Below are 230,686 nucleotides of genomic sequence, written 5' to 3' on the forward strand. Positions count from 1 at the left end.
GCTCTTCGGCCTCGCCTACGGTGACGCGCTGGGCAAGCCGACCGAGTTCCTGACCGTCGCCGAGATCCATCGCCGGTACGGCCCGACCGGCCCCCGCGAGCTGGAGGGTGACCCGGTCCTGGTCACGGACGACACCCAGATGGCGATCGCGGTGGGCTGGGCGCTGCGCGACGCGCCCGTGCTCATCCCGGAGGCGGTCGAGCCGCTGTTGCGCGAGCGGTTCCTGGCCTGGGCGGTCAGCCCGGACAACAACCGTGCCCCCGGGATGACCTGCCTGCGCGCCTGCGCCGAGCTGGCGCGGGGGGTGCGCTGGCAGGAGGCGACCGTGGCCGGCTCGAAGGGCTGCGGGGCGAACATGCGGGTCACCCCGGTCGGGCTGCTTCCCGTCGACGCGGACACCCTGGCCGGGCTCGCCCAGCTCCAGGCCGGTCTGACCCACGGCCACCCGACCGGGCTGGCCGCGAGCGAGCTGACCGCGTACGCGGTCCGGCTGCTGCTCGACGGCGTGGCCCTGGACGAGCTGCCGGAGCTGTTGACGGCGCGGGCCCGGGAGCAGCGCCGGGTCTACCGGGCGGACTGGCTCGGCGATCTCTGGCGGCGCCCGGGCGTGGACTCGCCGGAGGACTTCATCGCCCGCGGCTGGGACGAGTGCCTGCGCGCCCTGGGCCGGCTGACCGCCGCCCTGGGCCGGCCGGACGACGGCGGGGACCCGTGCCGGCACACCGGCGAGGGCTGGGTCGCCGAGGAGGCGCTGGCGACCGCGCTGCTCTGCGCGCTGCGGCACGCCGAGGACCCGGTCGCCGCATTGGCGCGGGGCGCCACGACCGCCGGCGACTCCGACTCCATCGCCGCCCTGGCCGGGGCCTTCGTCGGCGCCGCCCACGGGATGTCCGCCTGGCCGGAAGACTGGTCCGCCCGCATCGAGTACGCCGCCTCCCTGACCACCCTCACGGAGTTGGCGCTCCCACCCACCCACTGACCAGCCCGTGCTCGGCTCCCCGTGCCCGGCCTCCCCGTGCCCGGCCTCCCCGTGCCCGGCCTCCCCGTGCCCGGCCTCCCCGTGCCCGGGCCCCGCGCTCGGGCCCCGCGCGCGGCTCCCGCGCCCGGCCCCCGCACTCCCGGGTCGATCAAGAGGTTTGCGTCGGCCGGGGCGGTGGATGCGGACGCAAAGCTCTTGATCGACGGCGCGGCGGCGCCGGGGGCGGCGCGGGGGCGCGGGGCACGGGCGGCGGCGCGGGGGCGCAGGCGGCCGGGCCGGTGGGCGCGGGGCCGGTGGCGCGGGGCGGCCGGATGGGCGGCCGGGTGGGCGGAGATTGTCCCACCCAGCGGATACGGTGCGGGGGTAGCGTGATCACGGGAAATCGCACCACATGGCGGGGAGCGGCGAGGTGTCCGGGAGCGGCGAGGTGTCGGGAAGCGGCGGGGTGTCGGGAAGCGGCAAGGTGTCCGAGAGCGGCAAGGCGGCGACGAGCGACGGCGCGGTGGAGGGCGACCCGGTGCCGGCCGGCGGGGTGGCCGACGGTGCCGTCCCGCAGCAGGTGACCCCGGCGCAGGAGGCGGCGGCCGGTGCCGAGCCGCCCGCCGAGGTGCGGGAGCGGCACGCGACGCTCAGCCAGGAGTTGACCGAGCACCAGTACCGCTACTACGTGCTGGACGCGCCGACCGTCTCCGACGCGGAGTTCGACCGGAAGATGCGCGAGCTGGAGGCGCTGGAGGCCGAATACCCGGCCCTGCGCACCCCGGACTCGCCGACCCAGCGGGTGGGCGGCACGTTCTCCACGGAGTTCACCCCCGTCAGCCACGCCGAGCGGATGCTCTCCCTCGACAACGCCTTCGCCGACGAGGAGCTGGCCGCCTGGGCCGAGCGGGTGGAGCGCGACGCGGGCGGCCAGGTGCCCTACCTGTGCGAGCTCAAGGTCGACGGGCTGGCGATCAACCTCACGTACGAGAAGGGCCGGCTGGTGCGCGCCGCGACCCGGGGCGACGGCCGCACCGGGGAGGACGTCACCGCCAACGTCCGCAGCATCCGGGACGTCCCGGCGGAGCTGACCTCGTCGGCCGAGTTCCCCGACGTGCCGGAGTTCCTGGAGGTGCGCGGCGAGATCTACTTCCCGGTGGCCGCCTTCGCCGACCTCAACGCCGGCCTGGTCGAGCAGGGCAAGGCGCCGTTCGCCAACCCGCGCAACGCGGCCGCCGGCAGCCTGCGCCAGAAGGATCCCCGGGTCACCGCGTCCCGGCCGCTGCGCCTGGTGGTGCACGGCATCGGCGCGCGGCGCGGCTTCACCCCGACGGCCCAGTCCGAGTCGTACGCGGCGCTGAAGGCGTGGGGCCTGCCGACCAGCGACCGCTGGCGCGTCGTACCGGACCTGGCCGGCGTCGCGGAGTACGTCGCGTACTACGCGGAGCACCGGCACGACGTGGAGCACGAGATCGACGGCGTGGTGGTCAAGGTCGACCCGGTCCCCATCCAGGGGCGGCTCGGTTCGACCAGCCGGGCCCCCCGCTGGGCGATCGCCTTCAAATACCCGCCGGAGGAGGTCAACACCAAGCTGCTCGACATCGACGTGAACGTCGGTCGGACCGGCCGGGTCACCCCGTTCGCCGTCCTCGAACCGGTCCGGGTGGCCGGCTCCACGGTCGCCCTGGCCACCCTGCACAACGCCCGCGAGGTGGAGCGCAAGGGCGTGCTGATCGGCGACACGGTGGTGATCCGCAAGGCCGGCGACGTCATCCCCGAGGTGCTCGGCCCGGTGGTCGACCTGCGGCCCGCCGACGCCCGGCCGTTCGTCATGCCGACGTCCTGCCCGGCCTGCGGCACCCCCCTGGCCCCCGCCAAGGAGGCCGACGTCGACATCCGCTGCCCCAACAGCCGCAGCTGCCCGGCCCAGCTACGCGAGCGGGTCTTCCACCTGGCCGGCCGCGGCGCGTTCGACATCGAGGTGCTGGGCTACAAGGGCGCCGCGGCCCTGCTGGACGCCGAGATCATCACCGACGAGGGCGACCTGTTCCAGCTCGACGAGAAGCAGCTCGCCCGGTCGCCGTTCTTCGTCAACAAGGACGGCAGCCTCGGCAGCAACGCCGTCAAGCTGCTCGACAACCTCGAGGTCGCCAAGGAGCGGGATCTGTGGCGGGTGCTGGTCGCGCTCTCCATCCGGCACGTCGGCCCCACCGCCGCCCAGGCCCTCGCCCGGCACTTCCGTTCGATCGAGGCGATCAGGAACGCCAGCGAGGAGGAGCTCTCCTCCGTCGACGGCGTCGGTCCGACGATCGCGGCCAGCCTCAAGGAGTGGTTCGCGGTCGGCTGGCACAACGAGGTGGTCCGCAAGTGGGCCGAGGCGGGCGTACGGATGGCCGAGGAGGCCGGCGAGGAGGGGCCGCGCCCGCTGGAGGGGGTGACCGTCGTGGTGACCGGCACGCTGGCCGGCTTCTCCCGGGACCAGGCGGCCGAGGCGATCCAGGCCCGGGGTGGCAAGGTCACGGGCTCGGTGTCCAAGAAGACCAGCTTCGTGGTGGTGGGGGAGAACCCCGGCTCCAAGGCCGACAAGGCGGCCAGCCTCAAGCTGCCGGTGCTCGACGAGGACGGCTTCCGGGTGCTGCTCGACCAGGGCCCGGACGCGGCCCGCGAGGTGGCCCGCATCGAGGAGTGAGCCGCAGGGCGGGCCGGCGTCGAGGGGTGACGGCGTCGGCCGGGTCGAGGCGGTCGGCCGGCGTACGGGGCCGGGGGCGGGTCAGGGGGTGAGGGTCGCCCGGCCCGGGGGGTGGTGCCAGGCGCACCCGCGGCGTATACCAAGTTAATTACGACTGCGACCGATTCGTGGCTGTCGCCTCCGGATACTGTCACGCAGGGCGTTACATGGGGGCACGTCGGGCGGATGGCCCGCCGTGGCCGCTGTCCCGGGAGGTGCGATGGAGGCCGCCGATCCGCGAAACTCCGTCCCGCCGGGGCGGGTGACGCCCTTCTTCGGCTTCGTCGCCGCCGTGTCGGCGCTGGCCCTGCTGGTCTCGGCCGGGCCGCTGGCCGCCCTGCCCGATCAGCTCGCCGAGCTGCCCGTGCCGTTCTGGACGATGGCGGCGCTCGCGGTGGTCTGCGACGCGCGTCCGTTCGTGCCGCCGGGGCGCAGGCAGTCCTCGGCGGTCTTCCCGTCCACCTGCTTCAGCTTCGCCATCCTGCTCGGCTGGGGGCTGGGCCCGGCCGTGGCCGTGCAGGCGGTGGCCGTGCTGGTCTCCGGGTGGCGGATGGGGTATGCGGCCTGGCGCACCGGTTTCAACGCCGCCCAGTACGCGTGCGCCCTCGCCGCCGCGTCGCTGGTCACCGCGCTCGGGCCGGGCGGCATCTTCTACGACGGTCCGTTGAGCTGGAGCGACGCGGTGGCGTTGCTCGGGGCGACGGCGGCCTGGTTCGTCGCCAACTACGGCCTGGTCAACACGGCCATCCGCCTGCGCTTCGGCAACCGCTGGTGGCCGACCGTCCGGCTCGGCCTGGCGTACGAGCTGCTCTCCACCGGGTCGCTGCTGCTGCTGGCCCCGGTGCTGGTCACGGCCGCCCGGGCCAGCGCCGCGCTGATCCCGCTGGTGCTGGTGCCGCTGTTCGCGGTGTATCGGATGGCCCGGCTCTCCGCGGAACAGGAGCAACTCGCCGCGCTGGACCCGCTCACCGGCCTGCCCAACCGCAAGGCGCTGCTCGCCGAGGTCGCCGAGCAGGTCCACCTGCACGCCGAGCGGGCGGCCAAGGGCGCCCCCGACGCACACCTGGCCCTGCTTCTCATCGACCTGGATCGTTTCAAGAACGTCAACGACGCGCTCGGCCACGCCGTGGGCGACCGGCTGCTGGTCGAGGTCAGCGCCCGGCTCGCCGGGGCGGTGAGCGAGGGTGCCCTGCTCGCCCGGCTGGGGGGCGACGAGTTCGCGATCGTCAGTACCCGACTGACCGGTGTGGACGACGCCCGGGACACCGCCGAGCGGCTGGCCCGCGCGCTGGCCGAGCCCGTGTCGCTGGACGGGCTGCCGCTGGACGTCGGCGGCTCCATCGGCATCGCGATCTTCCCCGAGCACGGGGAGGACTTCGCCACCCTGATGCGCCACGCCGACGTCGCGATGTACGACGCCAAGCAGCGCAACGACACCGTCGCCGTGTACGCCGCCGAGTCCGACCACAACTCGGCCGAGCGGCTCGGGCTGCTGGCCGACCTGCGGCGCGTACTCGAATCGGGGCCGGCCGAGCCGGCGGGCCGGGACCGGGTGCGGGGCGGTGACGGCGCCGCGCTGGCCGCCGGGAGCGGCGGCGAACTCCGCGCCGGGGACCGTGTCGCCCGCTCCGCCGGGGACGGCGTCGCCCGCTCCGCCGGGGACGGGGCGGCGCTCTCCGCCGCCCTGCTGCCGGCGGCCGGGGTGCGCGCGCCGGGACGCTGGCGGGCGCGGCGGCACCGGCGGCCGGAGCCGGCCCACCCCGACGAGCTGATCAACCGGATCGTCACCGGCGCCGACCCGATCCGCCGCCGAGCCGGTGGAGACGGGGCGGGCGTCGGGACCGGCTCCGGCGTCGGGACGGCGCCGCGGGGCGGGACGGGGTCCGGCGCCGGCCCGGCGCGGGCGGTCGGCACCGGGGCGGGGTCCGGCGCCGGCCCGGCGCGGAACGTGGGAACCGGGCCCGGCGCCGGCCCGGCACGGGCGGTCGGTGGGGCGAGCGGGTCGGCGGCGGGGTCCGCGTCCGCCGCGACGACCGGCGGGGCCGGCCGGGGCGCGGGCGGGGTGCTGGTCCGGCAGCCGGACGAGCCGGGCGATCCTGGCGCGATCACGATGTACTACCAGCCGCAGGTCGCCATCGCCACGGGCGAGGTGGTCGGCGTCGAGGCGCTGCTGCGGTGGCGGCACCCGCGCCGCGGCATGGTCGACCCGGAGGAGTTGATCCGCGTCGCCGAGCAGAGCGCCGTGATGCGGCTGCTCACCCGCCGCGTGGTCGACGACGTGACGGAGCAGTTGGCCAAGTGGTCCGCCGCCGGGTGCGACCTGCGGGCCGCGCTCAACGTCAGCGTCCGCGACCTGCACACCGGCGAGATCGCCGACCAGATCGCCGACCGGCTCGCCCGGTACGGCCTCTCGCCGGACCGGCTGCAACTGGAGATCACCGAGGGCGCGCTGATGGCCGATCCCCGCCGGGTGCTGGCCACCATCTCCCGGCTGCACGCCATCGGGGTGGCCATCGCGCTGGACGACTTCGGCACCGGCTACTCGTCGATGCAGCACCTGCGCCGGCTGCCGCTGTCCGAGGTCAAGGTCGACCGGTCGTTCGTGCTCGGGATGGCCGACGACGCCGACGACGCGGCGATCGTCCGGTCGGTGATCGAGCTGGCCGGGGCGCTCGGGCTGCGGGTCGTCGCCGAGGGCGTGGAGGACGAGCGGACCTGGCGGCTGCTGCACGCCGCCGGCTGCGACGTGGCGCAGGGCTGGTTCTACGCCCGGCCGATGCCCGCCGAGGAGCTGGGGACCTGGCTGTCGCGGTACCGGCCGGTGCGGCCGTCCACGCGGGAGGCGGAGGGGCCACCGCCGCCCGCCCGGTGACCGGTGGAGCGCCGCGACCCGTGGCGCGGCAGCCATGCGGCGCGCGCCGGAACGCCCGTGCCGCGCGAATTCGAGCGGCACGTCGCGACCCGGCTCGCGGCGGAGGGGGAGTCGGGGACGCCGGGCGGGTGCTGGACAATAGACTCGCTCCGGTCACCGCGCGTCATCGTCGACACCGCCGGCCGGGCGCGCGGCGGGCCCACCGCCAGACCCAGCAGGACAGCCACGAAGGGGGCACTGATGGCCGCCATCTCCCGCGAGGAGGTCGCGCACCTGGCGCGACTGTCGCGGCTCGCCGTCACCGAGGAGGAGCTGGACGTCTTCGCCGGCCAGCTCGACGTGATCCTCCGGTCGGTCGCCCAGGTCGGCGAGGTCGCCGCGGCGGACATCCCGCCGACCTCGCACTCCGTACCGCTGACGAACGTGCTGCGCGAGGACGTGGTGGTGCCGGGCCTGACCCGCAGGAGGCCCTGTCGGGCGCGCCCGACGCGGAGGAGCAGCGGTTCCGCGTCCCGCGAATCCTGGACGAGGATGTGGCGTCATGACCGACCTGATCAAGATGACCGCGACGGAGCTCGCGGGGCTGGTGGCCAGCGGCGAGACCTCGGCCGTCGAGGTGACCCGCGCCCACCTGGACCGGATCGCCGCCGTCGACGACCGGGTGCACGCCTTCCTGCACGTCGAAACCGAGGGCGCGCTCGCCGCCGCCCGGGCCGTCGACGAGCGGCGGGCCGCCGGCGAGGAGCTGGGCCCGCTGGCCGGGGTGCCGGTCGCGGTGAAGGACGTGCTCACCACCAAGGGCGTGCCGACCACGGTCGGGTCGAAGATCCTGGAGGGCTGGCGCCCGCCGTACGACTCGACGATCGTGCAGCGGCTGCGGGCGGCCGGCACGGTGATGCTCGGCAAGACGAACATGGACGAGTTCGCCATGGGCTCCTCGACGGAGTACTCGGCGTACGGGCCGACCCACAACCCGTGGGACCTGACCCGCATCCCGGGCGGCTCCGGCGGCGGCAGTGCCGCGGCGCTCGCCGCGTACGAGGCGCCGCTGGCGATCGGCTCGGACACCGGCGGCTCGATCCGCCAGCCCGGCGCGGTCACCGGCACGGTCGGCGCGAAGCCGACGTACGGCGGCACCTCCCGGTACGGCCTGGTGGCGTTCTCGTCGTCGCTGGACACTCCGGGCCCGTGCGCGCGTACGGTGCTGGACGCGGCGCTGCTGCACGCGGTGATCGGCGGCCACGACCCCCGCGACTCCACCTCCATCCCGGCGCCGGTGCCCGACGTGGTCGCCGCGGCGAGGCTCGGCGCGACCGGCGACCTGACCGGGGTGCGGCTCGGCGTGGTCGCCGAGTTCACCGGCGAGGGCGCCGAGCCGGGCGTGATGGCCGCCTTCCGGGATGCCGTCGACGCGCTGGCCAAGCTCGGCGCGGAGATCGTCGAGGTCTCCTGCCCGCACTTCACGTACGCGCTGCCGGCGTATTACCTGATCGCGCCGAGCGAGTGCTCGTCCAACCTGGCGCGGTTCGACGGGGTCCGGTTCGGACTGCGCTCGGGCGACGACGGCAACCGGTCGCTGGAGGAGGTCATGTCGCTGACCCGGGACGCGGGCTTCGGCCCCGAGGTCAAGCGGCGCATCATGATCGGCACGTACGCCCTCTCCTCGGGCTACTACGACGCCTACTACGGGCAGGCGCAGAAGGTCCGGACGCTGATCAGCCGGGACTTCACCGCCGCGTTCGAGCGGGTCGACGCGCTGATCTCGCCGACCACGCCGTTCGTGGCGTTCCCGATCGGCGCCCGCACCTCCGACCCGTACCAGATGTACCTGGCCGACCTGTTCACCATTCCGACCAACCTGTACGGCGGCCCGGGCATCTCGGTGCCGTGCGGGCTCTCCGACGGCCTGCCGGTCGGCCTGCAGGTGATGGCCCCGACGATGGCGGACGACCGGATGTACCGGGTCGCCGCCGCGCTGGAGTCCGCGGTCGGCACGTTCACCCCACCGGCACTGTGAGGCAGGAGCACCGATGACGACGACCTTGCCCGCGTACGACGACGTCGTCGCGCGCTACGAACCGGTGATCGGCCTGGAGACCCACGTCGAGCTGGGCACGAACACCAAGATGTTCTGCGGCTGCCCGACGGACTTCGGCGGCGAGCCGAACACCCGGGTCTGCCCGGTCTGCCTGGGCCTGCCCGGCTCGCTGCCGGTCGCCAACAAGGCGGCGATCGAGGCGACGATCCGGATCGGCCTGGCGCTGAACTGCTCGATCGCGACGTGGTGCCGGTTCGCCCGGAAGAACTACTTCTACCCGGACATGCCGAAGAACTACCAGATCAGCCAGTACGACGAGCCGCTCTGCGTCGACGGCTACCTGGACGTCGAGGTGAACGGCGAGCTGGTGCGCATCGGCATCGAGCGGGTGCACCTGGAGGAGGACACCGGCAAGACGCTGCACGTCGGCGGCGCCACCGGCCGCATCCACGGCGCGACGGAGTCGCTGGTGGACTACAACCGAGCCGGCATCCCGCTGGTGGAGATCGTCACGAAGCCGGTCCCCGGCGCCGGGGCGCTCGCCCCCGAGGTGGCCCGCGCGTACGTCACCGAGCTGCGCGACGTGATCCGCTCGCTGGGCGTCTCCGACGTACGGATGGAGGAGGGGTCGCTGCGCTGCGACGTGAACACCTCCCTCAACCGGCCGGGCGAGGAGTGGGGCACCCGCACCGAGACCAAGAACGTCAACTCGCTGCGCTCGGTGGAGCGGGCCGTCCGCTCGGAGATGCTGCGCCAGGCGTCGGTCCTCGACGCGGGCGGAAAGATCACCCAGGAGACCCGGCACTTCCACGAGGACAGCGGCGACACCACCCCGGGCCGGTCGAAGGAGACCGCCACCGACTACCGGTACTTCCCGGAGCCGGACCTGGTGCCGCTGGCGCCGGATGCGGCCTGGGTGGCCGAGCTGAAGGCCGCCCTGCCGGAGCTGCCCCGGGTGCACCGCCGCCGGCTCCAGGAGCAGTGGGGCCTGTCCGACCTGGACATGCAGTCCGTGCTCAACGCCGGCGCGGTCGAGCTGATCGAGGCCACCGTGGCCGCCGGGGCGACCCCGGCCGCCGCCCGTAAGTGGTGGCTGGGCGAGCTGTCCCGGCGGGCCAACGAGACCGGCGTGGAGTTGGCCGACGTCGGGGCCACCCCGGCCCAGGTCGCCGAGCTGCAGGGCCTGGTCGACGCCGGCAAGCTCAACGACAAGCTGGCCCGCACGGTCCTCGAGGGCGTGGTGGCCGGCGAGGGCTCGCCGACCGAGATCATGACCACCCGGGGCCTGGAGGTCGTCTCGGACACCGGGGCGCTCACCGCCGCCGTGGACGAGGCGATCGCCGCCAACCCGGACATCGCCGAGAAGATCCGCAGTGGCAAGGTCGCGGCGGCCGGCGCGCTGGTCGGCGCGGTCATGAAGTCCACCCGCGGCCAGGCCGACGCCAAGACCGTCCGCGACCTGATCCTGACCCGCCTGAACGCCTCGGCCTGACCCCCCCGGCCCCCCGGCCGGACCCGCGTCGATCATGGGGTTGGCGGCAGTTCCGATCCCCGAACTGCCGTCAACCCCATGATCATCAGGCAGCCCCCACCCCCCTCGTGGGCGTCAATGGCGACGCCCGGACGGAGCCGAGCGTGAGCGAGCCCATGCCCCGCGCCGACCTCGATGTCCTCGACGAGATCCAGCGGCGGGTGCTCTGGCTCGCCACCCGGATCGTCGACGCGGCCAACCACGACCGGAGCACCGGCGACGGGTGAAGGTCGGCGGCCACCAGGCGTCCAGCGCCTCCCTGGTGACCGCGATGACCGCGCTCTGGTTCGCCCACCTCGACGGCGAGGACCGGGTCGCCGTCAAGCCGCACGCCTCGCCGGTCTTCCACGCCATCCAGTACCTGCTCGGTAACCTGGACCGGTCGTACCTGCCACGGCTGCGCGCCCGCGGGGGCCTCCAGTCGTACCCGTCGCGCACCAAGGACCCCGACGGCGTCGACTTCTCCACCGGCTCGGTGGGCCACGGCGCCGCCGCGCCGCTGTTCGCCGCGGTCACCCGCCGGTACGTCGACGCGCACTTCGGCGAGCGCCCGCGCTCCCGGTTCGTCGCCCTGATCGGCGACGCCGAGCTGGACGAGGGCAACATCTGGGAGGCGGTCGCCGACCCGGCCACCACCGGGCTGGGCAACGTGATGTGGCTGGTCGACTTCAACCGCCAGTCCCTGGACCGGGTCGTCCCGGGGGTGCGGATCAACCAGTGGCGGGGGCAGTTCGAGGCCGCCGGCTGGCACGTCGTCGAGGTCAAGTACGGCCGCCGGCTCGCGCAGGCGTACGCCCGGCCGGGCGGCGAGGTGCTGCGCGACTGGATCGACCTGATGCCCAACGAGCAGTACCAGTCGCTGTTCGGCCTGACCGGCCCGGACCTGCGCGAGCGGTTCCTCGACGGCGCGCCGGCCGGGATCGCCGAGTTCATCGCGGACATCCCCGACGACGAGCTGGGCCCCCTCGTCACCGACCTGGGCGGGCACGACCTGGAGGCCATGCTCGACGCGTACGCCCAGTGCGACGCGGTCACCGACCGGCCCAGCGTCGTGTTCGCGTACACCGTCAAGGGGTGGAGGCTGCCGATCGCCGGCAACCCGCGCAACCACTCGGCGCTGCTCACCACCGCGCAGGTCGACGCCCTGCGCGCCGCCCACGGCCTCACCCCCGAGACCGAGTGGGACCGGCTCGACCCCGCGTCCCCGGCCGGCATCCGGGCCGGCGAGCGCCGGGAGGCGCTGTCCCGCGCGCCCCGCGAGCGGGCGCTGCCGGTCACCGTCCCGGAGACCACCCGGGTACGCGCCAACAAGCCCGTCTCCACCCAGGAGGTCTTCGGGCGGGTACTGGCGTCGGCAGGCGGTCGCCGGGGCGTACCGGCTGGTGGACGCGCACGAGGCGTACCCGCACCTGGCCGACGCCCCGGTGGTGCAGCTCGCCGCGTCCGGGGCGGTGCTGCCGGAGGTGCTCGCCGCGGCGGCCGAGCTGGCCGACGAGGGCATCGCGGCGCACGTCGTCGACGTGACCTCGCTCGACCGGCTCTACCGGGCCTGGCAGCGGACGCTGCGCCAGGGAGTGCGCACGGCCACCGTGCCGAGCGTCCCCGGGGCGCTGCGGTCGGCCTTCGCCGACCGGGTGCCCGTGGTGACCGTGCACGACGCCGCGTCCCACGCGATGGCCTGGCTCGGCTCGGCCCTCGGCGCGCCCGCGGTGCCGCTCGGGGTGGACGAGTTCGGCCAGTCCGGCAGCGTCCGGGAGCTGTACGAGCTGTACGACCTGCTGCCCGGCAGCATCGTCAACGCCGCCCTGGCGGCGCTGTCCCTGCGCTGAGCCGGGGCGTGGCCGGGCTGAGCCGGGGCGCGCATCCGGGCGGGGCCGGCGCGGCGGCCCGACTCAGCGGGTCGGGGTCGGGGTGACGGGCACCTCGGCGCCCGCCTTCGGGTCCTTGATCACGTGTCGCTCCAGGTTGACCTGCGCCTGGCCGGTCCCGCCGACGGTGATGTCGTCGTACGCCTGGAGCAGCTTGTCCTGGTCGAGGTAGAGCACCGTCATCGTCAGCGGGGTGGGCTTCTCGCCCTCCAGGCCGCGCAGCCCCGCGCCGCCGGTGGAGCCCTCCACCATCAGCTGGGTCGGCGGCTGGCCCGGCGACTCGGGCAGCTTGGAGACCTGCCGGGCGTGGGTGTGGCCGGCGAGGACCAGCGGGCAGACCCCGTTGAGCGGCCCGGCCGACGCCGGGTCGTGCACCAGCGCGATGTTCACCGGCTTCGGCGACTCGCGGATCGTCGTGGCCAGCTTCGTCCCGGCGGAGATCACCTGGTCGGCCACCTGCGGGGTCAGGCCGCTGCCGGCGGGCGAGGTGTTCTTGTCCGGCGTGAACCGGGGGTCGCCGATGCCGGCGATGGTCAGGCCGGCGACGGTGGTGGTCGAGTTGTCCAGCACGATCGCGTTGGGCTGCTGGGCGACCGCCGCCGCCGTCCGGGCCGAGTCGTGGTTGCCCCGGATGTAGACGTACGGCTTCTTGAGCAGCCCGATCGACCCCACGAACGACGCCTCCGGCTCGCTGCCCCAGTCGGTGATGTCGCCGGTGTCGATCACCACGTCGATGCCGAACTGCTCCACCACGGTGCGGATGAGCTGCCAACCCGTCGGGTTCAGGTGCATGTCGGAGACGTGCAGCACCCGGGTGGTCCCCGGGGCGGGCTCGTACACCGGCAGCGCGGAGACCGTGGTGTAGAGCTGGCTGACGTTGCCGACGAGGCGCTGGAGCTGCTCGGCGTACTTGGTGTAGTCGTTGGCGATCCGCCGGGCGTCGCCGACGATCGCGGGGGCGTTGACGAGCAGCCCCTCGTACCGGGGCTCCTCGATCGCCTGCGGGCGGAGGGTGGACGCCGCCAGGCCGAGGCTGCCGACCGTGACCGCCAGCGCGGTCCCGCCCGCCCAGGCCGTGCGGCGGGTGTTCCGGAACACCAGCGCCGCCAGCAGCAGGGTGACCAGCAGCGTCATGCCGACCGTACGAAGGCCGAGGCGCAGCACCCCGTTGCGGACGTCGGTGACGGCGGACTGGCTGGCCCGGCTGATGCTCGCCGGGTCGTCGATCAACGCCTCGGTGCGTCGCTGGTCGAGCGCGCCCAGCGCCACCGTCAGGTGGGTCGGCCCCTCGTGGCTGTGCAGTTGCAGCGCCCCGAGCGGGGGGATGTCGACTGTGGTGCCGCCCCGCAGCGCGGGCGCGAGGGTCAGCTCGGCCCGGAAGGGGCCGATGTCGGTGTGCATCCGACCGCCGGCGAAGGTGCCGAGCACCACTCCGGCCAGGGCGATCGCCAGGACGGCCAGAGCCACCCCGACCCGGCGCGCCACCCGGACCCACGGGGCCGGTGCGGGACCGGTGGCCCGGCGGTCGCGCCGCGGCCGGAGTGCCCAGCGCCGGCCACGACCGCTCGCCGGGGCGCCCGCGTCCCCGGTCGTCGGCTGCTCGTTCTCCTGCCCGTCCATGCTGAGATTCTGACCTGCCCAGTGAGGGATCTTGGCAAACCGCCATTTACTAACTGCGGCCGGCACCGCCGTCGGTGAACACCAGACGCAGGATCCGGTCGTCCTCGGGGGCCGGGTCGCCCCGCCCGTCGTGGTTGGAGGTGGTCACCCAGATCGACCCGTCCGGCGCGGCGACGGCGGCCCGCAGTCGACCGTACCGGCGGGTGAGTAGTTCCCGGGGCTGACCGAGCACGGCGCCGGTGTCGGTCAGCTCGACCAGCCAGAGCCGCTGCCCGCGCAGGCAGGACGTGACCAGCAGCCGGTCCACCGCCGCCAGCCCCGAGCAGGACGCGTCGCCGGTCCGCCACTGGACGATCGGGTCGGTGTACCGCTTGTCGCCGGCCCGCCCCTCCACGTGCGGCCAGCCGTAGTTGCCGCCCTTGGTGATCCGGTTCAGCTCGTCCCAGGTGTTCTGGCCGAACTCGACGGCGTACATCCGCTTCGCCTCGTCCCACGCCAGGCCCTGGATGTTGCGGTGCCCCAGCGACCAGACGGGCGAGCCGGGGTACGGGTTCCCCGGGGCCGGCTTGCCGTCGGGGGTGATCCGGAGGATCTTGCCGCCGAGGTTCTTCGGGTCCTGGGCGGTGTCCCGGTTGCTGGCGTCGCCCGTGCTGGCGTACAGGAAGCCGTCGGGGCCGAAGGCGAGCGCGCCGCCGTCGTGGATGCCGGCCTTGGGGATGCCGGTCAGGATCGGGGTGGGCTGGCCGCCCGGTTGCAGCCGGAGGATGCGGTTGTCCCCCTCCGCCGTGTGGTAGACGAAGATCGTCTTGTCGGTGGCGTAGCGGGGCGAGACGGCGATGCCCATCAGGCCGCCCTCGCCGCCGGCCGCCACCCCCGGCACCGTCTGCACCACGGTGACGTTCAGCCCGTCCCGCCCGGACTCGGGGCCGACCTGGAGGATCCGGCCGCTGTCCCGCTCGGTGACCAGCGCGCCGCCGTCGGGCAGGAACGCCACGCCCCACGGCACCCGCAGGCCCTTGGCCAGCACGGTGGCCACCACCTGCTGGCCGGCACCGCCGTCGCCGGTCGACGCCGACGGGGTGGGCAGGTTCGGCGGCTCGCCGGCCGGGTCCGGCGCCGGCTCGCCGAAGGTGCAACCCGCGGCGGCCAGCAGCAGCGCGGCGCACGACGCCGCGACGACCGCCCGGGGCGGCCTCTTCCGGGGGTACGGGGGACGCGCGCTCACCCGGCCAGCCTATCCGGACGCGCCCCGGCGACTGGGCGCTCGCGGACGCGCCCAGCCCTCGATCCCTCGCCGACCTGCGGCCGGACCTCGACCACCGGCCCGCTATCGTCGGCGGACGTGAAGGTGTGGATCCCGCACGAGGCCGGCCGTACCCTGCTCGGCGAGGTGCCGGCGGGGGTCGGCGTCGAGGTGGCCGAGTCGACGTCCAAGCTCCCCTCCAACGTGGCCGGCGTGCGCTTCTGGGTGCCGCCGTTCCTCTCCTCCGGGAACGCCACCGCCCTGCTGGCCGACCTGCCCGACCTGCGGGTGGTGCAGCTGCTCTCGGCCGGCGCGGACGCCTGGGTGGGCCGGATGCCGGACGGTGTGGCGCTCTGCGACGCGCGCGGGGTGCACGACTCGGGCACCGCGGAGTGGGTGGTGGCCGCGATCCTGTCCGCCCTGCGCGCCTTCCCCGCCTTCGCCCTGGCCCAGTCCCGCCGCGAGTGGGCGTACGACCGGTTCTGCCCGACCGACGAGCTGACCGGCAAGCGGGTGCTGATCGTCGGCGCCGGGTCGATCGGCGCGGCGGTGCGCGCCCGGCTGGCCCCGTTCGAGGTGACCTTCACGATGGTCGCCCGGACCGCCCGTCCCGCGGAGGGGGTGCACGGCGTCGACGAACTGCCGGCGCTGCTGCCCGGGGCCGACGTCGTGGTGCTGCTGGTGCCGCTGACGGAGGCGACCCGGGGGCTGGTCGACAGGGCGTTCCTCGCGGCGATGCCGGACGGCGCGCTGCTGGTCAACGCCGCGCGCGGCCCGGTGGCCCGGACGGACGACCTGGTGGCGGAGCTGGCGAGCGGGCGGCTGCGGGCCGCGCTGGACGTCACCGATCCCGAGCCGCTGCCCGCGGACCACCCACTGTGGGAGCTACCCGACGTGCTGCTCACCCCGCATGTCGCCGGCTCGGTGCGCGGGGTGCTGGCCCGGGCGTACCGGCTGGTGGGCGAACAGGTCCGGCGGTTCGTGGCCGGCGAGCCGCTGGTCAACAGGGTGGTCGACGACTACTGAACACCCATGTCGCCGACATGGCGGCATCGGACAGGCTCGGACACCCCCATGCCGCCGCCATTGAGTCGATCATGGAGCGCCGCGTGCGTGCCGGCGGCGCCGGGCGGGCCGGGTCAGGCGGCCGGGGTGGGCGGGGTCTGGCCGGTGACCGCGACGAGCCGGGGCAGCTCGGCACCGCGCACCCCGGGTAGGACCAGCCGCTCGCCGTCGTCGAGCCGGGCGACCGCGCGGCCCCGGCCGTCGGCGGCCAGCTCGACGACCCGGTCCCACGCGACGCGGCGCTGCCCGAGCAGCGCCCGCAGGCGCAGTTCGCGGGCGTCGGCGTCGGTGCCGGCGCGCCACGCCCAGGCGCCGATCGCCAGCGGAACGAGCAGCACCGGCACGAGGTACCACCGGGCGCTGGCCAACGGCAGCGCCCCGAGGAAGGCGATCACCGCCGCGACCAGGATCGCCTGGCTGTGGCGGAAGCGGACGGTCTCGGCACGACTCACCCCCCGATGATCCCACTGCCGCCCAGCCGGGCTCCGGGCGGGCGGCGGCGAGGGTGACCGCCGCCATGGTGACGTGGGTCACTCATGTTTCCGGCCCGCGGGCCGTGTCCGTCGTGCCGGTGAATCGTTCCCTCATGTTGGGCGGGAGGACTCCCGCCACGGCTGCGCAGCCCCGGACCGCAACCCTGGGCGGCGGCCAGACCGTGACCGCACCGCGCCGACCCTGGGTCGCAACCCCAGGGAGGCACCCGCACCGCCGTAGCGCAACCGCCCGTGCCCCTCACGAAGGCGATCGCCGTGTCCGTCGCGTACCCCGCCGGCGTTCTCCGCCGCCTCCTGCGCCCCGCCGACCTGCTCGTGCTGGCGGCGGCGACCCTGCTCGTCCTCGCCGCGCTGGCCGGCCTGGTCCCGCCGCTGGCCGTGGTGGCGCTCGCCGGCGCCGCCGGCAGTGTCCTCGCCGGCGTCCGGCTCGCCGGCTGGCCGTTCCCCGCCGCGCCGCCGCCCGTCCCCGCCCCGCCGCCCCGCCGCCCGCCGCCCTCGCCGCCCCGCCGCCCCGCCGCCCCGCCCCGCCGCTCCCGCCCCCGCCCGCCGCTGTCGGCGGGCCGCCGGCCTGCTCGACGCGGCGGTGGCCGCGGCAGGGCTGACCGTCGGGGTGCTTCCCGTGGTCGACGCCGGGCATCGCGTCGCCGTCGGCGCGGTCGGCCTCGGTACGGCTGCCCTGCTGCACGCCGCCGGGCTGCTCCTGCTGCCCGGCCGGTCCCGGCTGTCCGTCCCGGCCCTGCTCCGGCGGGTCGTCGACGTCGTCGGCCTGGGGCTGAGCCTGGTCTTCGCCGCCTGGGCGCTGCTGCCGCCGGGGCAGCCCGCGCCCGCCGCCCGGATCGCGGGGGTGGCCGGCGGGTTCGGCTTCGCCACGGTCGGCGTCGCGGCGCTGGCCGACTGGCGGCGCCGGCCGGGCGTGTCCCTGTCCCTCCTCGGTGCCGGGTCCACGCACCTCGGGCTGCTCGCGCTGGTCGTGCTGCTGGCCTGCCGCGCGCCGGACCGGGCCGCCCTGACCGCCGTCCCGCCGCTGGTGGCCGGGGCGCTGCTCACCGCCGCCGGCGTCCGCCGGGTGGCCCGCGGCGACCGGCCGCGCCCGGGCGCGCCGCCGCCGGTCTGGCCCCGGGTCAGCGCGCCGGCCGGAATCGCGACCATGGCCGCCGGCGCGCATCTCGCCGCGCACGGCGACCTCGGGCCGGGCACGATCCTGCTCGGGCTGGCCGTGGTCCCGCCGCTGGTGCTCCGGGAGCTGATGTCCGCGGCGGACAACCGCCGGTACGCCGAGCGGCTCGCCGCCCAGGAGGCGCACTTCCGGGCGCTCGTCTCCGGCGGGCACGACCTGATCCTGCTGCTGGACGCCGCGCTGCGGGTGCGCTGGTACTCCCCGGCCGGGACCCGGCTGTTCGGGCTGACCGACGCCGACGTGCTCGCCCGCCCGTTCGTCGACCTCCTGCACCCCGAGGACGCCCCGCGCGCCGCGCTGCTGCTCGACCGCGTACGTGACGGGTCCCGGCCGACGCTGCTGGCGGCCCGGCTGCGTGACGGGCAGGGGGCCTGGCGGGAGACCGAGTCCACGGTCAGCGACCAGCGCGGCGTACCCGAGGTCGGCGCGCTCGTGCTGCACGTCCGCGACGTCGGCGAGCGCCGCCGGCTGGAGCGCGTCGTGCACCGGCTCGCCGCGACCGACCAGCTCACCGGGCTGGCCAACCGGCGCGAGCTGCTGCGTGAGCTGGCCGCCCGGCGCGCCGGGCCGGGCGCGCTGCTGGTGGTCGACCTGCACGGCCTGGGCGCGGTCAACGAGGGGCGCGGGCGGGCGGCCGGCGACGTGGTGCTGGTCGAGGTGGCCCACCGGCTGCGCGCGACGACCGGCGCGGACGACCTGGTGGCCCGGCTCGTCGGGGACGAGTTCGCGGTGGTGGCCGACGCCGGCCCGGTGCTGGCGTACGCCCTGGGCACCCGGCTCGTCGAGGCGCTCGGCGAGCCGTACCGGGTGGCCGGCGACGAGGTGCGGCTGCAGGTCAGCGTCGGCCTCGCCGAGCTCACCGGCGCGGGCCCGGACGACGTGCTCCGCCGGGCCGACCTCGCCCGCCGCCGGGCCGCCCAGCTCGGCCGGGACCGGGTCGACTGGTACGACGCGTACCTGGAGGAGCAGCTGGTCCGCCGGCTCGACCTGGAGCGGGAGCTGCCCGGCGCGGTGGCCCGGGGGGAGCTGGACCTGGTCTACCAGCCGGTGCTCGGGCTGACCGACCGGCTGCCGGTGGGCGCCGAGGCGTTGCTGCGCTGGCGCAGCCCGGTGCTCGGCACCGTGCTTCCGGCCGAGCTGCTGCCCGTGGCCGAGGACCTCGACCTGATGGGCGAGGTGGGCCGCTGGGTGCTGGACCGCGCGTGCCGCCAGCTCGCCGACTGGTCGGCCGGCGGCCGGCAGTTGTGGATGGCGGTCAACGTCACGCCCCGGGAACTGGCCGCGCCGGACTTCCTCCAGCGCACCGCGGCGGTGCTCGCCACCCACGGCGTACCGCCGGACCGGCTGGTGGTCGAGGTGGCCGAGCCGCGCATCGGCGCGGAGCTGTCCACCGTGGTGGCTCGGCTCGCCGGGCTGCGCTCCCTCGGCGTGCGGACCGCGCTGGACGACTTCCAGGCCGCGCACGCCTCGCTGGCCCGGCTGCGCCGCCTCCCGATCGACCTGCTCAAGCTGGCCCCGCAGCGGACGGGGACGGACGACCGGGGGCAGCGCCCGCTGACCGACGTGGTGGTGAGCCTCGGCGACCGGCTCGGCCTGCAGATCGTCGCCGAGGAGCTGGAGACGGCGGCCCAGGCGGACGCCGCCGGACGGGCCGGCTGCCGCTACGGCCAGGGCTTCGCGCTGGCCCGGCCGGCGACGGCGGAGCGGGTCGAGGCGTACCTGGAGGAGTTCCCCTCCGCGTCGCGCTGAGCGCAGCCGGGCGCGCTACTTGAAGATTTTCGCAACTGCTAATCTCTTCAATGGCGACCTCGGGAGGAGCCGTCATGTCCGTGCCGCTGTACCAGGCCAAGGCGGAGCTGTTCCGCACCCTCGGCCATCCGGTGCGCATCCGGGTGCTCGAACTGCTCCAGGACGGGCCGAAGCCCGTCCGCGACCTGCTCGCGGCCATCGAGGTCGAGGCGTCCAACCTGTCGCAGCAGCTCGCCGTGCTGCGCCGCGCCGGCATGGTCACCTCGCACCGCGACGGCCCCCTCGTGGTGTATGCGCTCAGCACCCCCGACGTGGCCGACCTGCTGGCCGCCGGGCGGCGCATCCTCGGCGCCGTCCTCACCGACCGCGACGCCCTGCTCGACGAGCTGCGCGCCGGTGCCGCGACCGCCCCGGCCCCCGCCCCCGCCCCCGCCGAGGGTGACCGCGACCGTGCCGGGCGGGGCAGGTGAGCGGCGCCGCCGTCCTCCGCGACCGCGCCCTGCGCCTGCTGCCCGGCCGCGCCGACTGGATTGCGGTACGCCGCTCGCCCCGCCGCGACCTGCTCGCCGGGCTCACCGTCGCCGTCGTCGCCCTGCCGCTGGCCCTCGCCTTCGGCGTCACCTCGGGGCTGGGCGCCCAGGCCGGGCTGGTCACGGCCGTGGTCGCCGGCACGGTGGCGGCCGTCTTCGGCGGCTCCAACCTCCAGGTGTCCGGCCCGACCGGCGCGATGACGGTGGTGCTGGTGCCGGTGGTGCAGCAGTTCGGCCCGACCGGCGTGCTCATGGTCGGCGCGATGGCCGGGCTGGTGCTGATCGCCCTGGCGCTCGCCCGCCTCGGCCGGTACGTCCGCTACCTGCCGACCCCCGTGATCGAGGGCTTCACCGCCGGCATCGCCGTGGTCATCGCCCTGCAACAGGTGCCCGCCGCGCTCGGCGTGACCGACGCGCACGGCGAGCGGGTCTGGGCCGTGGCCGGCGACGCGGTCGCCCGTTTCGTCGTACACCCGCGGCCGGCGGCCCTCGCTACGGCCATCGGGGTCGCGGCGCTGATGCTGCTCGGCGCCCGCTGGTGGCCCGGTGTGCCGTTCTCCCTGCTCGGAGTGGCCGCCGCGACGGTCCTGGCCGAGACCGCCCCGGTCGACCTCGTCCGCATCGGCGCCCTGCCGCAGGGACTGCCCGCGCCGTCGCTGGCGTTCCTCGACCCCGGCGCGATCGGGGTGCTGCTGCCCTCCGCGCTTGCCGTGGCCGCTCTCGCCGCGCTGGAGAGCCTGCTGTCGGCCACCGTCGCCGACGGCATGACCGTGGGCGAGCGGCACGACCCGACCGGGAGTTGCTCGGCCAGGGGCTGGCCAACCTCGCCGCGCCGCTGTTCGGCGGTGTCCCGGCCACCGCCGCCATCGCCCGCACCGCCCTGAACGTACGCGCCGGGGCCTCGTCGAAGTTGGCCGCGCTCACCCACGCCGTGGCGCTCGCCGGGATCGTGCTCGCCGCCGCGCCGCTGGTCGGCCGCATCCCGCTCGCCGCGCTGGCCGGGGTGCTGCTCGCCACGACGGTACGGATGGTCCTCGCCACGACGGTACGGATGGTCGAGGTGGGCTCGCTGTGGGCACTGGCCCGGGCGACCCGGGGCGACGCCCTGGTGCTCGTCCTCACGTTCGCGGTGACCGTGATCTGGGACCTGGTCACCGCCGTCGCCGTCGGCATCGCTGTCGCGGTCGTCGTCGCGCTGCGCGCGGTGGCGCGCAGCGCCAGGCTGGAGCAGGTGCCGCTCGACGCGGGCGACCACAGCGCGGAGGAGCGGGCCCTGCTCGACGAGCACATCGTCGCGTACCGGCTGGACGGGCCGCTGTTCTTCGCCGCCGCGCACAACTTCCTGCTCGAACTCACCGAGGTCGCCGACGTGCGGGTGGTCATCCTGCGGATGTCCCGGGTGTCCACGATCGACGCCACCGGCGCGCACGTCCTCGGCGACGCCATCCGGCGGCTGCGGGGACGCGGGATTGCGCGCTCCCTGGAGGGTGACTTCTGGAGGTTGTTAGTCGGTGGCCTTGGGGTGTCCGGTGCCGGCGTGCTTGATCCAGCAGGTGCGGGTGTCGTGGTCGACCAGGTACCAGATGCGACCGCCGGCGGTGACCTCGTACTGCCACTGCGGCAGCGTCTTTCCGTTGTGCCCCGTGGTGGCGAGGGAGCCTTTGAGGGGGTGCTGGCGGCTGGTCGGCGGGGACGGGCAGGGGTTGGCCTCGATGGCGTCGAACGCGGCGCGGGTGTTGGCCGCGGCCTGGCGGCACAGTTCCTCCCAGCCCTTGGCCGCGTCGTTCGTGGCGAACCGCAGGGTGTAGCCGCCGGGGCGTGGTGGCGGCGCCGCCCGGTCGCCTCGCTTCGCGCTCACTCGCCGGCAGGGCGCGCCACCGGCCCGAAGTCGCCGGCGCTCGACGCGGCCAGGACCCGGTGCAGGTCGGGGTCCGCGTGGATCTCGGCGGTGTGCCGCCACTCGGTGAGGAACTGCGATACTGCTGCGGTGTTGCCCACCGCCGCGGCCGCCTCCGCCGTGTCGACGAACTCGCTGGCCATCTGCTCGAGGTCTCCGGGCGGCAGGAATCGCACCCAGGGCAGCACGGTGGGCAGCGCCTCACGCACCAGGGCCGGGTCCCGGCGCACCACGCTGGCCAGCAGCCGGGCAGTCAGGTCCACCACCTCGCCCTCGGCTTCCGCCCGGTCGGCGGACATCAGTACCAGGTCGGCGGCGTCGCGGCGGCGCAGCCGCACCGCGCGAGCGCGGGCCAGCCGCTCGGTGGTTTCCGCCGGCTGGCGCAGCAGTTCCGAGAACGGCACGGACTCCAACGGCATCGACATGACATCAACACTACTTCAGAGGTGGGCGGAATTGCCAGGACATGGCGAAGGGGCCCACCCGCGGTCACCGCGTAGGCCGTCAGCATGCCGGACCCGGCCGGTTGGACTGACCGCGCAACCAGCGACACGCTCTTGCCACCGGCCCGGAGGATTCCTCGCTGTCTGCCCTCCCGTTACGGTAGGAGACCGGCATGGCGGCATGCCGGCAATCCCCGAGGAGACAGCAACAAACATGGCCGTGGACCGGTGCCCGACGTGACCGATCGATACGCGCGGGTATCCGCGACGACGACCCATGACACACTCGCCATCCCGCTGAGCCTGTCGGAGCTGGAGCAGTATCTGGCCCGGGCCGCCGATCTGCTGCGCGGAAGCATCGACCAAGCCGACTTCAAGGCGTACATCTTCCCGCTGATGTTCTTCAAGCGGATCAGCGACGTCTACACCGAGGAGTACGAGCGGGCGCTGGCGGAGTCGGGCGACGACCACGAGTACGCGTCGTTCGCCGAGAACCACCGCTTCGGCATCCCCTCCGGCTGCCTGTGGGAGGACCTGCGCGCCCGCACCGAGAACGTCGGGCAAGCCCTGGTGACCGCCTTCCGCGCGATCGAGAAGGCCAACCCGGACGTGCTGTACGGCATCTTCGGGAGCGCTGCCTGGACGAACAAGGACAAGCTGCCGGACGCCAAGCTGCGCGATCTCATCGAGCACTTCTCCAGCAGGACGTTGAGCAACGCGGTCGTCCCACCGGACGTGTTCGGGCAGGCGTACGAATATCTCATCAAGCGGTTCGCGGACCAGTCCAACAAGAAGGCCGGCGAGTACTACACCCCGCGCCTGGTGCAGCACATGATCAAATCTGCGGCGCCCGGGACTGATGAACGACGTGGTCGTCTGCCCGGGGTCGGCCGGCACCGGTCGCCCGCGTCGCCGGAAGGGTGCCGGCGACGGGGTGTTCAACAGGGGCCCCTTCCTACGCGGAAAGCGCGTTAGGAAGGACCCCCGCCAATCACTCCGGGACGCGGCGGTAGGCGCCGTCGCTGGCCGAGGTGGCCATCGAGGCGTACGCGCGCAGAGCCGCCGACACCGGCCGTTCCCTGTCCAGCGGCGTGTACGGGCGGTCGCGCTTCTCCTGCGCGACGCGCCGGGCCTCCAGCACGTCGGCGGGCACGTTCAGCTCGATCGACCGGTTCGGGATGTCGATGACGACCTCGTCGCCCTCCTCGACCAGGGCGATCAGCCCGCCGGAGGCCGCCTCGGGGGAGACGTGCCCGATCGACAGGCCGGACGTGCCGCCGGAGAACCGGCCGTCGGTGAGCAGCGCGCAGGACCGGCCCAGCCCGCGGCCCTTGAGGAACGAGGTGGGGTAGAGCATCTCCTGCATGCCGGGGCCGCCCTTCGGGCCCTCGTACCGGATGACCACCACGTCCCCGGCGACCACCGACTTGTTCAGGATGCCCTCGACGGCGGCGTCCTGGGACTCGAAGACCCGCGCCGGCCCGCGGAAGGTGAGGCACTCCTCGGGCACTCCGGCGGTCTTCACCACGCAGCCGTCCGGCGCGAGGTTGCCGTGCAGGATGGCCAGCCCGCCGTCGGCCGAGTACGCGTGCTCCCGGTCCCGCACGCAGCCGCCGGCCGCGTCCGTGTCCAGCGACGACCAGCGGTTGGTGGTGGAGAACGGCTCCGTGGTGCGCACCCCGCCCGGGGCGGCGTGGAACAGCTCGACCGCCTCCCGCGTGGCGGAGCCGCCGCGGACGTCCCAGTCGGCGAGCCAGCGCTCCAGCGTGGGGGAGTGGACGGCGTGCACGTCCCGGTTGAGCAGGCCGGCCCGGTCCAGTTCGCCGAGGATGGCGGGGATGCCGCCGGCCCGGTGCACGTCCTCCATGTGGTACTGCGGCGAGTTCGGGGCGACCTTGGCCAGGCAGGGCACCCGGCGGGAGATCGCGTCGATGTCGGCGACGCCGAAGTCCAGCTCGGCCTCCCGGGCGGCGGCGAGCAGGTGCAGGATCGTGTTGGTCGAGCCGCCCATCGCCACGTCCAGGGCCACCGCGTTCTCGAACGCGGCCCGGCCGGCGACCGCGCGGGGCAGCACCGAGGCGTCGTCGCCGTCGTACCAGCGCTTGGCGATCTCCACGACGGTGCGGCCGGCCTCGACGAAGAGCGACCGGCGCGCGGCGTGGGTGGCCAGCGTCGAGCCGTTGCCGGGCAGCGCCAGGCCGATCGCCTCGGTCAGGCAGTTCATCGAGTTGGCGGTGAACATGCCGGAGCAGGAGCCGCAGGTCGGGCAGGCGGAGCGCTCGATGGCGCCGAGCTGGTCGTCGGTCACCGCCTCGTTGGAGGAGGCGATCATCGCGTCGATCAGGTCGATCTTGGAGTGCACGATCCCCTCGATCGCCACCGTCTTGCCGGCCTCCATCGGGCCGCCGGAGACGAAGACGGTGGGGATGTTGAGCCGCAGCGCGGCCATCAGCATGCCGGGGGTGATCTTGTCGCAGTTGGAGATGCAGACCAGGGCGTCCGCGCAGTGCGCGTTGACCATGTACTCAACCGCGTCGGCGATCAGCTCGCGGCTGGGCAGCGAGTAGAGCATCCCGCCGTGGCCCATGGCGATGCCGTCGTCGACCGCGATCGTGTTGAACTCCCGGCCGACCCCGCCGGCCTCGGCCACCGCGTCGGCGACGAGGCCACCGAGGTCCTTGAGGTGTACGTGACCGGGGACGAACTGGGTGAAACTGTTGGCGATGGCGACGATCGGCTTGCCGAAGTCGTCGTCGGTCATCCCGGTGGCCCGCCACAGGGCCCGGGCGCCGGCCATCGTCCGACCGTGCGTGGAGGTCTTCGACCGCAGCTCAGGCATGCCTTCCAGTCTGGCACCGTCGGGCGGGCAACCCCCACCCGCGCACGCCGCGTCCCAACAGATGCACACCCGGTACCCCACGAGGGGCGCGCATCCGGCAGAGTTGAGGCGTGCACTTCCCCCCGGGCATGGTCGCGGTCGCGGTGCTGAGTGTGCTCGTCGCCGTCGGCGCCACCGCGCTGCTGGCCCTGGCCGTCCGGCGGCTCGGGTGGCCCTGCCGGCAGGTGGCCGCGCTGGTCGCCGCGGCGGCGGCGGTCGCGCTGGCCAGCCTGCTGGTCGGGCTCGCCGCCACGCTGGGCGTCGGGCTCGACGCGAGCCGGCCGGGGCACCGCATCACCTGGGTGACCCTCGTCTCGGCCGGCACCGCCACGAGCGCGCTGGCGTTCGGCGCGGGGCTGCTGCGGCTGCGCGGCACCCCGAACACCTCGGCGGCCAGGGCGCGGCTGCTCCTGGACGGCCTGATCGTGGCCACCGCGCTGTGGTTCGTCGGCTGGGTGGTCCTCTCCGAGCCGACCCGGCTGCTCGGCGCCGCCACGCCGCCGGCGTGCGTGCCGACCCTGCTGGCCACCCTCGGCGCCGCGCTCACCGTCGGGCTCGCCGTGGTGGTGCTCCTGCGGGCCGTCCCGCCCCGCCGCCGGCTGGCCTGGCTCGGCGCCGGGATGGCCGCGGTGACCTGCGGCGGGCTCGGCGTCGCCGCGGGGCTCCTGCAGGCCCTGCCGGGCATGGTGCTCGCCGGCGCCGGGCTGCTCGCGGCCGGCTTGCTGGCCGCCGCCCTGGCCATGCACGGCTCCGCCCCGACCGGTGAGATCGAGGTCGACCTGATCCGCCGGGACGGCGCGTACGCCTTCGTGCCGATGCTCGCGATGGCGGCGTCGGCGATGTACCACCTGCTCGAGGGCGGCCGGTTCGACGCCCTGGGCATCGTCGCCGGCAGTGTCGAGGGCTTCGCGCTGGTGGCCCGGCAGCAACTGACCCTCAACGACGTGCGCGGGTACGCGGGCCGGCTGGCCGCGCGGGAGGCGCACTTCCGGGAGTTGGCGCACACGGACGCGCTGACCGGCCTGGCCAACCGGCGGGGTCTGCTGCGTGCCCTGCACCGGGCCGCCGCCTCGGGCGCCCCGCGCGTGCTGCTCGGCCTGGACCTGGACGGCTTCAAGAACGTCAACGACATGCGCGGGCACGACGTCGGCGACAACGTGCTGGCGGAGGTCGGCCGGCGGCTGCGCGGCAACCTGCGGCCCGGCGACCTGGCGGCCCGGCTCGGCGGGGACGAGTTCGCGGTGCTCATGCCCGGCCGGGAGGCCGACGCGGGCCGGGTCGCGCAGCGGCTGCTCGGGGTGCTCGGCCAGCCGTACGAGCAGCCGGACGGGCCGGTCTTCCTCTCGGCCAGCATCGGGGTGGCCGCCCAGTCCGACGACCCGGACGTGGAGCTGCTGCTGCGCAACGCCGACCTGGCCCTGCGCTACGCCAAGCAGCGCGGCAAGGACCGGATCGAGCACTACGACGCCGCGTACGACCAGCGGCTGCGCCGCCGGGCGACGCTGGAGCACGAGCTGCGTGGCGCGATCGAGCGCGACGAGCTGCGGCTCGCGTTCCAGCCGGTGGCCGCGCTGCCGTCGGTGCGCCCGGTCGGGGCGGAGGCGCTGCTGCGCTGGCACCATCCGGAGCTGGGCAACGTCGGCCCGGACGAGTTCATCCCGCTCGCCGAGGAGTGCGGGATGATCTCCAAGCTCGGCGCGTGGGTGCTGCACCAGGCGTGCTGGCAGCTGTCCCGCTGGCTGGCCGACGGGCACGACGTCTGGGTCTCGGTGAACGTCTCGCCCCGCGAGCTGCACGCCCCGGAGTACGTGGTCCAGGTCGCCGACGCGCTGCGCGCCCACCACGTGCCCCCGCAGCGGCTGGTGCTGGAGGTCACCGAGCACGCCGTCGCCACCGACCTGGACGAGCTGATCCGGCGGCTGACCGCGCTGCGGCGCACCGGCGTCCGGATCGCGCTGGACGACTTCGGGGCCGGATACTCGTCCCTGGGGCAGCTGCGCCGCCTCCCGATCGACATCCTCAAGATCGACCACAGTCTGGTCGCGGAGCACGAGCCGGTCCGCCCGGCGGACGCCGACGGCCCGGCCTTCGCCCCGATGGTCGACATCGTGATGCGGCTCGGTCACCAGCTCGGCCTGCAGGTGATCGCCGAGGGGGTCACCACGCCGGCGGAACTGGCCGCGGTGGTCGCCGCCGGCTGCCGGTTCGGCCAGGGCGCGCTCTTCGGCTGGGGGGTGCCGGCGGAGCACCTGGAGGCGATGCTCGACGCGGCCACGTCGCCCGGCGCGCGTCCGGCCCCCGCCGTCCCGCCAGGCGCTCGTCCCGACCCGGCCGTGACCTCTGCCACGCCGCGGCCCCGGCCGGCCTCCCCAGCGCCCACGCGACGTCCCGCCGAGGGCCCGTCCGCGCAGTTCGGGGCAGGTGTCGACGGCGCGTCGCCGGGCGCCACGCCGACGTCCGTCAACCAAAATGTGGGATCAGTTGACTCATCGCGTGAGATGCGTCAGGCTTGACCGCATGCCGTCGAACCTGTCTCCGCGAGTACTTACCTGAGCGCACTCTCCCCGTCGAGAGTGCGCTGGCCCCGTGCGTGAAGCACGAGGGCCGTTTTTATTGCCGTCGGACCCATCGCCGACGGGCCCCGCCCGCGGCGCACCGCTCGAAGAGCCCCAGCCACTTCCAAGCCGAAGGCCTGAACCGCCATGACGCGACCCACGCCAGAGACACTCGCCCACTCCGCCAGGCGGGCCCGCACCGCCGCCGAGCCGACGACCGACGCCGACCGGGCCGCGCCGGCCGCCCGCCCCGCCGCCACCGCCCCGGCGGTACGGCAGTCCGAGCCCGTCCAGGTCTCCGGGGCCGGCTCCCTCGTGCGGTCTCTCGAGGCGCTCGGCGTGGACGTCGTCTTCGGCATCCCGGGCGGGGCGATCCTCCCGGCGTACGACCCGCTCTACGACTCCACCGTCCGGCACATCCTGGTCCGGCACGAGCAGGGCGCCGGCCACGCGGCCACGGGGTACGCGCAGGCCACCGGCAAGGTCGGGGTCTGCATGGCCACCTCCGGCCCCGGCGCGACGAACCTGGTCACCCCGATCGCCGACGCGTACATGGACTCGGTGCCGATGGTGGCGATCACCGGCCAGGTCGCCCGGCCGGCGATCGGCACGGACGCCTTCCAGGAGGCCGACATCCAGGGCATCACCCTGCCGATCACCAAGCACAACTTCCTGGTGCAGACGGCCGAGGAGATCCCGCAGGTGCTCGCCGAGGCGTTCCACCTGGCCGCCACCGGGCGCCCCGGCCGGTCCTGGTGGACATCCCGAAGGACGTCCTCCAGGCGCAGACCACGTTCACCTGGCCGCCGACGCTGGACCTGCCCGGCTACCGGCCCACCCTGCACCCGCACGGCAAGCAGATCCGGGAGGCCGCCCGGCTGATGACCTCGGCCCGCCGCCCGGTGCTCTACGTCGGTGGCGGGGTGCTCAAGGCCGGGGCCACCGAGGGGCTGCGCCGGCTGGCCGAGCTGACCGGCATTCCGGTGGTCACCACCCTGATGGCGCTCGGCGCGTTCCCCGACTCGCACCGGCAGCACCTGGGCATGCCCGGCATGCACGGCACGGTCACGGCGGTCTACGGCCTGCAGCGGGCCGACCTGATCGTGGCGCTGGGCGCCCGGTTCGACGACCGGGTCACCGGCCGGCTGGACACCTTCGCCCCGGACGCCGCCGTCGTGCACGCCGACATCGACCCGGCCGAGATCGGCAAGAACCGGCACGCGGACGTGCCGATCGTCGGCGACGCCCGGCACGTGATCGACGAGCTGATCGCCGCGGTCACCACCGAGCGGGCCGCCCACGAGCCGGCCGACCTCGCCGACTGGTGGAACCAGCTGGACGACCTGCGCCAGCGCTACCCGCTGGGGTACGAGGAGCCGGCCGACGGCACCCTGTCCCCGCAGTACGTGATCGAGCGGCTGGGCAAGATCGCCGGGCCGGACGCGATCTACGTCGCCGGGGTCGGGCAGCACCAGATGTGGGCCTCCCAGTTCATCTCGTACGAGAAGCCGTACACCTGGCTCAACTCCGGCGGCCTCGGCACGATGGGGTACGCGGTCCCGGCCGCGATGGGCGCCAAGGTGGGCCAGCCGGACACGGTGGTCTGGGCGGTGGACGGCGACGGCTGCTTCCAGATGACCAACCAGGAGCTGGCCACCTGCGCCCTGGAGGGCATTCCCGTCAAGATCGCCGTGATCAACAACGGCAACCTCGGGATGGTCCGGCAGTGGCAGACGCTGTTCTACAACGAGCGGTACTCCAACACCGAGCTCGGCACCCACAAGCACCGGATCCCGGACTTCGTCAAGCTCGCCGAGGCGCTCGGCTGCGTCGGCCTGCGCTGTGAGAACGCCGCCGACGTCGACAAGACCATCGAGGCGGCCATGGCGATCAACGACGCCCCCGTCGTGATCGACTTCGTGGTCGGCAAGGACGCGATGGTGTGGCCGATGGTGGCCGCCGGCACCAGCAACGACGAGATCATGTTCGCCCGGGGCGTCCGCCCCGCGTTCGACGAGGACGAACTCTAATTATGACGATTCAGACGTTGCACACGCTGTCCGTGCTGGTGGAGAACAAGCCGGGCGTCCTGGCCCGGGTCTCCGGGCTGTTCTCCCGGCGCGGCTTCAACATCGACAGCCTCGCCGTCGGCGAGACCGAGAACCCCGACGTCTCCCGGATCACCATCGTGGTCAACGCCGAGTCGTCCCCCCTGGAGCAGGTCACCAAGCAGCTCAACAAGCTGGTCAACGTGCTCAAGATCGTGGAGCTGGACCCGCAGGTCTCGGTGGCCCGGGAACTGCTCCTGGTGAAGGTCCGCGCCGACCGCAGCGTCCGGGGGCAGGTGCTGGAGACGGTGAACCTGTTCCGCGCCCGGGTGGTCGACGTCGCGCCGGACACGCTGACCATCGAGGCCACCGGCACCCCCGACAAGCTGGACGCGCTGCTGCGCGACCTCGAACCGTTCGGGATCAAGGAGATGGTGCAGTCGGGCACGGTGGCGATCGGTCGCGGCTCGCGCTCGATCACCGCCGGCCCCGCCCTGCGCGCCGCATAAGTTCGACCATGCCGGCGCTGCGCGCCGTCTGAAAGCCGACCGTACAGATCCACGACGGGCCACCGCGGGCCGCCGTACGAAAGGGAATGTCAATGAGCGTTGAGGTGTACTACGACGACGACGCGGACCTGGGCCTGATCCAGGGCCGCAAGGTGGCGGTGATCGGCTACGGCAGCCAGGGCCACGCCCACGCGCTGTCGCTGCGCGACTCGGGCGTCGACGTGGTGATCGGCCTGCCGGCGGGCTCGAAGAGCCGCCCGAAGGCCGAGGAGCAGGGCCTGCGGGTGCTCACTCCGGCGGAGGCGGCGGCCGAGGCCGACGTCATCATGATCCTCGCCCCGGACACCGCCCAGCGGGCCCTGTACGCCGAGTCGATCGCGCCCAACCTCACCCCGGGCAAGGCGATCTTCTTCGGCCACGGTTTCAACATCCGGTACGACCTGATCAAGCCGCCGGCCGACGTCGACGTCGCGATGGTCGCTCCGAAGGGCCCGGGTCACCTGGTCCGCCGCCAGTACGTCGACGGCAAGGGCGTGCCCTGCCTGGTCGCCGTCGAGCAGGACGCCAGCGGCAACGCCTTCGCGCTCGCCCTGTCGTACGCCAAGGCGATCGGCGGCACCCGGGCCGGCGCGATCAGGACCACCTTCAAGGAGGAGACGGAGACCGACCTGTTCGGCGAGCAGGCGGTCCTCTGCGGCGGCGCGTCCGCGCTGGTGCAGACCGGGTTCGAGGTGCTCACCGAGGCCGGCTACGCCCCCGAGGTGGCGTACTTCGAGTGCCTGCACGAGCTGAAGCTGATCGTCGACCTGATGTACGAGGGCGGCATCGCCCGGATGCGCTACAGCATCTCCGACACGGCCGAGTACGGCGACCTGACCCGTGGCCCGCGCGTGATCGACGCCCGGGTCAAGGAGGAGATGCGCAAGATCCTCTCCGAGATCCAGTCCGGCGAGTTCGCCCGCGAGCTGGTCGCCGAGGAGGAGGCCGGCAGGCCGAACTTCACCAAGTGGCGGGCCGAGGGCGCGGCGCACCCGATCGAGGAGACGGGCCGCAAGCTGCGGGACATGATGAGCTGGGTGGACCGGCCCATCACCGAGACGGCCTGACCGGCGCCGTCCGGAGACCCGGACGGCCCGAACCGGCACCCCCCGAGGCGTGCCCCGCGGTGGCCAGCCCGACGCCCCTCCCGGCGTCGGGCCGGCCACCGCTGTCCGCTTTCCCGTCCGGAACCCCCGTGCATGTCGGGTTTGTGAGGGCGCTCACCCCTAGGTCGGGGTCACGCCGGCCGGCCTGCCCCCTACGATCGGCGGTAGGTGCGTAGCGGCGCACCAGACGGCCATAGCACGACTGAGCGCGGGGCGCAGTGCGGCGTCCCGGCACCCCGGCCGACCGCCACCCGACCTCTACGAGGACCGATGACTCCTGTCGTACTGATCGCCGAAGAACTCGCCCCCGCCGCCATCGAGGTGCTCGCCCACGACTTCGACGTCCGGCACGTTGACGGCACCGACCGCCCGGCCCTGCTCTCCGCTCTCTCCGAGGCCGACGCGGTGATCGTGCGCAGCGCCACACAGATCGACGCCGAGGCGATCGCCGCCGCGCCGCGGCTGAAGGTGGTCGCCCGGGCCGGCGTGGGCCTGGACAACGTCGAGGTACCGGCCGCCACCGCCCGGGGCGTCATGGTCGTCAACGCCCCCACCTCCAACATCGTCTCCGCCGCCGAGCAGGCCGTCGCGCTGCTGCTCGCCGTGGCGCGCAACACCGCCAGCGCCAGCGCCGCCCTCAAGGCCGGCGAGTGGAAGCGGTCCAAGTACACCGGCGTCGAGGTGCAGGGCAAGACGGTGGGCGTGGTCGGCCTCGGCCGCATCGGCGTGCTCTTCGCGCAGCGGATCGCCGCCTTCGGCACCCGGCTGATCGCGTACGACCCGTACATCCAGCCGGCCCGCGCGGCCCAGCTCGGGGTGCGTCTGGTCGGGCTGGAGGAGCTGCTGCGGGAGAGCGACTTCATCTCGATCCACCTGCCGAAGACCCCGGAGACCGTGGGCCTGATCGGCGAGAAGGAGCTGGCGATCGTCAAGCCCGGCGTGCGGATCGTCAACGCCGCCCGGGGTGGCCTGGTCGACGAGCAGGCCCTCGCGGACGCGATCGCCGAGGGCCGGGTGGCGGGCGCCGGCGTGGACGTGTACGCCAAGGAGCCGTGCACCTCCTCGCCGCTGTTCGCCTTCGACAACGTGGTGGCGACCCCGCACCTGGGCGCCTCCACCCACGAGGCGCAGGACAAGGCCGGCCTGGCCGTGGCCAGGAGCGTGAAGCTCGCCCTGCAGGGCGAGTTCGTGCCGGACGCGGTCAACGTGCAGGCCGGCGGCGTCGTCGCCGAGGACGTCCGCCCGCTGCTGCCGCTGGCGGAGAAGCTGGGCCGGGCGTTCACCGCCGTGGCCGGCGGGGTGGCTGCCAGCGTCACCGTGGAGGTGCGCGGCGAGATCGTCAACCACGACGTCTCGGTGCTCAAGCTCGCCGCCACCAAGGGGCTGTTCAGCTCCGTGGTGGAGGAGCAGGTCACCTACGTCAACGCGCCGCACCTGGCCGCCGAGCGCGGCGTCGAGGTCACCCTGACCAGCCCGGCCGAGACGGTGGAGCACCCGAACCTGGTGACCGTCCGCGGCGCCCTGCCGGACGGCCGCACGGTCAGCGTCTCGGGCACCGTGTCGCACGCGGGCTCGCGGGACGTCATCAAGCTGACCGAGGTGGACGGCTTCGACGTGGAGATCGGCGCGGAGGGCATCCTGCTCTTCCTGCGCTACGTCGACCGGCCGGGCGTGGTCGGCACCGTCGGTACGCTGCTCGGCGCGGCCGGCATCAACATCGCGGCGATGCAGGTCGCCCGCCGGGAGGCCGGCGGCGAGACGCTGATGACCCTCACCGTCGACCAGGCGCTCGGCGCGGACCTGCTCACCTCGGCCGCCGACTCGATCGGCGCGGTGTCGGCCAGCGCCGCCGACCTGCGCGACGAGTAGGGCCGACCCGCCCGCGACGGGCGGATTCCGGGCGGGATCGTCCCGTCCACGCACGACACCCGAGGGGCCCGGCCACATGGCCGGGCCCCTCGCCGTTTCGGGGAAATGTGTCGGGTCAGCGCCGCGCGGGGGCGGGCGGCGGGTAGACGGAGCCGTCCTGGTAGTCGAAGAGCATCAGGTTGTGCTCTCCGGCGAGCCGCTCGATGTCGAGCAGCACCTGGTCCTCGCAGGCCGGGTTGAGGTTCATGACGATGTGGTCGGCGGTCGCGTGCAGCGGCGACACCTCCCACGGCGATCCCTCGCCCGCCCGGTCCGGATAGTTGGCCGTGATCGCCCGGTAGAAGCCGACGACCCGCGGGTCCGGGTAGCGTTCGCCGTGCTGCCCCTGTCGGCACCGTTGCACCGCTGCCCGCACGTCCGCGGGCGTGGCCCCGTCCGGGAGGGCCCACACGCTCAGATCGAAACTCACGGCGGACAGCGTGCCATCTTGCGGCCGGGAAGTCATGGCGACCCCGCCGTAGGTAAGCCGGGAACGTTCCAAATCGTCCCGGCAGGACGGTCCGCTGTGGAGACTCTTGCGTCGAGTCGCGTCGATTCGATAGCGTACTCGTGCGGTCACTGGCTGAGTTCGGTCGTCGGCCCGTCTTCGGGTGGCGTGGTCAGACGCCGGGCCCGACCAGTCCGCGCCCCTCGATTGCGCGAGCCATGCGCACTCGTCGCTGACCGGCCCCCACGATCGTTGCCGCGACCGTGGGGGCCGATCGCGGGCCGCCCGCGGCCCGGGCGCGAATCCGGCCGGAGGGCCGCCCGACCCGGCCCGCGAACGGCACGCCGGCGGGCGGCGACGGTCAGGGGCGACGGTGGGCGAACAGCGCCCGGTAGTCCGAGCCGTTGCGGAACCAGACGAGCCCCGTCGGGCCGGCGGCGTAGAGCGCGGTGGCGTACGCGTCGGCCACCGCGAGGTCCGGGCCGATCACGGTGGCGGAGACGAGTTGGTCGGCCGGCTCCCCGGTGTGCGGGTCGACGACGTGTCCCCGCCGCCCGCTCACGCCCGAGGTGCCCACCGCGCCGGCCGTCATCTCCAGCACCAGCGGGGGCCGGCGAGCGTCGGTGGGGTGGTGCACGGCGACGCGCCACGGGCCGCCGTGCGGGGCGTGGCCGCGTACCACGAGGTCGGCCCCGTGAGCACGGCGTAGTCGTCGATGCCGGCGGCGCGCAGCCGGGCCGCGGCCCGCTCCACCGCCCAGCCGCCGAGCAGGCCACCCGGGTCGAAGCCGCCCGGCACGGCCCAGGCGTCGAACCATCCGTCGGTCGCGGCCCGCATCGCGGCGCAGCGGTCCACCAGGTCGGCCAGCGGCGGGTACGACTCGGGGCTGATCTCTCCCCGGCGCAGCCGGGACACGAGGCTGCCGGGTCGGGTCGGGCCGTACGTGAGGTCGATGGCCCGCAGCTCGCCGACGGCGTCCGCCAGCGCCTCGCCGACGCCGCGTCGGCCCTGCCGGTCCGGCGCGTTGAGCAGCAGCGTGTACTCCGCGGTGGCGGTGCGCACGGTGTGCCGCACGACGATCCGGTCGACGGGGGCGACGGAGCGGTCGAGGCGGTGGCTGCGGGCGCCGAGCCGCAGGTCGGGGCGCCGGCTGCGGAAGCCGACCTGATCCACCCAGCGCGTCCGCGGCTGCTCGTCGGTCCAGCGGGGGCGGGGCTGCTCGTCGATGCGCATGGCCTGCTCCTTCGCTGACGGCGCCGCAGCGCTGCGGTGGTGTCCGGTACGGGCGCCCGGGACGCGCTCGGCACCGACGCTAGGCTGCGAAGATAATCGCTCCATGAGTCTGACCTGGGAACCTTCTGTGCATCCGACTTTCCCGGGATGTGGAAGAGGTGTACCGGGACGCGGGACGGAGTCGTACGGTTGCGGGGAACGCCGAGGTGAGGGAGCGCAGGACGTGGCACGGATCGCGGTGGTGGCCGGGGACGGGATCGGGCCCGAGGTGGTCGCGCAGGCCCGGAAGGTCATCGACGCCGTGCTCCCCGGGGTGGAGGCCACGGAGTACGACCTCGGCGCCGCCCGGTACCACCGCACGGGCGAGGTGCTGCCCGACTCCGTCCTGGCTGAGCTCGCCGGGCACGACGCGATCCTGCTGGGCGCGGTCGGCGACCCGAGCGTCCCGCCGGGCGTGCTGGAGCGGGGCCTGCTGCTCAAGCTCCGGTTCGCCTTCGACCAGTACGTCAACCTGCGCCCGTCGCGGCTCTGGCCGGGCGTCTCCGGCCCGCTGGCGAGCGTGAAGCCCGGCGAGGTCGACCTGGTCGTGGTGCGGGAGGGCACCGAGGGGCTGTACACCGGCGCCGGCGGCGCGCTGCACCGGAACACCCCGGCCGAGGTCGCCACGGAGGAGAGCCTGAACACCCGGCACGGGGTGGAGCGGGTGATCCGGGACGCGTTCGCCCGCGCGGAACGCCGCGAGCGGCGCAAGGTCACCCTCGTGCACAAGACCAACGTGCTGACCCACGCCGGGTCGCTCTGGGCCCGCGCGTTCGAGGCGGTGGCCGCCGAGCACCCCGACGTCGCCACCGAGTACCAGCACGTCGACGCGGCCGCGATGTTCCTGGTCACCCAGCCCCAGCGGTACGACGTCGTGGTCACCGACAACCTCTTCGGCGACATCCTCACCGACATCGCCGCGGCGGTGACCGGCGGCATCGGGCTGGCCGCCAGCGGCTGCATCAACCCCGAGGGGCGCTACCCGTCGATGTTCGAGCCGGTCCACGGCTCCGCGCCGGACATCGCCGGCCAGGGCGTCGCCGACCCGGTCGCCGCGGTCCTCTCCGCCGCCCTGCTGCTCGACCAGCTCGGGCACGCCGAGGCCGCCGCGCGGGTGACCGCCGCCGTCGGCACGGAGCTGGCCAACCGGGCCCCGAACGTACCGCTGCGCACCGCCGAGGTGGGCGACCGGCTCGCCGCGTACGCGGTGGCCTGACGCGGGTCCCCGCACCGCGGACGCCCGGCAGGCGTCCGATCTGCCCGAACGCGCGTGCGCAGCGCCCCGTTCGCCGGTACCGACCTACCTGCTGAACGACCGCTCGGGGTAAGTTTCTGGCAAACAGTGAAGTCGGCGTGCGGTCCCGCGCGCCGTTGTTCCGCAGGGAGGCACGCGCGATGAGCGGTGGTGACAAGCTCGACTTCGAGATCCGTCCGAATCCCGCGCCGGTATCCGTCGCCGACCGGGCCGCCCTGCTCGCCAACCCGGGCTTCGGGCGGGTCTTCACCGACCACATGGTCACGATCCACTACGCCGACGGCAAGGGCTGGTACGACGCCCGGGTCGAGGCGCGCGGGCCCATCCCGCTGGACCCGGCCGCCGCCGTGCTGCACTACGCGCAGGAGATCTTCGAGGGGCTCAAGGCGTACCGGACGGCCGACGGCGGGGTGACCCTGTTCCGGCCGCAGGCCAACGCCGCCCGGTTCGCCGCCTCCGCCCGCCGGATGGCGATGCCGGAGTTGCCCCCGGAGGCGTTCGTGGAGTCGCTGCGCAGGCTTGTCGAGATCGACCGCGACTGGGTCCCGGAGAGCGACGACGGCAGCCTCTACCTGCGGCCGTTCATGTTCGCCAGCGAGGTCTTCCTCGGCGTCCGCCCGGCCAACGAATACCTCTACGTGGTCATCGCCTCGCCGGCCGGGGCGTACTTCCCCGGCGGGGTCAGGCCGGTGACGGTCTGGGTCTCGCCGGACTACACCCGCGCGGCCCCCGGCGGCACGGGCGCGGCGAAGTGCGGTGGCAACTATGCCGCCTCGCTCGCGGCGCAGGCCGAGGCGATCGAGGCGGGCTGCGACCAGGTGGTGTTCCTGGACGCGGTGGAGCGACGCTTCGTCGACGAGCTGGGCGGGATGAACGTCTTCTTCGTCTACGACGACGACACCCTGGTCACCCCGCCGCTGACCGGCACGATACTGCCCGGCATCACCCGGGACGCCGTCCTCACGCTGGCCGCCGAGGCCGGCCTCCAGGTGCGGGAGCAGCCGGTCAGCTTCGCCGACTGGCAGGCCGACGCGGTCAGCGGCCGGCTGCGGGAGGTCTTCGCCTGCGGCACCGCGGCGGTGATCACGCCGATCGGCGGGGTCCGTTTCCCCGACGGCGAGTTCCTCGTCGGCGGCGGCGAGCCGGGCCGCGCCACCATGGCGCTGCGCCAGCAGCTGGTCGACATCCAGCGTGGCCGGGCCGCCGACCCGCACGACTGGGTCGTCCGGGTCCGCTGACCGCCGGCGCGCCCGGGGCGTCCACGTACGCCCCGGGCGCGATCCGGCCGGAGTCACCCTCCCGGGTGGGGCTCACTCCAGCAGGTGGGCGCGGAGCGCGGCGAGCTGGGCGGCGCTGACCCCGGCGTGCCGCAGGTAGCCCTCCACCGAGCCGTGCCCCTGCCGCAGCTCGGTGAGGAAGAGCGTCATCGCCTCGGCCGGCGACGCCAGGAACGGCGCCGGCAGCTCCTCGCCCTCGGGCGTCGTGGCGGCCACCCACGCGCTGAACCGCTCCGACGCCTCGGTGCTCAGCGCGTAGTCCGTGGCGATGTCGGCGTCGCTCACCCCGAGCGCCGCCAGCGTCAGCGCGCAGACGATGCCGGTGCGGTCCTTGCCGGCCACGCAGTGCACCACGACCGGTGCGTTCGCGCTGTCGGCGATCAGCCCGACCGCCTCGGCCAGCCCCGCCGCGCCGGTCCCGGCCAGGTCCGCGTACCGGTCGGCGAGGTAGCGGGCCAGGCTCGTGTCGGGCTCGTACGGCGCCTGCGCCCAGTCGGCGTGCTCCGGGTGGATGTGCCGGTAGGCGAGCCCGTCGAGTTCCGGGACCCGGCCGTCCCGGGTCACCTCCTCGGGACGGCGCAGGTCGATGACGGTCCGGACGCCGAGGGCGACGAAGGCGTCCCGGTCCGCGCCGTCGATGCGGTGCGGGGAGTCGGAGCGGTAGAGCCGGGCCCAGCGCACGGCGCGCCCGTCGCGGGTCGGATAGCCGCCCACGTCCCGGAAGTTGAACATGGCGGAGAAGGGGATCCTGCGGTTGACCTCTGTCGCGTCCACGCCGACACGGTAACGGCCGGCGGCTCGCGGTGGCGGACCGGTTCAGCGCGCGGTGCCCGGGGGCAGGTCGGCGTAGCTGGCGTCGTAGTAGCCGCCGAGCCGGTCCCGGTACGCCGGGTCCCCGTGGCTGTTCCCGTCGTACTCGGGCGCGGCCCTGATCTGGTCGCGCGTCCGGTCGACGTGGACCTCGCGGGCGTCGTGGTCGACGTGGCTGACCGTGCCGGCCGGCAGCATGACCTTCCTGCCGAAGATCCACCGCCCCGTGTCGACCACCAGGTAGCTCCCGCCGACCTCGTGGCTGGCGCTGTCGATCTTCCCAATCCCGCCGTCGGTGGCCTCGACGCGGTAGCCGACGAGGTCGACGTCGGTGGCCGAGGACTGGTCGCGGTAGCTCCAGGGGTCGAAGGCGCCGGCGGGGGCGCCGCCGGCGACGGCGCCCTGGCCTCCGGCGACCAGGGGATCGGGGCTGGCGTGCACGGCGCGCGGGTCGAGCGGGTTCATGGGTGACTCCTGGGTCGCCTCGGGGAGAGCGGGTGTCCGTGGAGACACGTACCCGGGTCCGTCCGCACCTACACGCCCGGCGGAGACGGCGCCGGGCCGGCGCCGCGTGCGTGCGGCGCCGGCCCGTCGGGCGTACGGCTCAGGCCAGCGCGGCCTGCGCGTCGAGGGCCACCGCGGCGGCGTGTACGACGGCGGCGATGCGCAGCCCCTCGTGCACCTGCTCCCGGGTGAAGCCGGCGGCACGCAGCGTCTTCTCGTGCGACTCCAGGCAGACGCCGCAGCCGGTGATCGCCGAGACGGCGAGGCACCACAGCTCGAAGTCCGCCTTCTCCACGCCCGGCCTCGCGATGATCTGCATCCGCAGCCGGGCCGGCATCGACGCGTACTGCTCGTCGCCGATGAGGTGCTTGGCCCGGTAGTACACGTTGTTCATCGCCATGATCGTGGCGGCGCCCTTGGCGGCCTCGACCGCCTCCGGCGTCAGGTGCTCGGCCGCCTCGGCGGCGATCTCCCGCAGCACCCGCGGGTTGCGCGCCGCGACCGCGCAGGCCAGGGCGGTGCCCCAGGCCTGCTCCGGCTTCAGCGTGGAGGTGCCGACGGTGGAGCCGAGGTTGAGCTTGATGTCCTTGGCGTACTCGGGCAGGGCCGCCTTGACCGCGTCCAGACCCATCGTCAGGCCCCGGCGCCGGCGAGCAGCCCGGTGGCGTCCAGGGTCTCGCCGCCCTTGTTCCAGTTGCACGGGCACAGCTCGTCGGTCTGCAGGGCGTCGAGCACCCGCAGCACCTCGGAGACGTTCCGGCCGACGGAGCCGGCGGTCACCATGGCGAACTGGATCTCGTTGTTCGGGTCCACGATGAAGGTGGCGCGCTGGGCCACGCCGTCCTCGCCGAGCACGCCGCAGGCGTCGGTCAGCTCGCGCTTGATGTCGCTGAGCATCGGGAAGGGCAGTTCGCGCAGGTCCGGGTGGTCCTTGCGCCAGGCGTAGTGGACGAACTCGCTGTCCACGGACACGCCGAGCACCTGGGCGTCCCGGTCGGCGAACTCACCGTTCAGTCGGCCGAACTCGGCGATCTCGGTGGGGCAGATGAAGGTGAAGTCCTTCGGCCAGAAGAAGACCACCCGCCACTTGCCCTCGTGGGACTTGTGGTTGATCGACTCGAACGCCTTCTCGGCGTCCAGCGAGACGCAGGCGGTGAGCTCGTACTCGGGGAAGTGGTCACCGACAGTGAGCACAGTGTCCTCCTTGACAGCGGCGCGGGGCCGATAACTGGATCGGTTCCAGATATTGCCGCAGTCGTGTTTCGCCCTGGTGGCGGCCGGGTGAACTGTGAAGCTGATCACCTGCGGCGGGCTCCGCCCGGGCGCGCCGGCCTGATCGGGCGAGGCAACGCTCCGTGACCGTCCCGGCATGTGGGTTGACCCTCCCAGATCCGGGGGAGGGGTGGCACAGTAGCGAGCGTGACTCGCACCGTAGTCATTATCGCCAGCTAGCGCGCCCGGCCTACCCCCGCCGAGCGCGCAGACCTCCCGCATCCGCGGGGGGTCTTTTTGTTGGTCCGTGTCGCCGCCGCCCACCTGCCCCACCGCGCCTGAAAGGACTCCCATGACGTTCCAGGTCTACGACACGACGCTGCGCGACGGCGCCCAGCGTGAAGGGCTCACCTACTCCGTCGTCGACAAGCTGGCCGTGGCCCGGCTGCTGGACGAGTTCGGCGTCGGCTTCATCGAGGGCGGCTGGCCGGGGGCGGTGCCGAAGGACACCGAGTTCTTCCGGCGCGCCCGCACGGAGCTGAAGCTGAAGCACGCCGTGCTGGTCGCGTTCGGCGCCACCCGCAAGGCCGGCGTGGCGGTGGCCGAGGACCCGCAGGTCCGCGGGCTGCTCGACGCGCAGACCCCGGCCGTCGCGCTGGTCGCCAAGGCCGACCTGCGACACGTCGAGCGGGCGCTGCGCACCACCCCCGCAGAGAACCTGGCGATGATCCGTGACACCGTGGCGCACCTGGTCGCCGAGGGCCGGCGCGTCTTCGTCGACGGGGAGCACTTCTTCGACGGCTACCGGCACGACCCGGCGTACGGGGCCGCGGTGGTGGAGACGGCGCTGGCCGCCGGCGCCGAGCGGTTCGTCCTCTGCGACACCAACGGCGGGATGCTGCCCTCCCAGGTCACCGCCGCGATCGCCGACCTGACCGCGCGCACCGGCGTGGCGCCGGAGCTGCTCGGCATCCACTGCCAGAACGACACCGCCTGCGCGGTGGCCAACACGATCGCCGCCGTCGAGGCCGGCGTCCGCCACGCCCAGGGCACCGCCAACGGGTACGGCGAGCGCCCCGGCAACGCCGACATCTTCGCCGTCGTCGCCAACCTGCAGCTCAAGCTCGGGATGCCCGTCCTGCCCGAGGGCTGCCTGGAACAGATGGTGCGGGTCTCCCACGCCATCGCCGAGATCGCCAACATCGCCCCCGACACCCACCAGGCCTACGTCGGGGCCGCCGCCTTCGCCCACAAGGCGGGGCTGCACGCGAGCGCGATCAAGGTGGATCCGCTGCTCTACAACCACGTCGACCCGAGCGTGGTGGGCAACGACATGCGGATCCTGGTCACCGAGATGGCCGGCCGGGCCAGCGTCGAGCTGAAGAGCCGCGAGCTGGGCCTGGACCTGGCCGGCCATCCGGAGGCGTTGTCCACGGTCACCAAGCGGGTCAAGGAGATGGAGGCCGGCGGCTGGTCGTTCGAGGCGGCGGACGCCTCGTTCGAGCTGCTGGTCCGCTCCGAGCTGCCCGAGGGCGCGCCGGCCCGGCCGTTCGCGCTGGAGTCGTACCGGGTGCTGGTGGAGCACCGCGAGGACGGCGCGGTGGTCTCCGAGGCCACGGTGAAGATCCGGGTACGCGGCGAGCGGGTGATCGCCACGGCCGAGGGCAACGGCCCGGTCAACGCCCTGGACGAGGCGCTGCGGGCCGGGCTGTCCCGGCACTACCCGGAGCTGCGCGACTTCGAGTTGGCCGACTACAAGGTGCGCATCCTGGAGGGCAGCAGCGGCACCGGCGCGGTGACCCGGGTACTGGTGGAGACCGCCGACGGCGCGGGCCGCGACTGGACGACCGTGGGGGTGCACCCCAACGTCGTCGAGGCGTCCTGGCACGCGCTGGTCGATGCCCTCACGTACGGCCTCGACCGCACCCGGGTGTAGGGCTCAGGCGGCGGGCAGGCGCAGCTCGGCGAACACGGCCCGGTGGTCGCTGCCCGGCAGCGGGCACACCGCCACCGTGCGGACCGCGATCCGCCGGTCCACCAGCACGTGGTCGATCGTCACGGGCGGGATGGGGTCGCCGTCGTACGGGCCCCAGGTGCCGACCAGCCCGGCGCCGACGGCGTCCGCCGCGTCGACGTACCCGGTGGCGAGCAGGGCGCGCAGCGGGGCGTGGTCGAGAGTGGCGTTGAAGTCCCCGGCGAGGACGCGCAGCCCGGCGTCCGGGGTGGCCGGCGGCTGGGCCGCCAGGTCCGTCCGCCAGGGGCCGACCTGGTCCACCGCGTACGGGGCCGCCGGGTGGGCCGACTCGACCCGCACCGGCGGCCCGCCCGGCGGTGTCACCGTCCCGTACGTCTGGCTGAACCCCCAGCCGCCCCGGTTGAGCCGGACGCCCCCGTCGGTGAGGGGAAACCGGGCGTACAGGCCGGAGCCGGGGGTGCCCACCTGCGGGTTGAGCTGCCGGTGGGGCAACAGCGCGGCCAGGCCGAGCTGGTCGAGTTCGGCTGCCGCGCCGGGGGTGAACTCCTGCACGGCCAGCACGTCGACCCGGCGCGCGCGGACCAGGTCGACCAGGGCGGGGGCGTCGGCGGCCCCGGCCAGCAGGTTCGCGGTCAGCAGGCGCAGCGTCGGCCCGGCCGCCGCCGGCCGCGCCGACGGCAGCGCCCGGGGCGCCACCACGCCGAGCAGCGCGGCGGCGGCCAGGGCCGCGACCGCCGCCGGCCAGCGGCGCCGCAGGGCGAGCGCCAGCAGCAGCGGGACCGGCGTCCAGGCGGCGACGTACGGCGTGAAGGCGACCGCCTGCACGAGCGGCCCCCGTTCCAGGCCCGGCAGCCGGACGGCCGCCCAGGCCAGCCCGGGCGCCACGGCGAGCCAGCAGAGCCACGCGCGGACCCGGTCACGCGGGCCGACCGACCGCGGGGGGCGGGTGAGGGTGAGCACCGCGCCAGGGTAGTCGCGCACGGGCCCCGGTGTGGTCCGCCCGCTTTCCCGGGCGGTCTTTCGTGAATGGTCCACCATTCATGTCTCGCAATTATCGCGGGCGCCCGGCGAATTGCGACACGCGGCGGGCCACCATTGACGGCCGGCTTTTGACGGTGCTACGTTCCACCTGGTTCGAGGTGTCGCAACTCTCCGTAGTAATTCCAGCTAAATGCTGGTGTGAATTACTCGTTGACGGGCAATTTCCGGCGCGGTCGGCGCAATTGTTGCCGCAATTGTGCCGCGTCCTGCCCGGCCTCCGGACCACGGCATCGAGGTCGGCCCGTCCGATGCGGGTCGGCCCATCACCCCGGTCAACTGAGGGAGACCTGTCATGGCCACATTCCTGGGACGCAAGGCGGCGGTCACGCTCGGCGTACTGGCACTCACCCTGGCCGGCGGTGGCATCGCGGCCGCCGCTCAGCCGTCGACGAAGTCCGCCGACCTCGCGCAGCCCGCCGCCCGCGCGGTCGACTCGCAGCCGGCGGTGAGCGAGGAGTCGGCCCGGCTGTCCCGCTCGCTGCTGAAGAAGGGCGCCACCCCGCTCGCCGGCACCGTCACCTACACGGTGGTGAACGCGAACGCGACCAAGGCCCGGGGCACGGGGGTCGTCATCAAGTACGGCGTCGGCCAGTACGAGGTCCAGTTCCCGTGGAACGTCACGGCCGGCGCCTACGTCGCCACGATCGGCCGGTCCGACAGCTGCTGCGTCCCGCCCGGGGGCGAGGTCTCGGTCGCGCCGCGGCTCGGCACCCCCAACGGCGTCTTCATCCAGATCCGCGACTACGACGGCAACCCGTCCGACCGGGGCTTCTACCTGATCGTGCACATCTGATCCGGCCCGCCGCGGCGCCCCGTCGCCGGCGGTGACGACGCCGGCCCCCGACCGCCCTCGGGGGCCGGCGTCGCGCCGTTCCGGCCCGCGGCACGGATCGTGGCGCCTTTCGTCCGCACCGCGCCCGCGTGGCGCCTGTTGTCCGCGCCCCGCCGGCGTGCCGCCTTTCGGATCGCCCGGCAGCCGCCGCACCCCCTCGTCCCGTTCGGGGTGGAATGGGACGGCGACGCGCCCGCAGGACCGGCCAGGGGCGGATAATCCGACGTTTGCCCAGGCACCGGCACGGGAAGCAAGGACCGTGACGGACATCTCGGACACCCTGGCCAGCCTGCCCGGCCCGGTCGACCACGACGCGGCGGGCGCCGAGCTGGAACAGACCCTCTTCGAGGTCAAGCGCGTGATCGTCGGGCAGGACCGGCTCGTCGACCGCCTGCTCACCGCGCTGCTCGCCGACGGCCACTGCCTGCTGGAGGGCGTACCCGGCGTGGCCAAGACGCTGGCCGCGCAGACCCTCGCCACCGTGGTCGGCGGCGCCTTCTCCCGGATCCAGTTCACCCCGGACCTGGTGCCCTCCGACATCGTCGGCACCCGCATCTACCGGGCGACCAAGGAGAGCTTCGACGTCGAGCTCGGACCGATCATGGCCAACCTGGTGCTCGCCGACGAGATCAACCGGGCCCCGGCCAAGGTGCAGTCGGCTCTGCTGGAGGCGATGGCCGAGCGCCAGGTCTCGATCGGCGGCCGCAGCTGGCCCGTCCCCGAGCCGTTCCTGGTGCTCGCCACGCAGAACCCGATCGAGTCCGAGGGGGTCTACCAGCTTCCCGAGGCCCAGCGGGACCGGTTCCTCATGAAGATCGTCGTGGACTACCCGGGGGAGGACGAGGAACTGGCGATCCTCTACCGGATGAGCGCCGACCGGCCCGTCCCGCACCGGATCCTCGATCCCGTACGGCTGCGCGAGCTGCAGCGGCGCGCCGGCCACGTCTTCGTGCACCACGCCATCGCCGAGTACGTCGTCCGGCTGATCCTGGCCACCCGCGACCCGGGCCGGTTCGGGCTGCCCGAGGTCGCCCCGCTGCTGGCGTACGGGGCGAGCCCCCGCGCCACGCTCGGCCTGGTCGCCGCCGCCCGGGCCCAGGCGCTGCTGCGCGGCCGGGAGTACGTGGTGCCGGAGGACGTACGGGAGCTGGCCGTGGACGTCCTCGCCCACCGGCTGGTGCTCTCCTTCGACGCCGTCGCCGACGGGGTGCCGGCCGACGCGGTGGTCCGCCGGCTCGTCGACGCGGTGCCGCCGCCCCGGGTCGCCCCCGGCCGGCCGGAACACGCCCCGACCTGGCCGCCGCGTGAGGCGCGCGGCCGTGAGAAGGGGACCCCGCGCTACCGGAGGCGTGCACAAGCGGCCCATCCTCACCCAGCCGGCGGCGGTGCCCGGCGATCCGACCCTGGCCGACCTCGCGCCCGACCAGCGGCTCCGCCGGCTGGAGCTGACCGTGACCCGCCGCCTGGACGGCCTCCTGCACGGCCAGCACCGGGGACTGCTGCCCGGCGCGGGCAGCGAGATCGCCGGCAGCCGCGAGTACCGGCCGGGCGAGGACGAGGTACGCCGGATGGACTGGGCCGTGACCGCCCGCACCACCGTCCCGCACGTCCTCGAGGTGGACGCCGACCGGGAGCTGACCACCTGGCTGCTGGTGGACGCCAGCCCGAGCATGGAGTTCGGCACCGCCGAGCTGGACAAGCGCGAACTCGCGGTGGCCGCGGTCGCGGCGGTGGGCTTCCTCACCGCCGGCGCCGGCAACCGGCTCGGCGCGCTGCTGCACGGCCCCGCCGGGCTGCGTCGGTTCCCGCCCCGCAGCGGCCGGACCCACCTGCTGGGGCTGCTCCGCGCGCTGCTGGCCGCGCCGCGCGTCGGAGAGGCCGACCCGGCGGACGTTCCGCCCGGCGCCCCGCTGGCCGACGGGCTGGCCGCCGTCGGGCGGGTCGCCACCCGGCGGGGCCTGATCGTGGTGGTCTCCGACTTCCTCGACGCGCTGCCGGACGACCCGGCGGAGCCGCCGCCGTGGGAGGCGGCGCTGCGCCGGCTGGCCGTCCGGCACCAGGTGCTCGCCGTGGAGGTGACCGATCCGCGCGAGCTGGAGCTGCCGGACGTCGGCCTGATCACCCTGGTCGACCCCGAGTCCGGCCGGCGGCGGGAGGTCTGGACGGGCGACCCCCGGCTGCGCGAGCGGTACGCGGCGGCCGCCGTCGCCCAGCGCGAGCAGGTCCGGCAGGTGCTGCGCCGGTGCGGGGCGACCCACCTGCCGCTGCGCACCGACCGGGACTGGTGCGCCGACGTGGTGCGGCACGTGCACGCCCAGCGCCGGCTGACCCTGGCCCCGGCCAGAGGGGCGGGCGCGACGCCGCGCGCCGCCGGCGGGACGGGCCCCGGACCGCGCGCCGAGGCGCGCTCGGGAGGTGCCGCGTGACCTGGCAGTCACCCGCCCGGCTCTGGCTGCTGCTCGGCGTCCTCGCCGTCGCCGCCGGCTACCTGCTGGCGCAGCGCCGCCGCAGCCGGTACGCCGTCCGCTTCACCAACCTGCGGCTGCTCGACCGGGTCGCCCCGGACCGTCCCGCCTGGCGGCGGCACGTACCGGCGGGTCTCTTCCTGGCCATGCTGGCGCTGCTGGTGGTGGGCTTCGCCCGGCCCAGCGCCGAGGTGCGGGTGCCCCGGGAGCGGGCCACGGTGATGGTGGCCGTGGACGTGTCCACCTCGATGCTCGCCACCGATGTGGGGCCGGACCGGCTCAGCGCGGCCAAGGCGGCCGCCCGGCGGTTCGTCGACGGCCTGCCCGACGAGTTCAACGTGGGGCTGGTCGCGTTCGCCGGCAGCGCCGCGGTGGTGGTGCCGCCGGGCACCGACCGGGAGTCGCTGCACGAGGGGATCGAGCGTCTGGCGGAGGGCAGCACCGGCGTGCAGGGCACGGCGATCGGCGAGGCGATCAACACGTCGCTCGGCGCGGTGAAGGGGCTGGACAGCGAGGCGGCGACGGAGCCACCGCCGGCCCGGATCATCCTGCTCTCCGACGGCGCCAACACCTCCGGCATGGATCCGATGGAGGCCGCCGCCGAGGCGGTCGCCGCGAAGGTGCCCGTACACACGATCTCCTTCGGCACCCCGTCCGGGTTCGTGGACCGGGGCGGTCGCCCCATCCAGGTGCCGGTGGACGGGCAGACGCTCAGGGCCGTCGCCGAGGAGACCGGGGGCGGCTTCCACGAGGCGTCCAGCAGCGAGGAGCTGCGCGCCGTATACGACGACATCGGCACGTCGGTGGGCTACCGCAAGGAACGGCAGGACATCTCCGCCCGGTTCATCGGCCTCGGGCTGGTCCTGGCCATGGGTGCCGCGGCGGGGTCGATGCGCTGGTTCTCCCGGCTGCCCTGAGCGGCCGGGGAGGCGGGGCGCCCCGGCCGGCGGGCCGCCGGCCCCGAACCGGGACGAGGCGGACATCCGGCGGTGACGAGGACGTGAGGAGCGACGGATGGCAGTGCAGACCGGACTGGGCGAGCCGCGCGGGCCGTGGTTCGTCTCACCCGAGCTGGACCCGGACGGGCGGGCGCGGTGGGACGTACCCGACGGGGGTGGTGGCGGCCACCGGCGGGGCTGGCGGGGACGGTTGCTGGCCGCGGCCGGCGTGGTCGCCCTCTCGACCCTCTCCGGCGCGGCGGCCGGCGCCTGGGTCGCCGACCAGACCGGTACGCCGGGGCCGACGGCGGCGTCCGCGGCCCCGGTGCCCGCGGAGCTGGTGACCGCCGCCGAGCGGACCGTGCCCGGCGTCGTGTCGGTCATGGTCGGGGGCGGCTCCGGCGCGTCGGCGACCGGTTCCGGATTCGCGATCGACGACCAGCAGCACCTGATCACCAACGACCACATCCTGGCCAAGGGCGGCGGGGGTGGGGTGACGGTGGAACTGCCGGACGGCCGGCGGTTCCCGGCCGAGGTGGTCGGCCGGGAACCGGACAGCGACCTGGCCGTGCTCAAGGTGCCCCCGGCGGCCCGGCTGTCCCCGTTGCCGCTGGCCAAGCCCGGCTCGACCCGGGTCGGCGAGCCGGTGCTCGCGGTCGGTTCCCCGCTCGGGCTGGCCGGCACGGTCACCGCGGGTATCGTGAGCGCGCTCGACCGGCAGGTGCGGCTGGGCACGAGCCGGCACCGCGCCGTGCAGACCGACGCCTCGATCAACCCGGGCAACTCCGGCGGCCCGCTGGTCAACGCCCGGGGCGAGGTGGTCGGGGTGAACACGGCCATCGCCACGATCGACAGCAGCGGCTCGATCGGCATCGGCTTCGCCATCCCGATCGACCAGGTGCAGCAGACCGCCGACACCATCATCGGAAAGGGCGGCTGACCTGCGGATCGGGCCAGCCGTGTGGGCGAAATAGGAAAATTGTCAGCGCGGCGGCGCGGCGCAGAGCCGTCATGGAAATACCACTCTCGGTATGCATACTGACGAGGATGGAGCGACCGGTCATTGCGGCCCTGCTGCTGGTGGGCCTGTTCGTCGGATGCGGAGTGGGCGCGGCGTACGCACGGGCGCGGCGCGGATGGAAGGACTACCAGACCGCGCGGAAGACGGTGCCGACCACGCGGCGCGTGGCCTGGGGACTGATCCGAGCGGTCACCACGAAGATCGGGGTGGTGGCGCTGCTGCTGGTCGGTGCGGTCGCGTACGCCGCCACCGCCCCCGACGACGACCGCGCCCGGCCGACGCCCGGGCCGTCGGCCACCCCGAGCGCCAGCCAGGAGGCCCGGGTCGGGCGATAGCCTCGGGGCGTGGACGGACTGCGGGTGACCGACCGGCTGGTCGTGCCGGGCATCGAGCTGCGGGAGCGGTTCTCCCGCTCGTCGGGCCCCGGTGGGCAGGGTGTCAACACCGCCGACTCCCGGGTGGAGCTGAGCTTCGACGTGGCCGGGTCGCCGAGCCTGCCGGAGCCGCTGCGGGCCCGCGCGTTGGACCGCCTGGCCAACCGGCTGGTCGACGGGGTGCTCACGATCGCCGCGAGCGAGCACCGGGCCCAGCTCGCCAACCGCGAGGCGGCCCGCGAGCGGATGGCGGCGCTGCTGCGCGAGGCCGTCGCCCCGCTGCCCCCGCCGCGCCGCCCCACCCGCCCCTCGAAGGGCGCGAAGGAACGCCGCCTCGCCGACAAGAAGCGCCAGGCCCAGCGCAAGCGCGACCGCCGCGTCGACGGCGACTGACGACCCGGCGCCGCGCCGCCGGTCCGGGCGGCCGTCCCCGCGAATTCCGTTGAGCCGGGCACCCGCGCCGCGCAGAATCGCCCGGTGCCTGACGAGCGGATCGCCCCCGACCTCGCGACCAAGCCCACGCTCGTCGGGGAGCGGGTGGCCCTGCGCCCGTTCACCGACGACGACCTGGCCGGCCTGTTCGCCGCCCTGGCCGACCCGGAGGTGTGCCGGCTGACCGGCAGCCCGCCGGAGCCGTTCGACGAGGCGCGGCTGCGCGACTGGTACGGCAGCCGCAACACGCAGGCCGACCGGCTCGACCTGGCCGTGGTCGACCGGGCCCGCGGCGGCTGCGTCGGCGAGGTGGTCCTCAACGAGTGGGACGCGCCCAACCGCAGCTGCAACGTCCGCACCCTGATCGGGCCCGCCGGTCGCGACCGGGGCCTGGGCACCGAGGCGGTCCGGCTGGTCGTCGGGTACGGCTTCGAGCGGCTCGGCCTGCACCGGATCTCGCTGGAGGTGTTCGCCATCAACCCCCGGGCCCGTCGGGTCTACGAGAAGGTCGGCTTCGTCGCGGAGGGGGTGCTGCGCCAGGTGCTGCGCGACGGCGACGACTGGGTGGACGCCACCGTGATGTCGATCCTGGCCCACGAGTGGGTGGCGCACCGGGGCCGCCCCTGAGCGCGGGCGCCCTGGCGGCGCGCGGCCAGCCTGGTCAGTCGTCGCCGAGCGCGGCCAGTCTGCTCAGCGGTCGCCGAGCGCGGCCAGTCTGCTCAGTCGTCGCCGAGCGCGGCCAGTCTGCTCAGTCGTCGCCGAGCGCGGCCAGCAGGCGGGCCCGGAGCGTCCCGGCCCGCTCGGCGAAGCCGCGCTGGGCGGCGGCGTACTCCGCGCGTCCCTCCGGCGTCTCCACCCGCACCGGCGGGTACCCGAGGGCCGCCAGGTCGTACGGGCTGGCCCGCATGTCCAGCGTGCGGATCTCCCGGGCCAACGCGAACGCGTCCGCGACGAGCTCGCTCGGCACCAGCGGGGACAGCTTGTACGCCCACCTGTACAGGTCCATGTTGGCGTGTAGACAGCCCGGCTGCTCCAGCTCGTGCTGGCGCTCCCGGGTCGGGGTGAGCTGGTTCAACGGCCGGGCCGGCGCGGTGAAGAAGCGGTACGCGTCGAAGTGGCTGCACCGCACGCCCCGCTCCTCGACCACGGCCGCCGTCCCGGCGGGGCTCAGCCGCAGCGGCCACGCGTTGTGGCGTACCTCCTCCTGGGTCTGCCGGTAGACCATCGCCCACTCGTGCATCCCGAAGCAGCCCAGGTGCGCCGGCCGGCCGGCGGTGGCCGCCAGCAGCGTCCGGATCCAGCCGACCGACTCGGCCCGCCGGGCGCGTACCGCGGCGGTGTCGAGCGTGAGCCCGGCGGCGGTGGCGCGGTAGTCCCGGCCGAACTCGGCGGGATCCGCGCCGCGCAGCACCACCCCCGCGCCCGGGTGCCAGCGGCGCAACTGGGCGGGGCGGTGCGAGTAGTAGGTGAAGAGGAAGTCCTCCACGGGGTGCTTCGCGCCGGCCCGCCGACGGGCCAGGTGCGGCGCCAGCCAGGCGTCGACCCGCTCCTCGTGGGCCCGCCGCCGGGCCCGCCAGTCGGCCACGTCGAGCGGCGCGGCGGGGGCGAGAGCGGCGGTCACCGACCCAGCGTACGACCGCCGCCCGCCCGCCCCGTGTCGTGCCGGCCCGCGGCCCGCCTCGTGCGGCCCGCCTCGTGCGGCCCGCCTCAGGGCACGTCCACCCGCACGCCGGCCGAGAACACCCCGCTGCGCAGCTCCAACTGCTCGGGCTGGGCCGTCCCGCCGACCGTGAACACCAGCGGCAGCACCATCCGGGTGCCGGCCGCGAGCGGCTGGGCGAAGACGTCCCGCCCCTGGTTGGCGAGCCGGGTGGCCGCCTCGTCGGTGCTCACCCAGGTGCCCCCCGGCAGGTACGCCCGCTGCATCTGGCCGTGCCAGGTCTGCTGCTGCGGCGTGACGTTGCGCACCCCGATCGTGGCCTGGCACTGCCGGCCGCCGCCTGCCGGCGGGCAGGTCACCCGGTAGACGGTGAACTCGAAGGCGGACTCGCGCAGCGGCACACCGATCACCCCGGTGGCGCTCTGGCCCAGCCAGGCGCCGCTGGTCGGCTGCTTGTTCGTGTCGATCGCGGCGACCCGCTGGGTCGCGGTCACCGCCGCCGCGAACACCACCCCGGCGAGAAGCGTCGCAGCCCCCGCCACCACCAGCCACACCGGCGGCCTGCGGCGGCGGGTCACGGCCGTCGCGGTCGCCGGGCGGGGGTCGTAGAGGGTGCCCCGGCCGGTCGTCCGGGGGTCTTCGGTCCTCGCCGCGGCCCCGGCCGTCGCGGCGGAGAGGATCTCGGCCCGCCGGCGCCGGCGGCGCTGCCACCACCAGAGCCCGCCCACGGTGAGCAGCAGCACGAGGGCCAGCGCGCCGAGCAGCACCGGGGGTCGCCGCCACACGGCCGCCCCGGTCACCTTGGCAGCCGGCACGGTCGGGCGGCTCCAGGTCGCGGTCGCGCAGTCGTACGCCCGACTGCCGTCGTTGCTGAAGGCGCAGGCCGGCGCGCTCAGCGCCCGGCCGGGCGCGGCGGTGGCGAGCGCGGTGTGCAGCGTGGTGCTGCCCCCGGCGGGCAGCTTGAGCTGCCAGGTGATCTCCGTGGTGGCGGACTGCCCGGCCGTGCGGCCGGCCCGGCCCCCGGGCGTGATCCAGGTCGCTCGCGTTTCGGCCGGCAGTTCCTGGCGCACCGTGGTGTCCACCGGCAGCCTGCCCTGGTTGCGGACCTGGATCCGGTACCCCGGCGCCGGGGTGCTGGCGGGCGTCACCGCCACGGTCACGGTCGGCGGCGCGCCCTGGGTGGGCACCACCACCGACGGGGAGACCAGCGGTGGCGGCGCGGCGGGCGTCGGCACGGCCGAGCCCGAGGGTGACGGCTCCTCCGTCGGCTCCTCGGTGGCCGCCGCCGGGCGGGGGGACACGGTCGCCGTCGGCGGGGCCGGTGCGGGTACCGCCGTCCCCGGCCCGGCCGCCGGTGTCGTCGCGGCTGCCGGTGCCGGCGTGGCCGCCGCTGTCTGGGCGGGCCGCCTGGCCGCCGCCTCCGGGGCCGCCGCCGGCAGCGCCGGCAGGGCGGCGAGGACGCCGAGGCAGTGTACGAACACCGCGAGGGCCCTGTGGTGTCGTGTCGATGCAGGCATACGAACGCACCTCCGGAGCCCGACGCTAGGTGCGCCGACACGTCGTGCGGGTACGAAGTCGGGAAGTCGGCCCCCGACGCCGCCCGTCGGCGTAGGGTGGCCCGCTCCCCGTCGTGCCCTTCAGCGTTCCCGTTCCTGTCCGTGTCCCCGTCTCCGTCTCCGTCTCCGGTCCCCGTCTCCGTTTCCGGTCTCCGTCTCTGTCTCTGTCTCCGTCTCTGTCTCCGTCTCTGTCTCCGTCTCTGTCTCCGTCTCTGTCTCTGTCTCCGTCTCCGGTTCCGGGCGGTGCCCTGCCTTGGTCGTAACGGACCGTGACGCGTCCGGCGTGCCACGCGGTCGGGCGCGCCGCGCGGTCGGGCGTGCCGATCGGCGGTCCTGCGGGACGCCGTCGCCACCGGCGCGGCCCCGGGACCCCGCGGGGCTTAGATTGACCTGGTGCGTATCGCTCGTTTCGCTCATGCCAAGGGAATGTCGTTCGGGGTCGTCGAGGGGGAGCCGGAGGCGGGCCCGCAGGGCCTGACCATCGCGGAGATCGAGGGCCACCCGTTCGGGCAGATCAAGTTCACCGGCGGCCGGTGGGCGCTGTCGGACGTCCGGCTGCTCTCCCCGATCCTGCCCAGCAAGGTCGTCTGCGTCGGCCGCAACTACGCCGAGCACGCCGCCGAGCACGGCAGCGAGGTGCCCAAGGAGCCCCTGCTCTTCCTCAAGCCGTCCACCTCGGTCATCGGGCCACGGGACGCCATCCGGCTGCCGATCTTCTCGAAGCGCGTCGAGCACGAGGCGGAGTTGGCGGTGGTGATCGGGGCGCCGGGGGCGCGCCGGGCCGACCGGGCCGCCGCCGAGCGGGCGATCTTCGGCTACACCTGCGCCAACGACGTCACCGCCCGGGACCTCCAGCGGTCCGACGGCCAGTGGACGCGGGCCAAGGGATTCGACTCGTTCTGCCCCATCGGCCCCTGGATCACCACCGGACTCGACGTCACCGACCTGGAGATCCGGTGTGAGGTGGGTCGCAACCCGGAGGAGATGGAGGTCCGGCAGTTGGGCCGTACGCGGGACATGGTCTTCGACGTCCCGGCCCTGGTGTCGTACGTGTCGCACGTGATGACGCTGCTCCCCGGCGATGTCGTGCTCACCGGCACCCCGGCGGGGGTTAGCCCGCTCGTGGAGGGGGATACGGTCACCGTGAGTATCGAGGGAATCGGGGAGTTGACCAACCCGGTCGTGCCGGTCAGCTGACCCGTCAGAGCGGCGAGTTCGCAGGCAGAGGGCGGTTTCGGTAACCCGATTTGGCCTGCCGGCACGGGGAGGGTAAAGTTTCCCTCCGGTGCCGCAAGGCGCCGAACGGCACCGCAAGGTGCCGATGGGGTATGGGGTAATTGGCAGCCCGACTGATTCTGGTTCAGTTAGTCTAGGTTCGAGTCCTGGTACCCCAGCAACCGATGTTCGCGAGAGCGTCGGTCGCTGGATTCACCGAAGAGCACTCCAGTCGGCCCGGAAGGGTCGATGGGGGGTTCTGGTAGGGTTCAGCGGCGCCGCCCGGTGGGGCGGCCAAGCAGGGAAAGGTTCTGGCCCCGTCGTCTAGCGGCCCAGGACGCCGCCCTCTCAAGGCGGTAGCGCCGGTTCGAATCCGGTCGGGGCTACAGGCTCTCCGGCCCGTCTCATCCTCGATGAGGCGGGCCGTTCGCGTGTCCCGGCCTGCCGGCCTGGCCGCTGAGCCGGTGCGCGGCCTGCCCGCTTCCGTCGGATGGCGCACTTCCGGCTGGGCGGCGTACTTCCGCTGGACGGCTCATTTCGTTGGGGCGGCTTGCCTGACCCCCGGCGGGAGCGCCCGGGGGCACGCCGCTAGACTACAGCGGCGCCGCCCGGTGGGGCGGCCAAGCAGGGAAAAGTTCTGGCCCCGTCGTCTAGCGGCCCAGGACGCCGCCCTCTCAAGGCGGTAGCGCCGGTTCGAATCCGGTCGGGGCTACAACACGTACGGCCCGTCTCGCTCGCGCGAGGCGGGCCGTTTCTCATGCCCCACCGTGCTTTCCCCACCCCACCCCACCCCCACCCCACCCGCCGCCCGCCGCCCGCCGCCCGCCCCGCCCTCCCGCCGCCCGCCCTCCGCCCGGTTTCCGCGGTGATCAAGAGATTTGCGTCAGCCGGAAGGCCGAATCCCGACGCAAATCTCTTGATCACCGGGGCGAGGGGGCGGGGGCGGGGGCGGGGGAGAGGGGGCGGGGAGGCGGTGGCGGGAGGCGGGGCAGGGGCAGGGTGGGGTGGGTGGGTGGGTGGGTGGGGCGGGGTGGGGTGGGTGGGGGTTGTCAGAGGCCGGAGAGGCGTTGGCCGGCGCGGACGACCGCCATGGCGTGGCGTTCGCCGGGGCGGCGGCCGAGGCGCTCGATCGGCCCGGAGATGCTGATGGCGGCGATCACCCGGCCCGTGCGGTCGCGGATCGGGGCGGAGACGCTCGCCACACCCGCCTCGCGTTCGGCGACGCTCTGGGCCCAGCCGCGGCGGCGTACCTCGGCCAGGGTGCGGCCGGTGAACTTCGACCGGGGCAGCAGCGGCATCACCGCCTCCGGCGGCTCCCAGGCGAGCAGGATCTGCGCCCCCGAGCCGGCGGTCATCGGCAGCACCGAGCCGACCGGCACGGTGTCCCGCAGGCCGCTGGCGCGCTCGGCGGCGGCCACGCAGATCCGCTCGTCCGCTCGGCGCAGGTAGAGTTGCGCGCTCTCCCCGGTGGCGTCGCGCAGCGCCGACAGCAGCGGTTCCGCCGCGGTCAGCAGCACGTCCGGCGCGGCGTTGGCCAGCTCGCCGAGCCGGGGGCCCGGGCGCCAGCGGCCCTGGGTGTCCCGGACCAGCATCCGGTGGATCTCAAGGGCCTGCGCCAGCCGGTGCGCGGTGGCCCGGGGCAGCTTGGTGCGTTCAACGAGTTCGGCCAGGCTGGCGCCGTCGACGCAGGCGGCCAGGATGACCACCGCCTTGTCGAGAACGCCGACACCGCTCATACTGTGTCCCACAAGCCGAAATTTACCTCCCAGAATTTAGGATGTCCAGATGGTGGGAGTCACTCCTGAGCTGAGGACCCTGGCCGAGAAGGTTTGGGACGCGCACGTCGTCCGGTCCGCCGAGGGTGAGCCGGACCTGCTCTACATCGACCTGCACCTGCTGCACGAGGTGACCAGCCCGCAGGCGTTCGACGGGCTGCGGCTCGCCGGCCGCCGGGTGCGGCGCACCGACCTCACGCTCGCGACCGAGGACCACAACACCCCGACCGGGTACGCGGACCCGTCGTTCCAGCAGCGGCGCGGCGACCTGCTGACGATCGCCGACCCCACGTCGCGTACGCAGATCGAGACGCTGCGCCGCAACTGTGCCGAGTTCGGCGTCCGGCTGCACCCCCTCGGCGACGAGAACCAGGGGATCGTGCACGTCATCGGCCCGCAGTTGGGCGTCACCCAGCCCGGCATGACCATCGTCTGTGGCGATTCGCACACCGCCACCCACGGGGCGTTCGGCGCCCTGGCCTTCGGCATCGGCACGAGTGAGGTCGAACACGTCCTGGCCACCCAGACGCTGCCGCAGAGCCGCCCGAAGACGATGGCGGTGAACGTCACCGGGCAGCTCCGTCCCGGCGTGACCGCCAAGGACCTGGTGCTCGCCCTGATCGCCCAGGTGGGCACCGGCGGCGGGCGCGGCCACATCGTGGAGTACCGCGGCGAGGCGATCCGGTCGCTGTCCATGGAGGGGCGGATGACCGTCGCCAACATGTCCATCGAGTGGGGCGCCAAGGCCGGGATGATCGCGCCGGACGAGACCACCTTCGCGTACCTCAAGGGGCGGCCGAACGCCCCGCGCGGCGCCGAATGGGACGCCGCCGTGGCGTACTGGCGGACCCTCGCGACCGACGAGGGGGCGACCTTCGACGCCGAGGTGACCCTGGACGCGAGCGCCGTCACCCCGTTCGTCACGTGGGGCACGAACCCCGGGCAGGGCGCGCCGTTGGGCTCGGTCGTGCCGGACCCGGAGGAGTTCGACACCGACGCCGAGCGGGTCGCCGCGCGCCGGGCGCTGGAGTACATGGACCTGACCGCCGGTACCCCGCTGCGGGACCTGGCCGTCGACGTGGTCTTCGTCGGCTCCTGCACCAACGGCCGGCTGGAGGACCTGCGCGCCGCCGCCGACGTGCTGCGCGGGCACAAGGTCGCCGACGGCGTACGGATGCTCGTGGTGCCCGGCTCCGCCGCCGTCCGGGAGGCCGCCGAGGCCGAGGGGCTGGACAAGGTCTTCACCGACGCCGGTGCCGAGTGGCGCTTCGCTGGCTGCTCCATGTGCCTGGGCATGAACCCGGACACGCTCGCCCCCGGCGAGCGCTCCGCCTCGACCTCCAACCGCAACTTCGAGGGCCGCCAGGGCCGGGGCGGACGCACCCACCTGGTCTCACCGCCGGTCGCCGCCGCCACCGCCGTGGTCGGCCGGCTGGCCGCCCCCGCCGACCTGTAGAAGGGCAGCCGCGACAGATGGACAAGTTCACCGTGCACACCGGCACCGCCGTGCCGCTGCGTCGTTCCAACGTGGACACCGATCAGATCATCCCCGCCGTGTACCTCAAGCGGGTGACCCGGACCGGGTTCGCCGACGGGCTCTTCAGCGCCTGGCGGGAAGATCCGGAGTTTCTGTTGAACGATCCCGGGTTCTCGGGTGCGTCGATTCTTGTGGCCGGCCCGGAGTTCGGCACCGGGTCCTCCCGGGAGCACGCCGTGTGGGCCCTTCGGGACTGGGGCTTCCGGGCCGTGGTCTCGCCCCGTTTCGGCGACATCTTCCGGGGCAACGCGCTCAAGGAGGGCCTCCTGCCGGTCGAGTTGGAATTGAAAGCCGTCGAGGAACTGTGGAACCTCGTCGAGTCCGACCCGGCCACCCCGGTCACCGTCGACCTCACCTCCCGGCAGGTCCGGGCCGGGGACGCCAGCTGGTCGTTCCCGCTGGACGACTTCAGCCGTTGGCGGCTGATGGAGGGCTTGGACGACATTGGACTCACCCTTCGACACGAGGCCGAGATCAGCGTGTACGAGCGCACCCGGTCGCCGTTCCTGCCCTCCGTGGCATAGCCGGACGCGCGATCCGGCATCGGTTTACGCCCCCACCGGCCCGGCCGGTGGGGGCGAATCCGTTGCGACACAAGGCCTTTTTTCCACCGAATGTTTGTGTCCAGGCAGCACAGGGCATACCGTGCGCGCAGAATGGCTCGCGTCGAGTCAGTTGCACAATCGGGAGGAAGTCGTGAACAAGGCCGAGCTCATCGAGGCGCTCGCCGTTCGCCTGGGGGACCGGAAGACGGCGACGGCCGCGCTCGACGCGGTCCTCGCTGAGGTCCAGGCGGCGGTTACCAAGGGCGAGAAGGTGGCGATCACCGGATTCGGAGCGTTCGAGAAGCGCGTGCGGGGCGCCCGAACAGCGCGCAACCCGCGGACAGGCGAGGCGGTGAAGGTCAAGAAGACATCCGTCCCGACCTTCCGGCCGGGTGCCGGTTTCAAGGAGATGGTGGCCAGCGGCAAGGTGCCGAAGAACACGGTGGCGGCGAAGAAGACCGCCGCCACGGCCGCGAAGACCACGGCCGCGAAGACCACCGGCGCCAAGGCCACCGGCGCCAAGGCCACGGGTGCGAAGGCGGCCGGAGCGGCGAAGAAGACGACCGCGGCGAAGACCACCGCGGCCAAGAAGACCACCGCGGCGAAGGCGACCAAGACCGCCGCCGCCAAGAAGACCACCGCGAAGAAGACCACGGCGGTCACCAAGAAGGCCGCCCCGGCGAAGAAGACCACCGCCAAGGCGACCAGGAGCGCGGCGACCAAGAGCGCGGCGGCCAAGAAGGCGCCGGCGAAGAAGACCCCGGCCAAGAAGGCGGCCACCCGGCGCTGACGGGCGGCGACGCGCAGAGCGAGAAGAGCGGCCACCCGCGCGGTGGCCGCTCTTCTCGTATACGAGGTGCGGGCATCCGTGGCTCTCGGCGGCCCGTTGACCGCAACCGCCCCGCGCACGCAGAATCGCCGGACCACCACCGGTCGGCGAAAGGCATCCCGTGCGCCACCGCCACCTGGAAACCGCCACGCTCGCCGTGGGCGTCGTCGTCCTGGCCGACGTGCTGCGCGTCTTCCTCCCGTCCGTCATCACCGTCTTCGGGCAGGCCGCCGCCACCCCCGCCCCGCTGCTGGGCGCGTTCGCGCTCGGCTGGTTCGTGCTCGCCCTGTTCGCCCCGGCCCTCGTCCGCCGGCTCGGGGCCCGCCCGGTCGCGACCGTCGCCGCCGTGGCCCTGGCCGCCGCCCGGCTCGCGCTGACCGCCGCGCCGGGCGGGCGTACGCAGCTCTGGCTGGCCACCGTGGGCCTCCTCGCCGGGCTGGTCTGGCTCGCCGGCACCGCCGCGCGGACGGACCGGCCGCTGCCCGGGCTGGCGCTGGGACTGGCCCTCGGCGCGGTCACCCACGCGGCGGTCGACACGTACGACCTGGTGTGGCGCTCGGGTTGGGCCGGCTGGGCCGGCAGCGGGGCCCTCGTGGCGCTCTTCCTGGCCGGGACGGCGCGGCTGGCGTCCACGCCGGCCGCGAGCGCGTCACCGGCGCGCCCGGGCGGCGCCCGGGTGTGGCTGCTCGCCGGCCCGGCGCTGCTGCTCACCGGCATGGTGGCGCTGTCCCCGGCGGTGGCGGGGACCGCCTCGTCGTACCGGCGCGGCCCGGCCGCCGGCCTCGCCGGTCCGCCGGTCGCCGGTGACCTGCCGATCCTGCTGGCCTCGGCCGTCGCCCTGTTCCTGCTCGCGGCGCTGGCCCGGCCGCCCCGGGGCCCCGCGCGGCTGTGCGGGCCGGTCGCGGCGCTCGCCGGAGCGGCCCTGTTCGCCGCCGACCGCCCCGGCTGGCTGGCGCCGGCGATCCTGCTGACCGCCGCCGGCACCGGGGGCTGCCTGAGCCTCGCCGGGACCGCCCCGCCGCCGTCGGTGCCGCCCGCCGGCCCGGGTCAGGCGGACGGGCGCCCGACCCGGCCCGCCCTGGCGGCGGTGCTCGGCATGCTGGTCTTCGCCGTGGCCGTCTTCGCCTACCACGCCGCCTACGACCTGGGCTACCCCAACGGGTCCGTGCCGGTGGCCGTGGCCGGCTTCGTCGCCGTCGTGGCCCTCGCCCCCGGCCGCGTCCGGGCCTCCGCCGCCGGAGCCCACCCGCGGGTGCCGCCGCGGCTCCGATCAGCCCGGATCGCCGCCGGCGCGTTCCTGTGTGCCTTCGTCGCGGCCGGCCTGTCCCAGCCCGCCCCGGCCACGTCCCGCCACCAGGAGCCCCCGACGGCGGTTCGGGTGGTGGCGTACAACGTCCGGATGGGGTACGGCCTGGACGGGCGGCTCGACCCGGACGGGCTGGCCACCGTCGTGGCGGGACAGCAGCCCGACGTGGTGGTGCTCAGCGAGGTGGACCGGGGCTGGCTGCTCAACGGCGGCCACGACGTCCTCACGCTGCTGGCGAGGCGGCTCGGCATGACGTACGTCTTCGCGCCCGCCGCCGACCCGCTCTGGGGCGACGCGGTGCTCAGTGGCCTCCCGCTGGCGTCGGCCCGGACCCGGAAGCTGGCGGCGGCCGGCGCGCCCACCGGGGCGCAGGCGCTCGGCGTCACCGTCGACATCGGCGGTGGCGCGGGCCTGGCGGTGGTCGCCACCCACCTGCAACCGCCGCCCGGGCGCGAGCCGGTGGCGCAGGCCCGCGCGGTGGCCGACTTCGCCCTCGGGTACGCGGCCGGCCGGCCGCTGGTGGTGGCCGGAAACCTGAACACCGAGCCGGGGGCACCCGCGTACGCCGAGCTCACCCGGGCCGGGCTCGTCGACGCGCTGGCCGCGGCCCGCCCGCAGCCCACCAGCCCGGCCGGCGACCCGCGCACGGAGATCGACCACGTCCTGGTGCGGCCGGGGACGGCCGTCAGCCACCCGGCGGCGCCACGCAGCACCGCCAGCGACCACCTGCCCGTCGCGGTGACCGTCCACCTGCCGCCACCCTGAACCGGCGCGGCGTTGGCGTGGCAGGGAAACCCCTCCCGACCGCAGGCGTCAGGAGGGGCCCTCCTCACAGGCGGTCGGCGGCCAGGAGGCCGTCCGCGGCGAACGCGAGCAGCCAGCCGCCGCCCTTCGGCGTGACGTAGTCGCCGGGGCGGCCGGCCAGGCGTTCCAGCGCGCCGGGAACGACCTTGCCCTGGCTGCACGCCGCGACCGGTTCTCCGGCGGCGGCCAACTCGGCGAGGCACCCCGCGGCCGCCAGGGCCCGCTCGTCCGGGTCCTGACCGCCCACCGGCTCGTCGAGGTCGCCCGTCACCTCGATGGGCAGGTCGAGCAGGGCGGCGGCCGGGTCGAGGGTCTGCACGCACCGCCGGGCGGACGCCGAGATCAGCCGGGCCGGCCCGAGCAGGGCGATCAGGGGCGCCAGCCGGTGCGCCTGGGCCCAGCCGGTCGCGTCGAGCGGGCGGCCGGCGTCCGGGCCGCTCCAGGTGCCGCGCGCGCCGGCGTGGGCGTGCCGGACCAGCGCCATCGTCCCGGTCACCGGGGGCAGGGCGGCGAACGCGGCCAGCACCTCGCCGTCGTGCGGGTAGCTGACCAGGCGTACGGCGTCGGCGGCGGGCAGCCAGCGCACCTCGTCGACCTCCGTGTCGGGCTGGAACCCGCCCTCGCCGACCACCCGCATCGACCAGTAGTCGACCACCTTGGGCCGGCCCTCGCTGCGGTACCGCGCGCGGGGCAGCCGCACCTGCGGGACCACCCGCACGTCGGCCTCCTCGGCCAGCTCCCGGACGGCCGCCGTCAGCGGGTGCTCGCCCGGGTCCAGCTTCCCCTTCGGCAGCGACCAGTCGCCGTACCGGGGGCGGTGCACCAGGCAGACCCGTACGCCGTCGCCGTCGGCGCGCCAGGCCACCCCGCCCGCCGCCCGGATCGCATCCTGCTCCGCCATCCGCTCAGCCTAGGGTCAACCGGCCGTGCCGCCGACGCGGCGCAGCAGCAGGTCCTGCAGATGGGTCAGCGGCGCCTCCGGCGTCCCGGCCCGCCGCGTCCAGGTGCCGTCCCCGGCCAGCTCGAACGCCTCCACGTCCGGGCTGAACGCGGCGGTGAGCACGTGGTCCAGCTCGGCCCGCGCCACCGGGTCGCTCACCTGCACCAGCGCCTCCACCCGCCGGTCCAGGTTGCGGTGCATCAGGTCCGCCGAGCCCATCCAGAACTCCGCCTGCCCGTCGTTGCCGAACCGGAAGATCCGCGAGTGCTCCAGGAACCGGCCGAGGATCGAGCGGACGCGGATGTTGTCCGAGAGCCCCGGAACCCCGGGCCGCAGCGTGCACATGCCCCGGATCAGCAGGTCGACGTGCACCCCGGCCCGGGAGGCGCGGTAGAGCGCGTCGACGACCTCCTCGTCGACCAGCGAGTTCACCTTGATCTGCACCAGCCCCGGCACGCCGAGCCGGACGTGGGTGATCTCCCGCTCGATCCGCTCGACCAGTCCCCGGCGGATGCCCTGCGGGGCCACCAGCAGCCGCCGGTACGCGGTCTGCCGGCTGTAGCCGGTGAGCACGTTGAACAGGTCGGTCAGGTCGGCGCCGATCTCCGGGTCGGCGGTGAGCATGCCGAAGTCCTCGTACAGCCGGGCGGTCTTCGGGTGGTAGTTGCCGGTGCCGATGTGGCAGTAGCGCCGGATCTGGTTGCCCTCCTGGCGTACCACCAGGGCCGTCTTGCAGTGCGTCTTCAGCCCCACCAGGCCGTACACCACGTGGCAGCCGGCCCGCTCCAGCGTGCGCGCCCAGCCGATGTTCGCCACCTCGTCGAAGCGGGCCTTCAGCTCGACGAGCACCACCACCTGCTTGCCGGCGGCGGCGGCGTCGACCAGCGCGTCGACGATCGGGGAGTCGCCGCTGGTGCGGTAGAGGGTCTGTTTGATGGCCAGCACGTCGGGATCGGCGGCGGCCTGCTCGACGAACCGCTGCACGCTCGTCGCGAACGAGTGGTACGGGTGGTGCACCAGCACGTCACCGTCCCGGAGGGTGGCGAAGACGCTGCGCGGCACCTCGCCCTCGGTGAGCCGGGGGTGGGTGGCCGGCACGAACGGCGGGTCCTTCAGGTCGGGGCGGTCGGCCTCGCCGTAGAGCTGCCACAGGGCGGACAGGTCGAGCAGGCCGCGCACCCGCAGCACGTCCTGGGCGTCCATGTCCAGCTCGCGGACCAGCAGCTCCAGCATGTGGTCGGAGATGGAGGCGGCGACCTCCAGGCGTACCGGGGGACCGAACGGGCGGCGGGCCAGCTCCCGTTCCAGGGCCTGGAGCAGGTCCTCGTCGCGGTCCTCGTCGACCTCGACCTCGGCGTTGCGGGTCACCCGGAACAGGTGGCACTCGACCACCTGCATCCCGGAGAAGAGCTGCCCCAGGTGCACCGAGATCAGCTCCTCCACCGGCAGCACCCGCACACCGGGGGCCTCCCGGTCGACCCGGACGAAGCGCGGCACGTTGTTCGGCACCTTGACCCGGGCGAACAACTCCGATCCGCCGTCCGGGTCGCGGACCGTGACGGCCAGGTTCAGCGACCGGCCGGAGATGTACGGGAACGGGTGCGCCGGATCCACGGCGAGCGGGGTGAGCACCGGGAAGACGTGCTCGCGGAAGTAGGTGCGCAGCCGTTCCCGCTCGGGGGCGTCCAGGTCGGTCCAGCGCAGGATGCGGATGTCCTCGGCGGCGAGCTTCGGCAGCACGTCGTCCACGAAGCAGGCGGCGTGCCGGGCGACCAGCGTGGCGGTCTTCTCGGCGATCAGCTCCAGCTGGGCACGCAGCGGCAGCCGGTCACCGCCGCGCACCGGCAGGCCGGCCGACAGGCGGCGCTTCAGGCCGGCCACCCGCACCATGTAGAACTCGTCGAGGTTGCTGGCGAAGATGGCCAGGAACTTCGCCCGCTCCAGCAGCGGGGTGCGCGGCTCCTCGGCCAGGGCGAGAACGCGGGCGTTGAAGTCGAGCCAGGACAGCTCCCGGTTGAGGAAGCGGTCGTCGGGCAGCGGCTCGGGCGGCGGTGGCTCGTCGTCGGGGCCGGGCGCCGCCGGTGGTTCGAGCACCTCGCCGGCGCCGGACGGCGCCGCCGGGGCGGCCTCGGACACCGGGTCGAGCACCTCCTCCAGGCCGGCGGAGGCGACCGCGGCGGCGGGACCGGCGGTCACGGGGTCGTCCTCGCCGACCTCGCGGGCGCGGTACCGCCCGTCCGGCCCGCGCGGCCGGGCCCCGTTGCGGGCGAACGCGGGCGCGCCGGAGGAGTCCCGGCTGTCGTCGGGCCGGCCGGTGTGGGGCTCGCGAGGGGTGCTCACCCGCCCATAATCACCCGAAGCCGGTTAACGCAAAATGAACTCGCTCCGGTAGCTCAGGGCATCGTCGGCAACGTCACCCGGACGATCTCCCCGGCGGCGTCGGTCTCGACCCGGACCCGCTGGCCGAGTCGCAGCAGCCGCAGCCCGGAGGCGTCGAAGGCGCGGGCCGGGAAGGCCAGCTCGGTGCCGTCGTCCAGAAGCAGCACGCCGCTGCGCGTCGCCGCGTCGTAGGTGGCCACCGTGCCCTGCATGCCAGCACCGTACACCGGGCGGTCAGGCCGGGCGGGCCGCCAGCCGGCCGGCGGCGGCGACGGCGACGGCGGCGGCGGTGCGCGGCCCGAGCCCGAGCCGGGCGGCCGCCGCCAGGTCGGCCGCGGTGTCCACGTCCCGACGCAGGGTGGGCAGCTCGCCGGCCAGCGGCAGCGCGCCGCTGGCCAGGTGCGCCGCCGCCGAGCCCACGCCGAACCGGGGGTCCAGCGGCACGCCGGGCGGCGCGGCGAGCAGCACCGTGCCGCTGCCCGGGGCGTCGGCCACGAACCGGCGTACCCCCGGCGGGCCGGCGGCGACCGCGCACAGCGCCGCGGCCAGCTCGTCCGGGCGCAGCGCAGGCAGGTCGGCGGTGAGCCCGGCCAGCCAGGCGCCGCCGTTCGCGGCCGCGACCTGCGCGCCGTGCCGGAAGGCCGCGTTCAGGCCGGCGCCCGGGGCGTCCGGCACCGCCCGGGCGCCCGCCCCGCCGGCCGCCGCCGCCACCCGCGGATCGTCGGTGACCACCACCACATCGGCCACCGCCGGGCACGCGAGCGCCGCGGCGACCGTGTCGGCCGCCAGGGCCAGCGCCAGCTCCTCGTGCGGTACGCCCGGCAGCGCCCCGCGCAGGCGGCTCTTCGCCACGCCGAGACGCTTCACCGGCACCACCACAGTCCAGGCTCGCTGCCGCACGGCACAATCCTGCCAGCCGGGTGGCGGTACCCTCACTGGCCGTACCCCGGGCGAGCAGGCATGATTTCGCTGCGGGCGGCGCGGGCGGGTGCGGCCGCGGGTCGGGCTACGAGGAGGCAGGGTGACACGGCGCAGGCTGGGATTCTGGCAACGGTTCGCCGTGGTGGTGGTCAAGCCCGTGATGACGGTCTGGACGCGGCGTACCTGGCGTGGCATGGAGCACCTGCGCCACGACGGCGGCGTCATCATCGTGCCGAACCACCTCTCGCACGCAGACCCGCTGGTCTCCGCGCACTTCGTCTACGACGCCGGGCGCTGGCCGCGGTTCCTCGCCAAGGCCAGCCTCTTCCGGCTGCCGCTGGTGGGCGGGATCCTGCACCGGTGCCGGCAGATCCCGGTGGAGCGCGGCTCCGTCGACGCGGCGAGGTCGCTGGACGCCCTGGTCGCCGCCGTGCGGGAGGGCGGCGCCGTGGTGATCTACCCGGAGGGCACCACCACCCGCGAGCCGGAGCTGTGGCCGATGAAGGGCAAGACCGGGGCGGCCCGGCTGGCACTGGCCACCGGGGCCCCGGTGATCCCGGTCGCCATGTGGGGCCCGGAGCGCATCTTCGACCCGCGCACCAAGCGGCTCAGCCTGCGACCCCGCATCCCGGTGACGGTGGTCGCCGGGCCGCCGGTGGACCTGAGCCGGTGGGCCGGGGCCGCGCCCACCAGGGCCACCCTCGAGGAGATGACGGACGCCATCATGCTGCGCCTGCGTGACCTGCTCGCCGAGATCCGCGGCGGCACCCCGCCGCCGCTCTGGGCGCGCCCGTCCCGCTCCGCCGCCCGCCCGCAGCAGGAGCGGGGAGGCGCCGCGTGAGCGGGCACGTGGCCGTCCTGGGCGCCGGATCCTGGGGCACGGCGTTCGCCAAGATCCTCGCCGACGCCGGCCGGGACGTGACGGTCTGGGCCCGCCGGGAGCCGGTGGCCGAGGCGATCCGGCTGCGTCGGCACAACCCGGACTACCTGCCGGACCTGCGGCTGCCAGAGCGGGTCACGGCGACCGGGGACGCCACCGAGGCGATCACCGGCGCCGAGCTGGTGGTGCTGGCCGTGCCGTCGCAGACGCTGCGCGCGAACCTCGCCGAGTGGGCCGGTCACCTGCACCCGGACGCGACGCTGGTCTCCCTGATGAAGGGCATCGAGCTGGGCACCACCAAGCGGATGAGCGAGGTGATCGTGGAGACCGCCGGCGTCACGCCGAGCCGGGTGGTGGTGGTCTCCGGCCCCAACCTCGCTCCCGAGATCGCCGCCGAGCAGCCCGCCGCGACCGTGGTGGCCGGCACGGACGACCGCCGGACCCAGCTCGTCCAGGCGTCGATCCGCACGCCGTACTTCCGGCCGTACACCAACGACGACGTGATCGGCTGCGAGCTGGGCGGGGCGGTCAAGAACGTGATCGCCCTGGCGTACGGGATCGCGACCGCGATGGGCTTCGGCGACAACACCCGGGCCATGCTGATGACCCGGGGGCTGGCCGAGACCGCCCGCCTCGGGGTGGCGCTCGGCGCCGACCCGATCACGTTCGCCGGCCTGGCCGGGATGGGCGACCTCGTGGCGTCCTGCTCGTCGCCGCTGGCCCGCAACCGGACGTTCGGCGAGCACCTGGGCCGGGGGGAGACCCTGGAGCAGGCGCAGGCGGCCACCCGGCAGACCGCCGAGGGCGTGAAGAGTTGCCTGGCGATCCGCGACCTGGCCCGGGCGCACGGGGTGGAGATGCCGATCACCGAGCAGATCGAGCGGATCTGCCACGAGGGCATGGACCCGCGGCTCGCCGTCGACGCGCTGATGAGCCGCACCGCGAAGCCCGAGTCGTACGAGTGAGGGGGGCGGCGTGACCGACGGGACCCGGGACGGCGACGGCACCCGGTGCGTACGGGCCGGGCTGCCGGAGCCCGTGCCGGGCCAGCCGTTCCTGCCCGGGCCGGTCCTCGCCGCGCCGTACCACCTCGACCCGTGGCGGGGGCCGGCCGCCGCCGCGGACGGGTACGGCCGGCCCGACAACCCGACCCGGCGGCTGCTGGAGGCGGCGATCGGGGAACTGGAGGGCGGCGACTGCCGCGTCTTCGCCAGCGGGCAGGCCGCGATCACCGGCCTGCTGCTGGCGCTGCTGCGCCCCGGGGACGCGGTGGTACTGCCCGCCGACGGGTACTTCCCGGTGCGCGCGTTCGCCGCCGACACCCTCGCCCGGATCGGGGTGCGGGTGCACCTCGCGCCGACCGTCGGGCCGTACCCGTCGTTCGAGGGGGTGCGGCTGGTGCTGGTGGAGACCCCGGCGAACCCGGGCCTGGACGTCGTCGACGTCGCCGCGCTGGCCCGGGACGCGCACGCAGCCGGCGCTCTCGTCGCGGTGGACAACACCACCGCCACCCCGCTCGGCCAGCGCCCACTCGATCTCGGCGCGGACCTGGTGGTGGCCTCCGGCACCAAGGCCCTGACCGGCCATTCCGACCTGCTGCTCGGCTACGTCGCGAGTCGTACGCCCGATCTACTCGACCCGGTCACCGCCTGGCGGACGGTCACCGGTGCGGTGCCCGGGGCCTTCGACGCGTGGCTGGCGCACCGCTCGCTGGCCACCCTGGACCTGCGGCTGGCCCGGCAGTCGGCCAACGCCGAGGCGCTCGCCCGACTGCTCGCCGACCGGTCCGACGTCGCGGGGCTGCGCTGGCCGGGACTGCCCGGCGATCCCGCGTACGCGGTGGCGGCGGCGCAGATGCGGCGGCTGCCCGGGGTGCTCTCGTTCGACCTGGGCGGCGCCGAGCGGGTGGCCCGGTTCCTCGACGCGTCCCGGCTGGTGGGCGCGGCGACCTCGTTCGGTGGCCTGCACACCACCGCCGACCGCCGGGCCCAGTGGGGCGACGACACCGCCCCGGGCTTCGTCCGGCTCTCCTGCGGGGTGGAGGACACGGCGGACCTGCTCGCCGACGTCACGGCCGCCCTCGGGTAGGGAAGGGCCCCTCTCAACGCCCGCCGGTATGGCGGGGTTCCCCGCTCACCCCCGGCCTCCGGCGGCGGGTTCGACGGGTATCGTGAGCGGGCACGCCCGCACCGGGCCCGACCGGAGGAGGTGAGACCGATCCACCAGCAACCAGGACCGGCGCTCCGCCCCGGGCCCGTGCCGCCCGCCGGGTAGGCCGCCCACGGGAGCGCCGAAGAGCGACCCCCGAGAGGCTTCCCGTGACATCCGCGCACCGCCAGTTCGACCGTTCCGCCGTCGTCACCCGCCTGCGCGCCGCCGGCTGCGTCTTCGCCGAGGACGAGGCCGACCTGCTCATCGACGCAGCCGACTCACCCGGGCGGCTCGCCGACCTCGTCGACCGCCGCGCCGCCGGGCTGCCGCTGGAGCACCTGCTCGGCTGGGCCGAGTTCTGCGGCCTGCGGGTCGGCGTCGATCCCGGCGTGTTCGTCCCCCGGGCCCGTACCGCCCTGCTCGTCTCCGCCGCCGCGGCGACCACCCGCCCCGGCGGCGCGGTGCTCGACCTCTGCTGCGGGTCGGGCGCCGCCGCGCTGGTGCTCGCCGGGCGGCTCGCCCCCCGCTGGCTGGCCGCCGCCGACGTCGACCCGGCCGCCGTCGCCTGCGCCCGGCGCAACCTCGCCCACCTCGGCGTGCCGGTCTACCAGGGCGACCTGTTCGACGCCGTGCCGCCCGCGTGGCGGGGCCGGCTCGATCTGGTGGTCGCCAACGCCCCGTACGTGCCGACGGAGGCGGTGCCGCTGCTGCCGCCCGAGGCGCGGCTGCACGAGGCACCGGTCGCCCTGGACGGCGGGCGGGACGGGCTGGCCGTGCTGTGCCGGGTGGCGCGGGGCGCGGTCGAGTGGCTCGCGCCGGGCGGGCACCTGGCGGTCGAGGTCAGCCGCCGCCAGGTCGACGCGTACCGGTCGGTGCTGACCGGCCTGGGGCTGGTGCCGTCCGTGGTCCACGACGAGGACCTGGACGCCACGGCGGTGCTCGCCCGCCGCCCGGGCTGACGGCGGGGTGCCGCGCTGGCGCGCGGCGGTCAGCGGCGGGGCAGCGCAGGAGTCGCAGGAGTTGGTCCCGGCTGGCCGCGGGGCTGAGCGCGACCGTTCGCAGGTGCTCCATGATCTTGGTGCAGGTACGCAGGGCCCGTGCGCGTTAGGGCTCCGGGTGGGGCCCTGCCCCGCGCGTTACGTAACGTATATGCGCGGTTGACCGGTTGCGGTGTGCTGCCGCTTCTCCCCGGGTATGGCATCGGCCTCCGGCCACGCACAGTAGGGTCAACCGGGTGAGCGCCACCGGCGAGCACCACGAGCCCGTGCAGTCGCGAACGAAAGGGTGACCGAGTGACCACCCCAGGCAAGACCCGTGTGGCCCTCGTCTTCGGCGGCCGCAGTCCCGAGCACGGCATCTCGTGCGTCAGCGCCGGCAGCGTCCTCGGCGCGCTCGACCCGGACGAGTTCGAGGTGGTCCCCGTGGGCATCACCCGGGCCGGCAAGTGGGTGCTGACCAGCGGCGACCCAGGCGAGCTGGCGATCACCGCGGGGCGGGTGCCGGAGATCACCGCCGAGGCGGGCAGCGACATCGTGCTGCGCGCCGACCCGACCGGCAACGGGCTGCTGGTACTCGACCCGGCCGAGGGCCCCCGGGCGCTCGCCGACGTCGACGTGGTCTTCCCCGTGCTGCACGGCGCGTACGGCGAGGACGGCACCATCCAGGGCATGCTGGAAATGGCCGGCATCCCGTACGTCGGGGCGAACGTCTTCGCCTCCGCCGCCGCCATGGACAAGGAGTTCACCAAGAAGCTCTGCGCCGCCGAGGGCATCCCCGTCGGCCCGTACGCGGTGCTGCGCAACGGGATGACCCTGGCGGAGGAGGACAAGCAGCGCCTCGGCCTGCCGGTCTTCGTCAAGCCGTCCCGGGCTGGCTCGTCGTTCGGCATCACCAAGGTCACCGACTGGGCGAGCCTGGACGCCGCGGTCGCCGTGGCGCGGGAAATCGACCCGAAGGTGCTGGTCGAGGGCGCGATCGTCGGGCGCGAGGTCGAGTGTGGCGTGCTGGAGGGCGAGGCCGGGGGCGGAGCCGAGGCGTCGGTGCTGGCCGAGGTGCGCGCCGGCGGCGACCACGACTGGTACGACTTCGAGGCGAAGTACCTTTCCGAGCCCGAGTACGACCTCCCGGCCGACCTGCCCGAGCACGTCGCCCGGCAGATCCAGGAGTACGCCGTCCGGGCGTTCGCCGCGCTGGACTGCGCCGGGCTCGCCCGGGTCGACTTCTTCGTCACCCCGGAACTGGACGTCTACCTCAACGAGATCAACACGATGCCCGGGTTCACCCCGACATCGATGTTCCCGCTGATGTGGGCCGCCTCGGGCCTGGAGTATCCGAAGCTGGTCAACCGTCTGATCCGCACCGCGCAGTGGCGCGGCGTCGGCCTGCACTGAGGCGTCGCTGCGCGCCTCGCGAGCCGGGCGGGCCCGCCGGCCCGCCCGGCTCCCGGATCAGCCGGAGCGGACCACCGAGAACCCGCAGCGGCCCGGCAGCCGCCGGGAACGGCGCCGGATCAGGCCGGGCAGGCCGCCGGATGCGCGCCGGGCAGGCCGGAGGGGGAGCCGGATCAGCCCGCGCAGCTGGCCGGGGTGGGGCCGCCGGAGGGCACGGTGGCGATTACCGTGTCGGAGATCGGGCTCACCCACTGCAGCGCCGCCCCGTACGTGCGGGGCACGGTGACCTGTACCGCGGTCTCCCGGTCGAGGGTGGTGAGCACGGTGGCGTCCGGCCCCTCGGCCGCGTACCAGCAGACCTTGTTGACGACCCAGACGTCGTCGGTCTGGGCGGGGGCGGGCTCGGTGCCGCCGCAGGCGACGGTGAGGGCGGGATCGCCGTACGCGGCGTTCTGCTCCGGGCCGGCGGTGACCGACCGCTGTTTCAGGTCCCGGACCGTGTCGGGCAGCTGGGACATCAGGGCGCGGCAGACGGTCGCCGGCCGCTCGGCGAGCGCCGGCGCGGCCATCTCGACCGGCGCGGTGGACTGCGGCCGGGCGGTGGTCGCCGACGGGCTGGGCTCGGGCGCCGGGGCGTCCGGGGCGAGCTTCGCGAAGGTGAACCCGGCCACGGCCACCGTGATCGGTACCGCGACCAGCGTGGCCAGCAGCGCGGCACGGCGGTTCGTGACGTCCCGCCGCGGCGGGGCCTTCTCGTCGGGGGAGGAAGTGATCTCGTCCACTTACAGGCGCACCACCGAACACGTGAGGGTGCGGGTGATGCCGGGCACCATCTGCACCTTGCTGACGATGAGTTTGCCGAGCTCGTCGACGGTGTTCGCCTCGGTGAGCACGACCACGTCGTACGGCCCGGTGACGGCGTCGACCCGTACCACGCCGGCAAGGTCCCCGATCAGCCCGGCCACGTCACGCGCCCGGCCGACCTCCGTCTGGATGAGGATGTACGCCTGTACCACGACTCGACCTCCGTCCGTCGCCGCCCGGAGGCGGCCCGAAGGGTGAAACTACCTTACGGAGCAGGTCCGATCCCTATCGGTGGTCGAGGAGAAGCGGTGAGCGAGCGCGGCGGGTGGGGTGCCACACGGCGGGCACGAGGGGTAGCGGGCAGGAGAGGCGGAGTGCGGGCATGAGCGTGGCCGGGATCGGCGAGTTCGGACTGATCGACCGGGTGACCGCCCGGCTGACCCACGGCGCGGCCGTCCTGCTGGGGCCGGGGGACGACGCCGCCGTGCTGGCCGCGCCGGACGCCCGGGTCGCCGCGTCGACCGACGTGCTGGTGGAGGGGCGGCACTTCCGGCGGGACTGGTCGAGCGCCCGTGACGTGGGGCACCGGGCGGCCGCGGCCAACCTGGCCGACATCGCGGCCATGGGGGCGACCCCGACCGCTCTGCTGGTGGCGCTGTGCATGCCGGCCGACCTGGACCCGGCGTGGGCCGAGGAGTTGGCCGACGGGCTCGCCGCCGAGGCGGGCACGGTGGGGGCGAGCGTCGCCGGCGGGGACATGTCGGCCAGCCCGACGCTGACCATCGCGGTCACCGCCCTCGGGGACCTGGGCGGCCTGGCCCCGGTGCTGCGCTCGGGCGCCCGCCCGGGGGACGTGGTCGCCGTCGCCGGCCGCAGCGGGTACGCCGCCGCCGGCTACACCGTGCTCTCCCGGGGCTTCCGTACGCCCAAGCTGCTCGTCGAGGCGTACCGCCGGCCCGAGGTGCCGTACGCGGCCGGGCCGCACGCCGCCCGGCTCGGCGCCACCGCCATGATCGACGTCTCGGACGGGCTGCTGGCCGATCTGGGGCACGTCGCCCGGGCCAGCGGCGTGGGCATCGACGTGCGGCGCGACGCCTTCGAGGTGCCCCGGCAGATGCGTGACGCCGCCCAGGCGCTCGGGGTCGACCCGTACGCCTGGATCCTCGGCGGCGGCGACGACCACGCGTTGGCGGCCACCTTCCCGCCGGCGGTCGCGCTGCCGGCGCCGTGGCGGGAGGTCGGCCGGGTGGCCGACGGCGCGGGCGTCACGGTCGACGGCGAGCCGTACGCCGGCCCGGCCGGCTGGGACCATTTCCGGTAAGGACCGCCTCCGGTCCGCGCAGGTCAGGGCCGTATCCTTCACCCTGTGAGTGAGATCGAGATTCGCGCGGCCCGCTTCGATTCGCCGGAGGCACAGCGGTTGATCCGGGCCGCGTTGGTGGACCTGGGCGAGCGCTACGGCGGCAGCGGCGACGAGACACCCGTCGACGCCACCGAGTTCGAGCCGCCGCACGGGGCGTTCCTGATCGCTCACGTCGACGGCGAGCCGGTCGGCTGCGGCGGCTGGCGCAGCCACGGTGACGACGGGGACACCGCCGAGGTGAAGCGGATGTACACGACCCCGGCGGCCCGGGGCCGGGGCGTCGCCCGGGCCGTGCTCGCCGCCGTCGAGCGGTCGGCGCGGGAGCAGGGGCGCAAGCGGATCGTCCTGGAGTGCGGCGACAGGCAGCCGGAGGCGATCGCCATGTACGCCGCGGCCGGCTACGAGCGCATCCCCAACTTTGGCTTCTACCAGGACGCCCCGGGCTGCATCTCCTTCGGCCGTACCCTCTGACCGGGCGTTGCCGACGGCCCGGCGGCCGGGCCGGCAGGGTGGGACGCCGTACGGCGCCTGTGGAGCTGCCCCGTCCACGCTACCGCGCCGCCCGCCCGCCTACGCCGCCCGGCCACCCGCGCCGCCCGCCTACGCCGCCCGCCCGCCCGCGCCGCCCCGATGATCATGGGGTTGGCGGTGGTATCTGGCCCGGTGGACGCCGCTAACCTCATGATCGCGTGAGACGGTGCGGGGCGAAGTGAGACGGTGCGGGCGGGCGCATGGGCGGGGCAGCTCCACAGGCAGCGGACCGACATGCCCGAGCCGCAGCCCGCCGTGCCCGCACGCCGAAGGCCGGGCACCCGGCGATGGGGAACACGACAAGCCGGCGGGCCCGGAGGCCCGCCGGCTTGGACGAGGTTACGAGGTCGGCGTTACCCGCGTCAGGCGCGGGTGACCTTACCGGCCTTGATGCAGGAGGTGCAGACCTGCACCTTCCGGGTGGTGCCGCCACCGGCCGGGGTACGCACCGACTGGATGTTCGGGTTCCAGCGGCGGTTGGTCCGCCGGTGCGAGTGGGACACGTTGTGGCCGAAGCCCGGTCCCTTGCCACAGACGTCGCACACGCTAGCCACGGGATACTCCTGGGTTTGAAACGTTCATGAGGTCGCCGCCAGGCGCTGCCCGGGCAACCTGGCCAGGTTACCCGACGACCACCGCGCCTGACCAACCGGCCCCGGCAGGGCACTCGCGCCGCCGCCGACGGCCGGCGGGGACACGCCGGGGCGGGCCGGTCGGCCCCGGCGCGTGTCGGTGTGCGCCAGTAGGCTTCTGGCGTGCTGGACACGCTGGACGCCGCCGCGGTGCGCCGCTGGTGCGCGGGCGGGCTGGCCGCGCTGCGCGACCACCAGGGCGAGATCGACGACCTCAACGTCTACCCGGTCCCCGACGGCGACACCGGCACCAACCTGGTGCTCACCCTCACCTCGGCCCAGCAGGCCCTGACGATGGACCGGGACACCCTTCCCGAGGGCGGGCCCACCCCGCACGGGCACGCGCTGCGGCTCATGGCGCGCGGGGCGCTGCTCGGCGCCCGGGGCAACTCGGGCGTGATCCTGTCGCAGATCCTGCGCGGCCTCGCCGACGCCCTGGCCGCCGCGCCGGAGGTGCGGGGCCGGCAGCTCGCCGCCGCGCTGCGCGACGCGGCCACCGCCGCGTACGCCGCCGTCGCCCGGCCGGTGGAGGGCACCCTGCTCAGCGTGGTCGCCGCAGCGGCCCGCGCGGCCGAGGCCGCGGACACCGACGACCTGCGCGCGGTGGTCCGGGCGGCGGCCGAGGAGGCCGCCCGCGCCCTGGCCCGCACCCCCGAGCAGCTTCCGGCGCTGGCCCGCGCCGGGGTGGTCGACGCCGGCGGGCGGGGGCTGTGCCTGCTGCTCGACGCGCTGGTCGAGGTGGTCACCGGGGAGAGCCCCCAGCGGCCGGCGCCCGCACGCCGCCCGGTCCGCCCGCCCGCCGTGGCCGTGCGGGAGACCGGCTCCGACGAGTACGCCTACGAGGTGCAGTTTCTGCTCGACGCCGAGCGGGATGCGGTCGAGCGGATGCGGCAGACCCTCGCCGGGCTGGGCGACTCGCTGGTCGTGGTCGGCGACGGGGCCGACGGGCCGCGCACCTGGAACGTGCACGTGCACGTCAACGACGTGGGCGCGGCGGTCGAGGCGGGGGTGGTGGCCGGCCGGCCGTACCAGATCTCGGTGACCCGCTTCGCCGACCGGGCCGCGGCGGTCCCGCCGGCCCCGCCCGGCGACGGCCGCGCGGCGGTCGTGGTCGCCACCGGCGCGGGCATCGCCCAGCTGTTCGCTCGGGAGGGGGCGACGGTGGTGCCGGGCAACCCGTCCACCGGCGAGCTGCTCGACGCGATCCGGGCCACCACGGCGGCCCGGGTGGTGGTGCTGCCCAACGACCCGAACACCCAGGCCGTGGCGAGCGCCGCCGCCCGGGAGGCGCACGCGCTGGGGGTGAAGGTCAGCGTCGTGCCGACCCGCTCGCCGGTGCAGGCGCTGGCCGCGCTCGCCGTGCGCGACCCGAAGCGGCGCTTCGAGGACGACGTGATCGCGATGGCCGAGGCCGCCGGGGCCTGCCGGTACGCCGAGGTCTGCTGGGCCGGCCGGGAGGCCCTGACGGTAGCCGGCCCGTGCCGGCAGGGCGATGTGCTCGCCCTCGTCGAGGGGGAGGTGCACCTGATCGGCGCCGACCTCGCCGACACCTGCGTCGCCGTGGTCGACCGGATGCTCGGCGGCGGCGGCGAGCTGGTCACGCTGCTCTCCGGCGCCGACGCCCCGGACGGCCTGGCCGACGCCGTCCGCGAGCACGTCGCCCGGCGCTGGCCGTTCGTGGAGGTCCACGCGTATCCGGGTGACCAGCCGCACTATCCGCTCCTGGTGGGGGTCGAATGACGTCCGAGCCGTCGACGGTCGACACGCCGCTGAAGAAGCTGGTCGGGGAGAAGACGGCCAAGGCCCTGGCCGCCCACCTCGACCTGCACACCGCCGGCGACCTGATCTACCACTTCCCCCGCCGGTACGACGAGCGCGGCGAGCACACCGACATCCGCTCGCTCGACGTCGGCGAGCAGGTCACGGTCCTGGCCCAGGTGCAGCGCACCGCCGTACGGCCGATGCGCCAGCGCCGGGGCAACCTGCTGGAGGTGACGGTCGGGGACGGCTCCGGCGGGGTGCTCACCCTGACCTTCTTCGGCAACCAGGCGTGGCGGGAGCGGGAGCTGCGCCCCGGCCGGTGGGGGCTGTTCGCCGGCAAGGTCACCGAGTTCCGCGGCAAACGCCAGCTCAACGGCCCGGAGTACGTGCTGCTCGGCGAGGGCGGCGACGGCGAGACGGCGGCCAACGAGGAGGTCGAGGAGTTCGCCGGGGCGTTGATTCCGGTGTACCCGGCCGCGGCGGCAGTGCCGACCTGGGTGATCGCCCGCTGCGTCCGGGTGGTGCTGGACACGTTCACCCCGCCGGACGACCCGCTGCCGGCCACCGTCCGGGCCACCCGCAACCTGGTCGGCATCGGCCCGGCGCTGCGGGAGATCCACCGGCCGTCCAGCAAGGAGGGCCTGTACCGGGCCCGCCGCCGGCTCAAGTGGGACGAGGCGTTCGCCGTGCAGCTCACCCTCGTGCAGCGCAAGCACCGGGCCGCCGCCTGGCCGGCGCGGGCCCGCCCCGCGAAGCCGGGCGGCCTGCTCGACGCGTTCGACGCGCGGCTGCCGTACGAGCTGACCCCCGGCCAGCGGGCGGTCGGCGCGGAGATCGCCGCCGACCTGGCCACCGCCCACCCGATGCACCGGCTGCTGCAGGGCGAGGTCGGCTCCGGAAAGACCGTGGTGGCCCTGCGGGCCATGCTCCAGGTGGTCGACGCCGGCGGGCAGGCCGCGCTGCTCGCCCCGACCGAGGTGCTCGCCGCCCAGCACCACCGCGGCATGCTCGACCTGCTCGGCCCGCTCGCCCGCGCCGGCGAGCTGGGCGCCGCCGACGGCGCCACCCGCGTCGAGCTGGTCACCGGCTCGCTCGGCGCGGCGGCCCGTCGCCGGGCGCTCGCCGAGGTGGCCGAGGGTCGGGCCGGGATCGTGCTCGGCACCCACGCCCTGCTGTACGAGGGCGTCGACTTCCACGACCTGGGCCTCGTCGTGGTCGACGAGCAGCACCGGTTCGGCGTCGAGCAGCGCGACGCGCTGCGCGCGAAGGCCGAACAGCCGCCGCACGTGCTGGTGATGACGGCCACCCCGATCCCGCGCACGGTGGCGATGACCGTCTACGGCGACCTGGAGGTCTCCTCGCTCACCCAGCTCCCGCAGGGGCGCTCGCCGATCGCGTCGCACGTGGTGCCGGCCGCCGAGAAGCCGGCGTTCCTCGACCGGGCCTGGCGCCGGCTGCGCGAGGAGGTCGCCGCGGGCCACCAGGCGTACGTCGTGTGCCCCCGGATCGGTGACGGCCCCGCGTCGGAGGAGGAGACCCCGCGCGAGGACGACAACGGCCGGCGGCCCCCGCTCGCCGTGACCGAGGTCGCCCCGCTGCTCGCCGAGGGCCCGCTGCACGGGCTGCGGATCGGCGTGCTGCACGGCCGGCTGCCCGCCGACGAGAAGGACGCGGTGATGCGCTCCTTCGCCGCCGGCGACCTGGACGTGCTGGTCGCCACCACGGTCGTCGAGGTCGGCGTCAACGTGCCCAACGCCACCGTGATGATCGTGCTCGACGCCGACCGGTTCGGCGTCTCCCAGTTGCACCAGCTGCGCGGCCGGGTGGGCCGGGGCTCCGCGCCGGGGCTGTGCCTGCTGGTCTCCGAGGCCGTCGAGGGCTCCCCGGCCCGGGAACGCCTCGACGCCGTGGCGTCCACCACGGACGGCTTCAAGCTGGCCGAGCTCGACCTGGAGCAGCGCCGCGAGGGCGACGTGCTGGGCGCCACCCAGTCCGGCCGCCGCTCGCACCTGCGGCTGCTGTCGCTGCTGCGCGACTCCGACCTGATCCGGGACGCCCGCGCCGAGGCGATCGCCCTGGTCGAGGAGGACCGGGAGCTGGAGCGGCACCCGGCGCTGGCCGCCTCGGTGGCCGCCCTGGTCGACGAGGAACGCGCGGAGTACCTGGAGAAGGGCTGATCCGTCCGATCGGCGCCCGCCTCGCGCGAGGTCGCGCAGGAACGTGGATGTAGTGGCCTCGCGCCGACCGGGAGGCCACTACATCCGTGTGCGAGCGTGATCATGGCGGCCCGGGGTGTCCGTCGGGCGGCCGGGCGTCGCGTAGCGTCAGGGGCATGAGCGGGAGCACACGGTGACCCGGATCGTGGCCGGGACGCTGGGCGGGCGGCGGATCGCCGCGCCCCCCGGCGCCGGCACCCGACCCACCTCCGACCGGGTCCGGGAGGCGCTGTTCAGCGCGGTGCAGGCCGACCTGGACCTGGCGGGGGCGCGCTTCGCCGATTTGTACGCGGGCTCGGGGGCCGTCGGGCTGGAGGCCCTGTCCCGGGGCGCGGCGCACGTGTTGCTGGTCGAGTCCGACGCCCGGGCGGCCCGGGTGATCCGGGAGAACATCGCCGCGCTGCGGGCCGCCCCGGCCGCCCGGCTGGTGACCGGGCGGGTGTCCACGGTGCTGGCGGGCGGGCCGGACGGCGGGCCGTACGACGTGGTCTTCGCCGACCCTCCGTACGCCGTGTCCGACGCCGACGTCACCGCGATGCTGGCCGCGCTGGCCGGCAACGGCTGGCTGGCGCCGGACGCCCTCCTGGTGGTGGAGCGGTCGAGCCGGAGCGGGCCGGTCGCCTGGGTGCCTGGCATCACCGGGGAGCGCGGCCGCCGGTACGGCGAGACCACCCTTTGGTACGGTCGCCGATCATGAGACGTGCGGTGTGTCCCGGCTCCTTCGACCCGGTGACCAATGGACACCTCGACATCATCGGGCGGGCCGCCCGACTCTTCGACGAGGTGATCGTCGGCGTGCTGGTGAACCAGTCGAAGAGCGGCCTGTTCACCGTCGCGGAGCGGATCGACATGCTCCGCGAGGTGACCGCCTCGTACGACAACGTCCGGGTCGAGTCCTTCCAGGGGCTGCTGGTCGACTTCTGCCGCGCCCAGCAGGCCAGCGTGCTGGTCAAGGGCCTGCGGGCGGTCAGCGACTTCGACTACGAGCTCCAGATGGCCCAGATGAACATCGGGCTGGCCGGCGTCGAGACGCTCTTCATGCCGACCAACCCGCTCTACTCGTTCCTCTCCTCCAGCCTGGTCAAGGACGTGGCCAAGTGGGGCGGCGACGTCTCCGCCCACGTTCCCGACCGGGTCCGCGAGGAGCTGACGGCCCGGCTGGCCCCCGGCGCCCGCTCCTGACGCCGGATCGACCCGCCGGCCGTTCCGGGCGACCCGCCCGACCCGCCGGCCGTTCGGGGCGACTCGCCCGACGCGCCGGGTGGGGTGCGCCGCCGGCCTGTCGCCCGGGCACGACATGATGGGTGGAGCGGGAACCGGGCCCCAACCCGCATCATGTAGGTCGGTTGACGAACGACAGGAGTGAGGTACCGGTGGACCCGCTCGACCGCATCGACGAACTGATCGCCATGGTGGAGACGGCCCGCTCCGTCCCGATGTCCCGGAACAACTGCATGCTCGACCGGGGAGAGGTCATCGCCGCCCTCGACGAACTGCGCGCCGAGCTGCCGGTCGAGCTGCGCCGGGCCGCCGCCCTGCTGGAGGAGCGGGACAAGATCATGGAGGCCGGTAAGCGTGAGGCCGATCGGATCATCAGCGAGGGTGAGGCGGAACACGCCCGGCTGGTGTCGGTGAACGAGATCACGGTCTCCGCCGAGCACGAGGGCGCCCGGATCATCGCCGAGGCCCGGGCCGAGGCACAGCGGCTGCGCGAGGAGGTCGACGACTACGTCGACACCGCTTTGGCCAACTTCGAGCAGTTCCTCACCCGGGCCCTCGCGTCGATCGAGCGCGGCCGGGACAAGATGCACGCGCTGCGTGAGATCGGCACCTTCGCGGGCGACGAGGCGGAGCGCCCGCTACCCTTCTGACCGGCACCTCAGCGACCGACAGGCGGGGGCGGGCGTCGGCCCCCGGTTCGACGGTCCGGCGGTCGCCCAGGTAACCTCTTTTGTCGGCCCCTCACCGGCCGGAGTCTAACTATGCCCAAACACTCGCCAAGCACACTCGACCCCAGGTCGCCGCTGGTCCTCGACACGAGGGACCTGCCGCGTCGGCCTGGCGCCTTGCGTACGGTCAAGCGGGTCGTGCCGGCACCGGCGGACCTCGGCGTGGAGTTGATCGGCGTGCCGGAGGGCGCTGACCTCGACCTCGACCTGAGGCTGGAGTCGGTGTCCGAGGGGGTGCTCGTCTCCGGGACCGTCAGCGGTCCCGTCAAGGGCGAGTGCAGCCGCTGCCTGCGCGAGATCGACGACTCGGTGGTCGTAAGGATCCAGGAGCTGTACGCGTACGAGAACAGCACCACGGACACCACGACCGACGAGGACGAGGTGGGCCGGATGCAGGGCGATCTGATCGACCTGGAGCCGGTGCTGCGGGACGCGGTGGTGCTGACGCTGCCGACCAACCCGCTCTGCCGGGAGGACTGCCCAGGCTTGTGCCCCGACTGTGGGGTGCACTGGGATGATCTGCCGGCCGACCACAGTCACCAGCAGATCGACCCGCGTTGGGCGGGCCTGTCGCAACTGACCCGTAAAGAGGAGTAAGAACCGTGGCCGTCCCCAAGCGCAAGATGTCGCGCAGCAACACCCGGTCCCGCCGGGCGCAGTGGAAGGCCGCGGCGGTCGCGACCGTGGCCTGCCCGCAGTGCAAGTCGGCGAAGCTGCCGCACGCCGCCTGCTCCGTCTGCGGCACCTACAACGGCCGCCAGGTCCTCGAGGTCTGACCTGGACGCCGAGTGACGTCCCCGACCCCTGGTCGGGTGACGCGCGCATCCTGGCGATCGCCCGGTGTCCCGGCTCCGGCCGCCGCCGGCCGGCCAGTTCCGGCCGGCGTCCCGGTGGAGCCGGGCACCGCGCGGATCGCCGTTGACCTCCTCGGCGGGGACGACGCTCCCGCCGTCGTGGTTGACGGCGCTCTGCGGGCCATGCGCGCCGACCCGGACCTGCATCTGCTGCTCGTCGGCCCGGCCGAGGCCGCCGACGAGGTGATCGGTGCCCTCGACCCGGCGCAGCGCGCCCGGGTCACGGTCCGGCCGGTGCGCTCCGCCGTCGGCATGGCCGACCATCCTGTCGCCGCCCGTGCCGACAGCACCGTCCGGTCGGCGGTCACCGCCGTCCGTGACGGCATCGCCGACGCGGCGGTCTCCGCCGGCGCCACCGGTGCCACCGTGACCGCCGCGGCCCTCGCCCTCGGCCGGTGGCCGCACGTGCGGCGGCCGGCCCTGGTCGCCACCCTGCCGGCGCTCGCCGGTCCGGTGGTCCTGCTCGACGTCGGCGGCTCCCTGGAGCCCGGTCCGGCCACTCTGGCCCGGCACGCCCTGCTCGGCGCGGCCTACGCGGCCGTCGCGCACGCCGTCGCCGAGCCGCGGGTGGGGCTGCTGTCGGTGGGCACGGAGGCCGGGAAGGGCGACCGGCTGCGTCGAGCCGCCGACCACGCCCTCGCCGCCGTCCCCCTACCCTGCGGGGCGCGCTACGTCGGCTTCGTCGAGGGGTACGACCTGGCCTCCGGCACCCGCGCCGACGTGGTGGTGACCGACGGCTTCACCGGCAACGTGCTGCTCAAGGCGATCGAGGGCGCGTACGCGATGGCCGGCGGCCCGCCGGCCAGCGGTGGCGCCCCCCGGGCCGCCGCCCTGCTCGGCGTCGCCGGCACGGTGGTGGTGTGCCACGGCGCCGCGCGCGGCGAGGACGTCGCCTCCGGCATCGCCCTCGCCGCCCACCTCTGGCGCCGCGGCGCCACCGACACCGTCGCCGCGCTGTTGGGCGGCGCCCCCGAGGCCGGGCTGTCCTCCGGCGACCACGCCGAACGCACCACCGACACCGGGGTGAGCCTGTGACCGCCCGACCCGTCCAGTCCCGGCCCGGCGGGGCGCGTCCCCCCGTGGCCGGTCGGCGGGTGTGCCCAGCGGGCCGCCCAGCCGCGAACGAGAAGGTAACCGCACCATGACCAACGACAAGCGGCGGCGCGCACCCGTCGGCCACCTCGAAGCGGCGTTCGGCGTCTCGATCGAGCCGGACCTGCTGGAGCGGGCGCTGACCCACCGCTCGTACGCGTACGAGAACGGCGGCCTGCCCACCAACGAGCGGCTGGAGTTCCTCGGCGACTCGGTGCTCGGCGTGGTGATCACCACCGCGCTCTTCCACAATCACCCCGACCTGCCCGAGGGGCAGCTCGCGAAGCTGCGGGCCAGCGTGGTCAACATGCGGGCGCTGGCCGACGTGGCGCGGGCCTCGGCCCCGCCGGCCTCGGCGCGTACCTGCTGCTCGGCAAGGGGGAGGAGAGCACCGGCGGGCGGGACAAGGCGAGCATCCTCGCCGACACCCTGGAGGCCCTGCTGGGCGCGATCTACCTCCAGTACGGGCTGGACACCACCGCCATCGTGATCCACCGGCTGTTCGACCCGCTGATGGCCGAGTCGGCCCGGCGGGGCGCGGCGCTGGACTGGAAGACCAGCCTCCAGGAACTCACCGCCGCCCTCGGGTTGGGCGTTCCCGAGTACCGCATCGAGGGCACGGGGCCGGACCACCTCAAGACGTTCACCGCCTGGGTGGTGGTCGCGGGCAACCGCTACGGCGGGGCCGAGGGCCGCAGCAAGAAGGAGGCAGAGCAGCGGGCCGCCGAGTCCGCGTGGCGGGAGCTCACGGCGCAGGCCGAGCGGGAGCAGGCCGGGCGGGACGCCGCCGAGGCGGCCGGCGCGGCCTGGGACGGCGCCGGCAACCCGGTGGACGCCGAGGCCGGCCGTGCCTGAGCTGCCCGAGGTCGAGACCGTCCGGCAGGGCCTGGCCCGGTGGGTCCCCGGGCGGCGGATCGCCGCCGTGGAGGTCCGCCACCCCCGGGCGGTCCGGCGGCACCTGCCCGGGCCGGCGCACTTCGTCGACGTGCTGGCCGGGCGGACGGTGCGCGAGGTACGCCGCCGCGGCAAGTACCTGTGGCTGCCGCTGGACAGCGGCGACGCGATCGTCGGGCACCTCGGCATGTCCGGCCAGCTCCTGCTCCAGCCGCCCGCCGCCGCCGACGAGCTGCACCTGCGGGTGCGGTTCCGGTTCGGCGACGACGGCCCGGAGCTGCGCTTCGTCGACCAGCGCACGTTCGGCGGGCTGGCGGTGTCCGTCGGCGGGGCCGAGCTGCCCGCCGAGATCGCGCACATCGCCCGGGACCCGATGGACCCGGAGTTCTCCGACGCCGCCTTCGTCGCCGCCCTGCGCCGGCGGCGTACGGAGATCAAGCGGGCGCTGCTCGACCAGACCCTGATCTCCGGGGTGGGCAACATCTACGCCGACGAGGCGCTGTGGCGGGCGCGGCTGCACGGCGCCCGGCCGACCGACGCGCTGACCCGGCCGGCCGCGCTGCGGCTGCTCGGCCACGTCCGGGACGTGCTCGGCGAGGCGATCACCCAGGGCGGCACCAGCTTCGACGCGCTCTACGTCAACGTCAACGGCGAGAGCGGCTACTTCGACCGTTCCCTGAACGCGTACGGGCGGGAGGGCGAGCCGTGCCGACGGTGCGGGGCGCCGATGCGCCGGGAGGCGTTCATGAACCGCTCCTCGTACAGTTGCCCGCGCTGCCAGCCCCGGCCCCGAGGGGCGCTCCGGGGCTGACCCGGGGAAGTTCCGGGACGGGGCCGGCGTGCCGCGCCCGACCCGGTCCGTTCAGGCGTATTCCATCCCTTTGGTGCGGATCGGTGGGCCGAGCGGCCGCCTCCCCACGACCTCCGGGACGAGCCGGGGCCGGACCCGGATGTCCCCGCGCCGCCCGCTGCCTAACGTCGGCACCGACCGGCCAGACGGGTCGGCGAGGAGGGGGATCCGGGTATGGGCAGGCGGCCGGTGACCGTGCGGCTGGCACGGTGGAGCGCGGAGCATCCGTGGCGGGCGATCGCCCTGTGGGCGGTGTTCGTGGCGGTGTGCTTCGTCGGGGGGAACGCCGCCGGGCTGAACGAGGCCAGCAAGCCCGACCAGGCGGTCGGGGAGGCGGGGCGGGCCGGGCTGATCGTCGCCGACGGCGACTTCCACGACCCGGCGCTGGAGAACGTGCTCATCACGCCGCGCACCGGAAAGCTGGACCCGGCCGCGGCCAAGACCGCCGCGGACGACGCCACGGCCCGGCTGCGGCTGGTCGAGGGGGTGGCCGGGGTGGGGGCCCCGGTGCCCTCGCGCGACGGGGACGCGCTGCTGCTGCCGGTCACCATGTCCGGCGACCCGGAGACCGCCTCGGATCGGGTGCAGCCGCTGCGCGACGCGACGGCGGCGGCGCAGGCGGCGCACCCGCAACTGCGGATCGAGCAGGTCGGCGGGCCGTCGATCGGCAAGGCGCTCGACGACACCCTGGGCGAGGACTTCAAACGGGCCGAACTGCTCAGCCTGCCCGTGACCCTGGCCATCCTGGTCGTCGCGTTCGGCGCGCTGATCGCGGCGGGCGTGCCGGTGCTGCTGGCGCTCTCCTCGGTCGCCGCCGCGATGGGGCTGTCCACCATCGCCTCCCACCTGGTGCCGGCGACCGACACCACCGCCAGCGTCATCCTGCTGATCGGCATGGCGGTCGGCGTGGACTACTCGCTGTTCTACGTGCGCCGCGAGCGGGAGGAACGGGCGAAGGGCCGGTCCGGGCTGGACGCCGTGGAGATCGCGGCGGAGACCTCCGGGCACGCCGTGGTGGTCTCCGGCTTCGCGGTGATCATCTCGATGGGCGGGCTGCTGCTCGTCGACGACGCGGTCTTCTCGTCCCTCGCGGTCGGCTCGATCCTCGTGGTCGCCGTCGCGGTCATCGGCTCGCTCACCGTGCTCCCGGCGCTGCTGGCCAAGCTCGGCCGCTGGGTCGGCCGGCCCCGGGTGCCGTTGCTGTGGCGGCTCACCGCGCCCCGCACCGGCCCGGACGGCCGTCCGGCGCGCCCCCGGTTCTGGCCGGCGGTGCTCCGGCCGGCGCTGCGGGCGCCCCTGGCCACCCTGGTCGTGTCGGTGGGACTGCTGCTCGCCCTGGCCGCCCCGGCGCTCGGCATGAAGCTGAAGTTCCCCGGCATGGAGGACCTGCCCCGCACCACGCCGGCCATGCAGGCGTACGACCGGCTCATCACCGCCTTTCCCAGCACCGGCACCAGCCACACGGTCGCCGTCCGCGCCCCCGCCGAGCAGGCCGACCGGGTACGCGCGGCGCTGGCCGACCTCGCCGGACGGGCCGGCACCGACCCGCTCTTCGCCCCGGCCGAGGCGGACGGCCCGAAGATCGAGGTGTCGGCCGACCGCCGGGTGTCGGTGCTGGAGGTCGCCACCCCGTACGCCAGCCGCACCGACGAGGCCGTGCGCTCACTGCACGAACTGCGCGACGACCTCGCGCCGGCCGCCCTGCGTGGTATCCCCGGCATCGAGTACGCCGTCGGCGGCGGGGTCGCCGACAGCGAGGACTACGCCGCGCACATCCGCCAGAAGCTGCCGCTGGTGATGGCGTTCGTGCTGGCCCTGACGTTCCTCGTGATGGCGTGGACGTTCCGGTCGGTGGTGGTCGCGCTCACCTCGATCGCGCTCAACCTGCTCTCCGCCGGTGCCGCGTACGGGCTGCTCGTGCTGGTCTTCCAGGGCGACTGGGCGGCCGGGCCGCTCGGCTTCACCTCGATGGACGCGATCGTGACCTGGCTGCCGCTGTTCCTGTTCGTGGTGCTGCTCGGGCTGTCGATGGACTACCACGTCTTCGTGGTCAGCCGGATCCGCGAGGGGGTGCGCGCCGGGATGGGCAACCGGGAGGCGGTCGCGTACGGCATCACCTCCTCGGCCGGCGTGGTGACCAGCGCCGCGGTCGTGATGGTCGGCGTGTTCGCGATCTTCGCGACGCTGAGCACGATCGACATGAAGCAGCTCGGCGTCGGCCTGGCGGCGGCGATCCTGCTCGACGCCACGATCATCCGGGCGGTGGTGCTGCCGTCGCTGATGACCCTGCTCGGTGACGCCAACTGGTGGGCGCCCCGCTTCCTGCGGGCCCGTCCGCCCGCCCCACCCGCCCCACCCGCCCCACCCGCCCCACCCGCCCCACCCGCCCCACCCGCCCCGGAACTGCTCGCCACCCGCTGACCGACGTCCGGGCACCCGCCCCCCGCCCCCACCCCACCGCGATCTGACCGGTAAATGACCTGTACCACGACGGGTTTTGGGCGCGGTGGGCTGGCCCGGTGTTGATGGCCAGCCCGGGCGGGGTGGGGGTGTGGGGTCAGGTTGTCGGTTGCAGGGTGACGGTGTGGCCGAGGGCTTCGAGTTGCCGGACCAGGCTGTTGATCTTCCGGGTGGTGTTGATACGGCGTTCGTGGAAGTCGGCGCCGAGATCGTGGTAACGGGCGGTTGGGTCGTTGAGCAGGTGCCAGATGATCACGAGGATGGAGCGGGCGACGGCGACCTTGGCCTTGCCTTTGCCTCGACGTGTGACCAGACGCCGGTAGCGTTCGGACAGGAACGTTCCCTTGCCGCGGGCGACGGTGGCTGCGGCCATACCGAGGGCGCCTTTGAGGTACGGATTGCCTTTGCCTGTCTTGCCCGCGGTGAGGCTGGTACCGGACTGGATGGTGCGCGGACACAGCTTCGCCCAGGACACCAGGTGCGCCGCGGTGGGGAACCGTGTCATGTCCAGACCGATCTCGGCGATGATCAGTTGCGCGGACTCGGTGCTGATGCCCGGGATCTCGGCCAGGCGCCGCGGGGCGTCTGGCGCCGGGGTGTCGCCGTCGCCGCCGCCCGGCTGGGAGGGTGGGTCGATGTCGTCGAGTATCTGCCCGATCCGTGTGGTGAGTTTCGCGATCTCGGTGTCGAGGCGGTCGATCTGGTCGAGCAGGATCCGGGCCAACTCGCCGTGATGGTCGTCGAAGCGGCCGGTGAGTGCCTCGATGAGGGCGTTGCGTTTGCGGCGCAGCGCTCCGTGGGCCAGCGAGGCGAGGGTCGCCGGATCACGTTGACCGGCGATCAACGCCTCAACCATGTCCCGCGTCGACACCGTCCGCAGGGTGGAGGCCACCGACGACACCTTGATCAGGGCGTCTTCAAGCAGTTTCTCCAACCTCGACCAGTAGCGGGTCCGGTCCCGGACCAGATCCACCCGCATCCGGGTGTAGTCACGCAACACCCGCACCGGAGCCGGAGGCACGAACGAGGGCCGCAACAGGCCCTTCTCGGTGAGCTTGGCCAACCACACCGCGTCCAGCTTGTCGGTCTTCGGCCGCCCGGGCACGTTCTTGACGTCACGGGCGTTGACCAACTGCACGTCCAACCCGGCTGCCTCGAACAGGTAGAACCAGATCCGCCAGTAGTCCGACGTGCTTTCCACGGTGACCTTCTCCACCCCCGCCGCCACCAGATCGGCGGCAAGGTCACTGACCGCGTTCGTGGTCGCCGTCACCTGCCACACCCGGCTCACCCGCCGCCCACCCGCGGCGGGTAGCCGGGTACACACCATCCCCGACTCCTTGGCCACATCGACCGCACACACCCGCTCCCAGACCTTCTCGCTGTCAGCGTCCGGGATCTCTTCGGGTAACCCGCGCATCCGCCCGCGTCCCTCCTCACCGTGATCGACCAGTGGGTAGGTCGCCCGGGGGCCTCGGTCGGGAACCGAAAATCTGACCGGCGTGCTCGAAGCAACAGTGCGTGACCCACAAGAGTCCGGGCCCCGGTGCCAGACTTGCAGACGGCCTCAACTAGACCAAGATCGATCGGCGTCGGCGGGTGACCTGTCCACCATTTTCACGCCTGCGAGGCGTCCCGAAAAGACCGGGTGACTTGCAGTTTCGGCCCGGACAAAGCCGGCGAAGGCCGCGAAAAAGGGGCCAGAAGTGCAAGATCGCGGGGGAGGGGGAGGGGGAGGGGGAGGGGGAGGGGGCGGGGGAGGGGCGGGGGCGGGGAGGGGCGGGGGTGCGTCAGGGGGCGGATGGGCAGGGGGCTCGCCAGGCGGTCAGGTCGCGGGTCTTGCGCATCGACACGAAGCCGTAGCCGACCGTGGTCACGCAGAAGTCCGCCGGGTCACCGGCGTACTCGACGTGGAACACCGGCTTGCCCGCGTCGGCGAACGGCAGCAGCCGGTCGCACTCGCGCAGCCGGACGCACTCCTCGTTCACCGCGAAGTCGAAGTCCGGTGCCAGCGACGCCACCTGCGGCAGGTCGTTCAGCAGCCCCGGGGAGAGATCCAGGGAGCGGGCCAGTTGGGCGGCCCGCCGGTTGAACAGCACCTGGTCGTCGAAGTCGAGGGGGAAGCCGGGCCGGCGAGCGTACCCGTCGGCGTCCGCGAGGGCCACCGCGCCGAAGCCCTTGCCCCGGCACAGCCGGAACCGGTCCGCCAGGATCGGCCGCAGGACCTCCCACCGCCGCACGTCCACCCACCGTACGCCCGGCCGTCCGGCCGCGGCGCCGCGCACCGCCGCCGGGTAGCGGTCCGCGTCCGGGTCCGTCCGGGCGTACGCGCCGACGCTCACCTGGCACACCAGCCGGCGGTCGCGGGCGCGCAGCGCGGACGTCTCGGCGGCGGTGGTACGCAGCCCGTCGAGCAGGAACACGTCCGCGTCCACGCCCGTGTCGAGCGGCCCGCTGAGCTGCCACTGCCAGCGCCAGTGTCGGGCAGACTCGGTCGGCCACGGGGTCGGCGCCCCCGGCGGCGTCCACTCCACCCGGCAGCCGCCCGCCGAGGCGAGCAGCGCGAGCGCCACGAGCGAGCGCAGCGTCCGGCGCGGACCGTGCCCGCCACTGGGCGACGGCAGCCGGATCCGCATCGGCAGCTCCCGGGTCGCGGGCGGCGCCCGGCCACCCGATCGGGTACGCCCACCGTGACGTGTCCACGCCCGTCCCGGCGTACCTCACCCGGTTCAACGAGTGCCGCCCCCCGCGCGACGCGCCTCAGCGCGGAGTACCGAAGTCCTGCGTCCAGTACGGCCCGTTGCTCGTCGCGACGCCCACCCCGATCTCGGTGAAGGAGCAGTTGAGGAGGTTCGCCCGGTGACCGGGGCTGTTCATCCAGGCGTCCATCACCGCGGCCGGGGTCCGCTGGTTCCAGGCGACGTTCTCCCCGTACGCCCGCCAGGTGTACCCGACGCGGTCCAGGCGGTCGCCGACGTCGCTGCCGTCGCTGCCGTCGTGCGACATCTTCCGGTGGTCGGCCTGGTCCTGGCTGTGCCGCTGCGCGGCGGTCATCAGCTTGTCGTCGATCTTCAGCGCGGCGCAGCCGGCCTTGGCCCGCTCGGCGTTGACCAGGTCGACGACCTCCTGCGCCTGGGCGCTGACGCCCTTCACGGTCGGGGCAGTGGTGCGGGGCGCGGCGGGCGTGGTGCCGCGCTGGCCCGCGACGCGGCCGTGGTCCGGCTGGGCGCCGGCGCCGGCCTGACCGCGCGGCTCGGCGTGGGGGAGGGCGGGCGCTGGTCGGCGCGGCGCTGGGCGAGGGGGCGAGCAGGGGATCGGCCGACGCCGACGCCTCGTCGGGTACGACGGGAGCGGCGGCGGCGAAGTCGTCGACCGCGGCCGCGTCGGTTCCCGCGTCGTCGCGGCCCGGCAGGGCCAGGGTGCCGACGCCGAGGCTGACCAGCAGCGTGGCCGCCGCCGCGGCGCCGCCGATCAGCAGCCGCCGCGGCACCCGGCGGGCCGAACCGTGCCGGCGTTCCCCGTCGGCCGGGGCGTCCCCGGCCCCGCCGACGCGATGCACCGCGACGTCGACCGGTTGCCCGCCGACTCCGGGCCCGCCGACTCCGGGCCCGCCGGGACCGGCGACTTCGGGCCCGCCGGGGCCGGCGACCGGGAGCAGGCGGGTCTGCTCCGCCACGTCCGGATCGGCGGGCCAGGCCGACGGTTCCCGCGCCGGCCCGGCGTCCCACCGCCCGGTCGGGCGGTCCCGCCACGGCTCGCCCTCGGGCTGCCAAAATCCCCCCTCGGGCTGCCACGACTCGGTCCGGGCCTGCCCCGACTCGTCCTCGGGCCGCCACGACTCGGTCCGGGCCTGCCCCGACTCGTCCTCGGGCCGCCACGACTCGGTCCGGCCCTGCCCCGACTCCTCCTCGGGCCGCCACTGCGCGGTGGGCTCGCGCCGCCAGGGCTCGGCGTCCGGCTGCCGCCAGGGCTCGGCGGTCTGCTCCGTCCAGGGCTGCGCCGCGCGCTGGTCGCCCGCCTGCTGCTCCGTGAGCCAGCCGCCCCACGGCTGCTCGCCGGCCCGGTCGGCCGGCGGTTGGTCGGATCGCCGCCGGTCGGCCCACGGGTGGTCCGCGGGTTCGCGCCGAGGCTCGTCGCGACGCCGCCGGTCGTCCGGCTGGTCGGGCTCGTCCCCGAACAGGTACGCCGACCGGGGCGCCGGCCGGTCGGTCAGCCAGGCCGGCTCGTCGGCCGGGGGCGCCTGCCGCCGGCGGGCGTTCTCGGGGTCGTCTCCGTCGGTCCAGCCGTACACGCCTCTGCCTCCCAGGGGTCGGTTGCGGGCCGGGCTGACCGTACGGGTGCGCCGTGACCTGCGGCAACGTGGCTAAGAAAGAGTTAAGGCGAAGGCGGCTCGCGTGGGGCTCCGTTCCGGAGATCCCCGGCGTACAGTAAAGGTGTCCGGACAGAGCGTGTCCGAGCCTTACGGCAGCCCCCGGCAAGCGGACAGGCCGACGTGGAGATGATCTACGGCCTGTGGGAACTTGACGAAGGAGGGGGTGTCGGCTCAATATGGAGTTGTCGCCAGTCGCGCCCGGCCGTGCCCAGAATCGCTGGGAATGGTAGTCGCGAACGAGTGGGCGCGCGTTGGCCGGCCTTTCCGGCAGCGCATATCAAGGAGTCAGCATGGCGAAGGCCCTCTACGGCCACGTAGGTGCAGCGCCCGATCGGCGTCTGCTCGACGAGGTCACCCGACTGCGGTCCAGGGTTCAGGCACTGGAGTTCGAGATCACGCGTCTGCGCGCCGAGAATGATCGGCTGGCAGCGGCCGCGGCGGAGGCGGACGACCTCCTCCGTCTGGCCGAGCCGGCGCTGACCTGATCCGCCGGTTGTCCGATAACTGAATCGCACCACGCAAAATCGCGCGCCGACACTTTCGTGCCGGCGCGCAGCCATGTCCGGGCCCTTCCCGGTCGCCATTTCCCGATCATGTCGCCCGTTGATCTGTTCGTCATTGGCCGAGGGCCGCCCCCGGCGAAGTGGTCATTGACCGAGGACAGTGTTCTTGAGCACGTCCGATCCGTACCGGGAAAGGCCGGTACGGGCGGCCCGGCGGCACCGGCGGGCGGCACCGGGGCGGGTCGCGTGCCGGGCCCCCGGCGGTCCCGGGTTAGTCTGCGGGTTTACCAGGTCCGCGCAGCCCGCGACGGTACGGTGGCCACCGGACGAGGATCGAGAAGGTGTATCTCAAGAGCCTGACGGTGAAGGGGTTCAAGTCCTTCGCCTCCGCGACGACGCTGAAGCTGGAGCCGGGGATCACCTGCGTGGTCGGCCCGAACGGCTCCGGCAAGTCCAACGTCGTCGACGCCATCGCGTGGGTGCTCGGCGAGCAGGGCGCCAAGGCGCTGCGCGGCGGCAAGATGGAGGACGTGATCTTCGCCGGCACCGCCGGGCGGGCGCCGCTGGGCCGGGCCGAGGTCACCCTCACGATCGACAACACCGACGGCGCGCTGCCGATCGAGTACACCGAGGTCTCCATCACCCGCCGGATGTTCCGCTCCGGCGAGAGCGAGTACGAGATCAACGGCGACTCCTGCCGGCTGCTCGACATCCAGGAGCTGCTGTCGGACTCCGGCATCGGCCGGGAGATGCACATCATCGTCGGGCAGGGCCGCCTCGACGGCATGCTGCACGCCAAGCCGGAGGACCGGCGGGCGTTCATCGAGGAGGCGGCCGGCGTCCTGAAGCACCGCAAGCGCAAGGAGAAGGCGCTGCGGAAGCTCGACGCGATGCAGACCAACCTCAACCGGCTCACCGACCTCACCGCCGAGCTGCGCCGCCAGCTCAAGCCCCTGGGCCGGCAGGCCGAGGTGGCCCGCCGGGCCGCCGTCATCCAGGCCAACCTGCGCGACGCCCGGCTCCGGCTGCTCGCCGACGACCTGGCCACCCTGCGCGCCACGCTCGACAGGGAGATCGCCGACGAGAGCGCCCTGCGCGAGCGGCGGGAGCAGGTCGAGGCGGAGCACACCGAGGTCCAGGCCCGGCTCGGTGAGCTGGAGGCCGCCCTCGCCGAGGACGCGCCGCTGCTCGCCGCCGCCCAGGACACCTGGTACAAGCTCTCCGCCCTCCAGGAGCGGTTCCGCTCGATCGAGCAGCTCGCCCTGGAGCGGCTGCGCCACCTCAGCGCCGGCACCGACGACGAGCGCCCGGGCCGCGACCCCGACCAGTTGGAGACGGAGGCGGAGCGGGTCCGCGAGCAGGAGGAGGAGCTGCGGGCGGCGCTCACCGACGACCAGATCCGGCTGGCCGAGGCGGTGGAGCACCGGCAGGAGCTGGAACGCCAGCTCGCCGCCGCCGAGCGCGAGTTGGTCGCCGCGGCCAAGGCGATCGCCGACCGGCGGGAGGGGCTGGCCCGGCTGACCGGGCAGGTCAACTCGGCCCGGGCCCGCACCACCAGCGCCGGGGAGGAGATCGAGCGGCTCGCCGCCGCGCATGCCGATGCGCTGGCCCGCGCCGAGCAGGCGCAGGCCGAACTGGACGCGGTCGCCGAGCAGTCCACCGAGGCCGACCGCGACAACGCCGATCTCGACGCGCGGCACGCCGAGGCGGTGGCCGTCCAGGAGAAGGCGCAGGCCGCCGTCCGGTCCCTCACCGACGCCGAGCGGGCCGCCGAGAAGGACGCCGCCACCTGGAAGGCCCGCGAGGAGGCGCTGTCCATCGGCCTGCGCCGCAAGGACGGCGCGGGAGCCCTGCTCGCCCGCGCCGGCGACGTACCCGGGTTGCTCGGCAGCCTGGCCGGCCTGCTCACCGTCGCCCCCGGCCACGAGGCCGCCCTCGCCGCCGCGCTCGGCGGGCTCGCCGACGCGGTGGCGGTCAGCGGGGTCGACGAGGCCGTCGAGGCGATGCGGCTGCTGAAGATCTCCGACGCCGGCCGGGCCGGCCTGCTGGTCGGCAGCCCCGCCGGCCCGGGCATGGACGGGCCGGCCGACGCGCTGCGCCCGAAGCTGCCCGACGACGCCCGCTGGGCCCCGGACCTGGTCGAGTGCGCCGCGGCGATCCGCCCCGCCGTCCACCGGGCGCTGCGCGACGTGGTGCTGGTCGACGACCTGGCCGCAGCGTCCGAGCTGGTGGCCGGCAACCCGGAGCTGCGGGCGGTCACCCCCGACGGCGACGTCGTCGGCGCGTACGCGGCGGCCGGCGGGTCGGCCAAGGCGCCCAGCTTCATCGAGGTGCAGGCCGCCGTCGAGGAGGCCCGGGCCAACCGGCTCGCCGCGGAGCGGACGGCCGTCGAGCTGCGCGAGCAGCTGGTCGAGGCGCGCGCCGAGGTGGCCGCCGCGAAGGAGACCGTCCAGCACGCCGCCGCCGCCAAGCGGGAGGCCGAGAGCCACCGCAACGCCGCCGCCCGCCGGCTCGCCGAGCTGGGCGCGGCGGCCCGGTCGGCGAAGGCGGAGACCGACCGGCTCGGCGAGTCCCGGGCCCGCGCCGAGGCCGCCCGGGAGCGGGACCTCCAGGCACTCGCCGAGCTGGAGGAGCGGCTGCGGCTGGCCGAGGCCACCCCGCTCGACGCCGAGCCGTCCACGGAGGAGCGCGACCAACTGGCCGCGATGGTGCCGCAGGCCCGGCAGAACGAGATGGAGGTCCGGCTCGCGGTGCGTACCGCGGAGGAGCGCGTCTCCTCGATCGCCGGCCGGGCCGACTCCCTGCGCCGGCAGGCCACCGCCGAGCGGGCCGCGCGGGAGCGCGCGGCGGCCCGCCGGGCGGCCCGCGCCCGGGGCGCCGGGATCGCCCGGGCCGTGGTCGGCGGCGCCCGGGAGGCGCTGACCCGGCTCGCCGTGTCCATCGCGCGGGCCGAGGAGCACCGCGACGCCGTGGCGCGCGAACGCGCCGCCCGCGAGGCCGAGCTGTCCGAGGTACGCGGCGCGGCGAAGCGCCTCGGCGCGGAGCTGGAGCGGCTGACCAGCCAGGTGCACCGGGACGAGGTGGCCCGCGCGGAGCAGCGGCTGCGCATCGAGCAGTTGGAGGCCAAGGCAGCCGAGGACTTCGGCCTGGACGTGGAGACGCTGGTCGCCGAGTACGGGCCGCACCAGCCCGTACCGCCGACGCAGGCGGACCTGGCCGCGGCCGAGCGGGACGGCCTGCCGGTGCCCGAGCCGGTCCGCTACGAGCGGCCGGTGCAGGAGAAGCGGGCCGCCAAGGCGGAGCGGGAGCTGGTCCTGCTCGGCAAGGTCAACCCGCTGGCGCTGGAGGAGTTCGCGGCGCTGGAGGAGCGGTTCAAGTTCCTCTCCGAGCAGCTGGAGGACCTCAAGGCCACCCGCCGGGACCTGCTCACCGTGGTCAAGGACGTCGACGACCGGATCCTGGAGGTCTTCGCCAGCGCGTTCGAGGACACCGCCCGGGAGTTCGAGCAGGTCTTCACCGTCCTGTTTCCCGGCGGCGAGGGGCGGCTCGTGCTGACCGACCCGGAGAACCTGCTCACCACCGGCGTCGAGGTCGAGGCCCGCCCGCCCGGCAAGAAGATCAAGCGGCTGTCGCTGCTCTCCGGCGGCGAGCGGTCGCTGACCGCGGTGGCCATGCTGGTGGCGATCTTCCGCGCCCGACCCAGCCCGTTCTACATCATGGACGAGGTCGAGGCGGCCCTCGACGACGTCAACCTCGGCCGGCTGATCACCCTGCTGGCACAGTTGCGGGAGAAGAGTCAGCTGATCGTCATCACCCACCAGAAGCGGACGATGGAGATCGCCGACGCCCTGTACGGGGTGACCATGCGCAGCGGGGTCACCCAGGTGATCAGCCAGCGGCTCAACCGGGCCGACGACGAGCGGGAGAAGAACGAGTGAGTCGGGAACGTGCCACGGCGCTTCTGCTGGACCTCGACGGTGTGCTGCGGCGCTGGGACCCGGCGGTCGCGGCCGGCGTCGAGCGGGAGTACGGGCTCACCGAGGGCGTACTCGGCGAGATCGCCATGTCCTGGGGGCTGCTCCAGCCGGTGCTCACCGGGCAGGTCAGCCACGCCCAGTGGATGAGCAGCGTGGCGGACGCGCTGACCCCGTCGGTGGGCGCAGACCGCGCCCGCGCGGCAGTGCGGGAGTGGCAGCAGTACCGGGGCGAGGTGGACCCGGACGTGCTGGCGTTCGTCCGCGAGGTGCGGACCGCCGGGGTGACGGTCGGGCTGGGCACGAACGCCACCGACCTGCTCGACGCCGACCTCGCCGCGCTCGGCCTCGTCGGCGAGTTCGACGTGGTGGTCAACTCCTCGGCGGTCGGGGTGCACAAGCCGGCCCCGGCGTACTTCCGGGCCGCCTGCGAGGCGCTGGGGACGCCCCCGAAGCAGGTGCTGTTCGTCGACGACGAGGACCGGGCGGTCAGCGGGGCGCGGGCCGCCGGGCTGTCCGCGTACCGGTGGAGCGGGCCGGAGGGGCTGCGCTACCTGCGGGCGGCGCTGGAGCCGACGCAGGGCTGAGCGCGCCCCGGCGCGTGGAAGACCCGCTGCGGCAGTATCCGAAGGTCAAAGGCCCAGGTGGACTCCGGCTACCAGGGCTTGGCCCGGGACTTCCCCGACCAGGTCAGCGCCCCACCGAAGCGACCACGCAAGGACGCCGACGAAACCCAACATACCGAGTACGACAACGCCCGACATGCAGTCATCACAACGGATCTGCGTGGAACACGCCATCGTGCAACCGAAGCAGTGGCGACCGCTGCAACGCTACATCGGACGCCGAGAACACTTTGAAGACACCATTCTCGCCATTGCGGGACTGGTAGCCGGCCGCCCTCGTCCCGGCGGCACTCTCGAAGATCGCTGTGGCTCACCAGCCCGCTCCGACAGGCGCGGAGACCGACGTCGTAGACGTTCGGTGAACCAACCACCGGGACGCATCCGTTCACCCATAGGAAGCGCGTTACGCGCGTCAGGCGTGACTTATCCACGGCATCGTCCCCCTACAAGGCCCTAGGAGGCCCGGATGACAGCTTTGACTCGCATGCGCAAGATGTGGCGACCGGTCTTGATCGGCGTCATGGTCCTGGCAGGGTTGGCCACAGCCGCGCCGCCGGCAAGTGCGGCGACCACCAACCGGACCGGAATCTGCAACAAGGGAGGCGGCTACAACGCGTACCTGGAGTTCCCCCACCGAGGCATGACTAGCTTCGGGGTGCGGCCGGGCACATGTTGGAGCAAAACGCTCGCCGCCGGTAGCTATGAGCCTGTCAAGGTGTGGGCCGTCTCTTCCGGCTCCTGGCGCCTGCTGGGCGAGACGTGGATCCACTCGGGCAACCACAACGTGTTCCGGACCTCGGGCTCGGGGGCTTGGGGGGCCTACTACTGGTATAGCACCAACTGACGGCCGTGGAGGCCCCCGCGCGCCCCTTCTGGCGCGGGGGCCAGGGCGAATCGCGTAGCCGGGCGGTGCGGCTCTGAGCAGGAGCATTCTCCCACACCACCATGAACTGGGGGCTGCCCCCGACCTGCCCCGGGGCGGTCAGCCCTTCGGGCGCTGCTCGCGGTTCTGCCCCATCCCGATCTGGATCGGCTCCCAGACACCGCGACCCGCCTGCCGCAGGTGTTCCCCGGCCTGCCTGCCCCGCGAGTTGGGCAGCGCCTGACGGCTCCTCCGGTCGCCCGCCGCCGGCCCCCTTCCCGGTACCGGCGCCCTGTTCCGCGCCGGATGCCGGCCCGCCGCCCCCCGCGCAGGGCTAGCCCCGGCCTAGCCCCGGGCTAGCCCCGGGCTAGCCTAGTCGCCGGTCACGCCGTCGATCCGTTCCCGGATCAGGTCGGCGTGGCCGTTGTGCCGGGCGTACTCCTCGATCATGTGGACGTAGACCCAGCGGAGGTTGAACGTCCGGCGCTTGGGGCCGACCTCGGTGAACGTCTCGTCCAGGGTGCGGCCGGCCGCGGCGGCCCGGGCCAGCTCCACCTCCCGGTGGTACGTCGCGAAGTCGGCCTCGGCGTCGGCGGCGCTGACGTCGAAGTCGGCGTCCGGCTGTTCCCGGGTGAAGTACGGCCAGTCGACCCGCTGGTCGGCGAAGTTCTCGCGGAACCACCAGGCCTCCACCTCGGCCATGTGCCGGACGAGGCCCAGCAGCGTCAGCCCGGACGGCTCCACGCTCGGCGTCCGCAACTGCTCGGCGGTCAGCCCGGCGCACTTGTGCAGCAGGGTCTGCCGGTGGTAATCCAGCCAGCCCTCGAGCATGGTGCGCTCGTCGCCGACCGTCGGCTCGTCTTCCCGGGTGATCTCCGGTGCTGTCCACGTCATCCGGCCATCCTGGCCGCCGGGTACGACACCCCGCGACCGGATTACCGGCGGGTGCTGGGCGGGTCCCTGCCGTACCGGAAGCGCTACGGGACGACGAGGACCGGCCAGCGGCCGGTGCGGACCAGGCGGGTGGCGACGGAGCCCAGCAGGCGGTGGCCGGCCTGCTCGGAGGAGCCGACCACCACCAGGTCCGCCCGGGTCTCGTCCGCCGCCGCGCACAGCTCGGTGTACGCGTCCCCGCGCCGGCACAGGAACGTGACCGGCAGGCCCAGCTCCTCGGCGCCGCGCCGGCACTCCTCGCGCAACTCGGCGGCCAGCTCGTCGTGCGTCTGCTGGACGACCCCGGCCACCATTCCGGACAGCATGGCCGGGTAGGCGGCCGGGGAGCTGACGAAGACCACCACCAGCCCGGAGCCCTGCCGGCGTGCCAGCCCGGCCGCGTACGCGGCGGCGCGCAGCGAGGTGCGGCTGCCGTCCACGCCGACCAGCACCACCCGGGGCCCGTCCGTGCCGCGCTCGAACGGCAGCGGCCGCGCCTCCGGCCCGTACTCCTCCCGGTCCACCGGCTCTCGTACGCCCATGTCCGCCCCCTCAGCCCTGCCCGCCGGTGCGGACCACGGCCTCCACCGGCTCCTGCTCGATCCGGCCCGCCGGCGGGGCGTGGCCCAACTGGTTGCCCGAAGCAACAACATGCGCCGACCCGAACCTATTCCCGTGCCCGAACCGGGCAGTGGGCGCGGGGAGGGGAGCTCAGTCCAGGGCGTCGTTGAACCGGCGCAGCAGCCGGCCGAACTCCTCCACGTCCCGCGTCGGCCAGCTCCGCAGCGTGCGCCGGAGCGAACCGAGCCGGGACGCCCGGGCGGCGTCGAACCGGCGCTGACCCTCCTCGGTCAGGCTGAGCCGCCACGCCCGCCGGTCGGTCGGGTCGGGGTCGCGCCGGACCAACCCGAGCGCCTCCAGCCCGGTGATCTGGCGGCTGAGCGTGCCCTTGCCCACGCCGAGCCGGGCGGCCAGGTCGGTCAGCCGCACCGAGTCGCACCGGCGCAGCCAGAGCAGCAGCCCGTACGCGTTCGGCTCCAGGTCGGGGTGGACCTCGCGGGCGATCTCCCAGGAGAGCACCCGCCCCCGGCGCAGCAGCGCCGTCACCTCGTGCTCCACGGCGCGCAGGGGCTCCGGCAGGTGATCCTCCACGGACGCCAGGGTACGGCGCGGCAACGCCGGCCCGCGGAGGTGCGGCCCGGCGAGGGCCGGGATCAGGAGCCCGGGGTGAGCCGGCGGCGGGCCACCGGTCGCAGGTGCCCGTCGCCGGTGGTGCCCTCGATCGTCACCTCGGCCGACCGGCCCCGGTGGGTCAGCGTGGCCACGGCGTTGCCGAAGTACGGGCCGGCCAGCTTGCGCCAGCGCACGCTCGGGCGGCGCACCCCGGCCGAGCGCGCGAGTGCCCGGGCGGCCCCGGCCGGGCCGGGCGACCAGCCGAGCCGCATCAGCGGGCGCATGGCGGCCGGCACCTGGTTGTGGATCGGCGAGCAGGTGAGCTGGTGCACGGGGGTGCGCACGGCCGGGTCGTCGAAGCGGGCGCGAGCCACGTACGAGTGGTGCACGTCGCCGCCGAGAATGCTGATCGACGCCGGCGGCGGGTACGCCGGGCCCGCCCCGACCCGGTCCCCGGTGCTCCCGGGCGGGCCGCTGCCGATGCGGGCGAACAGCGCGGCGAGGGCGTCGAAGGACCGCCGGAAGGCCGCCCAGTGCTCCAGGTCCAGCGCGCGGCGCAGCCGCTCGGCGAACCCGGCCACCCGGCGGTGGCGGGAGTCGGCCAGCCGTTCGTTCCACGCCTCGACGTGGTGGATGCCCGGCGGCAGCAGCCAGGGCAGCGACGCGCCGACCACCAGGTGGTCGTAGGCCCCGTGCGCCCGGTCGAGGAACCAGGACCACTCGCCGGGTGGCAGCATCGCCCGGTTGCCCGCCTCCAGCACCCGGCTGCACCGGTTGTCCAGCATCACCAGCCGGGTGCGCCCCAGGTCCAGGGCGTAGCTCCACTGGTACTGCACGGCCCGCCACCTCTCGGTGTCGTGGGCCAGGTCGGCCTCGGCGTCCACCCGGGCGCCGAACCCGCGCAGCACCCCGGTGGCGTCCGCCCCGGCGGCGGTGACCCTGGCGTAGACGGGATCGGCCGCGATCTCGTCCGGCGCGAGGTTGCCCAGGTGCTGGTAGACCCAGTACGAGGCCAGCCCGCTGGCGATCCGCTCGGCCCACCACGGCTGCCGCCGCATACCGGCCCGCCAGCTCGCCGAGGTGTTCCAGTCGTCGATGATCTCGTGGTCGTCGAAGATCATCACACTCGGCACGGTGGAGAAGAGCCACCGGATCTCCGGGTCGCGCCACGACTCCAGGTACAGCTTGGTGTACTCGTCGAAGCTGACCACCTGCGTCGCGGGCGCACCCTTCGGCCGCCGCCGGCGCCGCCTGAGCAACCGCCGCACCGTGGGCGAGGTCTCGTCGGCGTAGACCTGGTCGCCGAGCAGCACCAGCAGGTCGGGCAGGGCGGCGGCGCGGTCCGGCTCGGCCATCAGCCGCCGGGCGTACGCGTCGAGGGCGTCCGGGGGCAGCCGGCGGGCCGTGGCGTGCTGGGTGGTCTCCCGGCACGAGCCGAAGACCAGGCGCACCGGCTGCTCCCGGTCGTCGGCCGCGCGGGTGCGGATCAGGCTGGGCGGGAACCCGCCGCCCGGCGCCGGCCAGGCCACCTCGCCGTCGACCAGTACCTCGTACGTCGTCGCGCTGTCCGGGGTGAGCGCCTCGACCACGACGATCGCGTAGTGGTGGTCGTACGCGGAGAATGTGGCCGCCGTGCCCTCGGCGCCGTCGGCCGTGCGGACCCGGACCGTCGCGGGCGCGCTGGTCTCCACCCAGACCGTCGCCCGCGTGCCGACGACCCGGCGCAGCAGCGGGCCGATGAGCAGGCGGGGAGCCGGCACGGGGACCTCCTCCAGGGCGAACGAACCTCGTCATTTCTACCCGGACGGCGGCGTGGCCACCCCTGGGCTGGCGCGAGCGTACCCGCAGCTCGCACCCCCGTCGGGCGCGGTGGCGAAGACGCCGTCGCCGCCATCTGACAGGATTTCGGCATGACGGAATACCTCCTCATCGCGCTTGCCCTGCTCGGCGTGCTGATCCTCGGTGCCCTCGGGTTGGTGGTGCCACGGCTGCGCCGGCGCCCCGAACCGCCGCTGCCCGAAACGGAGGTGCGCACCCGCACCGAGGAGGAGCTGGCCGGGCCGCCCGTCGAGGCCACCGAGGACGGGGTGCTGGTCGAGCCGCCGCCGGTGGTGGAGGTGCCGTCGGTCATCGAGGTGCCGCCCGTCGAGGTGCCGGAGCCGACCGCCGGCCGGCTGGTCCGGCTGCGCTCCCGGCTGTCCCGCTCGCAGAACGTCCTCGGCAAGAGCCTGCTCAGCCTGCTCACCCGCGAGCACCTCGACGAGGACGTCTGGGAGGAGATCGAGGACAGCCTGATCACCGCCGACGTCGGCATCGAGCCCACCCAGGAGATCGTCGCCCGGCTGCGCGAGCGCACCCGGGTGCTCGGCACCCGCACCGCCACCGACCTGCGCACCCTGCTCGCCGCCGAGCTGGTCGAGGCCCTCGACCCGAGCCTGGACCGGTCGCTGCGCACCGCGCCGAAGGACGGCCGGCCGGCGGTGCTGATGGTGGTGGGCGTCAACGGCGCCGGCAAGACGACCACCTGCGGCAAGATCGCCCGGGTGCTGGTCGCCGACGGCCGCAGCGTCGTGCTCGGCGCGGCCGACACGTTCCGGGCCGCCGCCGCCGACCAGCTCGAGACGTGGGCCAGCCGGGTCGGCGCGGAGACCGTCCGCGGCCCGGAGGCGGCCGACCCGGCCAGTGTCGCGTTCGACGCGGTCAGGCGGGGCATCGACACCGGCGTGGACACGGTGCTGATCGACACCGCCGGCCGGCTGCAGAACAAGGTCGGCCTGATGGACGAGCTGGGCAAGGTCAAGCGCGTGGTGGAGAAGCACGGCCCGATCGACGAGACCCTGCTCGTCCTCGACGCCACCACCGGGCAGAACGGCCTGGAGCAGGCCCGGGTGTTCACCGAGGTGGTCAACGTGACCGGCGTGGTGCTGACCAAGCTCGACGGCACCGCCAAGGGCGGCATCGTGATCGCCGTGCAGCGCAGGCTCGGCATCCCGGTCAAGCTGGTCGGCCTCGGCGAGGGCAAGGACGACCTCGCCCCGTTCGACCCGGTGCAGTTCGTCGACGCGCTGCTCGGCACCGAGCCGCTCGCCCGGGACGCGTAGTCTCGAGTGACCAGCGAGCAGCACGCCTACGCCGAGTGGCGGGACCGCCGTCACCCTGCGCCGGCCCTGGGGAGACCATACGTGACGTCGCAGGAGATCCCGCTGCGGGGCGGGAACGTGAGCACCGTGGTCCGGGTCGGCGACACCGTCCGGCGCAACGCGGGCCCGTGGACGCCGTCCGTGCACGCCCTCCTGCGTCACCTGGAGTACGTCGGGTTCACCGGCGCGCCCCGGGCGTTCGGCATGGACGAGCGCAACCGGGAGGTGCTGTCGTACCTGGAGGGGGAGTGCGGGGAGTACCCGCTGGCCCCGCACTGGGTCACCGACGAGGCGCTGGTGACGGTGGCGACGATGCTGCGGATGTTCCACGACGCCCAGTACGGCTTCGCCCCGCCGCCGAACGCGATCTGGCGCTCGTTCGGGCCACCCCCGCCGGACACCGAGGTGATCTGCCACCACGACGCCGCCCCGCACAACGTGATCTGGCGCCCCGACGGCACCCTCGGGCTGATCGACTTCGACCTGGCCTCGCCCGGTGCCCGGATCTACGACGTGGCGTACGCGGCGTGGACCTGGGTGCCGATCTTCTCCGACCGGGACTCGATCACCCTCGGCTGGAAGCGCCCCGACCGGCCGCGCCGGCTGCGGCTGTTCGCCGACGCGTACGGGCTGATCCCGCGCGACCGGCACCGGCTGGTCCGGACCATCCGTAAGCGGATCGTGGACCACGTCGAGGGCATCCGGCGGATGGCCGCCGCCGGGGAGCCGGCGTTCGTCCGGATCGTGCACAAGGGTCACCTTCGTCGCCCGATGCGCGACCTGCGCCTGCTCGACTACGAGCGGCACCACCTGGAGTACGCGCTGCGCTGACCGCCCGCCGGCCCGGCCGACGGTGAGGGTTTCTTCACACGTCCGAAACACAGTGTCACGCTGCGGAAATCGACGGGTGACGCTGGGGGAAACAGGGGCCGACCAAGCTCGTCGCAACCGGCGTACGGGCGATGCTGCCCCGGAAGCCGCGAAGGAGGGAACCTCACCTTTAGGAGGCCAGCGTGCCTGAAGCACCGACGATCGACGCCGGCAACACCGTTTGGCTGCTGGTCTCGACCGCGCTCGTGCTGCTCATGACGCCCGGGCTCGCCCTGTTCTACGGCGGGCTCAACCGGGCCAAGGGCGTGCTCAACATGATGATGATGAGCTTCTCCGCGATCGGGCTCATCTCCGTTCTGTGGTGGTTCTACGGCTTCAGCGTCGCGTTCGGCACCGACGTGAACGGACTCTGGGGCGACCCCGGCGTGTACCTCGGCACCAAGACGTTCCTCGCCGAGACCGACCTGTGGGGCGCGACCGCCGACAACCCCAGCGGCATCGGCGTGCCGCTCTACGTGTTCATGGCGTTCCAGATGGTCTTCGCGGTGATCACCGTCGCGCTGATCAGCGGCGCCGTCTCCGACCGGGCGAAGTTCGGCGGCTGGCTGCTGTTCGCCTTCGGCTGGGCCACCCTGGTCTACTTCCCGGTCGCCCACTGGGTGTGGGGCGGCGGCATCGTCGGCGCCAAGCTGCACGCGCTGGACTTCGCCGGCGGCACCGCCGTGCACATCAACGCCGGCGCGGCCGCGCTCGCCCTGGCGCTCGTGCTCGGCAAGCGGCTCGGCTGGCCGCGCGAGGGCATGAAGCCGCACAACATCCCGCTCGTCGCGCTCGGCGCCGGCCTGCTCTGGTTCGGCTGGTTCGGGTTCAACGCCGGCTCGGAGCTGACCGTGGACTCGGTCGCCGGGCTCGCGTTCCTCAACACCCAGCTCGCCACCGCCGCGGCGGTGCTCGGCTGGATCGCCGTCGAGTGGATCAAGGACCGGAAGCCGACCATGGTCGGCGCGTCCTCCGGCGCCGTGGCCGGCCTGGTCGCCATCACCCCGGCCTGCGGCTTCGTCACCCCCTGGGCGGCGGTCCTGCTCGGCATCGTGGCCGGCGTGGTCTGCGCGCTCGCCATCAGCCTGAAGTACAGGCTGGGCTACGACGACTCCCTCGACGTCGTCGGCGTGCACTTCGTCGGCGGCTGGATCGGGTCGCTCTGGCTCGGCCTGTTCGCCACGAACTCCGTCAACTCCGCCATCGGCGACGTGATCGGCGCGTCCGACGGCCTGTTCTACGGCGGCGGGCTCACCCAGCTCGGACGGCAGGCGCTCGCCGGCCTGATCGTGACGGCGTGGTCGTTCGGGGTCGCCTGGGTGCTCGCCTTCGCCATCGAGAAGACCATGGGCTTCCGCCTCAGGCCGGAGGCCGAGGTCGAGGGCATCGACATCGCGGAGCACGCCGAGAGCGGCTACGACCTCTCCCCGGCGGGCGGCGGCAGCGGCAGCGCGTTCGCGCTCGCCGGGATCGGCGGCACCGCGGCGCGGCCGGCGCCGGAGGACGCGAAGCCGGAGGCGGCGGCCCGGCGGCGGTCCCGGATCCGGCCGAGCCGGTCAGCGAGAAGGTCGCCGGTTAACGTTCCTGGGATGGAGGGGTTGGACATGAAGCTGGTGACCGCGGTCATCAAGCCGTACCAGCTGGACGCGGTGAAGGAAGCCCTGCACGCCCTCGGGGTGGCCGGGCTGACCGTCAGCGAGGTCCAGGGCTACGGCCGCCAGAAGGGGCACACCGAGGTCTACCGGGGTGCCGAGTACACGGTCGAGTTCCTGCCGAAGATCCGGGTCGAGGTGCTCACCGACGAGCTGGAGGTCGACAAGATCGTCGACGCCATCGTCGGCGCCGCCCGCACCGGCAAGATCGGCGACGGCAAGGTCTGGGTGACCGGCGTCGAGGAGGTCGTCCGCGTCCGCACCGGCGAGCGCGGCCTGGACGCCCTCTGACCGGGAGACGACCGACATGGCCTCGTTGATCAAGGGAAACGCGTCGGAGCACGCCACTCACGACGACGCGAACCTCCTGGTCAACGAGGCCGTCGGCGTGCCGGCCGGGATCGGCGCGGACGCCCGGGCGCGGCGCGCCGACGCGTTCGACCGCTGGCTGGGCGGGCTGCTGCCGCGGCGGGACGGAGTGGCGCTGGTCGCCGTCGGCGGGCTCGGTCGGCGGCAGTGCGCCCCGTACGGGGACCTCGACCTGGTGCTGCTGCACGCCGGGGCGCCCGGCATGGACGACCTGGCCGCGTCGCTCTGGTACCCGATCTGGGACGCCGGCCTGCGGCTGGACCACTCGGTGCGTACCGTCGCCGAGGCGCTGTCGGTGGCCCAGGACGACGTCAAGGTCGCCCTCGGCCTGCTCGACGCCCGGTTCGTCGCCGGGGACCTGGCACTGGCCGACACCCTCGTGCGGACCGCCGCCGACCACTGGCGGCGCACCGCCGTCCGCCGGCTGCCCGCGCTGCGGGAGATCACCACGTCCCGCTGGCGGGCCCACGGCGAGCTGGCCTTCCTGCTGGAGGGCGACCTCAAGGAGGCCGCCGGCGGGCTGCGGGACGTGGGCATGCTGCGCGCCATCGCCGCCGCCGGCGTCACCGACGCGCTGCGCCCCGCCGTCCGGGCCGCCCACCTGCGGCTGCTGGACACCCGGGACGCCCTGCACACGCAGGTCGGCCGGCGGGTCGACCGGCTGGTGGCCCAGGAACGCGACGGCGTCGCCGCCCGACTCGACCTGACCGACGGGGACGCGCTGTTGCGGCGGGTCGCCGGGGACGCGCGCACGGTCAGCCACGCCCTGGACGACGCCTGGCGGGCCGCCGACCGGCTGCGCTCGGGCCGCCGCCGGGGCGGCGACGTCCGGCCGACGCGCCGGCCGGTGGCCCGCGACGTGGTGGAGCACGACGGGGAGCTGGTGCTGGCGCGTACCGCCATCGGCGCCCGCCCCGACGCGAGCCTGTCCCTCCGGGTCGCCGCGGCGGCGGCCACCACCGGGCTGCCGATCGCCCGCGCGACCTGCGAGTGGCTGGCCGCGTACTGCCCGCCGCTGCCGTCCCCGTGGCCGGCGGAGGCGCGCGCCGCCCTGGTCACCCTGCTCGGCGCGGGCCCCGGTCTGCTGCCGGCCTGGGAGACCTGCGACCGGTACGGCCTGGTCGACGGCTGGCTGCCGGAGTGGACCCGGACGCGCAGCCTGCCCCAGCACAACCCCGTGCACCGGTACACCCTCGACCGGCACCTCGTGCAGACCGCGTACGAGGCCAGCCGGCACACCCGCGAGGTGGACCGGCCGGACCTGCTGCTGCTCGGCGCGCTCCTGCACGACATCGGCAAGGGACTCCCCGGCGATCACAGCGCGGTCGGGGCGCCGCTGGCCGAGGCGGTGGCCGCCCGGATCGGCCTGCCGGAGCCGGAGGCGGCGCTGATCGGCACGCTGGTCCGGCTGCACCTGCTCCTGCCCGACGTGGCCACCCGGCGCGACCTGTCCGACCCGGTGACCATCGCGCGGGTCGCCGAGCAGGTCGGCGACACCACCACCCTGGACCTGCTGCACGCGCTGGTCCGCGCCGACGCGGCGGCCACCGGCCCGGCCGCCTGGTCGGACTGGAAGGGACGGCTGATCGCCGAGCTGGTCGCCCGGGTGCGTACCGCGCTGGACACCGGCGCGCTGCCCGCCCCGCCCGCCCCGGACCCGGCGCTGGTCGCCGGGCCGCTGCCGGTCGTACACCTGACCGCCGAGCGGGTGGCGGTGGCCGCGGCCGACCGGCGGGGCCTGCTCGCGACGGTCGCCGGCTGCCTGGCCCTGCACCGGCTGGAGGTGCTCGCCGCGGACGCCTCGACGGTCGACGGCCGGGCCCTGGTCGAGTGCCGGGTGCAGCCCCGGTACGGCCTGCCGCCGGACCCCGTCGCGCTCGCCGCCGACCTGAGCCGGGCGGTCGCCGGGGACGTGTCGGTCACCCAGCGGCTGCGCGGCCGGGCGCTCGCCGCCCGCGGTTCCGGCGCCGCACCCCGCGTGGTCTGGCACCGGGAGGCGGCCACCGGCGCCGTGCTGCTGGAGCTGCGCGCCGCCGACGCCGCCGGGCTGCTCTACCGGGTCACCCGCGCGCTCGACGAGGCCGGCGCCCAGGTCCGCGCCGCCCGCATCGCCACCCTCGGCGGGGATGTGGTCGACGCGTTCTACCTGGTCGGCGGCTGGCCTCCCGACGCCGAACGCGCCCGCCTGGAGGCCGCCGTCCTGGCCGCGGTGTAGGGACGGGCGGCTGCTCGGCCGGCCGCCCGGCGCCGGCCGGCTGACCGGGATGGGGGCGCTGATCGAGCGGCGAGTACGCCTGGGGCACCTGGAAGACGGTGCTCACCCAGGGCCCCTCCCGGCTCGAGGTGTACGCCGGCAAGCTGCTCGCCCTGACCGCCGCCGCGCTGGCCGTGGCGCTCGCCGTCTTCGCCGTCGGGGCCGCCGCCAGCGGGCTCGTCGCGGTCGCCGAGGCGCAGCCGGCGCACTGGCCGTCGGCCGGCGACCTGCTCACCGGGATCGGGGCGGGGTGGCTCATCGCGACGATGTGGGCGATGCTCGGAGCCGTGCTCGCCGTCGCCCTGCGGGCGGTGGCGCCTCCGGTCGGGCTGGGCCTGGTGTGGATGCTCTGCGGTGCAGAGCGGCTCGTGCTGAGCCCGGCCACCGCGCGTACGCACGTCAGCCGGGCGATGGTGAAACTGGGCGCCCGGGACCGGGCGCAGCTCGTGGTCTTCGCGTACCAGTCGGGCCTGGTGGACGGCTGAGTCCGGGGCGGGCACGGGGCGCTCTGCCGGCTGGCCCGGAGCGCGGGTGTCGGCGGCGGGCTACCCTAGCGGTGGCCGGGCACTACCGTCCGGCCGTGTTGTGCCCGCCGGAACACTGACAAACGGGATGTTCGCGTGTTTGACACCTTGAGTGACCGCCTCTCCGGGATCTTCACCAAGCTCCGCGGCAAGGGCCGGCTCACCGACGCCGACATCGACGCCACCGCGCGCGAGATCCGCATGGCGCTGCTGGAGGCCGACGTCGCCCTGCCGGTGGTCAAGGGCTTCATCGCGAACGTCAAGGAGCGGGCGCGCAGCGCGGAGGTCTCGCAGGCGCTCAACCCGGCCCAGCAGATCATCAAGATCGTCAACGAGGAGCTGATCGCGGTCCTCGGCGGCGAGGGGCGGCGCCTCCAGTTCGCCAAGCAGCCGCCGACGGTGATCATGCTGGCCGGCCTCCAGGGCTCCGGCAAGACGACCCTCGCCGGCAAGCTGGCCCGCTGGCTCAAGGCCCAGGGCCACCAGCCGCTGCTGGTCGCCGCCGACCTCCAGCGCCCCAACGCCGTCGGGCAGCTCCAGGTGCTCGGCGGGCGCGCCGGCGTCGAGGTGTACGCCCCGGAGCCCGGCAACGGCGTCGGCGACCCGGTGCAGGTGGCCCGGGCCTCGATCGAGCACGCGAAGCGGGCCGCCCGGGACATCGTCATCGTCGACACCGCCGGCCGGCTCGGCATCGACGCCGAGATGATGCAGCAGGCCGCCGACATCCGCGACGCGGTCGACCCCGACGAGGTCATCTTCGTCATCGACGCGATGGTGGGCCAGGACGCCGTGCGCACCGCCGAGGCGTTCCGCGACGGCGTCGGCATCACCGGCGTGGTGCTGTCGAAGCTCGACGGCGACGCCCGCGGTGGCGCCGCGCTGAGCGTCCGCGAGGTGACCGGGCAGCCGATCCTGTTCGCCTCCACCGGCGAGAAGCTGGAGGACTTCGACGTCTTCCACCCCGACCGGATGGCCAGCCGGATCCTCGGCATGGGCGACGTCCTCACTCTGATCGAGCAGGCCGAGGCGGCCTTCGACGCCGATCAGAAGGAGAAGATGACCGCCAAGCTGATGGGCGGCGAGCAGTTCACCCTGGAGGACTTCCTCGACCAGCTCGTCGCCGTCCGGCGGATGGGCCCGATCGCCAACGTGCTGGCCATGATGCCCGGCATGGGGCAGATGAAGGACCAGCTCGCCGAGCTGGACGACAAGCACTTCGACCGGGTCACCGCGATCATCCGGTCGATGACCCCGGCCGAGCGCACCAACCCGAAGATCATCAACGGTTCCCGGCGGGCCCGGATCGCCAACGGCTCCGGGGTCACCGTGATGGACGTCAACCAGCTGCTCAACCGCTTCGCCGACGCGCAGAAGATGATGAAGCAGATGGGCGGCATGATGGGGCTGCCCGGCGCGGGCCGCCGCAAGGCGACCAAGTCGCCGAAGAACAAGCGCAAGGGCGGGCGCGGCGGTCAGCGTCCGCGCCCGGTCGGGCACGGCGCGGGCGGGTTCCCCGGCGGGATGCCCCAGCTCCCGCCCGGCCTGGACCCGAACGCGCTGGCCGGCGGCGAGGGCCTGCCGCCCGGCTTCAAGCTGCCCAAGCTGGACTTCAACAAGCTCGGCAGACGCGAGGACGACAAGCGCTAGTCGACGCGCGAGGGGCCCGGCCGCATGCGGCCGGGCCCCTCCGCGCTCGGGTACGCCTCAGGACACCAGGTCCGGCCGGTTGGTCACCCGCAGCGCGTTGACGATCGGCTTGCCGAAGCCGGTGTGCGTGACGAACCGCACGTTGAGCACCCCGTCAGTGACCTGGACGGGGTACGACACCGGTCAGTCGCCTCCGCCGGAGGTCACCGACCCCGGGCCGGCCCCGGGGAGTGCTGACCCGTCAGGTTGTCCAGCCGCGCCTTCTTCTGCTCGGCCCGGCGCCGCTGCCGCGGCGTCAACTCCGGCCGGCCGCTCTGGCGCAGGTAGTTGGGCACCCGCCGGTCGTTGGGCACGGGCAGGCTCATCGGGCCACCTCCTCCTGGGCGTGGACGGCGAGGGCGGCGTCCCGCAGCGCGGGCGCGTCCTGCCGCTGCGGCTCCCGGCTCAGCCGCGCCGTGAACCGCTCCGGGCTGACCTCCAGGTACGGCGGCGCGTCCCCCTCGGGGCGCCCGGCCAGCGCCACGGCCACCCGCGCGCGGCACCGCCGCCCCGGGCGCACCTCGATCGTCTGCCCTGGCCGCACCGGGTACGACGGCCGGTTGACCTTGCCGCCGTCGACGGTGAACGTGTTGTGGGCGACGAGGCCGCGCGCCTCGGCGACCGTGCGCGCGAAACCGGCCCGGTGGACCAGCGAGTCCAGCCGCTGCTCCAGCTCGGCGGCCAGGTTCTCCGCCGCGTCGCCCGGCTGCCGCGCCGCCGTCACCACGGCCCGGGCTAACTGCCGTCCGCGCAGGTGGTACGCGGCGCGCACCCGGGTCCGGTCGGCGTCGCCGAGGGCGTACCCGCGCGGGGCGCGCCGCGGCCCGCCGCGTACGCCGATCGGGTGCTTCTGCCGGCGCAGCCGGTAGCCGTACGCCGGATGGAGCGGAACCTCGTCCGTGGGCGAGGGGCGTACCTTCGTCCGGACGGCCATCTCTTCCTCCCTCGACTCTCGCGGAACCTCCACCGTCGTGGCCCACGGGGTGAGGCGGCCCCACCCGATCCGGGTGACCGGCCGGTCGAGACGCGGCGGGGCGTGATCGGGTAGGACTGTGCACATGGCTCTGCATGTGCGCGGTGTGCTGCTCCCCGACGACGAGGTCCGGGACCTCTGGCTGGTCGGCGACCGGGTGACCTTCGACCCGGTGGCCGGGGCGGAGACGATCGCCGACGGCGGCTTCGTGCTGCCCGGGCTGACCGACGCCCACTGTCACATCGGCATCGCCCGCGGGGGCGCCCCGGTCACCTCGCTCGACCAGGCCCGCGAGCTGGCCCGCGTCGACCGGGACGCCGGGGTGCTGGCGATCCGGGACGCCGGCTCGCCGTACCCGTACCCGGAGCTGGACGACGACCCGGAGCTGCCGCGGCTGGCCCGGGCGGGCCGGCACATCGCCCCGCCGAAGCGGTACCTGCGGGACATCGGGATCGAGGTCGGCGCGGCGGAGGTGGCCGCCACGGTGGCGGCGCAGGCCGCCGCCGGCAACGGCTGGGTCAAGCTGGTGGGCGACTGGATCGACCGGGGGGTCGGCGACCTCGCCCCGGCCTGGGACGCCGACACCATGACGGCGGCGGTCGCGGCCGCGCACGCCGCGGGGGTACGCGCCGCGGTGCACACGTTCTCCGAGTCGGCCGTGGAGATCATGGTGCGCGCCGGGGTGGACTCGGTCGAGCACGGCACCGGGCTGAGCCTGGACCTGATCGACGTGATGGCCCGGCAGGGCACCGCCCTGGTCCCCACGATGATCAACATTCGGACGTTCGGCGGGATCGCCGACGCGGCCCGGCCCAAGTTCCCCGGGTACGCCGACCACATGCTCGCCCTGCGCGACCGCTTCCCGCAGGTGGTCCGGGCCGCGTACGAGGCGGGTGTGCCGGTCTACGTCGGCACCGACGCCGGCGGGGGCATCGACCACGGGCTGGCCGCCGAGGAGATGCTGCTGCTGCACGAGCAGGCGGGGATGTCCCCGGTCGACGTCCTGGCCGCCGCCTCCTGGCGCGCCCGGGAGTGGCTGGGCTTCCCCGGCCTGGTCGAGGGCGGCCCAGCGGACCTGGTCGTCTATCCCGAGGACCCGCGCCAGGACCTGCGCGTGGTCCGCGCCCCGACCCGCATCGTCCTCCGCGGCCGCATAATCCGCTGACCCCCCACCCCCACCCCCACCCCCCACCCCCACCCCCACCCCCGCCCCGGCCCCCGCCCCCCACCCCCCCACCCCGCCCCCGCCCGGCTCCCGCCGGGCGCTCGGCGATCAAGAGGTTTGCGTCGGGGACCGGCGTGGCGGGCGACACGAACCTCTTGGTCAACTCCGATCCGCGGGGGGCCGGGGAGGAGGGGCGGGGCCGGTCGGCTCGCCTTGCTGGCGAACTCGTTGTGGACGGTTTGCCGGCTCACCCCGGCCGCCGCGGCCACCTGCCATCCGGCGCCGTCCCAGCCGCCCGGCGGCCGGGGACGACCGTGCCCGCCGCCAGGTCCACCCGCGACGGTGAGCGCCCGGGCCGCGTCGACGATGCCGTCCCGCAGCCGCTGTCGGCCGGCGTCCCTGAACTCACCCATCGTGGTCGAGGTCTGCGGCTGGCGTGGGTGGGTGGGCCGGCGCGGCGCGACGCGGCATAGGATGTGCGGTCATGGCACGCGTGCTCACTCCCCGTGCGGAGGACTTTCCCCGCTGGTACCAGGATCTGATCGCCAAGGCGAAGCTGGCCGACAACGGCCCGGTCCGGGGGACCATGGTCATCCGACCGGCCGGCTACGCCATCTGGGAGCGGATGCAGGCCGAGATGGACGCCCGGATCAAGGCGGCCGGCGCGGAGAACGCGTACTTCCCGCTGTTCATCCCGGAGAGCTACCTCAAGCGTGAGGCCGAGCACGTCGAGGGCTTCTCGCCGGAGTTGGCGGTGGTCACCCACGGCGGCGGCAAGCAGCTCGCCGAGCCGGTGGTGGTGCGCCCCACCAGCGAGACGGTGATCGGCGAGTTCATGGCCAAGTGGATCGACTCGTACCGGGACCTGCCGCTGCTGCTCAACCAGTGGGCGAACGTGGTCCGCTGGGAGTTGCGCCCCCGGGTCTTCCTGCGCACCAGCGAGTTCCTCTGGCAGGAGGGGCACACCGCCCACGCGACCCGCGAGGACGCGCGGGCGTACGCCCGCAGGATCCTGCACGAGGCGTACGAGGACCTGATGGTCAACGTGCTCGGCATCCCGGTGGTGGTGGGCCTGAAGACCGCCCGGGAGCGGTTCGCGGGGGCGACGGCCACGTACACCTGCGAGGGCATGATGGGCGACGGCAAGGCCCTCCAGCTCGGCACCAGCCACGAGCTGGGGCAGAACTTCGCCAAGGCGTTCGACATCAGCTACTCCTCCGCCGAGGGCGGCCGGGAGCACGCCTGGACCACCTCGTGGGGCACCTCGACCCGGATGCTCGGCGGCCTGATCATGTGCCACGGCGACGACAACGGCCTGCGGGTGCCGCCGAAGCTGGCGCCGGTCCAGGCGTACGTGATGGTGGTCAAGGACGGCGAGGGGGTCCGCGAGGCGGCGGTCAAGCTGCACGACGCGCTGCGCGACGCCGGTGTCCGGGTGGCGCTCGACGACCGCACCGACACCCCGTTCGGCCGCCGGGCCGTCGACGCCGAGCTGCGCGGCTATCCCGTACGCGTCGAGGTCGGCCCCCGCGACCTGGCCGCCGGCAACGCGGTGGTGGTCCGGCGTACGGACGGCTCGAAGTCCCCGGTCCCCGTGGCCGACGTGGTGGGCGCGGTGCTGGCCGCCCTGGATGCCGACCAGCAGGCGCTGCACGACCAGGCCCTCGCCTTCCGCCGGTCCCGCACCACCGACGTCGCCACCCTGGCCGAGGCGATCGAGGCGGCGGCCACCGGCTGGGCCCGGGTGCCCTGGTCGGCGGTCGGCGTGCAGGGCGAGGCCGAGGCGAACGGCCAGGGCGTGACGGTCCGCTGCCTGCTGCGCGCCGACGGCTCGGTCCCCGACTCCGAGGACGAGCCGGACCTCGTCGCCGTCCTGGCCCGCGCCTACTGAGCGGAAGGGAGGGGCCCGTTGTTGACGCCTTCGGTAGCGGAAGGGGCCCCTCCTGACAGCGGGGCCGGCGGCCCGCGCTTCGCACCGGGCCGGCTGATCATGCACCGGAACGTCCGGCACGGCCGGATCGGCTGGGTCCGGCCCGGACGGGTGGTCAGCGACGACGAGCGCGGCCTGCTGATCTTCGTCGCCCGCGAGGCGCCGGTGGCGCACGAGGTCACCGAGGCCGGGCTCGGCATGCGGGCGATGCCCTTCGCCGAGTGGATCACCTCGTCGTACCGGCTCGAACTCGGGCGCTGGACGGGGCCGGCGCTGCTGAAGTTCCTGCCCGTCGGTGCGGCCCACTCCGTCTGGTGGTTCTCCGACGAGGCGGGCCGGTTCAGCCACTGGTACGTCAACCTCGAGGAGCCGGGCGTCCGCTGGGACGACGGCGACGTGGCCGGGGTGGACATCGTCGACCAGGACCTGGACGTGGTGGTCCGTCCCGACCGCAGCTGGCGGTGGAAGGACGAGGAGGAGTTCGTCGAGCGGCTGGCCTTCCCCGACCACTACTGGGTGACCGACGAACGGGCGGTCCGGGCGGAGGGGGAGCGGGTGATCGCCCGCGCGGAGGCCGGCGAGTTCCCGTTCGACGGCACCTGGTGCGACTTCGCCGCCCCGCCGGACTGGGGCCCCCCGGACGCGCTGCCCGCCGGCTGGAACCGCCCCCAGCCCGCTGACCCCCGCGCCCTCCCTTCCCCCGCGCCTCCCTTCCCTCCCGCCTCCCCCACCCCCCTCCGCTCCCGCGATCTTGCAGTTTCTGCCCCGGCGAATCGGGCGAGTCGCCCCATATCGAGGGCCAAAGGTGCAAGATCGCGAACGGCGGGCGGGTGAGGCCTGCCACTCGTACGTCGGGTGGGGTGGAGGGTGTGGGTCCGGTGTGAGAGATCGGCGGCGGATCTGGCAGAATGGTCGGCTGGTATCCGGCGCGTGTCCGGCGCCCTCTAACCCGGGCACGTCGCCAGTCCACCGAGCAGTCTCCGGCCCAACCCCACTGTGCCGGTCGGCGCTCACCCATGCACCGCCCGTGTCGGGCCGGTGGGATCGCAACAGGAGCGAAGACAACCGTGGCCGTAAAGATCCGGCTCCTGCGGATGGGCAAGATCCGCAACCCGCAGTACCGCATCGTCGTCGCCGACTCGCGCACCAAGCGCGACGGTCGGGCGATCGAGTTCGTCGGGATCTACCAGCCGAAGGAGGACCCTTCGGTGATCGAGGTCAAGTCGGACCGGGTCCAGTACTGGCTGTCCGTCGGCGCGCAGCCGAGCGAGGCGGTGCAGCGCCTGCTGGAGCTGACCGGCGACTGGCAGAAGTTCAAGGGCCTGCCTGCCCCGGCCCCGCTGAAGGTCGCCCCCGAGCGGGCCGACCGCAAGGCGGCGTACGAGGCCGAGGCGAAGGCCGCCGCCGGCCTGGCCGAGACCCCGGCACCGGCCAAGAAGGCCGCCAAGGCGGCCCCGGCCGAGGCCGAGGCGCCGAAGGCCGAGGAGCAGACCGGTGCGGACGCCGGCGAGCAGGCCTGACATGGCACTGCGTCCGGCGCTCGAGCACCTGGTCAAGGGCATCGTCGACCACCCGGACGACGTCCGCGTGCGGATGGTCGACTCCCGCCGGGGCAAGCGGCTCGAGGTCCGCGTGCACCCGGAGGACCTCGGCACGGTGATCGGGCGGTCCGGCCGGACCGCCAAGGCGCTGCGCCAGGTGATCGGCTCCATCGGTGGGCGCGGCGTACGCGTCGACATCGTCGACTCGTACTGATGCTGCTCATCGTCGGCAGGATCGGTAAGCCGCACGGGATCCGCGGTGAGGTCACCGTGGAGGTGCGGACCGACGAGCCCGAAGCGCGGTTCGCCCCCGGCTCGATGCTGCGCACCGAGCCGGGGGCGACACCCGCGTCCGCGTCCGCTCAGCCTGGGGTCTACCAGGTGCCCGCGGAGCTGACCGTGGAATCCGCTCGGTGGCATCAGGGGCGGCTGCTGGTCGCCTTCGAGGGTGTGCTCGACCGGCACGTCGCCGAGGCGCTGCGTGGCACGCTCCTCGGCGTGGACAGCGCGGACGTCGCCCCGCCTGAGGACCCGGAGGAGTTCCACGACCACCAGCTGGTCGGCCTCGCCGTGGTAACCACCGACGGCGAGCGGCTCGGTGAGGTGGCCCGGATCGAGCACGCGCCCGCGTCCGACCTGCTGGTGCTGCGTCGCCCCGAGGGCCGTACCGCGCTGATCCCGTTCGTCAAGGCGATCGTCCCCGAGGTCGACCTCGCCGGCGGTCGCGTCGTCGTCGACCCGCCGGGCGGCCTGCTCGACCTCTAGCCCGCTGGAGCAGCTCCGCATGCGCGTCGACATCGTGTCGATCTTTCCCGAGTACTTCGCCCCGCTGGACCTGTCGCTGATCGGCAAGGCCCGCGCCAACGGGACGCTGCGGTTGGCCGTACACGACCTGCGGGCCTGGACCCACGACGTGCATCGCACGGTCGACGACACCCCGTACGGCGGCGGGCCCGGGATGGTGATGCGGCCGGAGCCGTGGGGCGAGGCGCTCGAGGCCCTCGCCCCGGCGGAGCCGGCCCCTGACGGTACGATCCGCGACCGGGCTGCCTCCGAGGCCGCCGTTCCGCCCCGGCTGCTGGTGCCCTCCCCGGCCGGTGTCCGGTTCACCCAGGCCATGGCGCACGAGTTGGCCGCCGAGCCGCACCTGCTCTTCGCGTGCGGCCGGTACGAGGGCATCGACCAGCGGGTGCTCGACCACGCCGCCACCCGGATGCGGGTGACCGAGGTCTCCCTCGGCGACTACGTGCTCTTCGGTGGCGAGGTGGCGGTGCTGGTGATCCTGGAGGCGGTCACCCGGTTGCTGCCCGGGGTGCTCGGCAACGCCGGCTCGCTGGACGAGGAGTCGCACGCCCACGGGCTGCTGGAGGCGCCGATGTACACCAAGCCGGCGACCTGGCGCGGGCACGAGGTGCCGGAGGTGCTCCGCTCCGGCGACCACGGGCGGATCGCCCGCTGGCGGCGGGACGAGGCGCTGCTGCGTACGGCGGCCCGCCGGCCCGACATGCTCGCCGCGCTGCCGCCGGAGAGCCTGGACAAGCGCGACCGGGCGGCGTTGGACCGGGGCGGGTTTCAGCCGCCGTCGGGGCATGTGGCAAAGTAGAGGGGTTGCCGCATCCGTCCACGCCGTGGGCGGCTGCGAGGGCCCTCGACCGGGGTCGGCGCCGCCGGCCACCACCCAAGGGTCAGAATCACCCACCCGCGCATCGACTGACGGTGCGCCGTGAGCCTCACGAGGACGCAGCGATGAACATCCTGGACGCCCTTGACGCCCAGTCGAAGCGCGTTGACATCCCCGAATTCCGTGCCGGTGACACCGTCAAGGTGCACGCGCGGGTCGTCGAGGGTAACCGCTCCCGTGTCCAGATCTTCCAGGGCGTCGTCATCCGCCGCCAGGGTGACGGTCTGCGCGAGACCTTCTCGGTCCGCAAGGTCAGCTTCGGCGTCGGCGTCGAGCGGACCTACCCGGTGAACAGCCCGGCGATCGACCGCATCGAGGTCGTCACCCGCGGTGCCGTCCGCCGCGCCAAGCTCTACTACCTGCGCGAGCTGCGCGGCAAGAAGGCCAAGATCAAGGAGCGGCGCGAGAAGCAGCCGAGCTGACCACCGGCCGCGACGCCGCCTGATGTCGTACGTCCCAGCGCTGGTCGGGCCGGTCGTACGAGTGCAGGCGGGGATCGACTCGTCGCGGCGGCAGCCGCGGCGCCAGGTCGTCCCACTACCGCCCGCGGGGCCTCGACGAGGCTCCCGGGCGGTAGTGTCGTTTCCACGGACCGGGGAGTGGCGTGGTGCGGACGCGTGACGACGGCGGCGCCGTCGACCCGTGGCGCCGCCGGGCCCGGCGGGCTCGCCGGCAGATGCCGCTGTGGCAGGAGCTGCCGCTGCTGCTGGTCGTCGCGTTCTGCCTGGCGGTGCTCATCCGCACCTTCCTGCTCCAGGCGTTCTTCATCCCCTCCGGGTCGATGGAGGACACCCTGCTCATCGGCGACCGGGTGCTGGTCAACAAGGTCGTCTACGACGTACGGGACCCGCGGCGCGGCGAGGTGGTCGTTTTCCGGGGCACCGACCGGTGGGCCGCCCAGTCGAGCCCGGAGCCGGAGCCCGGGTTCGCCGGCAGGCTCGGCCGCACGTTCGGCGACCTCGTCGGGCTGAGCCGCCCCGGCGAGAAGGACTTCATCAAGCGGGTGATCGGCGTCCCCGGTGACCGGGTGCGGTGCTGCGACGACCAGGGGCGGGTCACCGTCAACGACGTGCCGCTCGACGAGCCGTACGTGATCCGCGACTCGCCCCTCGACCTGCCGCCCGACCCTCGGGGGTGCGGGCCCCGCCGCTTCGACGAGGTGGTCGTCCCGCCCGGGCAGATTTTCGTGATGGGCGACCACCGGCTGGTCTCCCAGGACGCCCGCTGCCAGGGCCCGGTGCCGATCGACAACGTGGTGGGCCGGGCGTTTGCGGTGGTCTGGCCGTCCTCGCGCTGGGCGTCGCTGTCGGTCCCGGAGACGTTCGCCCAGGTCGGCGAGCCCACCGCCGCGGCCGGCGACCCCCCGCCGCCGGTGCGGCCCACGGGGGCGGGTGGTGTCCTGCTGCTCGTCCCGGTCTCGGCCGCGGTATCCGTTCTCGCGCGTTCCGGACGGTCCGTTCGCGCTCGGCGACGTAGGCTCCAACCGTGATCGACGAGCAGACCGACAAGCAGAGCAACTCCTTCTGGAAGGAGTTGCCCATCCTCCTGGGCGTGGCGATCCTGGTCGCGGTGCTGGTCCGGGCCTTCGTGCTGCAGACCTTCTACATCCCCTCGCCCAGCATGGAGAACACCCTTCAAATCAACGATCGGGTGCTGGTCAACAAGCTGGTGTACGACTTCCGGTCGCCGCACCGCGGAGAGGTGGTGGTGTTCAAGGCGCCCACCGAGTGGAGCGGCAACCCCGAGGGTGAGGACTTCATCAAGCGGGTGATCGGCGTCGGCGGCGACCACGTGGTCTGCTGCGACCCGCAGGAGCGGCTGGTGATCAACGGCAAGCCGCTGGACGAGCCGTACATCTACTCGGCCGACGGCCAGCGGGACAAGCCCGCCGACCAGGAGTTCGACATCACCGTGCCGGAGGGCCGGCTGTGGGTGATGGGCGACCACCGCTCCGCCTCCGGGGACTCCCTGGAGCACTGGCAGCAGTCCCAGCAGAACATCCAGAGCGCCACCATCCCCGAGGACCAGGTGGTGGGCCGGGCGTTCACCGTCTTCTGGCCGGTCGGCCACGCCACCTGGCTCGGGGTGCCCAAGGAGTTCGACGGCATACCCAATCCCTGACCGGCGCGGGGCACGCCCGGAGTGGCGATCCGCGCCGAACCGCCGGGTGGGCGTGGGCGTTCGGCCGTGGGTCTGGCAGGCTGGGACGGTGACCGTCTACACCCCTCGACGCGCGGCCCGGGTGCTGCTCGTCGACGCCGCCGGTCGGGTGCTGCTGTTCGCCGGGTTCGACCCGGCGCGCCCCGATCACCGGTACTGGTTCACTCCGGGGGGCGGGCTGGAGCCGGGCGAGGCGCCGGCGGCCGGTGCGGCCCGGGAACTGGCCGAGGAGACCGGTTTGCGGCTGGCCCCGGAGCGGTTGGGCGAGCCGGTGTGGCGGGAGACGGTCCGGTTCCCCTTCGACGGCGTCCAGTACGAGCAGGAGCAGGTGTTCTTCCTGGTCCGGGTGCCGGCCTGGGAGGTCGACACGGCGGGCTTCGACGACGTGGAGCGGGCCAGCGTCACCGGGCACCGGTGGTGGCCGGCCGAGGAACTGGCCGGCACCGACGAGCGGTACTACCCGACCGACCTGCCGGCCCTGCTGGGCCGGGTGCTGCCCGGCCCGCCCGGCCCCGGGGCGGCCGAAGCCGTCGCCGGGCCTGCCGCCGCCGGTCCCGCCGGCGCCGTCGCCACCGGGCCTGCCGCCGGTGGTCCCGCGACCGTGTCCGCCGGCGGCCCCGTCGAGGGCGGGGCGGCCGACGGGGGTACGCCGTGCTGACCCCGCCGCGCACGGTGGTGCGCCGGGAGGCCGGGCTGTACGCGCTGGAGCGGGCCCTGCAACGCCGCGGCTTCCGGCACGTGGCCGGCGCCGACGAGGCCGGTCGGGGCGCCTGCGCCGGGCCGCTCGTGGCCGCCGCCGCCGTGCTGCCCGAGGGGCGGCGGGGCGAGATCGACGGGCTGGCCGACTCCAAGCTGCTCACCCCGGCCAGCCGGGAACGGGTGTACGGCGAGGTGGTGGCGCGCGCCCTGGCGTACGCGGTGGTGGTGATCCCGGCCGAGGAGGTCGACGCGCGTGGCCTGCACGTGTGCAACCTCGCCGCGATGCGCCGTGCGCTGGCGTCGCTGAGCATCCGACCTGACTATGTGCTGAGCGACGGCTTCGGCGTCGACGGGCTCGACGTGCCGGGCCTGGCCGTCTGGAAGGGCGACCGGGTGGCGGCCTGCGTCGCGGCGGCCAGCGTGCTGGCCAAGGTCACCCGGGACCGGATCATGGTGGACCTGGACGCGGAGTTCCCCGGCTACGGCTTCGCCGAGCACAAGGGCTACATCACGGCGGAGCACACCGCCGCGTTGCGGGAGCGCGGCCCGTGCCGCGAGCACCGCTTCTCGTACGTCAACGTCGCCGCCGTCTCTGGGCGGGACGGGGTCCCGCCGAGGTCCCGCCGACGGGTCGGCGTGGCCCCGGACGAGCCGATGGAGCGCTTCGGGGCGTCAGGGGGTACCGTCGGCGTGGCGTTGGGCGAGCAGCCCCGACCTCCCGCGCCGGTGGGGGAAGATGTGGTCATGGAAGGTGGAGTGCGATGAGCGCGGAAGATCTCGAGAAGTACGAGACCGAGATGGAGCTCCAGCTCTACCGGGAGTACCGCGACATCGTCCGCCAGTTCTCCTACGTGGTGGAGACCGAGCGCCGCTTCTACCTGGCCAACCAGGTAGACCTGCACGTGCGCAACTCCGACGGCGAGGTCTACTTCGAGGTCGAGATGCACGACGCCTGGGTGTGGGACATGTACCGTCCCGCCCGGTTCGTCAAGAACGTCCGGGTGATGACGTTCAAGGACGTCAACGTCGAGGAGTTGGAGAAGCCGGACATCTCCCTGCCCGCCGACTCCGGCTTCGGCGGCTGACGCCCTCCTCTTCCCGGTCCGCGCGCCCGTCTGGTCCGCGCGCCCGTCTGGTCCGCGCGCCCGTCTGGTCCGCGCGCCCGTCTGGTCCGCCGGTCGACGGGTCGCCCACGCCCACGTCTCGCCTGGACCGTTCTCGCCGGCCTCCGTGGCAAGTGGACGAGACGCGCGCGCCCGCGCGGGAGAGCCCGGAACCGGGAGCGGTCCGGGCCTGTCAGTGGGGCCTGCGCCGGCCATAGCAGATCAACGGGCGGCGCGGGGTCTGTCCACAGCGCCGCCGACCGTCCACAGCCGACCGGCCGGCGCTGGCGGACGGCCCGGCGCGCCGGCAGGCTGCGGGGCATGGCGACGACGAGCGGAGCAGGCGGCCCTGGGCGGGCCACGGGCGGCGGCAGGCGGCGCGGGTACGCGGTGACCGGCCGGGCGCCGCGATTCGGGCGGGCGGCCCTCGGCGTGCTCGCTCTCGTCGCGGTCGGTTCCGGCACCTCGGACGTGGGTCGCGAAGGGGCAGGTCCCGTCGATGCCCCGCCCGGGTCCGTGTCCCCGGCGCGGCCCGTTTCGGCCACGGTGCCACTGGCGTCCGCGTCGCGGGCGCTGCCGCCGCGGTCCGGCTCGGGAGCGGGTCCGCTGGAGTCCGTGGCGGTCGGGTCACCCCCGCAAGCGGCGCCCGGGGAACCGGTGGGGCCGGCCCCGCCGGGCCTGCGGTTCCGCTGGCCGCTGGACGGCACGCCCCGACCGGCCCGACGCTTCGACCCGCCCCCACAGCCGTGGCTGGCCGGGCACCGGGGCGTCGACCTCCTCGCCGCGCCCGGCGCGCGGGTCCGGGCCGCCGGGGCGGGCGTCGTGCTCTTCGCCGGCCCGGTCGCCGGGCGCCCCGTGGTCACCGTGGGGCACGGCGCGGGCCTGCGGACCACCTACGAGCCCGTGCGGGCCGACGTCCGGCCGGGGGAGCGGGTGGCGGCCGGTGCGCCGCTGGGGCAGGTGCTGCCGGGCCACGCCGGCTGCCCGGAGGCCGCCTGCCTGCACTGGGGACTGCGCCGGGGCGAGGAGTACCTGGACCCGTTGGCCCTGCTCGGGCTCGGATCGGTGCGGCTCCTGCCGAGCTGACCGTTCCGGTCGTCCCGCCCGGCTCCCGTCGCCGGCGCGTCCGCGCCTTGGCCCCTCGGCCTCCTCTCGAGGACTGGGCTCAGCGTGAGCGGTGTTCGTCGCGCGCTCAGCGCAGCGAACAGCGTTCGCCGTCACGTTCAGCGCGCTGGAGCAGGGTCGGCCCCTGTCGCGGGTTCAGCGCATTGGGAGCAGGGTCGGCCTCTGTCGCGGGTTCAGCGCACTGCGTGCAGCGTCGGCCCCTGTCGCGCGTTCAGCGCAGTGCGAGCAGCGTCGGCAACCGGACCGCGAGGCGTTCGTACTCGTCCGGCGAGTTGTAGACCTGCCCGCAGAGCCGCAACCAGCCGCGACCGTCCCAGGACATCACGTTCACCTCGGTGGCCAGCCGCTCCGCGATCCGGCCGCGCAGCGCTCGGGCCTCCTCGATCGTCGTGGCGGTCCCCGCCGGCAGCGGGACGATGCGCATGGCCACCGTCGGCCCGCCGGGCTCCGGCAGGTTGGCCGGCGCCACCCCGAGACCGTCCCCCACCACCCGCTGCCCGTACGCGGCCAGGGCGGCGTTGTGCGCGCGTACCCGGTCGACGCCGAGGGTGCGCAGGGTCCAGACGCCCGCGGGCGCGGCGAGCCACGACGTGTAGTCCAGCGTCGCCTGCCACTCCACGTTGCCCGGGAAGCCGGCGGGCTGCTCCCAGGAGACGATCAGCGGCTCGATCCGGTCCCGCCACGACGGCGCCACCACCAGCACGGCGGTTCCGCGCGGGGCGTACCCCCACTTGTGGAGGTTGCCCACCCAGAAGTCGGCGCCGATGCCTCCCACCGGCGCGGGCAGCATGCCCGGCGCGTGCGCGGCGTCGACCAGCACCGGTACGTCGTGCTCGTGGCCGATCCCGACGAGCGCGGCGGCCGGGAAAAGGCGGGCGGTGGCCGAGGTGAGCTGGTCGACGACGAGGAGCCTGGTGCGTCCGGGGCGCAGCCCGGCGCGGACGATCTCGACGATCTGCTCGTCGGTCGCGGTCAGCGGCACCCGCAGGACGCGGTGCGTCGCGCCGGTGCGCCGGCACTCCCGGTCGACCGAGTAGCCGACCGCGCCGTAGCCGTGGTCGGTGGTGACCACCTCGTCGCCGGGGCGCAGGCCCAGCGACTGGAGCACCACGGCGACGCCGGTGGTGGCGTTGCCGACGAGCGCGGTGCCGTCCGGGTCGGCGCCGAGGAAGGCCGCCAGGTGCCGGCGGGTGTGGGCGATCCGGTCGACCAGGCCGGGCCCGAAGAAGCGCAGCGGGTTCGCCTCCATCTCGTCGCGCAGCCGCTGCTGGACGCGCTGCACGTTCACCGGCACCGCGCCGAACGAGCCGTGGTTGAGGTGACTGACCGCCGGATCGAGCGAGAACAGCAGTCGGGCGCCGGGAATCGGCTCGGGCGGCTGCGGCACGCTCATTCCATGATCGTAGCCCGGCCCGTGCCCCCGGAGGCCGGTCAGGCGCGCGGGTGGGCCTGCCGGTACGCCGCCCGCAGCCGCGCCACCGAGACGTGCGTGTAGATCTGCGTGCTGGCCAGGGAGGAGTGGCCCAGCAACTCCTGCACCGCACGGAGATCCGCGCCGCCCTCCAGCAGGTGGGTGGCGGCCGAGTGCCGCAGGCCGTGCGGGCTGGTCGGGGGCAGCCCGGCGGCCTCGGCGTACGCGGCGACGACGCGCCGGGCCGTGGTGGGGTGCAGCCGACCGCCCCGCGCCCCGAGCAGCAGGGCGTCTCCGGAGCCCGCGCGGGCCAGGGCGGGGCGTCCGACCCGCAGCCACTCGTCCAGGGCCCGCTGGGCGGGCAGCCCGTACGGCACGGAACGCTCCCGGGCGCCCTTGCCGAGGACCCGCACCACCCGTCGGGCGTGGTCCACGTCCGACGTGTCGAGGCCGCATGCCTCGCTGATCCGCACACCGGTCGCGTAGAGCAGTTCCAGCAGGGCCCGATCCCGGAGCAGCACGGCGCGCCCGGCAGCGTCCTCGGTGTCGTCCGTGACGCCCCTGTCGTCCACGGCTTCGTCCCTGGCGGACTCGTCCCTTCCGGCCCCGTGCCTGCGGCCGGGCGCCTCGACCAGCGCCGCGGCCTGGTCGGCGCGGAGCACGGCGGGCAGGTCGCGGCGGGCGCGAGGGCTGGCCAGCGGGGCGGCCACGTCGGCGCCGAGCAGGCCACACCGGTGTGCCCAGGCGCTGAAGGTGCGCGCCGCGGCGGCCCGGCGGGCCATCGTGGCGCGGGCGGCCCCCGTGGTCCGTTGCTTCGCCAGCCAACTGCGCAGCACGCCGAGGTCCAGGTCGGCCACCCCGGCGCAGCCCATCCGGGTGGCGTGGTCGAGCAGGGAGACGACGTCCCCGACGTACGCCCGGACGGTGTGGGTGGAGCGGTTGCGTACCCGGGCCAGGTGGTCGGCGAAGTCGTCCACCGCGTCCCGCATCGCCGACGGCAGGGCCTCGTGGGTCGCCCGCGTTCCGGGCCCGCCGTGCGTCACCGGTCGCAGCCCCGCCCGGCGGCCGGGCCCTGGCCGCGCCGCTCGACACCGCCGTCGCCACGCATCGGCCCAGACTACGAGCACGCGGCCAGTCCCGCCTGGCGGCCCGACCCGCCGTGCACCTCCGATCGAGGCTGGCTGTCGGCGGGCGAGCTTGCGAGACTGGTGCATAGCGTCGCCGGTGGCAGCGCCGCCACCAAGCCGTGCTCGTCCCCCGCCCGCACCGGCGCGACCCGGCCCGCGCGGGCGGCCCTCAGGAGGGAGGGGACCGACGATGGGCCTGGACCTCGTCCTGTACCGGCTGGTCCGCGCCGGCTCCGGCCGCCGCCGCCCGGCGTACGTCACCGCGCAGGTGGTGGCCGACCCGCACGACGTGCTGCTGGGTCTGATCGAGCGGGCGCGCGGCGGTGGGCGGACCCCGCTGCTGGACCGGGTTGACCCGCTCGGCGAACTGGTCGTGGCCGCCGAGCGGGTGCCACAACTGCTCGCCGAGCTGCGCTGCCTCGGGGAGATCGCGGAGACCCCGGCCGAGGCGGAACAGGTCCGGCGGCTGACCGGCCTGGTCCGGCGGTGCCTACGCGACCGTGAGGTCCAACTCCGCTTCGAGGGCGACTGAGCTGCCGTCACGACGCGGTGCCGGGGGAACGTGCGCCACCCGTCGCCAGCGCGTACCCGTCGTCGCGCCGGCGGACCATGCCCAGCTCCTCCAACAGCGAGAGCTTGCGCAGGGCGGTGCGGACGTCCACGCCGGCGCGGGCGGCGAGCCGGTCCACGCCGACCGCCCCGCGGCGGGGAATCGACTCCAGTACCAGCGTCGCGTCGTCGTCGAGCAGGTCCCGAGGTTGCTGCGGGGCGCGGGCCGGAGGCGCCAGGTCGGCGCCGATGCGGCCCACCTCCTCCAGTACGTGTGGCACCCCCGTGACCAGGCGTGCCGACGGCTGCTCCCGCAGCATCTCGTGGGCGCCGACCGACATGGCGGAGGTGACGGGGCCGGGCACCACCATGGCCCGCCGGCCGATCGCGAGGGCCCGGTTGACCGTCTGGGTCGCGCCGCTGCGCGCCGCCGCTTCGACCAGCACGGTGCCGGCGGTCGCCGCGGCGATCACGCGGTTGCGGATGAGGAACCGGGGCCGGAGCGGGTCCGCGCCCGGCATCCACTCGCTGATCAGCAGGCCTGTCTCCGCGATCCGGTCGAACAGCGCGGCGTTCCCCATGGGGTAGGGCCGGTCGACGCCGCAGGCGAGCACGGCCACCGTCAGCCCTCCGGCGTTGAGCGCGCCCCGGTGCGCCGCGGCGTCGATGCCGAAGGCGCCCCCGGAGACCACGGTCCAGTCGCGGTCGGCCAGCCCGTAGCCGATCTCGGTCGCCACGTGCAACCCGTACGGGGTGGCCGCCCGGGCGCCGACCACCGCCACGGCCCGGTCGAACGCCTCGTTCAGCGGCCACGCCCCGCGTACCCAGAAGCAGAGCGGAGGAGCGGTCTCCCGGTCCACCCGCCGGTCGCCGCCCTTCAGGACCAGCCGGCGCAGGTCGCCGACGCGTACCGGCCACTCCTCGTCCCTGGGGGCGACCACCCGGGCGCCGAGACGTTCGGCGCGGGCCAGCGCATCCGCGGCCACCGCCCGGGCGTCCCCCTGCCGCGACCGTGCCGCCACGGTCGCGCGCAGCGATTCCTCCGGGGCGCCGCCGTCGAGCAGGAGGTCCAGCGCCCCCGCCGGACCCAGTCGGTCGACGAGCCGGTGCACCGACCAGGTGCCGGGCTCGGTGAGCCACGTCAACGCCACCCGAGCCAGCAGCTCCTCGTCTCGGCTCATGTCGTCACCTCGCTGCGCTCGGCGCCGTCATGAGCTGTGGCGCTGGGTTGGCTGGTGCGCTCGCTCACGCCGAATCCCCCATCCTGAGCTGCATCGCCTCGTGGACGTCGTCGCGGTGCGGGCGGTCCCGCCCGTCGAGGTCGGCGATGGTCCACGCCATCCGGATGATCCGGTCGAAGCCGCGCGCCGACAGCGCACCCGAGTCCAGGCGGCCGCGCAGCTCGCGGGTGTCCCGCTCGGGCAGCCGCCACGGCGGTCGGCGCAGGCGGGGCCCCGGCACCTCCGCGTTGAGCCGCCAACCCGTGCCGGCCCACCGGGCGGAGGCCGCCGCCCGGGCCGCCGTCACCCGGGTCGCGACCGCGGCCGACGCCTCGCCGGGTTCCCCCGACTCCATCAGCTCGGCCGCCCGCAGCGGCAGCAGGGTCACCTGCACGTCGATCCGGTCCAGCAACGGCCCGGAGAGCCGACCCAGGTAACGGCGGCGGGCCAGCGGCGCGCACTCACAGAGGGCGTCGCCGGCCGGACGGGCGCAGGGGCAGGGGTTGGCGGCCAGCACCAGCTGCGTCCGGGCCGGATACTCGGTGCCGCCCCGGCTGCGGGCCAGCTGCACGCGACCGTGCTCCAGCGGCTGGCGCAGCGCCTCCAGCGCTCCCTTGCTGAACTCCGGCGCCTCGTCGAGGAAGAGCACCCCGCGGTGGGCCAGCGACACGGCGCCGGGGCGGGCCAGCCCGGACCCGCCGCCGACCAGCGAGGCGACCGTCGCGGTGTGGTGCGGCGCCTGGAACGGGGGACGGCGCAGCAGCCGGCCGCCCGCCGGCAGCAGTCCGGCGATCGAGTGCAGCGCGGTGACCTCCAGCGCCGCGTCGTCGTCCAACTCCGGCAGGATCGACGGCAGGCGCTCGGCGAGCATCGTCTTGCCCGCCCCGGGCGGCCCGAACAGCGCCAGGTGGTGTCCGCCCGCGGCGGCCACCTCCAGCGCCCGCCGGCCCAGCGCCTGCCCGGCGACCTCGGCCAGGTCCGGTCCGTCCGGAGCGGCCGGTGGCGCGGTCGCGGGCGGCTCGATCAGCGGCGTGCCGTCCCGGACGAACGCGACCAGCCGGTGCAGCGTGTCCACGGCGCGGACCCGCACACCCGGGATGACGGCCGCCTCGGCGGCGTTGTCGACCGGGACGATCACCCGGTCCACCCCGGCGCGCGCCGCGGCGGCCACCATCGGCAGCGCCCCGCGCACCGGCCGGACGGTGCCGTCGAGCCCGAGCTCGCCGAGGACCACGACCCGCTCCAGCGGCAGCAGGGGCAGTTCCCCGGAGCCGCCCAGCAGCGCCACCGCGATGGCCAGGTCGAACGCCGAGCCGAACTTCGGCATCGTGGCCGGCAGCAGGTTCAACGTGATGCGCCGGTTCGGCCAGCGCTGGCCGGAGTTCACGATCGCGGCGCGGACCCGGTCGCGGGCCTCGTGCAGGGCGGTGTCCGGCAGCCCGGAGATCACCACCGCCGGCAGCCCGGGGGCGAGGTCCGCCTCCACCTCCACGACGTGGCCGGTCACGCCGACCAGGCCGACGCAGAGCACCTTCGCGTAGCTCATGCCGGCACCTCGCTGGGCTCGGCGCCGCCGTGAGGCGTAGACGCGCCGTGCCTGGCGATTCGCTCGCTGCGCTCGTTCATGCCGGCACCTCGCTGGGCTCGGCGCCGCCGTGAGGCGCAGACGCGCCGTGCCTGATGATTCGCTCGTTCATGCCCGGCCGCCCATCTCAGAATGCCCCCTTGAGGTGCTCGACCCGGGCCGCGCCCGCCGTGGGAAGCTCGACCGAGACGACGTCGAAGCGCACCTCCTCGGCGCTGGTGCCCGTCTCCGCGAGCCAGCGCGCGGCCAGCCCGCGCAGCCGGCGGGCCTTTGCCGGTACGACCGCCTCGGCCGGCGCGCCGAACTCGGCGGTGCGCCGGGTCTTCACCTCGCAGAAGGCGAGCACGGGCCCGTCCCACGCGATGATGTCGATCTCGCCAGCCTGGCAGCGCCAGTTCCGGGCGACCGGGCGCAGCCCCGCCCCGATCAGGTGCCGGACGGCGCACCGCTCCCCGTACGCGCCGACGGCCTGGTTCCGCTTCGTCATGCGCCGCACGATGCCGGGCCCGGGACCCGGCCGGGGCGACCCTGTGGACAACGGGCCCCGCTGTGGACGACCGGACGATCATGCCCCCGGTGTGCTAGGGCCCCGCCGCTCGACGCCCTCCGCCCCGTGCGTGCAGATTCACGTAAATAGTGGCCATCCCGCGCGGAATAGCCACTATTTCCGTGAAAGAGGGGGATCGGGCATCGGGTGGGGGCGCGGCGTCGTTGTTGCGGCGCCCGATGCCCGGCGTCCGGTGGGCGGGACAGGGGCGTACACTGGTCGACTGGCGACCGCCACGCGCGGTCGACCTCGCGCGCCCTCTCCACGCACCGGCGTGGGGCGGCGGCCTCCCTGGTCCCGATCTTGGTCGGGCCCACCATGGCCGGCGACCGGGCGCCAGGCGCCCGGCCGCCGGCCGGGCGGGACAACCAGGGAACATGAGGAGTACCCCACCATGGCCGTCGTGACCATGCGCCAGCTGCTCGAGAGCGGTGTCCACTTCGGGCACCAGACCCGACGCTGGAACCCGAAGATGAAGCGCTTCATCTTCACCGAGCGCAACGGTATCTACATCATCGACCTGCGCCAGACCCTCGACTACATCGAGAAGGCGTACGACTTCGTGCGCAACACCGTCGCCGAGGGCGGCAGCATCCTGTTCGTCGGCACCAAGAAGCAGGCCCAGGAGGCGATCGCCGAGCAGGCGACCCGGGTCGGCCAGCCGTACGTCAACCACCGCTGGCTCGGCGGCATGCTGACCAACTTCCAGACGGTGTACAAGCGGCTCCAGCGGATGAAGGAGCTGGAGGCCCTCGGTGACCTGAGCGGCACCGCCGCCGGGCACACCAAGAAGGAGACCCTGCAGCTGTCCCGCGAGAAGATCAAGCTGTCCCGCACCCTCGGCGGTCTGCGGGACATGCAGAAGCTGCCGGCCGCGGTCTGGGTGGTCGACACCAAGAAGGAGCACATCGCCGTCGACGAGGCCCGCAAGCTGGGCATCCCGGTGATCGCCGTGCTCGACACCAACTGCGACCCGGACGAGGTCGACTTCCCGATCCCCGGCAACGACGACGCGATCCGCTCCGCCGAGCTGCTGACCAGGGTCGTGGCCGCCGCCGTCGCCGACGGCCTCATCGCCCGCTCGGGCCGTCGCCGCGGTGGCGACGAGAAGCCGGAGCCGGGCCAGGTCGGCGCCGACGAGCCGCTGGCCGAGTGGGAGCGCGAGCTGCTCGAGGAGCCGAAGCAGGCCGACGAGCCGAAGCAGGCCGACGAGCCGAAGCAGGCCGACGAGCCGAAGCAGGCCGACGAGCAGCCGGCGACCGCCGCCGCGGAGTGACCGCACCGCCGCTGCCCCGCTGTCCGTTTTCCCGGGCGGCGGGGAGCGGCGGGTACGCCGGGCACATCCGGCCCGGATCCGGGTAACCGGCCCCCAGACCATCCCACCGCAGTCTCAACACCGAAGAGAGAGTCATGTCCAACTTCACCGCCGCGGACGTCAAGAAGCTCCGCGACCTGACCGGCGCCGGCATGATGGACTGCAAGAAGGCGCTGACCGAGGCCGAGGGCGACTTCGACAAGGCAGTCGAGATCCTGCGCGTCAAGGGCGCCAAGGACGTCGGCAAGCGCGCCGGCCGGACGGCGGCGAACGGCCTGATCGCGCACTCCGGCCAGGCCCTGCTCGAGTTCAACTGCGAGACCGACTTCGTCGCCAAGAACGACGCCTTCATCGCGCTGGCCCAGCAGCTGGTCGAGCACGGCGTGGCCAGCGGCGCGAGCAGCGCCGAGGAGCTGCTCGCCAGCACCATCGACGGCAAGACCGTCGCCGACCTGGTGCAGGAGCAGTCCGCCAAGATCGGCGAGAAGCTGGTGCTCAGCCGGTTCGCCAAGCTCGACGGCACCACCGCGATCTACCTGCACCGCAAGAGCCAGGACCTGCCGCCGGCCGTCGGCGTGCTGGTGCAGTACACCGGCAAGAGCGACGAGGCGGCGGACGCCGACGCCCGCGGCGTGGCCATGCAAATCGCCGCGATGCGGCCGAAGTACCTCACCCGCGAGGAGGTGCCGGCCGACGTCGTCGAGTCCGAGCGGCGCATCGCCGAGCAGACCGCCCGCGAGGAGAACAAGCCCGAGGCGGCGCTGCCGAAGATCGTCGAGGGCCGTGTCAACGCCTTCTTCAAGGACTTCGTCCTGGTCGAGCAGGCGTCGGTCGCCGACAACAAGAAGACCGTCAAGCAGGTGCTGGCCGAGGCCGGCATCGAGGTGACTCGCTTCCTGCGGTTCGAGGTCGGCCAGGCCTGAGCCGCCGGGTCGGGCGCTTGAGGCGCCCGTGGGCAGGGAACGTGGACGAGGAGGCCGCCGGTGTACGCGACAGGCACCGCGGCCTCCTCGTCACGTAGGGTCAGCGACGGCAGGTACGCGGTAACCGGCGCACGGGGTGCGTCGGGGAAGGGCGGGGCGGATGACGCAGGTTGTGAGTGAGCGGAGCCTGGAGGCGGATGATCCGACCGCCCCACCGCCCGGACGGGCGCGCCGGGTGGTGCTGAAGCTGTCCGGCGAGGTCTTCGGCGGCGGCGCGATCGGCGTCGACCCGGACGTCGTACAGGCCATCGCCCGGCAGATCGCCACCGTGGTCCGCCGCGGCGTGCAGGTCTCGGTGGTGGTCGGTGGCGGCAACTTCTTCCGCGGCGCGGAGCTGCAGAAGCGCGGCATGGACCGCGCCCGCGCCGACTACATGGGCATGCTGGGCACTGTGATGAACTGCCTCGCCCTCCAGGACTTCCTGGAGAAGGAGGGCATCGAGACCCGGGTGCAGAGCGCGATCACGATGGCCCAGGTCGCCGAGCCGTACATCCCGCTGCGGGCGATCCGGCACCTGGAGAAGGGCCGCGTGGTCATCTTCGGCGCCGGCGCGGGCATGCCGTACTTCTCCACCGACACCGTCGCCGCCCAGCGCGCGCTGGAGATCCGGGCCGACGTGGTGCTGATGAGCAAGAACGGTGTCGACGGCGTCTACACCGCCGACCCCCGGGTCGACCCGACCGCCAGCAAGTTCGACTCGATCACCTTCTCCGAGGTGCTGCGCCGCAACCTGCGGGTGGCCGACGCCGCCGCGTTCAGCCTGTGCATGGAGAACGGCCTGCCGATGCTGGTCTTCGGCGCGCAGGGCGACGACACCATCATCCGGGCGGTGGGCGGCGACAAGATCGGCACCCTGATCACCGCCTGAGCGTCCGGCCCCCGGGCGGTGGGGCCCCGGCCGGTCGCGACGGCTCCGGCCCGCGGCCAGCGGCCCTCCGACACGACAGCACAGCCCACGACGAGCACAGAAGGAGGCGAGGAGCCCGGTGATCGACGACACCCTCCTCGAGGCCGAGGAGAAGATGGAGCGTGCGATCGAGCACGCCAAGGAGGAGTTCGGCGGGATCCGCACCGGTCGCGCCAACGCCGCCATGTTCTCCCGGATCATCATCGACTACTACGGCAGCCCCACGCCACTGCCGCAGATGGCGTCCATCGGGGTCCCCGAGCCGCGGATGGTGATTATCAAGCCGTACGACAACTCGCAGCTCGGCGCCATGGAGAGGGCGATCCGCGACTCCGACCTCGGCGTCAACCCGAACAACGAGGGCAACCAGCTGCGCATCCTGCTCCCGCAGATGACCGAGGAGCGCCGCCGCGAGATGATCAAGGTGGCCCGGCACAAGGGTGAGGAGGCCAAGGTGGCCATCCGCAACATCCGCCGGAAGGGCAAGGAGGAGCTGGACCGCCTCGTCAAGGACGGCGAGGTCGGCGAGGACGAGGGCCGCCGCGCCGAGAAGGACCTCGACGACCTGACCCAGAAGTACGTGGCGAACGTCGACGAGCTGGTCAAGCACAAGGAGACCGAGCTCCTCGAGGTCTGATCCGCGACCGGCCCGCAGCCGGCGCGACCCGCCGTGGCACCGGTGTGCCGCCGCCCTCGGGTGGCGGGGCGCCGGTGCCTTCGTCGTCGCGCCGGACGAGGACGTGTCACCGGTGGCGCCGCCCTCGTCCGCCGTGCGCGGGCGGCCGGTGCAGTAGGCTCGGCACGATTCCGGCCACCACGCGGTGAACAGCCGGGGTCGGCCGGCCGTCGGGTCGGTCAACCGGACGGAACAGTCGTTGTAGGGGATGGTCTTGCTCGTACGTCATGTGGTGAACCCCGTACCGCGTCCACTCGGTGCGTGATGTCCCACCTCGACCCCTACAGCGGCGCCGAGCCCCGCGGCTGGGATCGGCCGGATGCCCCGGCCGCCCTGCCCTGGCCCGATCGTGACCTGGAACCGGGGGCGTGGGCCCGGGGCGGCGCCCCCGACACGTACGCCCGGGCCGTCCCCGACGCCCGGCCCGAGCCGCACCGCCCGGCGGGCCGCGGCCCGGCGCCGTTCGACGTCGACGCCTCCGGCCCGTACGGCGCCGGCCCGGTCCCCCACGAGGACGAGCCGGCCTGGGGCAGCGGCTATCCGCCGCCCGGCGGCGCGAGCCGGGGCGGCCCGGGCCGGACGCCGTACCCCGACGACGCGACGCGCGATTTTCCCGCGTACGCCGACGACTCGACGCAGTCCCTCCCGGCGTACCGTCCGGAGCGCGTCGACGAGCCCGGCGGGCACCCGTACCGGCCGGAGCCGGCGGTTCCCGAGCCGGAGCGGCCCCCGGGCCGCCGGCAGCCCGGCCGGCGCCGGGCCAGCGCCGACCGCCCGCCCACCCAGCAGGCGTCGCACGGCCGGGCGGGCCGCAACCTGCCCGCCGCCATCGGGGTGGGGGTCGCGCTCGGCGCGGCGGTCCTCCTGCCGCTGTTCCTCTACCGGGCGGCCTTCCTGGTCGTGATCGCGGCGGCCGTGGCCGTCGGCACCTGGGAGATGGCCCGGGCGGTCCGGCGCGGCGGCGCCCACCCGCCGCTGGTGCCGCTGGTCAGCGGGGGCGTGCTCACGGTGGGGCTGGCCTGGTTCGCCGGCCCGGACGCGCTCAGCCTGGGCCTGCTGGTGACCGTGCTCGGCACGATGATCTGGCGGCTCGGCGACGGGCCCGGCAACTACCAGCGCGACCTGGCCGCGGCCACGCTGATCGCCGTGTACGTGCCGTTCCTCGGCGGGTTCGCGGCGATGCTCGCCGCCCCGCCCGACGACGGGCAGTTGCGCGTGCTGGTCACCCTGGTCGCGGTCGTGCTCTCCGACACCGGCGGGTACGCCGCCGGAGTCGCCTTCGGGAAGCACCCGATGGCCCCGACGATCAGCCCGAAGAAGTCCTGGGAGGGCTTCGCGGGCTCGGTCGCCGCCGCGGCCGCCGGCAGTGCCCTGCTGATCTGGCTGCTGTTCGACGTCGCGCCCTGGTGGGGTGCGCTGTTCGGGGTGGCCGTGTCGGGCGCGGCGGTCCTCGGCGACCTGGCGGAGTCCATGATCAAGCGGGACCTGGGCGTGAAGGACATGAGCAACCTGCTGCCCGGGCACGGCGGCCTGATGGACCGGCTCGACTCGATCCTCTTCGCGGTGCCGGTCGCGTACCTGCTACTGGCCGTGTTCGTCCCGCTGGCGGTTTGAGGCATGTATCACGCCGGTCAGCCCGTTCCGGCCGCGCGGCCGGGGGCGATTCGGCACCTCCGGTCAGGTGCGGACGGCGAACGGCGTGGGAGACTGGACGGGTCATGACGAGCCTGCCGCTGATCCCCGTCGCCCTGGACGCACCCGCCGCACGCCGCGCGGCCATGCCGCCCCGCCACCTCGCCGACCTCGACCTGCCCGGCCGGCAGGCGCTGGTCACCGAGCTGGGGGAGCCGGCGTTCCGTGCGAAGCAGATCTCCACCCACTACTTCGGCCGGCTGGTCCGCGACCCGACCCAGATGACGGACCTGCCCGCCGCCGCCCGGGACCGGCTGGCGGAGGAGCTGCTGCCCACGCTGCTGACCCCGGTCCGCGAGCTGGCCTGCGACGACGGCGCCACCCGTAAGGCGCTCTGGCGGCTGCACGACGGATCGCTGGTGGAGAGCGTGCTGATGGGCTACCCCGACCGGGTCACCGTCTGCATCTCCAGCCAGGCCGGTTGTGGCATGGCCTGCCCGTTCTGCGCGACGGGCCAGGCCGGGCTGACCCGTAACCTCTCCACCGCCGAGATCGTCGACCAGGCGGTCTACCTGGCCGGCGTGGCCGCGTCGGGCGCGGTCGCCGGGTCCCCGCCGCGGCTGTCGCACGTCGTCTTCATGGGCATGGGCGAGCCGTTGGCCAACTACTCGCGGGTGGTCGCCGCGATCCGTCGGCTGGTGGCCCCGGCCCCGGCGGGGCTCGGCCTGTCCCAACGGCACATCACCGTCTCCACGGTCGGCCTGGTCCCGGCCATCCGCCGCCTGGCCAGCGAAGACCTCTCGGTGACCCTTGCGCTGTCCCTGCACGCGCCCGATGATGAGCTGCGCGACGAGCTGGTGCCGGTCAACCAGCGCTGGAAGGTGGCCGAGGTGCTGGACGCAGCGTGGGACTACGCGGCCCGCACGGGCCGCCGGGTGTCAATCGAGTACGCAATGATCAAGGACGTGAACGACCAGCCGTGGCGTGCCGACCTGCTCGGTCGGCTGCTGGCCGGAAAGCTGGCCCACGTGAACCTCATCCCGCTCAACCCGACGCCCGGCAGCCGCTGGGACGCCAGCCCCAAGCCGGTCGAGCGGGAGTTCGTCCGCCGCCTGCGCGAGGCCGGGGTGTCCACGACGGTGCGGGACACCCGCGGGCGCGAGATCGACGGTGCGTGCGGGCAGCTCGCCGCCGCGGAGGACAGGGGCAGCGACGCGGTGCGGGAGGCGACGGCGTGACCGGGCGTAGCGAACAACACCAGGAGACATAGTGGCGAGTCAGGGTCAGCGTTTCCGGCGTAAGGCGCTCCGCCGGGGATACAAGGTCGACGAGGTGGACGCCTTCCTCGACCGGGTCGAGGCGACGCTCGCCGGCCAGCCGGTCGGCGCCCCCGTGGCCTCCCAGGAGGTCCATGACGTCGTCTTCCGGGTCCGCTTCAACGGCTACGACGAGTGGCAGGTCGACCTGCACCTCGACCGGGTCGAGCGGCAGTTGGCCGAGCTGGAGGAGCGCGGCGGCGCGGCCGGCCACGGCGGCGACCCCCGGATGGACGACCGGATGGGCCCGCCCGACCGGATGGGCCCGCCGCTGCGGGCCGACCGCGGCCCCGGCCCGCTGCATGACGACCGCGGCCCCGGCCCAATGCGGGACGACCGGGGCCCCGGCCCGCTGCATGACGACCGCGGCCCCGGCCCAATGCGGGACGACCGGGCCCGGCCCGCTGCGGGACGACCGGGGCCCCGGCCCGCTGCATGACGACCGCGGCCCCGGCCCAATGCGGGACGACCGCGGCCCCGGCCCAATGCGGGACGACCGGGGCCCCGGCCCGCTGCGGGACGACCGGGCCCCGCCCGCTGCGGGACGACCGGGCCCCGGCCCGCTGCGGGACGACCGCGGCCCCGCCCCGGTGCCCCAGCCGATGCCGCCCCGGCCGATGCCGGCGCAGGCCGGCCCGCCGGAGCGGTACGGCCGCTACGACGAGTCGACCGGAGCCTTCGCCGGTGGCAACTACGACGGCCCGCGTGGCGGGTACGACGCCCCGCGCGGCCCGGGCGGCCCGATGGCCGGGCGGCCGATGGGCCCGGGCGGCCCTGGCGGCCCGGTCGGCCCGGCATGGGTCACGGCGCCCCGCCGCCCCGGGGCGTGCCCACGGGGCCCGGCGGCTACGGGCCGGACGACCGGTTCGACGCCTTCGAGGCGGGCCGGCCCGGTCGCGCCGACATGACCGCCGAGATCCGTATGTCCGAGCGGGATCTGCGCGAGCTGCGGGGCCGGGGGCCGGGCGGCCCGCCGCCCATGCCCCAGCAGCCGCACGGTGGCCCCGTCGGTGGCCCGCCGACGGGCGGTTTGCCCCCCGTCGCCGGCCCGCCGCCGATGGCCGGGCCGCCCATGGGCGGACCGCCTCCCGTCGCCGGCCCGCCGATGGGCGATCCGCCGTTGGCTGGCCCCCCCGGCAGCGACCTGCACCGGGTCGACCAGATCCGCCGCAGCTTGCAGGTGCGCCGGTTCGGCAGCGGGTACGACCCGGACCAGGTCGACGGCCTCTTCGACGGGATCCTCGCCGGCATGTCCGGCCGCGGCCCCATGCCGGTCAACCCGAAGGACCTGGACACGCTGCGCTTCGGCCTGGTGCCGGGCGGCTACTTCGAGGCCGAGGTCGACGAGGCGCTCAAGGAGGTCCAGGACATCCTGTTCGGCCGCTGACGCGGAGTAGCTGACGCCGCCGGCGCAGGAGTAGCTGGCGCGGGCGGGTGTTGGTCGAGGCGGCGACGGCCACCGCCGCGGGTGGCCGTGTCGCTGGCCGTGGCGGCCGGGTTGGCGTTGCTGGTCGCCTCCGGCGCGGATGCTCGACGACTTCGCCGCCCGATTTGCTGTCGGCGCCACGCGCAGAGGGTCATCATCGGGAGGAACCCTGTGCCCTGCCCCCGGCGTTCGGGGACTGGCGGCCGTACCGACGACGAGGGCCCGCCCCGGGCAGGGGGCGGGCCCTCGGTGCGTCGGACGTCGCGGGTGAGCGCCGGTCGGGCGCGGGCCGCCGCTCGGTCAGGGCCGCAGCGGTTGCGGCGCGGCACCGCGTCGGGGTTCGGTCAGGGCCGCAGCGGTTGCGGCGCGGCACCGCGTCGGGGTTCGGTCAGGACCGCAGGCCGTTGCGGCGCAGCACCGCGTCGCCGACGACGATGGCCAGCAGCAGCACGGCCAGGCCGACCAGCCAGATGTCCTCGACCCTGCCCTCGTGGTTGCCGCAGAGCATCGCCAGCAGCACGAGGGCGGTGAGCACCGCACCGATCCGCCCGGCCTTGCGATTCCCGGGCTTGTGCTGGTCTGGGGACGTCACCGGCTCGCTTCCTGCCACTGTCGGTCCTTCCTCGCGATCGGATCTCCGGTTAGTCTGGCACGCCGCGTGCCTGGCCCGGCGCGGTGGGGGCTTCCCGCGGGCGGGACGGCACTCGCGGCGTCGCGGGCGGGACGGCACTCGCGGCATCGCGGGCGGGACGGCACTCGCGGCATCGCGGGCGGGACGGCACTCGCGGCATCGCGGGCGGGACGGCACTCGCGGCGTCGCGGGACGGCGACCACACCGGCTCCGGTAGCGTCGAGGCGGTACACCTGGATTGCGTTTCGAGGGGGACTGCGGTGCGAGTGACCGGTACGGGACATGCCAGCATGCGGATCGACACGGCCGCGGGCAGCATCCTGTGCGACCCGTGGGTCAATCCCGCCTACTTCGCCTCCTGGTTCCCCTTCCCCGACAACTCCCAGCTCGACTGGGAGACCCTCGGCCAGGTCGATTACCTGTACGTGTCGCACCTGCACCGGGACCACTTCGACGCCAAGCACCTGCGCGACTTCGTGTCCAAGGACGCGACCGTCCTGCTGCCCGAGTTTCCCACCTCGGAGATGGAGGACGAGCTGCGGGCGCTCGGCTTCACGAAGTTCCTGAAGGCGCCGAACGAGCAGGTGGTGGAGCTGCCCGGCGGCCTGAAGATCATGATCCAGGCGCTGACCAGCCCGACCGACGGCCCGATCGGCGACTCGTCGCTGTGGGTGGAGTACGACGGCGTACGGCTGCTCAACCAGAACGACGCCCGCCCCGCCGACCTGAGCGTCTTCGCCGAGTTTGGCCACGTGCACGCGCACCTGCTCCAGTTCTCCGGGGCGATCTGGTACCCGATGGTCTACGAGCTGCCGCAGGCGGCGAAGACCGCGTTCGGCAAGCAGAAGCGGGAGCGGCAGTTCGACCGCACCTGGCGGTACATCGACGACCTGAAGGCCGACCACGTCTTCCCGATCGCCGGCCCGCCGTGCTTCCTCGACGACGCGCTGTGGCAGTTCAACGACATCCACGGCGACGAGGGCAACATCTTCCCCGACCAGTCGGTCTTCCTGGCGGAGTACGCCAAGGTCGGCGGCACCAACGGCATCGTGCTGCTGCCGGGCAGCGTCGCCGAGGTCACCACGGAGGGCTGCGCGACGACCCACCCGGTGCCGGTGGCGGAGTTCTTCGCGAACAAGACCGCCCACCTGGAGGAGATGCGGGAGCGCAAGCGCGCGATCATCGCGGCCGAGAAGGCGTCCTGGCGGCACCCCGAGGTCGACGTGCTCGGCGAGATGAAGCGCCGCATCGAGCCGCTGCTGGACGAGTCGATCTACCTGGCCAAGGGCGTGGGCGGCCCGGTTCGCTTCGACCTGGTCGGGACTGACGACGCAGGGGGCGAGACCGTTGAATCCATCGTCGTGGACTTCCCGGGCAAGGAGGTCCGCCCGTACGCCGACGAGAAGGTGCGCTACCGGTTCCGTACGGAGCGGGCGCTGGTCGAGCACCTGCTGCACACCGGCGAGGTGGACTGGGTCAACTCGCTCTTCCTGTCCTGCCGCTTCTCGGCGGCCCGGATCGGCCAGTACAACGAGTTCGTCTACGCGTTCTTCAAGTGCCTGTCCGAGGAGCGCCTCCAGTACGCCGAGGGCTGGTACGACGAGCACGAGCGGGCGGTCGACGCCGAGGACATCACGATCGGCGACTGGGTGGTGCAGCGCCGCTGCCCGCACCTGAAGGCGGACCTGAGCCGGTTCGGCATCGTCGAGGGCGACCAGCTCACCTGCCAGCTGCACGGCTGGAAGTTCGACATGGCCAGTGGCCGCTGCCTGACCAGCGTCGGCCACAAGATCCGCGCCCACCGCGCCGACGCCACCGCCACCCAGGCGGGCTGACCCGCCCGCTCCCTCCCGCTCCCGCCCGCTCCCTCCCGCGATCTTGCACTTTCTGCCCCGACAAATGGGGCGAAGGCCGCAAACGAGGGGCACAAACTGCAAGATCGCGGGGGAGGTGGGGCGGGGACGGGGCGGGCGGGGGCGGGGCGGGTGGGGTGGGGTGGGGTGGGGTGAGGTGGGTCAGCGGGTTAGGTCTGTCAGGATGCGGCGGGCGGCGTTGTGGCCGGCGGCGCCGATGACGCTGCCCGCCGGGTGGCAGCCGGCGCTGCCGGCGTACACGCCGTCGATGCCCGTCGCGTACGGCATCCGGTCGGTGAACGAGACCGTGTTGTCGACGTGGTGGATGTGGCCGCCGGTGATGCCGAAGTGTGCCTCGATCCCGGGCGGGGGCAGCGGCACCGCGTCGGCGATCAGGTCGCCGGTGCCGGGGGCGTACCGCTCGCAGATCTCCACGAGGCGCGACACGTACCCGGGCAGGGCCTCGTCCCAGGTGGTGCCGGCCAGTTCGTACGGCACCGACTGCACGAACAGGGCCGAGGAGTGGTGCCCGGCGGCGTCGGACAGCGACCGGTCGACGGTGGTGTGCAGGTACCACTCGATCGTCGGCTCCTCGGGCAGCCGACCGGCCTGCACGTCCGCCCACATCGCCCGCAGCGCCGCCATCGGCGACTCGCCGCCCTGCCCCACCAGGGACGCCGAGCCGGGCAGCAGGTGGATGGTCGAGCCGAACGGGCTCGACGCCGTCTCGGGCAGGCAGGAGAACCGGGGCAGCCCGGTCAGCGCCAGGTTGAGCTTGAGCGTGGTGCCGGGGCGGCGGACGGCCGCCATCCGCTCGGCGAGCGGCGCCGGGAGCGCGCCGTCGGGCAGCAGGTCGATCAGCCGGTACGGGTCGCAGGCGCCCAGCACCACGGACGCGGCGACCTCGCGGCCGTCCGCCAGCACGACCCCGGACGCCGCACCGCCGGACAGGGTGACGGCGGCGACCGGCGTACCGGTCAGAATCGTGGCCCCGGCGGCGCGGGCCGCCTCGGCGAAGGTGCGCGAGACCGTGCCCATGCCGCCCTCGGCGATCATCCAGGTGCCGCCGGAGCCGGGGAGCCGGCACATGTTGTGCACCAGGAAGTTGTGCCCGGTGCCCGGGTCGTCCGGGCCGGCGTTCAGCCCGGACAGGCCGTCGGTGACCGCGTACATGCTGACCAGCAGCTCGGAGCGGAAGTCGAAGCGGGCCAGGTAGTCGGCGACCGAGCCGCGCACCAGGTCCACGAACGCCTGCCGCAGCGCCGGCCGGACGTACCGCTCGGCGGTCTCCTCCACCGGCAGCGGCTCGGCCAGCCAGACCGGGGCCAGGTCCTCGCGCAGCGCGGCCAGCTCGGCCTGGAGCGCGTCGTCGGCGGCCACGTCGGCGGGGGAGAAGAACTCCGCGAACTGCCGCCGGGTGGCGGCCGTGTCGCTGCCGAACAGCAGGTACGGCGAGCCGAGCCCGCCCGGCGTCGGCAGGAAGTAGTGCGGGTCGCGGCGCAGCACCGGGATGCGCACGTCGAGCGTGGCGAGCAGCTCCGGCGGCATCAGCCCCAGCAGGTACGACCCGGTGGAGTGGCGCAGCCCCGGCACCTTCGGGAACGGGTTCTCCGTCCGCGTGGCGCCGCCGATCATGTCGGCCGCCTCCAGCACGACGACGTCCAGGCCGGCGCGGGCCAGCAGGATCGCCGAGACCAGCCCGTTGTGCCCGGAGCCGACCACGACGACGTCGGCGCGGGCCGGCAGCTCACTCGCTTCGCTCATGCTCGGGCAGCCTAGTGGCGCGCGGCCCCCGGTGGGAGGGCATCTCCGCCCAGGGCCGGGTCGAGCTGTGCCCGCAGGGTCGCCAGTTCGGCCTCGAAGAGTGCCTCCGGGTCGTCCACCGCCCAGTCGAGGTGGCCGAACACTCCATCGCGACGAGCCCGTAGAGCCGCGTCCAGGCGGAGAGGAACGCGTACGCGACCTCGGCGGGCAGGTCGCTGTGCCGGGCGGAGAGGGGGCGAGGTTGCGCCGGAGCGCCTCGGGTGGCCGGGCGCGCAGGGTGGCGCCGCGCGTGAGCGCCACGAACGGGCCGAGGAACGCCGCGCCGAACCGGGCGGCGCCCGGCCCGCTCGCCCGCCTCCACGGGCGCTACGGCAATACCAGACGAACCGTGGGGCGGCGTACAGCCTCGGATACCACGTGGTGTGGTGCCCGAAGTACCGCCGCCCCGTGCTCGTCGGCCCAGTCGCCGAACGTCTGCGGGACCTGATCGGGCAGAAGTGTGACGAGCATGGCTGGTCGATCGTGGCGCTGGAAGTCATGCCCGACCACGTGCACCTGTTCGTCCGGGCCGACCCGAACGCTTCGCCGTCGTACATCGCGAACCAGTTCAAGGGCTTCACCTCGCGGGTGCTTCGCGACGAGTTCTCTCACCTGCGCAGCCGGCTGCCAACCCTGTGGTCCCGGTCGTACTTCGTGTCGTCGGTCGGCAACGTGTCCGCCGTAACCATCCAGAGGTACATCGAAACCCAGTGGGAGCGGCCGTGGAGGAAGAGAGGCGCGTCGTGAAGATCAACCACGGATACGTGCGTCGTCTCGCCCCCACTGCGGAGCAGGCCGCCGCACTCGACATTCAGGGCCACGCGGCCCGGGCAATGTGGAACCTGCTGCACGAGTGGTGGACGTGGGGCGGCGGACGCGACCGACGCCCCACCCTGAAGCAGGCCGATGAAGCGATCCGGCAGGCACGCAAGGACATCCCGTGGCTGGCGGACCTGCCCGCGCAGGCCGCACGGCAGGTGTTGAAAACGTACGTGCGGGCGTGGAGAAACTGCTGGGAAGGCCGGGCGTGCGCACCGGAGTTCAAAGCCCGTCTACGGTCACGCATGTCCGTTGACGTGCCGCAGGGACGAGACCTCGCGATCACCCGCCTGTCCCGCCGCGTCGGTCAGGTGCGCATCCCGAAAGCCGGCGTGGTCCGGTTCCGCTCGTCCGGGCCGATCCCCGGCGTCGGCCGTGAACCCGGCCGCACCACCGGCGGCCGGCTCGTCAAGGACGCGCTCGGCTGGCACATCGTGTTCCGCACCGAAGTGGAGGTGGGGACACCAGCGCAGCACCAGGGGCCCGCCGTCGGGATCGACCGGGGCGTCAACGTCGCCCTGGCCCTGTCCGACGGCAACGACCAGCACCACGGACCGTGGTTGCGGCCGAAGGAGGCCGAACGGCTGCTGCGGCTGGAACGCAAGGCCGCCCGGCAGAAGCGGGCCCGCAATCCGTTCGAGCGTACGTCGAACCGTCTGCACCGCACCTACGACCAGATCGCGGGGTTACGCGCGAGAGCCAAGCGCCGCCGCTACGACTGGCAGCACAAGACCACCACGACCATCGCCGGAAGGTGCGGCATCGTGGCGGTGGAAGAACTGCGGGTGGAAAACATGACCCGCTCTGCGAGAGGCGCCATCGCCGAGCCGGGCCGCAACGTGCGGCAGAAGGCCGGGCTGAACCGGGTCATGCTCAACGAGGCCCACGCACGCACCGTTGAACTGCTGGCGTACAAGCTGGCCGAGCGGGGCGGGCAACTGCTGAAAGTGCCAGCAGCGTACACGTCGCAAACGTGCTCAACCTGCGGGCACCGTGACCCCCGCTCCCGTCACGGCGTCGTGTTCACCTGTACCTCGTGCGGGCACCTCGACCACGCCGACACCAACGCGGCCCTGAACATTCTCAACGCGGCCGGGCTTGGTCGTGTACGGACGTGGAGCCCCGCACCTGTGGGCTGCGAAGCGTCAACCACCCGGCGTGCCGCATGAGCGCCGCCAGGAATCTGCCCTCTTCAGGGGGCAGAGGAAGTCAATCCCGTACGGAGGTGGTGCGCTGGCTGGGCGCGGCGCCCGGCCTGCCGCTGAGGACCCGGCCCGGGCGGCCGACCGGCTGGCCCTGTGGCGGGCGCGGCACGCCGACCACGCCGGCCGGTACGGCACCTGGGCGATCGAGGTGCGCGCCACCGGAGTGGTCGTCGGGACCGTGTTGCTCAAGCCCCTGCCCGGCCGCGACGAGAGCGTGCCGACCGACGACATCGAGGTGGGCTGGCACCTGCACCCGGACTCCTGGGGACACGGGTACGCCACCGAGGCGGCCCGGGCGGTGGTGGCCCGGGAACTGGCGGCTGGCGCCCGCGAGGTGTGGGCCGTCGAGTCGCCCGGCAACGCGCCGTCGATGGCGGTGGCGCGGCGGCTCGGCATGGCGCATGTCGGGCGGCGCACCGACTGGTACGGCGGCGAGGAACTGGAGGCGTTCGTGCTGCGTGCCGGCGGCTGAGCCGGCCTCGACGGGCGGCCCTAGCCGGCGTCGTGCTGCTCCTGGTCGCGCTGTTCGATGTGTTCGACCTCCTGCGGGGGCGCGGCCTGCTCACCGGCGCCGGCGAGGCCCGGAGCCGCGGATGAGCCCTGTCGCCAGGGGCGCGTCCAGCCGATGAAACGGCCGAAGTACGCGGCCGGGTCGACCGCTCCCGAGCGGAGCTGAAGCTCGTCCGCGATGGCGTCGTACATGCGTAGGCACAGGTAGATCGCCAGGGCAACGTGGTCGTGCGCGAACTCCCGGCGAAGCTGGAGCTTGGCGGGCTGGCAGGGCCAGGGGGCGGCGCACACCCGGCAGCGCCAGGCGGGCCGCGCCGCGATGTGACGGTTGGGCGAGGCGGGCGGCACCCGGCCGTCGGTCATCGCGCCGCCCCGCTCGCGCGGCCACGGAGCGCGGCCACCCGGACCAGCGCCGACCGGACCGGCGCCGTCCGGGCCTGGTCGCCGCACGCGGCACTTCCGTCCGGCCGCAGCTCCACGCCGGTCAGCTCGACCCACTCCAGGCGGGGGTGGTCGAGACCGGCCGGCCGCCGGGTGATCCGCAGCCGCAGTGGGCCCGTGCCGTAGCAGTAGTCGTCCTCGGCGACCGTGACCACGTCGCCGACGGAGACGAGCGGTGCCACGGTCCGCCGGGTCATCGGCGTCCCCCGTTCCCCCGGTACGCCTGCCCGCGGGTGACCAGGCTCGCCGCGCCCACCCAGTGCACGGCCGTGGGGCCGTCCCACAGGTGGTTGCGCTGCGCGGGCAGCCGCGGGGGCGTCGGCTCCTCGACCGGTACGGCTGCGCGCCGGTCCGGGCAGGGCCAGCGCAGCCGGCAGGTGCAGTACCGGCCCCACCGTGACCAGTCGCGGCGGTGTCGCGGCGCCAGTGGTACGGGCCCGGCGGTCGGGCGCTTTCCGAGAATTCCCACGGGTGCCTCCGGATGCGGTCGGTTTCTGGGATGGGGGCAGGAGTCGGGATGAGGTTTCGGGAGGTCGACTCCTGCCCCCGGAGGGACCGCCGTTGCCGGACGGCGGTCACGGAAGATGTTCGTTTCACTGCTAGGCGTGAGCAATGTTTCGGGGCAAGATGCGGACCAAGGGATGAGGTGCCTTACGCGACAGCAGAAAAGGAGATGACGTGGACGACTCGGGAAGCACCGTCCCGCGTAGGCAACTCGGCAGGTATTTGAGAGAACTTCGCGAAAACGCGTACGTCACGGTGTCAGCGGCGGCGAAGGAACTGGAATGGTCGGCGCCCAGGATCTGGCGGTACGAGACCGGTCAGGTCTCCATGCACCCGAACGACGTGGAGGCCATGTGCCGGGTGTACGGCGCATCGCGGGAGACCATCGAGACGCTGCGCGCACTGGCCCGGGAGACCAAGGCGCACGGCTGGTGGCACAGCTACGGGGAGGCGATCAAGGACTGGTTCAAGCTGTACGTCGGCCTGGAAGCCGCCGCGACCCGGATCCGGCACTACGAGGTCAACCTCGTGCCCGGACTGGTTCAGACGGTCGAGTACATGACCGAGGTGATTGCCACTGACAGTCCGCAGTTGAGCGAGGCGGAGCGCACAGCCAAGGTGGAGGTCCGGCTGCGCAGGCAGCGGCTCCTCGCCCGAGCGATACCCAGGGCACCGCAGCTTGACGTCATCCTCAGCGAGGCGGTGCTGCGCCGCCCACTGAATGACCGGGTGGCAATGGTTCGCCAGCTCGAAGCGCTGGTGGTGACGAGCCATCAGCACAACATTCGCCTTCGGGTACTACCGCTGCGGGCCGGGCTGTTCCGCTGGGCCCAGTCGGGCACGTTCACCATGCTCGACTTTCCGATCGACGTCCGGGAGCCGGAGCCGACCACCATCTACATGGATGGACCGTGCGGCGCGGTCTACCTGGACAAGGCCCACGAGATCCAGACTTACGAGGACGCCTGGCGCTCACTCGGCGACCGGGCGCTTGACGAGGAAGAGAGCCGCGAATTGATAGCGGCGATAGCGAGGGAGATGTCTGATGAGGCGTGACGGGGTGTGGCGCAAGTCGTCCCGGTCCGGCGGGGAGGGGAACTGCGTCGAGGTGGCGGCGTTCGTTGATGCCGTCGGGGTGCGGGACAGCAAGGATCGGGGTGGGCCGGCGTTGAGCTTCACGCCCGCCTCCTGGGTCGGCTTCGTCCAGGCGGCCCGATCGGGAGTCCTCCGCAGCCACCGGTAGCCGGCCGTGCCGGTGCTCGATTGCCGGCGAGCACCGGCACAGCCTCTGGCAGTGGCAGGCCTCACCGATCCAGCTACTCAAGTGGTAAGCGCGGGACCCTTTGGAGCTGAATCGTTTGCGACATCGCTGGCCGTTGCGATGATTCGTCCACGACATCAGCTCCGAAGGCGCTGCGCACGACGCACCGGGCCCAGCGGCGCCCGCCCTCAGCGGGTACGCCGCAGCGCCGCCGTACCGTCTAACGTGCCCCTCATCCGTCTGTGGCAGAAGGTACTGATCGCATTGGCGGCGGTGACCGTCGGCGGCGTCGTTGATGACCACATCGGGGATCGACGGGGTTACCGCCGAGGAATTTCAGCAGGCGCGGGGCCGTCTCATCGCCAACGGTTGGGACGTCACCGAGACAAGCGTCGCGGACGGGCGAGGCGGCTCCTTTGTCGCCAGCCGCGACGGTCTGGTGTCCGAATGGGAGTTGGAATCTTCGCTGCAACTGTGGTTCTGGCGTCACGAGCCTGCGAGGGTGCAGTGGTTGACCTTGACGGGTTGGGCCCTCGGCGCGGCACTCGGTGCGGCGGTCGCATGGCGGGCGGCGCGGATTTCGCGTCGCCGACTTCGTATCGGGGTCCTGGCGTCACTGACCATCCTGGTGCTGGTGCTCGCGGCGCCAACCTCCGCCGTGGCGCTGTACACAGCGGCGAACCTGCTGGAACGCGACGTACTGAATGGTCAACCGAAGCCCGTGTGGATCTTCCACGGCCTGCTGGTCGGATCTCCCATAGGTTGAGGCATCGGCTGCTCAACTGATGAGCCGGGCACGTGCCGACGCCAGCAGTCCCGCGTCGATGCCCGAGCCCAGGAGGTACGGCGCGGCACCCGTCACCTCTCACGAGGCAGCGCGCCGCCCCCTGCGCCACCTGGCGACGTACGGCAGCGCGAACAGGTACAGACCGGTGAACAGCAGCAGGGCGAGCGGGAGCAGCGGCACGTACGACACCCAGACGATGGGCTCCTCTTGGGCAAGAGCGACGAAGGTGACGATGACGGTCACCGTGAAGGCGATGGACAGCCAGCGGTGGATCTGCCGTACCCACTTGTTCCAGTTCATTGGGACCTCCTCAAGAAGGCGAGCCACCCCGGCCCGGGCGATCGGCCGGGGTGGGGCGTCGATGCCTGCCACGCTAGCTGCGGCGCCGTGACCTGGGCTTCTTGATTCCTGATCGGTCTGGCGACCTGTTCGCTACGGGCCGCTGCGGCCGTTCCCGTGATCTTCTGTCCGCCTATGCCTGTAACGACGCCGGGTGATCGGGCCTGGGGACAAGCGGTGGGGAGGGCGTCCATGTCGACGGACACCGTGTGCGATCAGGGCGGATCGGGGCTGCGCGACTAGGCTGGGTGGCAGCAGGATGCTCCGCTGAGGGGGTGAGCCCGGATGGCCCAGGCCGCATTCGCGCCCGAGCCGGCGCCGCAGCCCACCGAGCCGTCGTTCGACGTGCTCCGGTGGCACGACGAGCCGTGGACCGCCCGGCTCGCCCTCGAACTCTTGCCGGAAACCAACGGCCCCAAGGTCGAGGTCCTGAGCGGAAGCGTGATCGTGACACCACATGCCGGAGTCGACCACCAGTCGGTCGAGCGGGAACTGCCCTACCTGCTGCACCGCGCTGCCCGCCGGGCGGGGCTCTGGGTCTATCCGGAGATCAATCTGATCTGCGGGAAAGACCTCTTCATTCCGGACATCGCCGTGTTGCGGGCTTCCGGCGGCGGCCGGTCGGTGGTGGACGTCAGCCAAGTCGTACTGCTCGGGGAAATCGTGTCGCCGGGTAACCGGCGTAAGGACGTGATCGACCGGCCGCGCGAGTACGCCGCCGCCGGCGTGCCCTTCTTCCTCCGCGTCGACCTCCGCAACCGGGTGCCCACGCTCGCGCTGTTCGAGCTGGTCGAGGGGGAGTACCGGCCGCTCGCCGCCGCCGCGGCCGGCACCACCTTCGTCATGACGCGCCCGTTCGAGTTCTCCGTCGATCCGGCCGATCTCCTCGACGAGGAGGCAGACGAGGACGCCCCGGTCGGCGAACCGGACAGCACCACCTGAGGCTCCCAGCCGACGCTCAGACACCCTGGGGAAGAATGACCGGGTGAGTTCTCCTCCCCGCACTCTCGTCCTGCTCGGGTCGACCGGCTCGATCGGCACGCAGGCCATCGACATCGTCCGGCGTAACCCCGACCGGTTCCGGGTGGTCGCGCTCGGCGCCGGGGGCGGCAACGTCGAGCTGCTCGCCGCCCAGGCCCTCGAACTGGGCGTCGAGGCGGTCGGCGTGGCGAAGGCGTCGGCCGCGCAGGACCTCCAGCTCGCCTTCTACGCGGAGGCGAGCCGGCGCGGCTGGGCCACCGGGGACTTCCGGCTGCCGAAGATCGTGGCCGGGCCGGACGCGATGACCGAGCTGGCGCAGTGGCCCTGCGACGTGGTGCTCAACGGCGTGGTCGGCTCGCTCGGGCTCGCGCCGACGCTGGCGGCGCTGCGCGCCGGGCGTACCCTCGCGCTCGCGAACAAGGAGTCGCTCGTGGCCGGCGGCCCCCTCGTGCGGGCCGCGGTGCAACGGCCGGGGCAGATCGTTCCCGTCGACTCCGAGCACTCGGCGCTGGCGCAGTGCCTGCGCGGCGGCACCCGGGGGGAGGTGCGCCGGCTGGTCGTCACGGCCAGCGGCGGGCCGTTCCGGGGGCGGCGGCGGGACGAGCTGACCGAGGTCACGCCCGAGCAGGCCCTGGCCCACCCGACGTGGAACATGGGGCCGGTCGTCACGATCAACTCCGCCACGATGGTGAACAAGGCGCTGGAGGTGATCGAGGCGCACGAGCTGTTCGACGTGCCGTACGCCGACATCACCGTCATGGTGCACCCGCAGTCGGTGATCCACTCGATGGTCGAGTTCGCCGACGGGTCCACGCTCGCCCAGGCCAGCCCGCCCGACATGCGGCTGCCCATCGCCCTCGGCCTCGGCTGGCCCGACCGGGTGCCCGCCGCCGCCGCCGCCGTCGACTGGACGAGGGCCCACACCTGGGAGTTCGCCCCGCTGGACGACGAGGCGTTCCCGGCGGTGGCACTGGCCAAGGCGGCCGGCGAGGCCGGGCGGTGCCGCCCGGCGATCTACAACGCGGCCAACGAGGAGTGCGTGGCGGCGTTCGTCGCCGGCCGGCTGCCGTTCCTCGGCATCGTGGACACCCTGCGGGCAGTGCTGGACGACGCTCCCGAGTTCGACGAACCAGGTACCGTCGAGGACGTGCTCGCCGCCGAGTCGTGGGCGCGGGCGCACGCGCAGGAAATCATCTCGGCGTCGGTGGAAGGAGCTTGATGGCGTACCTGCTCGGGGTGGTGCTCTTCGCCCTGGCCATCCTCGTCTCGGTGAGCCTGCACGAGGCGGGGCACATGCTCACCGCCAAGGCGTTCGGGATGAAGGTCACCCGCTACTTCGTGGGCTTCGGGCCCACCCTCTGGTCGTTCCGGCGGGGCGAGACCGAGTACGGGGTCAAGGGCATCCCGCTCGGCGGCTTCTGCAAGATTGTCGGCATGACGCCGCAGGACGACGACGTCGACCCGGCCGACGAGCACCGGGCGATGTGGCGGTACCCGGTCTGGAAGCGGACGATCGTGATGTCCGCGGGCTCCATCACCCACTTCGCGCTCGCGCTGGTCGCCACCTGGATCATCGCGGTTTCCGCCGGCCTGCCCAACCCCGACTTCCCGTCCACCGACGCGGAGATGCGCCAGGAGCCGGCCGTGATCGGGCTGGCCGACTGCGTCGTGCCGGGGAGCACCCTGCGGGCCTGCGCGGCCGGCGACCCGGCCAGCCCGGCCGCCCAGGCCAACCTGCGCGACGGCGACCGGATCACCTCGCTCAACGGCACCCCGATCAACAACTACGGCGACCTGCTGGTCGCGCTGCGGGCCACCAAGCCGGGCGACACGGCCACCATCGGGTACGTCCGCGACGGCCAGCCGGCCACCACGCAGGCGGTGCTCGCCGAAACCCAGCGCCCGCCGCTGGACGACCCCGAGGGTCAGGTCGGCCCGGTCGCCGCGCTCGGCGTCGGCCTCCAGTTCACGACCCCCACCCGGGTGGAGTACGGGCCGCTGGAGGCGTTCGGCGCCACCGGGCGGTTCACCGGCGACATGGCCGTCGGCACGTACGAGGCGATGAAGCGCATCCCGCAGAAGGTGCCCGCGCTCTGGACGGCGATCACCGGCGGCGAGCGGGACGTGGACACCCCGATCAGCGTGGTCGGCGCCAGCCGGCTCGGCGGCGAGGCCGTGGAGAACAACGCCTGGCTGGTGTTCTTCATGCTGTTCGTCTCGCTGAACTTCTTCATCGGCGTGTTCAACCTGCTGCCGCTGCTGCCGCTCGACGGCGGGCACATCGCCATCGCCTGGTTCGAGCGGGCTCGGTCCTGGGTCTACGCCCGCCTGCGCCGCCCCGACCCGGGCCGCGTCGACTACCTCAAGCTCATGCCCATCACGTACGCGGTGATCCTGATCGGCGGCGTGTTCACGCTGCTGACCATCACCGCGGACGTCGTCAACCCGATCACGCTCTTCTCAAGGTGAGTGCCTGAAGTGACCGCTGTCAGTCTCGGTATGCCCGCCGTGCCGCCCCCCGCGCTCGCCCCGCGCCGGGCGAGCCGCCAGATCATGGTCGGCTCCGTGCCGGTCGGTGGGGGTGCGCCCGTCTCGGTGCAGTCGATGACCACCACTCTCACCGCCGACGTGAACGCCACCCTCCAGCAGATCGCCGAGCTGACGGCGGCCGGCTGCCAGATCGTCCGGGTGGCGGTGCCGTCGCAGGACGACGTGGAGGCGCTGCCGGCGATCGCGAAGAAGTCGCAGATCCCGGTCATCGCCGACATCCACTTCCAGCCGAAGTACGTCTTCGCGGCGATCGATGCCGGCTGCGCGGCGGTGCGCGTGAACCCGGGCAACATCCGGCAGTTCGACGACAAGGTCAAGGAGATCGCGGCGGCGGCGTCGGCGGCCGGCGTGCCGATCCGGATCGGCGTCAACGCCGGCTCGCTGGACAAGCGGCTGCTCACCAAGTACGGCAAGGCCACCGCCGAGGCGCTGGTCGAGTCGGCGCTGTGGGAGTGCTCGCTGTTCGAGGAGCACGGCTTCCGGGACATCAAGATCTCCGTCAAGCACAACGACCCGGTGGTGATGATCCGGGCGTACCGGCAGTTGGCCGAGCGGTGCGACTACCCGCTGCACCTGGGCGTGACCGAGGCGGGCCCGGCGTTCCAGGGCACGATCAAGTCGGCGGTCGCGTTCGGCGCGCTGCTGGCCGAGGGGATCGGCGACACCATCCGGGTGTCGCTGTCGGCCCCGCCGGTGGAGGAGATCAAGGTCGGCGCCGCGATCCTGGAGTCGCTGGGGCTGCGCGAGCGGGGCCTGGAGATCGTCTCCTGCCCGTCCTGCGGGCGCGCCCAGGTGGACGTCTACAAGCTGGCCGAGGAGGTCACCGCCGGCCTGGAGGGGCTGCCGGTGCCGCTGCGGGTGGCCGTCATGGGCTGCGTCGTCAACGGCCCGGGCGAGGCCCGCGAGGCCGACCTCGGCGTCGCCTCCGGCAACGGCAAGGGGCAGATCTTCGTGAAGGGGCAGGTCGTGAAGACCGTCCCGGAGTCGCAGATCGTGGAGACCCTGATCGAGGAGGCGCTGCGGATCGCCGACGAGATGGGCGCGGAGATCCCCGAGGAGCTGCGCGACCTCGTCCCCGGCGGCGCGACGGTGACCGTCCACTGACCGACGGAGTCCGTACCGAGTGCGGCTGGCCCCCTTGGGGACGGCCGCACTCGCCGTACCGGGGCCGCCCGTGGAATCCGTGGTGCCCCGGAGGCGGTCAGGCCGGCGGCGCCGGCCTGGGCACGGCGGCGAATCCGGACAGCATGAACCACCGGGGCAGGGCCCGCCGCAGCGCCTCGGGGCCGGACACCGTCACCGCGCCGCCGCGAAGCGCCTCCGGCCAGCTCCGGTCGCCGCGCCAGACCTCCACCATGCCGCGCAGGCTCGCGGTCACCGTCACCGTCACGCCGTGGCCGGGATCCACGTCGCAGACGTCGGCCTCCTCGCCGGTGATGACGAGCCACCAGTCGCGGAGGGCGGGCGGCACGTCACGGAAGTGGAACTGGACGACGGTGCGCCCCTGCGGGACGGCGCTGTGATCGACGTTGCGGTGCATGTCCCACAGCAGCAGCTTCGGGTCCAGGTCCTCGTCCCCCAGCTCACCGATCCAGCGGACCCCCCACGCGCCCAGCGCCTCGACCACCGGCCGCAGTTCGTGCCCCGCCTGGGTGGGGACGTACCGCACGTCGTTGCCGTCGACGTGCCGCTCCACGACGCCGGCCCGGACGAGCTGGTGCAGCCGCCGGGACAGCAGGGTGGGGGACATCCGCGGCAGGCCGCGGCGCAGCTCGTTGAACCGCTGGGATCCGCTCACCAGCTCCCGGACGACGAGCAGCGTCCACCGCTCGTCGAGCAGCTCCATGGCCTTCGCCACGGGGCAGAACTGGTGGTATGAGGCGCCCATGGCCGCAGGCTATGCCGCGCCCGCAAGCGGGGCGAGGACCACGGCCGGTACAGATCTCGTACTGGGTCGCCGGTCTTCCGCTGCCTACCGTCCGAGGAGAGGACGGGCAGAGGAGACACCATGATCGAGCAGACCGAAGCGATGGAGATCGACCGGGCCGTGCAGACCCGGCACCGACAGATGTGGGCCCTGGGTGACTACGCCGCGCTCGCCGCGCAGATCATCCCGGAACTGGGGACGGTCCTGGTCCGGGCGGCCGGTGTGGGACCGGGGGACCGGGTGCTGGACGTGGCCGCCGGCACCGGCAACGCCGCCATCCCGGCGGCGCTGGCCGGGGCGAGCGTGGTGGCCAGCGACCTGACGCCGGAGTTGCTGGCGGCCGGGAGGCACCATCGGCCTGCTCAGCTGGACGCCCGAAGGCTTCATCGGCCAGATGTTCGCCACGATGAAGCCGTACGCGCCACCGCCGCCGCCGGGCGCGCAGCCCCCGCCGCTGTGGGGCAGCGAGGAGCACGTCCGCGCGCTGTTCGGTGACCGGGTCACCGACGTCGTCACGCGCCGTCAGACCGTCACGGTGGACCGGTTCGCCGGCCCCGACGAGTTCCGCGACTACTTCAAGACGCACTACGGGCCGACGATCTCCGCGTACCGGGCGATCGCCGGCGACCCCGAGCGGGTGGCCGCCCTCGACCGCGACCTCGCCGAGTTGGCGCGGCGGCACACGTCGGACAGCGGTGCGATGCGGTGGGAGTACCTGCTGCTCACGGCACGCAGGCGCGGCTGACGCCGCCCCCTGCGGGAGTGCCGGGCGCCGGCACTCCCGCAGGACGGGGGCGAGGCCGCGGGACCGCCACCGGGCCGGTGCGCATGTGCGCCTCGCGCATGCCGTTACCCGCGATCTTGCACTTTCGGCCCTTGATATGGACGGTATGCCACGTTTGTCGGGGCAGGAAGTGCAAGATCGCGGAGCACCGTGCGGGCCGACGAGGGGATGGCCGGCCCGGCCGGCCGGCTGGTCGGCCCGCGCGCGGGCCGGTGGATCTGGCAGGCTGGTATCCGTGCTGACGGTGCCGGTACGGCAACTGGGGGAGTCGGAACGCCGCGCGGTGGAGCGGCTGCTCGACCTCGACCCGTTCGCGGGCGCACAGGTCGCGGAGCGGGTCGCGGCCCGCGGGCTGGCCTGGTGGCGGGCCGAGGGGCGGATCCTCGGGTACGGCACGCGCCGCAACCTGGAGTCGATCTGCTGGCTGGGCGGCAACCTGACCCCGGTGCTCGCCTCGGAGCCCGCCGTCGCCGCCTACGCCGACCTGCTCGCCGGCGAGGAACGGCTCTGCTCGTCGATCGTCGGGCGGGCCGACGCGGTGCTCGGGCTGTGGGACCGGCTCGCCGCGCACTGGGGCCCGGCGCGCGACGTCCGCCCCAACCAGCCACTGCTGGCCACCGACGCGCTGCCCGCCCTGCCCGCCGACGACCAGGTGCGCCGGGTCCGCGGCGGCGAGGTGGACCAGCTGTTCCCGGCGGCCGTGGCCATGTACACCGAGGAGGTCGGCGTGTCGCCGCTGGCCGAGGACGGCGGCCGCGGCTACCGGCGCCGGGTCGCCGACCTGGTCCGGGCCGGTCGGGCGTACGCCCGGTTCGTCGACGGCCAGGTGGTGTTCAAGGCCGAGCTGGCGGTGGTGACCCGGCGCACCGCGCAGGTCCAGGGGGTCTGGGTGGCCCCGCAGTGGCGCGGCAGGGGCATCGCCACGGCGGCGATGGCGGCCGTGGTGCGCGACGCGCTGCTGCGGGTCGCGCCGACGGTCAGCCTGTACGTCAACGACTTCAACCTGCCGGCCCGCCGGGTGTACGAGCGCTGCGGCTTCCGCCCGGTCGGCACCCTGGCCACCGTCCTGTTCTGACCCCGGTTCACCCGCAGGGGCGGCGCGCCCCACCCGTTCGGCAAATGCGTTGTACGCTCCCGCCCGGATCGCGCAGGGTGGAGACACCGCCACCCCACGTCCGGAGGGACCGAGCATGCGCCTTTTCCGTGACCTGTGGGCGACCTCGCCACGGCGGATGACGCTCGTGGCCGTGCTGGTGGTGCTCGGCGCCGCCGGCCAGGCGTCCGCCGCGGCGCTCGCCGGCCCGGTGCTGCTGCACCGCTCGGGCCCGCTGTTCACGCTCCTCGCGGTGGCGCTCTGCGCGGCCGTCTTCACGGACCTAGCGATCAACCTGGTGATGGCCGGGCTGACCGCCGACTGGTCCGCCGCCGTCCGGCGTCGACTGTGCCGGGTGGCCCTCGGGCAGGACCTGCCCACCCTGGAGGGCACCCCGGTCGGCGAGCTGCTGGACCGGATCGACGGCAACGTCTACCAGGTCGCGTCCGAGGTACGCGGCCACGGCACGCGGATCGCGCAGATGGCCGCCACGGGCGCGCTCTCGGTCGTCGTCGCCCTCGTGGTGTGGTGGCCCGCCGGGGTGAGCATGCTCGCGCTTTCCGTGCTGCTCGCGGCCGTCCTGCGCCGGCCCACCCGGCGGATCGCCCCGGCCCGGATGGCCGAGGAGGAGGCCTGGACGGACCTCGCCGCCGTGATGGAGGAGGCCGTCCACGGCCAGGACGACGTGCGGACCAGCCTCGCCCGGCCGTACGTGCTGCGGCTCTACGCCCGGCGGGCGAGGGAGGTGCTGGTCCGGGGCCAGCGGGTGTGGCGGATGTCGGCCGCCGTCAACGCGGGCGGCACGGCCGTCATCCGGGCCGGGATCATCGGGGTGGTCCTCGGCGGGGCGTGGGCCCTGGCCACCGACCGCATCGACCCGGCCCGACTGACCGCCGTCTGGCTGCTGGTGGTCGGCTTCGGCGCGACCGTCGAACACGTCAGCCGGATGGTCCCCGAGCTGCAGTACGCGCTCGGCGCATGGGGCCGGATCCAGCTTCTGCAGGCGGCGGTCCAGGAGCCGGAGGGCGGGCGGGAACCCGTCGAGGCCGACCTCGTCGTCCGTGACCTCACCTTCCGGTACCCGACGTCCGGCGGGGAGGGCGAGCGCGCGCCCGCGCTGTGCGACGTCTCGCTGACCTTCGCCCGTGGCCGGTCGTACGCCCTGGTCGGGCGGACCGGGTCCGGCAAGTCCACCCTGGCCAAGGTGCTCACCCGGGCGGTCGAGCTGCCCCGCGGCACGGTGTTCCTCGGCGGGACGGACCTGCTCGACCTGGACGTGGAGCGGCTCCGCCGGTGGATCGCCGTGGTGCCGCAGCGCACCGAGATCCTGGCCGGCACCCTCGCCGAGAACGTCGCGCTGTTCGACCCGGACCTGCTCGACGACGCCGCCCGGGCACTGGACGAGCTGGGGCTGTCCGGCTGGATCGCCGGCCTGCCCGACGGCCTGGCCACCCGGCTCGGCGACGGCGGGCACGTCCTGTCGGCCGGGCAGGAGCAGTTGGTCGCGTTCGCCCGCATCCTCGTCCGCGACCCGCGCGTGGTGATCCTCGACGAGGCCACCGCCCGGCTGGACCCGGTCACCGAGGGGCTGGTGCAGCGGGCCACCGAGCGCCTGCTGGCCGGCCGGATCGGCATCGTCATCGCGCACCGGCTCTCCTCGGTCGACCGGTGCGACGAGGTGGTGATGATGGCCGACGGCCGGGTGGTCGAGGCCGGGCCGCTGCGCGAGTCGGAACGGTTCGCCGAGCTGCTGGCCGTCAGCCACGCGTCCGCGTACGCCGAGGCGGGGTTGGGCGGGCGGGCCGGCGCCGTGCTGACCGGCCCGCCGCCGGAGCAGCCGGCCGCCGCGGCCCCCGCGCCCCTCGCGGCGCCCGCCGCGATCCTGCCCGGGTCGCGCCGCCGCCGGTCCCGCCCGCGCCGCGCGCCCGGACGCTGCGGGAGATCGTCCGCCTGACCACCAACGATCCCCGGTACGGCCTGGCCGCGGTCACGCTGTTCACCGTGGGCGGGCTGCTCGGCCTGGACGGCACGGTGCTGCCCTGGCTCTGGGCCGACCTGGTCGACGGCACCGGGGGGCCCTGGTTGCCGGCCGTCGGGATCGTCGCCGCGCTGCTGCTGACCGTGCCGATGCCGTACCTCACCAGCATCTGGTTCCCGAACTGGTGGGTGCGGCAGAACCTGCGGATCAGCCTGCGCCTGGTGCACGGGCAGACCGGCCCGCGCCGGATCAGCGGCCACACGCCGGCCGAGGTCGTCGCCCAGGGCGGCGACACCGAGCGCGTGGTGATCCTCGCCGACAACGCGCTCGACCAGGTCGTCGGCGGGGTCGCCGTGATCGGCATGACGCTGGTGACCGGCAGCCTCGTGCCGGGGGCGTTCTTCGCCGGGACGATGGTGGTCTCCGGGCTGACGGCGACGGCGTTCGGGCCCCGGCTGGAGCGCTCGGCCCGGGCCACGGTCGCGGCGCGGGCGGCGTTCGCCACCGCGCTCGTGTCGTCCCTGTCGGCCGCCCGTACGGTGAAACTGGCCGGCGCCACCCGGCCCGTGCTGGCCCACCTTGCCCGCCTCGACCGTACCCGCAGCGAGCGGCAGCGCCGGGAGATCTCCGTGCAGGTGTGGGCCCGGTCGACGCCGTCGGTGATGAGCGGCCTGCTGCCGATCGGCGCCTGGGCGCTCTACCTGGCGGGCGGGCTCTCCGCCGGGGCGACCCTGGTCGCGGTCTCCACCCTCGCCGCGGCCCGCTGGTTCGCCTGGACCACGGCGTCCCTGGTCTCCCAGATGCCGTCCGCGCGGGTGTGGACGCGGCGGACGGTGGCGATGGCGGGGATCGGGGCGTACTCGGCGCCGGTGCCCGGGGTGGACCTGGTCGCCGGGACCGCCCCCGCGCCGCAGCCGCCGCCCCGGCGCCCGCTGCGCCGCCTGGAGCTGGACGGCTTCGGCGCGCTGCACTCCGACGGGACGCTCGCCGTCCGCGACGTCGACCTGACCGTCGAGCGGGGGCAGCTGGTGCTCGTCGTCGGGCCGGTCGGCTCGGGCAAGTCGTCGCTGCTGCGCGCCCTGGCCGGGATCGTGCACCACAACGGCGCGCTGCGCTGGAACGACGAGCCGGTGACCGAGCCGGAGCTGTTCCTGCGTCCCCAGCAGGTCGGGTACGTCGGCCAGTTGCCCCGGGTGCTGTCGGGCACGGTCGCCGACAACATCGCCCTCGGGCACGACGTGGACGCGGCCGCGGCGGTGTCGACCGCCCAGCTGGAGCACGACCTGGCCGCCGCCGGGCCGGGACCGGGCTGCTCATCGGGCACAAGGGGACCCGGCTGTCGGGCGGGCAGTTGCAGCGGCTGGCGCTGGCCCGGGCGCTCGCCCCGCGTACGGAGCTGCTGGTCGCCGACGACGTGTCGTCGGCGCTGGACGTCACCACCGAGCTGGCGCTCTGGTCGGCGCTGCGGGCACACGGGGTGACGGTCATCGGCTCGACGTCGAAGCGGGCCGCGCTCGTGCGCGCCGATCAGGTGGTCGTGCTGGTCGACGGCGCGATGGCGGCGCGCGGCCCGTGGCGCGACCTGGAACCGGCCTGGGGCCACCTCGCGGGCTGACCCCAGGCCGGCCGGTCAGAAGGCGCGGGCGTACTGCGGCGGCCAGGAGGGGGCCACGCCGAGCTTGGTCGCCGCCCGGCGGGGCCAGTACGGGTCGCGCAGCAGTTCCCGGCCGAGGAGCACCACGTCGGCCTCGCCGTCCGCCACGATCTGCTCGGCATGCTCGGGCTCGACGATCAGCCCCACCGCGCCGGGCCCCTGCGGAAGGGAACCTCCTCGGCGTGCGGGCGTCAGGCGGGGACGGGCTCCAGGCGGTCGGACGCGGGCCGCTCGGCCTCGTCCGGGCCGACCGGGTCGCGGCGGCCGGCCGCGTCGTACGCGGTGCGGTCCAGGGTGCCCTCGCGGGCGGCGACCACGGTCGGGACCAGGGCCTGCCCGGCCACGTTGGTGGCGGTGCGGATCATGTCGAGGATCGGGTCGATCGCCAGCAGCAGGCCGGCACCGGCGAGCGGCAGGCCCAGCGTGCTCAGGGTCAGCGTGAGCATCACGATCGCGCCGGTCAGGCCGGCCGTGGCGGCCGAGCCGACCACCGAGACGAAGGCGATCAGCAGGTAGTCGGTGACGCTCAGGTGCACCCCGAAGACCTGCGCGACGAAGATTGCCGCGAGGGCCGGGTAGATCGCGGCGCAGCCGTCCATCTTCGTGGTGGCGCCGAACGGCACCGCGAACGAGGCGTACTCGCGGGGGACGCCGAGCCGCTCGACGGCGCGCTGGGTCACCGGCATCGTGCCGACCGAGGAGCGGGACACGAAGGCCAGCTCGATGGCCGGCCAGGCGCCGGCGAAGAAGCGCAGCGGGTTGAGCCGGCCGGCGGCCAGCAGCACCACCGGATACACGACGAACAGCACGATCGCGCAGCCGACGTACACGGCGGTGGTGAACTTCGCGAGCGGGGCCAGCAGGTCCCAGCCGTACGAGGCGACGGCGTTGCCGATCAGGCCGAGGGTGCCGAGCGGGGCGAGCCGGATGACCCACCAGAGCGCCTTCTGGACGATCTCCAGCAGGGCGCGGTTGAGCGCCACGAACGGCTCGGCCTTCTCGCCGACCAGCAGCGCGGCGGCGCCCACCACCAGGGCCAGGAAGACGATCTGGAGCACGTTGCCCTCGACGAACGCGCCGACCGGGTTGGTCGGGACGATGCCGGTGAGGAAGTCGGTCCAGGAGCCTGTCCGCTTCGGCGCGGCGGCGCCGGACAGGTCGAGGGTGACCCCCCTGCCGGGGTCGGTGAGCAGGCCGAGGCCGATGCCGACGCTCACCGCGATCAGGGCGGTGACGCCGAACCAGAGCAGCGTCTTCAGCGCCAGCCGGGCGGCGTTGGTTACGCCGCGCAGGCTGACCACGCTGACCACGATGGCGGTGAAGACGAGCGGCGGCACGGCCAGCTTGAGCAGCTGGACGAAGAGGCCGCCGACGGTGTGGAGGGTGCTGGTCAGCCAGCTCACGTCGTTGGCGCGGGCGACGAACCCGAGCGCCACGCCGAGCACGAGGCCGAGCAGGATCTGCAGGGAGAAGGGAAACTTGCGCAGGGCGGAAGCCATGAGGACGAGTCCAAGGGGTCTGGGGTCGGTCGGGGCAGCGTCAGAGAATGGGCTGCGCCGGACAGACGCCGCTGGCCTGCAGTCGGAGGTCGACATACAGGCGCACGGTGAGGTGCCAGACGTTGGTCATCGCCGCACGACGATACGCCGGCCGGTCGTTTCCGCGGAAGGATCAACCGGCGTGAGGCTCCTTACAGGCGTGTGTCGTCCGGCGTGTCGACCGGAGGCCCTCAGCGCCGGCGCAGGGCGAGGGCGGTGGCGGTGGCGAGGCCCACGCGGCGCACACCGCGAGCAGCACCCGCTCCAGCACGCCGGCCAGCGTGCCGCGGCCGACGACGAGCATCGCCAGGCCCACCGCCCCGGCCACGGGCAGCGCCGCCGCCGCGCCCAGCCCGGCGATCCGCCGCAGCCCGGGCGCGGCCCGCGGGCGGAACGCCACCGCCAGCATCGCGAAGACCACGGAGGCGCTGGCCGCGATGGCGGCCCCGCCGTGCACCAGGTCCGCCACCGTGGCCGCCTCGAACGGCGGCAGCGGGCAGCCCGCGCTGCACGTGACCGCCCCGGACAGCGCCGTGGCCGACCCGCCGGCGACGAGCAGACCGGCCGCGGCCCGCAGCGCCACCGGCAGCGCCGCCGCGAGCAGCAGCAGCGCCGCGGCCAGGGCGAACACCCCGATCCGGTACGTCGTGGCGTACGCGCTGTCGGCGACGCCCGCCTCGCTGACGTACCCGGTCAGGCCCGGGCCCGGCCCGGCGACCACGGCGAGGGTCACCGCGGCGGTGCCCGCCAGGACGAAGGCGGCCGCCGCCGCGGCGGTGACGCGGGCGGCCGTGCCGGTCCGACGCGGCTCAGCCACGCCCGTGCGGCGTGTCCCACCCGCTCAGGTCCGGGCCCAGCGGCACGACCCCGGTCGGGTTGATCGCGGTGTGGGTGCGGTAGTAGTGCCGCTTGATCGCGTCGAAGTCGACCGTGTCGCCGAAGCCGGGGGTCTGGAACAGGTCCCGGGCGTACGCCCAGAGCACCGGCAGCTCGGTCAGCTTGTTCCGGTTGCACTTGAAGTGCCCGCGTACGATCACCGCCCGGTGCGACCACGGGCAGGCCGGGCACCAGATCAGCCGGTACCGGCCGGCCTCCAGGGGCCAGCGCCCCCGCGCGTCCGGCCCGGCGCCGGGCGGGGAGTCGGAGTCGGCGGTCACCCGGCCGGTGAACCGGTTGGGCTGGCGGACGAACTCGCCGCCCGTGGAGGTCTCTGCGCTGAACTGGGCCCGGGCCATGGCGCCCAACCTAGTCGCTCGGCGCGCGGATATCCTGGCCCCGCGTCGCCGTGACCCCGGCGGACCCCCGTGTCGGCCTTCCCACCCCCGAAGGACAACGTCGATGACCGTCGCATACCTCGTGGCCGGTGTCCGCACCCCGATCGGCCGGTACGCCGGCGCCCTGTCCGGGGTACGCCCCGACGACCTCGCCGCGCACGTCCTCCGCGAGCTGGTCGCCCGGCACCCCGCGGTGGACTGGGCCCGCGTCGACGACGTGGTCCTCGGCTGCGCCAACCAGGCCGGCGAGGACAACCGCAACGTCGCCCGGATGGCCGCGCTGCTGGCCGGCCTGCCCGGCGAGGTGCCCGGCAGCACCGTCAACCGGCTCTGCGGCTCCGGCCTGGACGCCCTGGCCACCGCCGCCCGGCAGATCGTCTCCGGGGAGGCGGAGCTGGTGGTCGCCGGCGGGGTGGAGAGCATGAGCCGCGCGCCGTTCGTCATGCCGAAGGCCACCTCGGCGTTCTCCCGTTCCGCCGAGGTGTACGACACCACGATCGGCTGGCGCCTGGTCAACCCGCTGATGGAGAAGGGGTGGGGCATCGACTCGATGCCGGAGACGGCGGAGAACGTGGCCGCCGAGTACGGCGTCGACCGCGCCGCGCAGGACGCGTTCGCGTACCGGTCGCAGCAGCGCGCCGCCAAGGCGCAGGACGACGGCCGGTTCGCCGAGGAGATCGTCGGGGTGACCGTGCCGGCCGGGCGGCGCGAGACGCGGCTGGTCGAGGTCGACGAGCACCCGCGGGAGACGTCGCTGGAGAAGCTGGCGGCGCTGCCCACCCCGTTCCGGGAGGGCGGGACGGTGACCGCCGGCAACTCCTCCGGCGTCAACGACGGCGCGGTCGCGCTGCTGGTGGCCGGCGAGGCGGCGGTGGCCCGGTACGGCCTGAGCCCGCTGGCCCGGGTCACCGGCGCCGCCGCGGCCGGCGTGCCGCCCCGGATCATGGGGATCGGCCCGGTGCCCGCCACCCGCAAGCTGCTCGACCGGCTCGGCGTCGGCCTCGACGCGGTCGACGTGATCGAGCTGAACGAGGCGTTCGCCGCCCAGTCGGTCGCGGTGCTGCGCGAGCTGGGGCTGCCGGAGGACGCCGAGCACGTCAACCCGAACGGCGGCGCGATCGCGCTGGGCCACCCGCTGGGGGCCAGCGGCGCCCGGCTGGCGCTCACCGCCGCGCTGGAGCTGCGCCGCCGGGGCGCCCGGCGGGCACTGGCCACCATGTGCGTCGGCGTGGGGCAGGGCATCTCGCTGATGCTGGAGTCCGCGGCCTAGAGTGGTGCACACCACAGACCTTCGGGTCTCCCCGGCCTGTCCGCGCCCGGTGGCCGGTGCGTCCGGGGGAGCGACGACTGGGGGGCGAGGCGGTTGCCGGACGGACTTCCCGAGATCGACCTGAGCCGGCCGAGCGCGCACCCCGTCGACATCCTCGCCACCCGGCGTGCCGCCGCGCGCACGGACACCGGGATCACGCCGCCGGCCAGGCCGACGTGACCGTCGTACCCGGCCCCGGCGACGGGGACCTCAGCCGGGCCGGCGCCCAGGCGTACGCCGCCGAGTGGGCCCGGGCGGCGCGCCGGCTCGGCTTCGTGCCGATGAGCGCGGCCGAAACCGAGCGGCTCCTGTTCCTGCACACCGTGCGGCTGGCCCAGGCGCTGCTCGCCGAGCCGTTCAGCGCCCGGCCGGGCGAGGAGGTGGGCCGGGCGATGGTGGAGGCGCACCAGGCCGAGCCCGGGCTCCTCGACTGGTCGGTCACCGCGCTCGGGGAACGCTTCGCGGCCCAGGTGCTGCCCGCCCGGGCGCACCTGCCCGGGACGGCCGAACGCGTCGCGGCCCTCTCCGGCGGGCTCGCCGGCGGATTCGCCCGGGCCCTGCGGGACCGCACGTTCAGCCAGCAGGAACGCATCGCCCGCAGCGCCTGGCAGGCCCGGGACAGCGTCGAGCGGGCGCTGCGGGACAGCGAGGCCCGGTTCCGCGCCGTCTTCACGGGTGCGGCGATGGGCATCGGCATCGCCGGCGTGGACGGGCAGATCCTCGACGTCAACCAGTCCTTCGCCGACATGCTCGGCTACTCGGTGGAGGAGCTGCGGCGGACCAGGGTGGCGTCGTTGTTCCACCCCGACGAGGCCGCCGCGATGTGGGAGCTGCACCAGGAGCTGGTCGAGGGCACGCGCGACTCGGCGCGGGTGGAGATGCGCTACCGGCGCAGGGACGGCGCCGTCGTCTGGGCCGACATGGCGGTCTCGCTCATCCGGCACGACGACGGCCGGCCGCGCTTCACCGTTGCGGTGATCGAGGACGTCACCGATCGGCACGAACTCCAGCAGCGGTTGCGCTTCCAGGCGCTGCACGACCCGCTCACCGGCCTGCCCAACCGTACGCTGTTCTTCGAGACCCTCGGGCAGGTCCTCGGCCACGCCGGCCCGGACGACCGGATCGGGGTGTGCTTCCTCGACCTGGACGGCTTCAAGGCGGTCAACGACAGCCTCGGGCACGACCTCGGCGACCGGCTGCTGACGGTGATCGCCCGCCGGCTGGCCGAGTGCGTGGCCCAGCACGGGCACCTCGTCGCCCGGATGGGCGGCGACGAGTTCGTCATCCTCGTCGACGGCGGGGAGGGCCTCGACGACGCGGTGGGCGTCGCCGAGATGGCCCTGGCCGCCGTGTCCGCCCCGGTGCATGTCGGCGGCCGGCAGCTCGCCGTGTCGGCCAGCGTCGGCATCGTCGAGTGCCCGGCCGCGGAGACCAGCGCGTCGGAGCTGATGAGGGCCGCCGACACCACCCTGTACTGGGCCAAGGCGGACGGCCGGGGCCGGTGGGCGGTCCACGACCCGGAACGCAGCGCCCGGGACGTCGCCCGTTCGGCGCTGCTCGCCGGCCTGCCGGCGGCGCTGGACCGGGGCGAGTTCGTGGTCCACTACCAGCCCATCGTGTCGCTGCTCGACTCGTCGATGGTGGCGGTGGAGGCGCTGGTCCGGTGGCGGCACCCGGAGCTGGGCCTGCTCGGGCCGGACCGGTTCATCGGGCTGGCCGAGGAGACCGGCCTGATCGTCCGGCTCGGCGAGTGGGTACTCGGGCAGGCGTGCCGCGACGCCGAGGCGTGGCGCCGGGCGTTCCCCGAGGCGCGGCTCGTGGTCAGCGTGAACCTGGCGGCCCGGCAGGCCGAGGACCCGGCCATCGTGGAGACCGTCGCGGGCGCGCTGGCCCGTACGGGGCTTCCGGCCGACCTGCTGCAACTGGAGTTGACCGAGAGCGCCGTGATGGGCACGGCGGGGGAGCCGCTGCGGTCGCTGCACCAGCTCGCCGACCTCGGCGTACGGCTGGCGATCGACGACTTCGGCACGGGATACTCCAACCTGGCGTACCTGCGGCGGCTGCCGATCCACTGCCTGAAGCTCGCCGGGCCGTTCGTCGAGGGCATCCGGTCCGACGGCGTCCGGAGCACCGCCGACCACCGCGACGAGCGGATCGTGGACGCGCTGGTCCGGCTCGCGCACGCGCTGGAGCTGTGGATCACCGCCGAGGCCGTCGAGACCGGGGCGCAGGCCGAGCGGCTGCGCGCGCTGCGCTGCGACACCGGGCAGGGGCGCTGGTTCGGCCCGCCGGCCCCGGCCGACGAGATCACCGCCCGGCTGCGCGGCGGCGTCTCTCCCGGGCTGGGCTGAGCGCGGAGCGGGGACGAGGACGTGCCGTACGACGCATGTGGAGCTGCCTCGTCTGTGCTACCGGCTGCCTCTCGGTCGGCCGCGCCCGCCGCGGGCCGGCGCGGACGGCGCTGGGGCGACGGCACGGGACGCCCGTGGGATGCGACGGGTCGCCGCAGGAGAGAGAGGTGGGTGTCCCGCGCCGTCGCGGGCCGGGCGTGCCGAGCGCCCGGCGGAAGGCCCGTCGTGATCGGGCCTGGTCACGGGCTCAAGGATGCGGCCCGGCCCGTCCGGTCGGCAAGGCGGTTTCTCCCCGCCGGGGTGTCGGCGGGTGCCTGGCCGGGCATTGACGGTGATCCGATCAGGCAGTAGACCTTGGTGATGGAGGCTTGCCGATGAGCCCAGCTCCCTCGTCCAGCACCGCTCCCCTGTCCCTGGAAGAGCTGCGCGTCGCCGTCGCCGACGGCGCGCTCGACACCGTGGTGCTGGCCCTGGTCGACATGCAGGGCCGGTTGCAGGGCAAGCGGTTCCACGCGCCCCACTTCCTCGACGAGGTGGTCGAGCACGGCAGCGAGGGGTGCAACTACCTGCTCGCCGTGGACGTCGACATGAACACCGTCGACGGGTACGCGATGTCGAGCTGGGAACGCGGCTACGGCGACTTCGCGATGGTGCCCGACCTGGCGACCCTGCGTCGGGTGCCCTGGCAGCCCGGCACGGCCATGCTGCTGGCCGACCTGGCGTGGCTGGACGGGTCCGGCCCGGTGGCCGCCTCGCCCCGGCAGATCCTGCGCCGCCAGCTCGACCGGCTCGCCGCGCACGGGCTGACCGCGTACGCCGGCACGGAGCTGGAGTTCGTGCTCTACCGGGACTCGTACGAGGACGCCTGGCGGCGCGGCTACCGGGACCTGACCCCGGCCAACCAGTACAACGTGGACTACTCGCTGCTCGGCACCGCCCGGGTCGAGCCGCTGCTGCGGCGCATCCGCACCGAGATGGCCGGCGCGGGCCTGACCCCGGAGAGCGCCAAGGGCGAGTGCAACCTCGGCCAGCACGAGATCGCCTTCCGTTACGACGAGGCGCTGACCTGCGCGGACAACCACGTCGTCTACAAGAACGGGGCGAAGGAGATCGCCGCCCAGGAGGGCATGTCGATCACCTTCATGGCCAAGCCGAACGCGCGGGAGGGCAACTCCTGCCACATCCACTTCTCGCTGCGCGACGCCCAGGGCCGCTCGGCGATGCGCGGCGACGGCCCGGCGGGGCTGAGCGTGACCGGCCGACGGGTGCTGGGCGGCCTGCTGGCCACGATGCGGGAGCTGAGCCTCTTCTTCGCCCCGAACGTCAACTCCTACAAGCGCTACCAGCCCGGGTCGTTCGCCCCGACCGCGCTGCGCTGGGGCACCGACAACCGCACCTGCGCGCTGCGCCTGGTCGGGCACGGCGAGGGCCTGCGGGTGGAGAACCGGGTCCCCGGCGCGGACGTGAACCCGTACCTCGCGATCGCCGCCCTGGTGGCCGGCGCCGTGCACGGGATCGAGCGGGGGCTGGAGCCGGGCGAGGAGTGTGCGGGCAACGCGTACGCCGACCCGCACGCCGAGCGGGTGCCCGCCACCCTGCGCGACGCCCTGTCCCTGTGGGAGTCGTCCACGCTCGCCCGGGAGTCCTTCGGCGCCGAGGTGCACGCCCACTACGCCAACCTGGCGCGCGTCGAGCTGACCGCCTTCGACGCGGCGGTGACGGACTGGGAGCTGACCCGTGGCTTCGAACGCCTCTGACCCCGTTCCCTCCTCCCGCGATCTTGCACTTTCGGCCCCCGGGTTGGGCGGATCTGCGGCATTTATCGGGGCCGAAACGGCAAGATCGCCGGGGGAGAGGGCGGGGCGGGGAGAGGAGGGGGCGGCGTGAGGGATGTTGTTGATCCGGCTCGTGGGCAGGTCATTGCGGCTGTTTCGGACACCTCGCTGGGCGAGGTGGATGCGGGCGTCGGGCGGGCGGAGCGGGCGTACGAGAAATGGCGTCTCGTGGCGCCCGGGGACCGGGCGCGCCTGCTGCGGCGGTTCGCCGCCGTCGTCGACGCGCATGTGGAGGAGTTGGCCGCGCTGGAGGTCCGCAACGCCGGCCACACCATCGGCAACGCGCGGTGGGAGGCGGGCAACGTCCGGGACGTGCTCGACTACTACGCGGGCGCGCCGGAGCGGCTCACCGGCCGGCAGATCCCCGTGCCGGGCGGGCTGGACGTCACGTTCCACGAGCCGCTCGGGGTGGTCGGGGTGATCGTCCCGTGGAACTTCCCGATGCCGATCGCGGCGTGGGGGTTCGCGCCGGCGCTCGCCGCCGGCAACACGGTGGTGCTCAAGCCGGCCGAGCTGACCCCGCTGACCGCGCTGCGCCTGGCCGAGCTGGGCCGCGAGGCCGGCCTGCCGGAGGGCGTGTTCACCGTGCTGCCCGGGCGGGGCGCCGTGGTGGGCGAGCGGTTCGTCACCCACCCCGCCGTACGCAAGATCTGCTTCACCGGGTCCACCGAGGTCGGCACCCGGATCATGGCCGGCTGCGCCGCCCAGGTGAAGCGGCTCACCCTGGAACTGGGCGGCAAGAGCGCCAACATCGTCTTCGCCGACGCCGACCTGGAACAGGCGGCGGCCACCGCCCCGTACGCGGTGTTCGACAACGCGGGCCAGGACTGCTGCGCCCGTTCCCGGCTGCTGGTCCAGCGCCCGGTGTACGACCGGTTCCTGGAGCTGCTGGAGCCGGCGGTGCGCGCCCTGCGGGTGGAGGACCCGGCCCGGGAGACCGCCGAGATGGGGCCGCTGATCTCCGCCGCCCAGCGCGACCGGGTCGCCGGGTACGTCGACGGCGCGAAGACCGCCTTCACCGGCTCCTGCCCCGCCGGCCCCGGCTTCTGGTACGCCCCGACGGTGCTGCTCGCCGACTCGCCGGCCGACCGGCACTGGCGGGAGGAGGTCTTCGGGCCGGTGGTGTCCGTGCTCCCGTTCGACGACGAGTCGGACGCGGTCCGGCTGGCCAACGACACCGAGTACGGCCTGTCCGGCTCGATCTGGACCCGGGACGTGGGCCGCGCGCTGCGGGTGGCCCGGGCGGTGGAGTCGGGCAACCTCAGCGTCAACTCGCACTCCTCGGTGCGGTACTGGACGCCGTTCGGCGGCATGAAGCGCTCCGGGCTCGGTCGCGAGCTGGGTCCGGACGCGCTGCACGCCTTCACCGACGTCAAGAACGTGTTCATCTCGACGAAGGAGTGAGCGCCGTGCAGGGACGGCTACAGGACCGGGTCGCCGTGGTGAGCGGGGCGGGCAGCGGCATCGGGCTGGCCACGGTGCGGCGGTTCGCCGCCGAGGGGGCGCGGGTGGTCTGCGTGGACATCGACGCCGAGGCCGGCAAGCGGGCCGCCGCCGAGGTGGGCGGGGAGTTCGTGGCCGCCGACGTCGCCGACGAGGTCGCCGTGCGGGACCTCTTCGACGGGGTGGTCGAGCGGCACGGGCGGGTGGACGTGGCGTTCAACAACGCCGGCATCTCCCCGCCCGAGGACGACTCGATCCTGGAGACCGGGCTGGACGCCTGGGAGCGGGTGCTGCGGGTCAACACCACCAGCGTCTACCTCTGCTGCAAGTACGTCATCCCGCACATGCGCCGGCAGGGCAAGGGGTCGATCATCAACACGGCGTCCTTCGTCGCGCTGATGGGGGCGGCCACCTCGCAGATCGCGTACACGGCGAGCAAGGGCGGGGTGCTGGCGATGACCCGGGAGCTGGGGGTGCAGTTCGCCCGCGAGGGCATCCGGGTCAACGCGCTCTGCCCCGGCCCGATCGCCACCCCGCTGCTGCTGGAGTTGTTCGCCAAGGACCCGGAGCGGGCCGCCCGCCGGCTGGTGCACGTGCCGATGGGGCGGTTCGGCCGGCCGGAGGAGATCGCGGCGGCGGTGGCGTTCCTGGCCAGCGACGACTCGTCGTTCATGACCGCCGCCCAGTTCGTGGTCGACGGCGGGATCACCGGCGCGTACGTCACCCCGCTGTGAGCGCGCGGGGTGCGCCGGCCGCAGAAAGCGCCGGACGGGCGGAATGCGTTACGTTGCTGGTCCGTCTGGGTAGTAGGCGGGGCGCGGCGGCCGGCCACGCGGGACCGCCGCGGGGCATGGTCTTGCTCGGGAGGGTGCATGAGTTCGTCCCAGGAGGGCGAGGACGGGGCAAGATCGCCGGACGGGACGGTCCAGGCGCAGCCCCCCGCGCAGGCGGAACTCCCTGCGCTGCTCACCGCCGCGTTCGACGCGGGCGGTGAGACGGGGCCCGGCTGCGCGCGTTCGACTGGTCCGCCACCCCGCTCGGCGCCCCGTCCGACTGGTCCCCGGCGCTGGTGCACGCGGTCGGCCGGATGCTCGTCTCCCGGGCGCAGATCGCCATGTTCTGGGGCCCCGAGCACCGGGCCTTCTACAACGACGCATACCGCCCGACGATCGGCGGCAAGCACCCCCACGCCCTCGGCCAGCCGGCGCGGGAGCACTGGGTGGAGACCTGGGACGTGCTCGGCCCGCTGCTGGACTCGGTCCGTGCCACGGGCGAGCCGTACCGGGGCGAGAACCACCCCTTCGTGCTCGACCGCCACGGCTTCCTGGAGGACGTCTACTTCGACGTCTCGTACGACCCGATCCGGGAGGCCGACGGCAGCATCAACGGGATCTTCTGCATCGTCAGCGAGACCACCGGACGGGTGCTCGGCGAGCGGCGGCTGCGGGCGCTGGCCGAGCTCGGCGGCGACCTGGCCGAGGCGGCGGACGGGGCCGAGCTGGGGCGTGCCGCCGCCCGGACGCTCGACCGGTACCGCGCAGACGTCCCGTTCGCCCTGGTCTACCTGCGCGACGCCGCCGGTCGGCTCGCGCTGTCCGGCCGCAGCGGCCTCGTCGCCGAGGGCGCGGGCGGGGCCGACCCGACTCCGCTCGGGGAGGCCGCGACGGCCGTGCTGACCCGGGTCGCGGGCGGTGGGCCCGCCGCCACCGCGGAGACCGCCGACCTGCTGCCCGACGTGCCCGAGGGCGTCGCCGGGCAGGCGCTGGTGCTGCCGGTCACCGCGACCAACGAGCCGGCGGGCGCGCTCGTCGTCGGGATCTCCACCCGGCTGCCGCTCACCGAGGAGTACCGCACCTTCTGCGACCTGGTGGCCGCGCAGCTCTCCCGGGCCGTCGGCCGGCAACGGGCGTACGAGCAGGAGCGCGAGCTGCGCGGGCAGACCATCCGGCGGCTGAGCGCGCTGGCCGACGCGGCCGTCGCGGTGAACACCGCGAGGTCCACCGCCGAGGTGGTCCAGGTCGCCGCCCGGCACGCCGTCGGCCTCGCCGGGGCCGCCCGCGTGGTGGTCACCGCCGCCGGCGCCCGGTACGAGGCCGACGGCGGCGGGGCGGCCACCGCCGAGCCGGCCGTCGTGCTGCCGCTGACCGGCACCGCCGGCGAGCAGCTCGGCGAGCTGCGGGTGTGGGCCGGCGACGAGGACGACGCCGGCCCCGGCCGGGCCGCGCTGGCCCAGTTCGCCCGGCTGATCGGCGTACGGCTGGAGAACGCGCAGCTGTACGAGGCGGAGCACCGCATCGCCAGCACCCTCCAGCACAGCCTGCTGCCCCGGTCGCTGCCCCAGCTGCCCGGCGCGGTGGTGGCCAGCCGCTACCTGCCCGGCAGCGCCGACGTCGAGGTCGGCGGCGACTGGTACGACGTCATCCGGCCCGACGGCGAGCTGGTGCTGGTCATCGGCGACGTGGTCGGCAAGGGCGTGCGGGCCGCCGCGGCGATGGGCCAGCTCCGCAACGCGCTGCGCGCGTACGTGCTGGAGGGTTACGACCCGGGCGAGGCGCTGACCCGGCTCAACCGGCTGGTCTGCTCCGCCGAGCAGCCGTCCTTCGCGACGGTGGTCTGCCTCTGCTACACCCCCGGCCGGTTGCGGTACGCCAGCGCGGGCCACCCGTCCCCGCTGCTGATCCGGGGGGACGAGGTGACCCTCCTGCACGACCGCGCGCTCGGGCCGCCCGTGGGCGCCGTCCCCGCCATGACGTACCGGACCGTGGAGGGCGCCCTGGCGACCGGCTCCCGGCTGCTGCTCTACACCGACGGCCTGATCGAGGACCGCGAGCTCGGCATCGACGCCGCCCTCGGCCAGCTCCGGGCGGACGCCACCCGGCCCGGCGAGCACGTCTCCGACCTGGTCGACGCGGTCGTCGCGCGGGTGGCCGCGCGCCCCCGCCGCGACGACGTGGCGGTCCTCGCGCTGGAGGCGACCGAGCCGCACCGGTTCGCGCTGCGGCTGCCGGCCGACCCGACCAGGCTGAGCGTGCTGCGCAAGCGGCTGGAGGACTTCCTCGTCGCCCACAGGGTCGGCGCGACCGACGTGTTCGACCTGACCGTGGCGGTCTCCGAGGCCGCCGCGAACGCCATCGAGCACCCGGTCGACCCGGCCGAGCCGGCGATCGGCGTCGAGGTGACCATCGCCGACGACGAGGTGGTGGCCACGGTGCGGGACACCGGCCGGTGGCGCGAGCCGACCGGGGCGGGTTTCCGGGGGCGCGGGTTGGCGCTGATCAGGGCGCTCGGCGAGCTCAGCGTAAGCCGTACCACCGAGGGGACCGAGGTGACGCTGCGCCGGCGGCTGCAGGGCTGAGGCCCGGGGCGGGCGTGTCGACGGCCGGCGGGGCGGGGATCAGGCGGGGGAGACCCAGCCCTGCTCGGCCAGGCCCGCGATTTCCAGCACCCGGCGGACCTGCCGGGACGGCAGCACCGTCAGCGTGCCCGGGCACCGCTGGGCGAGCCGGACCACGGCGTGGATCGCCGCCGAGTCGAAGAACGTGACCGCCAGCAGGTCGAGGGTGATCCGGCCGGCCGGCTCGCGCAGGGCGGTCTGGAGCATGGTGTCCGCGGTGGCCATGTCGACCTCGCCGGAGACCACCACGCGGACGTGGTCGCCGTCGCTCTCCGTCCGGGCGGAGAAGACGGGAGGTTCGCCCCCTAGATCCACGCATGACACCATGGCACAGCGGCAGTGCCTCGGCAACAACCCGGCGTGCGGTGGCGGTGGCCGAGGTCACCGTCCGCGCCGGGCCCGCGCCTCGGCGGCGGGAGCGGGGCCGGCGATAGGCTGACGGCATGACCGCCCGTGCGCCGCTGACCCCAGGCACGCTCTCCCCGGTGCGACCGGTTCCCGGCACCATCGTCCGACCCGAGTACGTGGGCAAGAAACGACCCCAGGAGTACCGCGGCTCGCACGTGCAGACGCCGGAGACGGTCGAGCGGATGCGGATCGCCAGCCGGCTCGCCGCCCAGGCCACGCAGCTCGCCGGCGAGCACTGCAAGCCGGGGGTGACCACCGACGAGATCGACAGGGTGGTGCACGAGTTCCTCTGCGACCACGGCGCCTACCCCTCGACGCTGGGCTACAAGGGCTTCCCGAAGTCCTGCTGCACCAGCCTCAACGAGGTGATCTGCCACGGCATCCCGGACTCCACGGTCCTGCAGGACGGCGACATCATCAACGTCGACGTCACCGCGTACATCGGCGGGGTGCACGGCGACACCAACGCCACCTTCTGTGTCGGCGAGGTCAGCGAGGAGGTCCGGCTGCTGGTCGAGCGCACCCACACGGCGATGATGCGCGGCATCAGGGCGGTCGCCCCGGGCCGGCAGATCAACGTGATCGGCCGGGTCATCGAGTCGTACGCCAAGCGGTTCGGCTACGGTGTGGTCCGCGACTTCACCGGCCACGGCATCGGCGAGTCCTTCCACAGCGGCCTCTACGTGCCGCACTACGACACCACCCGCCCGACCGACGTGATGGAGCCGGGGATGACGTTCACGATCGAGCCGATGATCACCCTCGGCACCTACCAGTACGACATGTGGGACGACGGCTGGACGGTCGTCACCAAGGACCGGAAGTGGACGGCCCAGTTCGAGCACACGATCGTGGTGACCGAGGACGGCCACGAGATCCTGACCCTGCCGTGACCGACACCCCGGCGGCGCTGCGGGAGGCGCACCACGCGGACGTGTCCGGCGGCTGGCTGCGGCCGGCCGTGTTCGGCGCGATGGACGGCCTGGTCACCAACATCGCCCTGATCGCGGGCGTGGGCGGCGGCGGGGTGTCGCCGCGCAGCGTGGTGCTCACGGGCGTCGCGGGCCTGGTCGCGGGCGCCATCTCGATGGGGTTGGGCGAATACACCAGCGTCCGCTCGGCCAACGAGCAGGTGGCCGCCGAGGTGGCCAAGGAGCGGCGGGAGCTGGAGCGGCACCCGGAGGCGGAGGCCCGCGAGCTGGCCGACGCCTGGGTGGCCCGCGGCCTGCCCCGCGACCTGGCCACGCAGATGGCCGAGGCGGTGCGGCGCAACCCGGAGGAGGCGCTGCGCGTGCACGTCCGGGAGGAGTTGGGCGTCGACCCGGACGAGCAGCCCAGCCCCTGGGCGGCGGCGGTCTCGTCGTGCCTGTTCTTCTCCGTCGGCGCGCTGATCCCGCTGCTGACGTACCTGTTCGGGGCCACCAGTCTGTGGCCGGCCCTGGCCGTCGGCGGGGCCGGCCTGTTCGCGGCGGGCGCGATCGTGGCCCGGTTCACCAACCGCCGCTGGTGGGTCGGCGGGCTGCGCCAACTCCTCCTCGGCGCCGCGGCGGCCGCCGCGACGTACGGGGTCGGCACCCTCGTCGGCATCCAGGGCGGCCTGTAGGACCCCTCCTCACGCTCCGGCGAGCAGGTCGTCGACCGTGCCGTCGACGAGGCGGCCCCGGCCGGCCAGCTCCTCGGCCTGCCGCTTCAGCACGGCGCCCACCTCGGTCATGTCCGCGCCCGCCAGCCCCGTACGCCGCACGGCGTCCCCCGGGTCGCGGAAGTAGGTGCGGGTGAGCAGCCCGCTCACGGTGGCCGCCGCGAGGCGGGCCTCGCCGAGCATCAGCAGCGCCTGGTCCGTCTCGTACCAGGCGGCGAGCCGGGCGGCCCGGGCGTGCGCCGCCCAGCCCCGGTACCACGCCTGGCGGGCGGCGCCGGTGAACTCCGCCGGCCGGGCCCGGGCCAGTGCGCCCAGGTGCTCGTCCCGGAGGGCCCGCAGCCAGCCGGTGGGGTCGTGCAGTGGGCGGGTGGTGACGTACCGGTCGGCCGTCAGCGGCCAGAGCGGGGAGATCGACCGCGCCTGGTCGAGGTAGTCGTCGGCGGCGGCGACGGTCAGGTCGACCAGCACCCCGTCGACCCGGCGGGTCGCCGGGGCGGGCCCGAGCCGGCCCGGTACGTGGCGACGAGCAGCCCCACCTCGCCGTCCCCGCCGCCGTCGTCGTCGCCGTGAGCCAGCGGGCCGTGCACCGCGACCGCGAGGACGCCGGCCGGGAAGCGCCGGCGGGCGGCGTCCGCGACCCGTTCCGCCACCGTCCACCGGGGATCGTCCTGGTACGGATTCACGAACCACCTCTACCTCGTGACTGCGAGCTCCAGCCTAGTCACTCCTGGTCCTCCCACCCGACACCGCCGCGCCCCCGCCCCCCACGCGCGAAAGAGGCCCGGGGCGGGGCGAGGCGGGGCGGGGCGGGCTCATCGTCAGTCCAGGCGGCGCCCGACCGCGAGCCGGGACCGGGTGAACAGGCCCGCGCCGAGCATCGCCGCCAGCGGCACCACCGTCAGCACGCCGAGGGTGAGCCAGGGGACCACCAGCGGGTACGGCTCCACCACCGGCCAGGCCGTGGCGTCCCGGCGGTTCAGCGCGGTCAGGATGATGGCCCCGGTGCCCAGCCCGGCCACCATGCCCAGCGCCGAGCCGAGCACGGCGATCACCCCGGCCTGCCAGAGCGAGAGCACCCGGCGCATCCGCGGGCTGGCCCCCACGGCGGCCAGCGTGGACAGGTCGGCGCGTCCCTCGGCCGCGGCGAGCCCCGTGGCGACGGCCGCGGCGCCGACGGTGATCAGGCCGGAGCCGATCGCGAGCAGCAGCAGGAGCGGACGCTGGTCGCCCGCACCGGGCCCGCGCTCCACGTCGACGCTCATCGGACCGAGTGGGCGCAGCGCGGTGGCGAACCGGTTCTGCTGGGCCGGGGTCGGCGCGGCGGCGGTGTCCAGCACGTAGCCGAACCGCTGCGCGGCGAGCCCGAGCCGGGTGGCGGCGGCGGGGGACAGCACGAGCAGGTCGGCGTCCACGGTGCCGCGCAGCGCGTACCCGGGGACGGTCGTGGTGCGGGACGCGACCGACGACGAATCGTCCCGCGAGCGTACGGCGGAGAGGGTGACCCGGCCGTCGAGCACCTGCTGCGGGTCGCCGACCACCACGCCGCCGGCCCGCAGCACGCGCCGCGCGGCGGCCACCTCCTCCGGGGTGGTTCCGGTGAGCCCGGCCAGCGCGTCGCCGTCGTCGATCAGCCCGGGCGCCGAGAAGCCGCCGCTGTACCCGGTGGCCAGCCGGGCGCAGCGCGGGTCGGCCTGCGCCCGGTCCCGGGCGGCCGGGTCGCGTGGGGCCGCCGTGCGGTACGGGCACGCCCGGCCCGGCGGCAGGACCGCCCGGACCTGGCAGGACTCGCCGGGCTCGCTGGGCGCGGCGCAGACCGGGGAGTCGAGCCCGGCCACGCTGCTCGGCGGCAGCTCGGTGGCCGCGAGCGCGGCGACCCGGGCCACGGGCGGCGGCTTCCCCGGGCCGTCCGGGCCGTTCCAGATGACGACGACGTGCCCGTACGGCAGCCCGGGCCGGTAGTTGGCCCGATCCCGGGCCTCGTCGCTGGCCACGTAGCCGCCGAGGGCGACGCTGCCCGCGACGGCGGCCATGACCGCGGAGATGGCGGGGGCGGCGGAGGAGCGGTTGCGGCTGGCGTCGCGCAGCGCGATCCGGGGCGCCAGCGGCAGCCACCGGCCGGCCAGGGCGAGCAGTCCGATCAGCGTCGGGGTGGCGAAGACCAGCCCCAGCTCGCCGATGACCACGCCGGCGAGGAGCACCGGCGTGCTGGTGCGCGCGGCCCCGAGCGCGGCCAGCGCCGCGCCGCCGGCGGCCAGCAGGACCCCGACCAGCGGCCAGCGCCGCCGGTGCGGGGGCGGGGTCCGCCGCCCCGCGAGGCCCGCCAGCACGTCCTGCCGCGCGGCGGTCCAGGCCGGCGCGAGCGCCGCGAGCACCCCGGCCAGCACCGCGACCGCGGCGAGCGCCGCCAGCGCGGCCGGAAAGACGCGGTACGCCCCGAAGCGCGCCTGGACGACGTACTCCTCGACCAGGGGCCGGGCGGCGAACGCGGCGGCGACGCCCAGCGTCAGGCCGGCGGCGGCCCCGGCGCAGCCCAGCACGACCCCGTCGGCCAGCACGACGCGGCGCAGGTGCGCGGCGTCCCCGCCGGCCACCGCGACCAGCGCGAGGTCCCGGCGGCGGCGGCGGACGCCGACGGCGAACGCCGGACCGACCAGCAGCACCACCTCCAGCAGGCCGAGGCCGCCGATCAGCACGGCGTTGCCGGCGTCCTCCGCGCTCAGCGGGGCGTCCAGTCCGGGCTCCGCGGCCGGGTTCGCGGTACGGGCGGCCACCACGATCCCGCGCGCGTTGAGCCGCTCCACCAAACCGGGGTCGGGGCCGCCGGGCAGTTCCACGAGCCAGCTCACCTCGGCCTGCGGGTCGACCGACGAACCGGACGCCGGGGGCAGGGCGACGGCGGCGCGCAGGGTGTCGGCGAACTCCACCTCCCCGACGACCCGCCGCTGGCCCGAGCCGTCGGCGGGGGCGACCCGGCCGCCGACGCGGACGTGCAGCCGGCGCAGCGCGGCACGGTTCAGCGCCACCTCGTCGGGGCCGGCCGGCGCCCGGCCGCGGACCAGCCGCGCGTGCCCGCGCAGCAGCGGCTCGGTGAGGTCCAGCACGTGCCCAACCAGCGGCTCGTACCCGTCCCCGACCCGGACCTCGAACGACAGCCACCGTCGCACCTCGGCGACCCGGCTCCCGGCGGGCAACAGAGGGGCGACCTCCCCGAAGGTGGCCGGACGGACGCGGCTGGGCACGCCGTCGCGCGCGTACCAGGTGTCGCCCCAGGCGTCCTGGGCCAGTGGCCCGTCGGTGTACCAGCGCAGCTCCGCGTCGGCGGCGCCGAGCAGCCGGTCGACCCGCTCGGACCGGGTCAGCTCCGACATGTCGTAGCTGACCGCCACGAAGGTCAACGCCAGCACCGGCAGGGCGATCATCGCCAGCACCAGGGCGGTCCGGCCCCGGGCCCGCCGCGCCTCGCGCCGGGCGATGCGCAGGGCCGCCCGCCACGAGCGCAGTGCCGCCACGATCTGCCGGCACCGCCCGGGCCGGCCCGCGGCGCCCGCCGGCGCCGCGTCGGGGAGCTCCCGGCTCACCGGTCGCTGCCGGCCAGCAGCTGCTCGACGCCGGCCAGCGGCGCCGTCGAGTCGACCATGACCCCGTCCCGCAGGAACACCACGCGGTCGGCCCAGCCGGCGTGCCGTGCCTCGTGCGTGACCAGCACGGCGGCCGCGCCCGCGTCGACGCGGCGGCGCAGCAGGCGCAGCACCGCCTCGCCGGTCTGCGAGTCCAGCGCGCCCGTCGGCTCGTCGGCGAGGACGAGCCGCCGCTCGCCGACCAGCGCGCGGGCGATCGCCACCCGCTGCTGCTGGCCGCCGGACATCTGGTCGGGGAAGCGCCCGCCCAGCTCGGCCAGGCCCACCTCGGCGAGCGCCGCCCGGGCGGCGCGCCGGGCCTGGCGGACGCCGACGCCGTCCAGTTCGAGCGGGAGCGCCACGTTCTCGGCGGCGGTGAGGCTGCCCAGCAGGTTGAGGTTCTGGAAGATGTAACCGATCCGGCGGCGGCGCAGCCGGGCCAGCGCCCGGCGGTCCAGCGAGCCCAGCGGCTGGCCCTCGACGCGGATCTCCCCGCGGGTGGGGGCGTCCAGCCCGCCGGCCAGGGCGAGCAAAGTGGACTTGCCGGAGCCGGAGGGCCCCATCACCGCGACCAGCTCGCCGGGGGCGACGGCGAGGCTGACCCCGCGCAGGGCGTGCACGGCGGCCTCGCCGGCGCCGTGGGTGCGGTGGACGTCGCGTACGTCGAGCACCGCGTCGGCCCGTCCGCTCACCGTCGCGCCTCCTCGCCGTCCCGTCCCACCGCCCCGCCGGGTGCCCGGGGCCGGCCGGCGGCACCCCGCCCGGCGCCGGCCGGTGCCGGACCAGGCTCGTCTCGCAGTGGTCCAGCCAGCGGATCTCCGCCTCGGCCTGGAACACCATCGCGTCCAGCACCAGCCGCCACGGCAGGTCCTCGGGGCGGTCGCTGGCGTACTTCAACCGGGTCAACTCCTGCAACGTCCGCATGGTCGCGGTGCGCTGGGTCTGGACCACGGCGCGTACGTCCACCCCGGGCGTGGTCAGCGCCAGCGCCAACTTGATCGCCAGTTCGTCGCGCGGCCGGTCGGCGCGGCTCACCGGGGTCGCGAACCACAGCGCCAGGTCCGCCCGGCCGGCGTCGGTGATCTCGTACGGCCGCTGCGCGGCCTCGCTCTCCGGCAGGGGGCGGACCAGCCCGTCCCGCTCCAGCCGGGACAGGGTGGTGTAGACCTGCCCGATGTTCAGCGGCCAGGTCGAGCCGGTCGACTCCTCGAACGCGGCCCGGAGCTGGTAGCCGTACATCTGGCCGCGTTCGAGCAGCGCGAGCAGGCCGTGGCGGATGGACATGGCTCCGGAGTATGCATACCTGGTATGTCGGCCGCAACCGGAGGCGGGGCCGCCGCCGCCCGCCGGCCAGCGGGAACGCCCGCCGCCGCGGTCAGGTGGGGCGGCCCGGGAACGGCACCGTGAGCGGGTTCACCCCGGCGGCGCGCCGCCACCGGGTGGCCCGGACCGCGCAGTCGGTCAGCGCGGCCAGCGCCCGGTTGCGGTCCGTCCCGGTGGTGTGCGGCAGCGCCGCGCGCCAGAACGCCGCGGTGCGCTCCTCCACCTCGACCGCCAGCCGCAGCGCGCTCGCCCGGTCGGTGACGGGGAACGGCAGGGCGTACCCGGCCCGGTCGGCCGGGAGCTGGCTCCCCGCCGCGCTCAACTGGAGCACCAGCTCGTCGCGGCGGGCCCGGTGCGCGGCCTCGGCGCGGCGGGCGGCCGTCCGGGCGGCGTCGGCGAGCCGTACCCCGATCGGCCCGTACGCGTAGATCGCCGCGTACTCGGCGGAGAGTGCGTCGGCCAGTGCCTGGGCCGGCCCGGACGGTGCCTGTCGGTGCCTCACTTCAACGCCTCCACGTGGGTCGCCCGGGCGGCGGCGATCGAGCCGAGCACCGCCGCCCGCCCGGCCGGCGCCTCGGCGCAGAGCTTCGCGGCCGTCTCGCGGGCGCTCTGCTCCGCCTCGCGCAGCGCGGCCAGCACCGCCGCCCGGCCGCCGGGCGTCGCGGCCGCCGACGGCGCGGCCGAGGCGCCCGACCGGCCCGTCAGCTTCGCCAACTCGCCCGCGTGCGCCTCGTGCGCCTCGGCGATCGGCGTCAGCAGCTCGGCGAGGTCCGGGTTCGCGGCGGCCGCCGCGCGATGCCGGGCGGCCAGGTCGCGGGCCTCCGCGGCGAGCGGCTCCAGGGGATCGGGCGCCGGGGGCGGGTCGCCGTCCCGGTCGAGAAGATCACAGCCGGTCAGCGGCGCGGTCGCGCCGCCGAGGGCCAGAAGCGCGCCGGCCCCCAGCACCTTCCGCCGGGAATGCCCAGGTACGCGCTCACGTTGCGTCGTTCTGCCGCTCGCCACCCGACAAGTCAACACCATTCGAGCGGGCGGGTGGGCGAGAGGCGTCGGTGCGCCGCTCGGTCCGTCGCCCGGCAGTCGCGTTACGCTCTGCGCAGCCACCGGCGCGTCCGCCCCGGTGGCGTGCCGGCATGGCGTCCCGACCGGGCGCCGTCGATCACGAAGGGGTGCGCCAGATGACGCAGCGTGGCCGTGTCACCAGGCCGACGGGGCCGGCCGGGAGACCCCGGCGCACCGACGGCCCGCGCGGCGGCGAGCGCGTCGGCGGTCCCCGGGGCGATCTGGCCGCGCGCCGAGCCCGGCTGCATGCGGTGATCGAGCCGGTCGTCAACGAGGCCGGGTACGACCTGGAGGACCTCGCCGTCTCGCGGGCCGGCCGCCGGCACGTGGTGCGGGTGATCGTCGACGCCGACGGCGGGGTCAACCTGGACGCCGTCGCGGACGTCTCCCGGGCGGTCTCCGCCGCGCTCGACGCGGCCGAGGAGTCCGGCGGCGACATCCTGGCGGGCGAATACCAGTTGGAGGTCAGCTCGCCGGGGGTGGACCGCCCGCTCACCCTGCCCCGGCACTGGCGGCGCAACGTGGGCCGGCTGGTGAAGGTGACCACCCGGGCCGCCCTGCCCGGCCCGCGCGCCGAGCAGGGCGCGGGCGACCGGCAGGTCACCGGCCGGGTGGTGGCGGCCGACGACGAGCGCGTGGTGCTGGAGACCGAGTCCGGCCGCGCGGAGTGGACGTACGCCGAACTGGGCCCCGGCCGGGTGCAGGTGGAGTTCCACCGCCTGGCGGAGCTGGGCGACGACGACGACCTCGGCGACGCCGAGGACACTGACGACATCGACGACGAAGATGATGTGGAGGACGAGGAGAGGTGAACATCGACCTCGCGGCGCTGCGCGCACTCGAGCGCGAGCGGGAGATCCCGTTCGACACGATCCTCGCGGCGATCGAAACGGCGCTGCTGACCGCGTACCGGCATACCGAGGGGGCGGAACCGCACGCCCGGGTGGAGATCGACCGCAAGTCCGGCGCGGCCCTGGTCTACGCCCAGGAACTGGACGAGGACGGCACGGTGGCGCGGGAGTGGGACGACACGCCCCACGACTTCGGCCGGATCGCGGCCATGACCGCCAAGCAGGTGATCCTCCAGCGGCTGCGGGAGGCCACCGACGAGGTGCACTTCGGCGAGTACGTCGGCCGTGACGGCGACCTGGTCACCGGCGTGGTGCAGGCGCACGAGGCGCGGGCCGAGAAGGGCATCGTCACCGTCGACCTGGGCAAGCTGGAGGGCGTGCTGCCGCAGTCGGAGCAGGTCCCCGGCGAGCGGTACACGCACGGCGAGCGGATCCGCTGCGTGGTGGTGCACGTGGCCAAGGGAATGCGCGGTCCGCAGATCACGTTGTCGCGGTCGCACCCCGCGCTGGTGAAGAAGCTCTTCGCCCTGGAGGTGCCGGAGATCGCCGACGGCACGGTCGAGATCGGCGCCATCGCGCGTGAGGCAGGTCACCGCACGAAGATCGCCGTGCGCTCCACCGCGCCGGGCGTGAACGCCAAGGGCGCCTGCATCGGCCCGATGGGGCAGCGGGTCCGGGCCGTCATGAGCGAGTTGCACGGTGAGAAGATCGACATCATCGACTGGTCGGACGACCCGGCCACCTTCGTCGGGAACGCGCTGTCGCCGGCCAAGGCCCTGCGGGTCGAGGTCGTCGACCTGGCCACCCGGACGGCCCGGGTGACGGTGCCGGACTTCCAGCTCTCCCTCGCGATCGGCCGGGAGGGGCAGAATGCTCGGCTTGCGGCCCGGTTGACCGGTTGGCGAATCGACATCCGGTCGGACGCGGAGCAGACTGCGGGGGCCGCCCGGAGCGGAGCTGATCACGTCCCGGAGCCGGGCGGCGCGATCTCGGGCAGCTAGGGGTAGACTTCTTCCGGTGGTACGACGCGCGCTGCCGGAGCGCACCTGTGTGGGTTGCCGGCGACGTGCGCCGGCCAGGGAACTGCTGCGGATCGTCGCGGTCGGCGACGAGGCTGGTCACAGCCTCCGGCCCGATCCGGCCCGCAGGCTGCCGGGTCGGGGAGCGAGCATGCACCCGGATCCGGCCTGCTTCGCGCTGGCACTGCGGCGTCGCGCCTTCGGGCGCGCGCTGCGCGTCACCGGGGTCGTCGACCATGGTGAGCTGGCCGAGCATCTCGATGCGCCAACCACTACGACCGGTCAACCCGATCGGGCGAGGGTCGCTAGCAAGGTAGGACGACCGACATGAGCACACGATGAAGTCGCAGAAATGACCAGGCTTCAAGTGCACGAGTGAGGTTGCTGCGGGTGCTGCCCGCACGACCTCGGAGTGAGGAGTGCAGTGGCAGGTAAGGCCCGCGTACACGAGCTTGCTAAGGAGCTCGGGGTCGAAAGCAAGACCGTTCTCGCCAAGCTGAAGGAAATGGGCGAGTTCGTGAAGTCCGCGTCCAGCACCGTCGAGGCGCCCGTCGCCCGGCGGCTGCGCAACGCATTCGTCGCCTCCGCCGGTGCCCCGGCGCCGGCCGCCCAGCCGGCGGCCGCCCCGGCGCCGACGCCGACCCCGACCCCGACGCCAACCCCGACCCCGGGTGCCCCCCGGGTCTCGGCGAGGCCGATGCCGCCGCGGCGGCCCGGTCCGCCGACCCCCGGGCCGAAGCCCAAGGGGCCGGTTCCCGGCCCGCCGCAGCCGGCAACCCCGGTTGCCAAGCCGGCGAGCGCCCACGACATCGAGGTGGCCGCCGCCGAGGCGCGTGCCGCCGCGCTGAAGGCTGAGCAGGAGGCCGCGGTCAAGGCCGCGCAGGCCGCCCGCCAGCAGCAGCGCGAGAACGTCCGCCGGGAGCCTCCGACCGAGGGTGGTCCCCGCCCCGGCCCGCGTCCGGGTCCGGGCGCGATGCCGCCCCGTCCGGGTACCCCGGCCGCCGGTCGCCCCGGCGCGCCCACCCCGGGCCCCGGCCCGCGTCCGGGCGGTCGTCCGCCGGCGCGTGGTGCCGGTAACAACCCGTTCGGTATCCAGGGCGGTCAGCAGCAGCGGCCCCCGGCCGCCGGTGCCGGCGGCCCGCGGCCCAGCCCGGCGTCCATGCCGCCGCGGCCGAGCCCGGCGTCCATGCCGCCGCGGCCCAGCCCGGCGTCCATGCCGAGCCAGCGCCCCGGTCGCCCCGGCGGCCCCGGCGCGGGTCGTCCCGGCGGCGGCGCCGGTCGTCCCGGTGGTGGCGGCGGTGGCGGTGGCTTCCGTGGCGGTCCCGGTGGCGGCGGCGGTGGCGGTGGCTTCCGTGGCGGTCCCGGTGGCGGCGGCGGTGGCGGTGGCTTCCGTGGCGGTCCCGGTGGCGGCGGCGGCGGTGGTGCCGGCGGTGGTTTCCGTCCGGGTGCCCCGGCCGGTGGCGCCGGTCGTCCGGGTGGCGGCGGTCGTGGCCGTGGCGGCGGCGCCGCGGGCGCCTTCGGGCGTCCGGGTGGCAAGCCGACCCGTGGTCGCAAGTCCAAGAAGCAGCGCAGACAGGAGTTCGACAACCTGTCGGCCCCGACCATGAGCTCGGGCGCGCCCCGGGGTCAGGGTCAGGTCGTCCGGCTGTCCCGTGGCGCCTCGCTGTCGGACTTCGCCGACAAGATCAACGCCAACCCGGGTTCGCTGGTCCAGGAGATGTTCAACCTGGGCGAGATGGTCACCGCGACCCAGTCCTGCTCCGACGACACCCTGCTGCTGCTGGGTGAGCACCTCGGCTTCGACGTGCAGATCGTCAGCCCGGAGGACGAGGACCGCGAGCTGCTCGCGCAGTTCAACATCGACCTCGACGCGGAGGTGTCGGAGGACCGCCTGGTCAGCCGTGCGCCGGTGGTGACCGTCATGGGTCACGTCGACCACGGTAAGACCAAGCTGCTCGACGCGATCCGCAAGGCGAACGTCGTGGCCGGCGAGGCGGGTGGCATCACCCAGCACATCGGCGCGTACCAGGTCCGCGTCCCGCACGAGGGTGAGGACCGGGCGGTGACCTTCATCGACACCCCGGGTCACGAGGCGTTCACCGCCATGCGTGCCCGTGGTGCTCAGGTGACGGACATCGTGGTGCTGGTGGTCGCGGCCGACGACGGCGTCATGCCGCAGACGATCGAGGCGTTGAACCACGCCAAGGCGGCCGAGGTGCCGATCGTGGTGGCGGTCAACAAGGTCGACAAGCCGGAGGCCAACCCGGACAAGGTCCGCCAGCAGCTGACCGAGTACGGGCTGGTCGCCGAGGAGTACGGCGGCGACACCATGTTCGTCAACGTGGCGGCCAAGCCGGGCATCGGCATCGAGGACCTGCTCGAGGCCGTCCTGCTGACCGCCGACGCGTCGCTGGAGCTGACGGCTCCGATCGACGGGCCGGCGCAGGGTGTGGCCATCGAGGCGCACCTGGACAAGGGCCGCGGTGCGGTGGCGACGGTGCTGGTGCAGAAGGGCACCCTGCGGGCGGGCGACTCGATCGTCGCCGGTGGGGCGCACGGCCGGGTCCGGGCGATGCTCGACGAGAACGGCAACCAGGTCGCCGAGGCGGGCCCGGCCCGTCCGGTGCTGGTGCTCGGTCTCACCGCGGTCCCCGGGGCGGGCGACACCTTCCTCGCGGCCGAGGACGACCGCACGGTGCGTCAGATCGCCGAGCAGCGGCAGGCGCGGCGGCGGGCGGCGGCGTTCGCCAACTCCCGTGGCCGGGCCACCCTCGAGACGCTCATGGAGCAGCTCAAGGAGGGCGAGAAGACCTCGCTCAACCTGGTGCTCAAGGGCGACGTCTCCGGTTCCGTGGAGGCCCTCGAGGACGCCCTGTTCAACCTCGACATCCCGGAGGAGGTCCAGCTCAGGATCATCCACCGGGGCGTGGGTGCGATCACCGAGAGCGACGTCATGCTCGCGAGCGCCTCGTCCGAGGCGGTCACGATCATCGGCTTCAACGTGCGGGCCGCCAACAAGGTCCGCGAGATGGCCGACCGCGAGGGCGTGGAGATCCGGTACTACACCGTGATCTACCAGGCCATCGAGGAGATCGACGCCGCGCTCAAGGGCCTGCTCAAGCCGGAGTACGAGGAGGTCGAGCTGGGCACCGCGGAGATCCGCGACGTGTTCCGCTCGTCCAAGGTCGGCAACATCTCCGGCTGCATCGTCCGGTCCGGCATCATCCGCCGCAACGCCAAGGCGCGGCTGCTGCGGGACGGGGCGGTCGTGGCGGACAACATCACGATCAGCTCCCTCAAGCGGTTCAAGGACGACGCGACGGAGGTCCGCGAGGGCTTCGAGTGCGGTCTGACTCTGGGCGGGTACAACAACGTCCAGGTCGGCGACGTGATCGAGACCTTCGAGATGCGGGAGAAGCCGCGCGCCTGACGCGTCCGACACCCTGATCAAGGGGTTTACGCCCGAAAGGCGTAAACCCCTTGATCTTGTGGGGGGAGCTGCGGGTATCGTCCGGGGCGATGTTCACCGGAACCGCGGTCTTCGACCTGCTGCTGCCGGGCGACTCCCGGTCGCTCAAGGCCAAGAGATCATACGTACGGCCGATCGTGGCGGCGCTGCGCCGCTTCGAGGTGTCGGCCGCCGAGGTGGGAGCGCTCGACCTGCACGGTCGGGCGCAGGTAGCCGTTGCCGTGGTGGCCGCGGAGGGCGGGCACGTACGCGAGGTGCTCGACTCCTGCGAGCGCCTGGTGGCGGGCCGCCCCGAGGTCGAGCTGCTGTCGGTCCGCCGGCGCCTCTACGGCGACGAGGACTGACGGTGGCCGTCCGCGCGCGGGCGGTGACGGGCGGGACCCGCCGGCCGGCCCGGCCGCGGGTAGTGTCACAGTTGTTGGCCGGTCGGGTCGTCGGCGGCTTTCCTCGCCGCCGGTCCGGCCGCGAACGGAAACGCCGTGGAGGTGGGCGAGATGACGGATCCGGCCAGGGTACGCCGGCACGCGGAGCGGATTCGCGAACTGGTCGCGTCGGTGGTGCGGAGCCAGATCAAGGACCCCCGACTCGGCATGATCACCATCACTGACGCCAGGATCACGGCCGACCTGCGGGACGCGACGGTCTTCTACACGGTGCTCGGTGACGCGGCGGCCCAGTCCAGCACTGCGGCCGCCCTGGAGAGCGCCAAGGGGATGCTGCGCAGCACCGTGGGCAAGGCCCTTGGGTTGCGGCACTCGCCGACCCTGACGTTCGTGCTCGACGAAGTACAGGACCAGGTCAAGCACATCGACGACCTGCTCGCCGCGGCCCGCAACGCCGACGCCGAGGTGCAGCGGCTGGCCGCCAGCGCCCAGTACGCCGGCGAGGCCCAGCCGTACCGGCTGGACGAGGAGGCCGACGAGGACTCCGACGACGAGGACTCCGACGACGAGGACGCCCCCCGCGGCGCGGGCCGGTGACCGACCGTACGGCCCGGCCGGACGGCTCCGGGGCAGTGACGGCCGGCGCCCCGGGCGAGACCGACTGGGCGGCTGCCGTCGCGGCGGTCCGCGCCCTGCCGCCCGACGCCCGGATCCAGCTGATCTGCCACGTCAACCCCGACGGGGACGCGCTGGGCAGCATGCTCGGCTTCGGGCTGGGCCTGCGCCAACTCGGCGTTCGCCGGTTGCGGGCGACGTTCCCCGGCCCGCCCGAGGTGCCCGAGCCGTTCCGCGACCTGCCCGGGCTCGACCTGCTGGTGCCCGAGGAGGAGGCGTACCCGGCCCCCGAGCTGGTGGTCTGCTTCGACGCGGCGAGTGAGTCGCGGCTCGGCGCGCTGGTCGACCGGCTGGAGACCGCCGGGTGCGCCCTGGTGCTGGATCACCACGCCTCGAACACCATGTTCGGCGGGATCAACCTCGTCGACCCTCGGGCCGCGGCGACCTCGGTCGTCGCCGAGGAGTTGCTGACCCGCCTCGGGGTGAGCCTGGACGCGGCGATCGCGGAGTGCCTCTACGTCGCCCTGACCACCGACACCGGGTCGTTCCGGTTCGAGGCGACCACCCCGGCGGTGCACGAGCTGGCGGCCCGGCTGCTGGCCACCGGCATCCGGCCCGGCGACATCTCCCGGCGGGTCTTCGACACGCGCCCGTTCGGCGCGGTGCGGCTGTTCGGCGAGGCGCTCGGGCGAGCGCGGCTGGAGCCGGAGGCGGCCGGCGGCCGCGGGCTGGTGTGGACGTACGCCACGCTCGACGACCTGGCGCGGCACGGCCAGCGCCCGTACGTGCTGGAGGCCCTGATCGACTCGGTGCGCTGCACCGCCGAGGCGGACGTGAGCTGCGTGGTGAAGCAGGTGCGCCCGGGGGAGTGGGCGGTCTCGATGCGCAGCAAGGGCGCGGTGGACGTGAGCCGGGTGGCCGTCGCCCTCGGCGGTGGTGGCCACCGCTTCGCGGCCGGGTTCACCGGCCGGGGCACCGCCGACGAGGTGGTGGCGGGCATCCGGGCCGAGCTGGACAAGGCGCTGATCGGGGCGTAGATCAGGGTTCACTCCGGGCGGTGGCGGTCTTTCCGCGCACGGTGACGGCGAGGAGAATCGGGGGATGGAGCACCCCCACGAGCTCGCCGCGACGGAGTCCCGGGCGTGGGACCGCCCCGTGGTCTCCGTGCCGGTGCTGGTCTGTCTCTCCCTGGTCGGCGGGCAGCTGCCCTCGTTCTCCGCCTCCGCCAACCTCTACACCCTCGGCACCGGGGGCGCGCTGATCTGGCTCGGGCTGGGCAACCGGGTGCCGCGCCGGCCCGCGCCGCGCCGGCTGGGCCCGGGGGCCGTCTGGTGGGTCCTCCCGGTCGCGGTCTTCGGCATCCTGGAGGGAGCCACCTTCGTCCTGGCGACCGGCGACGACTTCCCGACCTTCTCCCGGCTGGCCGACCCGCTGCTGGAGGACGAGCTGGTCCGCTCCGCGGCCTGGTTCGCCTGGCTCGCCGCGTTCTGGGGGCTGGTCCGGCGATGATGCGCGCGCTCGCCGTCACCGGCTTCCTGACCGCGTTGGCGCTCTTCGCCGCCGTCGAGTGGGCGGCCCGCCGGGAGGGTTCCCGGGTGCCGTCCCTGGCCGACGTCTGCGCCTACGTCATGCGGTATGAGGCCGGCCCCGTCCCCGTCGGCCGGATCGGCCTGTTCGGCTTCTGGTGGTGGCTGGGCTGGCACTTCCTCGCCCGCTGATCCCCGCGCCCGGGCCGCCCGGCGGCGCGGGGCCCGTCGGCCCGGCTTGCCGGCCGGGCCTTCCGCGCAACCTCCACGAACGGGTCCAGATGGCGGGAACAGTGGGCGGTACGTGAACCTGAACGATAGCTTGGGTATCGATCGTCGCGGTGTATTGGCGCGGTCGCGGGTGGTCACGCCACACCCGGCGTTACCCCCCTCCAGGGTCGGACCGACCCGGGCTCACGCTGCCCAAACCGGCCGCTCCGGCGATCCCGGACCGCCCCGGGGCAGTCAGCACGAATGCCCGCCGGGTCACCGTTTGGTGGCCCGCGCCCCTGGAAGGAACGTCCATGCCGAGCAAGCCCAAGCCCGAGACCACCGACGAGGCGCGCGAGCAGGCCCGCCGCGCGCTGCAGACGTCGATGGACACCCGTCAGTGACCCAGGCCGACCGGCGGTGATGTCGCCGACGCCCGACGCCCGACGCCGACTCCGACGCCCGGTTCGGAAACTGGCGCTCGACGCCGCTGGCATCACCGCCCGACCGGTCCCCGCTGCCCCGCAGCCCCTGATCCGCCGGTTCCCCTGATCCGCCGGCCCGAGCATCCGCCCGGTCCGAGGATCCGCCGGCAGTTGACCCGCCCGGTTGGCTGAACCGCTGAATCGCCGGTCCGAGAATCCGCCGACTCGCCGACTCCGCCGGCCGCTGACCCGCTCGTCCCGCGAAACGTGCTTTCCGTCCCGGGGCGGCCCGGGTTAGCGTCCACCCGTGCAACGCGTCCTGATCGTCGGCAGCGCGGGCGCTGGCAAGAGCACCCTCGCCCGCGAGGTCGCCCGCCAGCTCGGTCTCCCGGTGGTGCACCTGGACCGACACTACTGGCGGCCCGGCTGGACCGTACCCGACGAGACGCGCTGGCGGGAGACCGTGGCGGCGCTCGCCGCCGCTCCCGCCTGGGTGCTGGACGGCAACTACGGCAGCACCCTCGACCTGCGGCTGCCCCGCGCCGAACTGCTCGTCCTGGTGGACCTGCCCTGGCCCCTCTGTCTCGCCCGGGTCGTCCGCCGCCGCTGGGATCCGCGCGCGGCGGGCCGGGCGGACCTGCCCGCCGGCTGTCCCGAGCGCCTCGACCTCGACTTCCTCGGCTATGTCCGGCGCTATCCCCGCGTGTCCCGTCCCCGGGTGTTCGCCGCGCGTGCCGCCCACGCGCCGGAACTGCCGCTGGTTCGGCTGCGCAGCCGCGCCGAGGTCCGCCGGTGGCTGGTCCGCCTGCCCACCTTCTGAGCGCCCCGCAACCCGCGCCCCCCGCCCTGTCCGCTGTGTATCCCAGCCGTTACCAGGCCCCTGTGTCGGTGGCGGACGGACGCCACCGGTGCCGGGGCCGTTGCACAAGATATTGCCAAAATGAACCCGCTGCTACGGCCCGGCCGTGAGATAGCAGAGGAGGTAAGGGTGAGCGTGTCGGGCGACGAGGAACTGCGGGCCGAGATGTGGGCGGCGTCATGGTCGGCGGGTGGAGCGGGTGTTCCACCGGTACAAGAACCATGCCTGACGGATGAGGCTACGGATGGTGACGATGGCATCGGCGAGATTGAAGTGAGCGTTGGCCACGTCTTCTTTGCGTTCGTGGCAGCGTTGTAGCGGGTTGAGGGCGTTGTGTCGGGCGTTCGTGCGCTCGATGTGCCGCCGCCGGGTGGCCTGGGCCGGGGCTTTTGACGCCCTTGTGGGCGATCTCGCCGGTCGGCCTGTGGGCGGTGAGCAGGGCCTCCGTCATCGTCGGGGTCGCCACGGAGGGGGCCGGCGCTGATGTGGTTCCGGATATGAGCGGCGGTCGGCGCGGCTGATCCGGGGCGGGGAAGGAGCGTTGCGCGTTGGCCGCCGCCGGTCCGACCATTGAGCTCAGCGAGAGCGCGTTGCGGGCTTTGGAAGCGTTCACCGGGATGAGGGTGTCCCGGGCGAAGTTGCCGTTGTTGCGGGATGACATCGGCACGCTGGGAACGCTGGCGCTTCGGGTGCGTACGGTGCTGGGTCCGTTGCTGGAGCAGACGATCAGGGCGGTCCGGCAGGCGGGGGAGGGTGAGGCCTTCGACCGGTTCGCGGCGCAGACCGCTCCGTTTGTGAAGAAGATGGCCGAGACGGCCGACCTGATGCTCGCCGTGGTCGAGGCGGAGAAGAAGTTCTTCGTGGAGACGGAGGTCGGCAAGCGTACGGCGTTGGCCATGTTCAACTTCATGATTGCCGAGTTCGCTGTCGCCGCGGCGATGTGGTTCTGGAATCCGGTGGGGGCGGCGGCGCACGTCGCGCAGACGCGGACGATCATTCAGGCGATTCTGCGTTCGGCGTTGGTGCGGTCGGCGGCGAGTGGCACGGCGATGCAGATGTTGTTCATGCCGGGTTCTGCGTTGCTGGCCGAGGTGTCGATGATGACCGATGGTCTGCAGCCGGGGGTGAACTGGTCGACGGTCGGTAAGCAGGCGGCGTTCGCGGGGGCGGTGGCGTTCCTCGGCACGGTGGGCGGGCCGGCGTTGGGCAGGGCCGCTGGCGTTGTCGCGGGCGCGGTCGGCAAGCTGGGCGTGTCGGATGCCACCAAGCATCTGTTGACCGATGTGCTGTCGCGGCCGGTGACGGAGACCCTCGGGGAGGGGCTGTTCGGTATCGGTGCCAGCTTGATGGTCGAGGGGTACTGGGACCCCGGTAATCTTGGTGCGGATCTTCTGTCCGGGGCGATTTCGGGGGCGGGCGGGGCGGCCGCGAGCGGGTTCGGGTTCGTCGTGAGTCGCGCCGTGGTGCAGCCCCGGGTGCGGGTGCCTCACATCGGTCTCACGTCGGACGGTAGGCCGGTGATGCCGGTGGGGCCGACACCGGTTGGCGGGGACACGTCCGCGGGGTACGAGGCTGGGGTTGACGACCCGAAGCCTGTGGTGACCGGCGGGCAGACCCCGCCGCCCCCGCCCGTGCCGCTGCTGCCGGCGTCGAACCTGCCCGCGCCGGCGCTGGACCTGCCCGCGCCGCACCTGGACCTGCCCGCGCCGCACCTGGATCTGTCGGTGCCGTCGTGGTCGGTGCCGTCGTGGTCGATGCCGGCTGCGCCGGTGCCGGCGTGGGTCGCGCTCGCCGGTGCGCCGGTGGTGGAGCAGTGGCATGGGTTCCAGCAGGATCTGGCGGACCGTTATGGTGGGTTGTTGGCCGGGACGGGGCAGGCGCGGCAGTTCCTGGCCGGGCTTCCGGTGCCGGTCGAGCGGGTGTTCACCGAGTGGGCCGACGCCCGGCAGGGTGATCTGGCCGTCCCGGTTTTCCTGTCTCAGGTCGGTCTGCCCGCCACCGCTCTCACCGGCCAGTTCCTGTTCGGTGTCCGGGACCGGGCGGTCGCCCGGATCACCGAAACGCTCGCGGGGTTGATTCCGGCGGGCGGGCAGATCCCGGCGGCGGTACGCCCGGAGCAGGTTGTCGCGGCGCTGCCCGGGGAGTTCGACCGGCAGGCGTTGCGCTCGATCGCGCACCTGGCCGTCCAGCATCACCTCGACCAGTACTTCACCACGGGCGCACCGGCGACCGCCCCCCTGCCAGGCGGCGTCGTCCCGCCAGGCGGCGTCATCCCGCCAGGGGGCGCTGGCGTGCCGGGGGGCGCCGGGGCGGCGACACCGCCGTCGGAGGTCGTGCGCGCCGCGGTCGAGCGGGACGTGCGGGCCCACGTGGACCGGAGCCTCGACGCGATCCTCGGCGCCACCCCCCTACCCGCCGCACCACTGACCGCACCACTGACCGTGCCGCCCGCCGTGCCGCCGGCTGCGGCGGCCAGGCCCGACGCCGCGCAGGTGGGCGCCGTGGCGGACGTGGTCCGGCAGGCGGTCACCGACCTGCCCGCCCGGGTCACGGCCGCGGCCATCCCCGACACCACCGCACCGCACACCACCGCGCCGCACACCACCCCTTCCGGCACGGACACCCCGGCACACCGGCGTACCGACGCGCCGCCGGTGCCGGTGACTCCCGAGCAGCACACCGCGGCAGCGACCAGCCAGGCAGAAATCCAGTTCACCGCCCTGGCCCGCAAGTACGGCGTCGTCGATCCGGCCAACCATGACACCCTCGCCGGTTCCTTCCGACGGGACTGGGTCGACGGATACCACCAGGTACTCGCCCAGGCCACCGGCAACGCCACGCCCGCCACCTCCAGCGTGCCGGGCACGTCCGGGGTGCCGGCCACGCCGAGCGCGCCGGGCACGCCGGATGCGGCCGGTGCCCGTACTGCGGTGCCGGGTGGTGTTGCCCCCCGTACCGACGGCACGCCGAACCACGACCACACCAGCGACAGGACATCGGTCAGTGACCTGTCCGTCTCCGGCGACGACATGTTCAGCCGCGATGGCAGGTCCGACGACACCTTCACGGTCAGTGACCTCTCCTCACTGGACGAGCCGATCAGTCGCGACCCGGCCAAGCCCGACAGCGGGGACAGGGATCCGTTCGGTGATGTGTCCTCGTTGGGCGACTCGGTCGGTGGTGACCCGGTCGGACGCGGCGAGCCGGCCAGCGCGGCACCGGAGCCGGCCAGCGCGGCACCGGAGCCGGCGGTCGCGGCGACCGGGCAGGCCGTCGCGGCGGCCGAGTCCGCGCGGCGGGTCGCCGACTGGATCGATCAGACACCGGTGGGCCCCGACAACAGCCGCGACCCGTGGTGGTGGTGCGTCCAGGCCACCCTCGACGCCTTCAGAGCCGAATACAAACGGCTCGGCAACCGGGCAGTATCCGACGACCGGATCCTCGGACCCGACGGCCGACTCGCCCCCACCACGAGCTGGGAACAACTCCTGGACATCCTCGACGCGACACCCGAACGCGTCACCCACCCCGACGGCCGGCCCGACGGAATCACACCAGAAGACGTACTCGCCGCCCTACGAGCGGCACCGGGCTCGATGGTCGTGGTCAAAGCCGCGCCACCCAACGAGCCACAACACGTGTTCGCCCTCCACAGCCAACCACAACCATCCGGACCACCGACGATCAAGGTGCGCGACGGCCTGGTCCCCGGCGCCGAGGACCGACCCGAACCATCCGATCCGGTACGTGATCCGTGGCTGCGACACCTGTTCATGTCCGGCACCTGGCTGGCCGCGTTCGACAGCACCGGACGACCCACCACGATCACCGACCTCCTTCCCGAGCCCACCACCGCACACCCGCAGCCCACCACCACGACCAGCATCGACCCCAACGCCATCCTGCTCGCCTCCACCACCCCACCCCGCGGCCCGTCCCAAGCCATGCAGGCAGACACCACCTCCCCCGAGCCGGCCGACTCCCCCTGGCAGCCGTTTCTGCCGGAGGAGACTGGCGACGCGGCTGGCACCGGCCCGGCGTTTTTTGATCCGGAATTCCAGGATCTGAACGCGCTGGATCTGAACACACCGGCGAACCCTGTGGACTGGGAGCCGGGGGGTGTCGAACCGGTCGAGTCGGACCTGCTGGCAGGAGGGGATTCACCGACGTCCGACATGGACGGGGAGACCCCAAAGGCTGCCGACCCGGTCGACCCTGCGGATCCGCTGGCGGGGGTGGACTCGCCGGCGTCGGAGTCTGGCGTCGATTGGCTGACGGGTGTCGACCTGAACAATCCCTGGGATCCGATAACGGGGTTGTCTGGCCCCGATTGGTGGACGGAATCCGGCCCGGTCGACTTTTGGGATCCGCTGGTGGGGGCGGATTCGCCGGCAGCGGTGTCTGACGTCGATCGGCTCGCGGAAGCCGACCAGGTCGAGTCGGACCTGCTGGCCGGGGTTGATTCACCGACGTCCGAGGACGGTGGGACGCCGGGGGGTGCCGACCCGGTCGACCCCTGGGAACCGGAGGATCGGTGGGCTCTTTCCGAGCAGATGTCTTTCGATGTCGTGTTGCAGCCGAGGGCGCGGGGCCGGCATGGGCGATTGCCGGCCCGCGCTGCGGCCGGTCCGCTGTCCATCGAGGTCGGCCGTAGCGGGCCGTCCAGGACGTTGGATGGGGCGGAGGTGGATCTGTCTCCGGGGACGTTGGTCACCCTGTCGGTGGGGAAGTGGCCGGAGCAGGGGCAGGTCGGGGCGGATGTCGCCGGCACCGTTCCTGTCGTGGTCCGTGCGCCGTTGGTCGACGGGTCCGGAGACGTCTACCGGCTCTTTGACACGGGTGTGGACATCCAGTACTTCGACGACCTGAAACGCGAGATCACCAGGGCCATGGCGGGAGTGCCGGCAGTCCCGGGGTCGAGTGGGGTGCCGGCGGTCGGTGGGTTCCGCGGTGCACCGCGGAGCTGGAAGCAGACCGTGGCTTCGGCGATCGAACAGTTGTCGGCTTTGGGGACCCGTGGTGAGGCGGATGGAGCCCGCGATGTTGCGGCGGAGTTCGTGGAGTGGACGCGCGATGTGCTCGGGGTCGATCTCGCGGATCACTCTTCGAAGCCGAACGACTTCTACGACGCGGTGGTGCGTCGCTTCGAGAAGCAGTTGAAGGACGCGGGGGTCGAGCGCAGCAGGTCTGGACTACGTGCGTGGGTGGCCCGCGAGTTGGCCGCTGACCTTCGTCGGGGTGGCGAGTCGGAGTTCAGGAAGTTGCTTCCGTATCCGGAGGTCATGTCCGAGCAGCGACGGGAGGACCTGCACCGGCAATGGATCAATAAGATCGCGAACCCGCGGACCGTCGATTACGACGTTGCGCATGTGGTTCCGCACATCATCGCTTCGAGGATGTCCCTGTCGATGCGGATCCACCATCCGTTCGGTGCCCCGTACGACGTCGGCCCGACGCCCGATGATGGTGTCATCCCGTATCCGGTCGTCTTCTACGAGGACGCTTACTACCTCGGCCAGTTACCTGACCCAGCCGATGTCGAACGCGCTGGCCGTATCGCTGAGGGTTTCCCCTGGATAGCGATATCCGAAGACGAGCAGCAGCGACTCGATCAACTGTTCGACGACACACGCGTTCTGCTGGGGGAGAGGATCGGGCGGGCGGAGAACAATCCCCATCCGACCAACTCCAAGCACTGGCCCATCCTGCGGGAAACCTTCCACCGCCAACTCGCGGTCATCCGTAAACGCCCCGACTCGCCCTACAACCAAAAGGCCGACGAACTCGCTGAATACCGCCGATACTTCGACAGCCTCGATGCGGACCACCTCTGGGAGGAGAAAACGACGGATCTCCGTGACCACTTTACGCTCGACGTCGACGTCTTCCAAACAAGCGACGAGCGCCAGGTGTTGCGCGTGGTGGTGGGCGGCACCGAGAAGCTTCTCCTCAGTTTCTTCCGACTGGCCATAGAGGGCGATCAGGTTCCTGTTCATTTCGGGGTGACCGGCGAAGAAGGCATCGGTCTTGCGGAATTCCGGTATACCGACGCGACCGACGGCACCGACAGGATCTTCTACCGAAGATTCGAACACAAGCTTGGTGACCGTGGCCTGCTCGAGTTGAAGAAGAAGGTAGCCGGCCGCGTGTGGGACCTTCGCCACCGGCCGCTGTCGAGCGACTACTACCAGGTCACGTTGCCTCTACGTGAGCGCAAAAGGTTGGCCGGCCTTTTCGGCGACCGCAGGGCCAGACCTAAGGACAGATTGTTCACGGTCTCGCAGGTCCCGGTGGTCGGCGGACTTCCGCCTGTCCGCCCCGCCGAGCTGAACGGTCGTCTCCTGCTCGGGTATTCCGAGGAGGGTCGACCCACTGCGGTCGTGGAAGCGCCGGCCGAGAAGAACGTCACAGGACTGCCCCTCTACCTGGAAACGGACAAGCCCGTCCTCGTCGTGGACGACATCAAGCGGCTGCGCAAGGAAGCGCTGTGGGAACCGATGGATCGGTGGGATCTTTCCGGGAAGATGTCGTTCGAAGTCGTATTGGAGCAAGGGGAGTGGACGCCCGGTCCGCTGCCCATCGCGGTCGGCGGTCCTGGTCCGGCCAGGACGTTGGCCGGGGCGGAGGTGGATCTGTCCCCGGGGACGTCGGTCACCCTGTCAGTAGGGAAGTGGCCGGAGCAGGGGCAGGTCGGGGCGGATGTCGCCGGCACCGTTCCCGTCGTGGTCGGTGCGCCGTTGGTCGACGGGTCCGGAGTCGTCTACCGGCTCTTTGACACGGGTGTGGACAACGAGCGCTTCGACGACCTGAAACGCGAGATCACCGAGGCGCTGAGAAACCCGGGGTCGGTTGCGGCGATGCCGGCCGGGCGGTCCGACGATGCAGCGAAGAACTGGCCGCAGGTAGCGGCCTCGGCGATCGAACAGTTGTCGGCCGCGGGCAACCGCGACGAGCAGAATTTCGTGCGGTGGACGCGCGAGGTGTTCGGCATCGATCTCACGGAGGGTGGAGCGAAGCCGGAAAACTTCTACGACTCGATGTTCCGCACCTTCAGACAGCGGTTCGAGGAGTTGAAGATCGAACGCAACGAACTGCACGGGTGGATGGCCAGCAGCCTGGCCGCCGACCTCCGTCTGGGTGACGCGTCGGAGTTCAGGAAGTTGCTTCCGTATCCGGAGGTCATGTCCGAGCTGCGACGAGAGGAGCTGCACCAGAACTGGATCGACAAAATCGCGAACAGCCAAAGCGGTGATCACGACGTCGCGCATGTGGTTGTCCATATCCTGGCCCGGACGATGTCCCAGCCGATGCGCATCTACCAACCGTTCGGCGTCCCGAAAAACATCGGCCCGGAGTCCGGGGCCAACAAGCTGCCGATCGTCTCCTACAAGGGCGCCTACTACCTCGGCCGGCCTTCTGTTCGAGGGGATGCCGACATCGCCGCCAGCATCGCCAGGGGTCCCGAGCGGACGTCAACATCGGACGACGAGAAGCAGCGGCTGGATCGACTGTTCGACCAGGCGCACGGTCTGCTGCTGGAGCGAATCAGCGCGGCGGAACGGAACCCTCATCCGGGCACCAGACACTGGCCCGCCCTGCGGGAAGCATTCCAGCGTAAGCTCGCGGTCATCCGTGGAACCGACGTCGCCGGGATCTCGGCCGCCGAAGTCCGCCCCGAATCGCCCCAACGGCAGGCCGACATCCTGGCGGAAAGCCGCCGGTACCTCTGGAACATCCAACGGCCCAACAGTTGGGAAGACGCGGACCCAAGGCCCCAAGAAGGTCGGTTCACCCAGTACCTCAGCGTCAGCTCCGACGGCAACCGCTCCGAAGGCCCGAAAACAACGCTCATCGTCAAACTGGGCGGCAAGCGCGTGCGTCTCCGCAACTTCAACCCTGTCGCCATCCCGGGCGACAGGATCGCCGTCGATTTCGGGATGGACGGCGACGAGGGGTTCGCTGTTGCCAGAGTCCCGTACACCGCGACCGACGGAACCGAGAGATTCATCTATCGGGAATTCAACGACCGCTTCACTGCGGCGGAGCTGGATAAGCTGAAGCAGAGGGCGGCGCAGGACCGGCGGCGGAAAGTCGACTCGGCGATCGCGCAGTTGTCGGCCCGGGAAACCGGCAGGGAGTTGGCGGCATTCGAGCAGTGGGCTGATGCGGTTTTCCACATCGATCGCGCGGAGGGCGACGCGGGGCCGCTCGACGTCTTCTACGGGACGGTGTTGAAAGCCCATGGGGAGCGGCTGGCGCAGGCGGGCGTCACCACCGTGGCTGAACTGGGCGTGCTGGTGGCCCGCCATTTGGACGTCGACCTCCGCCGGGGCGAGCAGTCGATGTTCAGGGCACTTCTCTCCTATCCGGAGAACATGTCCGAGCAGCGGCGGGAGGCCCTGCACCAGCGCCTGCTCAACAAACTCGTACACCGCCAGCCCGGCTACCCCGACGTCGTGCACGTGGTTCCCCACATCGTGGCCTGGGGGTTGGGTCTGCCGATGGCGATCCACCACCCGTTCGGCGCCCCGTACGTCATCGGTCCGCCAACCGAAGACGGTGAGACCCCGCAACCAGTCGTCTGGTTGGACGGCGCCTACCACCTCGGCCAGCCCCGTGACCCACACGATGCCCGCATCGCCGAGGGTTTCCCGTCACCGGCAGCCTATACCGAACTGCGCCGACTGGATGTCGTGTTCGACGAGGCGCTCGACCTGCTGAAAGCTGAAGTCGACACGGCGGAACAGAACACGGCGATCCGCCACTGGCCGCTCCTGCAGGACACATTCCACCGGAACCTCGCGGCCATCCGTCAACGCCCCAGCTCCCCCCGCAGGCACGCCGACGTACTCGAAGAACACCGCCGATACGTCGACGCCCTCCGCGAGGAGAGCACGTGGGAAGACGAGAACCGTTGGAACCTGCAGGACCCGTTCACCGTCCCCGGCCGCGCCGAGGACACCCGGGGTTGGCCATCTCTTCTGTCTCTTCGCGCCCGGCGTGACGGCGACGACATGCTCCTCGGATATGTCGATCGAGTCATCGTCCCGGGCGACAGGGTCGCTGTCGATTTCGGGATTGCTGACGGCGAAGGTGTCGGCATCGCCAGAATCCCGTACACCGCGCCCGACGGCACCGAGAGGTTCGTCTACAAGGAGATCGCCCGCAGGTTCACCGACAGCGAGCTGGCCGAACTGTGGAGCACGGCAGCCGGCCCGGTGTGGGAGACCGTCGACCGGTGGACGTTCGGCACTCTCTACCACATCACAGCGCCGGTGAGCGAAAGCGGAATATTTGACATCACCTTCGGCGACCAGAGGGTCACGATCCCACCGGTCGAGGTGGCCGACGGACTTCCGCCGGTCATCGCCGCCGAACTGAAGGAGGCGCGTTTCCGGCTCGGGTACGGCATGGATAGTCGCCCCCTGGCGGTCCTGGAAGCACCGGCCGGAAGGAACGGCACCGGAGCGCCCCTGTACCTGGAACTGTCCTCGCCGGCCCCCACCGCCCACGACATCGAGCGGCTGCGCTCGATGGCGCTGTGGGAATCAGCCGAGCCAGGGGCGCTCCTCGACGAAGTATCCATCGATCTCGTCATGCAGCCGGACAGGCGCACGCCCGACCCGCTGCCGCTCACGCTCGGCGGTGACAACCCGGGCCGGACGCTGGACGGGCAGGAGGTGGATCTCTCCCCTGGGACAGAGGTCAGCCTGCGGGTCGGCCGATTTCTCCGGCTGGCGGAGTCGACCGTCGTCACGAGCATCGTCGCCGTGGTCAAGGCGCCGTTGGCCGACCGGTCCGGAAACGCCTACCGGCTCATCGACACGAACCTGTCGAACGAGTGGTTCGACGGGTTCAAGACGCAGTGGGAGACGACCGACAGCGGCAAACGTTCAGCCGCGCCGGAATGGCCGGCGGGGCCACGCGAGAAGCGCCCGCGCACCGGGGACGGGTTGCCTGGGGGGCCGGCGGCGTTCCGGTGGGGTCCTGGGGAGGGCTCGTTCTCGGCTGCTGTGGGCGTGGAGGCCGTGTCGTCGTCGGGGTGGGCGGCTGGGGTGGCGCCGTCGGTGGAGCAGGTTGACGGTGGTTGGAGTGTGTCGTACCGCAGCGTAAAGGGTTTGCCTTCGTGGGGCGAGATGACGCGGGTGCACTCCGATCGGTTCACGTGGCAGGGCACGGAGCCGCTGCGGTTCGTGCCGACGCCGGGGGAGCAGCCTCCGTTCCGGGTGGAGACGGCGGGGAAGAATGCGGGGGTACGGGTCCACGTCGACCACTGGGTGCACGGTGAGTCGGGGACGGTGGTGTTCCGTCTCCGGTTGAATCCTGACCCGAACGTGGATCGGACCTCAATCCTGGGCACGTTGCGTGCTGTCGAGCAGTGGGTGGAGCAGACCAACGAGCGGGTGCGGCCGGAATTTGGACCGCCGGCGGTGGCGGTGGCGGTGGTGTTCGACCCGAACGCGGAGACGGAGGTCCGGCTCAGCCCGAAGGGCATTGACCTGCGGCACACGGATGATGTCTGGGTCAGCGAGGACGGTTCGGCGGGTCGGATCGACCAGTTGCACTGGCTTGCGGGTCTTCCGTCCCGCGCCTACGGGCACGAGTTGAAGCACTTCGCCGGGGTCCCGCACGACGGTTCGCCCGACGACCTGCTCAGGACGTCCAGGACCGTCGGTGACGACCATCTCCACGAGCCGGGGTTCACCAAGTGGGAACTCGACCAGATCCGCGCGACGGCCGCTTCGTACGTCGCTCCTCCGGTCGACGCGCTCGTGCCGGAAACCCCTGCGGCGGTTGAGCAGTCGGCCGTACCCCCGCAGCAGGTCGCCGCCCCGCATTCGCCTGTGCCGGTGACGCTCACCCGCCCCGACCTCGCAGCGGTTTGGGGAGCTGGTTACGCCGTGCCACCAGGATTCCCCGGTTACGAGTCGGGGGTTTCTGACGCGCCGTTGAAGCCCGGCGGTGGTGAGCCACCGACCGGCGCCGGGCGGGTTGTTGTAATGGAGGTGGACGCCGAGCCGCGGACGCCGGTGCCACCGCCGGCGGCCCCGGCGCCGCCCGAGATCGTGGACTCCCCGGCATGGAATGACTTCTTCCGGCAGGTGCTGGTCGGCGCGGGGGGCCAGGTGGCGGAGACGCTCGGTCGGCCGACGGTGGGGATTGATGATGTCCGCCACTATCTGGCCGTTCAGCTTGGCCTGATCGTCCAGCGTACGGATTTCCGGGAGCGTCACGGGTTGCCTGATCTTTCCTTGGAGAGGTTGCAGCAGGCGTTGGATTCCAGGGGGAGTTCGGTGCCCGGCCTGACGCATGTCTTGCCGCACCTGGTCTCGGAGGCGTTCGGGATCAATTTCGCGGTGTCCGGCAGCGAGACCGTCAGGCACGATCAGGGTGTCGGCACCGGTCGGGGGCTCCCGCGCCGGCCTACGGGCTGGGGGCCGGCGGCAGCGCACGGCGGGTTCGACTCCGGTGAGTTCGGCTCCGGGTCGATGGTCCAGGAAACAGGTGATCGGGCAGGACTCCCAGCTGAGGTGGCGGACGGGTGGACGGCGGGGGACCCGCCGCCTCTGACCGGCGGGCACACCAAAACAATCAAACTCGGCCCGGATGGGCGGCTGCCGTTCGAGGTGGGCGGCAAGAGGCCGATTTTCAGACTGTATGTAAGCCAGGAGGCGACGCTCTGGTTCGGTTACCGCGCGGACGGGCCGCATGCGGGTGAGCCGGCCGCGTCGATCAAGCTCGGGAGCCCAGAGGGCCGGAAGGGCGGCTCGTACTGGCAGTGGCTGGACCCGGCCCCCACCGAAAAGGACCTGGGCAGGCTACGGGCCTACGAGCCCCGGATTGTGCATGCGGACGGGTGGACGGAGGGGGACCCGCCGCAACTGACCGACGGGTACACCAAAAGGCTTAAGTTCGACCCGCGAGGGCGGCTGCGGGTCACGGTGGGCGGCAAGAGGCCGTATTTCGGTGACGCCGCTGCGAACAAGGATGCGACGCTCGTGCTCGGTTACGGCACGGACGGGCCGCGTGCGGGTAAGCCGGCCGCGTTGATCAAGCTCGGGAGCCTAGAGGGCCGGACGGGTGGCCCGTTCTGGCAGTGGCTGGACCGGGCCCCCACCGAAAAGGACCTGGGCAGGCTGCGGACCTACGAGCCCCAGACCGTGCATGCGGACGAGTGGACGGAGAGGGGGGAGAGGGGCCTGCCGCAGCTGGCCGACGGGTACGACAAAAGGGTCGGGCTCAACTGTCGCGGGCAGCTGCCGTTCGAGCTGAATGGCAAGAGGCCGAGTGCCGGTATGGCCGCTAAGAAGCGGAAGGCGAGGGTCTGGCTCGGTTACCGCACGGACCGGCCGGATGGGCGTGAGCTGGCCGCGTTGGTCGAGGTCGAAGAGCTGGACGACCGGGACGGCGGCCCGTTCTGGCGCTGGCTGAACGTGGTGCCCACCGAGGGCGACCTGAACACGCTGAAGACCTACGAGTACCGGCCCGTGAATGCGGGCGAGTGGACGGAGAGGACGGAGAGGGGCCTGCCGCAGCTGACCGGCGGGTACGACAAAACGGTCAAGCTCAACCAGTACGGGCGGCTGCCGTTCAACCTGAACGGCAAGAGGCCGCCTGTCGGTGCGGACGCTGCGGACCAGACGGCGAGGGTCTGGCTCGGTTACCGCACGGACCGGCCGGATGGGCGTGAGCTGGCCGCGTTGGTCGAGGTCGAAGAGCTGGACGGCCGGGACGGCGGCCCGTTCTGGCGGTGGCTGGACCGGGCCCCCACCGAAAAGGACCTGGACATACTGCGGACCTACGAGCCCTCGACCGACGAGTACCGGACCGTGCATGCGGGCGGGTGGACGGCGGGGGACCCGCCGCAGTTGACCGGCGGGTACGACAAAACGGTCGAGCTTGACCGGCGAGGGCGGCTGCGGGTCACGGTGGGCGGCAAGAGGCAGTCTGTCGGTACGGAATTTGCGCGCAAGGAGGTGACGCTCCGGTTCGGTTACCGCAAGGACGGGTCGCCTGAGAGTGAGAAGGACGGGTCGCCTGAGAGTCAGCCGGCCGCGTTGGTCAAGGTCGGGCGCCTGAAGGGCCGGAAGGGCGACTCGTTCTGGCGGTGGCTGAACCCGGCCCCCATTAAGGGGGAGCTGGACAGGCTGCAGACCGACTGGACGGCCGGGTGGACGAAGGGGGACCCGCCGGAGCTGACCGGCGGGAACACCAGAACGCTTAAGCTCGGCCCGGATGGGCGGCTGCCGGTCGGGGTGGGCGGCAAGAGGCCGCGTTTCAGGGCGGCTGCGGGCCAGGAGGTGAGGGTTTGGTTCGGTTACCGCACGGACCGGCGGCCTGAGGGTGAGCCGGCCGCGTTGATCGAGGTCGCGAGCCTCGGGGACCAGAAGGACCAGGACGGAGGCCCGTTCTGGCGGTGGCTGGAATCGGCCCGCACCGAGGACGACCTGGACAAGCTGCGGACCCACGAGTCCCGGCCCGTGCATGCGGGCGAGTGGACGGCGGGGAAACCCCCGCAGCTGACCGGCGGGGGCACCGCAACCCTCCAGCTCCTGACAGGATGGCTGCCGGTCGAGGTGGGCGGCGAGAGGCAGTTTGTCGGTGCGGCCGCTGCGGGCCAGGAGGCGACGGTCCGGTTCGGTTACCGCACGGACCGGCGGCCTGAGGGTGAGCTGGCCGCGTTGGTCAAGGTTGGGCGCCTGGAGGGTCGGGACGACAGCGGCCCGTTCTGGCGGTGGCTGGACCCGGCCCCCGCCAAGGAGGACCTGGCCAGGCTGCAGACCTACGAGGTGTGGACGGAGGAAGACGCGCCGCAGCTGACCGGCGGGGACACCAAAACAATCAAGCTCGGCCCGGAAGGGCGGCTGCCGTTTGAGGTGGGCGGCAAGAGGCCGGTTTTCAGTGCGGCTGCGGGCCAGGAAGTGACGGTCTGGTTCGGTTACCGCACCGACGAGTCGCATGTGGGTGAGCCGGCCGCTTTGATCGAGGCCGAGAGCCTGAACGGCCGGGACGGAGGCCCGTTCTGGCGGTGGCTGGAATCGGCCCGCACCGAGGACGACCTAAACACGCTGCGGACCCACGAGCCCCGGCCCGTGTATCTGGACAGCTGGACGGCGGGGAGCGCGCCGCAGCTGACCGGCGGGTACGACAAAACGATCGAGATCAGCCATAATATCCTGCCGTTCAGCCTGAACGACAAGAGGCCGTTTGTCGGTGCGGCCGCTGCGGGCCGGAGGGCGACGGTTCGGTTCGGTTACCGCACGGACGAGCCGCATGAGGGTGAGCTGGCCGCGTTGATCGAGGTCGTGAGCCTGGGGGACCAGAAGGACCAGGACGGCGTCGGCCCGTTCTGGCGGTGGCTGGACCCGGCCCCCACCCCAGCCGACCTGGACAGGCTGAAGGACTACAAGAGCAGGGCCGTACAGGCGGACGAGTGGACGGCGGGGGACCCGCCGCAGCTGACCGGCGGGTACATCAGAACCGTCCAGCTCAACTCGCGAGCGCAGCTGCCGTTCACGGTGAGCAAAAAAAGGCCTTTTGTCGGTGTGGCCGCTGCGGGCCAGGAGGCGACGGTTCGGTTCGGTTTCCGCACGGACGAGCCGCATGAGGGTGAGCTGGCCGCGTTGATCAAGGTCGGGCGCCTGGAGGGCCGGGACGGCCGCTCGTTTTGGCGGTGGCTGGACCCGGCCCCCACCCCAGCCGACCTGGACAGGCTGAAGGACTACAAGAGCAACACCGTGCATGCGGGCGAGTGGACGGCGGGGGACCCGCCGGAGCTGACCGGCGGGTACATCAAAAGGCTCCCGGTCAGCCCGCGAGCGCAGCTGCCGTTCACGGTGAGCGAAAAAACCCATGTCGGCCCACCAACACCCCGTAAAAGGCCTTTTGTCGGTGCGGCCGCTGCGGGCCAGGAGGCGACGGTCTGGTTTGGTTACCGCACGGACGAGTCGCATGTGGGTGAGCCGGCCGCGTTGGTCATGGTCGGGAGCCTGAAGGGCTGGGAGGGCGGCCCGTTCTGGCGGTGGCTGGACCCGGCCCCCACCGAGGACGACCTGAAGAGGCTGCGGATCTACGAGTACAGATCCAGGGGCGGAGTTGCCGGTGCCGGGCCCCGGCCCGTGAATGCGGGCGGGGGGACGGCGGGGGACCCGCCGCAGCTGACCGGCGGGTCCAGCGGCAACGCCGCCGTGGTGGCACCCGCGTCAACCGGATCCGTGGGCATGGCATACCGGGCGGCGCGGGACGAGGCGGTACCTGTCCCCGGATCCAACACGGACGACGCGATCCCACCGGTTGACAGCTCGTGGGCCCGTCCGGTGGTCGGGATTCCGGCGCAGGGCCAGCAGCGGCCAGGGGCGGCGAGCGTGCAGGTCGACCGGGGGCAACCGGCAGTGCGGACTCCGACGGCCGCCCCCGCGCCGCAGCAGCCGCAGCCGCAGCCGCAGCCGCTGGAGCGTTGGCCGCGGGCGGCCGGCGAGGCTGGCGCTACGCAGAGACCAGTCGACGCGTTCTGGGATGTGGCGGTGGACAGGTCGTCGTTGGTGTCCGTGCAGCGGCCGGCCGTCGCGTCGGTGGCCGGCCCGGATCCGATGTTGCCGGTGCCGGCTGACGGGTACTGCATGCTGTACGCCTTCATCGCCACCGATCCGATCTGGGTGCGTGATGTGCTGCACCCGCACCTGCCCGTGGACTTGTACCAGTTCCTGTCCGATCCCGGTCGGGTGCGTGCCAGCGTGGTGGGGCTGGTCAGGTCGGAGGTGCCCCGGGAGTCTGCGCTGGCGCGGGTGAGCGCGTTGTTGCAGGCCCACGTCCGGGGGTACCTGGACAGCAATGCCGGGCGGTTGCCCGCGGATGTGACCAGGCAGCGGATCAACTTCCGGGAAGAGCGTGTGCGGCAGGTGGCGGCCCTGCACGACCACCAGCAGGTGCTGGATTGGTTGCGTTATCTTGACAGCCCTTACGTCACCGAAGCGGGCATGCTGCCTGCGGCCGTGATCGAGGACCGGTATCAGGCGGTGCGTGCCGTGGCGATGCTGTCCGGCGGGTCGCTGGGTCTCGGCGCGCCGACGGACGTGCCGCAGCGGCAACTGGACTTCCTCAACCGGCACGGCCAGGGCTTCCCGGTGGACGTCCTGGAACCGGGCGCGGCCCGTGACTTCTTGGTCGTCGTGTTGAGCCAGTCCGACCGTCAGCTCGAACCCGACGAGCTGGCGGTGGTCCGAGCGGCGGTGGACAACTGGAAACAGCAGTGGGGCGGCCCGGTCGGGGAGTTTCTCGGCCCGCTGCTGGCCCACGCGACCGGCCGCCGGGTCACCATCTGGCGGGAATCCGGGTGGGGGGCGCCACCGAAGATGAGCGACGAGTACGGTCCGGCCGCCGGCCGGCCGGTCGACCTGTACCACGTCGCGGCCGACCCGAACAATCCGACCATCGTCAACCACTACAACGCGGCCGCGGTCCACGACGGTCGACAGGGCGCCGGGGCTTCCCCTGCGACGGCCGCGCCGGTCGACCCCCCGCCGTGGCGGGCGCAGGTCGGTCAGGGGCAGCCGGCAGCGCAGACCTCGTCGCATCCCCAACTGACGGCCACCATCAGCTCGCGGCCCGAGCCCGACCAACCGAACCCGGAACCACGCACCACACCACTGGAGCGGCATCGCCTCGATCAGGGACGGACCGAGGTCATCTGGACCGACCCCGACGAGGTGTCAGCCGAACAAGAAGTCGTGTTGATGCGAGAGATCACCCACAACATCGAACCAGACCCGGCAATGGACGACGCCTTTCCCTGGCGCGACGATGACGACCCGCGCGGACGGGTCTATGCGCCCTTCGCCGACGAGAACGGCCAGGTGCACCCCGTCGTCCGTGCCAACGTCGACCGCATCACCGCCAGCATGGACTCGGACAAACAGTTCCTGAGTGGCATCGCCAGAAACCCGAACGATCCCCGGCTACCCCACGTACCGGACGAGGAGTTGGAGCGCCTGTGGCCCCTGCTCGAGCGGATGGTCGCAGCGGAGATCCGCCGACTGGTCCTCGGCGAATCATTGGAAAACCCACGAGTCAAAGTCCTCCGCATGACCGCAGACCTCCTGGAGCCTCACGAACGCGGACCCGACGTACTCGAAGGCAGGTTGGGATTGGCCCTGGAGGATGCCTTCGTGCAACGCTTCCTTCTGGAATTGCTCGGCGTGTACCCCGGCGCCGTACTCGAAAATCAGCGACAAATGGCGGCCTGGGAACGAGACTACCGGCTGTACCCATCCTATTCGATTAGCCTCGAAACCTCCCGCCCTTCCTACGGAGTTCGTGGTCGTCGGTCTCGCGGTCGGCGACTTGTGGCTCCACGCCGAGTCAAGCGCACCATCGCCATGAGCGCCGAAGGATTCGCAAACTCCATTGTTTTCGCCAACACCGCACTCAAACCCGACACCAGGGAACCCGACATCTACCGCACCAACTCGGTGTACCTGCAATTCACCGTCAGGATCCCCGACAACAACAACAGAATCCGCCGACAAGAAATCATGGTGCTCTTCGGTCTGAACAACCTATTCAACCTCGTTATCAACCCCCATCGCATCGTCATCGCCGACTACGGCCCTCACTACTACGACAAGGAAGAGAATTTCCCACCCATCAAACCCACCAAACCCATCAAACAGGAACCCGACACCGCGCCCCCATCGACCTGACAGGGCCCAGGCCGCTGCCGGCGGCGGTCCGAACGCCACGAGCTTGATGCGCGGGTAAGTGGTGCAGAATATTGCGATCCTTACGCGTGCCGTGTCAGGATCGGCGGCGATGAGTCAGTCCACCCTCACCCCGCCCGCCGTCGCGTCGCCGCGGCGGATCGCCGCGCTCGCCCTGCCGGCCCTCGTGGTGCTCACCGCCGAGCCGCTCTACGTCCTGGTCGACACCGCTGTGGTCGGGCACCTGGGCCGGGTGCCGCTGGCCGCACTCGCCGTCGGCGGCACCGTGCTCACCCTCACCGCCTGGCTGGGCGGCGTGCTGGCGTACGGGATCACGGGGCGGGCGGCCCGCCGGTTCGGCTCCGGCGACCGGGCCGCGGCGGTGGCCGAGGGCGTCCAGGCGTCCTGGCTCGCGTTCGGGGTCGGGGTCCTCGTCGCGCTCGCCATGCAGGTCGGCGCCGGCCCGCTGGCGCGTACCCTCGGCGGGTCGGGCGAGGTGGCCACCGCGGCCGCGCAGTGGCTGCGCGCCGCGGCGCTGGGCGCCCCCGGCCTGATGCTCGCCGCCGCCGGCAACGGCTGGCTGCGCGGCGTGCAGGACATCCGCCGGCCGCTGTGGTTCGTCCTCGGCCCCAACCTGCTCTCCGCGCTGCTCTGCCCGCTGCTGGTCTACCCCGCCGGCCTCGGACTGGTCGGTTCCGCCGTGGCGAACGCCGTCGCCCAGACCATCTCCGGCAGCCTGTTCGCCGCCGCGCTCGTCCGCGAGCGGGTGCCCCTGCGCCCGCGCCCCCGGGTGATCCGCCAGCAGCTCGTGCTCAGCCGCGACCTGCTCGTCCGGGGGGTCGCCTTCCAGGCCAGCTTCCTGTCCGCCACGGCGGTCGCCGCCCGGTTCGGCGCGGCGGCGGTGGGCGCCCACCAGATCGCCGTACAGCTGTGGTTCTTCACCGCCCTGGTGCTCGACGCGCTCGCGATCGCCGCGCAGACCTTGATCGGGGCGGCGCTCGGGGCCGGCGACGCGGCCGGCGCCCGCGCCCTCGCTCGCCGGATCGCGCTGCTCGGCGCCGTCTGCGGCGTGGCGTTCGCGGTGCTGATCGCCGCCGGGGCGGGGATCGTGCCGTCGTGGTTCAGCTCCGATCCTCAGGTACGCGACCAGGCCATGGTCGCCTGGCCGTGGTTCGTGGCGTTGCAGCCGATCGGCGGCGTGGTGTTCGCCCTCGACGGGGTGCTGATCGGCGCGGGCGACGTCCGCTACCTGCGCAACCTCACCATCGTCGCCGCGTTCGGGGGTTTCCTGCCGGCGATCTGGCTGACGTACGCGTTCGACCTGGGCCTGGGCGGGATCTGGGCGGGGCTGACGCTGTTCGTGGTGATCCGGCTGGCCGCCCTGCTGCTGCGGCTGCGCACCGGCGGCTGGGCGGTCGTCGGAGCCGTGCGCTGAGCGGCCCCCTTCCAACACCCGGCGGGCGGGCTCGGCCGTCAGGTCGGGCGGGGCGCGGTGGAGGGCGTCTGGCAGGCTTGGCGGTCGTGAGCGCAGACGGTCTGATCGTGGTGGACAAGCCCGGCGGCATGACGTCGCACGACGTGGTGGCGCGCATCCGCCGCCTGGCCCGCACCCGACGGGTCGGGCACGGCGGCACGCTGGACCCGATGGCCACCGGCGTGCTGGTGATCGGCGTGGGGCGGGCCACCCGGCTGCTCACGTACGTCATCGGCGCCGGGAAGAGCTACACGGCCACCGTCCGGCTCGGCCAGGCCACCGTCACCGACGACGCCGAGGGGGACGTGATCTCCACCACCCCGGCCGGCACGCTCACCGACGAGGCGGTCCGGTCGGCGTTCGCCGCCCTCACCGGCGAGATCGACCAGGTGCCGAGCGCGGTCAGCGCCATCAAGATCGACGGCCAGCGTGCCTACAAGCGGGTACGCGAGGGGGAGAGCGTCGAGCTGCCCGCGCGCCGGGTCACCGTGAGTCGCCTCGACGTGCTGGCGATCCGCCGGGACACCCCCGACGTGGTCGACGTGGACATCGACGTGACCTGCTCCTCCGGGACGTACATCCGGGCCCTGGCCCGGGACGCGGGCCTGGCGCTCGGGGTCGGCGGGCACCTGACGGCGCTGCGCCGCACGGCCGTGGGCAACTTCACCCGCGCCGAGGCGGCGACCCTCGACGAACTGGAGCAGCGCGCGCCGGAGGTGGTCAACCTGCCGCTGGACGCCGCGGCGGGACGGTTCTTCCCGCGCCGGGACGCCAGCCCGGACGAGGCGAGGGTGCTGTCCCACGGCGGCCCGCTCGACCCGGCCGGCATCGCCGGGCCGTACGCGGTCTTCGGGCCCGGCGGCGGCCTGATCGCTATCGTCAGCGAGCGTGCCGGGCGGGCCCGGGCCGAGATCGTGCTCGCCCCGGCCTGACGGCGGGCGGGGCCGCGCGCCGGACCGCCCGGCGGTGGTAGCAGGGGAGGGAGCGTCTCATGCAGCGGTGGCGGGGGTACGAGGCGGCGCCCGGCGGCTGGGGCCGTTCGGTCGTCACCATCGGTGTCTTCGACGGGGTGCACCGGGGGCACCAGGCGACCATCGGGCACGCCGTGGCCCGGGCCCGGGAGCTGGGTGTGCGGTCGGTCGTGGTGACCTTCGACCCGCACCCGGCCGAGGTCGTCCGTCCGGGCTCGCACCCGGCGGTGCTCACGGAGCCGGCCCGCAAGGCGGAGCTGATCGAGGCGCTCGGCGTGGACGTGCTCTGCGTCGTGCCGTTCACCCCGGAGTTCTCCCGGCTGCCGGCCGAGGCGTTCGTGCACGACATCCTCGTCGAGCACCTGCACGCCGCCCTCGTCGTGGTGGGAGAGAACTTCCGGTTCGGGCACCGGGCGGCCGGCGACGTGGCGCTGCTGGAGCGGCTCGGCCGCACGTTCGGCTTCGCGGTCGAGGGCGGCCCGCTGGTCGCCGACGACGGCACCGTCTTCTCCTCCACCTACATCCGCTCCTGCGTCGACGCCGGGGACGTGGGCGCGGCGGCCGCCGCGCTGGGCCGTCCGCACCGGGTCGAGGGGGTGGTGGTCCGGGGCGACCAGCGGGGGCGGGAGCTGGGCTTTCCCACCGCGAACCTGCTGTGTCACCGGTACGCCGCCGTGCCGGCCGACGGCGTCTACGCCGCCTGGCTGGCCCGTCGGGGGCACCGGGAACGGCTGGCCGCGGCCGTCTCGGTGGGCACCAACCCAACCTTCTCCGGACGGGAGCGGCGGGTCGAGGCGTACGCGCTGGACTTCTCGGGCGACCTGTACGGCGAGCGGCTCGCGCTGGACTTCGTCACCCACCTGCGCGGTCAGGTGCGGTACGACTCGATCGAGCCGTTGGTGGCGCAGATCGCCCAGGACGTCGAGCGCACCCGGCGCGCCCTCGGCTGAGCCGGGGAGGCCCGCCGCCCGAGGGCCCCGCGGCCGCCCGCCGCCCGAGGGGCGCCGGGCGCCGGGTCGGGGTTTCGTGCCCGTCCGCACCGTCGCGTCGCCCTTCGCCGGGCGGTTCCGCCGGAGGCTGGTAGTCTGGCGGGGACGTCGGCTGACCGACGTGGGGCCTCGCGTGCCTGCACGACGCCGCGGGTGCGAGGTTCGGTCCGTCTCCGGTCTCCGGGCCCCGACGACGGGTCTTCGGGCCTGACGACGGACACCACCGATCAACCCATCGAAACAGGGAGAACATGGCGCTCGACCAGGAATCCAAGGCCAAGATCCGCGCGGAGTACGCGACCGCCGAGGGCGACACCGGTTCGCCGGAGGTGCAGGTCGCGGTCCTGACCAAGCGGATCGCGGACCTCACCGAGCACCTGAAGGTGCACAAGCACGACCACCACAGCCGCCGTGGGCTGCTGCTGCTGGTCGGCCGTCGCCGTCGGCTGCTCAACTACGTCCAGAAGAAGGACATCAACCGCTACCGGTCGCTCATCGAGCGGCTCGGCCTGCGCCGGTGACGTCACGGGGGAGCGGCCCGCAGCGGGTCGCTCCCCCGTCCGGCTTCACCACCCGAACCACACCCGGGCCGCGCGACCAACCGACAGGGAGCCGGTCAGCGTACCGGTCTCCGGTAGTGGCCCCCGGGAACCCGGCTGACCGCCGGCACCCCGGGCGCTTCGATCGAAGACCGGCCGTCTGAGCAGTTCCCGAGCGTCGTGGGCCCCCGATGCGAAGGAGCACAACCGCACCATGACCGAGCATTCCCTCGGCACCGAGTCCCGCACCGCCGTGATCGACAACGGGTCCTTCGGCACCCGCGAGATCACCTTCTCCACCGGCCGCCTGGCCCGTCAGGCCGCCGGCTCCGTCACCGCCCAGCTCGGCGAGACGGTCGTCCTCTCCGCGACCACGGCCGGCAAGCAGCCGCGGGAGCAGTTCGACTTCTTCCCGCTGACGGTCGACGTCGAGGAGCGGATGTACGCCGCGGGCCGCATCCCCGGCTCGTTCTTCCGCCGCGAGGGCCGGCCCAGCGAGGACGCCATCCTCACCTGCCGGCTGATCGACCGGCCGCTGCGCCCGTCGTTCGTCAAGGGCCTGCGCAACGAGGTCCAGGTCGTCGAGACCATCCTGGCGCTGGACCCGCAGCACCCGTACGACGTGGTGGCGATCAACGCCGCGTCGATGTCGACCAAGCTCTCCGGCCTGCCGTTCTCCGGCCCGATCGGGGCGACCCGGATGGCCCACGTCGACGGCCAGTGGGTGGCCTTCCCGACCCACGAGGAGCTGTCCCGGGCCACCTTCGACATGGTCGTGGCCGGCCGGGCCCTGCCCGACGGCGACGTCGCGATCATGATGGTCGAGGCCGAGGCCACCGAGCACACGGTGGCACTGGTCGCGGGCGGTGCCCCCGCCCCGACCGAGGAGGTCGTCGCCAGCGGCCTGGAGGCCGCCAAGCCGGCCATCCGCGAGCTGTGCCGGGCGCAGAGCGAGCTGGCCGAGGTGGCCGCCAAGCCGGTTGCCGACTTCCCGGTGTTCCTGGATTACCAGGACGACGCGTACGACGCGGTGGCCGAGCTGGCCCGCGGCGAGGTCGCCGAGGCCCTGAAGATCGCCGGCAAGGCCGACCGCGAGGAGGCCCTGGACCGGATCAAGGCCCGCGTGCAGGAGGAGCTCGGCCCGCGCTTCGAGGGCCGGGAGAAGGAGCTGTCCGCCGCGTTCCGGTCGCTGACCAAGTCCGAGGTCCGCGCCCGGGTGCTGCGCGAGCAGGTCCGCATCGACGGCCGCGGCCCGCGCGACATCCGCCCGCTGACCGCCGAGGTCGGCGTGCTGCCCCGGGTGCACGGCTCGGCGCTGTTCGAGCGCGGCGAGACCCAGATCCTGGGCGTCACCACGCTGAACATGCTGCGCATGGAGCAGGCGCTGGACACCCTCTCCCCGGAGAAGTCCAAGCGCTACATGCACAACTACAACTTCCCGCCGTACTCCACCGGTGAGACCGGTCGGGTCGGCTCGCCGAAGCGGCGCGAGATCGGCCACGGCGCGCTCGCCGAGCGGGCGCTGATCCCCGTGCTGCCGTCGCGCGAGGAGTTCCCGTACGCCATCCGGCAGGTCTCCGAGGCGCTCGGCTCCAACGGCTCCACCTCGATGGGTTCGGTCTGCGCCTCGACGCTGGGCCTGCTGTCGGCCGGTGTGCCGCTGAAGGCGCCGGTCGCCGGCATCGCCATGGGCCTCATCTCCGACGAGGTCGAGGGCAAGACCCAGTACGTGACGCTGACCGACATCCTCGGCGCCGAGGACGCGTTCGGCGACATGGACTTCAAGGTCGCCGGCACCCGGGACTTCGTCACCGCGCTCCAGCTCGACACCAAGCTCGACGGCATCCCGTCGGACGTGCTGGCCGCCGCGCTCCAGCAGGCCCACGAGGCCCGGCAGGTCATCCTCGACGTGATGCAGCGGGCCATCGAGGCGCCGGCCGAGATGTCGGACTACGCCCCGCGCGTCACCACCGTCAAGATCCCGGTCGACAAGATCGGCATGGTGATCGGCCCGAAGGGCCAGACCATCAACGCCATCCAGGACGAGACCGGCGCCGAGATCTCCATCGAGGACGACGGCACGATCTACGTCGGCGCGACCAACGGCCCGTCGGCGCAGGCCGCGGTCGAGCGGATCAACGCGATCGCCAACCCGACCCTGCCGAAGCTGGGCGACAAGTTCCTGGGCACGGTGGTCAAGACCGCCGCGTTCGGCGCGTTCGTCTCGCTGCTGCCGGGCCGCGACGGCCTGCTGCACATCTCCAAGGTGGGCGACGGCAAGCGGGTCGAGCGGGTCGAGGACTTCCTCAACGTCGGCGACAAGGTCGAGGTCGAGATCGCGGACATCGACGCCCGCGGCAAGATCTACCTGGACAAGGTCCGCCCGGAGGGCGCCGAGGCGCCGGCCGCGGGCGAGGCCGCCGGCGGCGAGCGTCCGGCGGGCCGGGAGCGGGGCGACCGGGGCCCGCGCGAGCGTGGCGATCGGGCCGGCCGCGGCCCGGAGCGTGGCGAGCGCGGCCAGGGCGGCGGCCAGGGCGGCGGCCAGGGCGGCGGCCAGGGCGGCGGCGAGGGCGGCGAGGGCGGCGAGCAGCGCCCGCGCCGCCGGACCAGGCACAGCTGATCCCACCGGCACCACCCACCCCTCGTCGAACTGAGAGCAGGTCTTCGTGAGTCGGTCCCGGCCCGCGTCCGTTCCACAGAATCGACGGGGGGTGGCGCCGTCCGGCGCCGTCCGGCACGCCACCGGGGCGCAGCCCGGGCGCTCCGGCGGCGCGTCCCGGGCGGTCACCCGCACGCTGAGCGACGACCCGCTGGGCGGCACGGTACGCCGTACCGTGCTGCCCAGCGGGCTGCGCGTGCTGACCGAGGCGATCCCGGCGATGCGCAGCGTCTCGTTCGGCATCTGGGTGGCCGTCGGCTCCCGCGACGAGACGGGCCCGCAGGGCGGCGCGGCGCACTTCCTGGAGCACCTGCTGTTCAAGGGCACCCACAAGCGGACGGCCCTGGACATCTCCTCGGAGATCGAGGCGGTGGGCGGCGAGACCAACGCCTTCACCACCAAGGAATACACCTGCTACTACGCCCGCGTGCTGGACGAGGACCTGCCGCTGGCCATCGACGTGATGTGCGACCTCGTCGCCGACTCGCTGCTGGAGCCGGCCGACGTGGAGACCGAACGCGGCGTCATCCTCGAAGAGATCGCGATGCACGACGACGAACCGGGCGACGAGGTGCACGACCTGTTCGCCCGCGCCGTCTACGGTGACCACCCCCTCGGCCGGCTGATCTCCGGCACCGAGGACACGGTCACCCCGATGACCCGCCGGCAGATCCAGGGCTTCTACCGCCGCCACTACACGCCGCCGCAGATCGTCGTCGCCGCCGCCGGCAACCTCGACCACGCCGCCGTGGTCCGGCTGGTCCGCCAGGCCCTGCGGGGCACTCCGCTGGATGCCGACCCGGCGACGCCGGCCGCGCGCCGGCAGAACACCCCGGCGGTACGCACGAAGCCCGCCACCACCCTGGTGGAGCCGAAGGAGACCGAGCAGGCGCACGTCATCCTCGGCTGCCCCGGCATCGACCGCACCGACGAGCGGCGCTTCGCCCTCGGCGTGCTCAACAACGTCCTCGGCGGCGGCATGTCCAGCCGGCTGTTCCAGGAGATCCGGGAGCGCCGCGGCCTGGCCTACTCGGTGTACTCGTACGCCAGCCAGTACGCCGACAGCGGCCTGTTCGCCGTCTACGCCGGCTGCGCGCCGGGCAAGGTGGACGAGGTGCTGGAACTGACCCGCGCCGAGCTGCGCCGGGTGGCCGCCGACGGGCTGACCGAGGCCGAGGTGGCCCGGGGCAAGGGGATGAGCAAGGGCTCGTTCGTGCTCGGGCTGGAGGACACCGGCTCCCGGATGAGCCGACTGGCGAAGGGCGAGCTGCTCTACGGCGACCTGATGCCGGTGGACGAGCTGCTGGCCCGGGTGGACGCGGTGAGCGTCGCCGACGTGAACGCCCTCGCCGCCGAGTTGCTCGCCCGGCCGATGTCCCTGGCCGTCGTCGGCCCGTTCGGCGAGCGCGACTTCTCCGCCTGACCGCGCCCGGTCGGAGGTGGGACGCTCGGCGGCCGGCCCGGTGCGGGCGTCCCGACTGGGATAGGTTGTGCCCCGTGACTGACGAGCAGGTGAGGAACCCGGCGGAGCCGATCCGGGTGGGCGTGCTGGGTGCCCGGGGCCGGATGGGCGTCGAGGTGTGCGGGGCGGTCGACGCCGCGCCCGACATGAAGCTGGTGGCGACGGTCGACCAGGGCGACGGCCTGTCCGCCGCCGGTGCCGAGGTGGTCGTCGACTTCACCACCCCCGACGTGGTCATGGACAACCTGCACTGGTGCATCGACCAGGGCATCAACGCGGTCGTCGGCACCACCGGCTTCACCGAGGAGCGGCTCGACCAAGTCCGCGGCTGGCTGGCCCGCAAGCCCGGGGTGGGCGTGGTCATCGCCCCCAACTTCGGCATCGGCGCCGTGCTGATGATGCAGTTCGCGGCGCGGGCGGCCCGCTACTTCGAGTCCGTCGAGATCGTCGAGCAGCACCACCCCCGCAAGCTGGACGCCCCGAGCGGCACCGCCGCCCACACCGCACGCCTGATCGCCCGGGCGCGCGCCGAGGCGGGCCTCGGCCCGGCCCCGACGCCACGAAGGACGAGGTGCCGGGTGCCCGGGGCGCCGACATCGACGGGGTGCGGGTGCACGCCGTCCGCGCCACCGGGCTGGTCGCCCACCAGGAGGTGCTGTTCGGCACCACCGGCGAGACGCTGACCATCCGGCACGACTCGTACGACCGGGCGTCGTTCATGCCCGGGGTGCTGCTGGCCGTCCGCGCGGTGCGCGGCCGGCCCGGCCTCACCGTCGGCCTGGACGACCTGCTCGACTGACCCGCCGGCCGCCCCGGCCGGGGGCGCAAATGCGGTCGCCGGGCGGCCGCGCCGCCCCTAGGCTCGCGAGGATGATCGACTCGAACCGATACGACCGGACTCGCCGGCACGTCACCCCGCGACCCGTCGACGACGGCAACTGGCGGGCCGTCGCCGACGTCGTGCCCAGGGACGACCAGCGGGCCTGGGTGTACCCGATGGCCGCCCGCTACCTGCTGCTCAGCGAAAGGGGCGGGGCCTGGACCTCGCTGGCCGTGTACGCCGACGACGCCGTCGTCGGGCACGTCATGTGGGCCGTCGACGACGACGCGTCCCGGTGGATCGGCGGCATGCTCGTCGACGCCGCCGAGCAGGGCCGCGGCGTCGGCGAGGCGGCTGTCGCCACCCTGGCCGGCTGGCTCGCGGCCCAGCCCGGATGCCGTGCCGTCCGCCTCTCGTACCACCCGGACAACGCCGCCGCCGCGGCCCTCTACACCCGCCTGGGCTTCACCCCCACGGGCGCGACGGAGGACGACGAACTCGTCGCCGAACTACCCGTCGACCATGGACTTGCCGGCTGATTCAGCGCTCCACCCCGCCGCCCTGGTGGGACTGGCTCTCCGCGCCGAGCGTGGCGATGGTGTCGATCATCACGCTGGTGGTCTGGACCACGTCGGGGACGTTCATGCTGATGTTCCTCGCCGCGTTGCAGAACGTCCCGGTGGCGCTCGACGAGGCGAGCACCCTCGACGGGGCGACCCGGTGGCAGTGGTTCCGGCACGTGACCCTGCCGATGATCAAGCCGACCATGTTCCTGGTGCTCACCCTGGGCCTGATCGGCTGCTGGCAGGTCTTCGACCAGGTGTACGTGATGAGCCAGGGCGACCCCGCCAAGACCACGCTCACCCCGGCGTACCTGTCGTACCGGACCGCGTTCCGCGACTTCGACTACGGCTCCGGCGCGGCGATCTCGTTCGTGCTGTTCCTGATCATCATCGTGTTCACCGTGCTCCAGCGCTGGCTGATGGCCGACCGGGAGCCGACCGGCGCGCGGCGCGGCCCGTGGTGGCGGCGGCGCGTACGGCAGGGGGGTTGAGATGGCCGTGCTGACCGACCGGCCGGCGGTCGCGGCGCCCGCCCGGCCCCGCCGGGACCGGGGCGCCCGCGCACTGGCCAGCAGCTTCGTCGGGTACGCCGTCCTGGTCTTCTTCGGGCTGGTGTTCCTCTACCCGTTCGTCATCCAGATCGGCAACTCGCTCAAGACCGAGCCCGACGCGGCGGCGAACCCGCTCTCGCCGATCCCCGACCCGGTGTCGTTGGCCGGCTTCGAGCGGATCTTCGAAGGCACCAACTTTTCGCTGTGGCTCGGCAACTCGCTGCTGGTCACCGTCCTGGTCACCCTTGGGCGCGTCTTCTTCGACTCGCTCGCCGGATACGCCCTCGGCGCGGCGCTGCTGGCCACCATCCCGGTGGCGGTGCTCTTCGTGATCTTCCAGCGGTACTTCGTCCGCGACGCCAACGACGGCGCGGACAAGGGCTGACCGGCGACCGGCGGTCCCCGACTACTCGCCGGGGACCGCCGCGGCCGGTACGGCGACGTGCAGCCGCAGCTGGTTGACCAGCATGTCGTCCACGTCGAGGGCCCGGGCGGCACCGTCGGGCTCCCAGCCCGCGCCGGTCAGGAACTTCCGGGTCGCCGGGTTCCCGTCGAACGCCCAGGCCACCGCCCGGGCGAACCCGTCGGCGCGCCACAGGTCGACGCTGGCCGCGAGCAGTCGGCTGCCGTGCCCGCGCCGGCCCCAGCGGGGCTCGACCAGCAGGTCCGTCACGGCCACCACGTCGGGCCCGAGCGCGTCGGCCGGCTCGTTGGGCGCGAGGGACTCCGCGTCGGCCGGACCGGATGCGGCGAACCCCACCAGATACGATTGCTCGGCCTGTTCGACGGCGACCAGCACGCGGTGCGCGCCCGAGGGAGGCTCCTGCACCGCCGCGCTCCACCGCCGGGCGAGGTACGCCTCGTCCAGGTTGTCGAGCACGTGCCGGGGCAGGATCCGGCGGTACGCGACCCGCCAGGTAGCGAGCTGGATGCGTGCGATCTCGCCGGCGTCCTCCGGACGCGCCGGGCGGACGTACCCGAGAGCCATGGGACGGAAGCCTACGCAGGGTGGGGGAGGCGACGGTGGCGCAGGGTCCCGGACGCACGACAGCGCAGGTCGTGGGCGTGGTCGCGCTCGCCGTCGCGGTGACCGCGTTCCTGTCCGTCGCGGCGGTGCGGCACGGCTTCTTCGACCTGAAGGTCTACTACGGGGCGCTGCGCTTCTGGGCCCACGACGGCGGGGAGCTCTACGACTTCCTCAAGCCCGGCACCCAGTACGGCTTCACGTACCCGCCGTTCGCCGCCCTGGTCATGCTGCCGATGGCGTACCTGCCGTGGCCGGCGGCGATCGTGGTCAGCGTGACCGCCTCCGTGGTGGTCAGCGCGGTGCTGATCTGGTGGCTGCTCGACCCGGTCGCCCGCCGGGCCGGGTGGACCCGCTGGTTCGCCCTCGCCGTGGCGCTGTGCCTGGCCGCCGCGTTCGAGCCGATGCGCGAGACGGTCAACTTCGGCCAGGTCAACATGCTGCTGCTGTTCCTGGTGGGCGCGGACCTGCTGCGGCTGCTGCCCCGCGGCAGCCGGTGGGCGGGCGTCGGCGTCGGCCTGGCCACGGCGATCAAGCTCACCCCGGGCATCTTCGTCGTCTACCTGCTGGTCACCGGGCGCTGGCGGGCGGCCCTGGCGGCCACGGGCACCGCGACCGGGGTCACCCTGCTCGCCGCCGCCCTCTTCCCCGACGCGTCCCGCGAGTTCTGGACCGCGGCGCTGTGGAACACCGGCCGGGTGGGCGAGCTGGCGTTCGTGTCCAACCAGTCGCTGCGCGGCGTGGTGGCCCGCCTGGACCCCGAGCACCCGAGCACCGTGGCCTGGCTGGCGCTGGTGCTGGCCACCGTCGCCGTCTGGGTCTGGCGGTCCCGGTCCGCGGCGGCCGCCGGCGACGAGGCCACCGGTCTGGCCCTGACCGGCGCGGTGATGTGCCTGGTCAGCCCCGTGACCTGGGTGCACCACCTGGTCTGGCTGCTGCCGGCGCTGCTCCTGCTGGTCGACAACGCGATGGCGGCCCCGGCCCGCGGCGGCCGGCGCCGCGTTCTGCTGGCCGCCGCCGCCATCGGGTACGCGTTCCTGTGCAGCCGGATCGTCTGGTCCTGGGAGAAGGACTTCACCGGCGTCGACGGTTTCCTCGGCAGCAACACCTACGTCTGGATCAGCCTGGCGCTGCTGCTCCTGCTGCCGGTCCGCCGGTGGGCCACGCCGTCAGCGGCCGGGGCGGCCGGCGGCGCCGCGCCCGCCGGGTCAGCCGTCGAGGCGCCCGGCGTAGCGCAGCTCGACCAGGCCGAGCGGGGGCCGGCCGCCGGCCAGCGGGACCTGGTAGGTGGACACCTCGCCGTCGGGTGACAGCCCGGCCCGCTCGTAGAAGCGGCGGGCCCGGCGGTTGTCCCGCAGCACCCAGAGCCGGTACGCCGTCCAGCCCCGCTCGGTCAGCCCCGTCTGGGCCGCGGCCAGCAGCCGCCGGGCCGTCCCGTCCCCCCAGTACGCCCGCTCGACGTAGACCGCCACCACCTCGCCGAGGGCGTCGTCCAGGTCGGCCCGGTCCTGGTTGTTCCGGTACGGCCCGAACGTGGCGAAGCCGATTACCTCGCCGTCCCGCTCGGCGAGCAGCGTGCGGAACGGCTGCTCCGGGTCGGCGGTGCGCATGTCCCGCCGGCGCTGCGCCCAGGCCGCCACGTTGAGGCGGGTCAGCACCTCGTCCGGCATGATCCCGGCGTAGCCGGCCTGCCAGCCGCGTACGTGCACCCGGGCGACCGCCTCGGCGTCGTCCGGCTCCTCGGGTCGGATCACCAGCATCCGTCCGTTCTATGCCCCGGCCCGCCCCGCGTCCAGCGCCCCGCCGCCGTGTCGTACCGGTGGACTAGGGTGCCCGACGATGGCCGCACCGGAATCGCTCTCGCTCGCCCAGGCCCGGCGGGTGGCGCTGGCCGCCCAGGGCTTCGCCGACCCGCCGCCCGCCGGCGCGCCCACCCGCCGCCACCTGCGCCGGGTGCTCGACCGGGTCGGGCTGATCCAGATGGACTCGGTCAACGTGCTGCAACGGGCGCACTACCTGCCGCTGTACAGCCGGCTCGGGCCGTACCCGACGGCGCTGCTCGACACGGCCGCCTACCGCCGCCCGCGCGACCTGTTCGAATACTGGGGGCACGAGGCGTCGCTGGTCCCGGTCGGGCTGCACCCGGCGCTGCGCTGGCGGATGGCCCGGGCGCACGACGAGGCCTGGGGCGGGATGCGCCGGATCGCCCGGGAGCAGCCCGGGCTGGTCGCCTGGGTCCGCGACGAGGTGGCCGCCCGGGGGCCGCTGACCGCCGCCGAGATCGAGCACGACGCGCCCCGGCAGACCGGCCACTGGGGGTGGAACTGGTCGGCAGTCAAGCAGGCACTGGAGTTCCTGTTCTGGGCCGGCGAGGTGACCGCCGCCGAGCGCACCACCTCGTTCGCCCGCCGCTACGACCTGCCCGAGCGGGTCCTGCCGCCGGCCGTGCTCGGCGCGCCCACGCCGACCGACGCGGAGGCGTACCGCGCGCTGGTCGGCGTCGCCGCCCGGTCGCTCGGGGTGGCCGCCGAGCCGGAGCTGCGCGACTACTTCCGCCTGCCCGCCGCCGGCGCCCGGCGCGCCGTGGCCGAGCTGGTCGAGGCCGGCGAGCTGACCCCGGTTGCCGTGCCGGGCTGGCGGCAGCCGGCGTACCTGCACGCCGCCGCCCGGCTGCCCCGCTGGGTGCGGGCCGCCACGCTGGTCAGCCCGTTCGACCCGCTGATCTGGGAGCGGGGCCGCGCCGAGCGGCTGTTCGGCCTCAACTACCGGATCGAGATCTACGTCCCGGCCCCGCAGCGGGTGTACGGCTACTACGTGCTGCCGTTCCTGCAGGGGGATCGGTTCACGGCCCGGGTCGACCTCAAGGCCGACCGGAAGGCGGGCGTGCTGCTGGTCCCGGCCGCCTGGGCCGAGCCCGGCGTCGACCCGGAGGAGACGGCGCTCGCCCTGGCGGCCGAGCTGTACCGGTTGGCCGGCTGGCTCGGGCTGGACGCGGTCGCACCGCCCGCCGCGGGCGACCTGACGGCCCCGCTGGCGGCCGCGTTGAGGAGTGTCGCGGGTGTACCGTGAGCGACGTGACGAGCGTTGACGGCCCGAACGCCCGACCCGACGCCGCTCCCGCGGCCGACCTCCACGCCCACGACCACGCACACGGCCACGCCCCGACCGGGGCCGCCTGGCCGCCGCCCGCGTACCCGGCGTACCAGGTGCCGGAGCCGGACCGGTTCACCCGCTTCGTCATGCGGGTCCACGACCGCTCGCCGCGCTGGGCGGTGCCGCTGGCGGCCCTCGGCTGCGTCGGCCTCGGCATGGCGTACGCGCTGCTCAGCGACCCGACCCGGGCCGAGCCGGACGCCGCGCCGACCTGCCTGCTCAAGCTCACCACCGGGCTGGACTGCCCGGGCTGCGGCGGCACCCGCGCCCTCTGGTACGTGCTGCACGGCGACGTGCCGGCCGCGGCCCGGCACCACTTCCTCTTCGTCTTCGCGCTGCCCTTCCTGGCGTACCTGTTCGTGGCCTGGGCCGGCCGGCAGGCGTTCGGCTGGCGGCTGCCGCAGCCGCAGGTCGGCTCCAAGGCGATCGGGGTGTTCCTGGCCGCCTGGCTGGTCTTCTCCGTGGCCCGCAACCTCCCCTGGGCCCCGTTCACCTCGCTCTACGTCTGACCCCGTCCCCGCGTGGACCGGCGGCGGGCCGGGCGGGCGGCGGGTGGTGGCGGTGGACCCTGTGGAGCTGCCCCGTACGTGCGCCCAGCCGTCCGGCCGGGCTGCTCCCGGCCGCCGCAGTGGCTGCCCCGTCCGTGCGGGCAGCTCCACAGGCGGCGGACACCGCACCCGGCGCGGCCGGGTATGCGGGCGCGGGAATCAGCGAGATCTTGGCCACGGGCGGCCCCGGGCAGAGGTGAAGTGTCCGGGATTCGCAGGTGGTGCGGGTTTCGGGCGGCGAGCCCCACGTCGGCCGGGCCCCGGTGGGCGGCTACAGTCCGAGGAATGCCGGATATGGTGCAGCCCCAGGTCAAGCTGATCGCGTGGACCCAGTTCCAGGTCCCGGACGACGTGCCGTGGTCGACCGACGCCGAGGGTGGCCAGGCCCTCGCGGAGTTCGCCGGCCGGGCCTGCTACCAGTCGTGGAAGAAGCCCAACCCGGCCACTGCCACCAACGCCGGCTACCTGGCGCACATCCTGGAGGTCGGGCACCTGTCCGTGCTGGAGCACGGCTCGGTGACCTTCTACTTCACCGGGGTGTCCCGCTCGTTCACCCACGAGTTGGTGCGGCACCGGCACCTGTCGTACTCGCAGCTCTCCCAGCGGTACGTCCCCGAGCGGGACGCGGCGATGGTCGAGCCCCGGGCGATCGCCGAGGACCCGGAGCTGCACAAGCGGTTCGTCGAGGCCGCCGAGGCCAGCGTGCGGGCGTACACGGAGCTGCTGGCGGGGCTGGAGCAGCGCTTCGTCGACGAGCCCAACCCGACGCTGCGCCGCAAGCAGGCCCGGCAGGCGGCCCGGGCGGTGCTGCCGAACGCCACCGAGACCCGGATCGTGGTCACCGGCAACTACCGGGCGTGGCGGCACTTCGTCAAGATGCGCGCCACCGAGCAGGCCGACGTCGAGATCCGCGAGCTGGCGGTGGAGTGCCTGCGTCAGCTCCAGCGGGTCGCCCCGAACGTCTTCGCCGACTTCGTCATCTCCACCCTGCCCGACGGCACGGAGGTGGCGGCCAGCGTGCACGCCGAGTGAGTCCTGCGCCCTTCCCCAGCGGGCCGCCCGCGGTCGTCCGATAGGTTGTGAGCATGACGCACGACCTCCCTGTCGCCGCGGACCGGGCGCCCTCGCGCCCGTTCGGTCGACTGCTCACCGCCATGGTGACCCCGTTCACCGCCGACGGATCGCTCGACCTGGACGGGGCCGTACGGCTCGCCAACCACCTGGTCGACGAGCAGGCCAACGACGCGCTCGTGCTCAACGGCACCACCGGCGAGTCGCCCACCACGACGGACGCGGAGAAGGAACGGCTGATCCGGGCCGTCGTGGAGGCGGTCGGCGACCGGGCGCGGGTGGTGGCCGGGGTCGGCACCAACGACACCCGGCACACGATCGAGCTGGCCGCGTCGGCGGAGAAGGCCGGCGCGCACGGTCTGCTCGTGGTGACGCCGTACTACAACAAGCCGCCGCAGAGCGGGCTGGTCCGGCACTTCACCGCCGTCGCGGACGCCACCGGCCTGCCGATCATGCTGTACGACATCCCGCACCGCGCCGGGGTTCCGATCGCCTCCGAGACGCTGGTGCGCCTCGCCGAGCACGGCCGGATCGTCGCGGTCAAGGACGCCAAGGGCGACCTCACCGCCACCTCGTGGGTGGCCGGCCGCACCGACCTGGCCTTCTACAGCGGGGAGGATTCCCTCACCCTGCCCGCGCTGGCGGTCGGCTCGGTCGGCCTGGTCGGCACCTCGACCCACTTCACCGGCGCGCTGACCAAGCGGATGATCGAGGCGTACGACGCGGGCGACACCGGCACCGCGCTCGCTCTGCACCGGCGGCTGCTGCCCCTGTTCACCGGCATCTTCCGTACCCAGGGCACCATCCTGGTGAAGGCGGGCCTGGCGGCCAGGGGTCTGCCGGCCGGCCCGGTACGCCCCCCGCTGGTGGACGCCACCAACGACGAGATCGCCCAGCTGCGTGCGGACTGCGCGGCGGCGGGTCTGGAGCTCCCCGAATGATCGAACGACACGACGGACGCCGGGTGACGGTGTCGCAGAATGGAGTGGACGCGTGACCGAGGCGCACATCGAGGGCGAACTGCCCCCGCCGCTGCCCGAGGGCGGCCTGCGCATCATCCCGCTCGGCGGGCTCGGCGCCATCGGTCGGAACATGACCGTCTTCGAGTACGACGGCAAGCTGTTGGTCGTCGACTGCGGCGTGCTCTTCCCCGACGTCGAGCAGCCGGGCGTCGACCTGATCCTGCCCGACTTCGGGCCGATCCTCGACCGGCTCGGCGACATCCAGGCGATCGTGCTCACCCACGGGCACGAGGACCACATCGGCGCGGTGCCCTACCTGCTCGCCCACAAGCCGGACATCCCGCTGGTCGGCTCGCAGTTCACCCTCGCCCTGGTCGAGGCGAAGCTGGCCGAGCGGCGGATCCAGCCGTACACGCTGACCGTGCGGGAGGGCGGCCGGGAGCGGCTCGGCCCGTTCGAGTGCGAGTTCTTCGCCGTGAACCACTCGATCCCGGACGCCCTCGCGGTGGCCATCCGCACCCCGGCCGGCCTGGTGCTGCACACCGGCGACTTCAAGATGGACCAGCTCCCGCTGGACGGCCGGCTCACCGACCTCGCGGGCTTCGCCCGGCTCGGCGCCGAGGGCGTCGACCTGCTGCTGTCGGACTCCACCAACGCGGAGATCCCCGGCTTCGTCACCCCGGAGCGGGAGATCGGGCCGGTGCTCGACTCGATCTTCGCCAAGGCGCGCGGCCGGATCATCGTCGCGTCCTTCGCGTCGCACGTGCACCGGGTGCAGCAGGTCTTCGACTCGGCTGCCGAGCACGGCCGCAAGGTCGCGTTGATCGGCCGGTCGATGGTCCGCAACATGGGCATCGCCCGGGATCTGGGCCTGCTCAACATCCCGGCGGGCCTGGTGGTCGGCATCGAGGAGGCGACCACGCTGCCGCCCGAGCAGATCGTGCTGATGTCCACCGGTTCCCAGGGCGAGCCGATGAGCGCGCTCGGCCGGATGGCCAGCGGCGACCACCGGCACATCACGATCGCCCCCGGCGACACCGTGGTGCTCGCCTCCTCGCTGGTGCCCGGCAACGAGACGTCGGTCTACCGGGTGATCAACCGGCTCGCCCGGGCCGGCGCGGTGGTGGTGCACAAGGACGTGGCGAAGGTGCACGTCTCCGGTCACGCCCCCGCGGGCGAGCTGCTGTACCTGCTCAACGTCGTCCGCCCGAGCAACCTGATGCCGGTGCACGGTGAGTGGCGGCACCTGCGGGCACACGCCCGGCTCGGCATCGAGTCCGGCGTCGCCGCGGATCGGGTGGTGCTCTGCGAGGACGGCGACGTGGTCGACCTCGTCGAGGGCCGCGCCAGCCTCGTCGGCCACGTGAAGAGCCGGTACGTCTACGTCGACGGCCTGGCCGTCGGCGACGTCAGCGAGTCCCTGCTCACCGAGCGGCGGATCCTCGGCGACGGCGGTTTCATCGCCGCCACGGTGGTGGTCGACTCGGTCACCGGCAAGGTCGTCGGCGGCCCGACCGTCTCGGCCAAGGGCTTCTCGGAGGACCCGGAGGCGTTCGCCCCGGTCGTCCCGCTGGTCACCGAGGCGCTGAACCGGGCCGCCGCGGACGGCATCACCGACCCGCACCAGCTCCAGCAGATCGTCCGGCGCACGGTCGGGCGCTGGGTCAACGACGCGTACCGGCGCCGGCCGATGATCGTCCCCACGGTCGTCGAGGTCTGACGCCCCAGTTCGCCCCCAGCCCGTCGTGGTCGCCCTCCTCCCGTGAGTGGCGGTCTTGCTCTGGTACGTGGTCGCGTGAGAATTGCCGCTGGCCGGCACCCCGTCCTGTGGGGTGCCGGCCAGCGGCTTCTCGTTGTCTCTGTGTCAGCTGTTCCAGTGCTGGGCGACGATGTCGGCGGCCTGCTGCTCCCACTGGGCGTATGCGTCGGGGTAGGCCGACACCTGCACGGTCTGGGCGGCGTCGGTCAGCGGCATGTCCTGCCACCCGTCGACCTGCCGCAACCCCTTCAGGAACGCGGTCGTCGACTACTCCGGGTCGGTGATCTGTTCCGGGGTGCCCCAGCCCGACGACGGGCGCTGCTGGAACAGGCCCAGCGAGTCGTGGTCGTTGCGGTCACCCAGGTGCCCGCGAGCACTTGTCAGGCGCTCGAAGCCAAGAAAGGCGGGAAAGGCCGCTCGGGGAAAGTCGTTCGGCCACCGGCCCGCGGGGCGGAGAAGAATCGCCTCTTCGCGGCGCCGGGACCATGTACACCGACCGGCGGCCCGCCATCATTCCGGGCCCGGCTCACCCCACCCCGTGGGGCGCCTTCCTCGGTCGTGCACCGGCGCTCAACCCAAGATCCGGACAACTTCCGGGGAGTTGTGGCCTCACCAAGGCGAGGAGGCAACAGTTTCCATGAAAATGCGCGGATCTTGAAACGGACGCGCGGGCCGAAGCCGACACGGGGGGTTTGACCCGCCCAACGGCGTACCCCGGGAGGCGCGGACGACGCAGCCCGCGCGTCCGGGCGGGCTGCGCATGACGACCGGGTGGGCCCGCCGTGACCGGCGCAGGGGTCAAGCCTGACTGGGCCCACCCCCGAGCGTCAGGCGGGCCGGTGTCGGCGTTCCGGGGCCCGTCAGGGGAGGGCGGCGACCGCCTGGGCGTACGCGACGCCGGTGGCGACGATCGCGGTGACCAGGACGTCGAGCTGCGCCGGGGCCACCCCGTGGGCCAGGTCGGTGGTCACGTCGCCGGCCAGCACCAGCTCGCCGTCGCCGGGGTCGTGCACGTACGCCTTCGGCAGCAGCCGGTCGTGGTTCCAGGCGTTGCAGAACGCGTACGCCTCGGCGCGTCGCGCCGGCGGCAGCCGCCGGGTGGCCAGCACCCGGGTGTGCAGGATGTCGCCCCGCTCGCCGGCCCGCCGGAACTCGACCACTGCGGGGTCCCACCGGCCGACCACGACGCCGCCCCGCACCGTCCAGGCGTCGCCGCGCCGGTCCAGCGCGGCGGTGATCATGGCGACGGTCAGTGCGCCCAGCTCGTCGGCGGCCAACCCGTCGCCCCCGTCGTCCCCGCCGGCGTAGAGCCTGTCGCCCCGCCAACGTCGCGCCCGTCACCTCCGCCGGCGTCCCGTCCGGCGCCTCCGGCGTCGTTGCGCCCGTCACCTCCGCCGGCGTCCCGTCCGGTGCCCCTGCCAACGTCGCGCCCGTCACCTCTGCCGGCGTCCCGTCCGGCGCCTCCGGCGTCGCCTCCGCCGGCGCCGTCCGGGGCCTCGGGGTCGTCATCGGGGTCGGGTGGCAGCGGGACCGGGTCGCCGGTCGGCCGCTCGGCCAGCCAGGCGGCGATCCGGCCGGACTGGTGCCCCGTACCGTTGCGGGCGTCGAAGCTGCCGGCGAGGCCCGTCGCCACCTCGGCCAGGAGCCCGCCGAGCCGGGCCACCTCGACGGCCTCGGCCGGGCGGCCGGCGTGCCCGGGACGGTGGATCCGCCGCCCGCCCCGGCCCGCCTCGGCGGCCAGCGCGCAGAGCAGCGCACCCGCGGCGGCGAACTCCATCGCCGCGAGGTCGTCGGACGGCTGGTCGAGCCGGGGCAACTGCTCGGCCAGGATGTCCAGCCCCCGGTCCAGGTGCCCGCCGAGGGCGCAGAACCGCAGGTGCGCCGCGAGGTACGGGAAGGCGGTCCACTCCCGCCGGTGCCGCCGGTACGCCACGACGTGCGCCCGAGCGGCCCGCTCCGGCTCCCCGGCGCGCAGCAGCGGCAGCAGCGCCCCGGCCAGCGCCCGCTCGGGCTGGTCGGTGCAGTACGCCGCCCCGGGGTCGGCCCCGCCGGGCCCGCCCGAAGCGCCGGAGCCGCCGGGCCAGTCCGAGCCGCCGGGCCCGCCCGAAGCGCCGGAGCCGCCGGGCCAGCCCGAGCCGCCGGGCCAGCCCGAGCCGCCGGGCCAGCCCGAGCCGCCGGGCCAGCCCGAGCCGCCGGCCAGCCCGAGCCGCCGGGCCAGCCCGAGCCGCCGGGCCCGCCGGCCGGCCCCGCCCGAGTCGCCGGCCCGCCCGGCTCCCCGAGTACCGGGCGTAGCTCGGCCAGCGCGGCGGCCCACTCGCCCCACCCGGCCAGCAGCTCGGCCCGGCGGGACGGGGCGCAGCCCGGGCAGCCGGCGGCCGGGTCGGCCGGGGCGGCGCGCCAGCGCTCGTACCAGCGGCGGGCGGCCGGCTCGTCGCCCAGATGGTCCGCCAGCCGGCAGAGCAGCTCGGCCACCAGGCCGCCTGCCTCCCCGGTCCCGTCGTCCGCGCTGCGCTGCCGGAAGTCGTCTGCGCTGCGCTGCCGGAAGTCGTCTGCGCCGCGCTCCCGACGGCCGGCTGGGCCGGGTCCGGGGGCGTCGTCGCCCGGCCCCGGACGCCGTCCCGCCCGGCGTGCGCCAGGTCGTCCAGCGCGGCGCGCGCCTGGTCCAGCCCGACGCGCGGGGTGGCGAAGAGCGCCTCGACGGCCAGCCGTTGGTACCGGCGCAGTTCTCCACCCCGCTCGCCGGCCAGCTCGGGCGCCCGGTCGAGCAGTTCCCGGCAGCGGCGCAGCGGCTCGAACAGCCGCCACCGCGTGCCCTGCCGCAGGTACGCGTCGAGCAGCGCGAACCGGGCGTCCAACCCGGACCGGACGTCGCCGGCCGCGTCGGCGGCGGAGGCGATCCGTTCCAGCTCGGCGACGCGCGGCTGGCCGTCGGGCAGGTCCCCGGCGGCGGCGAGAGCCTCGGCCGGAGCCCGGTCGCCCCGGGCCCGCCCGTTTCGCCGTCGCGGCTGCCCCGGCGCCCGGTCACGGCCGCGCCCCGTCCGCCAGTTGGCCGACGGCGGCGGCGAGCTGACAACCGGTCGAGATGCCGCAGTCGAGCAGCTGGTCGAGCTGGTGCGGGGTCACGCCGCGCTCGAGGTCGGCGATCACCTCGCCGCAGACCAGCGCCCGCCCGTCGTCGTCGACGTGCACGAACGCCTTCGGCCAGTACCGGTCGTGGTTCCACGCGTTGCAGAAGGCGTGCAGGGTGGGTACGGCCTCGATGGGGAAGGTCGGCGCGGCAACGGTGCGGACCTGGAGGATCTCGCCGGCCTCGCCCATCCGCAGGAACCAGATGAGCGCGTCCGCCCAGCGGCCCAGCAGGCGCCCCTCCTGGTCCACCGAGACGGCGTACCCCGGGTGCCCAGCACGGCGGCGATCAGCTCGCCGGTCAACGGCCGCAGCGCGCGCGGGTGCCCGGTCAGGGGACCGTCCGATCCGTCCGCGTAACCCGGCGACGCCATCGGGCATCCCTTTCTGAGGCGAATAACACAACCGGCGGCGTCATCCGTGCTGCGACACGCGGACACGACCCGGAAAGCGACGATCCGGCGGTTCCCGCCGTTACGGTGACTCTATGGCGGGCCGTACCTCTCAGGCGAGCCGGCGGCGCGGCGCGTCGCCGCGCGGCACCACGAACAACCGCGCCCGTCAGCCTGCGAAGAAGGCCACGAAGGCCGCCCCCCGGCGGCGCACGGCCGCGGCCCGGCCCGGCCCGGCCTTCGGCGTCGGCCGCGCGGTCGGCGCGGTGTGGATGGGGCTCGCGCACGGCGTCGGGTGGGCCGTCCGGGCCGCCGGCCGGCAGGCCGCCTCCGCCCGCGACCTCGACCCGGAGCACCGCCGCGACGGCGCGGGCCTGCTGTTGCTCGGCCTGGCCATCCTCAGCGCGGTGGGCATCTGGTTCTCCGGCGCCGGCCCGGTCGGGGCCCGGCTCGCGGACACCGTCCGGCTCTTCCTCGGCGCGATCTCCGTGGTGGTCCCGGTGCTGCTGTCGATCGGCGCCTGGCGGCTGATGCGCACGCCGGGCGACCCCGAGCACCGGGGGCGGGGGCTGGTCGGCTGGGGGTCCATGCTGGTCGCCACCGCGGCGATGCTGCACATCGGTCAGGACCCGGTCGACGCGGTCCAGCGCGACTATGCCGGGGGCCTGATCGGCGCGGGCGTGGGCAACCTGCTGGAGGCCGCCGTCACCGCCTGGGTGGCCGTGCCGCTGCTGATCCTGCTGCTGGTCTTCGGCCTGCTGGTGGTCACCGCCACCCCGATCAACAAGATCCCCGAGCGGCTCGGGCTGCTGGCCGGCGCCGTGGTCGGCTCGCCGGCCGCCGAGGAGGCCGCGCCGCCCGAGAAGCCGGCCCGCCGCCGCCCGGCCAAGCGCGCCGCGCCGCCGCTGCCCGACCCCGACGAGTTCGCCGAGGGGTACGACGGCGTCGACCTGCAGGAAACCGTGGTGCTGCCCCGCAAGTCCGCGGCGAAGGTGCCCGCCACCCGCAAGCCCGTCGAGCCGCCGGAGCACTCACCCGCGCCCACCCGGGCCGAGCAGTTGGCGCTCACCGGGCTCTCCGGCGACTACACGCTGCCGCCGGCCAACATGCTCGGCAGCGGCGCCGCGCCCAAGACCCGGAGCAAGGCCAACGACGAGATCATCGCCGCGCTCACCGGCGTGTTCGACCAGTTCGGGGTGGACGCCGAGGTCACCGGCTTCACCCGGGGCCCGACGGTGACCCGGTACGAGGTCGAGCTGGGCCCGGGCGTCAAGGTCGAGCGGATCACCCAGCTCTCCCGCAACATCGCGTACGCGGTGAAGTCGCCGGACGTGCGGATCCTCAGCCCGATCCCCGGCAAGAGCGCGGTCGGCGTGGAGATCCCGAACACCGACCCGGAGAACGTGGCGCTCGGCGACGTGCTGCGATCCCGGGCGGCCACCAGCGACCACCACCCCATGCTGGTCGCCCTCGGCAAGGACATCGAGGGCGGCTACGTGGTGGCCAACCTGGCGAAGATGCCCCACATCCTCATCGCGGGGGCCACCGGCGCCGGCAAGTCGAGCTGCCTCAACACCCTGCTGGTGTCGATCCTCACCCGGGCCACCCCGGACGAGGTGCGGCTGCTGCTGATCGACCCGAAGCGGGTCGAGATGACGTCGTACGAGGGCATTCCGCACCTGGTCACCCCGATCGTGACCAACGCCAAGAAGGCGGCCGACTCGCTGGAGTGGGTCGTCCGCGAGATGGACATGCGCTACGACGACCTCGCCGCCAACGGGGTCCGGCACATCGACGACTTCAACCGCAAGGTGCGCAACGGCGAGATCAAGGCGCCGCCGGGCAGCGAGCGGGAGATGCGGCCGTACCCGTACCTGCTGGTGATCGTGGACGAGCTGGCCGACCTGATGATGGTCGCCCCGCGCGACGTGGAGGACTCGGTCGTCCGGATCACCCAGCTCGCCCGGGCCGCCGGCATCCACCTGGTCCTGGCCACCCAGCGGCCCTCGGTCGACGTGGTCACCGGCCTGATCAAGGCCAACGTGCCGTCCCGGCTGGCGTTCGCCACGTCGTCGCTGGCCGACTCGCGGGTCATCCTCGACCAGCCGGGCGCGGAGAAGCTGCTCGGCCGCGGCGACGGGCTGTTCCTGCCGATGGGCGCGTCGAAGCCGATCCGCATCCAGGGCGCCTGGGTCACCGAGCGCGAGATCGCCGACGTGGTGAAGTTCTGCCGGGACCAGCGCGAGCCGGAGTTCCGCCCGGACGTGCTCACCCCGGCCAACGACAGCAAGAAGAAGATCGACGAGGATATCGGCGACGACCTCGACCTGCTGGTGCAGGCGGTGGAGCTGGTGGTCACCTCGCAGTTCGGCTCGACCTCGATGCTCCAGCGCAAGCTGCGGGTCGGCTTCGCCAAGGCGGGCCGGCTGATGGACCTGATGGAGACCCGGGGAGTGGTCGGCCCGTCCGAGGGTTCCAAGGCCCGCGACGTGCTGGTCAAGCCGGACGAGCTGGAGGAGGTCCTCGCGGGCCTGCGCGGCGGCGGCGACTGAACGCGCCCGTACGCGACGAGGCCCGCCGGTGTTCCGGCGGGCCTCGTGGTGGGGCGGGGTCAGGAGTTGAGGATCGCGGCGGCCAGCGCGATGCCGATGACGGCGCCGACGACGCTCGCGGCGGCGGCGTACCAGCCGAGTGGCTTGTCGCCCATGACCGCGCCGACGATGCCGAGGACGACGCCGACGATCCCGAAGAGCACCGGTGCCAGGAACACCGCCACGACGGCGAAGACGAAACCCAGGATGGTGCAGATCCGGGCGGCGTTGCCGCGCGGGCGGGCGGTGCTGTGCATGTCGGCCATGACGTCCTCCGTGGTGAGAGCCTCGATGGTGGGTTCGGCCCGCTCTCTACCCATTACGGTCGGCGACTACGCGTACCGCCCATCCGGGGACGTCAGTGGAAGATCTTCAGCCCGACCACGCCGGCCACGACCAGCAGCAGGCAGGCGATCCGGGGCAGGTTGGCCGGCTCGTGCAGCGCGAGCATCCCGACTCCGGCGGTGCCGACCGCGCCGATGCCGACCCAGACGGCGTACCCCGTGCCGACCGGGATCTCGCGCAGCGCGTACGCCAGGCCGGCCATGCTGGCCACCAGGGTGACCGCGAAGACCGCCGAGGGGAGCGGCCGGGTGAACCCGGCGCTGCGGTCGAGGGCGACCGCCCACGCCGTCTCGAGAAGTCCGGAGACCACCAGCACGATCCAGGCCATGACGTCACCTCTGCGCGAGCGCCCGGACCTCCGGGGGCCGGGACGAGTGGGAACCGCCGTCCACGCGGGCGTCTTGGCCTGACCGGGTACGCCCACCCTCGTCCGGGGCGGCCCGCCGACCGCTCGGCGCGGGTCGGGCCACCGCCGCCGACCGTAGCACCGGCGGGACCGGTGGGCGACGCCGGTGGGGGCGGCCACCCGGCGTTGACGTGAAGTTGACTTCAAGTAGCAGTATTGCGGCCATGACTGTGCTCATCTCCGACCGGGATGTCGCCGCCGCCCTGGACGCCGCCACCACCGTCCAGGCGATGCGGGACGCCCTGCTGGCCGCCCACGCCGGCCGCCTGGTCGCGCCGCCCCGGGCGTCCGCGGCGTTGAGCGGGGGCCGGATGGTCCTCACCGCCGGGCACCTCACCGGCGAGTGGTACGGCTACCGCTCGTACGACACGTTCGGGCACCCGGAGAGCGAGCAACTGGTGGTGCTGCACGACGGGCGGACCGGCGCGGTGCGGGCCGTCGCGGTGGGCGAGGAGCTGGGCTCCCGGCGTACCGGGGGACTGGGCGGGGTGGCCGTGGCC

Annotated in this window: 179 protein-coding genes, 3 tRNA genes, 25 pseudogenes and 1 riboswitch (2 of these 208 cut by a window edge); of the genes and pseudogenes, 142 read left to right on the plus strand and 65 right to left on the minus strand. The window is 74.0% G+C overall.

The features are described 5' to 3' along the window. The 7 genes and pseudogenes from JD77_RS18565 to JD77_RS18595 form a co-directional block, all read left to right on the plus strand. A protein-coding gene (locus tag JD77_RS18565; protein WP_387227233.1) for an ADP-ribosylglycohydrolase family protein crosses the window boundary here: on the plus strand, nt 1–979 show its 3' portion. Its footprint begins 35 nt before the window's first position; the window shows 979 of its 1,014 coding nt (coding positions 36–1,014); its start codon lies off the left edge, out of view; the stop codon is at nt 977–979. A 532-nt stretch (nt 980–1,511) separates the two neighbouring features. After that, the gene (ligA, locus tag JD77_RS18570; protein ID WP_145777649.1) at nt 1,512–3,647 is read left to right on the plus strand and encodes an NAD-dependent DNA ligase LigA; all 2,136 of its coding nucleotides are present in this window, start codon (nt 1,512–1,514) and stop codon (nt 3,645–3,647) included. A 259-nt stretch (nt 3,648–3,906) separates the two neighbouring features. Beyond that, entirely contained in the window at nt 3,907–6,558 is a 2,652-nt protein-coding gene (locus JD77_RS18575; protein ID WP_145775481.1) for a putative bifunctional diguanylate cyclase/phosphodiesterase, read from the plus strand. Between the two features lie 240 nt (nt 6,559–6,798). Then, nucleotides 6,799–7,103 (plus strand): annotated as a pseudogene (gatC, locus tag JD77_RS18580) (Asp-tRNA(Asn)/Glu-tRNA(Gln) amidotransferase subunit GatC). Beyond that, nucleotides 7,100–8,575 (plus strand): Asp-tRNA(Asn)/Glu-tRNA(Gln) amidotransferase subunit GatA, encoded by a 1,476-nt coding sequence (gatA, locus tag JD77_RS18585; RefSeq protein WP_145775482.1) that lies wholly within the window; start codon nt 7,100–7,102, stop codon nt 8,573–8,575. The pseudogene gatC and the gene gatA overlap by 4 nt, the downstream one beginning before the upstream one ends. A gap of 13 nt (nt 8,576–8,588) precedes the next feature. Continuing rightward, on the plus strand, nt 8,589–10,088 hold the full coding sequence (gene gatB, locus JD77_RS18590; RefSeq protein ID WP_145775483.1) for an Asp-tRNA(Asn)/Glu-tRNA(Gln) amidotransferase subunit GatB: 1,500 nt from the start codon (nt 8,589–8,591) through the stop codon (nt 10,086–10,088). A gap of 155 nt (nt 10,089–10,243) precedes the next feature. Further along, nucleotides 10,244–11,956: pseudogene (locus tag JD77_RS18595) on the plus strand (transketolase-like TK C-terminal-containing protein). Nucleotides 11,957–12,019: 63 nt separating this feature from the next. Here the strand turns inward: JD77_RS18595 and JD77_RS18600 are convergent. Next, on the minus strand, nt 12,020–13,615 hold the full coding sequence (locus tag JD77_RS18600) for a metallophosphoesterase (protein ID WP_145775484.1): 1,596 nt from the start codon (nt 13,613–13,615) through the stop codon (nt 12,020–12,022). Nucleotides 13,616–13,664: 49 nt separating this feature from the next. Beyond that, entirely contained in the window at nt 13,665–14,840 is a 1,176-nt protein-coding gene (locus tag JD77_RS18605; protein ID WP_145775485.1) for a PQQ-dependent sugar dehydrogenase, read from the minus strand. A gap of 117 nt (nt 14,841–14,957) precedes the next feature. Here JD77_RS18605 and JD77_RS18610 point away from each other — a divergent pair, with 117 nt between their 5' ends. Further along, nucleotides 14,958–15,884, plus strand: a complete 927-nt coding sequence (locus JD77_RS18610; RefSeq protein ID WP_145775486.1) for a 2-hydroxyacid dehydrogenase — start codon at nt 14,958–14,960, stop codon at nt 15,882–15,884. A gap of 113 nt (nt 15,885–15,997) precedes the next feature. Here the strand turns inward: JD77_RS18610 and JD77_RS18615 are convergent, their stop codons facing one another. Further along, complete coding sequence (locus tag JD77_RS18615; RefSeq protein WP_145775487.1) at nt 15,998–16,375, minus strand: PH domain-containing protein; 378 nt, start codon at nt 16,373–16,375, stop codon at nt 15,998–16,000. A gap of 448 nt (nt 16,376–16,823) precedes the next feature. Here JD77_RS18615 and JD77_RS18620 point away from each other — a divergent pair, with 448 nt between their 5' ends. The 4 genes and pseudogenes from JD77_RS18620 to JD77_RS34750 all read left to right on the plus strand — a co-directional run. Beyond that, on the plus strand, nt 16,824–19,343 hold the full coding sequence (locus JD77_RS18620; RefSeq protein WP_246140751.1) for a putative bifunctional diguanylate cyclase/phosphodiesterase: 2,520 nt from the start codon (nt 16,824–16,826) through the stop codon (nt 19,341–19,343). A 74-nt stretch (nt 19,344–19,417) separates the two neighbouring features. After that, nucleotides 19,418–19,813 (plus strand): ArsR/SmtB family transcription factor, encoded by a 396-nt coding sequence (locus JD77_RS18625; RefSeq protein WP_145775488.1) that lies wholly within the window; start codon nt 19,418–19,420, stop codon nt 19,811–19,813. Next, nucleotides 19,810–20,757 (plus strand): SulP family inorganic anion transporter, encoded by a 948-nt coding sequence (locus JD77_RS33745; protein WP_246140752.1) that lies wholly within the window; start codon nt 19,810–19,812, stop codon nt 20,755–20,757. The genes JD77_RS18625 and JD77_RS33745 overlap by 4 nt, the downstream gene beginning before the upstream one ends. Further along, nucleotides 20,673–21,287, plus strand: a pseudogene (locus JD77_RS34750) (SulP family inorganic anion transporter); the annotation flags it as partial. The gene JD77_RS33745 and the pseudogene JD77_RS34750, both read left to right, overlap by 85 nt. A 90-nt stretch (nt 21,288–21,377) precedes the next feature. On the opposite strand, the gene JD77_RS18635 reads toward JD77_RS34750, so the two are convergent. Continuing rightward, complete coding sequence (locus tag JD77_RS18635; protein WP_145775489.1) at nt 21,378–21,731, minus strand: type II toxin-antitoxin system RelE family toxin; 354 nt, start codon at nt 21,729–21,731, stop codon at nt 21,378–21,380. Then, complete coding sequence (locus tag JD77_RS18640; RefSeq protein WP_246140753.1) at nt 21,728–22,195, minus strand: hypothetical protein; 468 nt, start codon at nt 22,193–22,195, stop codon at nt 21,728–21,730. The genes JD77_RS18635 and JD77_RS18640 overlap by 4 nt, the downstream gene beginning before the upstream one ends. 255 nt (nt 22,196–22,450) lie before the next feature. On the opposite strand from JD77_RS18640, the gene JD77_RS18645 reads away from it, so the two are divergent. Further along, on the plus strand, nt 22,451–23,188 hold the full coding sequence (locus tag JD77_RS18645; RefSeq protein ID WP_246140754.1) for a type I restriction-modification system subunit M N-terminal domain-containing protein: 738 nt from the start codon (nt 22,451–22,453) through the stop codon (nt 23,186–23,188). Nucleotides 23,189–23,204: 16 nt separating this feature from the next. Here the strand turns inward: JD77_RS18645 and ilvD are convergent, their stop codons facing one another. Beyond that, nucleotides 23,205–25,052, minus strand: coding sequence for a dihydroxy-acid dehydratase (ilvD, locus tag JD77_RS18650; RefSeq protein ID WP_145775490.1), 1,848 nt, complete (start codon nt 25,050–25,052; stop codon nt 23,205–23,207). 128 nt (nt 25,053–25,180) lie between these two features. On the opposite strand from ilvD, the gene JD77_RS18655 reads away from it, so the two are divergent. The 5 genes and pseudogenes from JD77_RS18655 to serA all read left to right on the plus strand — a co-directional run bounded on the left by JD77_RS18655 (nt 25,181) and on the right by serA (nt 33,217). Next, the gene (locus tag JD77_RS18655; RefSeq protein ID WP_387227277.1) at nt 25,181–27,604 is read left to right on the plus strand and encodes a putative bifunctional diguanylate cyclase/phosphodiesterase; all 2,424 of its coding nucleotides are present in this window, start codon (nt 25,181–25,183) and stop codon (nt 27,602–27,604) included. Between the two features lie 189 nt (nt 27,605–27,793). Continuing rightward, nucleotides 27,794–29,676 (plus strand): annotated as a pseudogene (locus JD77_RS18660) (acetolactate synthase large subunit). Nucleotides 29,677–29,678: 2 nt separating this feature from the next. Then, a complete protein-coding gene (ilvN, locus tag JD77_RS18665; protein ID WP_145775492.1) occupies nt 29,679–30,203 on the plus strand; it encodes an acetolactate synthase small subunit in 525 nt (174 codons plus the stop codon). Nucleotides 30,204–30,295: 92 nt separating this feature from the next. Continuing rightward, nucleotides 30,296–31,309: a ketol-acid reductoisomerase gene (gene ilvC, locus JD77_RS18670; protein WP_145775493.1), complete on the plus strand. Its 1,014-nt coding sequence runs from the start codon at nt 30,296–30,298 to the stop codon at nt 31,307–31,309. A gap of 309 nt (nt 31,310–31,618) precedes the next feature. Next, nucleotides 31,619–33,217, plus strand: a complete 1,599-nt coding sequence (gene serA, locus JD77_RS18675) for a phosphoglycerate dehydrogenase (RefSeq protein ID WP_145775494.1) — start codon at nt 31,619–31,621, stop codon at nt 33,215–33,217. 115 nt (nt 33,218–33,332) lie between these two features. Here the strand turns inward: serA and JD77_RS18680 are convergent, their stop codons facing one another. Then, entirely contained in the window at nt 33,333–33,686 is a 354-nt protein-coding gene (locus tag JD77_RS18680) for a hypothetical protein (protein WP_211372603.1), read from the minus strand. Nucleotides 33,687–34,065: 379 nt separating this feature from the next. Further along, nucleotides 34,066–34,937: pseudogene (locus JD77_RS18685) on the minus strand (FAD:protein FMN transferase). 223 nt (nt 34,938–35,160) lie between these two features. Between JD77_RS18685 and JD77_RS18690 the strand changes: the two are divergent. Beyond that, complete coding sequence (locus JD77_RS18690; RefSeq protein ID WP_145775496.1) at nt 35,161–36,192, plus strand: 3-isopropylmalate dehydrogenase; 1,032 nt, start codon at nt 35,161–35,163, stop codon at nt 36,190–36,192. Nucleotides 36,193–36,371: 179 nt separating this feature from the next. Continuing rightward, a complete protein-coding gene (locus JD77_RS18695; RefSeq protein WP_145775497.1) occupies nt 36,372–37,469 on the plus strand; it encodes a branched-chain amino acid aminotransferase in 1,098 nt (365 codons plus the stop codon). Nucleotides 37,470–37,541: 72 nt separating this feature from the next. Here the strand turns inward: JD77_RS18695 and JD77_RS18700 are convergent, their stop codons facing one another. The 4 genes from JD77_RS18700 to JD77_RS18715 all read right to left on the minus strand — a co-directional run bounded on the left by JD77_RS18700 (nt 37,542) and on the right by JD77_RS18715 (nt 40,016). Then, nucleotides 37,542–38,282: a tyrosine-protein phosphatase gene (locus JD77_RS18700; RefSeq protein WP_211372604.1), complete on the minus strand. Its 741-nt coding sequence runs from the start codon at nt 38,280–38,282 to the stop codon at nt 37,542–37,544. 42 nt (nt 38,283–38,324) lie between these two features. Beyond that, a complete protein-coding gene (locus JD77_RS18705) occupies nt 38,325–38,783 on the minus strand; it encodes a PRC-barrel domain containing protein (RefSeq protein WP_145775498.1) in 459 nt (152 codons plus the stop codon). Nucleotides 38,784–38,922: 139 nt separating this feature from the next. Then, a complete protein-coding gene (gene ahpD, locus JD77_RS18710) occupies nt 38,923–39,453 on the minus strand; it encodes an alkylhydroperoxidase, AhpD family (protein ID WP_145775499.1) in 531 nt (176 codons plus the stop codon). Nucleotides 39,454–39,455: 2 nt separating this feature from the next. Then, nucleotides 39,456–40,016 (minus strand): peroxiredoxin, encoded by a 561-nt coding sequence (locus JD77_RS18715; protein WP_145775500.1) that lies wholly within the window; start codon nt 40,014–40,016, stop codon nt 39,456–39,458. A gap of 370 nt (nt 40,017–40,386) precedes the next feature. Here JD77_RS18715 and cimA point away from each other — a divergent pair, with 370 nt between their 5' ends. Next, nucleotides 40,387–41,970 carry a citramalate synthase gene (gene cimA / locus JD77_RS18720; protein ID WP_145775501.1) on the plus strand — a complete coding sequence of 528 codons (1,584 nt, stop codon included), beginning with the start codon at nt 40,387–40,389 and terminating at the stop codon, nt 41,968–41,970. A 3-nt stretch (nt 41,971–41,973) separates the two neighbouring features. Here the strand turns inward: cimA and JD77_RS18725 are convergent, their stop codons facing one another. Beyond that, nucleotides 41,974–42,894, minus strand: coding sequence for an endonuclease/exonuclease/phosphatase family protein (locus tag JD77_RS18725; RefSeq protein ID WP_246141308.1), 921 nt, complete (start codon nt 42,892–42,894; stop codon nt 41,974–41,976). A gap of 448 nt (nt 42,895–43,342) precedes the next feature. Between JD77_RS18725 and JD77_RS18730 the strand changes: the two genes are divergently transcribed. The 8 genes and pseudogenes from JD77_RS18730 to JD77_RS18765 all read left to right on the plus strand — a co-directional run bounded on the left by JD77_RS18730 (nt 43,343) and on the right by JD77_RS18765 (nt 49,739). Then, complete coding sequence (locus JD77_RS18730; RefSeq protein WP_145775503.1) at nt 43,343–43,843, plus strand: hypothetical protein; 501 nt, start codon at nt 43,343–43,345, stop codon at nt 43,841–43,843. 298 nt (nt 43,844–44,141) lie between these two features. Further along, nucleotides 44,142–45,173: pseudogene (locus JD77_RS18735) on the plus strand (AAA family ATPase); the annotation flags it as partial. A 94-nt stretch (nt 45,174–45,267) separates the two neighbouring features. Then, a complete protein-coding gene (locus JD77_RS18740) occupies nt 45,268–46,308 on the plus strand; it encodes a DUF58 domain-containing protein (protein WP_145777654.1) in 1,041 nt (346 codons plus the stop codon). After that, nucleotides 46,305–47,264 carry a VWA domain-containing protein gene (locus tag JD77_RS18745; RefSeq protein ID WP_145777655.1) on the plus strand — a complete coding sequence of 320 codons (960 nt, stop codon included), beginning with the start codon at nt 46,305–46,307 and terminating at the stop codon, nt 47,262–47,264. The genes JD77_RS18740 and JD77_RS18745 overlap by 4 nt, the downstream gene beginning before the upstream one ends. Nucleotides 47,265–47,361: 97 nt before the next feature. Continuing rightward, a complete protein-coding gene (locus JD77_RS18750) occupies nt 47,362–48,225 on the plus strand; it encodes a S1C family serine protease (RefSeq protein WP_145775504.1) in 864 nt (287 codons plus the stop codon). Nucleotides 48,226–48,332: 107 nt separating this feature from the next. Continuing rightward, a complete protein-coding gene (locus tag JD77_RS18755; RefSeq protein WP_145775505.1) occupies nt 48,333–48,641 on the plus strand; it encodes a hypothetical protein in 309 nt (102 codons plus the stop codon). A gap of 24 nt (nt 48,642–48,665) precedes the next feature. After that, on the plus strand, nt 48,666–49,073 hold the full coding sequence (arfB, locus tag JD77_RS18760; RefSeq protein ID WP_387227281.1) for an alternative ribosome rescue aminoacyl-tRNA hydrolase ArfB: 408 nt from the start codon (nt 48,666–48,668) through the stop codon (nt 49,071–49,073). Between the two features lie 84 nt (nt 49,074–49,157). Then, nucleotides 49,158–49,739: a GNAT family N-acetyltransferase gene (locus JD77_RS18765; protein WP_246140755.1), complete on the plus strand. Its 582-nt coding sequence runs from the start codon at nt 49,158–49,160 to the stop codon at nt 49,737–49,739. 121 nt (nt 49,740–49,860) lie between these two features. Here the strand turns inward: JD77_RS18765 and JD77_RS18770 are convergent, their stop codons facing one another. Together JD77_RS18770 and JD77_RS18775 are read right to left on the minus strand one after the other, a co-directional pair. Then, on the minus strand, nt 49,861–50,733 hold the full coding sequence (locus JD77_RS18770) for a 3-methyladenine DNA glycosylase (RefSeq protein WP_145775507.1): 873 nt from the start codon (nt 50,731–50,733) through the stop codon (nt 49,861–49,863). 86 nt (nt 50,734–50,819) lie between these two features. After that, complete coding sequence (locus tag JD77_RS18775) at nt 50,820–52,289, minus strand: hypothetical protein (protein ID WP_145775508.1); 1,470 nt, start codon at nt 52,287–52,289, stop codon at nt 50,820–50,822. Between the two features lie 432 nt (nt 52,290–52,721). Here JD77_RS18775 and JD77_RS18780 point away from each other — a divergent pair, with 432 nt between their 5' ends. The 4 genes from JD77_RS18780 to JD77_RS18795 all read left to right on the plus strand — a co-directional run bounded on the left by JD77_RS18780 (nt 52,722) and on the right by JD77_RS18795 (nt 54,255). Then, nucleotides 52,722–53,525, plus strand: a complete 804-nt coding sequence (locus JD77_RS18780; RefSeq protein WP_145775509.1) for a fumarylacetoacetate hydrolase family protein — start codon at nt 52,722–52,724, stop codon at nt 53,523–53,525. Between the two features lie 125 nt (nt 53,526–53,650). Further along, nucleotides 53,651–53,722 (plus strand) — tRNA-Gln (locus JD77_RS18785). Between the two features lie 134 nt (nt 53,723–53,856). After that, nucleotides 53,857–53,929: transfer RNA gene (locus tag JD77_RS18790), tRNA-Glu, on the plus strand. A 253-nt stretch (nt 53,930–54,182) separates the two neighbouring features. Continuing rightward, a tRNA-Glu gene (locus JD77_RS18795) sits at nt 54,183–54,255 on the plus strand. A 337-nt stretch (nt 54,256–54,592) separates the two neighbouring features. Here the strand turns inward: JD77_RS18795 and JD77_RS18800 are convergent. After that, nucleotides 54,593–55,279: an IclR family transcriptional regulator gene (locus JD77_RS18800; RefSeq protein WP_145775510.1), complete on the minus strand. Its 687-nt coding sequence runs from the start codon at nt 55,277–55,279 to the stop codon at nt 54,593–54,595. A 49-nt stretch (nt 55,280–55,328) separates the two neighbouring features. Here JD77_RS18800 and leuC point away from each other — a divergent pair, with 49 nt between their 5' ends. From leuC to JD77_RS18820, 4 genes are all read left to right on the plus strand, one after another. Then, nucleotides 55,329–56,774, plus strand: a complete 1,446-nt coding sequence (gene leuC, locus JD77_RS18805) for a 3-isopropylmalate dehydratase large subunit (protein ID WP_145775511.1) — start codon at nt 55,329–55,331, stop codon at nt 56,772–56,774. Nucleotides 56,775–56,791: 17 nt separating this feature from the next. Beyond that, a complete protein-coding gene (gene leuD, locus JD77_RS18810; protein WP_145775512.1) occupies nt 56,792–57,379 on the plus strand; it encodes a 3-isopropylmalate dehydratase small subunit in 588 nt (195 codons plus the stop codon). Between the two features lie 172 nt (nt 57,380–57,551). After that, nucleotides 57,552–58,190: an HU family DNA-binding protein gene (locus tag JD77_RS18815; protein WP_211372605.1), complete on the plus strand. Its 639-nt coding sequence runs from the start codon at nt 57,552–57,554 to the stop codon at nt 58,188–58,190. Nucleotides 58,191–58,350: 160 nt separating this feature from the next. Continuing rightward, nucleotides 58,351–60,300 (plus strand): endonuclease/exonuclease/phosphatase family protein, encoded by a 1,950-nt coding sequence (locus JD77_RS18820; RefSeq protein ID WP_145775514.1) that lies wholly within the window; start codon nt 58,351–58,353, stop codon nt 60,298–60,300. 64 nt (nt 60,301–60,364) lie between these two features. On the opposite strand, the gene JD77_RS18825 is transcribed toward JD77_RS18820, so the two are convergent. From JD77_RS18825 to cofC, 4 genes are read right to left on the minus strand one after another with little or no spacing between them, the layout of a single operon-like run. After that, nucleotides 60,365–61,240 (minus strand): NUDIX hydrolase, encoded by an 876-nt coding sequence (locus JD77_RS18825; protein ID WP_145775515.1) that lies wholly within the window; start codon nt 61,238–61,240, stop codon nt 60,365–60,367. Nucleotides 61,241–61,255: 15 nt separating this feature from the next. After that, nucleotides 61,256–63,619, minus strand: a complete 2,364-nt coding sequence (locus JD77_RS18830; RefSeq protein ID WP_145775516.1) for an RNA degradosome polyphosphate kinase — start codon at nt 63,617–63,619, stop codon at nt 61,256–61,258. A gap of 53 nt (nt 63,620–63,672) precedes the next feature. Beyond that, a complete protein-coding gene (locus JD77_RS18835) occupies nt 63,673–63,870 on the minus strand; it encodes a cold-shock protein (RefSeq protein ID WP_145775517.1) in 198 nt (65 codons plus the stop codon). Nucleotides 63,871–63,892: 22 nt separating this feature from the next. Then, on the minus strand, nt 63,893–64,558 hold the full coding sequence (gene cofC, locus JD77_RS18840) for a 2-phospho-L-lactate guanylyltransferase (protein WP_170286478.1): 666 nt from the start codon (nt 64,556–64,558) through the stop codon (nt 63,893–63,895). A gap of 121 nt (nt 64,559–64,679) precedes the next feature. Here cofC and JD77_RS18845 point away from each other — a divergent pair, with 121 nt between their 5' ends. From JD77_RS18845 to JD77_RS18860, 4 genes are all read left to right on the plus strand, one after another. Next, complete coding sequence (locus JD77_RS18845; RefSeq protein ID WP_145775519.1) at nt 64,680–65,420, plus strand: lysophospholipid acyltransferase family protein; 741 nt, start codon at nt 64,680–64,682, stop codon at nt 65,418–65,420. After that, nucleotides 65,417–66,424, plus strand: coding sequence for an NAD(P)H-dependent glycerol-3-phosphate dehydrogenase (locus JD77_RS18850; RefSeq protein ID WP_145775520.1), 1,008 nt, complete (start codon nt 65,417–65,419; stop codon nt 66,422–66,424). The genes JD77_RS18845 and JD77_RS18850 overlap by 4 nt, the downstream gene beginning before the upstream one ends. 10 nt (nt 66,425–66,434) lie before the next feature. Next, entirely contained in the window at nt 66,435–67,547 is a 1,113-nt protein-coding gene (locus JD77_RS18855; RefSeq protein WP_145775521.1) for a cystathionine gamma-lyase, read from the plus strand. 230 nt (nt 67,548–67,777) lie between these two features. Then, on the plus strand, nt 67,778–68,569 hold the full coding sequence (locus JD77_RS18860; RefSeq protein WP_145775522.1) for a putative protein N(5)-glutamine methyltransferase: 792 nt from the start codon (nt 67,778–67,780) through the stop codon (nt 68,567–68,569). A 46-nt stretch (nt 68,570–68,615) separates the two neighbouring features. Here JD77_RS18860 and JD77_RS18865 read toward each other — a convergent pair. Further along, nucleotides 68,616–68,702 (minus strand): annotated as a pseudogene (locus JD77_RS18865) (XRE family transcriptional regulator); the annotation flags it as partial. 200 nt (nt 68,703–68,902) lie between these two features. On the opposite strand from JD77_RS18865, the gene JD77_RS18870 reads away from it, so the two are divergent. Then, nucleotides 68,903–70,000, plus strand: coding sequence for a D-alanine--D-alanine ligase family protein (locus JD77_RS18870; RefSeq protein ID WP_145775523.1), 1,098 nt, complete (start codon nt 68,903–68,905; stop codon nt 69,998–70,000). 173 nt (nt 70,001–70,173) lie between these two features. Here the strand turns inward: JD77_RS18870 and JD77_RS18875 are convergent, their stop codons facing one another. Both JD77_RS18875 and JD77_RS18880 read right to left on the minus strand, forming a co-directional pair. Beyond that, nucleotides 70,174–70,782, minus strand: coding sequence for a DUF3515 family protein (locus tag JD77_RS18875; RefSeq protein ID WP_145775524.1), 609 nt, complete (start codon nt 70,780–70,782; stop codon nt 70,174–70,176). Next, nucleotides 70,783–71,016 (minus strand): Lrp/AsnC ligand binding domain-containing protein, encoded by a 234-nt coding sequence (locus JD77_RS18880; RefSeq protein WP_007075177.1) that lies wholly within the window; start codon nt 71,014–71,016, stop codon nt 70,783–70,785. 170 nt (nt 71,017–71,186) lie between these two features. On the opposite strand from JD77_RS18880, the gene JD77_RS18885 reads away from it, so the two are divergent. Beyond that, complete coding sequence (locus JD77_RS18885) at nt 71,187–72,125, plus strand: thiamine-phosphate kinase (protein ID WP_145775525.1); 939 nt, start codon at nt 71,187–71,189, stop codon at nt 72,123–72,125. Between the two features lie 45 nt (nt 72,126–72,170). After that, nucleotides 72,171–72,638, plus strand: a complete 468-nt coding sequence (locus JD77_RS18890) for a GNAT family N-acetyltransferase (RefSeq protein ID WP_145775526.1) — start codon at nt 72,171–72,173, stop codon at nt 72,636–72,638. 422 nt (nt 72,639–73,060) lie between these two features. Here the strand turns inward: JD77_RS18890 and rpmB are convergent, their stop codons facing one another. Then, complete coding sequence (gene rpmB, locus JD77_RS18895; protein ID WP_145775527.1) at nt 73,061–73,252, minus strand: 50S ribosomal protein L28; 192 nt, start codon at nt 73,250–73,252, stop codon at nt 73,061–73,063. 201 nt (nt 73,253–73,453) lie between these two features. On the opposite strand from rpmB, the gene JD77_RS18900 reads away from it, so the two are divergent. The 11 genes and pseudogenes from JD77_RS18900 (at nt 73,454) to JD77_RS18955 (ending at nt 85,367) form a co-directional block, all read left to right on the plus strand. Beyond that, nucleotides 73,454–75,070, plus strand: coding sequence for a DAK2 domain-containing protein (locus JD77_RS18900; RefSeq protein ID WP_145775528.1), 1,617 nt, complete (start codon nt 73,454–73,456; stop codon nt 75,068–75,070). Then, complete coding sequence (recG, locus tag JD77_RS18905; RefSeq protein WP_145775529.1) at nt 75,067–77,268, plus strand: ATP-dependent DNA helicase RecG; 2,202 nt, start codon at nt 75,067–75,069, stop codon at nt 77,266–77,268. The genes JD77_RS18900 and recG overlap by 4 nt, the downstream gene beginning before the upstream one ends. A 172-nt stretch (nt 77,269–77,440) precedes the next feature. Further along, on the plus strand, nt 77,441–78,004 hold the full coding sequence (rsmD, locus tag JD77_RS18910) for a 16S rRNA (guanine(966)-N(2))-methyltransferase RsmD (protein ID WP_145775530.1): 564 nt from the start codon (nt 77,441–77,443) through the stop codon (nt 78,002–78,004). Continuing rightward, nucleotides 78,001–78,489, plus strand: a complete 489-nt coding sequence (coaD, locus tag JD77_RS18915; RefSeq protein ID WP_145775531.1) for a pantetheine-phosphate adenylyltransferase — start codon at nt 78,001–78,003, stop codon at nt 78,487–78,489. Before rsmD ends, coaD begins: the two co-directional genes overlap by 4 nt. A gap of 191 nt (nt 78,490–78,680) precedes the next feature. Further along, on the plus strand, nt 78,681–79,178 hold the full coding sequence (locus JD77_RS18925) for an SPFH domain-containing protein (protein ID WP_145777657.1): 498 nt from the start codon (nt 78,681–78,683) through the stop codon (nt 79,176–79,178). A gap of 111 nt (nt 79,179–79,289) precedes the next feature. Further along, a complete protein-coding gene (locus JD77_RS18930; RefSeq protein ID WP_145775533.1) occupies nt 79,290–79,853 on the plus strand; it encodes a YceD family protein in 564 nt (187 codons plus the stop codon). Between the two features lie 5 nt (nt 79,854–79,858). Then, nucleotides 79,859–80,032: a 50S ribosomal protein L32 gene (rpmF, locus tag JD77_RS18935; protein WP_145775534.1), complete on the plus strand. Its 174-nt coding sequence runs from the start codon at nt 79,859–79,861 to the stop codon at nt 80,030–80,032. Between the two features lie 114 nt (nt 80,033–80,146). Further along, nucleotides 80,147–81,145: a phosphate acyltransferase PlsX gene (locus JD77_RS18940; RefSeq protein ID WP_211372606.1), complete on the plus strand. Its 999-nt coding sequence runs from the start codon at nt 80,147–80,149 to the stop codon at nt 81,143–81,145. Between the two features lie 106 nt (nt 81,146–81,251). After that, nucleotides 81,252–82,057: pseudogene (rnc, locus tag JD77_RS18945) on the plus strand (ribonuclease III). Further along, nucleotides 82,050–82,907, plus strand: a complete 858-nt coding sequence (gene mutM / locus JD77_RS18950) for a bifunctional DNA-formamidopyrimidine glycosylase/DNA-(apurinic or apyrimidinic site) lyase (protein ID WP_145775536.1) — start codon at nt 82,050–82,052, stop codon at nt 82,905–82,907. Before rnc ends, mutM begins: the two are co-directional and overlap by 8 nt. A 213-nt stretch (nt 82,908–83,120) precedes the next feature. Continuing rightward, a complete protein-coding gene (locus JD77_RS18955) occupies nt 83,121–85,367 on the plus strand; it encodes an MMPL family transporter (RefSeq protein ID WP_145775537.1) in 2,247 nt (748 codons plus the stop codon). Nucleotides 85,368–85,503: 136 nt separating this feature from the next. Here the strand turns inward: JD77_RS18955 and JD77_RS18960 are convergent, their stop codons facing one another. The 3 genes from JD77_RS18960 to JD77_RS35180 all read right to left on the minus strand — a co-directional run bounded on the left by JD77_RS18960 (nt 85,504) and on the right by JD77_RS35180 (nt 88,559). Continuing rightward, nucleotides 85,504–86,826: an IS110 family RNA-guided transposase gene (locus tag JD77_RS18960; protein ID WP_145775538.1), complete on the minus strand. Its 1,323-nt coding sequence runs from the start codon at nt 86,824–86,826 to the stop codon at nt 85,504–85,506. Nucleotides 86,827–87,196: 370 nt separating this feature from the next. After that, entirely contained in the window at nt 87,197–88,042 is an 846-nt protein-coding gene (locus JD77_RS18970) for an endo alpha-1,4 polygalactosaminidase (protein ID WP_145775539.1), read from the minus strand. A gap of 124 nt (nt 88,043–88,166) precedes the next feature. Then, nucleotides 88,167–88,559: a CAP domain-containing protein gene (locus JD77_RS35180; RefSeq protein WP_342799651.1), complete on the minus strand. Its 393-nt coding sequence runs from the start codon at nt 88,557–88,559 to the stop codon at nt 88,167–88,169. A gap of 352 nt (nt 88,560–88,911) precedes the next feature. Between JD77_RS35180 and JD77_RS35185 the strand changes: the two genes are divergently transcribed. The 5 genes from JD77_RS35185 to JD77_RS18995 all read left to right on the plus strand — a co-directional run bounded on the left by JD77_RS35185 (nt 88,912) and on the right by JD77_RS18995 (nt 95,725). Continuing rightward, nucleotides 88,912–89,754 carry a hypothetical protein gene (locus tag JD77_RS35185; RefSeq protein WP_342799652.1) on the plus strand — a complete coding sequence of 281 codons (843 nt, stop codon included), beginning with the start codon at nt 88,912–88,914 and terminating at the stop codon, nt 89,752–89,754. A 314-nt stretch (nt 89,755–90,068) separates the two neighbouring features. After that, the gene (locus tag JD77_RS18980) at nt 90,069–90,263 is read left to right on the plus strand and encodes a hypothetical protein (protein ID WP_036374707.1); all 195 of its coding nucleotides are present in this window, start codon (nt 90,069–90,071) and stop codon (nt 90,261–90,263) included. 359 nt (nt 90,264–90,622) lie between these two features. Continuing rightward, nucleotides 90,623–94,219 carry a chromosome segregation protein SMC gene (gene smc / locus JD77_RS18985; protein WP_145775540.1) on the plus strand — a complete coding sequence of 1,199 codons (3,597 nt, stop codon included), beginning with the start codon at nt 90,623–90,625 and terminating at the stop codon, nt 94,217–94,219. Next, nucleotides 94,216–94,842: an HAD family hydrolase gene (locus JD77_RS18990; protein WP_145775541.1), complete on the plus strand. Its 627-nt coding sequence runs from the start codon at nt 94,216–94,218 to the stop codon at nt 94,840–94,842. The genes smc and JD77_RS18990 overlap by 4 nt, the downstream gene beginning before the upstream one ends. 505 nt (nt 94,843–95,347) lie before the next feature. Next, complete coding sequence (locus tag JD77_RS18995; RefSeq protein ID WP_145775542.1) at nt 95,348–95,725, plus strand: hypothetical protein; 378 nt, start codon at nt 95,348–95,350, stop codon at nt 95,723–95,725. A 390-nt stretch (nt 95,726–96,115) separates the two neighbouring features. Here JD77_RS18995 and JD77_RS19000 read toward each other — a convergent pair whose 3' ends face one another. From JD77_RS19000 to JD77_RS19015, 4 genes are all read right to left on the minus strand, one after another. Beyond that, nucleotides 96,116–96,637 (minus strand): DinB family protein, encoded by a 522-nt coding sequence (locus tag JD77_RS19000; RefSeq protein ID WP_145775543.1) that lies wholly within the window; start codon nt 96,635–96,637, stop codon nt 96,116–96,118. Between the two features lie 83 nt (nt 96,638–96,720). Further along, the gene (locus tag JD77_RS19005) at nt 96,721–97,218 is read right to left on the minus strand and encodes a universal stress protein (protein ID WP_145775544.1); all 498 of its coding nucleotides are present in this window, start codon (nt 97,216–97,218) and stop codon (nt 96,721–96,723) included. Nucleotides 97,219–97,387: 169 nt separating this feature from the next. After that, on the minus strand, nt 97,388–97,828 hold the full coding sequence (locus tag JD77_RS19010; protein WP_246140756.1) for a MarR family winged helix-turn-helix transcriptional regulator: 441 nt from the start codon (nt 97,826–97,828) through the stop codon (nt 97,388–97,390). A gap of 62 nt (nt 97,829–97,890) precedes the next feature. Further along, complete coding sequence (locus tag JD77_RS19015) at nt 97,891–99,609, minus strand: alkaline phosphatase D family protein (RefSeq protein ID WP_145775545.1); 1,719 nt, start codon at nt 99,607–99,609, stop codon at nt 97,891–97,893. A gap of 150 nt (nt 99,610–99,759) precedes the next feature. Between JD77_RS19015 and ftsY the strand changes: the two genes are divergently transcribed. The 7 genes and pseudogenes from ftsY to ffh all read left to right on the plus strand — a co-directional run bounded on the left by ftsY (nt 99,760) and on the right by ffh (nt 108,305). Next, nucleotides 99,760–100,950 carry a signal recognition particle-docking protein FtsY gene (gene ftsY / locus JD77_RS19020; RefSeq protein ID WP_145775546.1) on the plus strand — a complete coding sequence of 397 codons (1,191 nt, stop codon included), beginning with the start codon at nt 99,760–99,762 and terminating at the stop codon, nt 100,948–100,950. Nucleotides 100,951–101,031: 81 nt separating this feature from the next. After that, complete coding sequence (locus tag JD77_RS19025) at nt 101,032–101,820, plus strand: aminoglycoside phosphotransferase family protein (RefSeq protein ID WP_145775547.1); 789 nt, start codon at nt 101,032–101,034, stop codon at nt 101,818–101,820. 182 nt (nt 101,821–102,002) lie between these two features. Beyond that, a pseudogene (locus JD77_RS19030) lies at nt 102,003–103,467 on the plus strand (ammonium transporter). Continuing rightward, nucleotides 103,464–103,802: a P-II family nitrogen regulator gene (locus tag JD77_RS32230; protein ID WP_170286644.1), complete on the plus strand. Its 339-nt coding sequence runs from the start codon at nt 103,464–103,466 to the stop codon at nt 103,800–103,802. The pseudogene JD77_RS19030 and the gene JD77_RS32230 overlap by 4 nt, the downstream one beginning before the upstream one ends. 16 nt (nt 103,803–103,818) lie before the next feature. Then, nucleotides 103,819–106,095: a [protein-PII] uridylyltransferase gene (locus JD77_RS19035; protein ID WP_145775549.1), complete on the plus strand. Its 2,277-nt coding sequence runs from the start codon at nt 103,819–103,821 to the stop codon at nt 106,093–106,095. 323 nt (nt 106,096–106,418) lie between these two features. After that, nucleotides 106,419–106,619: pseudogene (locus JD77_RS35870) on the plus strand (response regulator transcription factor); the annotation flags it as partial. A 135-nt stretch (nt 106,620–106,754) separates the two neighbouring features. Next, complete coding sequence (gene ffh / locus JD77_RS19045; RefSeq protein ID WP_145775551.1) at nt 106,755–108,305, plus strand: signal recognition particle protein; 1,551 nt, start codon at nt 106,755–106,757, stop codon at nt 108,303–108,305. A 57-nt stretch (nt 108,306–108,362) separates the two neighbouring features. Here the strand turns inward: ffh and JD77_RS34760 are convergent, their stop codons facing one another. Genes JD77_RS34760 through rpsD form a run of 3 tightly spaced genes read right to left on the minus strand, consistent with a single transcriptional unit; the run spans nt 108,363 to nt 109,278 of the window. Continuing rightward, nucleotides 108,363–108,485 (minus strand): hypothetical protein, encoded by a 123-nt coding sequence (locus JD77_RS34760; protein WP_281292104.1) that lies wholly within the window; start codon nt 108,483–108,485, stop codon nt 108,363–108,365. Nucleotides 108,486–108,508: 23 nt separating this feature from the next. Further along, a complete protein-coding gene (locus tag JD77_RS32235; protein WP_170286479.1) occupies nt 108,509–108,670 on the minus strand; it encodes a hypothetical protein in 162 nt (53 codons plus the stop codon). Beyond that, complete coding sequence (gene rpsD / locus JD77_RS19050) at nt 108,667–109,278, minus strand: 30S ribosomal protein S4 (protein ID WP_170286480.1); 612 nt, start codon at nt 109,276–109,278, stop codon at nt 108,667–108,669. Before rpsD ends, JD77_RS32235 begins: the two co-directional genes overlap by 4 nt. A 124-nt stretch (nt 109,279–109,402) precedes the next feature. Here rpsD and JD77_RS19055 point away from each other — a divergent pair, with 124 nt between their 5' ends. From JD77_RS19055 to JD77_RS19130, 14 genes and pseudogenes are all read left to right on the plus strand, one after another. Then, complete coding sequence (locus tag JD77_RS19055) at nt 109,403–110,482, plus strand: amidohydrolase family protein (RefSeq protein WP_145775553.1); 1,080 nt, start codon at nt 109,403–109,405, stop codon at nt 110,480–110,482. 484 nt (nt 110,483–110,966) lie between these two features. Further along, nucleotides 110,967–112,373 (plus strand): proline--tRNA ligase, encoded by a 1,407-nt coding sequence (proS, locus tag JD77_RS19070; protein ID WP_145775554.1) that lies wholly within the window; start codon nt 110,967–110,969, stop codon nt 112,371–112,373. Nucleotides 112,374–112,472: 99 nt separating this feature from the next. Next, nucleotides 112,473–113,081, plus strand: a pseudogene (locus JD77_RS19075) (ribonuclease FAU-1 family protein); the annotation flags it as partial. A gap of 398 nt (nt 113,082–113,479) precedes the next feature. Continuing rightward, nucleotides 113,480–113,932, plus strand: coding sequence for a 30S ribosomal protein S16 (gene rpsP, locus JD77_RS19080; protein WP_145775555.1), 453 nt, complete (start codon nt 113,480–113,482; stop codon nt 113,930–113,932). Continuing rightward, nucleotides 113,907–114,167 carry an RNA-binding protein gene (locus JD77_RS19085; protein WP_175440282.1) on the plus strand — a complete coding sequence of 87 codons (261 nt, stop codon included), beginning with the start codon at nt 113,907–113,909 and terminating at the stop codon, nt 114,165–114,167. Before rpsP ends, JD77_RS19085 begins: the two co-directional genes overlap by 26 nt. Nucleotides 114,168–114,169: 2 nt before the next feature. Next, entirely contained in the window at nt 114,170–114,718 is a 549-nt protein-coding gene (gene rimM, locus JD77_RS19090) for a ribosome maturation factor RimM (protein WP_211372825.1), read from the plus strand. 19 nt (nt 114,719–114,737) lie between these two features. Then, nucleotides 114,738–115,556 (plus strand): tRNA (guanosine(37)-N1)-methyltransferase TrmD, encoded by an 819-nt coding sequence (gene trmD / locus JD77_RS19095; RefSeq protein ID WP_145775557.1) that lies wholly within the window; start codon nt 114,738–114,740, stop codon nt 115,554–115,556. 143 nt (nt 115,557–115,699) lie between these two features. Then, the gene (rplS, locus tag JD77_RS19100) at nt 115,700–116,056 is read left to right on the plus strand and encodes a 50S ribosomal protein L19 (protein ID WP_145775558.1); all 357 of its coding nucleotides are present in this window, start codon (nt 115,700–115,702) and stop codon (nt 116,054–116,056) included. 182 nt (nt 116,057–116,238) lie between these two features. Beyond that, nucleotides 116,239–117,110, plus strand: a pseudogene (gene lepB / locus JD77_RS19105) (signal peptidase I). 9 nt (nt 117,111–117,119) lie between these two features. Next, nucleotides 117,120–117,755, plus strand: a complete 636-nt coding sequence (gene lepB, locus JD77_RS19110; protein WP_145775560.1) for a signal peptidase I — start codon at nt 117,120–117,122, stop codon at nt 117,753–117,755. Nucleotides 117,756–117,843: 88 nt separating this feature from the next. After that, a pseudogene (locus JD77_RS19115) lies at nt 117,844–118,296 on the plus strand (NUDIX hydrolase); the annotation flags it as partial. 149 nt (nt 118,297–118,445) lie between these two features. Then, nucleotides 118,446–119,258 carry a ribonuclease HII gene (locus JD77_RS19120; protein ID WP_145775562.1) on the plus strand — a complete coding sequence of 271 codons (813 nt, stop codon included), beginning with the start codon at nt 118,446–118,448 and terminating at the stop codon, nt 119,256–119,258. Next, nucleotides 119,255–119,578 carry a DUF2469 domain-containing protein gene (locus JD77_RS19125; RefSeq protein ID WP_007075222.1) on the plus strand — a complete coding sequence of 108 codons (324 nt, stop codon included), beginning with the start codon at nt 119,255–119,257 and terminating at the stop codon, nt 119,576–119,578. The genes JD77_RS19120 and JD77_RS19125 overlap by 4 nt, the downstream gene beginning before the upstream one ends. 591 nt (nt 119,579–120,169) lie before the next feature. Further along, nucleotides 120,170–120,682 (plus strand): murein hydrolase activator EnvC family protein, encoded by a 513-nt coding sequence (locus tag JD77_RS19130; protein ID WP_246141309.1) that lies wholly within the window; start codon nt 120,170–120,172, stop codon nt 120,680–120,682. A 250-nt stretch (nt 120,683–120,932) separates the two neighbouring features. Here the strand turns inward: JD77_RS19130 and JD77_RS19135 are convergent, their stop codons facing one another. From JD77_RS19135 to JD77_RS35530, 3 genes and pseudogenes are all read right to left on the minus strand, one after another. Continuing rightward, on the minus strand, nt 120,933–122,114 hold the full coding sequence (locus tag JD77_RS19135; protein ID WP_145775563.1) for an aminotransferase class V-fold PLP-dependent enzyme: 1,182 nt from the start codon (nt 122,112–122,114) through the stop codon (nt 120,933–120,935). A 38-nt stretch (nt 122,115–122,152) separates the two neighbouring features. Then, a pseudogene (locus JD77_RS35525) lies at nt 122,153–122,656 on the minus strand (tyrosine-type recombinase/integrase); the annotation flags it as partial. 102 nt (nt 122,657–122,758) lie between these two features. After that, nucleotides 122,759–123,121: pseudogene (locus JD77_RS35530) on the minus strand (site-specific integrase); the annotation flags it as partial. 328 nt (nt 123,122–123,449) lie between these two features. Here JD77_RS35530 and JD77_RS19145 point away from each other — a divergent pair. After that, the gene (locus JD77_RS19145) at nt 123,450–123,791 is read left to right on the plus strand and encodes a hypothetical protein (protein ID WP_145775564.1); all 342 of its coding nucleotides are present in this window, start codon (nt 123,450–123,452) and stop codon (nt 123,789–123,791) included. A gap of 7 nt (nt 123,792–123,798) precedes the next feature. On the opposite strand, the gene JD77_RS19150 is transcribed toward JD77_RS19145, so the two are convergent. The 3 genes from JD77_RS19150 to JD77_RS19160 all read right to left on the minus strand — a co-directional run bounded on the left by JD77_RS19150 (nt 123,799) and on the right by JD77_RS19160 (nt 127,100). Beyond that, complete coding sequence (locus JD77_RS19150; RefSeq protein ID WP_145775565.1) at nt 123,799–124,989, minus strand: DNA-processing protein DprA; 1,191 nt, start codon at nt 124,987–124,989, stop codon at nt 123,799–123,801. Nucleotides 124,990–125,053: 64 nt separating this feature from the next. After that, on the minus strand, nt 125,054–126,574 hold the full coding sequence (locus JD77_RS19155) for a YifB family Mg chelatase-like AAA ATPase (protein ID WP_145775566.1): 1,521 nt from the start codon (nt 126,572–126,574) through the stop codon (nt 125,054–125,056). 166 nt (nt 126,575–126,740) lie between these two features. Next, complete coding sequence (locus JD77_RS19160; RefSeq protein WP_145775567.1) at nt 126,741–127,100, minus strand: YraN family protein; 360 nt, start codon at nt 127,098–127,100, stop codon at nt 126,741–126,743. Nucleotides 127,101–127,554: 454 nt separating this feature from the next. Between JD77_RS19160 and rpsB the strand changes: the two genes are divergently transcribed. The 7 genes and pseudogenes from rpsB (at nt 127,555) to JD77_RS19195 (ending at nt 135,376) form a co-directional block, all read left to right on the plus strand. Continuing rightward, nucleotides 127,555–128,436 (plus strand): 30S ribosomal protein S2, encoded by an 882-nt coding sequence (gene rpsB / locus JD77_RS19165; protein ID WP_145775568.1) that lies wholly within the window; start codon nt 127,555–127,557, stop codon nt 128,434–128,436. A gap of 134 nt (nt 128,437–128,570) precedes the next feature. Next, complete coding sequence (tsf, locus tag JD77_RS19170) at nt 128,571–129,398, plus strand: translation elongation factor Ts (RefSeq protein ID WP_145775569.1); 828 nt, start codon at nt 128,571–128,573, stop codon at nt 129,396–129,398. A 160-nt stretch (nt 129,399–129,558) separates the two neighbouring features. Next, complete coding sequence (pyrH, locus tag JD77_RS19175) at nt 129,559–130,326, plus strand: UMP kinase (protein ID WP_145775570.1); 768 nt, start codon at nt 129,559–129,561, stop codon at nt 130,324–130,326. 118 nt (nt 130,327–130,444) lie between these two features. Next, nucleotides 130,445–131,002 (plus strand): ribosome recycling factor, encoded by a 558-nt coding sequence (gene frr, locus JD77_RS19180; protein ID WP_145775571.1) that lies wholly within the window; start codon nt 130,445–130,447, stop codon nt 131,000–131,002. Nucleotides 131,003–131,305: 303 nt separating this feature from the next. Continuing rightward, nucleotides 131,306–132,655: a phosphatidate cytidylyltransferase gene (locus JD77_RS19185; protein WP_145777662.1), complete on the plus strand. Its 1,350-nt coding sequence runs from the start codon at nt 131,306–131,308 to the stop codon at nt 132,653–132,655. Nucleotides 132,656–132,759: 104 nt separating this feature from the next. Continuing rightward, entirely contained in the window at nt 132,760–133,911 is a 1,152-nt protein-coding gene (gene rlmN, locus JD77_RS19190) for a dual-specificity RNA methyltransferase RlmN (protein WP_145775572.1), read from the plus strand. A gap of 31 nt (nt 133,912–133,942) precedes the next feature. Continuing rightward, a pseudogene (locus tag JD77_RS19195) lies at nt 133,943–135,376 on the plus strand (DivIVA domain-containing protein). 427 nt (nt 135,377–135,803) lie between these two features. Here the strand turns inward: JD77_RS19195 and JD77_RS33755 are convergent. Continuing rightward, nucleotides 135,804–136,025 (minus strand): DUF2631 domain-containing protein, encoded by a 222-nt coding sequence (locus tag JD77_RS33755; RefSeq protein WP_246140757.1) that lies wholly within the window; start codon nt 136,023–136,025, stop codon nt 135,804–135,806. A gap of 281 nt (nt 136,026–136,306) precedes the next feature. Between JD77_RS33755 and JD77_RS19205 the strand changes: the two genes are divergently transcribed. Beyond that, a complete protein-coding gene (locus tag JD77_RS19205; RefSeq protein ID WP_145775574.1) occupies nt 136,307–137,881 on the plus strand; it encodes a Rieske 2Fe-2S domain-containing protein in 1,575 nt (524 codons plus the stop codon). A 180-nt stretch (nt 137,882–138,061) separates the two neighbouring features. On the opposite strand, the gene JD77_RS19210 is transcribed toward JD77_RS19205, so the two are convergent. Next, nucleotides 138,062–139,663, minus strand: a complete 1,602-nt coding sequence (locus JD77_RS19210; protein WP_145775575.1) for a phytoene desaturase family protein — start codon at nt 139,661–139,663, stop codon at nt 138,062–138,064. 369 nt (nt 139,664–140,032) lie between these two features. Here JD77_RS19210 and tnpA point away from each other — a divergent pair. The 3 genes and pseudogenes from tnpA to JD77_RS19225 all read left to right on the plus strand — a co-directional run. Beyond that, nucleotides 140,033–140,449 (plus strand): annotated as a pseudogene (gene tnpA, locus JD77_RS19215) (IS200/IS605 family transposase); the annotation flags it as partial. After that, nucleotides 140,425–141,690, plus strand: a complete 1,266-nt coding sequence (locus JD77_RS19220; protein ID WP_145775577.1) for an RNA-guided endonuclease InsQ/TnpB family protein — start codon at nt 140,425–140,427, stop codon at nt 141,688–141,690. The pseudogene tnpA and the gene JD77_RS19220, both read left to right, overlap by 25 nt. After that, the gene (locus JD77_RS19225; protein WP_246140758.1) at nt 141,680–142,198 is read left to right on the plus strand and encodes a GNAT family N-acetyltransferase; all 519 of its coding nucleotides are present in this window, start codon (nt 141,680–141,682) and stop codon (nt 142,196–142,198) included. Before JD77_RS19220 ends, JD77_RS19225 begins: the two co-directional genes overlap by 11 nt. A gap of 20 nt (nt 142,199–142,218) precedes the next feature. Here the strand turns inward: JD77_RS19225 and JD77_RS19230 are convergent, their stop codons facing one another. Genes JD77_RS19230 through JD77_RS32245 form a run of 3 tightly spaced genes read right to left on the minus strand, consistent with a single transcriptional unit; the run spans nt 142,219 to nt 143,146 of the window. After that, on the minus strand, nt 142,219–142,599 hold the full coding sequence (locus JD77_RS19230) for a hypothetical protein (RefSeq protein WP_211372607.1): 381 nt from the start codon (nt 142,597–142,599) through the stop codon (nt 142,219–142,221). Further along, nucleotides 142,596–142,874 carry a hypothetical protein gene (locus JD77_RS32240; RefSeq protein ID WP_170286481.1) on the minus strand — a complete coding sequence of 93 codons (279 nt, stop codon included), beginning with the start codon at nt 142,872–142,874 and terminating at the stop codon, nt 142,596–142,598. Before JD77_RS32240 ends, JD77_RS19230 begins: the two co-directional genes overlap by 4 nt. Then, nucleotides 142,871–143,146, minus strand: a complete 276-nt coding sequence (locus JD77_RS32245) for a hypothetical protein (RefSeq protein WP_170286482.1) — start codon at nt 143,144–143,146, stop codon at nt 142,871–142,873. Before JD77_RS32245 ends, JD77_RS32240 begins: the two co-directional genes overlap by 4 nt. A gap of 209 nt (nt 143,147–143,355) precedes the next feature. Between JD77_RS32245 and JD77_RS19240 the strand changes: the two genes are divergently transcribed. The 3 genes from JD77_RS19240 (at nt 143,356) to JD77_RS19250 (ending at nt 145,208) form a co-directional block, all read left to right on the plus strand. After that, entirely contained in the window at nt 143,356–144,237 is an 882-nt protein-coding gene (locus tag JD77_RS19240; protein WP_145775579.1) for a helix-turn-helix domain-containing protein, read from the plus strand. Between the two features lie 4 nt (nt 144,238–144,241). Then, nucleotides 144,242–144,424, plus strand: coding sequence for a DUF397 domain-containing protein (locus tag JD77_RS19245; RefSeq protein ID WP_145777663.1), 183 nt, complete (start codon nt 144,242–144,244; stop codon nt 144,422–144,424). Nucleotides 144,425–144,737: 313 nt separating this feature from the next. Beyond that, nucleotides 144,738–145,208 carry a hypothetical protein gene (locus tag JD77_RS19250; protein WP_145775580.1) on the plus strand — a complete coding sequence of 157 codons (471 nt, stop codon included), beginning with the start codon at nt 144,738–144,740 and terminating at the stop codon, nt 145,206–145,208. Nucleotides 145,209–145,307: 99 nt separating this feature from the next. Here JD77_RS19250 and JD77_RS19255 read toward each other — a convergent pair whose 3' ends face one another. Continuing rightward, nucleotides 145,308–145,529 (minus strand): hypothetical protein, encoded by a 222-nt coding sequence (locus JD77_RS19255; RefSeq protein WP_145775581.1) that lies wholly within the window; start codon nt 145,527–145,529, stop codon nt 145,308–145,310. Nucleotides 145,530–145,853: 324 nt separating this feature from the next. On the opposite strand from JD77_RS19255, the gene JD77_RS19260 reads away from it, so the two are divergent. The 4 genes from JD77_RS19260 to ispG are packed head-to-tail and all read left to right on the plus strand — an operon-like array spanning nt 145,854 to nt 150,203. Beyond that, entirely contained in the window at nt 145,854–146,510 is a 657-nt protein-coding gene (locus JD77_RS19260) for a Uma2 family endonuclease (protein ID WP_145775582.1), read from the plus strand. Nucleotides 146,511–146,553: 43 nt separating this feature from the next. Then, a complete protein-coding gene (gene dxr, locus JD77_RS19265) occupies nt 146,554–147,768 on the plus strand; it encodes a 1-deoxy-D-xylulose-5-phosphate reductoisomerase (protein ID WP_145775583.1) in 1,215 nt (404 codons plus the stop codon). Then, the gene (locus JD77_RS19270) at nt 147,768–149,018 is read left to right on the plus strand and encodes a M50 family metallopeptidase (protein ID WP_145775584.1); all 1,251 of its coding nucleotides are present in this window, start codon (nt 147,768–147,770) and stop codon (nt 149,016–149,018) included. The genes dxr and JD77_RS19270 overlap by 1 nt, the downstream gene beginning before the upstream one ends. A gap of 9 nt (nt 149,019–149,027) precedes the next feature. Continuing rightward, nucleotides 149,028–150,203 (plus strand): flavodoxin-dependent (E)-4-hydroxy-3-methylbut-2-enyl-diphosphate synthase, encoded by a 1,176-nt coding sequence (ispG, locus tag JD77_RS19275; protein WP_145775585.1) that lies wholly within the window; start codon nt 149,028–149,030, stop codon nt 150,201–150,203. Nucleotides 150,204–150,300: 97 nt separating this feature from the next. Here the strand turns inward: ispG and JD77_RS19280 are convergent, their stop codons facing one another. After that, complete coding sequence (locus tag JD77_RS19280) at nt 150,301–150,987, minus strand: winged helix-turn-helix transcriptional regulator (protein WP_145775586.1); 687 nt, start codon at nt 150,985–150,987, stop codon at nt 150,301–150,303. A gap of 120 nt (nt 150,988–151,107) precedes the next feature. Here JD77_RS19280 and JD77_RS33760 point away from each other — a divergent pair, with 120 nt between their 5' ends. The 4 genes and pseudogenes from JD77_RS33760 (at nt 151,108) to JD77_RS19295 (ending at nt 156,496) form a co-directional block, all read left to right on the plus strand. Further along, on the plus strand, nt 151,108–151,521 hold the full coding sequence (locus JD77_RS33760; RefSeq protein ID WP_246140759.1) for a class I SAM-dependent methyltransferase: 414 nt from the start codon (nt 151,108–151,110) through the stop codon (nt 151,519–151,521). Nucleotides 151,522–151,561: 40 nt separating this feature from the next. Next, nucleotides 151,562–151,771 (plus strand): hypothetical protein, encoded by a 210-nt coding sequence (locus JD77_RS33765; protein ID WP_246140760.1) that lies wholly within the window; start codon nt 151,562–151,564, stop codon nt 151,769–151,771. Nucleotides 151,772–152,045: 274 nt separating this feature from the next. Continuing rightward, complete coding sequence (locus tag JD77_RS19290) at nt 152,046–152,885, plus strand: GNAT family N-acetyltransferase (protein WP_145775587.1); 840 nt, start codon at nt 152,046–152,048, stop codon at nt 152,883–152,885. A 115-nt stretch (nt 152,886–153,000) separates the two neighbouring features. After that, nucleotides 153,001–156,496, plus strand: a pseudogene (locus JD77_RS19295) (ATP-binding cassette domain-containing protein). Nucleotides 156,497–156,511: 15 nt separating this feature from the next. Here JD77_RS19295 and JD77_RS19300 read toward each other — a convergent pair. The 4 genes and pseudogenes from JD77_RS19300 to JD77_RS33770 all read right to left on the minus strand — a co-directional run. After that, on the minus strand, nt 156,512–156,682 hold the full coding sequence (locus tag JD77_RS19300) for a hypothetical protein (RefSeq protein ID WP_246140761.1): 171 nt from the start codon (nt 156,680–156,682) through the stop codon (nt 156,512–156,514). Between the two features lie 44 nt (nt 156,683–156,726). Next, nucleotides 156,727–158,022: a dicarboxylate/amino acid:cation symporter gene (locus tag JD77_RS19305; RefSeq protein WP_246141310.1), complete on the minus strand. Its 1,296-nt coding sequence runs from the start codon at nt 158,020–158,022 to the stop codon at nt 156,727–156,729. 184 nt (nt 158,023–158,206) lie between these two features. After that, a complete protein-coding gene (locus tag JD77_RS19310) occupies nt 158,207–158,890 on the minus strand; it encodes a DUF998 domain-containing protein (protein ID WP_145775589.1) in 684 nt (227 codons plus the stop codon). Beyond that, a pseudogene (locus JD77_RS33770) lies at nt 158,886–159,107 on the minus strand (glutathione S-transferase family protein); the annotation flags it as partial. The pseudogene JD77_RS33770 and the gene JD77_RS19310, both read right to left, overlap by 5 nt. Nucleotides 159,108–159,411: 304 nt before the next feature. On the opposite strand from JD77_RS33770, the gene pcaF reads away from it, so the two are divergent. The 6 genes from pcaF (at nt 159,412) to JD77_RS19345 (ending at nt 169,640) form a co-directional block, all read left to right on the plus strand. After that, nucleotides 159,412–160,617: a 3-oxoadipyl-CoA thiolase gene (gene pcaF / locus JD77_RS19320; RefSeq protein WP_145775591.1), complete on the plus strand. Its 1,206-nt coding sequence runs from the start codon at nt 159,412–159,414 to the stop codon at nt 160,615–160,617. A gap of 215 nt (nt 160,618–160,832) precedes the next feature. Next, nucleotides 160,833–163,007 carry a putative bifunctional diguanylate cyclase/phosphodiesterase gene (locus JD77_RS19325; protein WP_145775592.1) on the plus strand — a complete coding sequence of 725 codons (2,175 nt, stop codon included), beginning with the start codon at nt 160,833–160,835 and terminating at the stop codon, nt 163,005–163,007. A gap of 374 nt (nt 163,008–163,381) precedes the next feature. Continuing rightward, entirely contained in the window at nt 163,382–164,764 is a 1,383-nt protein-coding gene (locus JD77_RS19330) for a glutamine synthetase family protein (RefSeq protein ID WP_145775593.1), read from the plus strand. 126 nt (nt 164,765–164,890) lie between these two features. Next, complete coding sequence (locus tag JD77_RS19335) at nt 164,891–166,246, plus strand: aldehyde dehydrogenase family protein (RefSeq protein WP_145775594.1); 1,356 nt, start codon at nt 164,891–164,893, stop codon at nt 166,244–166,246. Between the two features lie 5 nt (nt 166,247–166,251). Further along, entirely contained in the window at nt 166,252–167,019 is a 768-nt protein-coding gene (locus JD77_RS19340; RefSeq protein ID WP_145775595.1) for a 3-oxoacyl-ACP reductase, read from the plus strand. A gap of 335 nt (nt 167,020–167,354) precedes the next feature. After that, nucleotides 167,355–169,640, plus strand: a complete 2,286-nt coding sequence (locus tag JD77_RS19345; protein ID WP_342799653.1) for an ATP-binding SpoIIE family protein phosphatase — start codon at nt 167,355–167,357, stop codon at nt 169,638–169,640. A gap of 39 nt (nt 169,641–169,679) precedes the next feature. Here JD77_RS19345 and JD77_RS19350 read toward each other — a convergent pair whose 3' ends face one another. After that, nucleotides 169,680–169,994, minus strand: a complete 315-nt coding sequence (locus JD77_RS19350; RefSeq protein ID WP_246140762.1) for an STAS domain-containing protein — start codon at nt 169,992–169,994, stop codon at nt 169,680–169,682. Nucleotides 169,995–170,122: 128 nt separating this feature from the next. Here JD77_RS19350 and map point away from each other — a divergent pair, with 128 nt between their 5' ends. Both map and JD77_RS19360 read left to right on the plus strand, forming a co-directional pair. After that, nucleotides 170,123–170,980, plus strand: coding sequence for a type I methionyl aminopeptidase (gene map, locus JD77_RS19355; protein WP_145775597.1), 858 nt, complete (start codon nt 170,123–170,125; stop codon nt 170,978–170,980). Further along, a complete protein-coding gene (locus tag JD77_RS19360) occupies nt 170,977–171,690 on the plus strand; it encodes a VIT1/CCC1 transporter family protein (protein ID WP_145775598.1) in 714 nt (237 codons plus the stop codon). Before map ends, JD77_RS19360 begins: the two co-directional genes overlap by 4 nt. 9 nt (nt 171,691–171,699) lie before the next feature. On the opposite strand, the pseudogene JD77_RS19365 reads toward JD77_RS19360, so the two are convergent. From JD77_RS19365 to JD77_RS19390, 6 genes and pseudogenes are all read right to left on the minus strand, one after another. Beyond that, nucleotides 171,700–172,412, minus strand: a pseudogene (locus JD77_RS19365) (nucleotidyltransferase domain-containing protein). A 135-nt stretch (nt 172,413–172,547) separates the two neighbouring features. Then, the gene (locus JD77_RS19370; RefSeq protein WP_246141375.1) at nt 172,548–175,307 is read right to left on the minus strand and encodes an FtsX-like permease family protein; all 2,760 of its coding nucleotides are present in this window, start codon (nt 175,305–175,307) and stop codon (nt 172,548–172,550) included. Then, a complete protein-coding gene (locus tag JD77_RS19375) occupies nt 175,304–176,038 on the minus strand; it encodes an ABC transporter ATP-binding protein (protein WP_145775599.1) in 735 nt (244 codons plus the stop codon). The genes JD77_RS19370 and JD77_RS19375 overlap by 4 nt, the downstream gene beginning before the upstream one ends. A gap of 154 nt (nt 176,039–176,192) precedes the next feature. Then, a pseudogene (locus JD77_RS19380) lies at nt 176,193–176,630 on the minus strand (helix-turn-helix transcriptional regulator); the annotation flags it as partial. A 91-nt stretch (nt 176,631–176,721) separates the two neighbouring features. Beyond that, entirely contained in the window at nt 176,722–177,171 is a 450-nt protein-coding gene (locus tag JD77_RS19385) for a ferritin-like domain-containing protein (RefSeq protein WP_145775600.1), read from the minus strand. Then, nucleotides 177,168–177,614 (minus strand): hypothetical protein, encoded by a 447-nt coding sequence (locus JD77_RS19390; RefSeq protein ID WP_211372608.1) that lies wholly within the window; start codon nt 177,612–177,614, stop codon nt 177,168–177,170. The genes JD77_RS19385 and JD77_RS19390 overlap by 4 nt, the downstream gene beginning before the upstream one ends. Nucleotides 177,615–177,844: 230 nt before the next feature. Between JD77_RS19390 and rimP the strand changes: the two genes are divergently transcribed. The 22 genes and pseudogenes from rimP to JD77_RS19500 all read left to right on the plus strand — a co-directional run bounded on the left by rimP (nt 177,845) and on the right by JD77_RS19500 (nt 215,194). Beyond that, nucleotides 177,845–178,540, plus strand: coding sequence for a ribosome maturation factor RimP (gene rimP, locus JD77_RS19395; protein ID WP_145775601.1), 696 nt, complete (start codon nt 177,845–177,847; stop codon nt 178,538–178,540). After that, complete coding sequence (gene nusA / locus JD77_RS19400) at nt 178,537–179,580, plus strand: transcription termination factor NusA (RefSeq protein WP_145775602.1); 1,044 nt, start codon at nt 178,537–178,539, stop codon at nt 179,578–179,580. Before rimP ends, nusA begins: the two co-directional genes overlap by 4 nt. Nucleotides 179,581–179,596: 16 nt before the next feature. Beyond that, nucleotides 179,597–179,929: a YlxR family protein gene (locus tag JD77_RS19405; RefSeq protein ID WP_145775603.1), complete on the plus strand. Its 333-nt coding sequence runs from the start codon at nt 179,597–179,599 to the stop codon at nt 179,927–179,929. A gap of 93 nt (nt 179,930–180,022) precedes the next feature. Then, complete coding sequence (gene infB, locus JD77_RS19410; RefSeq protein ID WP_145775604.1) at nt 180,023–183,028, plus strand: translation initiation factor IF-2; 3,006 nt, start codon at nt 180,023–180,025, stop codon at nt 183,026–183,028. Nucleotides 183,029–183,117: 89 nt separating this feature from the next. Continuing rightward, nucleotides 183,118–183,411, plus strand: a complete 294-nt coding sequence (locus JD77_RS19415; protein ID WP_145775605.1) for a DUF503 domain-containing protein — start codon at nt 183,118–183,120, stop codon at nt 183,409–183,411. A gap of 150 nt (nt 183,412–183,561) precedes the next feature. After that, entirely contained in the window at nt 183,562–184,047 is a 486-nt protein-coding gene (gene rbfA, locus JD77_RS19420; RefSeq protein WP_145775606.1) for a 30S ribosome-binding factor RbfA, read from the plus strand. Further along, nucleotides 184,044–185,102 (plus strand): DHH family phosphoesterase, encoded by a 1,059-nt coding sequence (locus JD77_RS19425; RefSeq protein ID WP_387228536.1) that lies wholly within the window; start codon nt 184,044–184,046, stop codon nt 185,100–185,102. The genes rbfA and JD77_RS19425 overlap by 4 nt, the downstream gene beginning before the upstream one ends. A 64-nt stretch (nt 185,103–185,166) precedes the next feature. After that, on the plus strand, nt 185,167–185,574 hold the full coding sequence (locus JD77_RS19430; RefSeq protein WP_145775607.1) for a hypothetical protein: 408 nt from the start codon (nt 185,167–185,169) through the stop codon (nt 185,572–185,574). Beyond that, entirely contained in the window at nt 185,574–185,783 is a 210-nt protein-coding gene (locus tag JD77_RS19435; protein WP_211372827.1) for a DUF6186 family protein, read from the plus strand. The genes JD77_RS19430 and JD77_RS19435 overlap by 1 nt, the downstream gene beginning before the upstream one ends. Before the next feature lie 750 nt (nt 185,784–186,533). After that, nucleotides 186,534–187,046, plus strand: coding sequence for an AAA family ATPase (locus JD77_RS19440; RefSeq protein ID WP_246140763.1), 513 nt, complete (start codon nt 186,534–186,536; stop codon nt 187,044–187,046). Between the two features lie 168 nt (nt 187,047–187,214). Continuing rightward, the gene (locus JD77_RS19445; RefSeq protein ID WP_145775609.1) at nt 187,215–187,403 is read left to right on the plus strand and encodes a hypothetical protein; all 189 of its coding nucleotides are present in this window, start codon (nt 187,215–187,217) and stop codon (nt 187,401–187,403) included. Between the two features lie 230 nt (nt 187,404–187,633). Beyond that, on the plus strand, nt 187,634–204,784 hold the full coding sequence (locus JD77_RS19450) for a hypothetical protein (RefSeq protein ID WP_145775610.1): 17,151 nt from the start codon (nt 187,634–187,636) through the stop codon (nt 204,782–204,784). A gap of 109 nt (nt 204,785–204,893) precedes the next feature. Beyond that, complete coding sequence (locus JD77_RS19455; RefSeq protein ID WP_145775611.1) at nt 204,894–206,216, plus strand: MATE family efflux transporter; 1,323 nt, start codon at nt 204,894–204,896, stop codon at nt 206,214–206,216. A gap of 86 nt (nt 206,217–206,302) precedes the next feature. Continuing rightward, nucleotides 206,303–207,187, plus strand: a complete 885-nt coding sequence (truB, locus tag JD77_RS19460; protein ID WP_145775612.1) for a tRNA pseudouridine(55) synthase TruB — start codon at nt 206,303–206,305, stop codon at nt 207,185–207,187. A 59-nt stretch (nt 207,188–207,246) separates the two neighbouring features. Next, nucleotides 207,247–208,176 carry a bifunctional riboflavin kinase/FAD synthetase gene (locus JD77_RS19465; protein WP_145775613.1) on the plus strand — a complete coding sequence of 310 codons (930 nt, stop codon included), beginning with the start codon at nt 207,247–207,249 and terminating at the stop codon, nt 208,174–208,176. Nucleotides 208,177–208,466: 290 nt separating this feature from the next. After that, nucleotides 208,467–208,736, plus strand: coding sequence for a 30S ribosomal protein S15 (gene rpsO / locus JD77_RS19470; protein WP_145775614.1), 270 nt, complete (start codon nt 208,467–208,469; stop codon nt 208,734–208,736). Between the two features lie 232 nt (nt 208,737–208,968). Continuing rightward, nucleotides 208,969–211,374 carry a polyribonucleotide nucleotidyltransferase gene (locus JD77_RS19475; protein WP_145775615.1) on the plus strand — a complete coding sequence of 802 codons (2,406 nt, stop codon included), beginning with the start codon at nt 208,969–208,971 and terminating at the stop codon, nt 211,372–211,374. Nucleotides 211,375–211,465: 91 nt separating this feature from the next. After that, nucleotides 211,466–212,836, plus strand: coding sequence for a M16 family metallopeptidase (locus JD77_RS19480; RefSeq protein ID WP_145775616.1), 1,371 nt, complete (start codon nt 211,466–211,468; stop codon nt 212,834–212,836). Between the two features lie 74 nt (nt 212,837–212,910). Further along, a pseudogene (dapB, locus tag JD77_RS19485) lies at nt 212,911–213,674 on the plus strand (4-hydroxy-tetrahydrodipicolinate reductase). 71 nt (nt 213,675–213,745) lie between these two features. Next, the gene (locus JD77_RS19490) at nt 213,746–214,234 is read left to right on the plus strand and encodes a GNAT family N-acetyltransferase (protein WP_145775617.1); all 489 of its coding nucleotides are present in this window, start codon (nt 213,746–213,748) and stop codon (nt 214,232–214,234) included. A 56-nt stretch (nt 214,235–214,290) separates the two neighbouring features. Next, entirely contained in the window at nt 214,291–214,749 is a 459-nt protein-coding gene (locus JD77_RS19495; protein ID WP_246141312.1) for a carbohydrate ABC transporter permease, read from the plus strand. A 1-nt stretch (nt 214,750) separates the two neighbouring features. Then, on the plus strand, nt 214,751–215,194 hold the full coding sequence (locus JD77_RS19500; protein ID WP_211372609.1) for an ABC transporter permease family protein: 444 nt from the start codon (nt 214,751–214,753) through the stop codon (nt 215,192–215,194). A 21-nt stretch (nt 215,195–215,215) separates the two neighbouring features. Here the strand turns inward: JD77_RS19500 and JD77_RS19505 are convergent, their stop codons facing one another. Then, nucleotides 215,216–215,797, minus strand: a complete 582-nt coding sequence (locus JD77_RS19505) for a GNAT family N-acetyltransferase (protein WP_145775618.1) — start codon at nt 215,795–215,797, stop codon at nt 215,216–215,218. Between the two features lie 35 nt (nt 215,798–215,832). On the opposite strand from JD77_RS19505, the gene JD77_RS19510 reads away from it, so the two are divergent. Further along, complete coding sequence (locus JD77_RS19510; protein ID WP_145775619.1) at nt 215,833–217,143, plus strand: glycosyltransferase family 87 protein; 1,311 nt, start codon at nt 215,833–215,835, stop codon at nt 217,141–217,143. On the opposite strand, the gene JD77_RS19515 is transcribed toward JD77_RS19510, so the two are convergent. After that, nucleotides 217,042–217,593 (minus strand): GNAT family N-acetyltransferase, encoded by a 552-nt coding sequence (locus JD77_RS19515; protein WP_145775620.1) that lies wholly within the window; start codon nt 217,591–217,593, stop codon nt 217,042–217,044. The two genes, JD77_RS19510 and JD77_RS19515, sit on opposite strands and share 102 nt — an antisense overlap. Before the next feature lie 79 nt (nt 217,594–217,672). Between JD77_RS19515 and JD77_RS19520 the strand changes: the two genes are divergently transcribed. The 5 genes from JD77_RS19520 (at nt 217,673) to JD77_RS19540 (ending at nt 223,287) form a co-directional block, all read left to right on the plus strand. Further along, nucleotides 217,673–218,902, plus strand: coding sequence for a winged helix-turn-helix domain-containing protein (locus JD77_RS19520; protein WP_145775621.1), 1,230 nt, complete (start codon nt 217,673–217,675; stop codon nt 218,900–218,902). Then, on the plus strand, nt 218,899–219,495 hold the full coding sequence (locus JD77_RS19525; RefSeq protein WP_145775622.1) for a DUF2752 domain-containing protein: 597 nt from the start codon (nt 218,899–218,901) through the stop codon (nt 219,493–219,495). Before JD77_RS19520 ends, JD77_RS19525 begins: the two co-directional genes overlap by 4 nt. 333 nt (nt 219,496–219,828) lie before the next feature. After that, entirely contained in the window at nt 219,829–220,566 is a 738-nt protein-coding gene (gene thyX, locus JD77_RS19530) for an FAD-dependent thymidylate synthase (protein WP_145777668.1), read from the plus strand. Nucleotides 220,567–220,619: 53 nt separating this feature from the next. After that, nucleotides 220,620–221,546 carry a 4-hydroxy-tetrahydrodipicolinate synthase gene (dapA, locus tag JD77_RS19535; RefSeq protein ID WP_145775623.1) on the plus strand — a complete coding sequence of 309 codons (927 nt, stop codon included), beginning with the start codon at nt 220,620–220,622 and terminating at the stop codon, nt 221,544–221,546. A 52-nt stretch (nt 221,547–221,598) separates the two neighbouring features. Continuing rightward, nucleotides 221,599–223,287: a ribonuclease J gene (locus tag JD77_RS19540; protein ID WP_145775624.1), complete on the plus strand. Its 1,689-nt coding sequence runs from the start codon at nt 221,599–221,601 to the stop codon at nt 223,285–223,287. A gap of 144 nt (nt 223,288–223,431) precedes the next feature. Here the strand turns inward: JD77_RS19540 and JD77_RS19545 are convergent. The 3 pseudogenes from JD77_RS19545 to JD77_RS19565 form a co-directional block, all read right to left on the minus strand. Further along, nucleotides 223,432–223,695, minus strand: a pseudogene (locus tag JD77_RS19545) (hypothetical protein); the annotation flags it as partial. Nucleotides 223,696–224,186: 491 nt separating this feature from the next. Next, nucleotides 224,187–225,349, minus strand: a pseudogene (locus JD77_RS35535) (type III secretion system chaperone family protein); the annotation flags it as partial. Nucleotides 225,350–226,347: 998 nt separating this feature from the next. Continuing rightward, nucleotides 226,348–226,826: pseudogene (locus tag JD77_RS19565) on the minus strand (type III secretion system chaperone family protein). Between the two features lie 113 nt (nt 226,827–226,939). On the opposite strand from JD77_RS19565, the gene JD77_RS19570 reads away from it, so the two are divergent. Continuing rightward, nucleotides 226,940–229,396, plus strand: a complete 2,457-nt coding sequence (locus tag JD77_RS19570; protein ID WP_145775625.1) for an FtsK/SpoIIIE family DNA translocase — start codon at nt 226,940–226,942, stop codon at nt 229,394–229,396. A 59-nt stretch (nt 229,397–229,455) separates the two neighbouring features. Here the strand turns inward: JD77_RS19570 and JD77_RS19575 are convergent, their stop codons facing one another. Then, complete coding sequence (locus JD77_RS19575) at nt 229,456–229,701, minus strand: hypothetical protein (RefSeq protein ID WP_145775626.1); 246 nt, start codon at nt 229,699–229,701, stop codon at nt 229,456–229,458. A 92-nt stretch (nt 229,702–229,793) separates the two neighbouring features. Beyond that, entirely contained in the window at nt 229,794–230,108 is a 315-nt protein-coding gene (locus JD77_RS19580; RefSeq protein WP_145775627.1) for a DMT family transporter, read from the minus strand. 62 nt (nt 230,109–230,170) lie between these two features. Further along, a riboswitch (guanidine-III (ykkC-III) riboswitch) is annotated at nt 230,171–230,235 on the minus strand. 115 nt (nt 230,236–230,350) lie between these two features. Here JD77_RS19580 and JD77_RS19585 point away from each other — a divergent pair. Further along, a protein-coding gene (locus tag JD77_RS19585; RefSeq protein ID WP_145775628.1) for an ornithine cyclodeaminase family protein crosses the window boundary here: on the plus strand, nt 230,351–230,686 show its beginning. 585 nt of this gene lie beyond the right edge of the window; the window shows 336 of its 921 coding nt (coding positions 1–336); the start codon lies at nt 230,351–230,353; its stop codon lies beyond the right edge, outside the window.

This window comes from Micromonospora olivasterospora (genome assembly GCF_007830265.1).
In the GTDB taxonomy this organism is placed as follows: Bacteria; Actinomycetota; Actinomycetes; order Mycobacteriales; family Micromonosporaceae; genus Micromonospora; species Micromonospora olivasterospora.

Bases quoted from the DNA above. Each gene is read 5' to 3' on its own strand.
- JD77_RS18775 (WP_145775508.1), bottom strand. From the start codon at position 52,289: ATGCCTGCATCGACACGACACCACAGGGCCCTCGCGGTGTTCGTACAC.
- JD77_RS18995 (WP_145775542.1), top strand. From the start codon at position 95,348: ATGACAGCTTTGACTCGCATGCGCAAGATGTGGCGACCGGTCTTGATC.
- gatB (WP_145775483.1), top strand. From the start codon at position 8,589: ATGACGACGACCTTGCCCGCGTACGACGACGTCGTCGCGCGCTACGAA.
- JD77_RS19435 (WP_211372827.1), top strand. From the start codon at position 185,574: ATGCGCGCGCTCGCCGTCACCGGCTTCCTGACCGCGTTGGCGCTCTTC.
- JD77_RS18705 (WP_145775498.1), bottom strand. From the start codon at position 38,783: ATGAACCCGCTCGACCCGCGCGCCGTGCACGCCAGCCCCGATCCCCTG.
- JD77_RS18575 (WP_145775481.1), top strand. From the start codon at position 3,907: ATGGAGGCCGCCGATCCGCGAAACTCCGTCCCGCCGGGGCGGGTGACG.
- JD77_RS18640 (WP_246140753.1), bottom strand. From the start codon at position 22,195: ATGTCGATGCCGTTGGAGTCCGTGCCGTTCTCGGAACTGCTGCGCCAG.
- JD77_RS19185 (WP_145777662.1), top strand. From the start codon at position 131,306: ATGTCCCACCTCGACCCCTACAGCGGCGCCGAGCCCCGCGGCTGGGAT.
- JD77_RS18695 (WP_145775497.1), top strand. From the start codon at position 36,372: ATGAGCGGTGGTGACAAGCTCGACTTCGAGATCCGTCCGAATCCCGCG.
- JD77_RS32240 (WP_170286481.1), bottom strand. From the start codon at position 142,874: ATGACCCGGCGGACCGTGGCACCGCTCGTCTCCGTCGGCGACGTGGTC.
- JD77_RS19430 (WP_145775607.1), top strand. From the start codon at position 185,167: ATGGAGCACCCCCACGAGCTCGCCGCGACGGAGTCCCGGGCGTGGGAC.
- JD77_RS18980 (WP_036374707.1), top strand. From the start codon at position 90,069: ATGGCGAAGGCCCTCTACGGCCACGTAGGTGCAGCGCCCGATCGGCGT.
- JD77_RS19255 (WP_145775581.1), bottom strand. From the start codon at position 145,529: ATGAACTGGAACAAGTGGGTACGGCAGATCCACCGCTGGCTGTCCATC.
- JD77_RS18625 (WP_145775488.1), top strand. From the start codon at position 19,418: ATGTCCGTGCCGCTGTACCAGGCCAAGGCGGAGCTGTTCCGCACCCTC.
- JD77_RS19035 (WP_145775549.1), top strand. From the start codon at position 103,819: ATGGCCTCGTTGATCAAGGGAAACGCGTCGGAGCACGCCACTCACGAC.
- ilvC (WP_145775493.1), top strand. From the start codon at position 30,296: ATGAGCGTTGAGGTGTACTACGACGACGACGCGGACCTGGGCCTGATC.
- JD77_RS19260 (WP_145775582.1), top strand. From the start codon at position 145,854: ATGGCCCAGGCCGCATTCGCGCCCGAGCCGGCGCCGCAGCCCACCGAG.
- JD77_RS19155 (WP_145775566.1), bottom strand. From the start codon at position 126,574: ATGAGCTACGCGAAGGTGCTCTGCGTCGGCCTGGTCGGCGTGACCGGC.
- leuC (WP_145775511.1), top strand. From the start codon at position 55,329: ATGGTGGGAGTCACTCCTGAGCTGAGGACCCTGGCCGAGAAGGTTTGG.
- pyrH (WP_145775570.1), top strand. From the start codon at position 129,559: ATGACGCAGGTTGTGAGTGAGCGGAGCCTGGAGGCGGATGATCCGACC.
- JD77_RS19520 (WP_145775621.1), top strand. From the start codon at position 217,673: ATGGCCGCACCGGAATCGCTCTCGCTCGCCCAGGCCCGGCGGGTGGCG.
- JD77_RS32235 (WP_170286479.1), bottom strand. From the start codon at position 108,670: ATGAGCCTGCCCGTGCCCAACGACCGGCGGGTGCCCAACTACCTGCGC.
- JD77_RS19210 (WP_145775575.1), bottom strand. From the start codon at position 139,663: ATGAGCGAAGCGAGTGAGCTGCCGGCCCGCGCCGACGTCGTCGTGGTC.
- JD77_RS19465 (WP_145775613.1), top strand. From the start codon at position 207,247: ATGCAGCGGTGGCGGGGGTACGAGGCGGCGCCCGGCGGCTGGGGCCGT.
- JD77_RS18655 (WP_387227277.1), top strand. From the start codon at position 25,181: ATGGTCGCGGTCGCGGTGCTGAGTGTGCTCGTCGCCGTCGGCGCCACC.
- JD77_RS19230 (WP_211372607.1), bottom strand. From the start codon at position 142,599: ATGACCGACGGCCGGGTGCCGCCCGCCTCGCCCAACCGTCACATCGCG.
- rbfA (WP_145775606.1), top strand. From the start codon at position 183,562: ATGACGGATCCGGCCAGGGTACGCCGGCACGCGGAGCGGATTCGCGAA.
- ilvN (WP_145775492.1), top strand. From the start codon at position 29,679: ATGACGATTCAGACGTTGCACACGCTGTCCGTGCTGGTGGAGAACAAG.
- JD77_RS18835 (WP_145775517.1), bottom strand. From the start codon at position 63,870: ATGCAGGGCACGGTGGCCACCTACGACGCGGCGACGCGCAGCGGCGTG.
- JD77_RS19005 (WP_145775544.1), bottom strand. From the start codon at position 97,218: ATGGGCGTACGAGAGCCGGTGGACCGGGAGGAGTACGGGCCGGAGGCG.
- recG (WP_145775529.1), top strand. From the start codon at position 75,067: ATGACGTCCGAGCCGTCGACGGTCGACACGCCGCTGAAGAAGCTGGTC.
- JD77_RS19055 (WP_145775553.1), top strand. From the start codon at position 109,403: ATGGCTCTGCATGTGCGCGGTGTGCTGCTCCCCGACGACGAGGTCCGG.
- cimA (WP_145775501.1), top strand. From the start codon at position 40,387: ATGACGTTCCAGGTCTACGACACGACGCTGCGCGACGGCGCCCAGCGT.
- JD77_RS18730 (WP_145775503.1), top strand. From the start codon at position 43,343: ATGGCCACATTCCTGGGACGCAAGGCGGCGGTCACGCTCGGCGTACTG.
- map (WP_145775597.1), top strand. From the start codon at position 170,123: ATGACCGCCCGTGCGCCGCTGACCCCAGGCACGCTCTCCCCGGTGCGA.
- JD77_RS19000 (WP_145775543.1), bottom strand. From the start codon at position 96,637: ATGACGTGGACAGCACCGGAGATCACCCGGGAAGACGAGCCGACGGTC.
- JD77_RS19415 (WP_145775605.1), top strand. From the start codon at position 183,118: ATGTTCACCGGAACCGCGGTCTTCGACCTGCTGCTGCCGGGCGACTCC.
- ahpD (WP_145775499.1), bottom strand. From the start codon at position 39,453: ATGGGTCTGGACGCGGTCAAGGCGGCCCTGCCCGAGTACGCCAAGGAC.
- JD77_RS19505 (WP_145775618.1), bottom strand. From the start codon at position 215,797: ATGGCTCTCGGGTACGTCCGCCCGGCGCGTCCGGAGGACGCCGGCGAG.
- rlmN (WP_145775572.1), top strand. From the start codon at position 132,760: ATGACGAGCCTGCCGCTGATCCCCGTCGCCCTGGACGCACCCGCCGCA.
- JD77_RS18825 (WP_145775515.1), bottom strand. From the start codon at position 61,240: ATGGCGGAGCAGGATGCGATCCGGGCGGCGGGCGGGGTGGCCTGGCGC.
- JD77_RS19135 (WP_145775563.1), bottom strand. From the start codon at position 122,114: ATGAGCGTGCCGCAGCCGCCCGAGCCGATTCCCGGCGCCCGACTGCTG.
- trmD (WP_145775557.1), top strand. From the start codon at position 114,738: ATGCGCGTCGACATCGTGTCGATCTTTCCCGAGTACTTCGCCCCGCTG.
- JD77_RS18955 (WP_145775537.1), top strand. From the start codon at position 83,121: ATGGGCAGGCGGCCGGTGACCGTGCGGCTGGCACGGTGGAGCGCGGAG.
- serA (WP_145775494.1), top strand. From the start codon at position 31,619: ATGACTCCTGTCGTACTGATCGCCGAAGAACTCGCCCCCGCCGCCATC.
- JD77_RS19150 (WP_145775565.1), bottom strand. From the start codon at position 124,989: ATGAGCCGAGACGAGGAGCTGCTGGCTCGGGTGGCGTTGACGTGGCTC.
- JD77_RS19475 (WP_145775615.1), top strand. From the start codon at position 208,969: ATGACCGAGCATTCCCTCGGCACCGAGTCCCGCACCGCCGTGATCGAC.
- JD77_RS18800 (WP_145775510.1), bottom strand. From the start codon at position 55,279: ATGAGCGGTGTCGGCGTTCTCGACAAGGCGGTGGTCATCCTGGCCGCC.
- rpsO (WP_145775614.1), top strand. From the start codon at position 208,467: ATGGCGCTCGACCAGGAATCCAAGGCCAAGATCCGCGCGGAGTACGCG.
- pcaF (WP_145775591.1), top strand. From the start codon at position 159,412: ATGACCGTCGCATACCTCGTGGCCGGTGTCCGCACCCCGATCGGCCGG.
- rpsB (WP_145775568.1), top strand. From the start codon at position 127,555: ATGGCCGTCGTGACCATGCGCCAGCTGCTCGAGAGCGGTGTCCACTTC.
- ftsY (WP_145775546.1), top strand. From the start codon at position 99,760: ATGACGGAATACCTCCTCATCGCGCTTGCCCTGCTCGGCGTGCTGATC.
- JD77_RS33760 (WP_246140759.1), top strand. From the start codon at position 151,108: ATGATCGAGCAGACCGAAGCGATGGAGATCGACCGGGCCGTGCAGACC.
- JD77_RS19500 (WP_211372609.1), top strand. From the start codon at position 214,751: ATGGCCGTGCTGACCGACCGGCCGGCGGTCGCGGCGCCCGCCCGGCCC.
- tsf (WP_145775569.1), top strand. From the start codon at position 128,571: ATGTCCAACTTCACCGCCGCGGACGTCAAGAAGCTCCGCGACCTGACC.
- JD77_RS19570 (WP_145775625.1), top strand. From the start codon at position 226,940: ATGGCGGGCCGTACCTCTCAGGCGAGCCGGCGGCGCGGCGCGTCGCCG.
- JD77_RS19145 (WP_145775564.1), top strand. From the start codon at position 123,450: ATGGGCCTGGACCTCGTCCTGTACCGGCTGGTCCGCGCCGGCTCCGGC.
- JD77_RS19515 (WP_145775620.1), bottom strand. From the start codon at position 217,593: ATGCTGGTGATCCGACCCGAGGAGCCGGACGACGCCGAGGCGGTCGCC.
- JD77_RS18885 (WP_145775525.1), top strand. From the start codon at position 71,187: ATGAGCGTGGCCGGGATCGGCGAGTTCGGACTGATCGACCGGGTGACC.
- gatA (WP_145775482.1), top strand. From the start codon at position 7,100: ATGACCGACCTGATCAAGATGACCGCGACGGAGCTCGCGGGGCTGGTG.
- leuD (WP_145775512.1), top strand. From the start codon at position 56,792: ATGGACAAGTTCACCGTGCACACCGGCACCGCCGTGCCGCTGCGTCGT.
- JD77_RS18970 (WP_145775539.1), bottom strand. From the start codon at position 88,042: ATGCGGATCCGGCTGCCGTCGCCCAGTGGCGGGCACGGTCCGCGCCGG.
- JD77_RS18930 (WP_145775533.1), top strand. From the start codon at position 79,290: ATGCCCAAACACTCGCCAAGCACACTCGACCCCAGGTCGCCGCTGGTC.
- JD77_RS19125 (WP_007075222.1), top strand. From the start codon at position 119,255: ATGAGCGCGGAAGATCTCGAGAAGTACGAGACCGAGATGGAGCTCCAG.
- JD77_RS18755 (WP_145775505.1), top strand. From the start codon at position 48,333: ATGGAGCGACCGGTCATTGCGGCCCTGCTGCTGGTGGGCCTGTTCGTC.
- ilvD (WP_145775490.1), bottom strand. From the start codon at position 25,052: ATGCCTGAGCTGCGGTCGAAGACCTCCACGCACGGTCGGACGATGGCC.
- JD77_RS19580 (WP_145775627.1), bottom strand. From the start codon at position 230,108: ATGGCCTGGATCGTGCTGGTGGTCTCCGGACTTCTCGAGACGGCGTGG.
- proS (WP_145775554.1), top strand. From the start codon at position 110,967: ATGGCACGCGTGCTCACTCCCCGTGCGGAGGACTTTCCCCGCTGGTAC.
- dapA (WP_145775623.1), top strand. From the start codon at position 220,620: ATGACGCACGACCTCCCTGTCGCCGCGGACCGGGCGCCCTCGCGCCCG.
- thyX (WP_145777668.1), top strand. From the start codon at position 219,829: ATGGTGCAGCCCCAGGTCAAGCTGATCGCGTGGACCCAGTTCCAGGTC.
- JD77_RS19270 (WP_145775584.1), top strand. From the start codon at position 147,768: ATGGCGTACCTGCTCGGGGTGGTGCTCTTCGCCCTGGCCATCCTCGTC.
- rimP (WP_145775601.1), top strand. From the start codon at position 177,845: ATGACGCAGCGTGGCCGTGTCACCAGGCCGACGGGGCCGGCCGGGAGA.
- rpsD (WP_170286480.1), bottom strand. From the start codon at position 109,278: ATGGCCGTCCGGACGAAGGTACGCCCCTCGCCCACGGACGAGGTTCCG.
- JD77_RS19455 (WP_145775611.1), top strand. From the start codon at position 204,894: ATGAGTCAGTCCACCCTCACCCCGCCCGCCGTCGCGTCGCCGCGGCGG.
- JD77_RS18960 (WP_145775538.1), bottom strand. From the start codon at position 86,826: ATGCGCGGGTTACCCGAAGAGATCCCGGACGCTGACAGCGAGAAGGTC.
- JD77_RS19490 (WP_145775617.1), top strand. From the start codon at position 213,746: ATGATCGACTCGAACCGATACGACCGGACTCGCCGGCACGTCACCCCG.
- rplS (WP_145775558.1), top strand. From the start codon at position 115,700: ATGAACATCCTGGACGCCCTTGACGCCCAGTCGAAGCGCGTTGACATC.
- JD77_RS18600 (WP_145775484.1), bottom strand. From the start codon at position 13,615: ATGGACGGGCAGGAGAACGAGCAGCCGACGACCGGGGACGCGGGCGCC.
- JD77_RS19330 (WP_145775593.1), top strand. From the start codon at position 163,382: ATGAGCCCAGCTCCCTCGTCCAGCACCGCTCCCCTGTCCCTGGAAGAG.
- JD77_RS19575 (WP_145775626.1), bottom strand. From the start codon at position 229,701: ATGGCCGACATGCACAGCACCGCCCGCCCGCGCGGCAACGCCGCCCGG.
- JD77_RS19250 (WP_145775580.1), top strand. From the start codon at position 144,738: ATGACCACATCGGGGATCGACGGGGTTACCGCCGAGGAATTTCAGCAG.
- JD77_RS19280 (WP_145775586.1), bottom strand. From the start codon at position 150,987: ATGGGCGCCTCATACCACCAGTTCTGCCCCGTGGCGAAGGCCATGGAG.
- JD77_RS19160 (WP_145775567.1), bottom strand. From the start codon at position 127,100: ATGACGAAGCGGAACCAGGCCGTCGGCGCGTACGGGGAGCGGTGCGCC.
- JD77_RS18750 (WP_145775504.1), top strand. From the start codon at position 47,362: ATGGCAGTGCAGACCGGACTGGGCGAGCCGCGCGGGCCGTGGTTCGTC.
- JD77_RS19495 (WP_246141312.1), top strand. From the start codon at position 214,291: ATGGTGTCGATCATCACGCTGGTGGTCTGGACCACGTCGGGGACGTTC.
- coaD (WP_145775531.1), top strand. From the start codon at position 78,001: ATGAGACGTGCGGTGTGTCCCGGCTCCTTCGACCCGGTGACCAATGGA.
- JD77_RS32230 (WP_170286644.1), top strand. From the start codon at position 103,464: ATGAAGCTGGTGACCGCGGTCATCAAGCCGTACCAGCTGGACGCGGTG.